Raw genomic sequence first — 202,079 nt, forward strand, 5'->3', positions numbered from 1 at the left:
TTAGAGTTACCATCTACGGTTATTCCAAAATGTTCTAAATCAGTTTTGTTGAATGAAATTTCAGAACGAACTTTAAAGTGTTCATTGAAATAATTTTCACGCCTAGAGTTGTATGAAAAGTTTAGAAAATGAACAAGACCAATACCGAAACCAGTGTTCCCAACATTAGTTGAGTAGTCATCTCTTTGTCCATAATCTGATTTAAATGAAATAGGGCCAGCAATAATACCGATTTCATGTGCTAATCTAGATTGTGCTATTGAGTTGTAAGAGAAAATAAACAAAATTAATGATGATATTATTGTGTTTCTTAACATCTGGTTTAATTTTCTTATACTAACAAAGATATAAATATCTCTATGAAATTATGAAATTTTGAAAAAATATAATTAGTAAGGAGTGTGTCTTTTTTGCTTTAATACTATAACGTTTTCGTGTAAGTCATTGCGTTAAAAAGATGTATTTTAAAAAATAGGTGTTAATAATACAATTCTACTTATAATTTGTGAAATTTTAAGCCCAATTTCTTTATTAGATGTATATTTGTGGAAAATAACAAAAGAGAACTTTTATGTGAATTTTTTGTTGTTTGGTTGAGTAAATAATTAAGATTAATTTATTTGATAATTTTTTATAAAATGAAACAAAAAATAAATGAATTTATGGCTCTTGTAGAGTCAAAAAATCCAAACGAACCTGAATTCATTCAAGCAGTTAGAGAATTTGCTGAGACAGTAATTCCATTCATTGCTGAACAAAAAAAATACGATGGGAAGAATTTACTTCTTAGAATTGCAGAGCCAGAACGTTCTATTATTTTTAGAGTGCCATGGGTTGACGATAAAGGAGAAATTATAGTTAATAGAGGATTTAGAATTCAGATGAATTCAGCAATCGGACCATATAAAGGTGGAATTAGATTTCACCATACAGTAAATTTATCAGTTTTAAAGTTTTTAGCTTTTGAACAAGTTTTCAAAAACAGTTTGACAACACTTCCTATGGGAGGCGGAAAAGGTGGTGCTGATTTTGATCCTGAAGGAAAATCTGACGGTGAGATTATGCGTTTTTGTCAATCTTTTATGACTGAATTATGTCGTCATATCGGACCAGATCTAGACGTTCCTGCAGGAGATATCGGTGTAGGAGCTAGAGAAATTGGATACTTATTTGGTCAATACAAAAGAATCAAAAATGAGTTTACAGGAGTTTTAACTGGTAAAGGAATTGCTTACGGTGGTTCATTAATTAGACCAGAAGCTACTGGATACGGAGTTGTATATTTTACAGATCAAATGTTACGTACTATCGGGCATGAGATCAAAGGAAAAAGAGTTGCAATTTCAGGTTTCGGAAACGTTGCTTGGGGGGTGGCTTTGAAAATAAATGAATTAGGAGGAAAGTTGGTCACAATTTCTGGACCTGATGGATACATTTATGATGAAGAAGGAATTTCTGGAGAGAAAATCGAACATATGGTTGAAATGAGAGCTAGTGGAAATAACAGAGCAGAAATGTATGTTAAGAAATATCCAAATGCTCAATTCCATAAAGGAAAAAGCCCTTGGGAAGTAAAAGTTGATATTGCTATTCCTTGTGCTACTCAAAATGAATTAAACGAAGAAGATGCTAAGAATTTAATTGCAAATGGAGTTTTATGTGTTACAGAAGCCGCGAATATGCCATGCACACTTGAAGCAATAAAACAATTTGTAAGTAAGAAAGTTCTTTTTGCACCTGGAAAAGCAGCTAATGCTGGTGGAGTTGCTGCATCTGGATTAGAGATGACGCAAAACTCAATTCGTTTGAACTGGACTAGTGAAGAAGTAGATCTTAGACTAAAAGATATAATGGTAGGAATTCATAACCAATGTAAGAAATACGGTGTTGGTGAAGATGGTTACGTAAATTATGTAAAAGGTGCTAATATCGCTGGATTTGTAAAAGTAGCAGACGCTATGCTTGCTCAAGGAGTAGTGTAGTTTTTTAAATAAATAAAAATGCCTCCATTCGAGTTTCGAATAGGAGGCATTTTTTATTTATACCATATTGAAATCCAAATACTATCGTTTGTGTTATATTTGTGATACCAACTATAGGTGTAAATAATGGAAAAAAAGTTTCTTTACGTTTTGGTTTTGTTGCTAATGCAATCAGGTTTTGCACAAAATAAACTCTTATGGCAAGGGTATTTTTCTTATAATCATATTAAAGATATCTCAGATTCACCTGTAGCAATTTATGCAGCTACAGATAACGCATTGTTCTCTAAAAATACTGCGACAAATATTATTAAGACTATAAATACTGTAGATGGTCTTTCGGGACAAACAATTTCATCTTTATATCATAGTGAGTTATTTCGTAAAACACTTATTGGATATGAAAATGGATTGATGACAGTTGTCAATGAAGCTGATGGGAGTATCTTAAAAGTGGTTGATATCATTAATAAACAACTTCCTGCTAATCTTAAAAAAATCAATCATTTTGTTGAACATGATGGGATGGTTTATGTTTCGTGTGATTTTGGAATTGTTCAGTTTAATTTAAAAACATTGCAATTTGGAGACACTTATTTTATTGGAGATAATGGAGTGCAGATTAATGTGAGACAAGCTACAATCTATAATGGATTTATTTACGCTGCTACTAATAGTGGTATTAGGAAAGGCAGTGTTACAAATGCTAATTTAGTTGATTACAGCCAATGGGCTGTTGTTACAGGAGGTAATTGGTCAAGTATTGAAGCAAACGATACAAAACTTATTGCAATTAATACTTTGGGACGAGTTAATAGTTATGATTCAGTTTCGGGTACTTTTATTGGTTTTATATCGCTTCCATTACCAGTGAGAGATATGAGAGTTAAAAATCATAATTTGTTTATAACCACTGCAAATACAGTTTACGTATACAATAATCAAATGGTTTTATTGCGTCAAATAAATAATAGTGATGTTGCAAAAACAACGTTAAGTTTTACTTGTGCAACTGCTGTAGGAGATGATATATACATTGGTACAGATGAAAATGGACTTTTTGTTTCTGCACTTTCTGGAGCATCGTTTTTTGAAAACACCATGCCAATGGGGCCATCACGAAATGATATCTTTGCTATTAATGTTACGCCAACTGTTCTTTGGGCAGTTTATGGAAATTATAATTCGTCTTATAATCCATATCCTTTAGATAGTTATGGAATTAGTAAATTCAATACTACTGGATGGCTGAATATTCCATACGAAAAAGTGCTTCAGGCTAAATCAATGACAAGGGTTATTGTTAATCCTAATAATGAGAATCAAGTGTATGCAAGTTCATTTTTTTCGGGATTATTAAAAATAGAAAATGATATCCCCTCAGTTTTATACAATCAATCGAATAGTGGATTGGAGACCCTTACATTTCTTGGACCTGGTTATATAGATGTTAGAATAAATGGAACTGCGTTTGATAAATTAGGGAATTTATGGGTAACCAATAGTTTGATTAAAAACGGATTGAAGGTTTTAAGAACCAATGGACAATGGCAAACTTTTCCTATCAGTACTGCACTTATTAAAGCAGAAGATACAAGCTTTGGGAGTATGGCTATTGATAAAAACAGTACAAAATGGATTGGAACAAATAAAGATGGTGTAATTGGTTTTAACGAAAGTACAAATACAGTTAAGAAAATTACACAAGGTTTAGATACAGGTAATTTGCCAGCCCCAGATGCAAGAGTAGTTGCAGTAGATGCTAAAGATCAGCTTTGGATCGGTACAACAAGGGGGCTTCGTGTTTTGAGTAATGTAAATAACTTTCGTACAGAAAATCAATTAAAAGCCAATCCGATAATTATTATGGATGATGGTTTGGCTCAGGAATTACTTTATGAGCAATTTATTACTGCAATTGTTGTTGATGGGGCTAATAATAAATGGATAGGCACCGCTGATTCTGGAGTATTTTTAGTTTCGCCAAATGGACAAGAGACAAAGTATCATTTTACTATAAATAATTCGCCTTTGCCAAGCAATCAAATTAATGACATTGGGATAAATAGTACTACAGGAGAGGTGTATATTGCAACAAATAAAGGAATGATTTCTTATAAAGGAATTGCAACCCAAGCCAATGAAAATTTGAATAATGTGTATGTATATCCAAATCCTGTACGTCCAGAGTTTTTTGGAACAGTAAAAATTGCTGGATTACTAGATAAAGCCAATATTAAAATTACTGATATCGAAGGTAATTTAGTATATGAAACAACCTCCGAAGGGGGAACAATCGAGTGGGATACAACTGCTTTTGGAAAATACAAAGTAGCTTCTGGAGTATATATAATTATTGTTTCGGCAGAAGATGGTGGTGAAACTAAAGTAAAAAAAATAATGATTATAAGATAATCATTAGCATTCAGCGCCAGTATTCACTCTCAGAAATTTAAAAACTCTGAACAACTCTAAAAATCTAATTATCAAATTTTGCAAGTAAAAACTAAAGCAATTGTTATCTCGGCAATAAAATTTCAGGAAAAAAGCTTGATTGCTAAGTGTTTTACGCTTTCTCATGGATTGAAAACTTATTTTGTTAGAGATGCTTTTTCTACTCGAAAATCTAGCCAAAAAATCGCCTATTTTCAGCCACTAACAATTCTTGAGATTGAGGCTGTACATAAAAATAAAGGCACATTAGAAAATTTTAAAGAAATAAAAATAGGAACACCTTTTCAAACCATACATACTGATATTGTCAAAAGTACGATCGTAATGTTTGTGTCGGAGATTTTACACTATTCTATTCAAGAAGAGGAAAAAAATGAATCCCTTTTTATTTTTTTAGAAACAGCATTGTTTTGGCTTGATCAGCATGATGAAATAACCAATTTTCATTTGATTCTGATGTTGGAAACTACTAAATATTTAGGCTTTTATCCCGATGTTTCGGATGTTGATTTGCCGTTTTTTGAAATGAATGAAGGTGTGTTTACTCTTTTTCATGGGCTGAGTGCGTTGACAAACCATGAAACAACACTGTTTAAGAAGCTTATAGAGCTAAAGTTTGATAACGATCAAAAAGTATTTCATGTCATTGAAAGACAATTGCTTTTAAAGATTTTGATAGATTATTATAGTTTTCATTTAGATGGTTTTAAGAGGCCTAAATCACTAGAAGTTTTGAAAGAAATATTCTCTTAAAAACCCATTTCTATTTTTATATATTGCGCTGTAATTTTTATAAAATATTGAGGTTTTTAATCTTCTATAATGATAAAAATTTTTCTGAAGATTGAAGTCTTGTGATTTTTAATTTTCGGAAAAATATTTTAGTTTAAATCAATAATTATTTTTGATAAAAGTGGAATTATAAATGTATTAACAAATTTAATTAGTGAATTGATGGCTAAAAAAATCAAAATTCCTTACTTTCGCACTTCGATTTAAGAAAAGGACAAAATGAGCACAAAATTTACTGAATACAAAGGACTTGACTTACCAACTGTAGCGTCTGAAGTACTTGATTTTTGGAAGAAAGAAAATATATTTGAAAAGAGTGTAACAACTCGCGAAGGTGCTGTGCCTTTCGTATTTTTCGAAGGCCCGCCTTCGGCAAACGGATTGCCAGGAATTCACCACGTAATGGCACGTGCTATTAAAGATATTTTTTGCAGATATAAAACTCAAAAAGGATTTCAGGTAAAACGTAAGGCTGGATGGGATACTCATGGATTACCTGTAGAATTAGGTACTGAGAAAGAATTAGGTATTACTAAAGAAGATATTGGGAAAACAATTTCTATTGAAGAATATAACGAGGCGTGTAAAAAAACCGTAATGCGTTATACAGATGTATGGAATGACTTGACCGAAAAAATGGGATATTGGGTAGATATGGAAGATCCATATGTAACTTATAAACCAAAATATATGGAGTCTGTTTGGTGGCTTTTGAAACAAATCTATGATAAAGGATTGTTATACAAAGGATACACAATTCAGCCTTATTCTCCAAAAGCAGGAACAGGATTGTCTTCTCACGAAGTAAATCAGCCAGGAGCTTATAGAGATGTTACAGATACTACAATTGTAGCACAGTTTAAGACATTGCCAGAAACATTGCCTTCGTTTTTACAAGGTTTTGGAGATATCCACATCTTAGCATGGACGACAACACCTTGGACATTACCATCAAATACAGCTTTAACAGTTGGGCCAAAAATCGATTATGTTTTAGTAAAAACTTTCAATCAATATACTTTTGAGCCAATCAATGTTGTTTTGGCTAAGAACTTAGTTGGAAAACAATTTGGAAAAGGATTTTTTGTTAGTGAAGAGGATGCAGATTTTGACAATGTAAAAGAAGGAGACAAAAAACTTCCATATAAAATTTTAGCGGAAGCGAAAGGAATTGATTTAGTTGAAATCCGTTACGAACAATTATTACCTTACGTATTGCCATATCAAAATGCTGAAAATGCATTTAGAGTAATTTCAGGGGATTTTGTAACTACCGAAGACGGAACAGGAATTGTACATACCGCTCCAACTTTTGGTGCTGATGATGCTAAGGTAGCAAAAGAAGCTAAACCTGAAGTACCGCCAATGTTGGTTCTTGACGAAACTGGAACTGCAGTTCCTTTGGTAGATTTACAAGGAAAGTTTACTTCGCATTTAGGAGAACTTGCTGGTAAATATGTGAAAAACGAATATTATGATGCGGGTCAGGCGCCAGAGCGTTCTGTAGATGTTGAGATCGCTATTCGATTAAAAGAAGAGAATAAAGCCTTTAAGGTAGAAAAATATGTACACAGTTATCCACACAGTTGGAGAACTGATGAGCCGTTATTATATTATCCACTAGACTCTTGGTTCATTAAAGTAACCGATGTAAAAGATAGAATGTTCGACCTGAATGAAACTATCAATTGGAAGCCTAAGTCTACTGGTGAAGGACGTTTTGGAAATTGGCTTAAAAATGCCAACGACTGGAATTTATCTCGTTCTAGATATTGGGGTATTCCGTTGCCGATTTGGAGAACAGAAGATAAAAAAGAAGAAATTCTTATTGGTTCTGTCGAAGAATTGTATAATGCGATTGAGAAATCTATCGAAGCAGGTTTTCAAACAGAAAATCCTTTTAAAGATTTTGAAATCGGTAATATGTCTGAATCTAATTATGATTTAATCGATTTGCATAAAAATGTAGTCGATCAAATAACTTTAGTTTCGGCTTCAGGCCAGCCAATGAAACGTGAAAGCGATTTAATAGATGTTTGGTTTGATTCTGGAGCAATGCCTTATGCACAATGGCATTATCCTTTTGAGAATAAAGATAAAATTGACGAGAATAAAGATTTTCCTGCTGATTTTATTGCAGAAGGTGTCGATCAGACTCGTGGATGGTTTTATACGCTTCATGCAATCGGAACTTTGGTTTTTGATAAAGTAGCTTATAAAAATGTGGTTTCAAATGGTTTGGTTTTAGATAAAAATGGAATAAAAATGTCTAAGAGTAAAGGAAATACTATTGACCCGTTTAAAACCATTGCAGAATACGGTCCAGATGCCACGCGATGGTATATGATTATGAATGCAAATCCTTGGGATAACTTGAAATTTGACCTTGAGGGAATTGCTGAGGTTCGTCGTAAATTCTTCGGAACATTATACAATACCTATTCATTCTTTTCGTTGTATGCAAACATTGATGGATTTAAATATGCTGAGGCAGAAATCCCGTTAAACGAAAGACCAGAAATTGATCAATGGATTATTTCTGAGTTGAATTCGCTTATCAAAGAAGTTGATACTTTTTATGCCGATTATGAGCCAACAAAAGCAGCTCGTGCAATATCAGACTTTGTACAGGAGAATTTAAGTAACTGGTATGTTCGTTTGTGTCGCCGTCGTTTCTGGAAAGGGGAGTATGCGCATGATAAAATAGCGGCATATCAAACACTTTATACTTGTTTGTTGGCCATAAGTAAATTAAGTGCTCCAATAGCTCCGTTCTTTATGGACAAGCTTTACAGAGATTTAACAACTTCGGCACAGTCAGAAAATTACGATAGTGTACATTTGGCGGAGTTCCCAAAATACGTTGAAAACTTTGTTAATAAAACGTTAGAGAGCAAAATGCAGAAAGCACAAACGATCTCATCACTTGTATTGTCACTTCGTAAGAAGGAGATGATTAAGGTACGCCAGCCATTGCAAAAGGTAATGATTCCAGTACTTGACGATAATCAACGTAGTGAAATTGAGGCAGTTTCTGAGCTTGTTAAGGCTGAGGTTAACGTGAAAGAAATCGTTCTTTTAGATGATGCTTCAGGGGTTTTGGTAAAACAAATTAAGCCTAATTTTAAGGCATTGGGGCCACGTTTCGGAAAGGATATGGGGTTGATTTCCAAAGAGATACAGTCTTTTACTGCGCAACAAATCAGTCAGTTAGACAAGGAGGGTTCATTGGATATTGTTATTGCAGGAAAAAGTGTAACTTTATCATTAGAAGATGTCGAAATAACGTCGCAAGATATCGAAGGATGGTTGGTTGCAAATTCAAACGGAATAACAGTTGCGCTTGATATTACAATCACGGAAGAATTGAAAAATGAGGGTATCGCAAGGGAATTGGTTAATAGAATTCAAAATATTCGTAAAGATTCTGGATTTGAAGTAACTGATAAAATAAAGGTACAAATAAAAAGAAGTGGTATATTAGAAAATGCTATTCTTAAAAATGAAGACTATATTAAGTCTGAGACATTAACTGATAGCTTGATTTTCTTAGACGAATTAGAAAGCGGTATAGAAATTGAGTTTGATGATATTAAAACAATGATATTAATTTCAAAATAAATATAAGATGGTAGATGAAATTACAAGATACTCTGACGCTGATCTAGCGGAATTTAAAGAGATCATTTTGGGTAAAATACAAAAAGCGCAAGCTGATTTAGACTTGATTAAAAGTGCTTATATGAATGATTTAAATAATGGTACAGATGATACGTCTCCAACATTTAAAGCATTCGAAGAAGGAAGCGAAACGATGTCCAAAGAAGCAAACTCACAGTTAGCTATCAGACAAGAAAAGTTTATTCGAGATTTAAAGAATGCGCTATTCCGTGTAGAGAATAAAACATACGGTGTGTGTAAAGTAACAGGAAAATTAATTGGTAAAGAAAGATTAAAAATTGTTCCTCATGCTACTATGAGTATTGAAGCTAAAAATTTGCAACGATAATTTTTTAAATATAATTAAAAACGCTCCTACTTTAAGGAGCGTTTTTTTTTTTTTTGTAATAATAGGGAGAAGTTAAGACTTGAAAGTTAATTTTGGCTTATCCGTAAATAGCTTAATTTAAATATTAATGGGCTTAAGCGAGATTTTTCTCTAGCTCTAATTTGTGTTTTCTTAAAACAGCTCTTGTCATTCCTAAATTTGCTTTGGTAGAATCTGCAGCAAGGTAGATCATGAATTTTTTGTTTGGAGAAATATCGATAATGTGAATCTGATTAGAAAGTGTAATCAAAATATCTTCAATGTCCTGGTTTAGATTTAAAGCTTTTACGGCACTCAATTTTGCTTTTACAACTTCGAGATTATAAGCAGCAGCCAATTCAGGGTCAAAACCTGGGTCAATTGTTAAGTTTCCAAAACTTAATCCTGATTCAATTTCAGTTACAGCTACAGCTATAAATCCGTTTACGTTGGTTTTCATTTCATTTAAAAACACATTTAAGAAGTCATTGCTCATAATTTTTGGGGTTTATTGGTTATTAATTATTTTAAAAGGCTGATGCTGCTAAGTTTAGTAGCCAATTCATCAATATTTCGTAAAAACAATCCAAGGTTGCTCCCGTCATTAGAGAAAACAATAACACTGTGAGAATTGTTTATTTTATTCATTACTACGACGCCACCATCGGTAGTTTTAAGGTATAATTGTTTTAAAGACCCCTTAGCTAAGTCGGTTAGGAATTTGTCGCTCATAGATAAGATAGCATCGCTCATTGCAGCAACACTATCGCTATAATCTAAGTGCAGGGAGGTTATTAATTTCCCTTTTGCACCTGATATTAGGGCTGATGATGATTTCGTCTGAATTAAAAACTCATTTAGGATAATTGTGATTTCATTCATAGTGAGGATGTTTGGGGAGTTGTTAAAAAATAATTGATTAAGCTAATTTAATTAAAAAAATATAACTTTTTCATGTATTATCTCGTTAATTTATTTAACAAATAATTTTTTTTTGCGTATTATTGTAAGTAAATGTGAAAATCAAGTAATTTTTAATTTAATATGAAACGTTATGGCTAAAGTATTGAAATTTAGAGATGTGAAGTCCGATGTTGATAATAGAATGAAGGATTTTGAAAAGATTAGGATTAAGCTAAATGTGGCTCGTGCAAAAAGTACTCAGAGTGAAAGTGTTAAATCCGGTGAGGTTAAAAAGGAAACCAAAGGATTGTTCGATTCAATCTCTAGCTTTTTTTATGAAGGGTCAAAACCAGTTAGATATAACGGAAGGAAATAAAGAACATTTTGTTACGAAATAATTAACGCTCCCTAGGGAGCGTTTTTTTTGATTTAATTGTTACTTTTGCGCCAATAAAAAATTATAAAATGTCACTACGAAAAGCGTATTTACTTATTTTCATTATTTTACTTATTGATCAGGTTTCTAAAATTTACATTAAAACAAACTTTGTTTTGAGTGAAGAGGTAGAAGTCTTTAAATGGTTTAAGATTCTTTTTATTGAAAATGAAGGAATGGCTTGGGGAACAAAAATTCCAGGTGAATACGGAAAATTGATTTTGACTGTGTTTAGGATTTTTGCGGTTTTCGGTATAGCATATTGGCTGTACGATTCTATAAAAAAACAAAGTTCAACGTATTTAATTGTTGCTATTTCTTTGATTATGGCTGGAGCAGCAGGGAATATTATAGATTCAGTTTTTTATGGAGTGATTTTCGATGATAGTTATAATAACTTAGCTACATTGTTTGCTCCTGAACATTACGGAACATTGTTTCATGGTAAAGTGGTTGATATGTTATATTTTCCTATTTGGGAGGGGAATTTACCAACTTGGTTGCCAATATGGGGTGGAGAACCATTTAAATTTTTTAATGCAATTTTTAATTTTGCCGATATGGCGATTTCTACAGGAGTTGGGATTTTAATTGTCTTTAATAAAAAAGCATTTAACAAGCACTAACTAATTTTACTTTATAGATTTTTAGTTTTTTACAACCGAATAGTTCTCGGGATGTTTTATTTTTACAGTACGGAAAAACTAAAAAAATGCAAAGACCCTCTTTTTCTATATATGACGCATCTGCGGGTTCTGGTAAAACATATACTTTAGTTAAGGAATATCTTAAAATTATTCTTTCAGCTCCCAAAAATGATGCATATCGTAATATTCTAGCGATTACATTTACTAATAAGGCGGTGCATGAAATGAAAAGCCGTATTGTGGGCAGTTTGTCGGAATTTGCGAAAGACGAACCATCTGGAAAAGCGACTGATTTGATGCAAGATCTAGCGCGCGAAACGGGTCTTTCTATCATTGAATTAAAAACAAAATCACAAAATATCATTAAGCATATTATTCATAATTATGCAGCTTTTGATATATCTACAATCGATAAATTTACACATAAGGTTATCCGTGCTTTTGCGCATGATTTAAATTTACCGATGACTTTTGAGGTAACTCTGGATACCGAAAATTTACTTATAGAGGCAGTCGATGCCATTATCGCTCAAGCAGGTCAGGATGAAACGTTGACCAAGTTATTGATCGATTTTACGATGGAAAAAACCGATGATGATAAAAGTTGGGATGTGTCTCGTGAAATTCTTGAAACAGGAAGGTTAATCTTAAATGAGAATAATCGAAATGAAATTACACATTTTCATGATAAATCAATTGAGGAGTTTGTTGAAATAAAAAAGAAACTAACGGTTTTATGTAAAGACCTAGAAGAAGAGAATGTTGCTTTTGCTACAAATGCGCTTTTGTTAATTGAAAAAAATGGAATTGATTTAAAATCTTTTTCGAGAGGAACATTCCCAAATCATCTAGAAAGTATTCGAGATGGTAAATTTAATCCCAAGAATAAAACATTTCATGAGTTTGATGATATCGCAATAAATAAAACGGCCAAAGACAGAGCTTTAATAGAGAATATCATTCCCGAATTACTTCAGATTCTGGATAAGATTTATAAGAACTTTGAGAAAAGAGATTTTTACAAAGCATTTCTTAAAAATATCACGCCACTTTCATTGTTGAATACGGTGAGTAACGAGTTGGAGAAGATTCAAAAAGAACAAAATGTTTTGTCTATTTCTGAGTTTAATGCAATTATTCATCGCGAAATTCAGAATCAGCCAGCGCCTTTTATTTATGAACGTTTGGGAGAAAGGTATCGTCATTTTTTTATTGATGAATTTCAGGATACATCCGAAATGCAATGGCAGAATTTAATTCCGCTAATCGATAATGCGCTTTCTGGTCAGGATGATTTTGGAGTAAAAGGTACTCTAATGATTGTTGGAGATCCAAAACAATCAATTTATCGTTGGAGGGGGGGGAAAGCGGAGCAGTTTATTGAGCTGAGTAAGGATTTAAACCCATTTAATAATCCGGATAAAAAAATAACACATTTAGATACCAATTATCGTAGCTATAGTGAGGTTATCGAATTTAATAATGGCTTTTTTAAATTAATCTCTTCGGAGTTTGAAAATGCCGATTATAAAGATCTGTATGAAAATCATAGTCATCAAAAAACTAATGCTAAGAAAGGGGGATATGTAAATATTTCGTTTCTCCCAATTGTAGATAAAAGTGATCAAATTGAGGATGATGCAGTATTGGAGAAGACCGATTTATATGTTTTGGCGACTTTAAATACAATTCAAAAAGTATTGCGTGAAGGGTTTGAATATAAAGATATTGTTATTCTGACTCGAAAAAGAGGTCAGGGTATTGCCGTTGCGAATTATTTAACGGAGCAAAAAATTCCTTTATTGTCTTCGGAGACATTGATGATTCAGAACGCAACAGAAGTTCGATTGGTAATTCATTTGTTGAAATACTTGAATAATAATGCTGATTTAGAAGCAAAAGCTAATTTTTTGCACTTTTTGGCTAAGAATACAGATGTTAAAATGCCGATCCATGATTTTATAGCAGAAGGAATGGCAGAAAGAAATGAAATTGCTTTTGAAAAATGGTTAGAAAGATTTGACGTTTCACTTTCATTTGAAAGTATTCGAAAGAAATCACTTTATGAGGCAGTTGAGACTATTGTTTCAAAATTTGTACGTCCAGAGTATAATAATGCTTATGTACAATATTTCCTTGATATAGTTTTGGAACGAGATATTCGGAATCAAGCAGGTATTTCAGATTTTTTAAGTTTTTGGGATAAGAATGCAGAGAAATTCAGTATTCCTTCTCCGGAAGGGAATAATGCAGTTCGTATCATGACTATTCATAAATCGAAAGGATTAGAGTTCCCGGTTGTTATTATGCCTTTTGCTGAAGAAGATTATAGTCGGAAACCAAAAGATAAGCTGTGGTTGAATGCAGAGGAAGAAGATTTTGGATTGCCAAAGGTGTTAATAGATAATAGTAGTGCTGTGGCAGGATTTGGAGAAGATGCTGCTGTTGTTTTTAATTTAAAGAAGCAAGAAGAATTGCTTGATAACGTAAATGTTTTGTATGTTGCATTGACTCGGGCAGAAGAGCAGTTGTATGTGATTTCTCAGGAAATAAAACCTAGAAAAGATGGTGATTTCCCTGGTAATATGGCATCTTTTTTTATAAAATATTTAATTGATTTAGGAGTTTATGATGAAAACAAATTGGAATATGAGTTTGGTAATTCGGCTAAATTGTCTTCAGGAGAGAAATACTCTTCGTCTGCCAAAACAATTCCATTAGTTTCTGAAGTTTTAAATCCTAAGAGTATTAAAATTGCCCAACGCGAAGCATTAATGTGGGGAACACATCAGCAAGAAGCTATATCATATGGGAATATAATTCATGAGATATTAGCTTTTGTAAAATATCAGTCAGATATAGATTTAGCAATTGTAAAAGCATTAGAAGATGGATTAATCACTTTTGAACAAAAAGATATTGTTTCGAAAACGATTCAAGAAATTGTAAATCATTCAGAAATCAGTGTTTGTTTTGAAAGGGGTAATAGAGTTTTAAATGAAGAAACTATTATTCAAAAAGAAGGAAAGATATTAAAGCCTGATAGAGTTGTTATTACTCCTAAAGGAGAAGCTTATCTCTTAGATTATAAAACAGGTTCGGCTAACCCAAAATATAAACAACAAGTAGAAGAATATCAGTTTGCTATTGAAAATATGGGGTTTAAAGTGTTAAAAAAGGCATTGGTGTATATAGGAACCGATATCGATGTAGTAAATTTGTGAAAAAATTAGTCAAGTGTTAAGAATTAAAACTGACTAACTTGTTAAAATTTAACATATTAAATAAGTAGAGATGTACGGAAAAATTAAGGAGCATTTGCAGAATGAATTGCAAACGATTGAAGAAAACGGAATTTTTAAAAAAGAAAGAATAATAACTTCTGCTCAGGATGCTGAAATAACTATTTCTACAGGAGAGAAAGTTTTGAATTTTTGCGCTAATAATTATTTAGGATTGTCTTCACATCCCGAAGTTGTTCAGGCTGCAAAAGATGCGATGGATACGCATGGTTTCGGAATGTCATCTGTACGTTTTATATGTGGAACGCAAGATATTCATAAAACATTAGAGAAAAAGATTGCTGATTTTTATGGAACAGAGGATACGATACTATATGCTGCAGCCTTTGATGCAAATGGAGGTGTTTTTGAGCCTTTGTTGGGGGAAAATGATGCGATTATTTCGGATAGTTTAAATCATGCTTCGATAATAGATGGAGTTCGTTTGTGTAAAGCGGCTCGTTATCGTTATGAGAATAGTAATATGGAAGATTTAGAACAGCAGCTAATAAAAGCGAATGATGCTGGAGCTCGTTTTAAATTAATTGTTACTGATGGAGTATTCTCTATGGATGGACTTGTAGCTCCATTGGATAAAATATGCGACTTAGCAGATAAATATGATGCAATGGTTATGGTTGATGAATGCCATGCAGCTGGATTTATTGGAGCAACAGGAAAAGGAACTCTTGAGGCAAAAGGAGTAATGGGTAGAGTTGATATCATTACCGGAACTCTTGGAAAAGCTTTAGGAGGTGCTATGGGGGGGTATACTACAGCTAAAAAAGAAATTATAGAATTATTACGTCAGAGATCACGACCGTATTTGTTTTCAAATTCATTAGCGCCAGCAATTGTAGGAGCTTCTATTAAAGTATTTGAGCTTCTAGAAAAAGACACAGTATTAAGAGATAGATTAGAATGGAATACTAATTACTTTAAAGAAGGCTTAAAGAAAGCTGGATTTGATATAATAGATGGGGATTCGGCTATCGTTCCCGTTATGCTATATGACGCAAAATTATCGCAAAATATGGCAAATGAACTTTTAAAGGAGGGTATTTATGTAATAGGATTCTTCTTTCCTGTAGTTCCTAAGGAAAAAGCAAGGATAAGAGTACAATTGTCTGCGGCGCATACAAAGGACCATCTAGACAGAGCTTTAGAGGCATTTGTTAAGGTTGGTAAACTGTTAAAAGTTGTATAATTCCCACTTTTGGCATTTCTTATTGCTTTTTTTTAACATTTCATTTTGTAGTTAAAAATTTACGCATTACTTTTGTCTATAATTAACTAAATTGTAATTAAATAAATTAAGTATGAAACATCTTAACAAACTTTTAGTTGCTGTGATGATGGCGATGGGGTTAAGTTCTCACGCACAAGACAGTAACAATCCATGGGCTATCTCTTTTGGAGTTAATGCCGTAGACACTAAAACGAGTGCTGGTGGAGGACATAACTGGGCTGATCAACATTTTTCTCAGGCTTTCGCAGCAAAAGACAACTGGAACATTCTTCCTTCTGTATCTTACATCGGTGTATCTAGATACATTGGTGATAATTTTTCTGTAGGATTACAAGGTTCTGTGAATAAAATTGATAGATATGTAAGGTTTTCTCCAACTGCTCCTGGTCACGATTCTCGTGGTTATGTAGTTTCTAATCCTGGAGACTTAATGTATTATGGTATTGATGCTACACTTAGATATAGCTTCATGTCTTTAATTAAATCTAAAGTAATCGATCCTTCGTTAAGCGTTGGTGGAGGTTATACTTTCTTCGGAGATAGCAGTTTTGGTACTGTTAACCCAGGAGCTGGTTTGACTTTTTGGTTCTCTGAATCAATCGGTTTATCTTTAGCTACTACTTACAAAAAATCTTTTGGAGATAGAGAAGATGCTGCTGGTATTCCAGACGCTCCATCTCATTTTCAACATTCAGCAGGTCTTACTTTCAAATTTGGAGGTAAAGATACTGACGGAGATGGTATCTACGATAAAGATGATGCTTGTCCAGATGTTGCTGGTTTAAAACAATTCAACGGATGTCCAGATACTGACGGTGATGGTATCGTTGACGCAAGTGATGCTTGTCCAACTGAATTTGGTTTAGCTGCTTTAAATGGTTGTCCAGATAGAGATGGTGATGGTGTTGCTGATAAAGATGATGCTTGTCCAGATACATTTGGTTTAGCTGCTTTAAAAGGTTGTCCAGATACTGACGGTGATGGTGTTGCTGATAAAGATGACAAATGTCCTACTGTTGCAGGTCCTAAAGAAAACGGTGGATGTCCTTGGCCAGACGCTGATAAAGATGGTGTACTTGATAAAGATGATGATTGTCCTACTGTAGCTGGTCCAGCTAGTAACAGAGGTTGTCCAGAAGTAACTACTGCTGTATTAGATGATCTTAAAGTTCAAGCTAGAGCGGTATTCTTTGACACTGGAAAAGCTACTTTCAAAAAAGGAGATGCTACTACTCAAGCTAGATTAGATGCTATCAAAGAAATCCTTAAAGCTTATCCAAATGCTAAATTTAGCATCGAAGGACATACTGATAGTACAGGTTCTGCTAAAATCAACAACAAATTATCTCAAGAAAGAGCTGATGCTGTAATGAATGCATTAATCGAAAGAGGTGTAAGCCCAGATAATTTAGTTGCTAAAGGATTTGGTTCATCTCAACCAGTTGCAAGTAACAAAACTGCAAAAGGTAGAGCTGAAAACAGAAGAACTGAAATCAGACACATAGGTTCTAAATACGAAGGTAAATTGTAATTTACTTTTCTAAATAATTTTAAAAAGCCATTCTTAATTGAATGGCTTTTTTTATTTTTATACAATGACAGAAATTTACTTTTTAGATAAGATTGCAAAGGTTATAATTGAAGATTATTTAGGCAAATTGGCTGAAACTACAATTGTTCTACCAAATAAAAGGGCCAAAATTTTTCTTGTCGAAGCTTTAAAAAAACAAATACAGAATACGGTTATCAGTCCTAAGATAATTAGTATTGAAGAATTTATTCAGGATATAGCCTCCGTACGGTCAATTGATTCAATAGAATTATTGTTCGAGTTTTATGAGGTGTACATGTCAATTACGGAGAAAAAAAACCAACAGTCTTTTGAGTTGTTCGCTAATTGGGGAAAAACATTATTGCAGGATTTTAATGAAATCGATAGATATTTATTAGATCCATCACACGTACTTTCTTATCTTAAGGATATTGAGGATATTAAAAAATGGGGAATAGAGGTTGAAAATAAAACTCAATTATTAGAGAATTATATAGATTTTTGGAAGTTGCTACCTAGTTATTACGAATCTTTATATACTCATTTGCTTAATAAACAAATTGGATATCAAGGATTGATTTATAGAGAAGCGGTGAATAATATAGATCATTTTACGAATTCAGTTCAGAATCAGCATTTTGTTTTTGCGGGATTTAATGCTTTAAATGCTGCGGAAGAAAAAATTATTCAGCATTTAATAGCTTCTGAGCAGGCTAAAATATATTGGGATATTGATAAAACTTTTTTAAATGATCCCTACCATGATACAGGATTATTTGTTAGACGTTTTAAACAAGATTGGAAATATTATAAAGCAAACCCCTTTGAATGGATATTAGATGATTTCTCTCAATCTAAAAACATACAAGTTATTGGTACGCCAAAATCAATTGGACAAGCAAAAATAACAGGAAGTATAATTGAAGAAATTATTACTAATAATCCAGGTTCATCATTAGATAAAGTAGCTGTAGTATTAGGTGATGAAAATTTACTAGTACCACTTTTATATGCTTTACCATCTTCTGTGGGAGCTTTAAATATTACAATGGGGTATTCAAGTAAGAATAATCCAACTCAAATTTTGATTGCAAAACTGTTTAAAATGCATACTAATGCATTGTCTAGAAACAGTGTTTCTTATGTTTTTTATTATAAAGATGTTTTAGATATCTTAACACATCCTTTGATTGAGCCATATGCCAACGTAAAAGGATTGGTGAAAAAGATAAATCAAAACAATTATACTTTTATAACTCACTCTAAAATTATTGAGCTTAATGAGAATCATTCAGATTTGTTTTTGTTGCTTTTTCAAAAGTGGGATTCCGGTTCAGTAGCAGTTTTAAACAATATTTCAAAACTCTTACTCCAGATAAAGGAGAATCTAAGTAATGATAGTGAAGAAGATAAAATTGCGAAGACGTTCGTTTTTGCTATTTTTAAGGTAATTAATAAGTTGATTAATTACTATTCTCAGCACCAGCATATTGATAAAATAGAAACGCTCTATGCTATTTATAAACAAGTTATAGAAGTGGCCGAAGTTTCGTTTGAAGGAGAGCCTTTAAACGGTTTACAGATCATGGGAGTTTTAGAGAGTCGTGTTCTGGACTTTGATACCGTAATTGTAACTTCTATGAACGAAGGTAAATTTCCAGCAGGAAAATCTATGAACTCGTTTATTCCTTATGATGTTAAACGTGAATTGGGTTTGCCAACATTTAAAGAGAAAGATGCCATTTATACGTTTCACTTTTATCATTTATTACAGCGTGCTAAGAATATTTACTTGCTCTATAATACAGAAAGTGAAGGACTGGATGCGGGTGAGAGAAGCCGCTTTATAACGCAGCTTGAGGTTGAAAAAAAGCCAAAACACAATTTGACTCATGAAATTTATAATGCAGTTTTGCCAGAAACAGCATATGAGCCAATGGTCATTCCTAAATCTGAGGCTGTAATGATACGGTTGAAAGAAATTGCAAGTGTAGGATTTTCACCATCAGCATTAACGAGTTATATTCGAAATCCGATTCAGTTTTATTTTCAGAAAATATTGCGAATTCGTGAGGTCGAAGAAGTTGAAGAGAATATTGCTTTAAATACTTTAGGGACTATTATTCATGAAACATTGAAAGCGCTTTATGATCCTTTTATTGGTAAATTTATCTCTGAGAGCGATATTTTAAATTGTTTTAAATTACTAGATAATGAAGTCTTGAAACAGTTTAAGTTAGTTTATAAAGAAGGGGAGATTAAAAAAGGGCGTAATCTTTTGGCTTTTGAAGTAGCGAAACGGAATGTTTCAAATTTTTTAAAAGTAGAACTAGAGTGTATCAAAGATGGTGATGCAATTAAAATTCTTGCAATAGAAGAAACTTTTGAAAGAACATTGACACATCCAGGTTTACCTTTCCCGGTTTTAATAAAAGGAAACGTAGATAGAATTGAACAGCGTAATGGTATTATCCGGATTATTGATTATAAAACAGGTAAGGTAGATAAGGCTAATGTTATTCTTAAAAATTGGGATGGACTTATAGCCGATATAAAAAATGATAAAATTATTCAGGTTTTGGCATATGCCTTTATGTATGAAAACAATGCAAATGGATTGCCTATTGAAGCTGGAATTATCTCCTTTAAGAACTTAAAATCTGGCTTTTTACCTTTTGGATTTAAAGAAGAAAAGGACGTTAATATGATTATTAATAATGAGATAATGCATAATTATTTTGAACAAATTGTGTTGTTGCTCAATGAGATATTGGATATTACAATTCCTTTTGAAGAAAAAATATAATGAGTAAAACAATCAAGAAGTTAGGGAATGCTTTTGAATTTTTTAAAAGTACAATAGCCATTAATTTGGCAGCAAGTATTTTGCCTTTACTTTTTGGAGGGTTACTTGTTTTTAATTATTCGGTTGTGAGTTTTGGTTTTGCAATAAGCTTGGCAGTAAAAGAAAATAATTCTAGAAACGAATATTTATTTTATTTTAATAATGGTCTTTCTAAAGGTTGGCTTTGGTTTTATTCTTGGTGTTTTAATCTATTGTTTCTAATAGTGGGTATCTTTATTTTTAATCTAATAAGTAGATTATTTTGAAAAGAAATGTTTTAGAAATCGATAGTGTTCAAAAGTCTTATGGTGAAAGAATAATTCTTTCGGATGTTTATTTGCAATGCGAAACAAATGATATAGTTGGACTTTTGGGAAGAAACGGTTCGGGTAAATCTACTTTTCTTAAAATTATTTTCGGAATTACATCCGCAAATTTTAAGTTTGTTAGGATTAATGGTGTTATCAAAACAAAGACTAAAGAATTAATGAATGAAATAAGTTATTTGAGTCAGGATAATTTTATTCCAAACATTTTTTCTGTTAAAAAAGCGATTCGGCTCTCAATTGCAAAAGAAAGAATTAATTCATTTTGTAATGACGAAATGATACAGGCAATAACCGACAAAAAGATTGCTCATTTATCAGGAGGTGAATTACGTTATCTCGAAATAAAACTTGTATTAGAGAATTCATCAAAGTTTGTTTTACTCGATGAGCCTTATAATGGATTATCTCCTTTGATGATTGAAAAAGTTAATCAATTAATTGTTATGAATTCCTGTAAAAAAGGAATCATAATATCCGACCATAATTACAGAAATGTAATTAGTATTTCAACAAGATTGATTTTAATTAAAAATGGGAAACTAAATCATTTAAAAGATAAAAACGAACTCATTGAAAAAGGATATTTAAGTTCTGAAATGATTTAAATCTCTTTAAAAAAATCTAACAAAACCGCAGTCAATTTTGTTTCGTTCTCGATAGAACTCATGTGTCCATCAGAGAAAGTTACAAGTGATACATTTGTATTTTCTATTTGCTGAATACTTTCTTCGTAGTTTAAAACAGGGTCTTTTTCTCCTAAAAAGCAATAACATTGGGAAGAGATTTGTATGTGAAATAATTCCCTTGTCTTTTCTAATCTTCATGCCTTTTTATGAAGCAATTATTCCCTGAAGCTGAGTTTTTAAGTCTTTCCTTGTTATTTTTGCTAAATAAATTACCTATAGCCAAACCTATAAATGTGGAATAGTTTTGTTTAACGGCTTTAATGGTACTGTTTCGATTCAGTTTTATTTCCAAAAAAATATTGCGAATCCGCGAGGTCGAAGAAGTTGAAGAGAATATTGCTTTAAATACATTAGGAACAATCATCCATGAAACCTTGAAGGCGCTTTATGTACCTTTTGTAGGCAAATTTATTTTTGAAAATGATATTTAAATTACTAGATAATGAAGTCTTGAAACAGTTTAAGTTAGTTTATAAAGAAGGTGAGGTTAAAAAAGGGCGTAATCTTTTGGCTTTTGAAGTAGCTAAACGTAATGTTACAAATTTCTTGAAAGTTGAACTTGATAATATTAAAGAAGGTGATGCAATTAAAATTCTTGCAATAGAAGAAATTTTCTAGAGAACATTGACGCATCCAGGTTTATCTTTTCCGGTTTTAATAAAAGGAAACATAGATAGAATTGAACAGCGTAATGGCATTATCCGGATTATTGATTATAAAACAGGTAAAGTAGATAAGGCTAATGTTATTCTTAAAAATTGGGATGGGCTTGTGGCTGATATAAAAAATGATAAAATTATTCAGGTTTTAGCATATGCCTTTATGTATGAAAATAATGCAAATGGACTGCCTATTGAAGCTGGGATTATCTCCTTTAAGAACTTAAAATCTGGTTTTTTACCTTTTGGATTTAAAGAAGAGAAAGATGTCAATTCTATTATTAATAGTGAGATAATGAGGGATTATCTGGAGCAAATAGCTTTGCTTTTGAATGAAATTCTGAATATTGAAATAGCTTTTGAAGAAAAGATAGTGTAGAAATACTAAAAGATTTATCAAAAGGGGCGGTTTTGATAAAAGCTTTCGTTGTAAATTATTTTAGCTAAATATTTTTTTGAAAAAACCTTTTTTAGCCTGTTCTTGTTTATGATCTCCCAAAGTGATCTCGCCGTTTATAAAACGAAATCTTCGGAATTTCATTAGCTTGACGTTTAAGTCAAAGCGTAATTCATCAGTTGTTTTCATAGAACTTAATTTTTGGCAAATTTATATAAAAAACTTATATAATGATTTGGTAATGAGTTTTATCTGGAATCGTGAATTATTATTTCATTTTTTGTATTGGTATGTCATTTTTGTGAGATTATTAGTTGTTTTTATTGGTATTTGTTGGTTTAAATAATTTATTATTGCCAAAAGATTGAAGTATAAACAATGGGTTATCAGGGTGGTATGATTAACTTTTATTTAACAAGTGTTTAGTTCACGACTCTTTTAAATTAAAATAACTTTGGCGCTTCAAAAAACAAAGATATATGCAAGGAAGTATTGATTTAAACACGTTGGTGACTGAAACGGGAGCCGAATCTGGATTGATTTTTAGTATAGACGGCATTTTAATTGAATCGGTTAATCTGGAGTACGATGGTAACGTTGCGGCAATGATTGGTATGATTTTGAAAATGTGCTTGGAAATGTCGGAAGATATTAATATCGGAGGACTTAAACAGGTCATGATTAAAAATGACGGAGGGATTGTGGTTGCAAACAAAGATCAAGATGATAATTGTATTGCTTTGCTTTCAAAAGATACTAGTAAAATGGGGCTTTTGCTTCGTAGGATGGAGACTATACATAATAACTAATTTTAATATAAATACCATGTCAGATTTTTTACAAAACTTTCAAAATGATTTGAAAGAAAACATTTCAGGTTTTATCGCTGTATCTGTAACAGAAGTTGAAACTGGAATGTCTTATTCTTCACTTTCTTTAGACCCAAATTTTGATCCTGAATTAGCTTCGGCTTATAACTTAGAAGTCGTTAAAGCTAAAATGAATGCTATTAAAGCTTTAGGCTTGAACCAGAAAATCAATGACATATTAATTACTCTAACGAATCAGTTGCATATAATAGATGTTTCTGATGACGAAAAATATTTTATTTATTTAGCAGTAGATTCAACTAAAGCTAATTTAGGTATGACAAGAGCAGTTTTGGCTAAATTTAAAAAAGATATATCTTCTAAATTATAGATTCTATTTTTACTTATAAAAAAGGCTATTTCATTTTTTTTGAAATAGCCTTTTGTTATTTTAAATCTTATTAAAAAAATCTAATAAAACAGCAGTCAATTTTGTTTCGTTCTCGATAGAGCTCATATGCCCATCAGGGAAAGTTACAAGTGATACATTTGTATTTTCTATTTGTTGAATACTTTCTTCGTAGTTCAAAACAGGGTCTTTTTCTCCTAAGATCAATAACATTGGGAAAAGATTTGTATGCAAAATAATCTCCTTATCTTTTCTGATCTTCATACCTTCTAATGAAGCAATAATTCCTTGAAGTGGTGTTTTTAAGGCTTCTTCTTTTACGAGTTCGATGTTTGTAGCAAGCCTTTCTCGGTTGTTTTCGCTAAATAAATTACCTATAGCTAAACTTATAAAAGCTGTATAGTTTAGTTTAACGGCTTTGATTGCTCTGGTTCGGTTTAGTTTTCGTTCGGCATTATCAGGTTTAGATGTAGAATTTAATAAAACCAAACCTTGTACTTTTTCGGTGTATAATTCGGCGAAAGCCAAAGCGACATAACCGCCCATAGAGTGCCCTATTAAAACAGCCCTCTCGATCTCAAGATGAGATAGGACTTCGTTTACCACATCGGAATTGTCTTCCATTGTATGAACGTAACCTCGTGGTTCTGTTTTTCCATGACCCAATAAATCAATAGTGACAACGCGGTAATTTTTAGAGAATGTATCAACATAATGATTCCACATGGTTTTGTTTTCTAAGAAACCATGAAGCAAAACGATAGTTGTACCTTTTCCTGTGTCTGAATAAGAGATATTGGTGTTTTTGAAGAGGATATTTTTCAATGAGATTAATTTATGTTGCAAAAATAGTAGTTTGTTATGTATGTAAAAGCAAAACGGCTAACATTTCTGAAAGCCGTTTGTTTTTATGAATAAAATGAACTGAATTAAACGTTCATTAAGCTTTCTATCTCATCAGCTTCAATAGGAATATTGCGCATTAAATTAAATGGCTCTCCAGTTTCCTGAATCACAACATTATCTTCTATTCGAATACCGAAACCTTCAGCAGGGATGTAAATTCCAGGTTCAACTGTAAAAACCATATTGGCTTTCATTGGTTCGTGAAGCAATCCGTAATCATGCGTATCTAGCCCCATGTGGTGAGAAGTCCCGTGCATGAAGTATTTTTTATAGGCTGGCCAGTCTGGGTTTTCGTTTTGCACATCGGCTTTGTCAATTAGTTTTAAATCTAATAATTCCGAAGTCATTATTTTTCCAACTTCTAAATGATATTGTTTCCAAAGCGTTCCAGGTGTAAGCATTTTTGTAGCTTCATTCTTCACACGCAAAACAGCATTGTAAACTGCTTTTTGGCGAGCGGTATAGGTACCCGATACAGGAATTGTACGAGACATATCGCTAGAATAATTAGCATATTCGGCAGCAACATCCAGTAAGATTAAATCTCCAGCTTTACATTGTTGGTTGTTTTCGATATAGTGCAGTACGTTTGCGTTATTTCCTGAAGCAATAATAGGAGTATAAGCAAAACCTTTAGAGCGATTGCGAATAAATTCGTGAATAAGCTCCGCTTCGATTTCGTATTCAGTTACATTTGGTTTTACAAAAGATAATAATCTTCGGAAACCTTTTTCGGTGATATTACACGCTTGCTGAATCAAATCGATTTCTTCGCTTTCTTTTACCGAACGAATGCGTTGTAATATTGGGTTACTTTTGGCAACCTGATGTGCTGGATATCTTTCTTTCCACCATTTTACAAAACGAGCTTCACGAGTTTCAGTTTCAACAGTTGCACGATAATGCTCATTAGTATTAATGTACATTGTATCGGCATAAGTCATCATTTCGTTTAAGACTTTTTCAAAATCTTGTAACCAATAAACGGTTTTGATTCCAGAAACTTCAAAGGCACGTTGTTTGGTTAGTTTTTCCCCTTCCCAAACAGCAATATGGTCATTGGTTTCTTTTAAAAACAAAATTTCACGTTGGTTTTCATATGGTGCATCTGGGAAAAGTAATAAGATGCTTTCTTCCTGATCTACTCCGCTTAGGTAAAAAATATCTCTATGTTGAGCAAATGGTAATGTGCTATCGGCGCTAACTGGATAAATATCATTTGAATTAAAAACCGCTACACTATTAGGCTTCATTTGAGCCATGAATTTTTCGCGATTTTTTATAAAAAGAGAGTTGTTTATTTGATGATATTTCATGTTAATTTGGTTTTATACTTTGAATACTCAAAAATACTAATTTTAGAAACACTAAAAAGGATTGGTTTATTAAAATTTTCTTATTTGTTTTTGGGTTTTTTCTTTTGCTTTTTCTCTCGCAGATTTAGGAGATTTGGCTGATTTTTTCTTTTCTAAATCTTAGCAACTCAGAACCTTAGAATCTTTTTAGAATGGCGTGTCCCTCCGGGTCGGGCTTTCGGCTATATCTTTTACTCCGCTATCGCTTCATAAAAGGATGACGCCTCAAATGAAATTCACTGAACTCCAATTAAAATAAAATAATGTGAAGTAATCCCTCACGCGAACTCAGTATTGTGGAAAATTGTGTTAATAAACCAGGTATTGTAATTTGTTAAAAAATCTTACACTGCTAAACTCTTTAATAATCATTTATTTGTACATTGCATATATAACTAATTGTATTATGAAAGAACAAATTATTAGGCAATATTTAGAAAAACTAAAGACGGCTGATTCAATTATTGAAATTGATTCTGTCTTAAATGAAATTATTCCTTTATTAGCTTCATCTGGAGTTTCACTTCCTGAATTGATGGTTTATTTTAAAGTTCATCAAAATGATTATGAAACAAAATCTCAAGATCATCAAAATTCAATCTCTAACTCTAATAAAACGCAATTAATACTTCAAAGATTAATGGCTAAGCTTGGAAAATAATGTGTCCTTCTATAACTGATTGGATAAGCGCATTTTCGAGTGTTCTTTCTGTAATAATTTCTTTAGGTGTTCTCTTAGTTGCATGGTATCAAATAAAACAAGTTAAAATTCAATTGCAAAGTTTGGCAGAAAGCCAAAAGAATAGTACTCTTATGACTGTTCTAGAATTGGAGAGTGAACTAAATAAAAGAAAAGAATATTTTGATCAATGTAATTTTGAGTTAAGGGCTTATGATATTCAAATAAATTCTTCTGAAGTTGAATTGAATGAAGATGTTTTGGGGTTATTTGCTGACAAAATCAAAATTGCTCGTGAAAATTATTTAAATGCTCTTGATCGATTTTCGTACTGTATAATTCACAAATATATTTTGGATAGAGATTGGAGAACGGAATATCGAGATGTGATATTTGAGGCAGTAGATAATTACAGTGAATGTTTTGGGGTTTCCTCGCGATTTAGAAATACAAAACAATTATATGAAAAATGGAAAAGTGAATAACAAGAAGATATTCACTTTCAATAAAAGTGACATATGCCCGATAGCGCGGATTTGTAATCCGTGCCCGTAACAATAATCAAATCCATAAAAAAACCGAAGCAATCAAACTTCGGTTTTTCTATAAATATATTTTCGTAAAAATTATTTCTCACTTAGTAATTTTTCTAAAAAAGCAACTTTCTCTTTTTCAGCCTGAACCAATCGTTCATAAAGTTTTTCATTTTTATCAAAAGCTTCAAGAAGTTTATCTAACGGATTAAAAGTACATCCATAACTAATTGCAGAACCATTGTTGTTTTCTATATCAAAAGTATTTTCAATAATATTAAAAACAGCTTCTTCAGAAAAGTTTTTTATCACTTCGGCAGGAATGCCTAAAGCTTCGGCAATTGCTTTTAGCTTTTCGTCATCAACACTTTCGCTTCCTTCAATATTAGAAATAGATTGTTGGCTTATGCCAATTGCAATAGCAAGTGCTTCTTGTTTCATTCCTTTAAGCTCTCTGATTCGGCTAATGTTTCTTCCGATATGTCTAGGTTTTGTTTCTGTGCTCATAGTTCAAAGATATTTAAAATTCTTTTACATTTCAGTTATATTTTTGATCTTCGTTTGGAGAAAAAAGCCACTAAGGTTTTATAATTTTAGGTTTCTCAATGACTACTACTTTTTTGGTGACTCTAAATTCATTGGTAATTATTCTATCCATAGGCTCTTTGTTTTTACCTTTGGCTCCGTGTGATATATTTACTTCATCTACAATTATGCCGTCAATATAATTAATGCCTAAGCTATCAAATCGAATAGAATACAAAGGAATGCTTTTGTAATGTTCAGCTGTAAAGGTATCGGTTGTTATTTTTTTTAAATGTTCATCCGTATAATTTATATTTTTAGTTTTCACAAAATAATAATCAATATATCTATATTTTTTTTCATTACTTAAACTAGTATCTATACTGTCTAAATCATTTTTATAATTTATTTTTCCATTATAAAGTTCATTAAGAAATACAGTATCAGGGAAAACTATATTAATTTCATGATTAATAATTTTATTATTCCCTGCTGTCTTTTTTTCTTTATTACAAGAAATTAGTATTAAAGATATTACGATTAAAAAAAATGCTGTCTTTTTCATTGTTTATAATAATCTAGTTTCTTTTGAAGTTCACGGTTATTCGCATCTCTTTCTTGTGTAGCTTTTTTATAAGCTCTACTATTCATCTGTTCAATATTGCCTTTTTGAGAAGGTTCTACAGCTGTATCTTTTACTTTCTTTTCATGAACTTGAGAATGGTTTCCTCCAAATACATCTGTAGCACTGTAATTATATAATGACATTATAATCATTTCTGGATCAGTAGAATTTGTATTTTTAGGAGCTGATGATTGCTTGTTTGGAGCGCCATATTTTAATCGAAGTTCAAATTCTAAAAGCCAGGGAATCATCATTGATGGATTTGGAAATAATTTCCCTAATAAGTAACCTAAATCAAAAGCGGTATTTAAATCATGTCCCGGGGAAGGAATTGATCCCGAACCTCTATCATTTCTTAAATTTCCACTTCCTGCAACGGCATCTCCACCAAAACCAAAAACTCTTATACCATCGCTTTTAACTATTCTTCCAATTAAATTTGTAACTACAATTTCACTTAACTGAGTAGCTTTAGTCCAGCTACCATCTCTATTTCCTCGATAAATTGTATTGTCATTGCTATCAAAATATAACTCTCCTTCAGTTGCACTTCTTTTGGGACCAATAGAAAAGAAATTATCACGAGAAGAAAAAATAGAATCATAACGACTTTTAGTTTTTCTAGCTTCCAGCATCTTTCCTAAAAAATCTTTTCTTTCCTGTATATCATCTTTCATAAATTCGTTTTTATCAAATGGATTTCTTTTTGATTGTCTAAACATACTAAAAAGTGTTAGTTTGTATTAATTTAAGGATTTGTAGCTGTCATAAAGTATTCGAGCATGAGAAAATAATATTTACGATAAATATATTACAATTTTACTAATAAATACAATTGTAAGGTTTTTATATGTGAATAAAAATAAATATTATAAAATTTGTAATCTATTATTTATGCGAAACTGTAAGTGTAAAAAAACCGAAGCTTAATAAAAACTTCGGTTTTCTATAAATATATCTTCCGTAAAATTATTTTTTCGCTCAATAACTTCTTTAAAAGAGCAACTTTTTCTTTTTCAGTAAGAACTATTCGTATAGTTTTAATACTTTATCAAACGGATTAAAAGTATAATTTTTCTGATGATTATTGATTTTTATAGTAGAATTGCGTAATCTTGACATGAAAAAATCCGAAGCGATTTGGCTTAATAAATCATAAAATGCATAATTCAGTTTTTAAATTAGTTACCATTAAAGAAGTTAAAGAAATCTATCCTTTTTTGGTTGAGCGAGAAGGGTTTGATTATTTTGAGGAATGGGATAATGAGGATTTCTTTCTTGTAGCAAATCAAGATGTCAATTTTGAAGGTAACTTTTTTTTAGACCTTTATGAGGATAAAGAAAAGAAATGGTTGTGCAAATTATTAAATCTACCGTTAAAAGGGATTGATACGTTAAGAATTGAAGGTGTTTTAATAAATGGAAATTTCTCTACAAACGGAACTATAATAAATGCAGAAGGAGATTATGGACCCTATGTTTTTATTGTAGGTAATGTTAATTGCCAAAGCATGTTATTAGGCGGTTCTTATGTTGAAATAAAAGGCAATGTTAGGGCTCAGGAAGTTGTGATGACTTCCTATAATCACGGTAATTTTAAATGTGATGGTGTAATTGAAGCTCCTGTATTTATAGTCGAAGATCATTATACAACATTTGCGGAGCGTAAAAATAGCCTGTTTTATTATAATGACAGAGCGGATGATTTTGATACTGAAAACGAATGTGAATACGATGAAGTTTCTGGGGAGGACATTATCTCGATAGAATTGCGAAAACATCTTGATAATTCTTTAATAGAAACTTTTGAAGAATTAAAACGGGAATTAGAATTTGGAGAATTGATTTTAAAACAAAATAATCCTCCTGCAAAAACGTATGAATATTGGCGCGGTCGTGTTTTATCAAATTATAGAGATCTTAAATTGGTTCCGAAAGAATTTAAAACCGAGGAGCTTTGTAATCTGGCGTTAAATATTACCTATCACGCTTTGCCATTTATTGATAAGAGTTTGATAACTTTTGAATTCTGCGATAAATTAATTGGCAAAGATGGTTTTGCAATTCAAGTTATTCCGGATGAATTTATGACTAAAGAACTTTGTTTTAATGCCTCTGAAAATGGAACAATGTTAAGATTAATTCCAGAAGAATATTATTCTGAAGAATTGATTCTGTTAGTTTTTAAGAATGCAAAACATCAACCAGATATTAATGATGTTCCTTCGGAGTTTATTACTGAAAGTTTACTCAAAGAATATGTGAAAATTGGAAAAGGATTATGGCTTGATAAGGCTTGTAAAGAAAATGTAATAGATAAATTATCTATCTTGAAACAAGTAATCGATTCAGGGATAGAGTATTTAGATACTGTTTTCGGGAATCATTTTAGTAAAGAAATCGTTGATTATGCTTTTTCCGTTTATGGCATTGGAAATAAAGAGGAGTGGAGTAAATATGTTCAAAAACACAAGGTTAAATTTGAGCGTTTAGAGTTGAATGAATATTTGTAAAATTATTATATAGTTAAATCAGAATACCAGAAAGTAAGATCTGGTTTTTGATTATAAAGGAATACGTGGATTCAAAGATAAAATGCATGAGATGCTTTTTTTATTAATTTATTAAAGTATAAAAAATAATATGACATACTCAAAAGGAATAGTAGTTCAGTCTCGAAGGAGTGTGAATATTGGGGTTTCTGACGATGAGATTCCTAATTCAAGTTATTTGTCAGATTTTGATTTAAGTTCAGTAAATGAAATTGTATTTGATTTAAAGGAATTAGTAAAAAGTGATGGAGGAGGATTTATTTGGGGGCAAGAATATATTATGATTGATTCAACACCTGAAATTTCATTTTGTGAAAATGATTTAGATAAGGAAGCTTTGCCAGACATTCCAACTATTTCATTATTAAATTTAATGATTGAAATCCAGAAAATGAAAACAGAATATCAAAATCCTGATAACCTTAAAAAAATAATTGGAGAAGTTTTTACCATTGTAAAGTCAGATCCAGACAATCATAGAAGATGGCCAGAATCGGATAAGAGTTTTGCGGTCACGATAGATGGTATTTACATAACACTGGCGCTAATGCCTGAAGATTTTTATTTGACAGTAGAGGATTATGTAAATCAGCTACAGACTAACTTTTACTAGCTTTTTTTGGAACAAGTAATGAATTTGCCGGTAGTAAAATTATGGAATCAAAAAATAAAATTAGAGAAACGAGATTTCCAAATATTCGATAAAAACATTTCGAACTCAAATAATTTAATAAATTGCAGTAAATAATATTTCAAATAAAAATAGATTGAAAAAGCATTTAAAATATCTGATTTATCTCTTTCTGGCTTTTGTCGTGATTGCAGGTGATGGTGCTTTGGAATTTCAATCAAAATCAGCCGATTATTATCAGTCTTTATTAATTAATGTAGGCAGAGAATTAAATTTTAAAGACTCTGGTTTATACGTTTTCAATCAAGTAAAATCTCTAGGGAAAACTTACTTTTTAATTCCTTTAAGATATGTTGAGTTTTCAGTCGTTTTTAGCCTTCAAGTCGCGATTGTTTTAGCGGAACATCAGTTTCTGTGTCAGAATATAAGTTCATTTATAACTCAGTCTATTTTTATAAATGAAATAATAACTTCCAATATCCCTTATTAAAAGTTTATACAACGCTTAGTGAATTTTTCTAGGCATTTATGCTATTCTAGGCATAATGATGATAAAAAAAAGTCTAATCATTTATCATTTACAAAATGTATAAACGTAATAATAAAATACGCTTAGAGCAATCTAGGCAACTAATACTTTGGATAAAAAGAAAAATAATATTAATCATTACTGCATTCGTGCTCGGAATGGCAAACGGAATGAATGTACACGATGAAGCTCTTAAAGGGAATCAAAATTACACAGAACAACATAAAAAAGATTGATTTGTTGGTTAACCGCAAAGGGTGCAAGGTTTGTTTGTGTAATGCCTGATAAGCGCAAAGTTCGCAAAGCTTAGCGAACTTAGCGTAAAACTTTGTGCTCTTTGCGGTTAGATTTAAAAAAGTAATATAAAAAAACCGAAGCTTAAAAGACTTCGGTTTTTGAATAATTTAATCAACCCATTTATAATATCTTGCCCCAATTAAATTAGGGATTTCTTTTTCGATTCTATCTAAAACCCATTCGTTTTTAGGAGTTCGGATGCTTTGTTTTTGTTCTTTTTTGTGAAGCTTTTCATAAGTTTCAAAATCAATTTCGGTGCTTTTTTCTAAAGTCTCAAAAAGTTTGGTTTCAGTAAGAGCCGATTGCCATTCGGGCTGAATTGTTCCTTCGAAAACTTTTGATTTAGAACCGCTTCCGTAAGCAAGAAACCCAAATTTGGTTCCTGATATTTCTGTTTTGGTATCGTAAAAATGAGCCAAAGTCGATAATAGTCCCATAAAAATAGAACCTGTGTAAAGGTTACCTATTAATGACGAAGCTAATTCTGCAGGTTGCAATTTCTCAGTTACAAATGTTTTGTATGCATCTGATTTTCCAACTTCTTTGATTTTGTTTTGATAATCAGCGGGTTCAATATTCTCTGCAATAATTTTTTCTGTACTGTCTAAAGCATATATTTCTGATAACATTCTTCTTCCTTGAAAAGAGTAGGGAAGGTGCATGATAATGCTACTCCAAGTATTGTATAAAGTTTCTGTAGCGTTCTTTAGTTTCTTGAATGAAAAGTACGCGTTGCGAGTGCGATCCATATAACACTGATTAGAGTATTGTCCGTCAAAAACGGGTTGATCTTTATGAATCTCAATCTCAGTTTCTAAATTATCAAACCAAGATTCGTTGTTTTTGTTTTGTGTAATTGTTTCTTTTGAAAGACTTCTGTATGGTTTGAAAAAGTCAAAAACACCTTTTGTACTTGTTGCCCAATTTTCATCGAAAGCAATAATTCTAGGGTTTGAAGTTACTAACATTGCTAGTGCTCCAGCCCCTTGAGTATATTCTCCAGTTGAATTTAAATCGTATTTAGCAAAATCGGTCGTAACGACAATTGCTTTTTTTGTTGGGTTTAGTTTAATAAAGTCAATGCAGTTTTGTAAAGCATCAACACCTCCGATACAAGCAAAAGTAAAATCGACAACATCACATTCAGATAAAGTGTCTTCACCAAATTTTTGTTCCATTAATGCAATCAAAAAAGAACTTATAGGTTTCGAACTATCAATTGCGCTTTCGGTTCCAACGTAAATTCGACTTATTTCATTTAAGTTTATTTGGTTTTCAGTAATTAGTTTTGTTAGTGCATTTGCGCCAAAAACGACTGTATCTTGATAAGTGTCTGGGAGGGTCATTTTGATTAAACCCAAGCCTTTTTCTAATTTTTCGGGTTCGATATTTCTGGCTGTAGCCAAAATTTTTATGGGCAAATGTATGTTGGCTACATCAAAAGAAATAGCATCAATTCCTGTTTTCATTCTGGTTTTTTTGAGGCGATAAAGGTAAAATTAAGCTTTCAGACTTTGGTTATTTTAAATAGATAAAATTCGGGTTTAGGACACTTTTGAGGAAAATAAATTAAAAAGCTGAAAAAAATAGCAATTTGGTAATTACATAAAAAGCAAGAATTATCTATACTGTAATTCTTTTCAAACTTATTTTGTTGTTTTTAAATTAATTGCAAAGAAGTCTGCGAAAACTCTTTAAAATCATTATAAATAACAACGAAATGGTTGTAGTTCATTAGTATTTAAGTTATTTTTGTATAATTTTTTAAAACAAACTACTTAAACTCTTATGGCACAATCTGCACTATTGAATGCTTCCATCTTAAAGAAAGTGGCTATGGCTCTTTCGGGAATATTCTTAATCACGTTTTTAGCGCTGCATGTTTCCTTAAATTTTATTTCTATTATAAGTATAGATGTCTTTAACGAGGCTTCTCACTTTATGGGATACAATCCGCTGATTCAATATGTAATGCAACCTGTTTTGGCAATCGGTGTAATTTTCCATTTTGTAATGGGATTTGTATTGACACTTCAAAACAGCGCGGCAAGACCAATTGCATATGCAAAATACAACGGAGCTGCTAATGCTTCATGGACTTCTAGAAATATGATTATTTCTGGAGCTGTTATTTTAGCATTTTTAGTATTGCATTTTTACGATTTTTGGTTTCCTGAAGTTACCTATAAATATATAGTAGGTACAGCACCAGATGCTACAAGGTATTATGGAGAATTAGTTCATAAATTTCATGATCCAATTCGTACAGGATTGTATTGTATTTCTTTTGTGTTGTTAGGTTTCCACCTTTGGCACGGATTCAGTTCTTCACTTCAGTCAATGGGGATGAACAATAAGTACTCTAGATCTTTAAGTAGATTCGGTTATGGATTTGCGGTAGTAGTTCCTGCCCTTTTCGTAATAATCGCATTATTTCATCATTTCAATAATTAATATAAATTATAATGGCATTAGATTCAAAAATTCCACACGGCCCAATTTCGGACAAATGGACAGATTATAAAGATCATATTAATTTAGTAAACCCTGCTAACAAACGTAACTTAGATGTTATTGTTGTTGGAACTGGTTTAGCTGGAGGTTCTGCTGCTGCGACTCTTGCTGAATTAGGGTATAACGTAAAAGCTTTTTGTTTTCAAGATTCACCACGTCGTGCGCACTCAATTGCAGCACAAGGGGGAATTAATGCAGCAAAAAACTATCAAGGAGATGGAGATTCAGTTTTCCGTTTGTTTTATGATACAGTAAAAGGGGGTGACTACCGTGCGCGTGAAGCAAACGTTCATCGTCTTGCCGAAGTTTCGGCTAATATTATCGACCAATGTGTGGCTCAAGGAGTTCCATTGGCTCGTGAATACGGTGGTTTATTAGATAACCGTTCTTTTGGAGGAACTTTGGTTTCTAGAACTTTTTATGCAAAAGGACAAACCGGACAACAATTATTATTAGGAGCATATTCTGCAATGAACCGTCAAATCGGTCGTGGAAAAATCAAAATGTACAACCGTCACGAAATGCTAGATTTAGTTATTGTAGACGGAAAAGCAAGAGGTATTATTGCTCGTAACTTAATTACAGGAGAAATCGAAAGACACTCAGCTCACGCTGTTGTTATTGGTTCAGGTGGTTACGGAAACGTATTTTTCTTATCGACAAATGCGATGGGAAGTAATGCTACTGCAGCTTGGAAAATTCACAAAAAAGGAGCGTTTTTTGCAAATCCTTGTTACACACAAATTCACCCAACATGTATTCCAGTTTCTGGAGATCACCAGTCAAAATTGACTTTGATGTCTGAATCTTTACGTAATGATGGTCGTATTTGGGTGCCTGCAAAATTAGAAGATGCAAAAGCTATCCGTGAAGGAAAGAAAAAACCAACAGATTTATCTGAAGAGGAAAGAGATTATTACTTAGAAAGAAGATACCCTTCATTTGGAAATTTAGTTCCTCGTGACGTTGCATCTCGTGCTGCTAAAGAGCGTTGTGATGCAGGTTTTGGAGTAAATAAAACAGGTGAGGCTGTTTACCTTGATTTTGCTGCAGCAATACAGCGTTATGGTAAAGAACAAGCTTATGTTAAAGGTTTAGATGCTAATGATAAGAACCTGGTTATTAAATTAGGAACTGAAGTAGTTGAAAATAAATACGGAAACTTATTCCAAATGTATTTAAAAATCGTTGACGAAAACCCATACATAACACCAATGATGATTTATCCTGCGGTTCACTATACAATGGGTGGAACTTGGGTTGATTATAATTTAATGACTACAATTCCTGGATGTTTCTCTATTGGAGAGTCTAACTTCTCTGATCACGGAGCAAACAGATTAGGAGCTTCTGCTTTAATGCAAGGTTTAGCAGATGGATATTTTGTATTACCATACACTATCGGAGATTATTTGTCACCAGATATCAAGATGGGACCTATTTCTACAGATTTACCAGAATTCGTAGAAGCTGAGAAAGCTGTAAAAGACCAAATCGAGAAATTCCTTAACAATAACGGTACACATTCTGTTGACCATTTCCATAAGAAATTAGGGAAAATTATGTGGGATAAAGTTGGTATGGCTCGTAACGCTAAAGGATTAAATGAAGCTATTGTAGAAATTGCTGCTTTACGTGAAGAATTTTACAGAGATGTAAAAGTACCAGGAAAAGCGAATGAGTTTAATCAAGAATTAGAGAAAGCGACACGTGTTGCCGATTTCTTGGAGCTAGGTGAATTGTTTGCGAAAGATGCTTTACACAGAAATGAATCTTGTGGAGGTCACTTCCGTGAAGAATACCAATCAGCAGATGGAGAAGCACAACGTGATGATGAAAACTTTGCTTATGTAGCAGCTTGGGAGTACAAAGGAAAACCTAGCGATGCAGTATTGCATAAAGAAGAATTAGTTTTCGATAATATTAAATTGGTAACTCGTAGTTATAAATAGCAATTAGTTAAAAGACAAAAGTCTCAAAGTCAAATGACTGAATGTTAATTGACTTTCGACTTTCGACTTTATGACTTTCAAACTAAAAAAGTATGAAACTTACATTAAAAATATGGCGTCAGAAAAACGCTGAAGATAAAGGTGGAATCGTAGATTACCCAATCGACGGTATTGAACCAGATATGTCTTTCCTTGAAATGCTAGATGTTCTTAACGAGCAATTAATCAATAAAGGAGAAGAGCCAGTTGCATTTGATCATGATTGTCGCGAAGGAATTTGCGGAATGTGTTCATTATTTATTAACGGAGAGGCGCATGGACCAGATAGAGGTGTAACAACTTGTCAATTGCACATGCGTATGTTTAAAGATGGAGATACGATTTTTATCGAGCCATTTAGAGCAAAGGCTTTTCCAGTAATTAAAGATTTAGTTGTTGATAGAACTTCTTTTGATAGAATTCAACACGCTGGAGGATTTATCTCTGTAAATACATCAGGAAATACGATTGATGCAAATACAATTCCGATTAACAAACATGATGCAGATATGGCTTTTGATGCTGCTACCTGTATTGGTTGTGGAGCTTGTGTTGCAACTTGTAAAAACTCATCAGCAATGTTATTCGTTTCTGCTAAAGTGTCTCAATATGCTTTATTGCCACAAGGTCGTATCGAAGCTACGGATCGTGTTTTGAACATGGTTCACCAAATGGATGCTGAAGGTTTTGGTAACTGTACCAATACTGGAGCTTGCGAAGTAGAATGTCCTAAAGGAATTTCTCTTGAAAATATTGCACGTATGAACCGTGAGTATTTATCAGCAAGTTTAAAAGGATAATCTGAAATAAAATTCAATTTAGTTTTTATAAAAAACGCATTTGCCTTGGCAAATGCGTTTTTTTGTTATACTTATTATTCGTAATATAATTGAGAGGCACTTATTTCTTGTTTTTCTTTGCCTTCTTGACGGATGAAGCACTGTAAAGCAGAACTTCCAGCTGCATCGAAATAGCTGATGTTTATTTTGTGAAATCCTTTTTCGAGTTTTGCTGCTCCGAAAGCTTCATTGATCCAATGTCTTCCGTCGTTATCAACAATAAGTTGGTTATCGATAAATAATTTGGCACCATCATCTACAATAGTAGAAAATTCATATTGTGCTGTTTCTGGAATATAGATATAGCCGTCAAACTTTAAGCCCATATACAGATTCTCTTTTGATTTGTATTTTTTCATCTCGATTACGCCTTGATGTATTCCAGACTTAGTAAATTTTATGGTGTCTAGTTCTAGTGTTTGTTGCACGAGTTTATTTGTGTAAGAATATTTCAATCCATTTTTTGTTGGCTTAATAGTTAATGCAGGCTGGATTTCTGAATTTTTAACGGAAATTGTGGTGACAGAACTTCTTCTTCCGCTTGGACTTATTTGTACTACTTTTATATTTCTAAATTCTCCTTTTGGGATGTAAATAGTAACTGGTTTTTTGTAATTACTAGCAGTTTCATCAGGGTTGTAGCCATCAATGGTATAGAAAATTTGCCCATTTTTAATAGTCGGTTGCATCTCCAGTATATATTTGGAAGCTATAACAGCAGTATCTTGAATTCCAAATGGAGTAGGGACTTTGTATAGTCTTTTCTGAGATTCTAATTTTTCTATATGATGTGGAAATCTTTTTAGCATTAAATTAGAGTAATTTTTATTCTTTGTTTCTGTCCAGGCAATTTCTGCAAATGGAAATAATCTAGGGTAAAGCATATAGTTTAGCTTAGATGGACTTGTAACATATTCAGACCAAATATTAGCTTGAACACCATAAATGTATTTTTGTTGCTCGATAGTTAAGCTATCTACTGGTGTGGGATTGTAATTGTACACTTCGTGAACGGTAGTTAAACGTCCTACAGATAATGGCTCTTGTAATGAATATCCTTGATTATGGTCAAAATAAACATAATCCTCGGGTGTCATGATTACTTTGTGCTTTTCTCTTGCTGCTGCTATTCCGCCAGATTCTCCTCTCCATGACATAACTGTAGCATTAGGAGCGAGGCCACCTTCTAGGATTTCATCCCATCCAAAGATTTGTCTTCCATTTGCATTAAGGTATTTCTCCATACGTTTTATGAAGTAACTTTGAAGTTCATGTTCGTTTTTTAGACCTAGTTCTTTTATTCTCTTTTGACAATTTGGACATTTTTCCCATCTTGATTTTGGGCATTCATCTCCACCAATATGGATGTATTCGCTAGGAAAAAGTGTCATTACCTCCTTTAGAACATCTTCTAAGAAAACAAAAGTCTCTTCCTTACCTGCGCAAAAAACATCTTCAAATACGCCCCAAGACTCAATTACTTTTAAGTCTGATGAAGGGAAACAGGCTAAATTTGGATAAGCAGCAACAGCAGCAGATGCATGTCCTGGCATTTCAATTTCTGGAATTACGTTTACAAAATGATCTTCAGCAAATTTTACAACTTCTTTAATTTCTTCTTGTGTATAATATCCTCCGTATGGAATATTGTCAAAAAATCTTGGAAATCTTTCAAACTTATTTCCAACAAGTGTTTGTGCTCTTTTAGAACCAATTTCTGTGAGCTTTGGGTATTTTTTTATTTCAATTCTCCATCCTTGGTCATCAGTTAAGTGCCAATGAAAATTATTTAGTTTGTAATAGGACATTTGGGCAATGAAATCTTTTATGACTTCTGTAGAAAAAAAGTGTCGGCAAACATCTAGATGTAAACCTCTGTATTGATATCGGGGTTGGTCTATAATTTCAACGGTTGGTAGTTTTATCTGGGAATTAACGGTTGGATTATTTGGTAAGAGTTGAAGTAAACTTTGTACGGCATAAAATAAACCTTGTTCTTGACCTGTAACAAAAATCCCTTTTGGGGTAATATTTATTTTATAGGCTTCCTTGTTTGTTTTTATTGAAGCTGGTTCTGTTGTAAATTGAACTAGAATGGCAGCTTTATTTTTTGGTGCGTTTTTGTTTATAACAGATTCAAAAATTTGAGCTGTTTTAAGTTCTTTAGGTGTGTACTTGTTGTTTTTAAAAACAATTTTTATTTGACCTTTTATAGTAATGCTATCGCCCGTTTCCTTGTAGAAATTTGGTGCTGGAATGATGGTGGAATTATTTAATGACTCTTGGGCATTTCCTAAAGAATAGCATAGTATTAAAATGAATAAGAGGTTTTTTTTCATGTTTGGGTTTTGATTGGTTAAAAACAAATTTAAAGTTTATAATGGGATTAGTTGATTTTTGTGCAAAAAAATTGCATTGTGTGTTTTGGTATTTAATATATTGTAAATGATAATATTGTGTTGTTTTATTGTTCTATTTTTATTTTGGTTAGCAATATTATTGCATTATTTGCTTATTTTTGTTCTAATAAATAGAATCTTATGAATGATAATGAATTGGTCAATTATACCAAGGAAGAAAGAAAAGCTCATATTTTAAAAGAGATTAATTTGCATACCCGAGTGAGTTTTGACACACTTTCTAATCGGTTGTTTGTTTCAGAAGATACTATACGAAGAGATATAAATGAACTTGAGTCTGAGTCATTATTGATAAAAGTAAAAGGTGGGGCTATGACAAAAGCATACCATCATTCTTCGGCATCACAAACTTATGCGGGTGAATCTAAGCAAATTATCGGAAAAAAAGCAGTTGATTTACTTCATGACGGGATGGTTTTATTACTTGGTGGAGGAACGACTATTAGAGAGTTCATACGATTAATTCCTAATGATTTGAATCTTACTATTTTTACTGTCACTGTTTTGTCTGCTGTGGAACTTTTGGACAAACCAAATGTTAAAGCCATTATGATTGGAGGAAGTATTTCTCCTTATAGTCAAATGTGTGTTAGTGGAGATGTATATCATCAGTTGTCAAGTATTAAGGTTGATTTATTAATTTTAGGGACAAATGCGCTAGATGTTGAAGGTGGTTTTTCAGATTCAGATTGGGATACTGTTCAAGTTAAAAAGGCAATGATTCAATCTTCTCGAAAAACGGCTATACTTACTATATCAGAAAAATTAGATACTGTTTTAAAGATGAAAATCGCGAGTTTATCTGAGGTTGATTATGTTATAACTGAGATAAATCCGGATGATGAAAAATTAAAACTATATAAGCAGGCCGTTCCGAGTTTGATTTTAATTTAAGACTAATTTTTCAATAAGAAGTCGATCCAGTTTTGGTGGAATATTTTTTTTAAATCTTCCTCTGTATAACCATGACTTCTAAAAATGAAAACTAGTTTTTGTAAATCGGCTATAGTGTTTAAGTCATATGGTGTTTGCTCTGTGCCAAATGCCCCATCTAGATCTGACCCTATACCAATATGATTTGCATTTCCTGCTAGTTGACAAATGTGATCCATGTGTTTAAATACAGTTTCTAGATTGCATTGTGTGCTTAATGGAGTAGAAACACCTCTTTGCCAGTTAGGAACTAACATCCATGCATCTAACGCTCCTCCAATCACAGCTCCTCTAGAAATAAGCTCGTTGATTTGATCGTCGCTATATTGCCTGTTGTGATCTACCAAGCTTCGGCAATTATTATGGCTTGCCCAGATAGGACCATTAAAATTTTCTAATGCTTGCCAAAATGCATCATCACATAAATGAGTTGCATCAAGGATAATATTTAAGCGCTCCATTTCTTTAAGCAATTCGATTCCGTTTGCTCCCATTTTTCCAGTTGAATCTGTCCCGTTGGCATAGCGACCCGGGCCATAATGTGCAGGCCCAATAGCTCTTAATCCATAATTATATGCTTTTTCAACATATGAAATGTCGATAATAGAATCTGCTCCTTCTAGGCTTAGTATATATCCGATAGGTTTCTTATCATTTGGAGTTCCATCATTCCATAATTCAATTTGTTTTTGAAGAGATTTCTTATCAGTAATAGAGAATAATTCTCCTTCTTCTTCCATAGTTTTGTACCATGCAAGTTGTGCTTGAGTTTGCGCCCAAGCTTGTTGTGGAGAGTTCCATCCAGGGATTTTACTATCGGGTTTAACAAATCTTGCAATCTGAGTAGCTACAACAATACCAATGTTTCCTTTTCTTAAGTCAGGAAACGAAACGGTAGCTTTTTCTCTATCAGGTTTGTCATTCATTCCTTTTTCTAGATGGCGTAATGTGGCTACATCATTTCTTAAATCTCTGTTCCATTCCATAGCATTCATGCTTAGGTCAAGGTGTGCGTCAAATATGAACATAATGTTGTTATTTTAAATATTTATTTTTCTGTTGCGAGCAAGAACAGCCCACTGGTCGTGAATGTCTTGCTGAGAATTCACTATTTGAACAGTTTCGTAAAGAGCACAAGTCGGGCAAATGTGGTAAGGGATAGCATAGATGGTATCGCCTAAGTTGTAGGGTTTGTTTCCTTTGTTTTCTAATACTAAGTGTTCTTCTGAATGTGATATTGGAGTTAATTTGTCGTCGTTTAAAATGGTCAGGCGTTTGTCTAATGAATTCTCTGATGCGACAGATTTATATCCAATATCTATACATAAAGTGTTTTCTGTAGGTTTAGAAATCACTGTTCCAACTAAAACCGCCGCAGGTTTGAATTTTTGTTCTGATAAATTAGTTTGATAATTTATATCCCAGAATATAAATGTACCTGGGCTACATTCGATATTTTTTTGACTACTATAAAAAGGGAATGTATTAGATCCACCTGCAACTATCTTTAGTTTGTAACTTAGTTTTTGTTCTAATATAGAAAGCTTATCGATTATTTGGTTAAATGTATCCGATGCTTCTTTTGTTCTTTGCTCAACTGTGCCTTTTAAATGACCATCATAAATGTGCAATCCAAGAAGTTCTATATTTGATAGTTTATTTATTTCATAGATTAAATGATCCCAATTGCTTTTATAATTTACACCAGTTCTGTCCATTCCGGCATTTATATCTAGGTAAATTTTTAATGTTATATTGTTCTTTTTACCTAATTCTGATAATTCTTTTGCAGTCTCAAGGTTATCAACAATAGTAGAGAAAATAAGATTAGGATATTTCAGTAACAAAGTGATCCAGCGTTGTTGTTTTAATCCTGTGGGTTGATAGGCTAATAATATGTCTAAAACATTGTGAATTGCGCATAATTCTGCTTCAGCAATAGTTGCACATTTAACCTTGTTTATTTGGTATGTTTTGTACAGATCGAGTACTTCTCCTAATTTATGTGTTTTTATATGTGGCCTCAATTTTTGAATATCTCCTTTTACAGATTCAATTAAATACTCAATATTGTATCGAACACGGTCGGTATAAAGTGCTAAAAAAGGAGTGTCGATACGTGTTTTTTGATTTATTTCCCACCAATTATTTCCCATGTTTTTATTTTCTAGATTTTTCGACTACTGTGATTAAGTTTTTAAAAGCTTCATAGGATTTGTTATAATCCAACTGAGATAAAGTTTCTTTCGAAAACAAATGAGAGCCAATACCTACACAAACAACACCTGTTTTAAACCAAGACTTTAAATTGTTCTCTTCTAAAGTTACGCCACCACTTGGCATTAGTTTTAAATTTGGAAAAGGGGCTTTTATCGCTTTTATATAATCTGGACCTCCTACCATATCTGCAGGAAAAAGTTTTACTATTTCGGCTCCTAATTTGTTGGCCTGAATAATCTCATTTAAAGTTGATGCTCCTGGAATCCAGTATAGATTATTTTTGAAGCAATAATTACCAATTTCAGGATCTGTATGTGGACATACTATACATTCGGCTCCTAGTTTATGGTATGTTTCGGCATCGTTTAAAGTTAAAATGGATCCTACGGCTAACTTAATATTTAAATTATTTGTATTTCTGAAGTTTACCATTTGAGCAAAAATTTCTTTTGCATCTGGTGAACGTGCTGCAAATTCGATGATTTTAATCCCTGAATCTGAAGCGGATTTTAGTATTATTTCAGCAGTTTTAATCCCAATTTGTGTAACTAAAGGGAGTACTCCTTGCGTTTTTAAAATATCGTACATTTTGTAACTTTGTTTTATCTATTAATTCTATTGCTTGTGCCATTCTTGATGAAATGATTTATTTCTTCTGGTGTAGTTATGGCAAAATCCCCTGTTATACTCTGTTTTATAACGCCACAAGCTGTTGCCCAATCAATACATTCCTGTCCCGACAGGTTATTTTTAAGGCTATAGAGTAATCCTGCTGTGAAGGCATCTCCTGATCCGATTTGATCAGTTACTAAATGTATTAAATATGGTTTTGATTCATAAAATGTGTCTTTATGTATCAATATACCTGAATATAAATGAGTCTGACCTTCTGATTTTCTGAAACTCATGGCAAGTGTATTCAGATATGGCATTTTCTCTTTTAGTAGCTCATAAGTTTTTATAAACCGGTCTGAATCTGAATCATTTTTGTTTGTTTTAATACCGAAATATATTTCGGTTGAATCTAAATCGGCAATAGTTACGCTACTGTAATAAAGTAATTCAGGCATAATCTCCGAAGGGTTTTTCCCATATTGCCATAGTTTAGTACGATAGTTAAAGTCGGAAGAAATTGTTATGCCTTTGCTATGAGCAGCTAATATTGCTTTTTTGCATACTAAATTAGCTTCGTTAGATACACCAGGGCTAATACCTGACCAATGAAAATGGGTAGTGTCTTCTAGTACTTTGTCCCAATTAATCTCATTTTCTTGGATTGTTGCAAAAGCCGAATTGCTACGGTCATAGATCACTTGGGATTGTCTGATTTGGTTGCCAGATTCAATGAAATATAAACCAATTCTGTCTCCTCCATAAATGCAATTTGTAGTGTCTACTTTGTATTTATGTAGTTCGTTTAATGCGAGTTGAGATAAGTCGTTGTTGGGTAAACGAGTAACGTAATTGGTTTTTATGCCTAATTGTGAAAGTAATACACAAACATTTGCTTCGGCTCCACCTATATGGATTTGCATTTCTTTGGCTTGTGTAAATCGATTGCCATGAGCTACGCCCATCCGCAATAATAACTCGCCAAATGTTGTAATTTTTGTTTGTGAAGATTCCGTTTTCATTTCAAATGGATTTAGTATAATTCAAAAATAGCTTCAACCTCTACAGGGATATTATCGGGTAACGAACCCATTCCAACGGCGCTTCTTACTCCAATTCCGTTTTCTTGTCCCCATACTTCTGCAAATAATTCACTGCAACCATTGATTACATAAGGATGTCTTAAGAAATCGGAGCTACAATTAACCATTCCGAGTACTTTGATGACTCTTTTTACTGCATTTAGGCTATCAAAATTTGTGACAATGGTAGATAACATTGTTAATCCTACTTGTCTCGCCGCAAGCTTTCCTTCTTCAATGTCCATGTCTTCTCCGATGCGACCTATAATTAATGATTTGTCATCTCTTACAGGACCATGCCCAGATAGGTATAAATATTTGCCATCTATTAAAAATGGTTTGTATATCCCAAGTGGCATTGGAGCTGGGGGTAATGTTAAGTTAAGCGTTTCAAATTTTTCTTGTGGTAATAAATTCATTGTAGTTAGTGTATAAAAGTGTTTAATATAAAAATAAAAATAATTCCAAGGATAGAAACAAACGATTCCATTACTGTCCATGATTTAATGGTATCTTTCATACTGGTGCCAAAGTATTCTTTGAACATCCAGAATCCAGGGTCGTTTACATGTGAGCACATAAGGCTACCTGCGCCTATTGAGAGAACTAACAAATTTGGATCTAGTCCTTGTAATTTTAGTAATGGTAATAATACGCCAGCTGTCATTAGTCCAGCGGCTGTAGCTGAGCCAACACAAATTCGGATTATGGCCGCAATTAGCCAAGCAAGTAAATAAGGGTGGATGTCTATTTTTATTAAAGAGTCAACAATGGTTTGGCTTACACCACTTACCATCATTATTTCTTTTAAACTTCCTGCTCCACCAATTATAAGTATTATTAAGGCAACGTCTTTGATGGCTACTGCATATTCGTCCATGATTGTTCTCATGTTTTTACCAGTGCGAACACCTAATGTATAGGTGCAAATTATTAACGAAATTAGCATAATAATACTTGGTTCGCCTATAGTTTGACATAGTAAATTAACTTGTTCATTTTTCCAGATTAATGGAAGTATTGAGGTAATTGTTAGTCCAAAAACTGGAAATAGTGAAGATGTTATGCTAGTAAAAAAACTAGGTTTTGTGTCTAAATTTATAGGTTCTTCGGTTGGGACTATGGTGTTCTTATCATCAGACTTAATGTTTTTAAGTGTGTTTGAGAATAGTAAGCCCGCAATAAGAATGGTCGGAATTGAAACGATGATTCCATAAATTAAAACAAGGCCTATGTCTGCATTTAAAATATTGCTCAACGCCATTGGCGAAGGATGAGGAGGCAGAAAGCCATGTGCTACCGAAAGAGATGCAAGCATTGGGATGGCTATGTAAACTTTGGGTAATTTAAATTGATTGGCTACAGAAAATATTAAAGGAACCAGAAGTATAAAGCCTACGCTATAGAATAAGGGAATTCCAACGATAAACCCTGTTATCATTAAGCCTAGACGAACATATTTTTTCCCTGTCCATTGCATTACGGTTTTTGCAATTACAGATGCTGCGCCAGAGGAAACGGTAAGTTTACCAATACAGGTACCAAAAATAATTATCAAGGAAATTGATCCAAGCATGTCGCCCAGTCCTTTTTGAACGGTTCCTGTTAATGATGTTATTGGCAGTCCTAATGCAAGGCCTGCTAATAAAGATGTTATGATAAAGGCAATAAAGGGATTGATTTTAAACCACGTTATTTGTAATACTAAAAAAATAATGCAAGCCGAAAGAATTAATATACTCATTTAGTTTATCTGTTTTACTATTTATTCCACCATATTTTTGTTAAAAAAGAATCGTTTCTTTGGCGTTTTATGGCTTCAGCTAAATTAGTGGAATTAACTGAATATTCGCCAGTTAGGTATTTTATGCGTCTTGGAATTGTGCCATTTGTAACTTTTCCTGGAAAATTAACAGGAGTTAATACCGGATAGCCTATTCTTCTCCAATTTGATTAATACTTTGTTCGATAAAATGCTTTTTAATTGCAACATCATACATATTTACTTAATATGCCATTCCTTCAATAAATGTTAAGTAAAATAACTTTTTATCATAATTTAACTTATTTACATTGATTTAATGTTTTTTGTTGGTTTTTGATTAGCAATCAAATATATATAATTAATTTCTACATATAGCAATATTTTTGCATAATTAATGCAAAAATATTGCAGTATTTTTTATTCCCAAAAGGCGGATGTTCGTTGAGCTGGGTGGTTTTGAGGGATACATGTGATTGGGCTAAAATCAAAATTCTTTTAAGTTAGAATTAGAGAAAATACATGGAGTTGAATATTTTCTGTATTGAAAAAAGTAGGTGGTTTTGGTTAAATTGATGTTTTTAGGATAGGTTTTATATGATTATGGGTAATTTAAATTGGTTGTTAGCAAAATGACTGTGTTGTTTTTGCGGGTTATTATTTCAAGAAAGTATTTTAAAATTATAGTGCCATCCACAATTCAAAATGAATTGTGAACGGCACTATTTCCTTGTGGTATTGGAGGTGTGTTATTTTTTAAAAGATTTTGTTTTTAGTCAACATCCCACCAAACCTTAGCTAACCAGCTGTTGTTGTTATATTTTGCACTTGCAGCCAGGAAGTTTTCTTTATTACTAGTAGATTCTTCTATTGGATAAGGCATTCTTTTAGGTATTACTCCTCCAGTTTCAGAGTTAACGTTTGTTATTGGAATTAACGTTGGGAAATTGGTTCTTCTGTAATTACTATACGCTTCCATTCCGTTTAAAAACAGAGTAAGCCACTGTTGTGTTGCAATTTCTTCTAGCTCTTTTCCAGGAGTAAGATTCTTTGTAGCTACAAAAGCTGTAACTGCATTGTCGTCGATAATGCTTGCGTCTTTAAAGATAGACCATTGTCTAATTCCTGCTTCGATTCCTTTTTTGTACAAATCAGCTGTGTTTCCAGAATGTAATCCTCTAAAAGAAGCTTCTGCTAAAAGTAACATTGTTTCTGAATAGGTGAGGTGTAAATAAGGAGCGTTGTTTGCGTATAGGTAAGGTTGAAGATTAGAAAGAATGGCTCCTCCTCCTCCAGGATGATCCCATCTGTAATTGTTTGGATTTATACCTTCGTAAACACCATTGGAGTTGGGTAGAAACCATATTTTTTTTCTAGGATCGTTACCTAATGTGTTTAGTAGGATTGTTGTAGGATGGTCTACAAGATCTCCGGTTCCTTTTATTGCATGAGACATTCCGTTTCCATTTGTTAATGCACCAGCAGTTTCTGATGGGGAAGAATCGTGTTTCATAAAGCAGTTGTCTTCGTTGCTGGTAAAAATCCCATTGGTAACCGCTTTTTGGATTTGCTCTTTTGCCAATGTGCTATTTACTTTTGATATTCTCATTGCACAACGCAATCTAATTGAGTTAATCAATTTTTGCCATTTAACTGCATCACCTGCGTAAAAAAGATCTCCTTTTATTGCGTCTGTCCCTGATTGCATTTGAGATTGAGCTTCGTCTAAAAGTTTAAAGAAATCAGTATAGATGTCTTCTTGATTATCATATTTTGGGTAATAAATTTTACCATAATAGCCTAATCCTGCTTGAGAGTATGGAACATCTCCATACGTATCTGTCAAACGTTGAAAAACCATTACTTTTAATGTTTTCGCAACAGCATTTATTTTAGTGTATTCAGCTTTCCCATCTGTTCTTTCAAGTACATCTATTAGATTACGTACAATTCCGCCTCCATAATTAGAATTCCAAAGTGCGCCTTGATATTCGCTACTTGAGATGTAGAACGAACCGTAATTAGCTACACTCCAAGAGCCACCAAGATGTTGTATAAATCCTTCACCATAGATGAGGTTAGCTCTCCATTGTTCAAACCAACCACCCGATAGTGCAGCTTCTACTCCAGTAAGTTGTATAGAAGGATCTATGCTTACAAAGGCTTCAGGATTGGTGTTTTTGTCTCTAAAAAGTTCGTCATCGGCACAATTAATTGAGGTAAGTAGTAAAACTGCACCTAATATGTATATTGGCAATTGTGTTATATGTTTTTTCATTTTGATGAAATTAGGTTGTTAGAAAGATAATTGTAAGTTGAATCCATATGATCTTCTGTAAGGTAAAGAACCGTATTCAAAACCTTGTCCGTTACCACTTGTATAGGTAGATTCAGGATCTATATTTGGAACTTTTGAGTAGATAGTCCATAGGTTTCTTGCAATAACAGAAAATTTAAATTTATCGAATCCTGTTCCTTTTAACCATTTTTTTGGAAAATCATAACCTAAAGTAACTTCTCTTAATTTTACATAAGAAGCATCATAAATAAAAGGCTCAGCAGTAGCGTTGTCGCCATATAAACTTCTCCAATAGGTTTGTGGGTTTACTGGAGTTGTGTTGTTTTCGTATCCAGTTACATTACCATTACTGTCTTTGATTTCCTTAACACCATCTACAATAAGTCCAGCTGTTGGAATTAATTGTGCTATATCTGCTGGTGTTTTTCCTGCAGCAATTTGCTCACCATACCAAGCATTGTATTCATCTCTTCCTTCTAATGTTAGGTTGGATAATCCAGTATTGGCTGCATTTGCATTGGTCATTGAATACATTTTTCCTCCAAACTTCATGTCTATGTTGGTTCTTAGACTGATTCCTTTATATGAAAATTCATTGGTAACTCCACCAATCCAGTCTGGAGCTACTCTTCCTAGGTTTTCATATGTCTGTGTTAATAAAGGATTTCCATTTGCTCCGATGATAACTTTTCCATCAGGTGATCTTTGAAATTTTCTACCATAAATTTCTGTAGAACTTTCTCCTACTTTAGCTATAATTTGAGCTCCTGCCCATCTTGCGTTAGATACTATTTGAGTATCTGTATCGCTTGTTAATTCTAATAGTGTATTTTTGTTTTTTGCAAAGTTTAAGGTTATATCCCAATTAAAACCGTTTGGATTTCTGAATATTCCTGCTTTTAGCAAGGCTTCGATACCTTTATTCTCAACTGTTCCTGCATTTGCATTAGCACCTACGAAACCAGATGTTTGTGAAGTATTTAAAACAATTAGTTGGTCTTTTGTTTTGGTGTAATAATAGGATAAGTCTAGTTCTAAACGATTTTTGAAGAATCCTAAATCAGCTCCAACTTCATAGCTGGTTGTGAATTCGGGTTTTAGAGTGTTGTTTGGAATGATGTTATTTGCAACCGATCCAATTGGATTTCCTAATAAAGGTTTTGCTTGCATGTTGTAAGTAAGTGCTGTTGCATAAGGTGTTTCTAGTGCTTTTGCAGTTCCTGCCCATGAAGCTCTAATTTTTCCAAAATTTAGCACGCCACTATTCATGTCTAAACCTTCAGTAAAGATGAAACTTGTTGATACAGAAGGGTAGAAAAACGAATAGTTATTGTTGTAATCAGAGCTAGAAGCAGAAGCAAGTGTTGAGTTCCAGTCATTACGGCCTGTAAAATCTAAAAATAAATAATTTTTATAATTTGCTCTTAAATAAGAATATAAAGATCTTACTAATATTTCGTCATTGGTTTTTGGATTTAAAACACTTGATAAGAAATTAGATTGTTTGTTTTGTCCATTAATAATCATATCAGTAAGTGTACTCCCAGTAAAGATTCTTTGAGAGTTTCTTTGATTAGCACCAACTCCTAGAGAGATATTAAAATCGCCTATTGATTTTTGGGCATTTAATAACGCTTCGGTGTTATATTCTTGAAATGTAATAGTGTTGTTGATTAAAGAACCATTTTGTCTCCCTGGCCATGTTGTTCCTGCGTTTACAAAATCTGAAGATGTAAATGTGAATCGGTCAATTCCAGCTCTTCCTGTTGCGCTTAACCAATCCGTAATGGCATATGTTGCACTGAAATTGGCTATTATTCTATTTTTTTCAGTTTCGTTTTTGTTTTCATTTAATACAAAATAAGGATTTAATCGGTATGCGTCCGAGTTCCAAGGGTAATAATTTCCATTTTCGTCTTCATAGTTTTTTAACCATGCTTGATCAATATTAGGAGCTAGTGCGGCTACAGATAAACCAAGGTTGCTAGCGTCATCTCCTAAAGAAGGTCTGTTATTAGTGTCTTCTATAATGTAGCTGAATTTAGCATCTATTGTAAGTTTCTTTATCTGAGAATTTACACCCAATGTAAATGTGTTTCTTTTTAAATCACTTTTTGGTATAACATCAGTAGCGTTTAGATTAGAATAGCTTGCGCGGAAAGTTGTGTTTTCACCACCACCAGAAAGACTAAAGCTGTTATTAACGGTAACACCAGTTCTAAAAAAATCTTTTATGTTGTTTTCTACGTGCTGATACGGTTTGTATGAACCATCAAAAATTCTTACCATAACATCTGGAGATCCAAATTTTGGTCCCCAAGCACTTGTGGTAGCATTTTGGCTATTCTTTATGTCATTGGTAAGGGGTAGTCTTCCATTTGATCCAGTACCATATTGAGTTTGGTAGTCTTCATATTTAGTACTAATCTGGTCAAAAGTTGTTGTGCTGTTCCATTCCGTTTTTAAAGAGTTTCTTTTTCCTTTTTTTGTTGTAATAACAATTACTCCATTGGCACCACGTTCTCCGTAAAGTGCACTGGCAGCTCCTCCTTTTAGGACAGAAATGTTTTCGATGTCATCAATGTTTATGCTTGATAATCCATCTCCGTTGTCTACTCCTTCGGCATATCTTCCGGATTTAGAATCTGTAATTCCTGCTAATCCTGTGTTTCCTAGAGTAACTCCGTCTACAATGTATAGTGGTTGATTGTCACCACTAATAGATCTGTTACCTCTTATAACAACACGTGAGCTACCGCCTATACCAGCTGTAGTTTGTGAGATGTTTACACCAGCAACTTTTCCGTATAATGATTGAGCGAGACTTAATGTTGGGTTATCGGCTAATTCTTTTCCCTTTACATCTTGAAAAGAATAACCAAGTTCTTTTTTCTCTCTTTTTATTCCTAAGGCAGTAACTACAACTCCAGAAAGGACAGTTGCAGCAGCTTCTTTTAGTTGTATGTCAATAGTGTTGGAGTCACCTATAAGTATATTTTGAGTTTCTAGTCCGAGGAAAGAGATTGTTAGTGTTTTTCCTTTTTGCGCTTCAATAGAAAATTTTCCATCAAAGTCGGTGGTTACGCCTCTTTTTTCATCTTTTACCGCTATTGATGCGCCTGGTAGTGTAATACCGTTAGAGTCGGTGACAGTTCCTTTTATTGTCTTTACTTGTGCTAGAGTAATTTGCACAGTAAACAAAAACATAATTATTAAAATTGTTTGTTTCATTGTATGGTTTTTTTGTTAGTGTATTATAAATTATTGGTTGTTATATTCTATAATTCTACCTAATAGTATCAATGAGTTTTTGTTTGATTCTTTTTAGGGGGTCATGCTATTTGTTTTATAATAGCTTTGGTAAAAAAGAGATTGTGGTAATGAGTTTGGTTAAGCGGTTATTAGATTTTTTTGCAAGTTTTTTTGCAGAGTTCAACAAAGGAGGTGGTTTTAAAATTTTTGAGGCAGGGTAGTTTTTCTCTCATGATTTAAAGATTTTTTGGTTTTTATTAATTGCCAAATATATAATTAATTCTCATTCATTGAAATTTTTTTGCAAAAATATTGCAATATTTTTGCAATATTTTTTCTGATAATGTTTTTTTATTCCCAAAAGAGCGGTGTTTGTTGGGTTGGGTGTTTTTTTAAAATGGCAATGTTTAAATTTGGATTTGATAAAAAATAATAATTTTAAAAAGAGTATTTTTACAAATATGAAAATAGCACTAATTCAATCTGTCCTTCATTGGGAAAGCCCTGAGAGAAATCGAAATCATTTTGAACAAATAATCAATGGAATAAAAGAAGCCGTTGATTTGATAGTAATGCCAGAAATGTTTTCTACGGGATTTACTATGAATCCGTCACAGGTAGCTGAAACGATGCAAGGAAAAACTGTTTTGTGGATGAGGTCATTAGCCAAAGCTAAAAAAACAGCAATTACTGGAAGTTTGGTAATTGAAGAGAATGGCAATTTTTATAACAGATTGTTATTTGTTTTTCCTTCGGGTGAATTGCAACATTATGATAAGCGTCATTTGTTTACCTTGGCAGGTGAGGATAAAGTATATACAAAAGGGACACGGAAATTAATCGTAGATTATCTGGGTTGGAAAATTTGTCCACTTATTTGTTATGACCTTAGGTTTCCTGTTTTTTCTAGAAATGCAGAGTCCTACGATTTAGTTTTATATGTAGCCAATTGGCCTAAAATACGCACTAATGCATGGGATACATTGCTGAAAGCACGCGCTATCGAAAACGTATGTTATTCGATAGGAGTAAATAGAGTAGGACTTGATAATCATCAATTTGAACACAATGGACATTCGCAAGCCATCGATTTTCTAGGAGAATATTTAATTAAGCCTCAGGAAGCAGAAGGTGTTTTTATTGTTGAATTAGACAAGGAAAAAATGAATGAGACAAGAAAAAAACTAGCCTTTTTAAATGATAAAGATAGTTTTACAATCGAAGGATTGTAATTTATTTCTTTTTATCTGTTTTCTTTTTTTCAGGTTCAGGGGTGTAGGGAATGCTCAAGTCGAAAACTTGTTCAACATCCCAATTGGCTCGAACATCGACCTCTTTTGAGAAATAAATTACTTCTTCGGCATACTTCTTTTCTAAGAAACTCCCGGGGTCGTATTGTTTGTTTTTATTGTCATCATAAATTGCACGAAGTGTAAATAATGTAGGTTCCAAAAGATTGAATTCTATTTTTGTAGTACCTTCAGTGTATTCGCTGGCAAGGACTTTTTCTCCCTTTTTATCGGTTAGCTCTATGATTACAGGAAAACGTTTTACGTTTCTTAAATCAAGAGTTAGATTTCCGTAATCGGCAGTAGTTCTAGTGCTTAAATTGTATTTTAGAGTGTCGTTTGTTTTTTCATAAAAATCATTTAACGCTCCAGGCAAAAGAGTGAATGAGTACTTTTCTGATGGTTCTTTTTTAAAGTCGAAGAATAATTTTTGGTTAAAATCATCATATTCTATTTTGTAAGGAACAGCGATAGAATCTTTATTTATTAATTTTATTTTAGATTCATCAAAACGTACTAAAGGAGTTGCGCTTTCTAATGTAAATCGATCTCTAAAATGTATGGTTCCGTTTTGTATTGCGCTTATATTTAAGGTGTCTTTCTTTTGATCTCTTACTTTAAAAGTGTAGTTTTTATTATAAGACCCTCTGTTTATTTCCATCGATAATGAATCCGCTTTTAGTGGTTTGTACCATATTTGTAAGGAATCTTTTTTAGGAAATTGAGTAACGATAGAAGGAATAATTTCGCCATTGTTTTTCAATGTGATTTTTGGTCTCAAATTTTTGAAATCTTGTTTTCCGTCATATCCCACAATTAATCTGTTTCCAGAAACTTGAGCAGGTTTGTGCGTTTTTAAAGGGAGTATTTCTTTAAATAATTCCAATTCGTAAATAGTGTCATTAGGAATGGTAATAGGGTGCTTTATGAAGCCTATTTTGTCGTCTTTAGGATTGAATTTATTATTGTTTCCTTTGTCTTTTAAAGCAACCAAAAGGTATTTCCCTGCTTTTAAATTCTCTAATCTAAATGTTTTTAAACTGTCTAATGTATTGGTGATATAGCGTGGGTTTTCTTTGTAAACAACAGAATCCTTAAAGGTGTCGTTTATTTCGTATAGCATCACAGATACAAATGAATCTGCTTCTTTATTATAAGCATCTTTTATTTTTCCGCCTAGAGCCAAAGAATCTATATAAGTTCCTGTAGAGAAGATGTATTTAAATTGGTTGTATGGATTTCCTTCGTTATTGTCGGTAATACTTTGTCCAAAATTAAAACTATAAGTGGTGTTCGGCTGTAAAGTGTCAATTATCTTTATGTTGATAAATTTGCTTGCCGAAGTTGGAGTTATGATAGGCTCGTTTTTCATTGGTGGCGAAATTATCAATTGCTTATTTGCGTTTTTTAATTTCACATATTCATCAAAAGTTAGTTTTATAGTGTTTCCTTTAAATTCTGTACTGAAATTTTTAGGAAAACTAGATTCTAAAACGGGAGCAAGGGTATCTTTTAATCCGCCAGTTATACTTCCGCGTTTAGCGCAACTTACAAGAAATAAGGTTAATAAAAAGAAAATATATTTTGAGTTGCTTTTCAACATAATGGGTTTGAATTTTGAATCCACAAAATAACAATTATATTTGCTTTAATTGAAACTTTTTATCGAATTATTAGGACTTGTTATTTTATTCAAAAATATAAAGAGTTGGACCATTTTTTTATTTGTTTATAGAAAAACACAACCAAATTTTACTGATAAAATAAAATGTATTCTTACATTTGACAGAGATATAATTTAGAATATTTTGAAACTTCGCATTATTTTTTGTGTTTTGTCTTTGCTGTTAATTTCATGTAATAAGCAAGAAAAGCCAGTAGCTGCTTTTTATTATTGGAAGACAATCTTTAAGCTGTCTGTACAAGAAAAAGAAGCTTTGCAGCAAAACGAAATCAGTAAGATTTATATTCGATATTTTGATATTGATTTACATCCAAAAACACAAGAGCCATTTCCTTTGAGCCCAATTCATTTCGAAAATAAAACAGAAAACTTAAAGGTTGTTCCTGTAATATACATCAAAAACAAAGTGATGTTAAAAAAAGGAATAGATGTTGAAGATCTAGCGAAAAAGACATTCGATTTTATAGAATTAGTAAATAATAAAAATGGGATTTCTTGTCAGGAAATCCAAATCGATTGCGATTGGACTTTGGCGAGTAAATCGAATTATCTAAAATTCATTGAATCTTTTAAGAAGATATCACATAAAAAACTCTCGGCTACGATACGATTGCATCAGGTTAAGTATTTTGAAAAAACCAAAATTCCCAATGTTGATTCAGGAGTATTGATGTATTACAATATGGGAACTATAGCGCCTGATTCGCTAAATTCAATTTATGATAGAAGAATAGCGAAACGATACATAAAGAGCTTAAAAAAATATCCATTACCACTAGATTTTGCGTTACCTATTTATTCATGGGCTATCCATATCCGAGACAATAAAGTAATAGGGTTGAAAAGTAAAATAGATATAAGAGAGCTGAAAAAAGATACTAATTTTGTGCAAAAGCAAAAGAATTATTTTGTTGTAAAGCATTCAAATTATAAAAAAGGATCTTTCTATAAACAAAATGACATTTTAAAAGTAGAGGCAATATCTAAGGATGATTTGCTTGAAATGGCTTCCGACTTAGAGGAGAATACAGCTCAATATCCTAAAGAGATTATTTTTTACGACTTAGACGAATTCAATTTAATAAATTATGAAAAAAATATTTTTAAACAAGTTCTTTCTTGTTTCTAGTGGTGTTTTATTATTTGCTTATGGTGTAATTTATGCTTGTGGTGGTGGCGATGATTGGGGAATGGGTTATAGTTCAAATTTTACACCAGAAACCTTTGTAGAGAAATCGTATAGACCTTTGTTTCTATCTGGGGAAGTTTTTTATGGGATTGGTTTTGATACCGAGCATAATTCTAGATTTAATAATGATATTAAATCAGATTGGAGTACTTATCTAAAAACTAAAGTTGATACTGCAACGGTAAACTATTTTTTGATAGGTGATGAAACAAATAGATATTCTTATGATAATGAGAAGGCTTCAAAATACAAGGATGAAATTACGCAACTTCATGTTTTTTTTAAGACCAAAAAAAATAATCAAGCCTCTTTAAAATGGGGTAAGAAAATGAATTTGAAAGATGATAAAATAAAGGCTTTTGTTGAATTTTTATATTTGGCACAAAAAATAGAAACAGTTTCAGTTGGAGAGAACTATTGGAGCTACGAACCTGTGGCGACTAAAACTTTTGATGATTTTAAATTGATTCAATCTATCGAAAATGTATATAATACTATATCAGATCCATTTTTGAAAAACAGGTATTGGTTCCTTACTATGAAAGCTTATTTTTATAGTAGTAATCAACAAAAAGCAATTACTTTTTTTAATAAAACAGAAGCTTCAGTACCTAAAAATGTGCTGTATTATCGTGCGCTATCTTATGTGGCAGGAATAAATCATCAGCAAGGAAAATATTCGACATCTAACTATTTATATGCACAAGTATTTGATAAATGCCCAGAAATGAGAGTCGTTACGGCTTATAGTTTTCGTCCGGAAAATGATGCTGATTGGAATAAATCCTTAGCTATGGCTAAAAATAATAAAGAAAAAGCTGCGCTTTGGGCAATTCATGGGTATTATAAAGATGAGGTGCAGGCTATTAATAAGATTTATGATTTAGAACCTAAAAGTGAGCATTTAAATTATTTACTAACGAGATTGGTTAATCAGCAGGAGCAAGGGATTAATAATTCATTTGAAATAAGTGCGAATGATGATCAGCCATCAAAAAAACAAACAGTAGCAGAAAATAAAGAAACAAATAAAAGTAAAATTGATGTAAAAGCATTCGATCTGGTTTCAAAAATTGCTACAGCAGGAAATACAGAGAAACCTTATTTGTGGGATATTGCTTTGGGTTATTTACAGACATTAAAAAGTGATTTTGCTAAAGCAGATGCGAATTTTGCTAAAGCTGAAAAAACAATGCCTAAAACTGAATTAGCAAACAATCAACTTAGATTGCTTCGATTTGTTAATAACATGAGTAAAATAGACAAATTGAATTCTAAGAACGAAAAAACTATTCTTAAAGATTTAAATTGGTTGTATAAAGAGCTTCCGAAGCAACATGTAGGCGATTTTCGTTATGATAATGCTTCTAGCTGGAGCAAAATGTATTTAGCGACGCTTTATAAAGAACAGAAAAATTATGTAATGGCGGAGGTATTTACCAGTAATTCTGTTTATGGCTATTGGGGAGAGGGGAATTCTTTTTATGATGTTGAAAAGAATTTATTAGGAATGAAAGAGTTTTTATCAAAGCAAGATAAAACAGAAATAGAAAAAATAGGTGCTGGTATTTATAATTTGAATTTAAATAATATTAATAATTTTCAGGCTGTAAAGGCGACCTATCAGAATAAAATACCCGAGGCAATAGCTTTTATGAAGCAAACTGATACATTGCAAAATGCAGTATTTTACGGAAATCCATTTAATGGAAGTATTAAAGATTGTCATGATTGTGATCATGCTATGCCTCAGAAAAAGAAGTATTCTCAAATAGAATTCTTAACTACAATAAATGCAATGCAGGACAAATTGGCTAAAAATGAAGATGTATATACAAACAGTTTGTTGTTAGGAAATGCATTTTATAATATTACTCATTTTGGGAATGGAAGAAGTTTTTATGAAATCTCAATTGTCGGTTATGGTTCTAGTCCATATTCATTTAGAGATTCTATGAAAAAAATGATAACAAATTGTTCATTGCCTAAAATGTATTATCAGAAAGCGCTGGAAGCAGCTACTACAAAAGAGCAAAAAGCAAAATGTGTTTATATGTTGGCAAAATGCGAGCGAAATGAATATTATAATAAAAAGTATAATTCGGTGACAAATTGGTGGACTGCAGATCAGGATCAGATAAATTTCTTGGCATGGAATAGTTTTAAAATATTGAAAAAAGATTATTCGGATACAAAATATTACCAGGATGTAATTGCTGAATGCGGTTATTTTAATACGTATATAAATCAGTAAGTTTAAAAACCAAATTAAGATGATGAACAAAATAGAGCACATAGGAATTGCAGTTAAAGATATAGAGGTTTCGAATCTTTTATTTGAAAAGCTTTTGGGAGTTTCTGCTTATAAGTCTGAAGCGGTGGAAAGCGAAGGGGTTATTACTTCGTTTTTTCAAACAGGACCTAATAAAATAGAACTTCTTGCGGCAACCAACCCAGATAGCCCTATCGCTAAGTTTCTTGAAAAAAAGGGAGAAGGGATTCATCATATTGCATTTGATGTTTTAGATATCGTTGCAGAGGTGGAACGCTTAAAGCATGAAGGTTTTGTGGTTTTGAATGAAGTTCCGAAGAAGGGAGCCGACAATAAACTCGTTGTTTTCTTGCATCCTAAAAGTACAAATGGTGTTTTAATAGAGTTATGTCAAGAAATTAAATAATTCTGAGCATTTATGGGTGGAATTAGATGCTTAAAAATCAGTTAGTTTCGAATTTGCGAAAAATAATAATGAAATTAACGTAAAAATCATGTCTAAATATTTGCTACAAATGGAAAATAGTGGTAATATTGCAAACTCAAAACCGGTCCTATAGCTCAGCTGGTTAGAGCACCTGACTCATAATCAGGTGGTCCCTGGTTCGAGCCCAGGTGGGACCACAGATTAAGCTAAAAAGCCTTTACAGCAATGTAGAGGCTTTTTTTGTGGGGTAAACTCAAATTAATCAAGATATTGAGAAATAGATGGTTTTAAAATAATCTAGGATTAGGTTCAGAAGTTGGTGATTGGTCAAAAAGATTAGATGATCTGAATAAGAAGAAATCCACTTTTCGTAGATCAATACGAAGACCTGTGAACCTGTAAAAATTATTGGTGTTGAAACGTAAAACCAGAATATCTATTTTATTTATTTAATTCTTTATCACAAATTATTGTCATAAATTGCAGCATTAATTTTAGAGTGGAAAAATGGAGGTAATTGAAAGAATAAGTATTGATGAATTTGATGAAAAAAAATATCTATCAAAACTTGTTGGACCATTCGATAAGGCTGTATTAACCCATTACTTGCATAATTACGGAGACAACGATGTTTCAAAGCATTATGAGAAAGATGCTATGAACGTTTTAAATAATTTTGTTCAATACAAACAAGACGAAGAGCAAGTTAAGGTGGTTGCTGAAGATGTTTTGGAACAATTACTTTTTGAAGTAAAAAATGCATCATTTCCGACTCCAAAAAAAAGTACATTTAAATTTATTGATCTTTTTGCAGGAATTGGGGGGTTTAGACTTGCTATGCAAAATGTAGGAGGTAAATGTGTTTTTACAAGTGAGTGGGAGTTAGGTGCTCAAAAAACATATAGAAAAAATTTCGGCGAAGCTCCGTTTGGAGATATTACAAATGAGCAAGTAAAAAATTACATTCCACAGGAATTTGATGTTTTGTGTGCGGGTTTTCCTTGTCAAGCGTTTTCTATTGCAGGAAATCAAAAAGGTTTTGCTGATACAAGAGGGACGTTGTTTTTTGATATCGAACAAATTGTTCTTAAACACAGGCCGAAAGTTGTTTTTTTGGAGAATGTGAAAAATTTAGTTTCTCATGATAAAGGGAATACATTTAAAACTATTATCGATATTCTAGAAAAAAAATTGGGCTACAAAGTTTATACAAAAATTTTGAATTCAATGACACACGCCAATGTGCCACAAAACCGTGAGAGAATCTTTATAGTTGCATTTGATCCGAATCAAGTAAAGCATTTTTCGGATTTTAAGTTTCCGTCGGAGATTAAATTAACAAAAACGATCCATGATATTTTAGAAAAAGGAAAGCAAGCAGAAAATTTGTATTACAGCAAGGATCATGCTTATTTTCCAGAGCTTGAAAAAGCAATGACTTCAAGAGATACGGTTTATCAATGGCGTAGAGTTTATGCGAGAGAAAACAAAAGTAATGTTTGTCCAACATTAACCGCAAATATGGGTACAGGAGGGCATAATGTTCCTCTTATTAGAGATGAATTTGGAATCAGAAAACTAACGCCAAAGGAGTGTTTTTTATTTCAGGGTTATCCAGAAAATTATGTTTTGCCAAGTTTAGCAAATAGTAAGCTTTATATGCAGGCTGGAAATTCTGTAACGACAACTTTGATAGAACGAATTAGTGATGAAATCATAAATGTTTTGATTCATTCGCAGAAATAAAAATTGAATAAAAAAACAGAAGACTGTGATTTAATGTGCTTCTGTGTTAATAATAATATTTATAAAGTAATAGCGCTTTCTTTGTTTTAAGAAAGCGCTATTGTTTTGTTTGGATTTTAGAGAATGGGCGAGTTGTTTTTGGAGGTTTTTTTAAGCTAGATCTTCTTTGCTTTTTTCCATGAATTTTTCGTATTCGTCTAAAGGGGTAAAATCAATGAAGTATTCATCGCTACTTGATTTTGTAATTTTTACACTGTCATATCCAATTTCCTTGAGCTTGTCGTAGGTTAGAATTTCCCCTTCGGCTAAGGCAAAAATTTCTCTTAAAATCCAGTTAGACATGGCATTGTTTGGGTTTGTCATTAACGCTTTACTATCTTGTTGGCAAACTTTTGCAGAAAAAACATTTCCGTTTGGAATTTTTAAATTAAAAACAGAATCTTTATTTGGGAAAAAATCAGGAGCGTTGTTTCTGGTCTCTGCTGGTATGGATATATATACTTCTCCAAAATCTCTGGTTCTTCCTCCTGCATTCCATTGATTCAGCTGACTTTTTAGCGGAACAATAGGCTCTTTTGAGAGTTTTTTTGCATTGGGAGAATATAGAGGTAGTATTACATAGTCTTTAAATGGTATAAGTTCATCCTGTGTAAGTTGACCAATAGAGCTGCTTATTTCATTTTTGTTGATGAATTTAGTGTTCATTTGTGAGTCAGGCTTCACTAGATCTAGTAATACACTAATGGGGTCTTTAAGTATTTCAATGTCAATTTTAATGTGCTCTTTAGGGACGACAAAGCGCTTCATTAAAACACTTTTAGATATGTTGAAATTGTATTCGTTTAATGAATCTTTAAATTTTAAAGAAGTTTTGTTCTCTGCAATTATTTCTATTGATGCTTTGTCTATTAGGTCATAAGGGGTCTCGAAAATTTTTAATTCAAGTTTGTCTCTGCCTATTATGTGATAAATCCTGTTAGTTGTTTTGTAGGATCTGTCGGCAAATTTGATTCTTTCATTTCTACAGTCGGCTAGCTTGTTTGCTAAGTCCATTCCTTTTAAAAGTCTTAATTCGGTGCTAAGTGAATTAAATTCGGCAACTTTTTCTATTTTAGAATTCCCAGATAAGATGAATGTTTTAATACCGATTCCACATCCATTTATAATTGCATCATAGGCAACATCAGCTCTGGCTAAATTCTCGGCAGTAAAGGCTTCGCAAAATGCATTTTCGGCTACCCGGTATTGAATAAATGGCTTTTCGGAGGAGCTAAATAAATTAGAAAATGCACCAATAGCTTTTAATGAGTTGGTATATTTTTTAATATTTTGTTCAGATTGTGTTTTTAAAAATAACATTTATTTAGTTTTGAAAGTAAAGTTTCTCTTTGAGGTTTTTCTGAGTATGAGATTGGTCAAAAAAATTAAAGAAAAGGGTTTGTTATTCCTTTAAAGAGGAATGTAGGACTTCTATTGCTCGTAAATTCCCTGTTTGAATATAGTAATTTTCAGCATCCATCTTTGTTTTTTTATTTAAAATAGAATTTTGAGGAAGGATATATTGGTTGTTGATTATGTGCTGAATGGTTTTTATACTACAACATCCAGGTATATCATATAGCCACTGAAAGGATTGTATTTCTTTTAGGTATAATTCTTTAACAATTGGTAGAGCATTTAGCATCGATTTTATATTGGGTTTTATTCTTACTAACACAAAGTAATCATGAGTAGATGTTGCTTCTTTGTTATTGATATTTGGTAAGTATCTTCCTTGGTTGTCCCAATCTTTTGTTTCTAGAAGTAAAAGATTCGAAAAAAATGCAGCTGATTTTATGCAAATAGATTTTTCATTCGATTTTAAATCTGTGTCATCCCAAATTTCCTTACCGCTAATGCTAAAATCGGGTTCTTCAACAGGGATGCCAGCATTTTTTAAATTTTCGTAAACTATAATTTCAGCTATTTTTCCTTGAAAAGTATTCTGGAATATCTCTGTTTTGTTTCGGTTTAATATCCCTCCAGATCTGTGTTCTCGATGATATCCTAAGCCGAAAGCCATTTCATAAGCAAATTCAAAAGCTTTTGTTACTGAAGATATTGATATATTACTGCCTTCAAATTCCTTTTTTGAAGAAGTATGGTAATTATTATTATCTTTAATAAGTTTCATTATCTTTTATGTTAGGTATAGGTAGCTGTATGATTTATCTAGAGATTCGTCTTTGCTAGAGTTAGGAACCGCCAAATAGATTTTGATTCAGTAGAAAATATATTCTTGTGTTATTGATTGCTTAGAATTCATAACAATATACATCTTTTTGCATAGAGGTGAAAATAAACACCTATTTTTTGATTGTAAATTATCTATAAAGGCTGATGGGTATAAAGTTATTTACAGCTGATTTATAGTGGTTTGAAGTTTTTTTGATGGTTTTTTTTGTAAGCTTTTTTTTATTATAGGTGTTGTTGCTTTATTTAAAAAAGGTTACATTTGTTATAGATAAATTTTCCGTTTTATAGTCCCCAGTATTAAATAGTTAAAATTTATTATGAAGATCAACCTACAAAAGTTTTTAGTAATTGTACTGGTTTTGCTAGGTCCGGTTTATGGTCTTGCGAATACGCCCCCTCCGGCTCCACGAAGGCCTCCGCCTCCGCCGCCTGGTGATCGCGTGCCAATTGATGAAAATCTCATGGTATTGCTTATCATGGCATTATTATTTGGAATTTATATAATATATAAACATAGGTTAAAACAAAAAACTCCAGCATAAACTGGAGTTTTCTTGTTTTAACACTGTTTCGTATTTAGTTATTTTGGTATAATCTTGATACGTATTTACCAATTACATCAAACTCTAAATTTATCTTGGTTTCAACTTTGAAATCTTTAAAATTGGTATTTTCAAATGTGTATGGGATTATTGATACACTAAACTGATTTTTTTTAGAATTAACAACTGTCAAGCTAACTCCGTTTGCAGTAATTGATCCTTTTTCGATGGTAATATTGTTTAGTTTTTCGTCATATTCGAAAGTATAGTTCCAGCTACCGTTGGCTTCTTCTATGGCAATACAGTTTCCTGTTTGGTCTACGTGACCTTGCACAATATGGCCATCAAGGCGGTCGCCTAACTTCATACCTCTTTCAAGGTTGATGATGTCGCCAATTTTCCAATCGCCGATATTTGTTTTTTGTATGGTTTCAGCTATAGCTGTAACGGTGTAAAGGGAGTCTTGTATATTTACAACTGTTAAGCAAATGCCGTTGTGAGAGATACTTTGATCAATTTTAAGTTCATTTGTAATAGAAGAATCTACAGTTATGTGTAGATTATCTCTGTCTTTTCTTATTTCGACTACATTGCCAAGGGTTTCTATGATTCCTGTAAACATTTCTTATTTTATTTTACTAAATTTGCACATCAAAATTAGTAATAAATAACCTGTGGTCATGATAAAAAATGCAGAAAATATAATCGTCGGAATTTCAATAGGAGATTTAAACGGTATTGGAAGCGAAGTTGTTCTTAAAACATTCGAAGATTCTCGAATGCTAGAACTATGTACCCCAGTTATTTTTGCAAATGTAAAAATACTGTCGTTTATAAAAAAGAATTTCACATCAACGGTAATGTTGCATGGAATTGATAAGTTAGATCAGATTTTACCAGGAAAAATTAATGTTTTTAATCTTTGGAGAGAAGGGATTGATATTAATCTGGGGACTAATGATGATAAAGTAGGGGAATATGCAATAAAATCTTTTGTAGCTGCAACAAAGGCTTTAAAAGAAGGAATTGTAGATGTTTTGGTAACTGCGCCTATTAATAAGTATAATATCCAATCAGAAACATTTAAATTTCCGGGACATACTGATTATTTGGATCAAGAATTGGAAGGCAATGCTTTAATGATGATGGTTCAAGATAATTTAAGAGTAGGTTTACTAACAGATCATATTCCGTTAAGCGAAGTAGCGTCGCATCTTACTGAAGAATTGATCGAGAGAAAAATTCAAACGATTAAAGAATCATTAATTCGTGATTTTAGTATCAATAAACCTAAAATTGCAGTTTTAGGACTGAATCCACATTGTGGAGATGGTGGCGTAATTGGTAAAGAAGATGATGCGATTTTAAAACCAGCACTAAAGAAAATATTTGATAAAGGAACATTAGTTTTTGGGCCTTTTCCTGCAGATGGTTTTTTTGGAAGTAGTCAGTATGAAAAATATGATGCTATTGTAGCAACTTATCACGATCAAGGATTGATACCTTTTAAAACATTATCGTTTGGTAAAGGAGTTAATTATACTGCGGGTTTAAGCAAGGTAAGAACTTCGCCAGATCACGGTACAGCATATGATATTGCAGGAAAAGATATTGCAGATTACAATTCATTTAAAGAGGCTGTTTATTTAGCAATAGACATATTTCGCTCACGTAATCAATATGAGGAGATTAGTAAAAAACCTCTTAAAATAAAAGAAAAACAGTTATAAACAAAAAAAGGTGAATAAGATTATTAGTTTTACAATAATTTTATATCTTTGCACCCCGATTCAGAGTTCTGTGACTCAGAATATGAATTTGGAAAAATGATGTTGAAATGAGCAAGACAAAAGAATATTTAATTCCATTTGTAGGATTAAAGTTAGGTAAACACCATTTTGAGTATCAAATAAGTAATGTGTTCTTTGAAAGCTTTGATTATGAGGAATTTCAAAATTCGGATATCAAAGTAAATGTAGTTTTAGAGAAGAAAAGCAACATGTTAGAGTTGGGTTTCAAGCACAAAGGGACTGTAAATGTACCATGTGACTTAACAAGCGAAGATTTTGATTTGCCTTTAAAAGGTAATATGAAGTTGATAGTTCGTTTTGGAGAAGCTTTTAATAATGACAATGAAGAACTGCTTATTCTGCCTTATGGCGAATTTGAAATAGATATTGCACAATATATCTATGAAATGATTGCGCTTTCGGTACCTCTAAAAAGGATTCATCCAGGAATTAAAGATGGAAGTTTAAAAACTGAAGCTTTAGATAAGCTGAATGAGCTAACTATAAAAGAACAAAAAGAAGAGAGTACAAAAGAAGAAGATATTGACCCTCGTTGGGACAAATTAAAGAAACTATTAACGGATAAATAATATAGTAAAATGGCACATCCTAAGAGAAAAATCTCGAAAACAAGAAGAGATAAGAGAAGAACACATTATAAAGCTACTGTAGCTCAAATCGCTACATGTCCTATCACTGGAGAAGCACATTTATACCACAGAGCTTACTGGCATGAAGGGAAAATGTACTACAGAGGGCAAGTTGTTATAGATAAATCTGTAGCTGTTGCTTAATACATTTTTGTAAATGATATTAGAACTCTCACTATGTGAGAGTTTTTTTTGTTGGTTATAATTTTCGTTATTTAAGAAAATTAAGACAATACGTTTAGAATTTTTTTTGTAATTTTCAAGTCTTTTAAAAATTTTTCAAATACCAGTATTTGGAAGGAAATAATTGAATATAATGAATACAATCACAGCCGCAATAACCGCTGTTGGAGCTTATGTTCCAGACTTTGTACTTTCAAACAAAGTCTTAGAAACTATGGTAGATACCAATGATGAATGGATTACTACCCGCACCGGAATAAAAGAAAGAAGAATTCTTAAAGATACTGATAAAGGAACCTCATTCCTTGCTATAAAAGCAGCACAAGATTTAATAGCCAAAGCTAATATTGATCCTTTGGAGATTGATATGATAATAATGGCAACAGCTACAGCAGATATGCCAGTAGCTTCTACAGGAGTTTTCGTTGCAACAGAAATTGGTGCAACAAATGCTTTTGCATACGATTTACAAGCAGCTTGTTCTAGCTTCCTTTACGGAATGTCTACAGCAGCAGCGTATATTCAGTCAGGAAGATACAAAAAAGTATTACTAATAGGAGCAGATAAAATGTCTTCTATAGTAGATTATACAGACAGATCTACTTGTATTATTTTTGGAGATGGCGCAGGAGCAGTATTGTTTGAACCTAATTATGAAGGTTTAGGATTGCAAGATGAATATTTGAGAAGTGACGGAGTTGGTCGTGATTTCTTGAAAATACCAGCAGGAGGATCTTTGATTCCTACTACTTTAGAAACAGTTCAAGAAAACAGACACAATATTATACAAGACGGGAAAACTGTTTTTAAATATGCTGTTACCAATATGGCTGATGCAAGTGAATTAATTCTTAAGAGAAATAATTTAACAAATCAAGATGTAAATTGGTTGGTTCCGCATCAGGCAAACAAACGTATCATTGATGCTACTGCAAGCAGAATGGATTTAGAAGACTCAAAAGTATTAATGAATATTGAAAAATATGGTAATACAACATCGGCTACATTACCTTTGGTACTTAGCGATTTTGAGCATTTATTCAAAAAAGGAGATAACATTATTTTTGCCGCTTTTGGAGGTGGATTCACTTGGGGATCTATTTACTTAAAATGGGCTTACGATAAAAAATAAATTTAAACTAAAAACGAATATTATGGATTTAAAAGAAATTCAAAACCTAATCAAATTTGTAGCAAATTCGGGAGTTGCTGAAGTAAAGTTGGAGATGGATGATGTTAAAATCACCATTAGAACAACTTTAGAAGGTAATGTAACTGAAACCACGTATGTTCAACAATTGCCAGCTCAAGCAACATTGCCGCAAGCTGTAGTGCCTCAGCAAGCTGCTCCAGTAGTAACAACTACAGAAGCTCCAGCTGCAGCAGAAAATTCTAATTTGATTACTATAAAATCACCAATTATTGGAACTTTTTATAGAAAACCATCACCAGACAAACCAGCATTTGCTGAAGTAGGTTCAACAATTGCAAAAGGAGATGTTCTTTGTGTTATTGAAGCAATGAAATTATTTAATGAAATTGAATCTGAAGTTTCTGGTAAAATTGTTAAGATTTTAGTAGATGATATGTCTCCAGTTGAGTTTGATCAACCATTGTTTTTAGTAGATCCATCATAAAAAATTAGATTTAGATTTTAGCTTTTAGAAGTTTTCTATAAGCTAATAATCTTACGATCTAATTAATCTAATTATCTAATTTTTAAAAAGATGTTTAAAAAAATATTAATTGCGAATAGAGGGGAAATTGCACTTCGTGTGATTCGTACATGTAAGGAAATGGGGATTAAGACTGTTGCAGTTTACTCTACAGCAGATGCTGAAAGCCTACATGTGAAATTTGCAGATGAAGCGGTTTGTATAGGTCCTCCTCCGAGTAACTTATCGTATTTGAAAATGTCAAATATTATTGCTGCTGCTGAAATTACTAATGCAGATGCGATACATCCGGGATACGGATTTCTTTCAGAGAATTCAAAGTTTTCTAAAATATGTCAGGAACATGGAATCAAATTTATTGGTGCTGCTCCTGAAATGATTGATAGAATGGGTGATAAAGCTTCTGCTAAAGCTACTATGAAAGAAGCAGGAGTTCCTTGTGTACCAGGTTCAGATGGATTGTTAGAATCATTCGAACAAACACAGAAATTAGCCGAAGAATTTGGCTACCCAGTAATGCTTAAAGCTACTGCTGGTGGTGGAGGAAAAGGAATGAGAGCTGTTTGGAAAGCTGAAGATCTTCAGAAAGCTTGGGATAGTGCACGTCAGGAATCATTAGCTGCTTTTGGTAATGACGGAATGTATTTAGAGAAATTAATTGAAGAGCCTCGTCATATCGAAATTCAAATTGTTGGAGATTCATATGGTAAAGCATGTCATCTTTCAGAAAGAGATTGCTCTGTACAACGTCGTCACCAAAAATTAACTGAAGAAACTCCTTCGCCATTCATGACAGATGAATTGCGTACTAAAATGGGTGAAGCTGCTGTTAAGGCTGCTGAATTTATTAAGTATGAAGGAGCTGGAACAGTAGAGTTTCTTGTTGATAAACACAGAAATTTCTATTTCATGGAAATGAATACACGTATTCAAGTAGAGCACCCTATTACAGAGCAAGTTATTGATTATGACTTGATCCGTGAGCAAATTATGGTTGCTGCTGGAATTCCAATTTCTGGAAAAAATTATTTACCAGAATTACACGCTATAGAGTGTCGTATTAATGCTGAAGATCCATATAATGATTTTCGCCCTTCACCAGGAAAAATTACAACACTTCATATGCCAGGAGGTCACGGTGTACGTTTAGATACGCATGTGTATTCTGGTTATAGTATTCCGCCAAATTATGATTCGATGATTGCTAAATTAATTACTACTGCACAATCTCGTGAAGAAGCAATTAGCAAGATGAGAAGAGCTTTGGATGAATTTGTAATTGAAGGAGTTAAAACAACAATTCCTTTTCACAGACAATTAATGGATGATCCACGTTATATTGCAGGAGATTATACGACTGCTTTTATGGATACATTTAAAATGAAAGAATTGGAATAGATTATTACCATATAGTATTCAAAAGCCTCACAGGAATGTGAGGCTTTTTTTTGTTTATATGATTTTAGAAATCAATTTATGTGTATTTTTTACACACTTTTTATCCATTTTACACACTTTTTGATTATTAACGACTTTATGTGTTTTTATTTAAGTTGTTGATAATTAGCGTATTGAAGTGTTTTTTGTTTTTGCGGCATAATAATTTCTTTATCTGAAGTGTAAAAACAATACAAATAATTTAAAATCTATTATTATGAAAAAGTTAATCTTATCAGCCGCAATCGTATTAGGAAGTTTGTCTTCATTTGCAACAGCTTTACCAACTTCAGTTATAGATGTTAAAACTACATCAGTTCAAGAAGAATATACTGAAATTAAAATCGAAGAATTACCAGCAGCAATTCCAGCAGCATTGAAAAAAGCATATCCAGATGCAGTACTTAATAAAGCATATGTAAATGCAAATAAAGAGTATAAGTTAGATGTAACTGTAGGAGATAAAGTGGGAAGTCTTTTTGCAGATGCAACAGGAAACTGGATTAAAAAATAATTCAATTTAGAAAATCAAAATAAATTAAAAAACATATAAAAATATATCATTATGAAAAAGTTAATCTTATCAGCAGCAATCGTATTAGGAAGTTTATCTTCATTCGCAACAACTTTACCAACTTCAGTTGTAGATGTTAAAACTACATCAGTTCAGGAAGAATACACTGAAATTAAAATTGAAGAATTACCAGCAGCAATTCCGGCAGCATTGAAAAAAGCATATCCAGATGCAGTACTTAATAAAGCATATGTAAATGCAAATAAAGAGTATAAGTTAGATGTAACTGTAGGGGATAAAGTCGGAAATCTTTTTGCAGATGCAACAGGAAATTGGATTAAAAAATAATCGAAATTCGATTTAGAAGTTTATAATCATTAAATTTAGTATCATGAAAAAGATAATCTTATCAGCAGCAATTATATTAGGAGGCTTCTCGGCTAATGCGACGACTGTAGCAATTGCAGCATCAACTGTAAAAATAGTTAGTATTCAGGATGAGTACGTAGAGATTAGTGCAGATGCACTTCCTGCGGAAGTAAAATCTACTCTTGAGAAATCTTTTCCAGATGCAAAACTCGAAAAGGCTTATAAAAACGAAAAAAATGTATACAAATTAGAAATCGTTCATGGCGATAAAAAATATACTATTTTCTCTGACGCATTAGGGAATCTGATCAAAAAATAATTGATCACAAACCAAATAAGTTAAATTTAAACATACATATCATTATGAAAAAAGTAATCTTATCCGCAGCAATTGTTTTAGGGAGTTTGTCAATTTATGCAGCAACTAGAACAATTACAGAGCCAGTTAATGAAGTTGTAATTGTGCAAGTGCAAGACAGCTACAATGAAGTTAGTGCAGATGCAGTGCCAGTAGCTGTAAAAACAGCTTTACAGAAGGCTTATCCGGATGTGAAACTTGATAAAGCATATGTAAATGAAAAGAAAGAATATAAATTAGAAATTTCAGTTGGTGACCAAAAGGCTACTGTGTATGCAGATGTCAATGGCAATTGGATAAAAATATAATTTAGGTAGATTAGTTTAGGTTTTTTTGGAAAGAGATTGCATCTGCAATCTCTTTTTTTTTGCATAATTTTATGAGAATACAATTATTTTAGTCTTATTTTAGCATGAAAAGTTCAGACACTAATGCCAAAGATTTTATTAATAGAAGATGATATTTCGTTTTGTAAGTTATTAGATAGATTTCTAACAAAAAAAGCATACACTGTCGTGACTGCTTTTTCTGCAACCGAAGCACGGAATATAATTAAGAATGAATCTTTTGATCTTATTATCACCGATTTGAGACTTCCAGATTCAGACGGGATTGGATTAATGGCTGAATTTAAAAAGATCTACCCTGAAATTCCTGTGATCTTAATGACAGGTTACTCTGATGTAAATACAGCTGTTAAAGCTATAAAAAATGGTGCAGCAGATTATATTTCGAAACCATTTAACCCAGAGGAAGTTTTGTTAGTAATCTCTAATGCATTACAAAATTCTGATATAGTTCCTGAAAAAGAACAGAAAGTAAAAAGTCCAAAAAAGTCAAACGAATTTGAGTTTGTAAAAGGAATTTCTAAAGCTTCGAAGAAGTTAGCAGAGCATATTAAATTGGTTAGCCCAACTAATATGTCGGTTTTGATAATTGGAGAAAGCGGTACTGGAAAAGAAATAATTGCTAAAAGTATTCACGAACAAAGTCCTAGAAAAGGAAATAATTTTATTGCGGTAGATTGTGGTGCAATACCTAAAGAATTAGCAGCGAGTGAATTTTTTGGACATTTAAAAGGTTCTTTTACAGGAGCTATCACCGATAAAATAGGTTACTTTGAAGCAGCTAATGGAGGAACTATTTTTTTAGATGAAATTGGAAATCTTTCTTATGAAAATCAGATTCAACTTTTAAGAGCATTACAGGAGCGCAAGATAAAACCAGTTGGTAGTAATAAAGAAATTGATGTAGATATTCGTATTGTAACTGCAACCAATGAAGATTTGCGTGAAGCGGTACAAAAAGGAGATTTTCGTGAAGACTTATACCATAGAATCAATGAGTTTTCTATTCATTCGCCTTCATTGATTGAAAGAGAAGAGGATTTAATGATTTTTGCAGATTACTTTCTTGAAAAAGCTAATGAGCAATTAAATAAAAATGTTATTGGTTTCTCGGATGAAGTAGTTGCTGTTTTTCAAAAATACAGATGGCCAGGAAACTTAAGAGAACTTCAAAATTGTGTTAAGAGAGCAACCTTATTATCACAAGGAGATTTTATAGAAAGTAGTGTTTTGCCATTAGAGTTTTTTCAGATTCAAAAGCAGGTACCAAATGATTTTTCATTGTCTGAAAATGAAAAAGAAGCTATTATTCATGCACTTTCAAAAGCTAAAAACAATAAATCAGAAGCTGCAAAAATGCTTAAGATCACTCGAAAAACCTTATATAATAAGTTAAAACAATATAATATAGATTAACTTATTTCTTTTTTAAGGGTTTGAAGTAATGAATTGATTTTAGTTTTTAATTCATTGAAAATTATTTCTAAATCTGTATCTGAATATTTATTTTGTTCTAAATCACTTAAAATTTCACTGATTTCAATTGCATTGATTTGCTTGAACATTGGCGATATTCGATGAGCAATAGCATTAATTTCGATCGTATCTCTATTATTGATGCTTTTTTCTAAAACGACTAAGTTTTCTTGTGTTGTTGTTATAAATGTTTTAAGTACTTCTTGTAGGGCCTCTTTGTCATTTGCTAAAAATGATTTTAAAGAATCTAGAGAGATTTTTTTCTCTGAATCAAAGTTACTGGTCTCGCTATCTTCAGACTCAATTTTATACGAACTATCAAATAACGAAAATATCGTTTTTAGTAATGTTTTAGGTAAATATGGTTTTTTTACAACAGTTGTAAATCCAGCATCTAAATAAACTTTCAAATATAGATCCTCTCTCCCTGTTAAGGCAATTATTGGTTGGTTTTGATATTGAGAGTTCGTAGTTTCTTTTAATTTTTCTATAAATTGAAATCCATCAATTTCTGGCATTTGTATATCGGTTATGATAAAGTCAAAAGGAGTATTCTGAATTGTTTTTAAAGCGTCGTTTGCATTATTAAAAGCCAAAACTGTATAGTTGTTTTGCTTTAAAACTTCAGAAGTTAAACCTAGTAAATTAGTATCGTCGTCTATTACGATTGCAGTTTTAGGAGAGATTAAAGGAATATTATGTTCTTTTGTAGTTAACTCTTCTAATTCAGGTTTTGGGTTGGTATCGAAAACTAGTGGAAGCTGAATTTCAAAGGTACTTCCTTTTCCAAAAACACTTTTTAGATGTAAATCACCACCCAAAAGAGTCGCTATTTTTTTTGATATGGCGAGACCTAAGCCAGTTCCTCCATATTTTTTTTCAATATTTTCATTGGCTTGAGCAAATTCTTCGAATATTAGGTTTTGATTTTTTTTCTCAATTCCGATACCAGAATCTTCAATTTTAATAATAACAAAATCTCCTTTGTCATTAATTGTAGCGTTGATTTTTATAAAACCTTTTTCGGTAAATTTATAAGCATTTCCAATTATATTGCTTAAGATTTGTTTGAGACGAAATGAATCTCCAATTATTCTTTGGTTTAGTTTTTCGTCAGCCTGAATGATAAGTTCTATGTCTTTCTGAATATATACAGATTGGATACTTTTGGCAACTTCTGTTATGATTTCAGGAAGTAAGAAGGGTTTTTTTTCGATTGTGATTTTCCCCGCTTCAATTTGAGAAAAATCAAGTAAATCCTGAACCAATTGCGAAATGTACTGAGATGAATTTCTGATATTCTTAATGAAATACGATTGCTTTGTGTTCACGTCAGAATTGTCTAATAGTTCAGTATAGCCTACAATTGTGCTCAATGGGGTTTTTAAGTCATGACTTACTGTAGAAATAAGCTGTTCGCGACTTTTTAAGAGATTCCTGGTTTTAAAATTGGCAATTTCTAATTGCTTCTTATAAAGTTGTGTCTTAGAGAAATCACTCGCAATAAGAATTGAAAAAAAGATGGTAAGGAGTAACCCAACAATTGCCGCGCCAGTTATAATTTCGTTTATCTTTTTTAGTGATTTTTCTTTGTCAGTATTATATTTAATCGAGTTTATTATAATTTCCCGTTCAATCATGCGAAGTACTTTTCGGAGCTGTTCAGAAATCAGAATTTCATTTTTAAGTAATTTGTTCTCCTGATAATTAAGTGATTCTTTTTTCTTTTCTGTTTCTCTTTTTACAGAACTTAATAATTTTTTGGATGTAGATAAAATAGAGTCGGATGCTTTCTTACTTAATGTGTTTGTACTGTCATCTGGAATATTCTGATTGAGATAATCAACATATTTCTGGAGAACATTACGCTGATAAGTTCCAAGCTTCTCAGGGTTTTTTGCAAAATCTTCAAGTTGTAATTTGCGTAATGAAAATTCGAGTTTTGTTAATTCATCAATAGCATTGTTTACCGTAACTTCGTCGTTAGCTTTGCTTTTAATAGATTTTAATTGTCGAATATTTCTAGTTTTTTCAGCCAATAGATAATTGACACTATCCAATAAAACAATTTGAGATTGAGTAGTCACTATTTTTTTTAAAGAATCTATTCGAATTCGTAAAGAATCAGATTCTTTTATATAGTGCACGAAATCGGTTTCAGAATTGGATTGAATGGTTTTTCGAGCCAGACTTTCAGTTTTGTATACGTTTGAAAATAGCTGACTTACTTTTAAAATTTTAGTTTTTTCAAAAGCAATTTTACTTTCTATATTTGAATAAATAACATTCTCAGAATATAAAACCCATCCTACACTAATTACAAGAGAAGCTAATGCAATGTAACTTATAAAAACTTTAAGCGGAATGTAACTGTTTTTACTCTCCATAGATTATAATTGTAGGGATTTTGTTTTTTATATTATCGCAATTTATTTAAAATTTTCTGATTAAGGCTTATAAATCACGATCAATATGTTATATGATTTTAATTAGAAAACACAAAAAAAGCCACAGATACCTATTTAATGTCTGTGGCTTTTATATAAAATTATTTTAAACTAATTGATTGATTAGTCTCTAATTCAAGAGCAATTTGATTAAAGTGTTTCGTCTAACCATTTAAAGAATTCACCTTGCCAAACTTGTGCGTTTTGTGGTTTTAAAACCCAGTGATTTTCTTCAGGGAAATACAATAATCTACTTTTTATTCCGCGTAATTGAGCAGCCTGAAATGCTTCTTGAGATTGACCAATTGGCACACGGAAGTCTTTTCCACCTTGAATAATTAAGATTGGTTTATTCCATTTATCAACATAGTTTATTGGGTTAAAAGTAGTGTATGCTTTTTGAGCAACAGCATTATTTTTATCCCAGTAAGGACCACCAAAATCCCAGTTGTTAAAGAAAACTTCTTCGGTAGTTCCAAACATACTTTGTGTGTTGAAAACTCCATCATGAGCAATAAAAGTCTTAAAACGGTTGTTGTGAATTCCTGCTAAGAAGAAAGCCGAATACCCACCATAGCTTGCGCCTACACAACCTAAACGAGTTTTGTCAACATAGTTTTCTTTTGCAACATCATCAATAGCTGATAAGTAATCATCCATAACTTGTCCGCCCCAATCCTTACTAATTTGTTCGTTCCATTTTACACCGTGACCTGGCATTCCGCGGCGGTTAGGGGCTACAACGACATAACCTTTAGCAGCCATTAATGAGAAATTCCAACGGAAAGAATACGATTGTGTTAAAGCAGATTGTGGTCCACCTTGGCAGTATAAAAGAGTTGGGTATTTTTTTGAAGCATCAAAATTTGGAGGTAAGATTACCCAAACCAACATTTTTTTACCATCTGTTGTAGTAACATAACGTCTTTCAGTTTTGCTTAACGTAAGTTTTTCGTATGCCTCAGTATTTACATTAGATAATTGCTTCCAAGTATTCTTTTTTAAATTAAAAGAGAAAATTTCATTGGCATGATTCATATCTGATCTAGTAACAATAATGTGGTCATCTGCAAAACCAACTAAATCATTTACATCGTAATTACCATTTGTAAGTTGAAGTACCTTAATTGCGATTTTAGTTAATCCTGGGAAATTTACTTCAAAAAGTTGTTTTGTGCCATCAATAGGAGCTACAAAAAATACTTTTTTACCGTCTTTACTCCACATAAAACTATTCACTGTTCCATCCCAGTTAGCAGTTAGGTTGATTTTTAAACCTTTAAAATCAACAATAATATCATTTTTATCAGCTTCATAACCATCACGTTTCATTTGCAACCAGGTTAAATTTCCTGTTGGTGAAAATTTTGGAGCCATGTCGTAACCTAAATTCTCTTCAGTTCTATTTATTGTTTTACCAGTTTCAAGATTATACTCGTAAATATCAGTATTAGTAGAAATTGCATATTGCGTTCCCACTTTTTTCTTGCTTACATATAAAATGCTTTTCCCATCAGGAGACCAAATATAATCTTCATCTCCACCAAAAGGTTTTTGAGGACTATCAAAGTTTTCTCCTTTTAGAATGTCAATTCCAGTAGCGCCATCTTTGTTCTCTTTGTAAAAGACATGATTAAATTTACCTTCATTCCAAGTGTCCCAATGGCGATAGTCTAAACCATCGTAAATTTGCGCATCTGATTTTTCTAGAGTTGGATAAAAATCTTTCCCTAATACTTTGTCAATTTTTACTTCTTCATTGTACACTAAAAATTTTCCGTCTGGGGAGATGTTTTTATCAGTTAAAACTGTTTTTATATCCGAAACTTCGGTTGCATTTCCACCATTTACAGGTAGTGTATAATATTTTGATTTCGAATTATTTTCGGCAATAGACGGTGTTGTAACCTTGTAAACAACGTTTTTTCCATCTTTTGAAAGTCCAAGTGGAGTAACTCGACCTAACTTCCATAATAATTCGGGTGACATTACATTTTGTGCCATGGTGCTTAAACTCATCATTACTAAGGTTGTAAATAGTGCTTTTTTCATAGATTTAAACTTAATTTTTAAGGTTCTAAAAGTACAAAATTTATTCCAGCAACCTGATGATAGTGTAGTAGGTATTCTCTTAAAATAAAAGATAAAGAATAATTGAAGATTTGAATAATTAGTTCAATCATAATAAGTGATATGAGTTTGTTTTGGACAATTTTGTTATATGATTTTATGTTTTCTAAATGTTTGGATAAAAGGCTTAAACAGTAAAAGACTTCCTATTGTAAATACTCAAAAAATCACTATTTTTATAAAAAATATCAATATGGAATTAAGTTATTGGGAGCTTAAAAATTGGTTTACAAATGTAGATTTTACTATTGTTGGTAGTGGAATTGTAGGCTTGCATGCAGGATTACGCTTGCGCGAAAAATTTCCCAAAGCTAAAATTCTGATTCTCGAAAAAGGAATGTTACCTCAGGGAGCAAGTACAAAAAATGCTGGTTTTGCTTGTTTCGGAAGCCTATCTGAAATAGTTGATGATTTAAAATCGCATACAGAAGAAGATGTAATCAAGCTTATTGAAAAACGTTGGAAAGGATTGCAGTTATTACGTAAACGATTGGGAGATCATGCAATCGATTTTAAACCTTATGGAGGGTATGAGTTATTTTTGAAAGAAGATGAAAAAGGATACAATGAATGTTCCAGCAAATTACCTTTTGTGAATGAAATCCTTAAACCTTTTTTTAAGACAGATGTTTTTGCTAAAGAAGTAGACTGTTTTGAGTTTAAAGGGATTCATGAGTATTTGGTTTTTAATCCTTTTGAAGGACAATTAGATACGGGTAATATGATGCAAGCATTGTTAAAAGAGGCAATTGAAGCTAATATTTTGATTTTGAATAAGCAAACTGTTACGTCCTATTTTGACAAAGGGAATAATGTCGAGGTTGCATTAGGCGATTTTACTTTTACTACAAATAAAATTCTATTCGCAACAAATGGGTTTGCTAGTAAGCTTACAGATGGAGGAGTAAAGCCTGCAAGAGCACAGGTTCTTATTACAGAACCTATTCATGATTTAGAAATTAAAGGGGCATTTCACTTAGATAGAGGGTATTATTATTTTAGAAATGTGGGTGATAGAATTTTATTAGGAGGTGGTCGAAATCTTGATTTCGAAACCGAAACTACAACCGAATTTGGGCATACAGAAATAATACAAAATAAATTGGAAGATTTGTTGAAAAATGTAATTTTACCAAATCAAAAAATTGATATCGCTCACAGATGGAGTGGGATAATGGGAGTAGGAAATAGTAAAAACCCAATTGTGACCCAATTCTCTGAAAACGTATATTGTGGCGTTCGATTAGGAGGAATGGGAGTAGCAATAGGTAGTTTAATAGGAACAGAATTAGCAGATTTAATATAATGGCGACTAAAAAAGCAGCACCAAAAAAAACAACAACAAGTAAAGCAAAACCAACTTCTAAAAAAAGCAACAGGTCATTTGGTAGTAAAATAGTTCGTTTTTTTTGTAAACTCCTTTTATGGTTCTTTGGGATTTCAATATTTTTTGTGGTGCTTTTTAAATATGTCCCTGTCCCTTTTACACCTTTAATGGTAATTCGTGGTATTGAAAATAAAATAGACGGAAAAGAGAATTATTTTAGTCACGATTGGGAGCCAATTGAGAATATATCCATGAATTTACAAAAAGCAGTTATTGCGAGTGAAGATGGAACTTTCTTGAAACACAATGGTTTTGACTTTAAGGCATTGCAAAAAGCATATAAAAGTAACGAGCGTGGCAGAAGAATAAGAGGGGGAAGTACGATATCACAACAAACAGCCAAAAACGTCTTTTTATGGCAAGGGAAAAGCTATTTCCGTAAAGGACTAGAAGCTTATTTTACAGTCTTGATCGAATTAGTTTGGGGGAAAGAACGTATTATGGAAGTGTATCTTAATAGTATCGAAATGGGAGATGGAGTATATGGAGCCGAGGCTGCAGCGCAACATTGGTACCGCAAGAGCGCAAAGAGTCTTACACCTATACAAGCTGCGGGAATTGCAGCTATCTTACCAAATCCCCGTAAATTTAAAGCAACCGGATCTTCAAGCTACATAAATAAAAGAAAAAATAAGATTGTTAAAGTAATGCGTAGCGTTGGTAAAATTAATTATGATGGTACCAAAAAAGGGACTTAGTATTCTGTTTATTTTAGCAACCACTTTTGTTTTTGCCCAAAGTAGAACCAGTGAGATTGGATTGATTACTGATAATGATTTATATACATCGTCTAAAAATGACATGTATTATACAAATGGTTTAGAGCTTTTCTATCGTTTTTTATCAAAGAATGAGAATGAAAAGATAAACAAGAAAATTACAGAATTTCGTCTTGGACAATATATTTATAATCCAAGATTTATTAATAAATCGGCTGTTGATAAAAATGATCGTCCTTTTACAGGATATTTTTTTGTAGAAGCAGGCCGAAGTTTTTTTTATCAAAGCGAATCGGTTTTAAAGACAGATTTTCAGTTAGGTTTTATGGGACCAAATGCTTTAGGGAAAGAAACTCAGGAAAGTTTCCACCATTTAATAGGGTATAAAAATGTATATGGTTGGGAAAATGAGCTTAGTAATGCTTTTGCCGTGCAGGCGCATGTTATGTATTCAAAGAAATTATTCCCAACGAAACACAATGATTTTATTGATCTTCATTTTCAGTCTGAAGCAAATCTTGGGACTATTTTTACAGGGGTTTCTACAGGATTATTAACTCGAATTGGTTTTAAGAGATTACTCCCAATTTATGATTCTAATTTGCACGATGCTTCAGTAAGTTTTGTACCGAAATTTAATATTAGAGAGTTTTACTTTTACGCAATGCCAAGCGTTAATTACCAGTTTTATGACGCTACAATTCAGGGTAGTATGTTTAACAATTCAAGTCCAATAACTTTTGACTTACAACCGCTTCGTTTTAATGCTGAGTTTGGTTTAAAATATCGCCACAATAATTTTAATATGTCTTATTCTTTTATTTACCGTGGCAAAGAATTAAAGGGAGATCCGTATAATACTAATACGGGGTATTTCTTTGGCTCTATTCGATTTGGGTATTTGTTGAAATAGTTTTTTTTAAGTTACTAAGGTTCTGAGGTTTTTATAACTCGCAAACTCGCAAATTTTTTTATTCAATATAGCTTTGGCTAGAGCGAGTGTCCCTTGCTCTGCGAAGTCTCCCGAATTCGTAGCGACAACGATAGGAAAATATAGCTTTGGTAGAAAGTAAAAGAAAAATAAATTAGAGTGAGTACGAAGTCAGGAGACTTCGCACAGCAGGTGTATTAGGAAGCCCTTAAGAAACCGCCTTAAAATCGATTTTCAGTCAAAATAACTTTAAAATGAAAAAAGCAGCATTCAAAAATATTGAAATGCTGCTTTTTAATTTGAATTATAATTTTAAAGCATTTCTAATCTGTCTGTCTGGTTTTTACGAAATAAAAAATAGTACCAATAATCAGAATTGGTAAAACAAAATAATAATAACTTACAAAATGATAAGCGCCATTATAGCTAGCTAAATAAAAATAATCAGCAAGGTAAAAATAGGCAGATAATAAAACACAGAGTACCACAAAAATTAAATAGTATTTAGTAACTGAGTTCATTTTCAGGTATGAAATTGGTTTAAGGAACATCAATAAATATTTTGAAGAATGTTTCTCCTGAGATTCCTCTATGCGTTTTTCTAATTTTTGTATTAAAATTTTCCTCAAATAAAAAACTGTCCCAATAATAAAAGCTGCAACCACGAAAAAGAAATAACTTATTAGGTAGTAAGTATCATACAAATTAATGGTATAGAAATATTGGTAAAAGTAAAAATAGATAAACAACAAAATGCAGAGTGTAACAAAAATTAAATAATTTCTATTTAGTGTTTTCATATATTTTCATTATTAAAAAAAGCATTATACATTTTGAAATGTCCTAAATATATTCCTTGAAAACTAATATTATCTATGACAGAATGGATTAGTTCTTGTGGGAATTTTTGATATAGGAGTTTCTTTTCTACAATCGATTCTACATCTAAGATTAAATCTTTCAATTTTCTAGTGTCCGTATTTGCCAGTTCAAGTTCATTTATTTTTAATTGTGAAAAAAAAGGACTAGGTGAATGCTTCATCGAAACAATTACATAATAAGGACTTAGGATACTTAAGTATAATGTAATGGAGAACAATTTACCATCTTCAAAAACATTTAAAAAAAACTTAACACATCTGTCCTGATTATCTAGTCTTGAGAAATCTTCAAAATCTTTTAAAACTAAATCTTCTTCAAATTCAGCTTTAATACTACTTCTTAATTTCTTGTTTCCATCAGAATTAAAAAAATCTATAGTTGTCGACAATCTTTTATACTCTTCAGTTTGAAGGTATTTTTCATTTTCATCCCAAGGACATATATTCTTAGGATAAAATAAATAAGCCAAATTTACTAAAACTTCGTTTATCATATAAATAATTTAATCACAATTTCCTGAGCTTAGTGGATTCGTTTTATATTGTGTGGCTGTGAGATTCGAATATGAGTTAAAATTTACTATGCCTCCATTGGTATAGTCCCTATATTCCTTAATTAATTTTTCTTGAAAATATAATCTAACTGTTAATTCTGAAACTTCTGTCTTACCAAATTTAGCAATTGTTTCATCCATAGCTAGCTGAAGAATTCTTGCAGAAACTGTTGCCGCAACGCCTGAACTTACATCTCCATTACCTTTGTTGAAATTTATTGGCATACCAAAACTTATAGGCTGGGGGTAATTGATAATTTGTGTTATCTGAACATGGTTAGGTGGAGTTAATAAAACAACTTTAAAACTAATATTTTTAATCAATGCTTCTTGCCAATTAGCACCTTTTTTTGCTGTAAAATTAAAACTTTCACAACTAGGAGGAGGAGAATCTGCAGGATTTGTTGTTGACCCACCACTACTACCTCCGCCGCCACGAGGAGGATTTGTATATTCAGACGGATTAATCACACCACCATATGAGGGACCACGCGGGATAAAGGTCATAGGAGGAAACGATGGTGGTGATGATGGAGATTTAATTATAACTTCTCTAAGCGGTGTGCCAGGAAAACCACCACTACCACCAGTTGGTTCTTCTTCATCGGGACAATAATAACAAGGGTCGGCTATCATTTTTCCTTGTTCATTATTTATGGAAGGGAGTATTGATATATCATCTAACTAGTTTATATAAACGACTAGCTATATAAAAGATTAAAGAAAACAATAAAACAAATGTTGCTATTGGTGTATAAGTAAATGCGTAATAGGTATCTTTAATATTGATATCCAAACAATATTCAGTTGGATAGATGTAGCCATAAATCAATAATCCTATTCCTAAAATTAAAAGTGCGTAAATAAAGTATTTCATAATCTTGTATAGTATTCATCCAAAAAGAATGCATTAAAAAAAGTAAACTCGCCAAACGGAATAAATCCTTTGCTAATTTGTGGGAGCTTGTAAGTTAGTAATTCTGATGGAAATTTTGTAATTCTAAGCTTTTTTTCAACTAATTTAATGATTTTATTAATTTCTGTGGCGTACAGAATTTCTAACTCTTCATTTTTATAAGGTCTTCCAATCCATTTTACTTGTTCTAAATCAACTAATGTATCAAGAACATAATATGTGAAATATGGACACAAGATACTAATGTTTAAACAAATAGAATGAAGATGGCTTCCGTTCATTTTAGTTAGTTGAAAATTAAAGGCTCTATCACCAGAGTTAAACAGAGTTGCATCATGAAAATGCATCGTTAAATTTATGGCTTTAAATTCTTCTATTAATTCATTTAGATATCCTTCATTACGATGCATATTTTCAAATAAAGTTAATGTTTTACATAAATTTTTATGCTCACAACTTTCGTTGTATTTTTCTACTTCATTAAGTTCTGAAATATTATCAGGGTAATTTGAATTTGAAATGTTTTTTAAAATTTCTATCAGCATATGTGTTTAATTACAGTTACCTGGTAAAAACCAGTTGCTTTTATATTCTGTTGGAGTAACGGTTTTGCCTGGGTTAATTTGAAGTCTGCTTCCTGGAGTCATTAATTCAAAAGTGTTTTTTAAAGCTTTCTTAAAGAATTCAGTAACCATTAATTCAGTTGCTGGAACAGCTTTATAATAATCTCTTGTTTGTTTCATTGCCATATCTATAGCTTTTGCAGTAACACTAGCTGCTGTTCCTGGGGTAATATCTGTATTTCCTACTATTGTATTTGTTGGCATTTGAAAAGATACAGATTGCGGTAATATAATTGTTTCGGTACTAGTCCTTAAGGGAGTCAAAGACTGAACTATTACAATGTCAAATTTAATATTTTTTACAGCAGCTTCTTGCCAAGGCAATCCCGCCATTTTTATAAAATTGATACTAGCACAATCAGGATAAACCTCTTCATTATTGCTTTTCGATCCACCACTACTACCTCCGCCGCCACGAGGAGGATTTGTATATTCAGACGGATTAATCACACCACCATATGAGGGACCACGCGGGATAAAGGTCATAGGAGGAAACGATGGTGGTGATGATGGAGATTTAATTATAACTTCTCTAAGCGGTGTGCCAGGAAAACCACTACTACCACCAGTTGGTTCTTCTTCATCGGGACAATAATAACAAGGGTCGGCTATCATTTTTCCTTGTTCATTATTTATGGAAGGGAGTATTGATATTTTCCCTTCTAGAACAACTTTATTGTTTTCAAATTGAGCCGCTTTTATAAAACCATTTTTCAAATCCCAAGAGCTAATGTAACCATTGAAATCACCCCCATCTATCGTTTGACTACTTGCTAGAACATCTTTATCGGGATATATCTCGAATAATAATGCTTTGAAATTACCTTCATCTAATTTATAAAGATATAATTTCTGTGACCAAATTTCCTCTTTATCTTCTTTTAATTCAATAACAGGGACAATAATAGTTTCTGTTCCATCTTCTGATTTCGTAATGTTTGCCTCGCTCCAGTTGTATTCTAAATTCTGAAATAATTCATAATTAATACCATTAGATTCATATTTATCAAACCATGTTTTAGCTGATAGAATACTTTTCGCCTGAGGTGTTTGTTCGTCAGTTACTAACTTTTCGGTTTCACAACTCCATACTATGAGAAGAAAACAGCATAGTAATACTTGTGCAATTCTTTTTAATTTGTTTTTCATTTTTTACTGGTTTAGTTATTTAATTGTCATTTGTAAAAGCAATAAAAAAAACCGTAATCGTATATTTCAAATCGGATTACGGTTTAGCATTTGTTTTCTCTTATTAAACAATTTTAATGACGTGCTTTATTTCCACTTACTAATTCAGAAATATTTAAAATGTGTTATATTTTATTCGAAAAACAAATGATTTTCTTTTGTGAAATTTTCATTATATCCTATTTTCTCAGGTTGGTTCGTTACCATTTAGTATAACCATATGTTGCTATTATTCCTTTATAAATAAATCTATTGTTGTGGTATTTAGTATAATAAAATTGATTTTTAAACTAAATGTTACGAGTAAATATAAGTGTATTTTTCTTATATAAAAAAATAAAATAATATTAATTTGTAAGTTTATGATTATTTTTAAGGTGTTTTTGTAATGCGTTAGAAGTTTTAAGCTGTGGCTTCTTGGGTTTACGGGGCATTTTAAAATAAATAGCAATGAGGAGAAAACAGCATAATTTAGCATTTACGAAAAGCAAAAATTATAAATTATTTTGTGTTTAATGAGCTATGAGATTAAATTTAGAAAGAATAATAGCTTTATTATAAAAAAAATAACCCTTGCAAAAATTAATTTGCAAGGGTTATTGTTCTATTATGTGGAGAATATCGGATTCGAACCGATCACCTCTTGCCTGCCAGGCAAGCACTCTAGCCAAATGAGCTAATCCCCCAATACGATAGCAAATAAAGTCATTTAATTGGCAAAAAGCAAATTTCAAAACGCATCACCTTAAAATAGTTGTCAAAATCGTAACTTTACAATCAAATCTATTTTTTATGAGCTCAGAAAATCAATACGGTTCACTTCATACCATAATTCAAAATAATATAGCAACAGTTGAGTTTTATCATCCAGCAAGTAATTCTTTTCCTAGAACTTTGCTTAATAAATTAACTGCTGAAATCGACAACTTGAGTAAAAATGATGCTGTTACAGTTGTTATTTTAAGAAGCGAGGGAAATGGTGCTTTTTGCGCAGGAGCTTCTTTTGATGAACTTCTGGCAGTTGAGAATGAGGAGCAAGGAGCTGAGTTTTTCTCAGGGTTTGCTCATCTTATCAATGCTATGAGAAATTGTTCTAAAATAATTGTCGGACGTATTCATGGTAAATCTGTTGGAGGAGGAGTTGGTATTGCCGCGGCTTGCGATTATGCATTTGCTACACAAGAAAGCGCAATAAAACTATCAGAACTGGCAATCGGAATTGGACCATTTGTTATTGAGCCTGCTGTTTCTAAAAAGATTGGAAAAACGGCTATGACTGAGATGACACTTGCAGCCCATGAATGGAAATCGGCTACTTGGGCAAACCATAAAGGACTTTTTGCAAAAGTATTAGATAACGAAGTGGAGTTGGACGAAGAGTTGTCTCATTTTGCATTAAGACTGGCAAGTTATAATCCTGAAGCGCTAAGCGAAATGAAAAAAATTATTTGGCAAGGCACTGAGCATTGGGGTTCATTACTTTTGGAACGTGCACAGATTTCGGGAAAATTAGTTTTGTCTGATTTTACAAAGTCAGCTTTATTACAATTTAAAAAATAATTAATATGAATGTTTTTTTATCCCTTCAGCAAGTAGATGTTGCAGAGAAAATGAAGACTGCTCCTGATAGTAGTTATCAAATAGGAGTCGTGATAGGTTCGTTTATTCCATTCGTTATTTTGGTTGGAGTAGCGTACTGGATGTATAACCGAGCTAAAAAAAGAGACCAAAACGGTTTTTAATTTAGTAAATTTGCAACCTAAAATACAACTCGATGAGTAATATCAGAATTACAAAACAATTTAGTTTCGAAACAGGACACGCACTTTATGGTTATGATGGGAAATGTAAAAATGTTCACGGACATAGTTATAAGCTCTCAGTAACAGTTATTGGTTCACCAATTACGGATCGTAATAACGTAAAGTATGGGATGGTAATTGATTTTTCGGATCTAAAAAAGATTATAAAAGAAGAAATTGTAGATCAGTTTGATCACGCTACAGTTTTTAATGAAACAACACCACATATTGAATTGGCAAACGAACTAAAAAATCGTGGACACCATGTGATTTTAGTTGATTATCAGCCAACAAGTGAGAATATGGTTGTCGATTTTTCTGAAAGAATTATCAAAAGATTACCAACAAATATTTCTCTTTTCTCTTTAAAACTTCAAGAAACAGAATCGTCATTTGCAGAATGGTATGCAAGCGATAATTTGTAATCGTAATATATTTTCATGCAATTACCCAATAATAAAAAAGTTTATTTTGCTTCTGATCAACATTTTGGAGCACCTACACCCGAATTAAGTTTTCCTAGAGAACAAAAATTTGTTGCGTGGCTTGATGAGGTAAAAAAAGATGCTGAGGCAATTTTTTTATTAGGTGATCTATTTGATTTTTGGTTTGAATATAAAACAGTAGTTCCAAAAGGGTTTATTCGTGTTTTGGGGAAATTAGCAGAAATTCGTGATAGCGGAATTCCTGTATATTTCTTTGTAGGGAATCATGATTTATGGATGAATGATTATTTTGAAACAGAACTTAATATTCCTGTTTATCATGATAATAAAGAATTTACTTTTGGAGGAAAAACATTTCTGATAGGTCATGGAGACGGAAAAGGCCCCGGAGATAAAGGGTATAAAAGAATGAAAAAAGTCTTTACCAATCCATTCTCAAAATGGATTTTTAGATGGCTTCATCCTGATGTTGGAGTGAAATTAGCACAATATTTATCAGTAAAAAACAAATTAATTTCTGGAGCCGAAGATGTAAAGTTTTTGGGAGAAGAAAATGAATGGTTGGTATTATATGCGAAGCGTAAATTAGAAACTAAACATTATAATTACTTTGTTTTTGGCCACCGCCACTTACCTATGATTCTTTCTGTAGGTCAAGATTCTAATTATGTAAATCTTGGTGACTGGATTGGATATTTTACCTACGGTGTTTTTGATGGTGAAACTTTCGAACTGAAAGAATTTGGAAAATAATCTGTTAGAGAAAAACAGCCAGGTTCACAATTTTATTTAACGATACAGCAAAAATGGTAGCCATATAAGTTATGAACTCCCTTGTTTTAATTATTTTAAAATAAGGGAGTTATATTAGTTTAAACCAACTCCATAGACATATTCTTCTAGCTCAATTTTGAATAATGAGCCTTTTACTAAATCTTCAATTGCTTTTAGTTCGTCCATAGAAACAGCCAAGTCTATTTGAGAGCAAGGAGTCTTTAGTAAAAATTTATGGCATTTATTTTTTAAGGCACACTCATCACAACAGGCATTTGTCATTAAGCTGTCTTCGATTAAATCATCAAAATCTTTTAATTCGGATACAGAAAAGTAAAATCCAGTTTCTTTAAATATCAATTGTATTTTATCAAATAGAGTTTCATTATGGCTCTTCCAATAAAAAGAAATTCCGAAGTCGTTATGATATATTTGTTCTATTTCTCTCATGATCATCAATTATAAAACAAATATAATTATTATTTATATTTGTTCTAAATAAAAAAATCATAAAAAAGCTTAAATTTTGTTAATGGAATAGCTAATCTATATGAACTTATGTTGCTTGTGTCTTTTAACTGAATTGAAAGTAATAGGTTTTAAACCCGTTTTTAATAGCTATAAAGTTTGGTTTCCAACAATGTTCTTTATTACTACATATTTTGATGGTCTTCCATATCTTTTTGTAAATCCAGATTTCTGAAAGTTGGAGATTTTATGCCAAAGCCTAAAACGGTTAAGAGTGTCATACTTCCACCAAAAACAACCGAAGTGACTGTTCCCATAAGTCTTGCTGTTAAACCGCTTTCAAAAGCTCCTAGCTCATTAGAAGAGCCTACAAACATTGAGTTTACTGCAGCAACACGGCCACGCATATGATCTGGAGTTTTAAGTTGCAGAATGGTTTGACGTATAACGACTGAAATTCCATCGGCAACACCACTTAAAAATAAAGCAGCAACTGATAGCCAGAAAATAGTAGATATACCAAACGTAATTATGCATAATCCAAAAACAAAAATTGCTGCTAAAAGTTTCATTCCTGCTTTTTTATACAAAGGAACATAGGCAGAAATTAGCATAGTAATAAAGGCGCCTACTGCAGGAGCAGCCCGCAATATACCGAAACCTTCGGGACCAACTTTTAAAATGTCTTGAGCAAATATTGGTAATAAAGCAACAGCTCCACCAAAAAGAACAGCCACCATATCAAGAGATAATACGCCTAATATCGTTTTGTTATTAAATACAAACCTGATTCCTTCTTTTAGACTTTCTATAACTGGCTCGCCAATTTTTGGATTTAAAATAGGTTTTTTGCTAATTTGTGATAGTGCGATTAACGCAAAAAGAGAACAAGCAAAAACAGAACACATAGACCAATGAACACCAATATAGTTAATTGAAAATCCTGCAATAGCTGGACCCAAAACAGAACCTACTTGCCAAACTGAACTGCTCCAGGTAGCAGCATTAGGATATAATTTTTTAGGTACAATTAAAGATAAGAGAGAAAAAATAGTTGGGCCTAAAAATGCTCTTACTAATCCGCCTAAGAAAACCAAAAAATAAATAGAATATAAAATGGCGTCTTTAGAAAAACTGCTTACCATTTTTGGCCATGTTAGTAAAAATAAGCCAAAACTAATAACCGAAAAACCTAAAATACATTTAACTAGTAGCCCTTTTTTTTCATTTTGATCTACAATATGACCAGCAAATAGAGCCATTGAAACAGCTGGAATTACTTCCATTAAACCAATGATTCCTAACGAAAGTGGATTTTTGGTTAAGCTATATACTTCCCATTCGATAACGATAAATTGCATAGACCAGGCAAAAACCATGGCAAAACGCAATACTAAAAAAACATTAAACTCTCTATAGCGCAACGCAGCGTACGGGTCATTTTTTTTGATTTTATCTGTCATCTTACTGAATGTCTTTTAACATTAATTGTGTAGATATAGTACCGTTCCATTCATTTTCTGAGATGCAATAAGTGGCTTGAAATGGTTTTTGATGAGTTGTAAGATCTAGTTTTTTTCCTAAACCGAATCCTATTGCCGAAATTCCTTCGGAGTTGTTTTGTTTTACAAAGAGCTTAAGATGGTCTTCATCTGCCCCCATCGCTTTTGCATAACCTGTATCTTTTATGTTTTTTGTCATAAAAACAGGGGTCATATTAAGAGGGCCAAAAGGTTCAAATTGTTTTAAAATCCGAATTAACTTTGGAGTAATATCTGTAAAATTAATCTCGGCATCAATTTCTATTTCCGGAGTTAACATTTCGGGTAGAATTGTTTTTTCTACCTGTTTTTCAAAGGCTTCTTTAAATGTTGGATAATTTTCTTCTTTCAAAGTCATTCCAGCCGCGTACATATGTCCTCCAAATTGTTCCAAATGTTCAGCACAGGCATCTAGAGCGTTGTATACATCAAATCCTTTTACAGAACGAGCAGAAGCAGCATATTTATCACCACTTTTTGTAAAAACAAGTGTTGGTCGGTAATAGGTTTCTATTAATCGTGAGGCTACAATACCTATAACACCTTTGTGCCAATCCTCCTGAAAAACTACAGTTGAAAATCGGTTCTGTTCTTGATTTTTTTCTATTTGTTGAAAGGCTTCTTTAGTAATTTGTTTGTCAAGATCTTTACGATCTGCATTGTATTTTTCTATTTCTGATGCAAATTGTTGGGCTTGTTCAAAATTGAATTCAGTCAACAATTCTACAGCATGGTTGCCATGTTTAATACGGCCAGCAGCATTAATACGAGGAGCTATGATAAAAACGACATCGGTAATGTCGAGTGATTTTTTCTTTACTTGGTGAACTAACGCTTTTATTCCAGGTCTTGGATTGCTATTAATAACCTGTAAGCCATAATAAGCCAAAACTCTATTTTCGCCTGTCATAGGAACAATATCTGCTGCAATAGCAGTTGCAACTAGATCTAAGTAAGGAAATAAATCATCAATAGTTTCATTGCGGTTTGTCCCTAAAGCCTGAATTAATTTAAAACCTACACCGCAACCACATAACTCATCATAAGGATAAAAACAATCTTCTCTTTTTGGGTCTAAAACAGCAACTGCATCAGGAAGGGTATCTCCTGGGCGGTGGTGATCACAAATAATGAAATCGATATTTCGTTCTTTTGCGTAAGCGACATGGTCAATAGATTTTATACCACAATCTAGCGCAATAATCAGTGAAAATCCATTGTCATCGGCAAAATCAATTCCCATAAATGAAACTCCATAGCCTTCTGCATAGCGGTCCGGAATATAGGTTGCTACATTTGGATAATATGATTTTAAATAAGAAGAAACCAAGGAAACAGCAGTTGTACCATCGACATCATAATCTCCAAAAACGAGGATGTTTTCCTGATTAGCGATTGCTTCCTCTATTCGGGAAACTGCCTTGTCCATATCTTTCATCAGATAGGGATCGTGGAGATGTTCTAATGATGGGCGAAAGAAATTTTTAGCATCATCGAAAGTTTCAATGCCACGTTGAATTAAAAGTGTCGCAACAAAATTTTCTACATTTAGTGCTTGTGCTAAATGGTTGATTTTATCTTCCGATGGTTTTTCTTTTAATGTCCAGCGCATTTAGATTTCAGATTTTAGTCCCGATCCCGAAACTTCGGGACGGGATTGATTTTAGTATTTTAATGCCACAGATTAAAATGATTAGAATGATTTTTTAATCTGTAAAATCTGTGGCAAAGAACATTTACTTTTAATTTTGTCAAATTTCAAAACTTTGTCAAAGATTCTGAATGATTGAACGGAGTCGAGATTCTTTGTTTAATGAGAGTGTTTTCGACTGCGCTCAACCTGATAAAAGGGAATGTGTAATTTTATTTCAATTCCAAAGCAGTTCCTTCAAACTTAATTCCGTCCCAACCTAAGTTGATGAAATTTCTAATGTTTTGGTGACTGGTTCCGTTTGGATCTCCTAAAACTTCTTCGAAGTAATAAGCGCCAAAACAAGCTAAAGTTTCTTCTTGAGAAAGGTTTTGCAATTTCGCGAAAGCAAATAATTTACAAGAACCTGAGTTTTCGCCAGCAGCATTGTGTTGAGTTCCATTTTGGAAAGCAGTTGGAGTAAATGTGTAATTCTCTTCGATTACTGCAATAGTTTCAGGAAAAGTTATTTCGGTTGGAGTTTGTTTTAGTTTTTCTAAAAAGGCTTGTATGCTCATATTATGTTTTATTAATATCTTTAAAATGATCTTAATTGTCAGTTCGAGCGGAGTCGAGAACCAATTGTTGCATCTCGACTCCGCTCGATGTGACAAAATGGTGTTTGAACTAACATCGTGTTAATCTTCTTCGTCTTCTTCTTTGTCATCCTTAGAAAATTTACTTTTCTTAGGTTCTTTTATTATTGTTTTTCCAGCAACAACTACAACAATTTCTCCGCGTGGTGCTGTTTTTTCAAAATGGTTTAATACTTCTTTTGCGGTTCCACGTACATTTTCTTCATGTAGTTTTGATAATTCCCTGCACACGCAAACCTGTCTGTCTTCGCCAAAATATGTGATAAATTCAGCCAGTGTTTTTACTAATTTATGTGGAGAAACATATAGAATCATCGTTCGGGTTTCCTCAGCAAGAACTAAATAGCGGGTTTGTCTTCCTTTTTTATCAGGCAGGAAACCTTCAAAAACAAACTTGTCATTTGGTAATCCGCTATTTACAAGTGCTGGAACAAAAGCTGTTGCACCTGGTAAACATTCTACCTCAATTTTATTTTCAACACAAGCACGAGTAAGTAAAAAACCAGGATCTGATATGGCTGGAGTTCCTGCATCCGAAATCAAGGCAATGGTTTCTCCTGCTTTTAATCTTGCGATTAAATTCTCGGTAGTCTTATGCTCGTTATGCATATGATGACTGTGCATGTGCGTACCTATCTCAAAATGTTTTAAGAGTTTACCACTTGTACGAGTATCTTCGGCTAAAATTAAATCTACTTCTTTAAGAATACGAATGGCTCGAAAAGTCATGTCTTCTAGGTTGCCAATAGGCGTAGGAACGATATATAATTTAGACATATTTTTTTTAAATATTTAAACACAGATTGCACGAATTAACACGAATGATTAGAATGTTAAAAATTTCACGAAAATAAATTAGTTTAAATCTGTGGAATTCGTGTTTTCGTGTTTATGAGAATTTTTTCTCGATAATAGCAACGAAACGTTCTGCATATTCGTCTTTTCCTTCCCAGTTGTTGTAATCTGGTTTTACCATGTTTTCAAGAAATTCATTGGCTTCACCAAAACTATCAAATGTGATTAGTTGGTTTAAAACACGATTGTAGTCTTCAGGACTGTTTCCAAAAAGATGTTTTGTAAATGCAATACGATCGTTAAGGTCAATATGAAAGCCCTTAGAAAGTTTTTCGTTTAAAGAAACAGGTTTAGATTCTTCTAAAACGGCAGTGGTTGCTGCTTCTTTCTTTTTTTCTTTAAATTCTGTTGGAGCTGGCGGTGTTGAAGCAGGAGATGCAGCTTCAAAACTATCTACTTTTACAAATTGTGCATTGCTATAATCGATACCCATTATGTCTTCGAACGAAATATGAACTACATCTGATTTTTCTGGAGTTTCTTCTTTTACTTCTGGAGTGAAATCAAATGAAGGAGTAAAATTTGCAATTGGAGTTGCTACTTCCTCAATTTTTTCTTCTTTAATAGATTCTTCTATGGTTATTGGTTCAGGAGTTTCTGCAACTACTTCTTCAATAATTTCTTCCGTTTTACTTTCGATTACTTCTTTTAAAAATGGCTCAGGGATCTCTTCTGTAGATTCTGGGATTTCTGCAATAACCTCTTCTTCGATAATTTCTTCTGTCTTGCTTTCGATTACTTCATCTACAATTGGTTCAGGAATTTCTTCGATAACAGCTTCTTCTTCGTTTACAATGATTTTTTCTTTTGCAATTGGTTCTTCAATTACAATAGTTTTTACTTCTTCCTTTTCAAATGCAGTTTCAATTGTAGCATTTATTTGACCACGACCAATAGTTGGTTTAGTCTCTTCAAAATTTTCATCAATAAACTTTAAAACGGCTAATTTTTCATATAATTTCTGCGTTTCAAGATATAATTGATTGATATCGGACTTGTTTTTAAGTTTTAAAATTCGATGTGCAATGCTGATTAAATCGGCTTCCAATTTTTTTTTCATAACGTTTGAAAATTATAATGTGTTAGGCATATTTATTAATGTGTATTCTTTTGAGTGAAATCAAAAAATGAAAGAAACATTGTGCAATATTCTTTTTATTTATTTAAATAAGTGCTCTTGAATCTTCGATTTGATAAAAATTTTCTACTTTTGAAAAACGTAAAAAGTATTGAATTTTTATGTTGATTTATTACTTGTACAAAGTAATGAAAACTATTCATTTTTAAAGGTAGAAAAATACAAAATGTTTCTCGAAAATACAGTAAATCACAAAGAACAGTTTGGTTGGATTGAAGTTATTTGTGGGTCAATGTTTTCGGGTAAAACCGAAGAGCTAATCCGCAGATTAAAACGTGCTCAATTTGCCAAACAAAAAGTCGAAATTTTTAAACCCGCTATTGATACCCGCTATCATGACGAAATGGTTGTGTCGCATGATGCAAACGAAATTCGTTCAACACCAGTCCCTGCAGCCGCTAATATTGCTATTCTTGCACAAGGCTGTGATGTTATCGGGATTGATGAAGCTCAGTTTTTTGACGACGAAATTATTACAGTATGTAATGATCTTGCTAATCAAGGAATTCGTGTAATTGTTGCAGGATTAGATATGGATTTTAAAGGCAATCCGTTTGGTCCAATGCCAGGACTTATGGCAACAGCCGAATATGTGACCAAAGTACACGCAGTTTGTACAAGAACAGGAAATCTTGCTAATTATAGTTTTCGTAAGACAGATAATGATAAATTGGTTATGCTTGGTGAAACTGAAGAGTATGAGCCATTAAGCCGTGCGGCATATTACAATGCAATGAAAAAAAATCAGGAAAAATAGGTTGTTGTTTTTCTGGTATTCTGAATAATATTTTAAACTAAAAGAAGCAATGCAAGAAAAAGAGAGTAAAAGAAAACAGAATATTTGGTTAATAATTACAATTGGTGTTGCACTTGTTTTGGTGGGCTTCTTTCAATTTTATTTTTATGAAAGTGCTGATGAGGTAAAAACGGAAGTGAAAGAATTGGTAGGGAAGTATAATAAAAATTGTCCTTTAACAATTCAAGAAGGAATTCGTTTAGATAGTGTGAGTCTGCATGAAGATAAAGTTGTTCAATATAATCTAACATTACTAAATGTAGAAAAAGAAACTGCAGATGTTGCTGTTATACATGAAGAAATTGAAAAGAGCTTGTTGAGTACAGCCAAAGCAAATTCAGGGCTTGAAGTTTTTAGGGAAAATGATTTTACATTGGTTTATAGCTATAATGACAAAAAGAAAGCATTTTTGTTTAAGGTTACAGTTCTTCCAAGTCAGTATAAATAAATAATTCTTATATAAAATAAAACCCGACAGGTTCTTGAACTTGTCGGGTTTTTATATTTTAAAATATAAAGAATTACATTTTCTTACGCATTCTTGCTACAGGAATATCAAGTTGTTCACGGTATTTTGCAATAGTTCTTCGGGCGATAGGGTATCCTTTTTCCTTTAGAATTTCAGCAAGTTGATCATCTGGAAGCGGTTTCCTTTTATCTTCTTCTTCAATTGTATTTTGTAAAATTTTCTTGATTTCCAAAGTCGAAACATCTTCACCCTGATCGTTTTTCATCGCTTCTGAGAAGAATTCTTTTATCAGTTTCGTTCCATAAGGAGTTTCTACATATTTGCTATTTGCAACACGTGAAATAGTCGAAATATCTAATCCAACCATATCGGCAATATCCTTAAGAATCATTGGTTTTAGTTTGGTTTCATCACCATCTAGGAAATATTCTTCCTGATAATGCATGATCGCATTCATGGTTACATATAATGTTTCCTGACGTTGGCGAATAGCATCTATAAACCATTTAGCTGAATCCAGTTTCTGTTTTATAAATTGTACTGCATCTTTTTGCGCTGTCGATTTATCTCGAGAATCTTTATAGGTCTGCATCATTTCCTGATAATCTTTGGAAACGTGTAGTGATGGGGCGTTTCTTCCGTTTAAGGTTAATTCAAGTTCGCCATCAACAATGCGGATTGCAAAATCGGGAACTACATTTTCAGTAACTTTATTATTTCCTGTAAATGCGCCTCCTGGCTTTGGGTTCAATCGTTCTATTTCATGAACTGCTTTTTTAAGCTGTTCATTCGAAACATTGTATTTTTGTAACAGTTTGTCGTAATGCTTTTTGGTGAAAGCATCAAATTGATTCTCGATAATATCGATTGCCAATTCTACATATTCTGTTGGAGTTCTGTGTTTTAATTGTAGTAATAAGCATTCCTGTAAATCACGTGCGCCAACTCCTGAAGGTTCTAGTTCGTGTATTACATGTAGCATTTTTTCAACCGTTGCTTCATCGGTATAAATACCTTGCGTAAAAGCCATATCATCTACAATATCAGGAATACTTCTTCGTATGTATCCCATATCATCGATGCTTCCTACTAAGAACTCAGCTATTTCACGCTCTTCATCGCTTAATATAAAAGTATTTAACTGATTGATTAAATCTTGATGAAAACTAACTGGTGATGCGAATGGAGTTTCACGCTCTTGATCATCATCACTATAGTTATTGGCTTGAGTTTTATAATCTGGAGTATCGTCGTCGCTTAAATATTCATCAATGTTAATATCGTCTGCTTCGATTCTGTCAGACTCTGCGTCATCATAATCATCGTATTCTTCATTCGCAAATTCATCTGCTTCGTACTCTTCTTCTTTTCCGGCTTCTAAAGCTGGGTTTTCGTTCATTTCTTCTAATAAACGCTGTTCAAATGCTTGCGTAGGCAATTGAATTAACTTCATCAGCTGAATTTGCTGAGGAGATAATTTTTGAGATAATTTTAAATTTAAAAATTGCTTTAGCATTTATTTTTGTTTGAAAGTTCAAAGTTTCAAGTTTCAAGTTGTACAAACCTGAAACCTGAAACTTGAAACATTTTTTTAAACTTTATTTTTTTTTAAAATTCTGCATTTCCAGGAGTTCTTGGGAAAGGAATTACGTCACGTATGTTTGTCATTCCTGTTACAAACAATACCAAACGCTCAAAGCCTAAACCAAAACCTGAGTGAGTTGCCGATCCAAATCTTCTAGTATCTAAGTACCATGATAATTCTTCTTCGTCAATTTCTAGAGCTTTCATTTTTTCAATTAAAACATCATAACGTTCTTCTCTTTCAGAACCACCTACGATTTCTCCAATTCCAGGGAAAAGGATATCCATTGCACGAACTGTTTCTCTTCCTGGTTCAGTGTTGTCATTCAAACGCATGTAAAATGCTTTAATGTTTGCTGGGTAATCAAATAAGATTACAGGACATTTAAAGTGTTTTTCAACTAAGTAACGTTCGTGTTCTGATTGTAAATCAGCTCCCCATTCGTTAATGATATATTGGAATTTTTTCTTTTTATTTGGAGTTGACTCTCTTAAAATATCAATTGCTTCAGTGTAAGAAACACGTTTGAAATTGTTTTCTAATACGAAGTTTAATTTTTCTAATAAGGCCATTTCGCTTCTTTCTGCCTGAGGTTTTGATTTCTCTTCGTCTAGTAATCTAGTCTCTAAAAATTTCAAATCATCCGGACATTTGTCTAACGCATATTTAATTACGTACTGAATAAAATCTTCAGCCAAATCCATATTGTCATCCAAATCATTAAAAGCAACTTCAGGCTCAATCATCCAAAACTCAGCCAAATGGCGAGAAGTATTTGAATTTTCTGCTCTAAAAGTAGGTCCAAAAGTATAAATTTGACCTAAAGCCATTGCATAAGTTTCACCTTCTAATTGTCCAGAAACGGTTAAGTTTGTTTCTTTTTCGAAGAAATCTTCTTTGTAATTGATCTTTCCATCTTCTGTTCTCGGAGGGTTGTCAAAAGGTAAAGCGGTAACTTTAAACATTTCTCCAGCGCCTTCAGCATCTGAACCAGTGATGATTGGTGTGTTTACATATACAAATCCTTTTTCTTGAAAATAGCTATGTACTGCATATGATAATACGGAACGAACACGCATTATTGCTCCAAACATGTTTGTACGTACACGCAAATGCGCATTTTCACGTAAAAAGTCTAAGCTTGGTTTGTTTTTTGGCTGTATCGGGAATTTTTCAGCATCTGAATCTCCTAATATTTCTAGTTTTGTAACTTGGATTTCAACATTCTGACCAGCACCTTTACTTTCTATCAAAGTTCCAGTTACCGAAATAGCGGCACCGGTAGTGACTCTCTTTAAAGTTTCATCTGGTGTATTTTCAAAATCAACAACACATTGTATATTATTAATGGTAGAGCCGTCATTAAGAGCAATGAACTGATTATTTCTAAAAGTTCTTACCCATCCTTTTGCATTAACTTCCTGAAGCGTCGTAGTACTGTTTAATAAGTCTTTAACTTTTGTGTGTCTCATTTTAATTTTAGAATTGATATTAAAAATTGTCTTTCAATCGAATTGCAAATATAATCGAAATGTTTGTAAATGCCATAAGGAGTCAATCGTAATTAGTAAATGTATCAATTTGGTATTTGGCCCATTTGAAAATGAGATAATCTGTCAATTAGAAAATTAGAAAATGCATGAATCATGCAAGGTTTTTTATTTATCTTATACGATACTATATTGTTTTCTGACAGGTTTTAGGATTTGTTAGATGTTTAATTGAATGATATAGTAAAAATAAAACCCCGATAGATTTTTAATTTATCGGGGTTAATTGTCTTATTGATACATTGTCTAATTAACTGGCACCCAACCATGCTAGTAAAAAAACTAATAATAGAAGAATGCCTACAATTATGAAGATAACTATTGCAACTTTTTTTAAAAATACGTTGATAGGACTTTTTGGTCTTACGCCTGCTACTGCTCCAGTATTACCATTAATGTAAAAGATATTTTTCTGACCTTTATATTCATAGGTAGCTACATAAAGAGGCAACAAAATATGTTTGAATTTTATGTTGTTGTATTGGCTTTGTATAGACTTAACCTTTGTATTGCTGCCTGAGCCTACTTGAGAATTGATTTGCTTGCTAATTGTCTCGTCGATTGCCTTTTTGCCCACATAAAACCCTTGTTTTAAACCGAGTTTGTGTTTTTCAACAATGTAGTCACTTAGGTACTGGTCGTTGGTATTAACGAGATTCTTTGTGATCCAAGGACCTACTTTTGCTAATAAATTAGTGTCAACAGTTCCAGATGCAGGAACAACGATGTCGTCAAAAAATAGAGAAAGATTACCTGACATAGATTGAAGATAAGTATTGTTGCCATTTACTTGTTTTCTTTCTACGTTATAATTAGAATTGGTTTGTACGTCAAATGTCCAATGAGGAACATAAACTCCAGATAAATCTATAGAAGAAGATTGGATTTGTTTGGTAAACCAAGTGTCTTTTGCCCAATTATAACCCAATAGGGCTGCCTTTTGCTTATCTATTTTAAAAGGTAATAAATATTGAGGCTTAATGGTGCGGTCTTCTTTTGTGCTAGCATCTATTAATGGAGTGTTACAATATGGACAATCAGAAGATTTTGAATTTATATTTATTGTTGAAGCTGCGCCACAACTTTTGCATTGTAGTGTTTCTTCAACAACTGAATTTTCTGACTCTAATTTTTCAAGATAGGTTACGAAATCATTTTCCTCGATAATAGTTTGTTCTTGTGGAATAATGTTTTTGGTATTGCAATATTCGCATATTAAAGTTGTTGTACCAGGTTTATATTTTAATCCAGCTCCACAATTTGAACAGTCGAAAGCTTTTAGTGTTTCGTTTTTAATTTCGGCGTTTTCCATTTTATAAAATTAGATGTTAGGTAGAGGAGGAGGAGTTTGAGAAAATAAATTTTGTAGCTCAGAAACACTCGATGCTTTTTGCCATCCCGTCATTCCTTGATTCCATACTAAAGTATCTGCTAGCAGTTGTCCTTTTTCGATTAAAGGCAAAAGTTGACTTTCGTTAAAGGGTCCAGCTTGTGCATTATTAATAGCAACAAAATATGTTGTTCCTGTTGTTGGTAATGGTGGAGGTGTTTGAGGAGGTATCTGATGGCTTGAAAAAGAGGAAAAAGATGTTGTTTGAAATGGTTCTTCAAAAGATTGCATCATTTGCCTTGCCATGTTCATGCCAGTTCCAAAACTAAAAGCGGTTCCTGCTATTCCAGATGGATTTTCGGCAGCTTTCTCGATAGATTGAGCTGTTTTATACTGCGTAAACTTTTTCATGTCAATCTTGTTAAGACGACTTAATTCGAAAATTTCTTTTTTAACATCCTCTGGCATAGAGGTGTTTTCTAGTAAGAATTTGCTAAGCTCAATTCCGTAGGTAGCAAAATCATCTTTCATGATAGCAAAGATGGTAGCCGAAAGTTCGTTGGTATTACCTACGTATGATTCTATAGGTAGCTTAGCTTCGCCGATAGCATCGGTAAAACGAGATACTATAATACTTTTTAATTGTTCGTTAATCTCTTCGGTAGTAAAATGTCCGTCGGTACCAACAATTTCTTTTATAAATTTTTGAGCATCGACAATTTTAAAAGTATAAGTTCCAAAAGCTCTAATTTCAAGCATTCCAAAACGGTCATCATTTAAAATTAAAGGATTTTTAGTTCCCCATTTTTGATCGATAAAATTTCGTGTATTTATAAAATAAACTTCAGCTTTAAAAGGACTATTGAAATCGTATTTCCAACCCTTTAAAGTAGATAAAATAGGTAAGTTTTGGGTGTTTAAGGTGTAAGTTCCAGCATTGAAAATATCAGCAATCTTACCTTCATTCATAAAGATGGCTTGCTGTCCTTCTCTAACGATAAGCTTACTATTGTTTTTTATTTCATTCTGATATCTTTCGAATCTGTAAACAAGAGTGTTGTTGCTGTTGTCTATAAATTCAATTATATCTAGAAACTCATTTCTTAATTTTTCAAATATTCCCATTTTAATTTAGTTAAAATTATAATCAAATGTATGAATAATTTGCATTTTGTTTTAAGAAAAAATATTTATTTCAATCTTTTAGGTAGTCTTATTCGTTAGGTTTTATTTCTTTTAAAATGAGTTAAATTAGTAAATGAGATAAATGAGATAATTAGAAAATGTACAAATCCTACAAGGTTAAAAGAAACCTTGCAGGATAAAAAAATAAACCCCGATAGAAATTTAAATCTATCAGGGTTGTTAATTATCTCATTTTCTAATTGGAACATTTTCTCATTAATTTCTTCTTCCTCCCATATATATTGAGACATAATATAATAAAGTAGCAATTGATCCAATCGCAGCTACTACATAAGTTCTGGCAGCCCATTTTAGAGCATCTTTTGCACCAGCTTGTTCTTGTTGTGTCAGCATTCGTTTACTTTCTAACCAAGCAAGAGCACGATTACTCGCATCATATTCTACAGGCAAAGTCACAATCGAAAATATAGTTGTTGCAGCAAAAATGATAATCCCAATTAATAATAATTGTGGAAAAGTTTTAAGCATTAAAATACCTGCAAGCAAAATCCATTGCATATAACTTGAAGCAACGCTTACAATTGGCACTAATTTAGAACGCATTGTTAACCATTCATAACCTACTGCATGTTGTACAGCATGTCCGCATTCGTGTGCAGCAACAGCCGCCGCCGCCGCATTGCGTTGGTTGTAAACAGCTTCACTTAGGTTTACTGTTTTATCTACTGGATTATAGTGATCTGTTAACTGACCCGGTGTCGAAATAACTCTCACATCACGGATACCATTATCCGCAAGCATTTTTTCGGCAATCTCAGCACCCGTCATTCCGTTTTGTAATTGCAATTTGGAGTATAGTTCGAATTTGCTTTTCAGTCTTGAACTAACTAACCAGCTAAATAGCATAATTGCTCCAGCAAGAATTAAATAACTCATTCCCATATCTTTTGTTTTTTAGTTTATTGTTTAAAGTTATGAGATAAATAGCAATTTCTGAACCAAATTAAAAAAATGTCATTTTGTCATTTTAAATTTTGTTTAGTTTAAAAGGTTGTTCTTAAGGAGATGTGTCATTAATTCAGCAACATTTTTCATTTTATATTTTTGCAGAATATTTCGTCTATGTGTTTGAACAGTTAAGAAACTTAAGAATAATTCATCGGCAATTTCCTGAGTTGATTTGCCTTTGGAGAGTAACATAACAATATCTTTTTCTCTACGGCTGAGACTAGGAATGTATTCTAAATCTTCGGATAGTGGCTGACTAATAATTGTTTTTACATCATCACTAAATACGATTTCGCCATCGATAGCTTTATAAATGCAACGTTTAAACTCTTCGAAAGAAGCACTTTTTAGAATATATCCATTTCCTCCGTTTCTGATAAACTGCATTACCAGACTTCTTTCAGATTGACTACTCATACCAATGATTATAATTTGTGGATATTTTTGTTTAATCTTTTTACATAAATCAATGCCGGTCATAACAGGCAGGAAAATATCCATTAAAATTAAATCTACTTTATTATTCATGATGTAATCTAATAGTGTAACTCCAGATTGCATTTTTTCGATAATTTCGACAGTATCTAAATCAGACAACAATCCAGAAATCCCAGAAATTACAATTGGATGATCATCTACAATCACCATTTTATATTTTTTACTCATCTTCTTGATTTTCATTTATAACATTCAATTCAATATAAGTAGAAGTTCCTTGATTTATTTTACTTTCAATTTCCAGTTTTCCATTTAAAAATTCTACCCGATTCTTAATGTTTTTTAACCCCATACCGGTTTTGTTTTTCGTGTCTAAAATAGCAAAACCAATACCATTGTCCTCTACAGTTATAAAGAAAACATCTTGGTTTTGAGAACAAGAAACCAAGACTCGGGATGCATTTGCATATTTTGATGCATTATTTAGTAGTTCTTGAATAATCCTGTAAATCATGATTTCGTAGTTTTTAGGCAGTTTTGATTTTTTTATTAGATATTGAAATTCAATTTTAGTAGTGGTATTTGAATTTGCAGCACATAAATCTTTCAAAGCATGTTCTAAGCTTAATTCTAATAAGCTTTCAGGCATTAAATTCTGTGATATGTTGCGAAGTTCTTTAATAGAATTATCTAGCAAAGTATCTACTCCGTTTATAATTTCGCCTTTTTCTTTTTTAGCAAGATTCAGATGAATTTTTAATCCAGAGAGCATACTTCCTAGCCCATCGTGTAAATCTCTGGCAATTCTTTTTCGTTCAATCTCTTCTCCTTGAATCAAAGCTTTAGAAACCGAAAGTTTATGACGATTTTCAAAAGCTATCAAATCCTGTTTTAAATTAATTTCTTTTTGGGCACTTAATTTCTTTTGGTTTTTGTTAAAAATCCACAGAAATAATACACTAAGGAACAAGAGAAAGGAAAGTACTCCAAATAGAATTGTGTTTAAACGTGTATTATTTACCATTAAAATAGCCTTCTCATTTTGAGACAGCAGTATATTGATTTTTCTCTCGCTTTCTGCCTTTTTATATTTTGCTTCAAGTGCTACAATTTCATTTTGGAAATTTGTATTATTTATGCTATCATTTATAGTATTGTATTTGTTAGAATAGAAATAAGCTTTATCATATTCGCTTATAGCGTTATATACTTTAGCTAATTCATTATAATAATTCTTTTTATCTAGAATAAAGGGGGTATTTTTTATAAGATAATCTAAATTATTTTTAGCTTTCAAATAGTTTTTTAATTTAAAAAGAACTTGATATTCTGCAAATTTTAATCGGTTTAGAGCGATGAGATTTTGATGCTTTTCAGCAGATTTCATTCCCTTTTTGTAACTTTCTAAAGCATTAGAATTTTTATTTTGTTTTGCATAATATAATCCTTCAGAATAAAAGTAGAAATCGTTTAAATTAGATTCTGGAAAATGTTTTAAGGTAGAAAAAGCTTTGTCTAATACTTTTTTGGCATCATAAAAATGTTTGAGCTCAACGAGATTTTCAGCATTTATGATGTAGGTCTCCATTTTTGACTCTGCAAGTGTTGGTGTTTTCTTTAATGCCCTTTCGATATAATTTTGAGCTTCACTTAAATATTCATTTGCTTTTTCACGTTCACCAGTATTCATAAAAATAATAGCAACTGCTTTATATAAACTGCTTATAAGTTCGTAATCACGACTTTTTTTTGCAATAGGAATGGCTTCATTTACCATCAGTTTCATGTAGCCTTTTTCATTGTTTTTTCGTTGCTGAAGGATTCCGTAATTGTGTAGAATGCTAGCGCGAAATCTGTAAGCCTCAGTGTTATTATATTTTTTAAGCTTTTTGTTAGCCTCAAGAAGTGTTTTTTCAAATCCATCTGTATCACCTTTATCCATAAAGCTAAAGGAGTTATAATAGATTGATAAGTCATTTAGGTATGGAAATTTAGTTTTGAGTCTATTTGCTTGAGCGAGATATTTTTTAGATTTTTCAACATCCTGAACAATCAAATATAGTTTTGATAATCTAAAACTATAAAGGCTTTTTAAGCTATCTGACTTTATATTTTTAGTGACTTTGGCAATGCTGTCAATATAACCTGAATGATCCTCTAAGGAGAGGATTACTTGTGAGTAAGTGGTAGTTGAGAAAAATATAAGGATTAAATAAAAGCCGATTTTGGACATAAAATGTATTTTATCAAATTTATTAAAATTAAATTTTTATCAAAATATTTTTTGTTTTTTTACCTGATATCAGGTAATCTAAAATGCATTTTGTCAGGTATTGACCTCTTTTCAATAAGCATGTAATTTTGTTCGAAACCAATATTAATTATTAAAAAGAATTTAATTATGAAATCAATTATGAAAACTCTAGCGATTGTATTGACTCTTGCTTTTACAGCAGTATCTTGCAGCAGCGACAGCGATAACGAATCAGAACCAGTCAATAAATCAAGAGATGTAAAATATGAAATAACAGGAAATTTTACAGGAGAACTTGATGTGACTTATATGGAGAAAAGTGGTGCGCCACTTATTGAGGATATCGCAGGATTACCTTGGGTAAAAGAATTTACTGCAAATGCAGACAGCGATGGAGCTTTAGTACACACAAGTGGACTCGGAGGTGTTGCTGGGCAAACTGTTACTGCTAAAATTTATGTTGGAGGAAAAGTTGTTTCTGAATTAACAGGAACTGCAAATAGCGACGGAATTATTGTAGTACATACAAAAACGTATATTTTTCCAAGATAACCTAAGAATATTTTGTAAATGAAAAAGGAAGGTCTGTAATTTTACAGACCTCTTTTTTTGCCCAATTGATGTTTGTTTTTATAGAGTATTACAAGTTTGTATTTAGTTGATTATTTATTTCTTCAAATTTAGAAATCAGGCTATTTATTTTGGTTTCTTGTTTTTTGATTTCTTTAGGTCTTAAATAAAACCATACAAATCCTATCCAGGCTAACATTATTACATAGGTGAAAATCCCCCAAAACGGCGGCATTTTTAATGCATATTCGTACATATACAAGCACAACCCTGCACCAAGTAAGATAAAATACAAACTTAAAATGGTCGATTGTAAAAACTGTTGTTTCGTTTTAATCGAAATTAATTTATGTAGGTATTCATTATTACTCTGGTTGCTGTCTATAGTTTTATAAAATGAAGCCAGTTTATTGTAAACAAATAAATACATTGCCATTGCCAGAACAGTTAAAATGATTCCGATTTTGGTCGAAATATATTCAGGCTGATAATGATACCAAATAAAAATTATAAATACACTCGTAGCAATAAGTAAGATGTTTGTTAGAATCATTTTCGTTAAACTTCCTCTTTTAAATTGTTTTAGTTTAGAAAGTAGCTCGTCTATATTGGGCTGACTTACGGTTTGTTTTTTCCATAAATCTTTAAAGTCTATATTATTGTCCATTTTCTTTAAATTTTAGAGTTAGTTTTTCTTTAATTCTATGAATTTTCACTCTTATATTTGCTTCCGAAAGCCCTACGATTTTGGCTATTTCGGCTTGTTTTACATCTTCTAGTTCGAGCGAGATAATAATACGGTCGGTTTCGGGTAGCTCGGCAATGCATTTGTATAAAAACTGAATTTGTGGTTCCAGCGAATATTCTTTTTCTTCAGTAATATGTACAGGAAGCTCAGATTTAGGAAAGCGTTTTCCTTTTTCTATTTGTCTCAAACAATTATTAGAAGCAATCTTAAAAATCCATGTCCCAATACTAGCTTCATTTCTAAAGGTGTGAAGCTTTTGCCAGACAATAATAAAAGTTTCCTGAGCTATATCTTGCGCAATGTCATAATCATTTACGTAACCCATGCACAACCTAAATATCTTTTGCCAATAGGATTTGTATAATTCTTCAAACTCCATTATTTCGATTTTATAAAGTTGGATAGTTGAGCTAAATACCAGTCTTTATCATCATACATAATAAAATGTAACCCTTTGTTAGCATATTGTAGATTGGCTGTTTTTAAGTTTTTATATTGCGCTTCAATAGTAGGTTTCATGTTTGTAAAATAAGCTTCAAGTAATATAAGAGAAGGGCACTTTATGGTTGCGATTTTATCTCTTAAATCAATGTTGGAGAAATCACAAAACATTTCGGCAAATGTTTTTCTATCGGACTTAACGCTCCAACTAAGTAATAAATCTTGTTTAGTAACATCTTCTAAAAGTCTTGGGAGATATTTTTTTTGATTTTCAGAAAATTGTTCGTCAGACATTGTTGTCATTTGGTTTACAATTGGAGTACAATCATTATTCTCCTTTGTTTTAAAAGAGGGTTCCATGAGAGCTGATAGACTAGGAAGAGCATCAACAACTACAATTTTTCCGATTAATTCAGGATAGTCGGCAGCGAGAGCTAATGCGAGTCCACCACCCATGCTATGACCTACTATAATTGGTTTTTCGATTTTGTTTATTTTTATGTAATTAGCGATTGCTGTTTCCCAATTTAAAAAAGAAGCATTTGGTTGAGGTTTTACTCCTGCAAAACCAGCCATTGTAAAAACATAACAGGTAAAATCTTTTTCGAAGTTAGATTTTGTTTCATTCCATACGTCTCCAGAACTTGCAAAACCAGGTAAGAAGATTATAGATTGTTTTCCTTTTCCAGTTTTGGTAATTTCAAACGGAGCCGATTTTGTTTGTCCGAATACATTTAAACACAATGCTGAAAATAAAAGGATAATAGCCAAGAAGATATACTTTTTCATTTTAATAGTTTTAAGTTGTTAAATGATAGAATTCGATTTTTAGATACAAGAGCTATTAAAATGTTACAAATGTTAAAAATATTTTTGATTAATTGTTGTTTAGTTTTTGTATATCAGTTAGTTGAGCCTGTAGGGACGGGTAAGTAGAGGTACGCCGCAGTGTGTCTTCGCATGCATGATCGTTTCCTAAAAAATGTACAGGTAAGACGGATTGCGGTGCGTCTCTACAATAATACGTGGGTAAAAATTGATGATTTTCTTGTAGAATTTATTGTGGAGATCCTTTGACTTCGCTCAGGAGGACAAACTAGGTGCAAAAAAAATCCAAACCCCAACAAAAGTTGGAATTTGGATTTTAGATATTAAAAAGAAAAATTCTTATCCTACAAGGTTGATGATTTTTCCAGGAACAATAATTACTTTGTTAGGTGTTTTACCATCCAATTGTTTTAATGTTCTTTCGTCTTTCATAATGATTTCTTCAATTTGTTCCTTGGTTAAATCCAAAGGCAATTCGATAGTGAAACGCATTTTTCCGTTAAACGAAACTGGGTATTCTTTGCTGCTTTCTACTAAATACTTAGGTTCAAAAGTAGGGAACGCAACAGTTGCAATAGATGTTGTATGACCTAATAATGACCATAATTCTTCCGCAATATGCGGTGCATAAGGCGAAATTACAATTGCCAAAGGCTCAAGTATAGCACGAGAATGACAGTTTTGTGTAGACAATTCGTTTACACAAATCATAAACTGAGAAACAGAAGTGTTAAAAGAGAAACTCTCCACATCTTCTACCACTTTTTTAATGGTTTTATGTAACGATTTTAAGTTGTCTTTTGTTGGTTCGTCATTAGTAATAATTAAACCATTATCATCAAAATACAAACGACATAGTTTTTTCAAGAAACCAAATACTCCCGAAATTCCAGCAGTATTCCAAGGTTTAGCTTGCTCTAACGGCCCTAAGAACATTTCGTATAAACGTAATGTATCAGCACCATATTCATTACAAATATCATCTGGTGTAACTACATTGTAATATGATTTCGACATTTTTTCGACTTCACGCCCTACAATATATTTACCATTTTCATCAAAAATAAATTCGGCAGTATTAAAATCTTCTCTCCAAGCTTTGAATTTTTCAATATCCAATTCATCAGAAGAGTTCACGAAATGAACGTCAACACGAATTGGTTGTACGTTTTGGCCTTCAATTTTGTTTTTAGATACAAAAGTGTTCGTTCCTTCAAGTCTATAAACATAAGCAGTGGTTCCCAAAATCATTCCCTGATTGATCAGTTTTTTGAATGGTTCTTCCGTTGGAGCAAAACCTTTGTCTTTTAGGAATTTGTTCCAAAAACGAGAATACAATAAATGTCCGGTTGCGTGCTCGCTTCCTCCAATATACAAATCGACACTTTCCCAGTATGCTATAGCTTCTTTGCTTGCAAATTCGTTTTCGTTATGCGCATCCATATAACGCATCCAGTACCAAGAACTTCCTGCCCAACCTGGCATAGTGTTTAGTTCAAGAGGGAAAATCGATACATTATCGACTAAATCAGTATTTACAACTGTATTCGTTTTAGTATCCCAAGCCCAAACAGCTGCATTTCCTAAAGGAGGCAATCCATCTTCGGTCGGTAAATATTTTTCTACTTCAGGCAAAATAATTGGTAAATGTTGCGCTGCAATCATTTGTGGCAACCCATTTACATAATATACTGGGAAAGGCTCTCCCCAATAACGCTGACGTGAGAATACTGCATCACGCAAACGATAATTGGTTTTTCCTGTTCCTTGATTTATTTTTTCTAATTCAGCAATTGCTAATTGAGTTGCTTCTTTATAACTTAATCCGTTTAAGAAATCAGAATTTGCAATTTCTACATTGTCTTTCGAGCCATAAGCTGTTTCAGAAATGTCAACATTTGCAAAAATATTTTTGATTTCTGGCATTCCGTTTTGACCTTTAAAGAAATTTGCAAAAGCATAATCTCTTTCGTCTCCACAAGGAACCGCCATTACTGCACCTGTTCCATATCCTGCCAAAACATAATCGCCAATCCAAACCGGAATTGGTTCTTTTGTAAAAGGGTGTTCAGCATAAGCACCAGTAAATACACCAGAAATGGTTTTTACATCGGCCATACGCTCACGTTCAGAACGTTTCGCTGTTTTTTCGATATAGGCTTCAATAGCTGCTTTTTGTTCTGGAGTTGTAATCTCAGCAACCAAAGGATGTTCAGGAGCCAATGTCATAAACGTAACCCCAAAAATAGTATCAGGACGAGTCGTAAATACTTCGATATTGTTAGTTTCAGGTTTCAGGTTTAAAGGTGCTTCAGTTTGCGAACTGTTGCTTAAAACTGGGAACTTAACTAATGCTCCAACTGATTTTCCAATCCAGTTACGTTGACTTTCTTTGATGCTTTCGCTCCAGTCGATATCGTTAAGGCCTTGTAACAAACGTTCAGCATAAGCAGAAATGCGCATGCTCCATTGTGTCATCTTTTTACGGATTACAGGATAGCCACCACGCTCAGAAACACCGTTTACGATTTCGTCATTTGCCAAAACAGTTCCTAAACCAGGACACCAGTTTACTTCGGTTTCTGCTAAATAAGTTAATCTGTATTGTAATAAGATTTTTTGTTGCTCATCAGACGAAAATGCTGTCCATTCGCTTGACGAAAATCCTACAATATTATCATCGCAAACTGCATTTACAGTTGCATTTCCTTCTTTTTCGAAAATAGAAATCAAAGTCGAAATGTCTTCGGCTTTATCTGAATCTTTATTGTACCAAGAATTAAACAATTGAATAAAAATCCATTGTGTATGCTTGTAATAATCAGGATTTGAAGTACGAACTTCTCTATCCCAATCAAATGAGAATCCTATTTTATCTAATTGTTTTCTGTATCCAGCAATTTGCTTTCCTTCTTTATCTACACCACCATCAATGTTTACACGAGTAGTGTCTTCAGGACGTTGACCAGTTTGTATAGCATATTGTTCAGCAGGCAATCCGAAGCTATCATAGCCCATTGGATGCAAAACATTAAACCCTTGATGTCTTTTAAAACGAGAATACACATCAGAAGCAATATAACCTAGCGGATGACCAACGTGTAATCCTGCTCCAGATGGATAAGGAAACATATCGAGTACATAATGTTTTGGTTTTTCGGAGTTGTTTTCGGCTGCAAAAGTTTTATTGTCTGCCCAATATTTTTGCCATTTGGCGTCTATTTCAATCGGATTGTATTTCATTCCCTACTTTAATTTTGTTTTTAATGGAGTCGTGCTTTCGCTTACTCAAGTCATTTTTATGGTTCAAAGGTTTAAAGTGACGGAGATTCAAAGGTTCAGTCACAATAATAATAAGTTCGCAAATTTACATTTATTGTACGAAAGTTAAAACTTTGGCCGTTATTAACTTCAAATAATGAAATTCTTTATTATTTTTACCACATAATTTAAGCAAACTATGAGTTCTAACTTTGATAAATTTCAAAAACGTAGGTTAATTTCCTCTTATTTTTCGGTTGTATTAAGTGTATTTCTGGTTTTATTCCTTTTGGGAGTACTAGGGTTATTCATTATTAATTCTAAAAAACTAGCGGATGACTTTAAAGAAAAAATCGCTATGACGGTTTTCTTTAAGAACGAAGCTAATGATAGTATTATAAAAGCATTCAACGCCGAGTTAAAAAGAGCTCCTTTTGCTAGATCATTTGTTTATGTTACTAAAGAAGAGGCAGCTAAACAGCATACTGATATTATTGGTGAAGATTTCCTAACGTTTTTAGGAGAGAATCCGTTGTTAAATTCGTATGATATTCACTTAAAGGCTGATTATGTAGTTAAAGATAGTATCGCTAAAATAGAAAGTCGCTTACGTAAAAATACTATGATTTCTGATATTGTTTATGATAAGCAATTGGTAAATCTGGTTAATGATAATATCAAAAAAGTGAGTATGTGGATTTTGATTGTTAGTGGATTTTTAACTGTAATCGCAGTATTACTTATTAATAGTTCATTGCGCTTATCAATACATTCTAATCGATTTATCATTAAAACAATGCAAATGGTAGGTGCTACAAAATCATTTATTCGTAAGCCATTTGTAATGCGAAGTATTAAACTAGGATTAATAGGTGCAGGTTTAGCTATTGTTGCTTTGGTTGGATTATTAATTTATGTAGATACCAATTTCCCAGGACTTGGAATAATGGAAGATAAAGCACTTATCGGATTAGTTTTATTGACGGTTTTAGGAATCGGAGTATTGATAACTTGGTTAAGTACACACTTTGCAACACAACGTTTCTTAAATTTAAGAACTGACGATTTATATTAATAAAATGAGCTTACCTGAGACTTTGTCAAGGGACAAAAAAATAAAAATGGAAAACAAACAAGAGCAAAATAAAAAGGAATTTCTTTTTGATAAAGTGAATTATAAAATTTTATTGATTGGAATTGGTGTAATTGCATTAGGATTTATTCTGATGGCAGGTGGTGGAAGTAATGATCCAAATGTTTTTAATGAAGCAATCTTTAATTTTAGACGTATTCGTTTAGCTCCAACTACAGTTTTGATAGGTTTTGGAATTACAATTTATGCAATTCTTAAAAATCCTAAAAAAGCATAAATGGATACTTTACAAGCTATTGTTTTAGCCATTATTGAAGGAATTACAGAGTTTTTACCTGTTTCTTCAACTGGTCATATGATTATTGCCTCTTCTTTTTTTGGAATTGCCCATGATGATTTTACAAAACTTTTTACAATTGTAATTCAGTTAGGAGCTATTCTTTCGGTAGTCGTTTTGTATTTCAAACGTTTTTTTCAAACGCTTGATTTTTACTTTAAATTATTAGTGGCATTTATACCAGCAGTTATTTTAGGATTATTATTAAGTGATGTTATAGATGGTTTATTAGAAAACCCAGTTACAGTTGCAGTTTCACTTTTAATAGGTGGAGTTATTTTGCTAAAAGTAGATGAATGGTTTAATAATCCAAATACAGTCGAAACTTCACAAGAAATAACCTATTCACAAGCTTTAAAAATTGGATTGTTCCAGTGTTTGGCAATGATTCCAGGAGTTTCAAGAAGTGGGGCGAGTATAGTAGGAGGGATGTCGCAAAAATTGTCAAGAACAACAGCGGCTGAGTTTTCATTCTTTTTGGCAGTTCCTACCATGTTTGGGGCAACCGCTAAAAAATGTTATGATTATTATAAAGCAGGATTTGAATTATCACATGATCAAGTTAATTTATTGATTATTGGTAATATAGTAGCTTTTGTAGTAGCACTTTTGGCTATTAAAACCTTTATAGGATTTTTGACTAAAAACGGATTTAAAGTATTTGGATACTACCGTATTATTGCAGGGATTGTGTTGTTATTAATACATTTCTTTATTCATCCGCTTACAATTATATAATGATTACTCCCGAAGATTTTTTAAATGGACAAGTTTTACTGATAGATAAACCTTTAAACTGGAGTTCTTTTCAGGCAGTGAATAAATTAAAATATGCATTAATAAATAAGGTTGGACTTCCTAAGAAATTCAAAATTGGCCATGCAGGCACATTAGATCCTTTGGCGACTGGATTGTTGCTTATTTGTACTGGGAAGTTTACCAAAAGAATTTCTGAGTTACAAGGTCAAGCCAAAGAGTATACTGGTACTTTCTTTATTGGAGCTACAACACCTTCTTATGACTTAGAAACCGAAATCGATCAAACTTTTCCAACAGCACATATCGATGAGGTGCTTATTCATGAAACAGTAAAACAGTTTTTGGGCGAAATAGATCAGAAGCCACCAATATATTCTGCTATAAAAAAAGATGGCGTTCGTTTGTATGAGCACGCACGTGCTGGTGAGACTATCGAAATTGCAAGCCGAAAAACTACTATTCATGAGTTTGAAATTACAAGAATCGCACTTCCAGAAATTGATTTTAGAGTAGTTTGTAGCAAAGGAACTTATATTCGTTCGCTTGCCTTTGATTTTGGAAAAGCTATGAATTCAGGTTCACATTTAACAGCTTTACGCCGTACCAAAATTGGGGATTACGATGTGAAAAATGCGACTGATGTTACTTTGTTTGAAGAAAGTTTATAAAGATTTTTTGTATTGAGCAGTAGCTAATAGATTGTAGTTTTATAATATCATTTTTGGAGACTCTCAGTTTAGTATTATTTTTTGTAATTTAGACTACTGTTTAGAAAAACAAAAAGATGAAAAATCTACTTCAGGTATTTTTTTTGATAGTAACAATGTCATGTTATTGTCAAATAAAAAATCAAAATTTTGTATCAACTGATATTGATAATTTTTGGAATGCATACGAGAAAATTATTTCTACAAAAGATAGCGTTCAACAATATAATTTCTTAAAAGATTTTTATATTGATAAAGGAACTCTGGGTTTGAAAAGTCTAATAGAAGTTCGGAATTATACCGCAGAAGACTTTATTAATTCGATAAATAAATATCCTAAATTCTGGAATTCACTAAAGCCAAATACTTTAAGTTGCAATGAACTTTATCCAGAAATTGAAGCTGATATAAACAAACTCAAACAGGTTTACCCTGATTTAAAGCCTTCAACTATTTACTTTTCTATTGGGGCATTTAGGACCAATGGAACCATACAAGGCGATCGGATTTTAATTGGTAGCGAACTGAGTTTGGCAGATGAAACTACTATTATTGACGAATTACCGCTGTGGCGCCAATCTTTTTATAAAGAATATAATCCAAGAAAAAATATTGCATTATTATGTACGCATGAGTATATACATACCCAACAAAAAGAATTAGTAGAGAACTTACTTTCGATGTGCTTGTATGAGGGTGTTGCAGAATTTATTTCCTGTAAAGTTACAGGTAAGCAATCTAATAGTCCAGCAATAGAATTCGGAAAAAATAATCAACAGAAAGTGATAGATTTATTTATTTCGGATTTATATCTTGCTAAAAATAACTATAATTGGTTGTGGGGTGAGAATAAAAATGTTTTAAAAATAAGGGACTTGGGGTATTACGTTGGTTATGAAATTTGCGAGCGCTACTACAATTTGTCCAAAGATAAAGTAAAGGCAGTTAAGACCCTCATTGAGCTTGATTATAACAACGAAAAAGAAGTAGAACGGATTGTAGATGCAACAAAATTACTTCCAGAAAGTTTAGAGAAGTTAAAGCATGATTATGAAAAACGACAGCCAAAGGTTGTATCTATCAAGCCTTTCAAAAATGGGAGTAAAAAAGTAAAACCAGGATTGACAGAAATCACAATTACATTTTCAGAGCCATTAAACGGATATGATGCTGGATTAGACTTTGGGCCTCTAGGGAAAGATTTTTGTCCTAAAATAAACTCAGAAAGAGTTTGGGCATCTGATTTAAAATCGTGGAGTTTTAAAGCAGATTTAAAACCAGACCAAGAATATCAGATATTAATAACGAATAGTTTTAAAAAACAAGACGGAACAAGATTAAAACCATATTTGATAAATTTTAAAACTAATAAATAGTTTCTGTACAAAGTAAAAAAAAAGCACATTACTAATAGTAATGTGCTAATACCTCATTCTAGAGTATTGTTGTTTCATACTGTGTCTTTGGAGTTAATAATGAGATGTGTTTTTTCCTCCAAATAAAAATGTCGAAAAAAAATCGTAAAACCTTTCGAATAACTTTTTCATAATAGGGTATTTTTAAATTGTTAGACATTAAATAAACACCAATAAAATAAGGAAGTAATAGAAGTGGGATTCTTGTTACAAGATACGATTTTTTAATTAAAAATAAATTTTTTTTAAGCCCTAATCATTTGTCTTCAGTTGGTTAGCTATTTTTTACTTCATGAGGGCTTTATTATAAAGGTTGCGGTCAATTGAGTTTAACGATTTTCCATGATTTCCAAGATCTCTTCTTGAGTCGAAATTCCTTTGTCGTGTAAGTACCACAATTGTAAATTTGTTTTAATGGTTTCATCAATAACTCCAAATTCTTTTTTGTAATTATTGACCAATTCAATTGCACCTTTTGGGCGTGGTCCCCAATCGGCAATAACTTCAAGTTTCTCTTTGTCAATAATAATTAATTTCGGAATTGCTTTTCCTCCATTTGTCAAAAATAAATTCATTAGATCCGGATTTTCATCACGAAGTACAATTTTTAGTTCGATTTTGTCATTGGATGCGGTTGCCATTTTATAAATAATTGGCAATAATTGTGCAGCATCACCACACCAACCTTCAGAAATAACGAGCCAAATATAATTCTTGCGAAGGTTTTGTAGCTTAGAAATTGTTGTTTCGTTAATTTTTATTGTTTTTTCTAACCGATTCATTCTAGTTTCATTCAAGCTAGTATAATGAGTTAGATCCTCAGATTGTTCGGATCCTGTTGATTTCCCTTCAGCTAATAAAGCAGTAACTGTTTTTCTGTATTCGGTATATGAATAGCTGTTGGACAGGGCATTGGTGATACTTTTTTGCATAAATTTATTTTTTTATGTGGAATACAAATTTACAGATTTAAAAGAAATAGATACTGATTTTTGTCATATTGCATCCTAAATGCATTATTTAAATTGAGCTTTTTAGATAAAAGTTAGAAGATAAATTAATTTTTTTAAAACACTATTTTTAAAAATGAGAATATGTCTATATTTGCACAAACCAACGCAACATAGAAATGAAATACAAAAGAATTCTTCTTAAATTAAGTGGAGAAGCCTTAATGGGAGATTTACAATACGGAATTGACCCAAAGAGATTGGACGAATATGCAGAAGAAATTAAGCAGATTCATGCAAAGGGAGTAGAAATTGCCATTGTAATTGGAGGAGGAAATATTTTTAGAGGAGTTTCTGGGGTAAGTTCAGGAATGGATAGAGTACAGGGTGATTATATGGGAATGCTTGCTACCGTAATTAACGGAATGGCATTACAAGGAGCTTTGGAAAATAAAGGAATGTTAACACGTTTGCAAACGGCTCTAAAAATCGAATCAATTGCAGAACCTTATATTAAAAGACGAGCTGTGCGTCACCTTGAGAAAAACAGAATTGTAATTTTTGGTGCAGGTACAGGAAATCCTTACTTTACAACAGATACTGCAGCAGTTTTAAGAGGTATCGAAATTAATGCAGATGTTATCTTAAAAGGAACTCGTGTTGATGGTGTTTATGATTCTGATCCAGAGAAAAATGCAGCTGCTGTAAAATTTGATTTTATCTCTTTTGAAGATGTACTTAAAAAAGGATTAAATGTAATGGATACTACCGCTTTTACATTAAGTCAGGAAAATAAATTACCAATTGTAGTTTTTGATATGAATAAAATCGGAAATTTATTGAAAATTTGCGAAGGTGAAAATATCGGAACTGTAGTAAATATCTAGAGTACTTAGATTTTTCTAAATTTTGACAATCTTTTAGAGGAATCATTAAAAAAATAAAATTATATTAGTTAGTAAATTAAACGAATCATTTGTAGGGATCTAAAAAATTGAATCGTCTAAAAATCTAAAAATCTAAAAAAAATGACTGAAGAAATCGAATTTATCTTAGATAGCACTAAAGAATCAATGGCAAATTCTATTGCGCATTTAGAAAAAGAATTTCTAAATATTCGTGCAGGAAAAGCATCTCCGGCTATGCTAGGGAGTGTTTTTGTAGATTATTATGGTTCAGCAACACCGCTGTCGCAAGTAGCAAAAATTAGTGTACCTGATGCAAGAACAATTACTTTGCAACCTTTTGAAAAAAATATGTTGCAAGCAATTGAAAAAGCAATTATGGTAGCTAATATTGGATTTAATCCAATGAATAACGGAGATGTGATCATTATCAGCGTTCCGCCATTAACAGAAGAGCGTCGTAGAGATTTGGCAAAACAAGCAAAATCAGAAGCAGAAGATGCTAAAATTGGTGTGAGAAACGTTCGTAAAGACGCTAACACAGATATTAAAAAATTAGAAAAAGAAGGAACTTCAGAAGATGTTTGCAAAAGCGCAGAAGAAGAAGTACAAAATCTAACGAATAGTTATATTAAAAAAATTGATGAATTATTGGCTAATAAAGAAGCTGAAATCATGAAGGTTTAATCTTTTTGTAACAATTAAAAATCCGTCTTGTTAATTTTATGCGAGACGGATTTTTTTATGCTTACTTTTGTGATATCACAAGCCTAATTTGTAATATTGTTTTTTGTATGAAGTTATTGTGTTTCTTAACATTATTTTTCACGCTTTCTATACAAGCGCAATTCCAGATAAACGGAATTGTAACGGAAAAAGTTACAAATAAACCACTCCCTTTTGCTACAATAGTTACCGATGACGGGGTGAATTCTATCACCGATGTCGATGGTAAATTCACACTTCAATCTACCGCTAGTATTGAGTATTTTACGGTTTCTTATATCGGATATACTTCGGCTATAATATATACTTCTGCTAATAAAAATTTTTATAAAGTTGGATTAGTAGAATCTACCGCAGCTTTAAAAGAAGTTATCATCTCAAACGAAAATCCTGCTTTGGCAATTATTAGGAAAACAATTGAGAGCAAGAACAAAAATAACCCGCAAAAAAAGCTAACCAGTTTTGAGTATAAAACGTATAATAAATTAATTGTAACTGCTAATCCAGATTCTATTAGTTCAAGACTGGATTCTATTTTTGTACAAGAAGCGATAGGTCGAAGATTTATTAAAGTTGATTCGGCTAACTTCAAATTCAAAGAGATCTCTAATAAACAGCATTTGTTTCAAACAGAAAAAGTTTCACAATATCAATTTGGAAATAATAAACTAAAAGAAACCATTTTAGGAACAAAAATGGCGGGCTTCAAGCAACCTATCTATGAAGTTATTGCTTTTAATTTGCAATCTATTTCTATATACGATTCGAATTATGAACTTTTCGAAACGAAGTATAATAGTCCAATTGCCAAAGATGCTTTAAAAGATTACAATTATAAATTGCTCGATACCGTTTTGATAAAAGGTAGAGAAACCTATATGGTTTATTTTAAAAACCGAATGAGGAAACCTGAATTGGGACTAGAAGGAGTTCTTTATATCGATCAGGATAGTTATGCTATCGCAAAAGCAGTAATGCGTATTAAAGGCGTACTTGATATTAGTGGAATACATGAGTTTGATTATATCCCTGAGCAGAAAATATGGTTTCCAAAGGGGTCTACTTTTAAAATAGTAAAAGGAAAGAATGATGATGATATTAAGATTCTTGGTGGTACAATTCAGTTTGATGGAGATGCAGAGCAAGAAGAAGATATACATAGAAAAAAAGAAGCTTCAGATTATACTTATCTAGTATCTGAGAGTAATAATTTTGATGTGCATTATAATACACCCATAGAAATAAAAAATCCATCTTTATATATCGAAATTAAAGATGATGCTATTAAAAAACCAGAAAGTTTTTGGAATAAGTATCGAAAAGATAGTTTAGATATACGTTCTCAAAAAACATATATGTTGCTGGATAGTATTTCTTTGAAAAAAAGAATTGAAAGTAAAATTAGGTTTGGAAGAAAAATTATTAATGGTTACCTGCCAATAAGTGTAGTCGATTTAGATTTAAGAAAACTATTTAGCTATAATAATTACGAAGGATTTAGATTTGGCTTAGGTGGTGTTACTAATGAGCTTTTCTCAAAAAAATATAAGATTGGGGGCTATGCTGGATATGGCACAAAAGATGGGGCTTTTAAGTATAACTTAGATTTATCGACTCGAGTAGAACGATTCTCGAATACATGGGTGGGAGGATCTTATACCAATGATGTGAGGGAGATTGGTAGTACTGTTTTTGCGGTTGATAAAAGAGTTTTTAAATTGTATGACCCTCGACCTATAAATATTAGTACATTCTACAAATATGTTAGTTGGACTGGTTATTTGGCTACGCGAATCGTCCCGAAAACGGAAAGTATTTTTGAAATTTCACGTTCCTTAATAGAGCCCAAATTTGATTATGCTTACAATTTAAATGGAAGGTTGTATACCAATTATGTTATGACTACGGCAATGCTTTCATTGGCATGGAATCCTTTCAGTGATTATATGCAAACACCTAACGGGCGAATTGAGATTGAAAAAAGATTTCCAAAGTTTACGATTCAATACACACAATCATTGCCTAACATTGCAGAAAATGATTTTAATTTCTCTAAAATAGATTTTAAAACAGAATATGAAAAAAAATATCTAAACGGACAAAAAACAAGTTTGCTTTTGCAAGGAGGGTATGCAATGGGAGATGTACCAATCACACATTTGTATAATACTTCACCAAATAACATTACCAAAGAAACAATGATTCAGAGGGTAACATTTGCAGGCAGAAATAGTTTTGAAACAATGTTTTTTAATGAATTCTTTTCAAGTAAATATGCAATTTTCCAGGTTAAACATGGTTTTAACCGATTTAAAATAATCAAAAAAGTAAGACCGTCTTTAGTAATGGTTTCGCGCATGGCATGGGGAAATATGGAAAATCCAGAACAACATGTCGGGATTGATTATAAGACATTGAACAAAGGATTCTTTGAGTCTGGTATAGAAATAAATCAGATTTTTAGTGGTTTAGGATTAAGCGGATTCTATCGTTATGGACCAAACCAATTACCAAGATTTGAAGATAATATAGCTGTTAAATTGAGTTTTGTACTTGATTTAGGTATTTAAAAAAAATCCCATCTGAAGCAGATGGGATTTTTTAAATTATTATGGTTTAAGAATTAAGACCGATGGCGTATTATTAAGCCAAGTACTTTGAGATTCGATTAGTTTTTTCCAGCTGTCTAAGCTAATAATCATTAAATCCTGATGCTCTATAAACTCTTTTTTAATAGTTCTATCGTGCATTAGCATGATATGGTTAGGAGCAATTTGTTCAATAGATCGGATAGATTCCTGCATTTCACGATTGTTCTTTAATTCGCCACTAGCATCCAAAATGGTAATTTGAGAACCATTGTTATTAATTAATTTCTTGGCATATTCAATAAGGAAAGAATCTTCTTTGCTAAAAATAGGTATGAAAACCTGATTTATTTCTTCTAGCTCCTTATCAATAAAAATCCCAACAGGCATTTTGCTTTTTGTAATAACATGTCTTGTTCTCTCGTCAAAAGGAGAATTTTCGAACAGACCTTCCTTTCCTGTAAATTTATCGATTAAACGGTCTGGATTTACTATTCTAGTGGTGAATCCTAGTATTTTACCTAATAAGGTTCCTTCAAAAATAGATTGTCCTAAACTAACTAATAATAAATCATATTCACCTTGATTTGCTGTTTCGGTTATGTCAGCATCAATATCATTAGATAATTTAAAAAGACTAACCATATTTTGATTCAAACTTTCCGATTCAGAAATAACTGGTAAAAGCATTTCTCTTTCATAATCTTTTACTTCAAAAGGATGTAACTCAGAACTTAATGATAAATGCATTGCAGTTACAATGGTATTGTCAGGTTGTTTTTTAGTCAAGCTATTTGCAATTCGTAATAATGTTTTTCCTTTGTCAGGAGTGTCAAATGAAAATAGGATTTTGTATTTGCTTTTGTTGCCTATTTCTTCTGGGATAACAGTTTTTTTGTCTTTAAAAATGAAATTGATAAAATCTAAAGCGGGTCCGGTCATAAAGGTCGTAACCAATGCCATAATTACCATCATAGTAAAAATTTCAGTTGATAAAACACCTAAATCGTATCCTATATTTAAAACAACCAATTCCATTAAACCACGAGTATTCATTAAAGCACCGATGGCTAAGCTGTCTTTCCAACTTTGTCCTACAAATTTGGCTGCAAAGGCACTTCCAAAGAATTTTCCAACGACAGCTACTGCAATAATTACTCCAGTAACTTTCCATAAATAAGGGTCGTTTAATAAACCTATTTGAGTACGTAATCCTGTAAAAACGAAGAATAAAGGAAGTAAAAGTATAACAGATACGTCTTCTACTTTTTCGATAAAAATATTACGGAATTTATGGTTTTCGGGCATAATTGCTCCTGCTAAAAAAGCACCAAATAAGGCATGAATTCCGATTAACTCAGAAGCATAAGCAGAAAATAGAAGTGTTAAGAAGAAAATAGCAACTACAGGTTTGTTTAAACTCTCACGGGTTGAATTTAAGTCTCCTACACGTTTTAAAAACGGACGAACTATTTTAAGCATTACAATTACATAAATAATTGCTAATCCAATTACGTATAATGAACTAGTAAAAGAACCAGCTTTTACAATAGCAATTACTACGGCTAGAATACACCAAGCAGTAATATCATCTGCTGCAGCACAAGTTATAGCAATGGTTCCGAGCTTGGTTTTTTGTAAACCTCGTTCTTGAACAATTCTAGCTAAAACTGGAAATGCTGTAATACTCATAGCAATTCCCATAAATAGTCCAAAAGAAGCAAATTCAACTCCAATAGGTGCAAAAGTATGATAAATGAAATAGGCTAAAGTTAACCCCAAAGCAAATGGAATTACGATACTTGCATGGCTAATTACAACAGATTCATGTGCTTTGTTTTTTAGTACTTTTAAGTCTAGTTCCATACCAATTACGAACATAAAAAGTATTAAACCTATTTGACTTAAAAATTGCAGATTTCCTAAAGATTCTTGTGGAAATAAAGTAGCTGAAAATTCAGGGAAGTACATTCCGATAAGAGATGGCCCTAAAACAATACCAGCAACCATTTCTCCAATTACAGAGGGTTGACCAATTTTTCTAAAAACCCATCCAAAGAAACGTGCTACCAAAATAATTGTAATAATTTGGGCAAGTAAAATAGCAAGTGGATGTTGTAAGTTTTCAATCATTGCCGAAAGAAAATCATTCCAATGGCTACTCTCTATTTTCTTTTGAACAATTTCTCTTCCTATTTCTAAAGCTTTTCCTTTTGAGATTACCAAATAAATTAAAGCAGAAAATCCACCAATAATTATGAGATAAAATAATGAATTTTTAATGTTCTTCATATCACGTCATTTTGATTTATTGTGTAAAGATGCGGAGTGACTTTTGAGGAAAAAAGGAAAATCAAAGCTAATTCTTATTAGATGTAATAAGATGGGGAAATTTTGTAATAAGTTATATTTTTACTTTAAGTAAAAAGTCAGATCGGTAGGTTTCGCTCAAAGAAAGTGTAATATTTGTTCCGTTTTTTCTTTGATGGTGCAGTACTATTTCGTTGTGATTGAAAAATTTAATAGCACTCATTGCAATGATTTCCTTTTTATTTACTCGACAAAAATAGGCCTCGGGTAATTGTTTTAGGAGTGAACCAAAGTTTATGTTTTTTAAAGTAAGTAAGCTTCCATCTGCTAGAAGTACTGTTTTGTCACGACTGTCAGTTGTGGCAGTTTCTATGTATTGAATTTGATTAAAATACAACAAGGTTTTTCCTTTGTCTGTATTTAACTGCATGAAGGTTTTGACTGCTTCGGGTTTGTTAAACTGCTCAAGCGCTTTAGAAACAGCCTTTTGTAGACGTTCTAATTTTACAGGCTTTGTAATATAATCTACGGCATCAATATTAAATGCTTCGGCTGCATATTCTTTGTAAGCAGTACAAAAAACAACTAATTTGTTTTCAAGTAAACGGGCTAAATTTAGTCCGTCAATCCCGGGCATTTCGATATCAGATATTAATAAATCGAAATCTAGATTTGGAATTTCAGACAATAATTTTTCGGGATTATTAAAAGCTTTTACAATCTCTAATTCGGGAATTTGCTCACACAGCATTTTTAGATAAGTTAATCCGGGTAACTCATCATCCAGTAATAAGCATTTGAGTTTTGTATTCAAGTAGATTAATTTTTAAATGAGCAATGTAAGTATCGTTCTCTACAAATTTATCAAGTTTGAATTGATTTTTATAGATAATTTTTAATCGTTGTTCTAATGTGGCATTTCCTATACCGCTTCGTTCTTTCTTTAATACCTTTTTATCCGAAACTTTATTAGATACTGTTAGAGAGAAATGATTGTCTTTTAATTCAAATATTATTGAAATAAAGGCATCTGCATTTTGTATATCTGCATGTTTAAAAGCATTTTCGATTAAATCGATAGAGATTAAAGGAGCGAGCAATGGCTGGTCGTATAGTTTTTCGTCTTCGCCAATAATAGTCTTTACTTTTAATTCAAAAAGTGGACTAATTTTAATTTTGTTGATTTCGATTAAATTCAATGCAAATTCAATTTCTTCTTTTGGAGTGACCAACTTTTTCTTGCTCTCGTAAAGGATGTAATCTAGCACATTGGCCAATTTGTCTAAAGCAAAATAAGTTTGATACGCATGTGATTGAATTGAATTAAGGATATTCTTAAAAAGATGAGGATTAAGTTTAGATTCTAATGTTTCCAATTGCAAATCATTTACCTTCATCTCTAGCAGATAAAAATTCTTTTCGGCTATTTCTTTGGCTTTTCTAGATTGAACCAATTGATAGACTATATAACCAATCAGGGCTACTAGCAAAATAATTATTGCTAGTAGAAGATTAGTTATAGTGGTGCTTGTTTGCATGTTATTAATGGCTTGAAACAAATTTTAACCCAATAATTGAAGCTATTAAAGTCGTTAAGAAAAATATTCTCCAAAATGTTGCAGGTTCTTTAAAGATAAGAATTCCAACCAAAACAGTTCCTACGGCTCCAATTCCTGTCCAAACGGCATAGGCTGTTCCTATAGGTAAAACCTGAGTTGCTTTGTATAATAAAAGCATGCTTATTGTAAGGCATACAAAAAATCCAATCATCCAGTAAGTTGCTACCATTCCAGATGATTCTTTGGCTTTGCCAAGACAAGAGGCAAAACCTACTTCAAATAGCCCAGCTATTACAAGTAAAATCCAATTCATTTTTTAGGGTTTAATAATTAATACAGAAGGCACATTGCTCAACCAGGTACTTCTGGAGTCGACTAATGCTTTCCAACTTTCAAGACTAATAATCATTAGGTCTTGTTTGTCTAAAAATTCTTTTTTGATGATACGATCGTTCATCATCGATATGTTTTTAGGAAATTTTTGCTCCAAGGTAGTAATCGCACTCTTAATTACAAAATTTGTTTCTATGTTTCCGTTTACATCCAGAATACTGATGATTGAATTGTTGTTGTATATTAATTTTTGTGCGTAATCTATCAGGAATGTATCTTCGACATTAAATATTGGAATAAATATATGATTTACACTTTGTAATTCTTTGTCGATTAAAATCCCCAAAGGCATTTTGGTTTTCGAAACAATCAATCGTGTTCTTTCATCAAAAGGAGAGTTTTGAAACAACCCTTCTTTCCCTGTAAATTTATCTATCAGACGATCAGGGTTAATGATTCGGGTCGTAAAGCCAATTACTTTCCCTAATAATGTTCCTTCAAAAATAGATTGTCCTAAACCAACTAGTAGTAAATCGTAGTCGCCTTGATTGGCAATGTCGGCAATATCGGTTTCGATATCTATAGTAGCTTTAAAAATAGTAGTGATTTCCTGTTTAAGAATTTTAGATTCTTCGACAATCGGAATAAAGCTGTTTTTTTCTTTGTCTTCAATATTAAAAGCGTGCATTTCATCACTTAAGGATAAGTGCATTGCTGTAACTTGAGAGGTATCTTGTTGTTTTTTGACAAGACTATTTGCTAATCGCAAAAGAGATTTTCCTTTTTCGTTGTTCCCAAAAGAAATCAAAATTCGGTATTTACTGCTAATTGATGGTGTTTCGAGAACAGGAACTTCTTTGCCTTTAAATATATAATCGATTAAATCTAATGCAGGGCCGGTCATAAAAGTGGTTACCAACGCCATTATTACCATCATTGTAAAAACTTCGGGAGTTAAAACTTTAAGTTCTAGCCCTATGTTTAGAACAACTAATTCCATTAATCCCCTTGTGTTCATTAAAGCTCCTATGGTTAAGCTGTCTTTCCAACTTTGTCCCACAAATTTAGCAGCAAAAGCACTTCCGAAAAATTTACCAACAACTGCAACCAAAATAATCATTCCGGTTATGGTCCATAAATAAGGATCGTTTATAAGTCCGATTTCGGTTTTTAGACCAGTAAACACAAAGAAAAGAGGCAGTAATAAAATCACAGATACATCTTCGACTTTCTCAATAAACATCGTTCGGAATTTAGGAACATCTGGCATGATTGCACCAGTCATAAAAGCGCCAAAAAGAGCATGAATACCGATAACTTCGGTTGCATATGAAGAAGCAATAAGAGTAAGTACAAAAATTGCCACTACAGGCTTGTCGATGCTGGATTTAGCTCCGTATAGATCACCAATTCTTTTTAAGAATGGTTTTACGATGTATAACATTGCCAGAACATAAATGACAGCCAGAAAGATGATGTATATCGAACTTACAAATGAGCCTGCTTTTACGATAGCAATAACTACAGCAAGCAAGCACCAAGCGGTAATATCATCTGCGGCTGCACAAGTAATAACAATGGTACCTAACTTAGTTTTATGAATGCCTCGCTCTTGAACAATACGTGCCAAAACAGGAAATGCAGTAATACTCATGGCAATACCCATGAATAAACTAAAGGATAGAAATTTTACACCTTCGGGAGCAAATCGATTATAAACAAAATAAGATAATCCGATACCTAGTGCAAAAGGAATTACGATACTGGCATGGCTTATTACAACAGCTTCATTGGCTTTGTTTTTTAGGGCTTTTAAATCAAGTTCCATTCCGATTACAAACATGAAAAGAATCAAACCAATCTGACTTAAAAATTTCAAATTGCCTAATGACTCCACAGGAAATAAGGCCATAGAGAATTCTGGAAAGTACAAGCCTAATAAGGAAGGGCCTAAGACAATACCAGCAATAATTTCACCTATTACAGATGGTTGCCCGATACGTTTAAAAACCCATCCAAAAAACCGTGCAACAAAAATTATTGTTATTATTTGGGCTAATAAGATGGCAAGTGGATCTTGAAAATTCGATCGCATCGAGGCGATAAAATCATACCACGAACCTTTTCCTGATCCTAAAACTTCTATTGTTTTATTTGCTTCTAAGTATTTTCCTTTAGTGATAATCCAGTATATTAAAGCCGTAAAACCTCCAGTTACTCCTATATAAAACAATGCGTTTTTGTAGTTTTTCATCCTGTATTTTAAATAATGTAATTATTTTCTCAAAAATAATACAAATATCAGAAAAGGGAGCTAAGAAATCGTATCAATTTCAATTAACTTATTGTAAAAAATTAACGGTAATTTATACATCTAACAACATAAAAGGTTAACCAAAATTTATCCTTTCCTGTGTTTTTTAGTACATTTGCAACCATTTTTAAAATTTTTATGAAAAAGAAATCGAATGTAGGTTTTTGGGAATTAATTGCTAGAATTATACTCAAAAACAGGATTGTAATTTTAGGGATTATTATTGCAATTACACTTTTCCTTGGTTACCAATGGAAAAATCTTGCTATGACTTATACTGAGGCTAACTTGCTTCCAAAAGAGCATATCGCAAATAAAGACTATCAGAAATTTTTAGATAAGTTTGGAGAAGAAGGCAATCTTATCGTTATAGGTTTTAAAGATCCAACTTTTTTTACACCAAAAAATTATGCTGCCTGGAATGAATTAATGACAGGTTTGAAAAAGGCTAAAGAGGTCGATTTGGTAGTTTCTTTAAGTGATTTGAAAAAATTAGAAAAAGATACTGTAAACGAAAAATTTGTCTTAGCTCCGTTTATTGATCAAAAGAAAGCGCTTGATCCAGCATATTTACAAACGGTACAATACGATTTGTTTCATAATTTGCCGTTTTATGAAGGGTTGTTGTTTAATAAAGAAAGCGGAAGTATCCGATCTGCGGTTTATATGAACAAAAAGCTTGTAAATACAGCTGAGAGAAAAACGTTTATTCTTGAAAATTTAGTTCCTAAGATTGATAAGTTCGAGAAAACAACCGGAATAGATTTACGTGTTTCTGGAATGCCATACATCAGGACTATTAATGCAGATAATATGAAAGGTGAAATAGGCCTTTTTATCGGTGCGGCTTTACTTACCGTCTCGTTGATTTTCTTTTTCTTTTTCCGTTCATTTAGGGCGACTTTTATTTCAATATGTATCTTAATTGTTGGTGTAGTTTGGTCTTTTGGAACACTTGGTTTGTTTCATTATAAAATTACTGTTTTAACAGCAATAATTCCGCCATTGATAATCGTTATTGGGATTACAAATTGTATTTTCTTGATTAATAAATACCAACAGGAAATAAAATTGCATAACAACCAAGCAAAAGCTTTGCAACGTATTATTTCTAAAATTGGAGTTTCGACTCTGATGACAAACCTTACTACTGCAGTTGGATTTGCAACCTTTATGATTACTGGGAATGATTTGCTTTTTGAGTTTGGTTTAGTGACATCGATTAATGTTATTTCTGTTTATTTTTTAACGCTTTTAATCGTGCCAATTGTGTACAGTTTTATGTCGATTCCTAAGGAAAAACACTTGCATCATTTGACTAAAACCTATATTTCGGTACTATTGGATTGGGTAGAGAGTGTAGTAAAAAACAAACGAAAAGTTATATATATCATCTACGGATTGCTTTTGTTGTTTAGTATTATTGGGGTATCGCAAATGAAAGTGTCTGGAAGTTTGATTGGAGAAATGCCAAAAAGTGCTTCTTTCTTTAAAGATATTTTGTTTTACGAAAAGGAATTTAATGGAGTGATGCCATTAGAAATTATGATTGACACCAAACGTAAAAAAGGGGTCATGAAATTATCGACAATGCGTAAAATGGACGAGTTACAGGCTACAATCGAAGGGATGCCAGAATTGTCTAAACCAGTCTCTATAGTAAATTTGGTTAAATACTCGAAACAGGCTTTTTATAACGGGAAACCTGAGTATTATCAATTACCAACTTCACAGGAACAGACATTTATTTTGGCTTATGCTAAAAATGCGGTAAAAAACAATAAGGATAATTTAATGAAAAGTTATGTGGATTCGACAGGTCAGTACGCTCGAATTACAACTTTTATGAAAGATATTGGTACTGATGAAATGGCTAAAGTCGAGAAGAAACTTCATTCTAAAATTAATGAAATTTTCCCAAAAGATCGCTATGAAGTTACGGTAACAGGTAAAGCATTAGTTTTTCAGAAAGGAACTTCTTATTTAGTAGATAATTTAATTGAATCATTAATTTTTGCCATTTTTGTTATTGCAGTACTTATGTTGTATTTGTTCAGATCGTTCAAAATGGTTTTTGCTTCGGTTATAACAAACATATTACCACTTTGTATTACATCTGGATTAATGGGGTATTTTGGGATTCCGCTTAAGCCATCAACGATATTAGTGTTTAGTATTGCATTTGGTATATCTGTAGATAATGCAATTCAGTTTATGGCAAAATACCGACATGATTTGTTACAGAATAATGGAAAGGTAAAAAAATCAGTTTTCAGTGCATTAAGAGAAACTGGAATTAGTACTTTTTATACTTCTGTTGTATTGATCTTAGGGTTTGCAACGTTTACACTTTCAAGCTTTAGCGGAACAATCGCATTGGGAGGATTAATTTCCTGTACGCTGGCATTTGCGATGTTTGCAAACATACTAGTCTTACCAGCTTTGGTATTAACGTTTGAAAAGAAAAAAACTAAAAAAGAAGATGTTATAGAAGGAGAGATTTAATCTTACCTTGAATAAGTAGAAAAAAAAACTAACACGAATTTCACGAATTTGCACAAAATCAACGGTTGAGTTGAATTAGTTTACGAAATTAATTTCATAAACTAATTAGTGGGAATTGGTGAAATTTGTGTTTAAAATTATTATTCTTTTTTATGAGATATATTCAGGAAGTTATAGCTGAATTTGTCGGTCTATTTGCTGGTCTAAAGAAATGAAGGTTTCTGTTCTAGAAACGCCTTCAATTGCCTGAATTTTGGTATTTAATAACTGCATAAGGTGTTCGTTGTCACGACAGATTATTTTAATTAATATCGACCAGTTTCCAGTTGTGTAATGACATTCCAGAACTTCGGGTATTTTTTTTAATTCTTTTACAGCTTCTAGATTTCGGGCAGCTTTGTCTAAATAAACGCCTACAAACGCCATAGTGTTATATCCTAATACTTTATTGTTAACGATAAATTTTGAGCCAGATATTACGCCAGATTGCTCTAGTTTGCGTAATCGCTGATGAATGGCCGCGCCAGAAATCCCAATTTTATTAGCAATCTGCAATATAGGTTTTCGAGCATCTTCCATAAGATATCTTAGGATTTCTTTGTCGATGCCGTCTATTTCAATAACTAGAGAATTGATTTTCATATATTTCGATTTAAAACTGATTTCAACGAAACAGTTTAAATTATAAATCAAATCTAATAATAAAACTTTAAAAAAGAAGTCCATTTAGAATCTTTGTGAAAGTTTAAAACTGTTACAAAGATATGGTAGGGTAAAAATGATTTTTTTGAGTGAGAATAACTTAAAAGGAAAAGGGTTCTTATTTAAGATAATTTAAAAAGTTTATATAAAAAAAGCTACGAATTTCGTAGCTTTTAATTTATTTAGGTAAAAGGATTATTTTCCTTTATTTGCTTCAGCAATATATTTTTCTAACGCCATAGTCATTGATGGAGTTTCTGGAGTTGGAGCAAGAATATCTATTCTTAAACCATAATCTAAAGCTTCCTTTTGAGTAGTGCTTCCGAAAACAGCAATCCTAGTTTCATTTTGTTTGAAGTCAGGAAAGTTTTTAAATAATGATTTTATTCCAGTTGGACTGAAAAAAGCCAAGACATCATAATAAACATCAGCTAAATCAGTCAAGTCACTCATTACAGTTCTGTAAAAAATTGCTTGAGTCCAATCTACTTTTAAATTATTTAAAGTAATAGGAGCGTCTGCGTTTAATTGATCAGAAGCTGGTAATAAGAATTTTTCGTCTTTGTACTTTTTGATTAATGGAGATAAATCTGCAAAATCTTTTGCGCCAACGTAAATTTTACGCTTTCTGTACACAACATATTTTTGTAAGTAAAAAGCAACGGCTTCCGATTGACAAAAATATTTTAATCCTTCAGGAACTTTGTAACGCATTTCTTCTGCTACTCTAAAAAAATGATCAACAGCATTTCTGCTAGTTAATATGATTGCAGTGTAATGATTAAGGTCGATTTTTTGAACTCGAATCTCTTTCGCGTTTACTCCTTCCACGTGAATGAAAGGTCTGAAATCAATTTTTATTTTGTGTTTCTGTTGGAGCTCAAAATAAGGGGAGTTTTCCACTTTAGGTTCAGGCTGTGACACCAAAATTGTTTTCACTTTCATAAGTTGTAATATTTTCTAAGCACCCTCTTTGGTAAGCCAATAATATATAAAATAATAAGGTGCTATTTCAAGAGTGCAAAGATATAAAATAAAATAAAATAACTTACTCAATATTACATTTTGATAGTTTTTAATTGAAATAAAATATGAGAATAGGCTAATACATAGCGATATAGCTAGTATTATTAACAGTACATTTTTCGAAATACCATCGTAATAGAACAAAATTGCATTGATAGGGAGTATTAAAATACCAATATAAGCTCTGTAACTTACTTTTTGTAGGTTAAAGTGCTCGGTAAATTCTTCGATATTGAACGAAGTAGCAACTATTTTTTCGATTAAATATTTCGATAAAATAAAGAAAGCTAATAAGGTTACGATTTGAATGTATAATAACCAATCGGTTTTGGATGCATATCCAAAACTACTAAGTGTAAGCTGTATGAAAAATGCAAAAGAAATGATTTGTATGAAGAATAAGATGGTTGTAAAACCACTTTTTATATGACTACTGTCTCGATATATCTTGGCGTATTTATCAGAAAAAATTAATTTGGTAAAATCGCCAAAACGGGTTTCGTAAATAGACTTTGTTATAGCAATAACGGCAAAGCATAACACAAACAAAAGTGTTGCCCAGTCTTTATTTTCAGTAATTCTTGGATGAAGGTGTTCAATCATAGCAATGCAAAATTAGTAATTTTTTGTCTCATTACTTTTATTATAACTTTATTATGAATGAAATGCTATAAAAAGTTTACTTTTGCGTTGAAATTACTCGGAAAAATGAATGATTGTATTGTTATAATTCCCACTTACAACGAAATTGAAAACATTGAAAGCATTATTAGGGCTGTGCTTTCGCAACATAAACCTTTTCACCTTCTTATTGTCGATGATAACTCGCCAGATCACACTGCAGATAAAGTTGTTATGCTTCAAGAAGAATTTGAAGGCAGATTGTTTATAGAAAACAGAGCTAAGAAAGCTGGATTAGGAACTGCTTATGTTCATGGATTTAAATGGGCTCTGGATCGAAAATATAATTATATATTCGAAATGGATGCCGATTTTTCACATAATCCTAATGACCTCGAAAAACTTTTTGATGCTTGTCATTTTGGAGGTGCTGATCTTGCTATTGGTTCTAGATATGTAAAAGGTGTAAATGTTGTAAACTGGCCATTAAGCCGTGTATTGATGTCTTATTTTGCATCTGTTTATGTAAAATTCATAACGGGAATGAAAATTCATGATGCTACAGCTGGGTTTGTTTGTTATAAAAGAGAGGTTTTAGAAGCTATTAATCTTAACAAAATAAAATTTGTTGGATATGCTTTTCAAATCGAAATGAAATATAGAACATATTGTAAAAAATTTGAAATTACCGAAGTTCCAATTATTTTTACAGATAGAACTAAGGGGGTTTCTAAAATGAGTAACGCTATTATCAAAGAGGCAATTTTTGGAGTTATTTCACTTCGACTGAAAAAATTAGTCAATTCTTTATAAAACAATTAGAATGAATAGGATATTAATAAAAAACGCTAAAATCGTAAACGAAGGGTCAATTTTTGAAGGCGATTTGTTAATCGAAAATGATTTAATTGTAGAAATTTCAGACAGTATAAGTCTGAAATCTTCTAATTGTATTGTTATTGATGCCGAAGGAAGTTACTTAATGCCTGGTGCAATTGATGATCAAGTACATTTTAGAGAACCTGGATTAACACATAAAGGAGATATCGAATCAGAATCGAAAGCAGCTGTTGCTGGAGGAATCACTTCGTTTATTGAGCAACCTAATACGGTGCCTAATGCGGTAACTCAGGAGATACTGGAAGAAAAATACCAAATAGCTTCAAAAAAATCATATGCGAATTATTCGTTTATGATGGGAGCAACCAACGATAATTTAGACGAAGTTCTAAAAACAAATCCAAAGAATGTAGCAGGAATCAAGATATTTTTGGGTTCATCAACCGGAAATATGTTGGTTGATAATGAAGCAACACTCGAAAAGATATTCTCAAGTACACCAATGCTTATAGCTGTACATTGTGAGGACGAAACTACAATACAAAATAATCTAGCAAAATATATAGAAGAGTATGGTGAGGATGTTCCTGTAACAGCGCATCATTTAATTCGTAGTGCCGAAGCATGTTATATTTCTTCGTCAAAAGCTGTTGCATTGGCTAAGAAAACAGGAGCACGTTTGCATATCTTTCATCTTTCGACTGCAAAAGAAATGGAATTGTTTACCAACAAAATCCCTTTGGAAGAAAAGAAAATTACTGCCGAAGTTTGTGTTCATCACTTGTGGTTTACAGATGAAGATTATAAAACTAAAGGGAATTTTATAAAATGGAATCCTGCTGTAAAAACTGCCGATGACAGAAAAGCACTTTGGGAAGCTTTGCTTGATGGACGAATAGATGTTATTGCAACAGATCATGCACCACATACAAAAGAAGAAAAGAAACAATCATATCTAAAAGCTCCTTCTGGAGGGCCTTTGGTTCAGCATGCTGTTGTGGCTATGTTTGAAGCTCATCATCAAGGGAAAATCAGTATTGAGAAAATAGTTGAAAAAATGTGTCACAATCCTGCTAAGATTTTCAAAATTGAAAAAAGAGGATTTATCAGAGAGGGGTATTATGCCGATTTGGTGATTGTAAACGCAGGGCTGCCTTGGAGTGTAAATACAGATAATATTTTGGCTAAATGTAAATGGTCACCATTTGAAGGATATACTTTTAAGTCAAGAATTACACACACTTTTGTAAACGGACAATTGGTTTATAATTCGTTTAAGGTGAAAAATGTTCATGCTGGGAAAAGATTATTATTTGATAGATAGAATATGAAAAAAATAATCATAATTATTTCGGTATTATTCTTTGCTGTTGGATGCAAAAAAGAGTTGGTTAAAAAGCCAGAGCGACTTGTTGAGAGAGATAAGATGATAGATATTATGTATGATTTATCATTGCTAGAAGCTATAAAATATCAAAACCCAATGTCGTTAGATTCTTGTGATACCAATCCGACTAGGTTTATATTGAAAAAATATAAAGTAGATAGTTTGCAATTTGTTAAGAGCAATATGTATTACGCTGCTGATTATAATGGTTATAAGGATATGTTTGATGAAGTGGGGTCGCGTTTAGAAAAAAACGAAAAGAAAATGGACTCCTTAATTAAGCTAGAAAATAAGAAAAAGCAATTGCTTAAGAAAAAGAGTAAGATAATAAAAAAAGACTCTATTAAAGCTAAAGAAGGACTGGTGAAAGCAGTAAAAGCAGATTCGCTTAAAAAGAAAGCTACACTTAAGTAATTAAGTGTTTTTTTTTTATAAAGTTGCAACTTCTTTAATGTATTCATGAATATTTTTAAAGTCAGTTTTTAAAGCTGTTTTTATTTTCTCATTCGAATAAATATCTTTTGTATAAGACGATTTTGCGGTTGCTTTGGTAATCTGTCTTTTCTTCAGGAAAAAAGTAGATAAAAACCAGTCAATTCGCCATATAATTTTCATAAGTAAAGGACTTGCATGATTTGCAGGTCTTTTTACTTTTAATGCATCTGCTATTGTATTTAATACATCTCTAAAAACAATATTATCAGAAATTAGAGTAAAACGTTCGTTTTTTATCTCGCTCTTCATTAATGTAACAGCAATTCTCACAACGTCATCTACAGTAACAAATCCGGTACTGCCTAGACTGTAAAAGGAAAGCCCGTTAGCTACTTTTGTGTAAAGTTCAGCACTTCCTTTTTCATCGCTTTTAGATTTTGGAATAGGTCCTAGGATAACTCCAGGATTTATAATGACAATATCCAGGCCTTCTTGCCAACCACGCCAAACTTCCATTTCGGCACCATATTTAGAAATAGCATAATCGCTATGTGGTTTTTCGGGATTCCATTCGACTTCTTCAGTAATGACAGACTCATGAGGAGCAAGGTCACCAAGAGCAGCAATTGAACTTACAAAACACAATTTTTTTACTTGTTTTGCAATACAGAAATTCACAATGTTTGCGGTGCCTTCGATATTGGTTTTTCTAACTAAATCTTCGTCTTTAGGATCAAATGAGATTATAGCAGCGCAGTGATAAACATATTTTATATCAATAAAAGCAGTTTCTAATGAAGGAACGTCAAGTATGTCAGCTTCTATCCATTGAATTGATTCGAATAAATGGGATTTTTTATATAAATCAAAAACGGACTTTGTTCTTTCTATTTTCTTCTTGTTTCGGTAAATTGCCCGAACGTTATCTCCATTTTCAATTAAATGAAGTAATAAATGTGCACCAACTAAACCTGTTCCTCCTGTTACTAAAACCATTTTGTAAAGATAATTAGATTGTTGGATTCCTCACATTTTTAGTTTTCTTATTTTTTTGACCATTCTTAATTTAAATTCATTTTTGAGATTGCAACAGACAATCGTTATATTTGTAAAAATTATTTTAAAAGAAATGAAAAATTTTATTGAAGAAGTGACTTGGAGAGGAATGCTTCACGACGTTATGCCAGGTACAGAAGAACATTTGATGGAACAAATGAGAGTGGCATATGTGGGAATTGATCCAACTGCGGATTCATTGCATATAGGGCATTTAGTTGGGGTAATGTTATTGAAACATTTTCAGTTATCAGGACACAAGCCATTGGCGTTAGTTGGTGGTGCAACAGGAATGATTGGAGATCCATCAGGAAAATCGAATGAAAGAAACTTACTTGATGAAGCAACATTGCGTCATAATCAAGAAGCAATAAAAGGACAATTGTCTCGATTTTTGGATTTTACTTCAAATTCAGCTAATGCTGCCGAATTGGTAAATAATTACGATTGGATGAAAGAATTCTCATTCCTTGATTTTATTCGTGATGTAGGTAAGCATATTACGGTTAACTATATGATGGCTAAAGATTCTGTGAAGAAAAGGCTAACATCAGAGGCTGCCGAAGGAATGTCATTTACTGAGTTTACTTATCAGCTAGTACAAGGATATGATTTTTTGCATTTGTATAAAAACAAGCAATGTACCTTGCAAATGGGAGGAAGTGACCAATGGGGGAATATTACCACGGGAACTGAATTGGTAAGAAGAATGGAAAGCGGAAAAGCATATGCTCTAACTTGCCCATTAATCACAAAAGCTGACGGAACAAAATTCGGAAAATCAGAAGGCGGAAATATCTGGTTGGATGCTGCAAGAACATCTCCATATAAGTTTTACCAATATTGGTTAAATACTTCAGATGTTGATGCTGAAAAATATATTAAAATTTTCACTTTCTTATCAAAAGAAGAAATTGAATCTTTGACAATCGAACATAGAGAAACACCTCATTTGCGTATTTTACAAAAAAGATTGGCTGAAGAAATTACTGTAATGGTACATTCTGCTGCTGATTTAGAAAATGCAATTAAGGCTTCAAACATATTATTTGGAAATTCTACATCTGATGATTTAAAACAATTAGACGAAGCGACTTTCTTAGATGTTTTTGATGGTGTGCCTCAGGCAGAAATTACAAAAGCAGATCTTGAAAACGGATTAGAGATTATAATAGTTCTGAATGAAAAAACAGGATTCTTTAAATCAAATGGGGAAGCAAGACGTGCTCTTACAGCTAATTCTATTTCTGTAAACAGAGAAAAAATAACTGAAGAGTTTGTTCTTTCTAACAAAGATTTAATAAATAACCAATTTGTATTGTTACAAAGCGGGAAGAAAAATTATTTTGTAGTAAGAGTGGTGTAATTGGTAAATCGTTTAACCGATTAAACATCAAAGTACCATCAGATTACAACCTCTAATATCAGAGTTATCAAAACGTCCCAATACCTCGAAAGAGTTGTTGGGATATTTTTTGCCTAAATCTTGCGTAGCGATAAAAGAACAAGAATTAATATTGGCTAGATCGATTACGTTTATACCTCCAGTTTTTCCTTCTTTTACGTAGGTTAAAGCATCTTCTGTATCTCGAACAAGGATTTGTATCCATGAAGGACATTCGAATATTCCTTCGCCTAGTGAATAGGCTTGTGATAATAATTCGGTCATACCATATTCTGAATGTATTGCTGAAACGCCAAAACCATCGCATAATTCTTTATGCAATTCTTCGCGAATCATTTCTTTGCGTTTGCCTTTCATTCCACCAGTCTCCATAATGATAGTGTTTTGTAGTTTAAACGAATTCTTTTCGATTAAATCTAACAAAGCATATGTTACCCCAATTAAGATGGTGTTTTGTCCAGATTGGTCTAATTCGATTAGTTTTTGGGTAAGTTCTTCGTGGTTGTGTAGATAAAATCCACTTTCTGGGTGATTTGATAGTTTAATTAAATCTTCAACCATGTAAATTAATGAAGAACCTTCGCGCTCTAGATAGGACGGAAGTAAAGCTAGCACAGCATAATCTTCGATATTGCCATAAAATTGAGAAAAGCCTTTGCGGTAACTTTCTTCATATAAAGAAACGTCAGTTACAATATGTTTGCTAGTAATCATTCCTGTTGTACCGCTGCTGGTAAAAGTAACCTGTGCAGGATCAGAATTTGAAACCACAGCATGGCTCTTAAAAAACTGAATTGGTAAAAAGGGAATTTGAGTAAGTGATTTTACTTTTTGAGGATCTGTTTTTAAGTGATCGCAAAACGTTCGATATACTACGTTGTTTTCGTATTGAAAGCGGAATACTTTCAATGCTATTTTTTCAAATTGCTTTTGACTAGAAATCGTAAATATATCAGTTGTTGTAATCAAGATCTTTTTTTTGCAAAGGTAATTTATTTAAAAGAAAAAAGCTCCAATATTACTTTGGAGCTTTTTTATGTTTTTATTCTGAAAACTTACCTGACAATTAGCTTTCTAGTTGCAGTTGCATTTTCTTCATTTATTTTTATGATATACACACCAGGTGAAAGATTAGAAATATTAAGCTCTCTTGAACTTAATTGTGTTTGTAATACTTTTTTTCCTAGTATGTCAAAAATAGTTATTTCTTTTTCTAAATCATTTTTAGATGATATATATACTTTACCATTACTCACAGGGTTTGGATACAAACTCAAGCCCTCTATAACGGTGCCGTCTGTTTTTGGCTGTTGTTTACTGTCTTGTGCTGAAACACCTGCAGTAATAAAGAAAAAAGCCAATAAGAGTGTAATATAAAAGTAGTTTTTCGCCATCGCTTAATTTTAGTCTAGTAAATATACTAAAAAAAGTTTTCAAAAACTACGCCAAAAAAAAACATCCTAAAATTTTAGGATGTTTTTAACAATTAGTCGTATTTTATTGATTAGAAACCTACTGACCATCCAGTAGCCCATGTTGGTTGTGCGATACCACTTCCAGCTCCATTAGCAGCAGAAGATTCAGTAGCAACAGCGGTAACATCAGCAGCAGTTCCATTTGTTTTCTTTCCTTTAGTTTCTACAGCGATATCAGAGATGTAGTTTACACTAGATACTTTTAAAGCTGTTCCAACAAAAGCAATAGTTTCATCGTTTTCAACATCAATACCAGTTTTCCATCCGCTTAAAACTACATTTGAAATAAGACCTTTAGTCCCTCTTCTTAATTTTATAGCTTGATTTTCTGTGTAAATAGTTGCATCAGCAGTACTTCCAGGTCCCACAAGAGTGATGTTTGTAATAGTAGGGTTAGCAATTGGAGTGTTTGCAAATCCTAATTCGAAGTTATCAGCTTCAATACCTCTATTCCCTTTTCCAAAATTTAATTTTCCGTACCAGTTTGTATTTTTTCCATTCCATCCTTCAGTCCAGTCAAATTGATCATCTTCGTTACCGATAGCGATTAAATTTGTAGTGTTTACAGAACCTCCGAAGAATTCAAATCCATCATCAGCACCGTGAAAAGCTTGTACATTTTCAACAACTGTTCCAGAACCAACTCCGAAGAAAGATAGTCCGTTGAATTCTTTTTCAGTGTTATAAGCCGCTCCTGCATATTCGATTCTTAAGAATTTGATTGAACCAGAGTTATCATTAGATATAGTTCCACCATAAGTTAAATCTGCAACTTCTGATTGAGCTGTACTTGCTCCACCAGTAACACGGTTAATTGGTGCTCTACCACAGATAACCAATCCACCCCAGTCTCCAGCGCCTTTAGTTGTTAAACCGCTTGTCATGACAACTGGTTTTGCAGCTGTACCATTTACATTAATTTTTCCTCCTTGCGCAATTGCAATATAAGCTTTTGTTCCGCCAGTACCTTGAATAACTGTTCCTGCAGGAATTGTTAATGTAGCCCCGTCATTTACTTGTAATTTTCCAGTTAATTTGTAAACTGTACTAGCGTCAAGTACTACTTCACCGTCACTAATAGTTCCTTTAAAGTCGTTAGCATTTACAACAAATGTAGAAGTTGGTTTTTTGCTGTCGTTATTGTTATCGCTTGAACAGCTTGTAAGTAAGCTAGTTGATAAAGCAATAATCCCAAATAGTTTTACAATTGATTTTTTCATGGTTGTTTTGATAATTTTTGTGTTTAATATCTTGATGCAAAGATGGATTAGAAATCTTTTACGAATGTTAAGTAACTGTGATTGTTAGTTTAATAAAAACCTATTTTAAGATTAAATTAATGTTACTTAGCTGTTAACTAAAGTTTTGGTTTATAGGTTGTATAGAGTAACTAGTTATTTGGTTATCTCTAAAACAAAAAGGATCAACAATTTAATGCTGATCCTTTTTTAGTTCTGTGTTTGATGTAGCCTTAAAAGCTGTAATTAAGTTTAAAACTTATTCCTAATCCTTTTTTGTATGATAAAACGTTAACATCCCCAGAGACGTTTTCTTGAACTCTACTGATTGTAGGATCTAAGATGTTTTTTACAACAAAGTCTAATCCTAAGTTTTTATTCAGTTTGGTTTTTGCAATAAAATCTAATGAACCAAATGCTTTGTCTACTAAATTTCCTCTTCCATTTGTTCCAATAGCATTTATTCTATCTGAAAAATAAGAGTATGCAATAGTGGTGTTTAAGCTTTTTTCTTTATTGCTCCATTCAGTTAGATAAGAAAGATCAGCATTTAAAAGTAAATCAGAAGCTCCGGTAAATTGACTCTTTTTGTTTGTGAAATCAACTTGGTAATCAGTTTCTCTCTCAACTTTTTCAGAATTTAATTCCTGATTACTGTATAAGTAAGAAGCATTAATACCTGCAGTAAGTTTTTTTGAATTAGCATCATTAAAACTAAAAATCTGTTTGCGATATTCAACTTCCCCTCCAGCAACATATCCATAGTCACCTGTGTTAATGTAAGATATATCATTTGAAGAAGATGCAATTGTAACTTCATTCATTGGATTAAGGATGTATTTACCAAAAGCAGTAAAGGAAATTAATTCATCACTTTTAGGGAACATTTCCCATTTAAGATCTAAGTTGTAATCATCTGATTCGTATAAATATGGGTTACCTATTTTTACTTGTAAAACTTCTTCATAAACAAATAATGCTCTTTCTTTAAATTGTGGTAAAGTATATGTTTTACTAAATCCTAAACGTAAATTTTGTTTTTCGTTTAACTCATATTTCATTGTTAAACTTGGTAAGAAAGCCAATTTATCTAATCTATCACTTCCAATATCACCTAATTGTGTGTTCCAGTCAACATCTTGAATTAATGATTCTAATCGAAGGCCCAAAACAGCTGTTAATTTAGGATTGAATTTATATTCTGTGTTAGCATAACCGCCAAGGATAGTTTGCTTACCATTATAAGTTTGAGGATCTAGAGCATCACTAATTTGAGAGTTTCCTCTAAATGTCGAAACGTTGAAGTATCCATTATTGAAGTTGTCATTGTTGTAAAACAAATCTAGATTGTTTGGATCAACAATAAAGTTTCTGAAACCATCATTTGATTGAAAGTTGAATTGAGTAGCTTCAAATTTTCTGTTTTTGATTCTTCCATTCGCACCTAAAGTGATTTTTCCTTTAAATTCATCATCACTATTTTTATTGAATTTATAATCAATAGAAGCATTTGCTGCTAATTCATCTTCTCTTAGTTTTTGAAAGTATCTATTATTTTCAGGTCTTGAAATAGTAGATAATACATAGCCATTTGGTTCGTTTCTAAAAGTATTTTGAATTCTGTCCGGCATAGATCCGTCAACAATATTGTATGAAACACCCCAGTTTAATTTTGATCGGTCTGTTAGTTTATGATCTCCTAATAATTGATTTACCCAAAGACTATTTTTTTCATAATTAAAACGACGGATCAATCCATTTCCATTATTGGCGATATCTACTATGTAACCGTAATATTCTTCTTTAGACTGAGTTGAACTATTAATATAAAGTGTGTTAAAATTAACTTTGTTATTTGTGTTAATTTTATATCCAATATTTAACAAACCAGTAGAATTAGTTTGGTAGCTCATGTCTTTGTATGTATGGAAGTCTTTATATGCAACTCCTGCACCGTTTACACTTCCTCTTGCTGTACCATTTTTGACTGCATTGTATTCGTTACTGAAATTTGCAGTTGCAAAAAAGCTTAATTTACCTTGCTCACCTACGTTAAAAGTTTTTCCTCCTGATATTCCAATAGATCCAGCGAAAGGCGCTTTTTTATCTGTTTGTAAAGTATTGAAGTTGTATTGAGTAAGAGGGTTATTTGGAATTTTCGGGTTTGAGAATCCAAAACTATTAATGCCTTTTTGTAATCTAAAATCGTCTTCTGCTAATGCGTTTGTATTAACATTAGATCCTATTTCGATTTTAAAGAAACCATTTCCTTTGTAATCTTTAGATGCTATGTCTACGTTTCCTCCAGCAAAATCTCCATATAATTTACTGCTATAAACTTTATCAACAGATACATATTCAACAATATCAGTAGAGAAAATATCTAAGCTAATGTTTTTCTTTTCAGGATCATTTGATGGAATTGGTAATCCGTTCATAGTTGTAGAATTGTAACGATCGCCTAAACCTCTAACAAAAATATTACCTGTTCCCTCTTGTTTTGTAATACCAGTAGTTTTAGTAACTGCAGTTGCTACATCGCTAACTCCTTTTCGTGAAAGTTCTTGAGCTCCAATAGATTGTTTGATCTCTACGGCATTTTTTTGTTCTAATAGTAATGCTGATTCTTTTTGTCTGCTTACAGACGATGCTTTTACTACTACATCTTTAAGAGTGTAACTCCCTGAAGATAATGTTTGATTACTAGTTGTCGTTTCATTTGCTTTAACAATTACGATTGCTTCTACAGTTTCGTACCCCAAGAAACTATAAATTACTGTGTAGCTGCCAGGAGCTATGTTTATCGAATATTTACCATCGATATCAGTATTAGCACTGTTGTTAGTTCCTTTAATAAGAACGTTTGCAAATGGAAGTGCTTCATTATTAGTTTGTTTGTCTGTTAAAACCCCAGAAATTGTACCTTTGGTCTGAGCCATAGAAACAGCACAAATAAATAATGTAATAAATAGAAATTTTAAGTTGAATTTCATTTTCGTTTGTTGTTTGTTTATTTTTTTGCAAATAAAGGACGGTTGTGTAAAGTTCATGTTAGCTACTTGTTATTCTTTTGTCTCCAATATATTATGAAATTGTTATGAAATTAAATTACGGTTAACACTACTTTTTAACAGTCGATTTATTATTATCTTTACACTCGCAACTAGATTCATTGAATGTTATATAGTATAAGTATCAATGAGATAACCCAATTTTTGCCATTTTATGAAAAAAACACAAACTAAGATTTTACTAGTAGATGATGAACCGGATATTTTAGAAATTGTTGGATATAATCTTTCTCAGGAAGGCTATCAGATAATTACTGCCTCTAACGGAAAAGATGCAATTGCAAAAGCACAAAAAGAATTGCCAGATCTTATAATAATGGACGTTATGATGGCCGAAATGGATGGTATGGAAGCTTGTGAGCATATTCGAAAAATCCCTGAATTAAATAATGTTATCATTACATTCTTAACAGCAAGAAGTGAAGACTATTCTCAAGTTGCTGGTTTTGATGCTGGAGCAGATGATTATATCACTAAGCCTATTAAGCCAAAATTATTGGTAAGTAAAGTAAAAGCATTGTTGAGACGCCTAAAAGAGCAAGAGGTTAGTAGTGATACATTAAATGTAGGTGGTATCGAAATTAATCGTGAAGAATATAAAATCGTAAAAGATAATATTGAAATTGCTTTGCCTAGAAAAGAATTTGAATTGTTCTATTTATTGGCTTCAAAACCTGGAAAAGTATTCAAGCGTGATGAAATTCTTGATAAAGTTTGGGGCAATGAAGTAGTTGTAGGAGGAAGAACGATTGATGTGCATATTCGAAAATTGAGAGAAAAAATCGGCGAAGATTTATTTAAAACCATCAAAGGAGTAGGATACAAATTCGAGGTTTAAATTAAAGATTACCAAACAAAAGCATAATGCAAAGAAATCAGAATTATCTTTGTAGAAAGCTATCCATGAATTAAATGAAAATAAGTTTTAAAAAAACCTATAAGTTTGCTGTAAAGTCAGCATTATATATAAGTCTCTTTGCTACAGGATTCGTAATAATTTTGATTTTATTATTCTTCAAAAATAAAACAATAAATTTATTACCGTTTAGTATTGTTTTTCTCATATCTGTATATGCGTTCTCATTTGTCGTATTACAATATCGTGTAGAGCGTTTTATTTACCGAAGAGTAAAAAAAATCTACGATGAGGTTTCATTACTAGAATCTAGTACACTCATCAACCAGCCGATTACAACCGACATGGAAACGCTTTCGCGTGAAGTCAAAAAATTCGCTACCGATAAAAAGCTTGAAATCGAAATGCTGGAAATTCGTGAAGAATACCGTCGTGAGTTTTTGGGTAACGTTTCGCATGAGCTTAAAACTCCATTGTTTACTGTTCAGGGTTATGTTTCAACATTACTAGATGGAGCGATGGAAGACAAGACTATTCGAAAAAAATATCTTAAACGAGCTGAAAAAGGAGTAGAGCGATTAATTTATATCGTCGAAGACTTAGATATGATTACTAAATTAGAATCAGGGGATTTAAATTTGGTAATTACTAATTTTGATATCATAGAGCTTATTCAAAATGTTTTTGATTTATTGGAAATGAAAGCCGATAAAAAGAAGATAAAATTAACTTACGAGAAGAAATATCTGCAACCTATTTTCGTTAAAGGGGATAAAGATAGAATTCAGCAAATACTAGAGAATCTGATTGTAAATTCTATTAAATACGGCAGACAAGGCGGAACAACAGAAGTTGGAGTAGTAAATCTTACAAAGAAAAAAGTACTTATTCGTATTAGTGATAATGGAGAAGGAGTGGAGAAACAAAATATACCAAGACTTTTTGAGCGATTCTATAGAGTAGATAAAAGTGGGGCTCGCTCAGAAGGAGGCTCGGGATTAGGACTAGCTATAGTTAAACATATTATCGAAGCTCATAAAGAGAAAGTATATGTAGAGAGTGAGTTTGGTATAGGCTCAGAGTTTTCATTCACATTAGAAAAAGCATATAAGAGTGCTAATACTGAAGTTAAATAAATGTAATCTTAATGCCTTGATTAGGTATAAAATACCCTCCTTTTAACACCAATTTAAAATTGTCGGTCAGTTCTTAATATTAAATTCTTATTATGATAACATCTTGGTAACGTTATGTTAACTTTGATGGGTGATTTTTGCATTCTGAACGCGGAGTTAAAAAAATAAGATGAGAAAATTTTTAGTTGTAGCTTTATCTTTGGTGGCCAGTGGGATCCATGCACAAGAGATAAACAAAGAAGAAATAAAGAAAGAGGTAGTTCGTATTTTAGATTCTATAAATAAGGCAAAAGAAAGTGCAACACTAGCAGAACCAAAATTGGAACCTGCTCCTAAAGCAGAAGAAAAGGAGCACTGGTACGAAAAAATTTCTTTGAGAGGTTATGCACAAATAAGATATAACGGATTGTTGTCTACCAATGATAAAGTTTCATGCGAGCAGTGTGATAGATCTTGGGGAACAACATCTACAGAGCCAAATGCGAAATCTAATAATGGATTTTTTATCAGACGTGCTCGATTAGTATTTTCTGGACAAGTACATCCCAATGTATTTTTTTACTTTCAACCAGATTTTGCAAGTTCGCCAAGTACAGGAATTAACAATTTCGTTCAAGTTAGAGACATATACTTTGATGTTTCATTTGATCCTAAAAGAGAATACCGTGTTCGTGTAGGGCAAAGTAAAATTCCTTATGGATTCGAAAATATGCAATCTAGTTCTGTTCGACTTGCCTTGGATAGAAATGATGCAATGAATAGCGCTATATTAAATGAACGTGATTTAGGAGTGTTTTTTTATTGGGCACCAAGCAAAATAAGAGAGCGTTTCGAAATGTTAGTTAAAGATGGTTACAAAGGTTCAGGTGATTATGGTGTTTTTGCTTTTGGAGTTTACAACGGACAAATTGCAAACAAACTAGATAGTAACAGAGATTTGAATGTTGTTGCAAGAGTTACTTATCCTTTTGTAATTGGAAACCAAATTATTGAACCAGGACTTCAAGCTTATACAGGTAAATGGGCATTTACCAATGAGATTTCATCAGGAGTACCAGTAAATGCCGATAAACAATATGTTAAGGATCAAAGAGTAGGGGCGACATTTGTTCTCTACCCTAAACCTTTTGGAATTCAAACGGAATATAACATAGGTAAAGGGCCTCGTTATAACAAAGAAACTAATAGTGTTGATTTAACAAATATAAATGGGGGGTATGTTTTATTAAATTATAAATGGGATTTAGGAAAACAACTATTATATCCTTTTGCAAAATTTCAATATTATGATGGAGGGAAAAAATATGAGAAAGATGCCCGAAGTTATGTAGTTAGGGATTATGAAATTGGAATAGAATGGCAACCATTAAAAGCACTAGAGCTTACCGCAGAATACGTTATTGCAGATAGAACTTTTGAAGATAGCGTGTTACCAAATAACCGACAACAGGGAAATCTATTGAGAATACAAGCTCAATTTAATTTCTAAAAAAATATAAAGATGGAGTTTATTGTTTTTCGAAAACGGAAAATAATGAACTCCATTTTGCTTTCTTTTTGTATTGAGGTAGTCCTTTATATTTATTGATTTTTGCGATATCTTCAATTTTAAAATCATCTTGTAATGCGTAAGGAACAAGACCTTCTTCTTGTAATTTCTCTGCCAGATATAATTGTTCATATTGACCAGGAGTAGGTATAAAAAAAGCTTTCTTTTCTAATTTAACCAAATCCATTACGGTTGTGTAACCAGAACGACATAAGATTTGTTCACTTTCGTTAAAAGTTTGCTCTAGTTGTCGTGTATTCATGAAGTTGTAATAGGTAACATTCTCAATGACTTCCTTTTTTTGGTCTTTTTCGACAACACCTTTTATAAAAACTACTTTTCCTTTGTAACGGAGTACTTCTTTCTTTAATTTTTCTTCAAGATAGCCTCGTTGAGGTTCTGGTCCCGATAAGATAACCATTAAATCATATACTTTTGGCGTTTCTTTCTTGCGCATTCTACTTAAAGGACCAATGTATTTTAATTTAAGTTTTTTGGATTTTAAATGACCTAATTCACCAGTTAGATTGGGTTTCTTTTTTATATCAGGAACCCAGCATTCAGTATATTTTTTTATAAAGTATTGATGACATTTACTGGTAAGCCAAGTAGTATTTCCTGTTAGCACATTTAATTGATGTGTGATAAAAACTGAAGGTATTTTGTTAGAGTAAACTCCTAAACGATTGTCAGAGATAATACCATCAATGCCATATTTTTTTATCCAGGACTTCACCATCTTTTTCTCATCCAGAACAGCTTCAATCATTTTAGGACTATTTTTGATTAATTTCCATTTAAAGTTTTTGCCATTTTTTGCATATTCTATTTGGTAGGAAGGCAGCTCTAATGTTTGGATATAAGGAAATTCTTTTCGTAATAATTCTAAAGCAATGCCATCAGAAGCGATTATCGGAATATAATTGTTTTCCTGTAGTGCTTTAATTATAGGAATACATCTTGTGGCGTGACCTAAACCCCAATTTAATGGAGCAATAAGAATGGTTTTATTGGTTGAATCTAAATTCATATAGAATTGGGTTATGTTAAGTTAACCCTGCGAAAGTTACAAATAGTAAGTGTTTTCCTTATTTATAAATGATTACTAAAATATTAAGTTATTATTTTAGTAAATTAAAAAAGGCTAGACATGATAAGAAGTCTAACCTTTTTTTAGTTTATCAAGAACAAGTTATTTAGTCTTGAATGTAAGTTTTATTTCCGTTAGAATTAATGTAGTATTTACCGCCTCTTGGGCCAGTATATACTTTTTTACCATTATATTCACCAGTAATTTTATCTGCTACTTTAGGAGCCTTTTCGTTAGTTTCTTTAACCTTTTTTGTAGTAGTTTTTGATGTTGTCTTAGTATCAGCTTTAGCTTTTTCTACCTTTTCAGTAGCTGTTTTTGTGTCAGCTTTAGCTTTAGTTACTTTTTTAGTAGCATCATCAGTTGCACTTTTAGCATCTGTTTTTGCTTTGGCAGCTTTTTTTGTAGCAGCTTCCTCTGCTTTAGTGGTCTTAGCTTTGGCATCTGTTTTTGTTTTTGCAACTTTGTCGTCTACACTTTTGGTAGCTGTTGCTTTTTCTTTAGTAGCTTTTTTCTCTGCTGCAGTTTTAGAGTCAGCAGCCTTTTTTTTCTCTTTAGCAGCTTCTGTTTTAGCTTTGGCTTTAGTTGTTTTTACAGCAGTTTCTTGAGCGTAAAAATTACTAGAGAAAACTAACATAAAACAAAGGAATAATAGTTTTTTCATGTTTTAAGGTGTTAAAATTCATAATAAAATTAATCAATTAATTGTAATGTTTTTTAAAATGCATCAAAAATAAGCTCTTAGTTGAATGTTTCCTGTATGAATAGTAGCTCCAATTTCGGCTTTTCGCCCTTGATAGTTTAGATTGACATCTAAAAATTGTGTAATATTTTTTTGTAATAACAATCTCCATACTAAATTCTGGCCTGTCTGTAAGCCTTCCAGCATTTGAAAGCCTACAGATGAAAATTCATTGCCTGTGAATTTATTCTGGTAAAAAGAAAACTCTCCATTTAACGTTATTTTTTTCTCTCCAGCATAAGAGAATGAGGTCCCCAAACGGGTTTGTTTTAAGGTTTCTTCATCGCCAATTTGATTGTCTTTGTTCTGAATTTCATAAAAGAAATCTAAGCTTGTACTCTTAGAAAATAAGTAGCTGATTTTCGGAGCTAATTGATAGCCAGTAAGCTTATAGTTTTTTTCGGGAAAACTTTCAGAAATAAGGTCGGTTTGGATGGTTTTGGTGAAAAAGCTTAACAACCAACTCTTATCATATAAATGAGAATATTGCAATTGATGTGAACTGTTTGTGGCTTGTTGCGAACCTATTGTAAGTAAGTTTCTGCTTTTGTTTTGTAAATAGGTATAAGTTGTTGAATGGTTTTGTTTGCCTCGATTATAAAACAAACTGTTTCTAAAACTAGAATTTAAGCCCAATACATTTTCATCAGAGGAATTAAAAGGGTTAAGTTCAAAACGATCACCGTTACTTTTTACTTTGCGATCTAATATAAATGAAGTTTGATTATAAAAATAAGAGATTACTTTTTTTATACCAGTTTCGTTTATCCATTGGTTCGGATTTAAGGTTACTGATTGGGAGAATTTATTCTGATTTGTTTTTATATAAACCCGATTAGGTAAAAAGATTCGAATGTACTTTGCCTGATCAATAAATGCAGCAATTTCAAACTCTTGTAGTTCCTGAATTCCATTGTTATTGTAATCGTTCCAAGTATATACTCCTTGCCCCGCGGGCACTTCGATGTATGTATAATCTTGTTGAGGCATCGTTCCTGAGCTGGTTTCGTATGCTGTAGTAGTTTGGATAAACTGATTGAAAAAACGATCGTTATATAGAATTCTTGAGTTTAAAGAAGGCTCTCTCTTTTTAGTAGCGTCTTCAAAATTTAATACCCTATAACTGGCATATAGTGACAAATCACTTTTGGTAGTTTGTATCAATTTTGATTTCAAGTAGTATGTTTGAGAATTGTTTACATGTTGTAATAATCCGTTTTGTAAACTATCATTGCTTCGTCGTAAAAAACCTAATTCTACAAAAACCTTAGTACTATCGCCTCGGCCTATAAATAAACCATATTCATTAAATCGTTGGCTTAAAGCCGAAAATTGATTGGTATCTTTGTTTTTTTCCTGATTATCTTCGAGTTGTAATGTACCACCAATCCAGTTTTTATTAAAATGGTAACGAGCTTGGGTTTGGTTTCTTAAAAACTTAGAGGTCGATATATTGCTGTTGCTATTGAGTAAGCTACCTTGATTCTGAATGGACCAATTTTTCAATCTAAAGAGTCCACTAATAGATTGACGACTTCCGGAATAGTTTTCGGTAAATTCTAAATTTTCAAATTGATAGGTAACTAATCCTATATCTGATGATTTTTTATGAGGAAAAAGATCGAAGTTTAATCCAGAAATCAGCAAACTCTGGTTGCCAAATCGTGTTGCGGGAAGATTCCAATCCCGATCAAACTCTATATTATAAAGGCGTTCAACCGATTTAAAGTTTTCCTGAATAAATTGATAGTTTATAAATGCATCCAGATTCCAGCTTTTGGTAAACAAACGTTGCTTTGCGTTTATTTTGGTAGCGATTCCTTTATTGTCGCTATCTTGTGCATTCGAAAATAAGTTTGCATCATTGTTACTAACCCCAATTTCGAAATCAAAATTTGTTTTTTCAGTTGGATTGTATTTGCCTAAAAAGGTAGCTACTTGTATTTTTATAGGAGCAACAAGTTTAATAACTGGAGCATAATTACCTTGCGGGATCCCATTTACTGGTGGCACATATTCATAAATACGATCTATAGTATTTACATTCTTAAGGATATAATTAGCAGATTGTGGACCAATTAAGTTAAACTTTACATTGTATAATTCATCTTTCGGATCGTTAGAGAATTCGTAAACTTCCTCTCCATTTGCTATTATTTTTTTATAAAGTATTTTATTGTCAGAATAGGTATCTGCATATGCTGAGGGAGCAATCATAGCATTTGTATCATCTCCTGCGTTACTTAATATTGCAACCTGTTCCTTTGTCAAATTTTGTTGTAACGGTTGATTTTTTAAATCATTTTCTGAATATAGATATCCTCCAAAGCTCCACTTTTTATTTTCATGAGTAACGCCAGCGTACGTTACAAATCGGGTATAATTTTGATTTGAATATTGGTATTCAATACTTATTCGCATTTCAGAAGTAATGGTAAAAAGTGAAGTAAAAGTAATTTCACCAGCATTATAATCGATAGTATAATCTTTATTTTCTCCGCGTTTTAATAAAATACCATTTACATATACTCTTTCAGAACCCGAAATCACTAATATATATAATTCCCCATTTTGGCCTGTTAATTTATAAGGGCCTTGGTTGCCTTCTTGCCCAGTGAGAGTGCTTTTAGCGTATTGACCTCTAACTAATGCCGCTGAAGCAAAAACATTTGTTTTACTGTCAGCATCACCAAAATTAAAATTTACAGCAAGTCCTTGAACTTTTTTATCAAAATTAAGAAATTGTGTTTTTTTATTCTCAAGAAAAATATCTCCAGCTCGTAATGCCCAATTGTTACTAAAGAGTTCTATGAAAATATTATCAAATTGATCTAGTTTTTGAGAATAGCCCCCATCTTGTAGCGGAATATTATTGTCTTGTAATGAAGCACGAATACTTACATTGTCTGATATTTTTCCTGTAATCTGAAGGTCTAAATTAGAGTTTAATACTGTGTTTTGATTATTGCCAATAGTTATTCCACGAGTGATACTTCCCGAAGTAGTTAATCCATCAAAAGGCGTAACCGTTTTTGTATTTTTAGGTTGGATTTGGTATAATGATTCGGAGGTTGCTCCATTACTTACAATTCTATTAGAGTCATAAATTTTATACTCTTTGGTTAATATGTCAGGAAAATTTAAATACTCAACTATTAGAGAATCAGTGGTTGAAGTTAATTTTTCAGTTAAAAGTAATGTTCCTTTTTGAAAGTTTATTTTGTATAAAGTGCTATCAATAAGTGTTTTGTTGCTATTGAAAAGTTTAAAAAAACTAGAGTTAATACTGTAATTTTCTAAATGAATTGTATCTCGAGAAAAACCAATCTTTTTGATTTTATAGTGCGAGTTTATATCCTGGGCATGAAGTCCAGAACAAAAGATAATTACAATCCAAAATAGTATTTTTTTAATCATAAATACTTTAACTCCAAAACCTCAAAAGTAGTATTTATAATTGTGAAATTTAAGTAAGGTTTTTATCAATGAATTAAAGAATGTTATAAAGATGTGTTTTTTAGATTTTTGATCACAACTAAAGAATGGATATTATTATTATTTTCGAATAATTGAGGATCTGTAAGTTTGTTTTTTGGGGTAGTTTAGTGGTTATTATTAGATCTGTGTGATACAAATCTAGAAATAGTTTTAAAATAATTTTATGGCGGAATTGGTTTTTTCTATTCTAAATACGTGTAATAGTAAAATATTTCTTATAGTTTTGTAAATTAAAAGTGAGATCATGAATGTATTTGTAGGTAATAAGCTTAAGAAATTGCGTAAAAGTGAGGATTTGTCGCAAGAACAAGTGGCGAATTCTTTACGGGTGTCGCAATCTACTTATGCACGTATAGAAAGGGGAGAGAGTAGTTCATGGGCTAGCCATATTAATACAATATGTGAGGTTTTCAAGATAAGTCCAGAAGATTTAATTAAGGAAGAGGATAAAGAAGAAAACAACAATTTAAATGGAACTTTCATCATTAACCAATTGTCAGATAAAGTGATAGAACAATACGAAGCGCGAATAAAAGAGTTGAAAAAAGTAATAAAAGATTTAAAAAGAAAAAGAGACCTATAATAATATACAAGGTTTCACTATATGTGAAACCTTGAAAAGGGCATAAAAAGAAATCAAGTTATCTAGAAATAAAATATTTGTTCATCTCTTAATTTAAGATGATTTTATTTTGAAGGTGGGAATTTAAAACAAGATAATATCCCAACATGTATAAAAAGGGCCGATATAAATCCATACAATAAAGCAATGTACATTTTTGTGTCTTCGCGATGTTCATATATAGTGGCCCAACTAAATTCTTTATCACTAAAAAAGCGTGACCAAAAAAACATTGCAGTTGTTATAAAAATAAAACAAACTGAGATATCCCTATTTTGCGTATTTTTTGAAAAATATTCATTTATTATAGTGTAAAAGTTAATGATGTGTCTTCAGGTGTTTCTAATAAAGAATTAATAAATTTAATTTTTTCTACATCTAATTCTAAACGTTTCTCTGGAAATACTTGTAGCTTTAGATTTGATGAACTATCTGCAACAGCCTAAAGGAGAGTTTCTCCAACCGCACCAGTTATAGTTCCAGTTCCTTACATTAATTCAGGGATTTTTTTCTGCCAAATAATAATATAATTGCAAAGATTACAAGTAAAATTTCTGTGGTTCCTAGTTTTTCCATATGATTAATTTAAAAAGCCTCAAACATGATTAATTGTGTTTGAGGTTATGGATGATTCAATAGATAGAACTATTTTTTTCTGTCTTTGTAAATTTTATATCTATAACATATCGCTATAGTTATAATTAGTAGCATCGTTGTTATAGATCCTTTACTCATGATTTTCTAATTTAATAAAACGCGTAGCGGTTGTTAGACCTCCAACAAGAGGATTAAGACCTGTAGCAATTCCTGCTACTAAGCCTGTTAAAGCACAACCTGAAAGTCTAGCGCTTCCACCTTCTAGTTTCTCCATTTCATTTAATTCAAATTTTTTCATAATATGATAATTTAATGGTTAGTAATAATATATTGTATAAACAAATATATGTCTGAATCTTAGATAAATCTTATGCGTTAATTGACTATTTCAAACCTATTTTAAATTAAATATAGTTTATTTCTTATGTTTGTTATTGCAAAAAGTTAAATAATGAATGTAATTATAGGAAATAAGCTTAAAAAGTTACGTAAAAGTAAGGAGATGTCGCAAGAGCAAGTAGCAGATTATTTGCACTTATCCCAATCGGCTTATGCTAGGATTGAGAGAGGAGAGAGTAGTTCTTGGGCAAGTTATGCTAATAAAATATGTGAGCTTTTCAAGATAATCCCTGAAGAATTGGTGACAAATGATATACGACAAGATGAAGAAACTACTAATGATTTAAATGAAACGCTTATTATAAATCAATTGTCGGATAAAGTCGTAGAACAATATGAAGCGCGAATTAAAGAGTTGAAAAAAACAATTAAAGATTTAAAAAGAAAACGGAAACCATAAAATAAAGGCTTCACTTAAAAAAGAGAAGCCTTTATTATTTATTTGTGGAATTAGGTAATTAACTTTTTTAAAGAAAATTAATCGATGTCTTTTGTTACTACTTGCATGGTTTCACGACTCACCTGTTTTAGTAAAACTACTTTGTTTTCTTCAACAGTTTCAGCAGCTTTATCATCAAAATGACGAATAGTATATAGGGTAACATTCTCACTGAAATCAACTTTGAATTTTTTCGAAAGGATAGCATTCAAATCATTGAAATTTTCAAATTTATCTTCTACACAAACAGAAAAACTAATCGCTGAGTTTTGAATTAAATTCACTTTTATTTTAAACTCATGGAATAAGGCAAAAATTTCACTGATATTTTCTTCCATAATAAAAGAAAAATCTATTGATGAAAGAGAAATTAGAAGTTGGTTTCTCTTTACAATGAAACAAGGTAAATAAGGTTCTAAATCAACTCCCTTAGAAACGCTTGTTCCTTTTAATAATGGGTTGATAAAAGATTTTACATATAGTGGAATTTCTTTTTTCTGTAAAGGCTGTAATGTTTTTGGATGAATAACCGTTGCTCCGTAAAATGCCAATTCGATAGCCTCACGATATGAAATTTGATTAAGTAAACTTGCATTTTCAAAATAACGAGGGTCAGCATTCATCACTCCAGGAACGTCTTTCCAGATGGTAACACTTTCGGCATTTAAGCAATAAGCAAAAATTGCGGCAGTGTAGTCAGAACCTTCACGACCCAAAGTTGTAGTGAAGTTGTTTTCATCGGCACCTAAGAAACCTTGAGTTATGTTCAGTATATTTCGCTTTACATTTTTACCAATATTTTTTTGGGTTAATTCCCAATCTACTTCAGCATCTCTGTAAGTTGCGTTAGTTTTTATGAAGTTACGTACGTCAATCCATTGGGTCTGAACGCCCATGAAATTCATGAAATGACTTAAAATAGTAGTCGAAATTAACTCCCCAAAACTTACAATTTGATCATAGACAAAGTTATAATTAGGAGATTTATTATGGGCAAGAAAATATTCTAATTCTGAAAAGAACGCATTTACAGCAGTAAAAACTTCATGCTTTTCATTTTCGAATAAATCCAGCAATATTTGGTTGTGGTATTTTTTTACTTCTTGAACAGATGCATTTAACTCGCTTGATTTCTCAAAATAATTCTTTATTACAACTTCTAGAGCGTTTGTGGTTTTTCCCATAGCTGAAACCACAAGCAATACATCTTCGTAACCTACTTTTTGCAAAACGTCATATACGTTTTTAATTCCTTCAGCATCTTTCACTGAGGCACCACCAAATTTGAATACTCTCATTATTTATTATTATATATTGTGTCTTAAATTTTTATTTTTTCTCTAAAAAAGTATCGATTCCAGCTTCATCCATTTGAACAACACGCCATTCTTCGAAGACTTTGGCTCCAGAGTTTTCATAGAATTTAACTGCAGGAGTATTCCAATCTAGTACATTCCATTCGACTCTTCTTACTTTGTCTTTTTTTGCCTGCTCCATTATTTTGGAATATAATGCCATTCCTAAACCAGATCCACGCATTTTGTCTTTAACAATTAAATCTTCTAAATGTATTGTTTTGCCTTTCCAGGTTGAAAATCGGTAATAGTATAAGGCAATTCCAACTATTTCGGCATCGACCTCGGCTACAAATACATGAAAAAGAGGATTTTCTCCAAAACCATCACGAACTAAATCGCTCTCTGTAACCAAAACTGCATCTGGTTCATTTTCGAATATGGCTAGTTCCTGAATTAAGCCTAAAACAGCTTTCATGTCATCAGGGTTTCCTTTTCTAATATTCATAAATTCTTATTATTAATGTATTTATATCTAAAATAATGGTTTTTTCGAACTTGATTGTTGCTTTTGATTAACAAATATACAATACGGACAAACTAACTAAATAATTTTTAAATCAATTTCACAAAAAAGGCGATATTTGTGACTTCAAAAAAAAATCTACAACGATATAGTATAATGGAAGAACGCAATAAAACACTAGGAGAGTTTATTATTGAGAACCAAAAAGCATTTCAGTATTCGTCGGGAGAGCTTTCCCGAATTATCAACTCTATACGATTGGCAGCCAAAGTCGTTAATTATAAAGTAAACAAAGCTGGTTTAGTTGACATCGTTGGCGCAGCTGGAGAGCAAAACATACAAGGAGAAGATCAGCAAAAATTGGATGTGTATGCAAATGAAGTTTTTATTCAAACTTTAATCAATCGTGAGATTGTTTGCGGAATTGCTTCAGAAGAGAATGATGATTTTATTACTGTTCAGGGGAGTGATAACAGTCATAATAATAAATATGTGGTTTTGATGGATCCGCTTGATGGATCTTCTAATATTGATGTAAATGTTTCTGTGGGAACTATTTTTTCAGTTTACAGAAGAATTACACCAATAGGGACACCAGTTACACTTGAAGATTTTTTGCAACCAGGAGTTAATCAAGTTGCAGCAGGGTATGTAATTTACGGAACTTCAACAATGTTGGTTTACACAACTGGACATGGAGTAAATGGATTTACGTTAAATCCTGCAATTGGAACATTCTATTTGTCACATCCAAATATGAAATATTCAAAAGATGGAAAAATTTACTCTGTTAATGAAGGGAACTACGTTCATTTTCCACAAGGAGTAAAAGATTATATTAAGTATTGTCAACATGAAGAAGACGACAGACCTTATACTTCGAGATATATCGGAAGTTTAGTTTCTGATTTTCATCGAAACATGATTAAAGGAGGAATTTATTTGTACCCAACAAGTAGCAAAGCGCCAAAAGGAAAGCTTCGTTTATTGTACGAATGTAATCCGATGGCATTTATAGCTGAGCAAGCAGGAGGGAAAGCATCTGATGGTTTTAATAGAATTATGGAGGTTAATCCGACTGAACTACACCAACGTGTTCCATTCTTTTGTGGAAGCTACAATATGGTCGAAAAAGCAGAAGAGTTTATGCTTAAAGCGGCTAAGTAATAAAAACAAAACCCGACTAGTTAATAGTCGGGTTTTGTTTTTTAATACCAGTCTCAGTTTTTAGTACCAGTTTTGGTACGGAACACCGTTACTGAATACTTTTATTTATTCATATTCTGCATTTCGAAAGTAAAAGTATCTAAATCTACTTTTTTATCTACTAATGAAAGTGCTTTTGCAATGATATAGTTTACGTTTCCAGGAGTAAATCCTAGTGCTAATCCAAATCTTCTTAGCATAATTTCTTGACTGTCCCCCATTTGGTGATCTACGTGTACCATACGAGCCAAATCGTATAAACGCTCTAAACGTTGAGAATACAAATAAGGTGCGTTTATTGGGTGTTTCATTGGGTCAGCAAGAATCTCTTTGTACTCTTCGTCTGAAATTTCTAATCGAGAAGCTAACTTGTCTAAAAAGGCTTTTTCTTCTTGGTTTGTTTTTCCATCAGCAAGGGCTACGCGAACAATAGCCGAAAAGTGACCTTTATTTCTTAGTTTAAATTCGCTATCAAATAAATCTGAAAATGACATAATTAATTGGTTTTTTGTATCACAAAGATAAATCTATTTTTAAATTATTAATTTTAATTTTTTTATAATTTTTACAATTCGAAAAACTACAATTTTAACTTATTTTTATTTAATCATTTTGGAGTAGCAATCTACCATTTTCAAAATTAATCGTAAGTTTACAGACCCTTTATCAATTAAAATTAAAATACTCATGTCAGATTTTTGGATTTATTTTCAAATAGGATTAAAACACGTTCTAGATATTCATGCATACGATCACGTAATGTTTTTAATGGCTTTAACTATTCCTTATTCGTTTAAGGATTGGAAAAGAATTTTATTGCTTGTAACCGTTTTTACTGTTGGTCACACATTAGCATTATTACTTTCAGTTTATGGAGTTATTACTATCAAAGTAAATATTATCGAATTTTTAATTCCGATAACGATTTTAATAACAGCCTTCTTTAATTTTTTTACAGCAGGGAAATCATCTAAAACAGAAAGTATTAATTTAGTATTTTTTATAACACTTTTCTTTGGAATAATTCATGGATTAGGATTCTCTAATTATTTTAAAACAATATTAGGAGGAAGTCCAACATCAAAATTGTTGCCTTTGGGAGAATTTGCATTGGGGATTGAGGCAGCTCAAATTATTGTAGTTTTTGTAGTTTTAATAATCTCATATATTGTTCAAACAATTTTTCGTTTTTCAAAACGTGATTGGACTTTAGCTATGTCGGCTTTTATAATAGGAGTTGTAATTCCGATGGTTATTGAGAGCGAAATATGGAATAGATAAAAATGGAAAAAGAAAAATTAAATAGATACGACAAAGCATATTTGCGAATAGCAAAAGAATGGAGTCTGTTGTCATATTGCAAACGCAAGCAAGTTGGTGCAATTATCGTAAAAGACCGAATGATTATCTCAGATGGTTACAATGGTACACCATCTGGATTTGGGAATTGTTGCGAGGACGAAGAGGGGTTAACGCGCTGGGATGTTTTGCATGCTGAAGCTAATGCTATTTTAAAAGTAGCGCGATCAACTCAATCTTGCGAAGGAGCAACGTTGTACATAACGCTTTCGCCTTGTAAAGAATGTAGTAAGTTGATTCATCAATCGGGAATAAAAAGAGTAGTCTACCAAAACGGATATCGTGATGATGCCGGAATCGAGTTTTTAATAAAAGCAGGTGTAGAAGTAGAGCATATTCCTGTATTAGAAGAGTAGAAGGTTGCTGTAATTTAAGAAGGCAGGATTACTTATGAAGAATACATTAGTTTGTTCTCATAAAACAAATATTAGCTACATATGAAATTCAATACTAAATATTTACCAATAGTTATTGGAGCAGCTTTGGCTCTAGGAACTGTACTTGGAAGCTTATTAAGTACCCCGGCACAGGATCAATTTTTGGCTAAAAACAACTCAAAGAATAAGCTGAATAAATTAATTGATTTCATTAATAATGAGTATGTTGATAGTGTAAATACAGATTCTATTGTTAATCTTACAGTCGATAATATTCTGTCAAAATTAGATCCTCATTCCGTTTATATTCCACCAAGTGAATTAGCAGAAGTTGCTGAGAGTATGAAAGGTGATTTTGTTGGAATTGGTGTGAATTTTTATATGTACAGAGATTCTGTGGCAATAATAAAACCAATAGAAAATGGACCTTCAGCAAAAGCAGGAATTCTGGCTGGAGATAGGATTTTATATGTTGGAAAAACTAAATTATTCGGGCGAAAACTTCCGTCAGATAGTTTATTTGCTAAATTAAAAGGAAAAAAAGGAACAGAGATAGAACTTACTGTTTATCGAAAATCAGAACAAAAGAAATTAAAAGTTAAAATAAAAAGAGATATTATTCCTATAAAGAGTGTTGATGTGTCTATTTTATTGGATAAAAACACGGGTTATATAAAGATAAACCGTTTTGCTGAAACAACTTACGCAGAATTTAAATCAGGCTTAACCAAGCTAAAGCAAAAGGGGATTCAGTCGTTAATTATCGATCTTCGTGACAACGGAGGAGGTTATATGGAAGAAGCCGTTGCAATTGCTGATGAATTCTTGAAAGACAAGCAGCTTATCGTTTTTACTAAAAATAAGAATGGAGATACAGAAAAAACATATGCTACAGGAAAGGGTAGTTTTGAAAATGGTAAAGTATCAGTATTGATTAATGAAAACAGTGCTTCGGCCAGTGAAATTTTAGCAGGGGCAATTCAGGATAACGACAGAGGAAATATAATAGGCCGTCGCTCGTTTGGAAAAGGATTGGTACAACGCGAAATGGATTTTAATGATGGATCGGCAGTTCGATTAACAGTTGCAAGATATTACACCCCAACTGGACGTTCTATACAAAAACCATATGACCATGGAAATGAAGATTATTTTAAAGAATCCGATTCTCGTTTTAGTAATGGAGAATTATATAGTAAGGACAGTATTAAGGTTGTCGATTCGTTAAAATATAAAACGCCAAAAGGTAAAATTGTTTATGGTGGTGGCGGTATTGTGCCAGATGTTTTTGTGCCTATCGAAATAGAACATGGCACTGAAGGTGCTGCTTATTTATTGCAAACTGGAATTGTTGGACATTTTGTTTTTGAACAATTGGATAAAAATAGAAAAGCATTTTCGGGATTGAATTACCAAGAATTCGTTGTGAAAATGAAGTCAACAGATGAATATTTTAATTCTTTCCAGAAGTATCTTCTTAAAAATGGATTGAATTTAAAATTAGAAAAAAACAAAGCGATAATTAATCGTTATATTACGGCCGAATTTGCCAGACAATTGTATGGTGAGATTTATTACTACGATGTCATTCTTAAAAATGATGCAATGATTAAGGCTGTTTTGAATCAGAAAAAATAATTCTAATTTTTTTAAAATGGAAATAAATACTATTGTAAATGCTGAAATCGAGCTATTAACTGCTGTCAAAAATGCAGATGTTTTGGCTCTGGAAAAATTTCTTCACGATGATTTGTTGTTTAATTTACCAGATGGACAAACAATCACTAAGGAGATCGATTTAGATTCATATCGTTCAGGTAAAATGGAAATCGAAGTACTAGAAGCATCAGATCAAATTATTAGTGTAATTGGTGATACTGCTGTTGTAGGAGTCACTGTTTTATTAAGAGGGAAATATGATGATAAGCCCTTAGATGGAATTTTTAGATACGGTAGAGTTTGGAAACAATTTGATGAGAATGTAAGAGTTATTGCTGGTAGTTGTATGCAATTGAAGTAGAATTAGTAATAGTTCAATGGTAAAATATAAAAGATGAGAAATGCCAAAAAAATAAGTTTCCTGTTGGTCTTAATGGCTTTTGTAATTTCTTGTGCTACTATGAAAGACAAGGATACTATTTCAGGGAAAGTTGAATCTATTGAGCTTGGTAAAGATGGATATACTGCTAAGATTAAGTCAGATAAAAATGAAATTTATTATGCTATAATAAGTATTGTAAATCTTGGCGGTCCAGAAAACTACAAGAAATTAAAAGAAGGAGATGAGGTTTTCTTAAAAGGAGATATTTGGAAAACCGATACGGAGAAACATATAAAAGTAAAAGAAATTGTTTCTGTAAAATAAGTTAGCACTAAAACATTAAAAATTTTGAATCATTAAGAGATTAAGTTTATAAAGCGCCTAAAGTTTAATCTTTCTTAATCTCTTAATGGTTAAAATAAAAAAAAACGGATGTTTTAAAAGATTATCGCGTACTATCGTGCGCATGAGTCTGTACACCGTTATTCCATAGCGTTAAGATGTCGGTAGCAACGGCAGCACCACTTCCTGCGGCAATAGATAGTTGGCTTCTCCAGCCAGCCAGAGTACCAATAACATAGACTCCTTCAGTAACTTTGTGATCAATGTTTTTTAACTGAATTCGTTGTTTTTCGGGAAGTGCTTTTTTGTGGGGTTCAATATATTGAGTTAAACCTTCGATAGCAAAAGTATTTGCAGAACCAATTCCAACAACTATTATTTTAGTTTTGTATGTGCTTTTGTTGGTGGTAATTAAAAACTCAGGATATTCACCTTCGATTTTTATTACTTTTTCATTTGGTATTTGTGTAATATGTGGGTATTCCTGATTTAGATGCTCAGTACTTTCAGATAATAATTCAGAACCTAATTTTCCAGGTGGAATACCGTAAGCGTTGTTGAAAAGAGCATCTTGGAGAGAAGAGCTTTTTTGATGCGTAAAAACCCCAATTTTTTTATCAATGGCAAAAGGTTTGTTTTGTGCAGATCCTAAAACAAGTGCACAGGACATACTTGATACGCCACCGCCAATAATTAAAACGTCAAACATATTACTGTTGATCGTTCATTTTTTCTTCTATTTTTTTAGAAATTCTAAAAATCAAAAGAATTAGTACGGCACAAAATGAAGCAGCGATTCCAATAAAAGCTACCATGCTGTCTCCTTGTAGGGGATTTTGAAAATCCAGCAAAGTAATATTGAAAATAATCAAGGCTAATGCTAAAAGCACTAATATGGAAGTAAAAATTTTCATAGTATAACTATTTATTTCTAAATGATTAAAAGAAGTATTTAAAAGTCGAAAATATTGTTTTGGAGTTTCCGCAAACGAGAATTTCTATTTTTAAGTATTTCTAGAGGGTAAATTTATGAAAATTAATTTTAGACAAACAAACCTTTAACATTAGCTGCGAATAATTTAACAGCAATAGCTAAAAGTACGACTCCAAATGTCTTACGAACCACGCCAAGTCCGTTTTTTCCTAGCATTTTTTCGATTTTTGAAGATGATTTTAAAACAATATATACAAGAGTTATATTAAGTATAATTGCGATTACAATATTTATAGTGTGAAATTGTGAACGTAATGATAGTAGCGTGGTCATCGTTCCGGCTCCTGCGATTAAAGGAAAGGCTAGCGGAACAATAGATGCGGAACTAGCTTCTTCATCACGATATATATGGATTCCTAATATCATTTCTAAAGCAAGAAAAAACAAGACAAAAGATCCTGCTACAGCAAAAGAATGTACATCGATACCGATTATTTTTAAGAATCCTTCTCCAATAAAAAGGAAGATGATCATTATTAAACCAGCAACTATTGATGCTTTTTCGGATTCTATATGTCCAACTTTTGACCTTAGGTTAACAATAATAGGAATAGAACCAACAATATCAATTACAGCAAAGAGTACCATTCCGACAGTAATTATTTCTTTTAAGTCTATTTCTAGCATTTGTTTTTATTTAAGAGTTAAACATGGGCAAAGGTAAAAAATAAATGGATTTTTTTAACAAATTAGCTTTAATCTGTTATTTTTTGTTATAAAAATGCGTTTTCATAGCTCCTGTGTGATCTTTGTAACAAGATACGGTTTTGTTTCGTTAATTAGGTAGTAAGAATTGAAACGCTTTTTTTTGGTTCATTTTATCTTACCGGCATCGAGATAGATTGATTACCTTTGCATTTTATAATTCAGTACACTATATATCATGTTTCAATTAGGAAAAACTATCATTTCTGAGGATATTCTTGAAAAAGAATTTGTTTGTAATTTATCTGCTTGCAAAGGTGCTTGCTGTGTCGATGGCGATGCTGGGGCTCCGTTAAGCGAAGAAGAGACGAAGATTTTGGAGGAAATTTATCCAAAAGTAAAGCCGTTTTTACGTAAAGAAGGAATTGCTGCTATCGAAGCACAAGGAGCTTGGATTAAAGGTACTGATGGTGATCTTGAAACACCATTGATTGATAATAAAGATTGTGCATATGTGATTTTCGATGGAAAAACTGCGCTTTGTGGTATCGAACAAGCATATAATCAAGGAATCGTAAGCTGGAAAAAGCCAGTTTCATGTCATTTGTATCCAATTAGAGTAAAAGATTTTACCGAGTTTGCAGCAGTAAATTATGATAAATGGGATATTTGCGACGCAGCCTGTTCTTTAGGTAAAGAGCTTGAGGTTCCTGTTTATAAATTTGTTAAAGAAGCTTTAATTCGCAAGTTTGGTGAAGATTGGTATGCGGAGCTTGAAAAAGTTGCACATGACCTAAAGCGCTCTTAAGATTTAACTTATTTTTCATAATTAAATAAGCCTAGGATTACAATAAAAAGAATTGCAAATTATTTTAAAAATAGATTTTAAAATTTTATAAATAAGTCTTGCATTTTATTTTAAAAATCCTATATTTTACGGTTGTTAATGTGAATTTGGTAAGATTTAACTATTTCATTTTCAATAAGTTAATAATTGTATGAAAATTATTCTGTTTTTAGCGCTTTGTTAAAAACTAGAGCCGATTGTGAATAAGTTTGGCTTTTATTTTAGCCAACAAATGACAATCTTTGTAGTCTACAGAAATGGATGAAAATTCATTGATTTTTTTTAAAATAAAACACAACAACAATGTCACAAGTCGAACCAATTTTACAAGAAAATAAGAACCGTTTCGTAATTTTTCCAATCAAACACCATGACATTTGGGATTGGTATAAGAAGATGGAAGCGAGTTTTTGGACTGCTGAGGAAATTGATTTACATCAAGACTTGAATGATTGGAATAACAAGTTGTCAGATGATGAAAGATATTTCGTTAAGCACATATTAGCATTCTTTGCTGCATCAGACGGAATCGTAAATGAAAACCTTGCTGAGAACTTTGTAAACGAAGTACAATATGCAGAGGCTAAATTTTTCTATGGTTTTCAAATCATGATGGAAAATATTCATAGCGAAACGTATTCACTTCTTATTGATACTTATGTAAAAGATGAAGCTGAAAAAGATCAGTTGTTTAATGCGCTAGATGTTTTTCCTGCAATTGCAAAGAAAGCAAATTGGGCACTAAAATGGATCGAGTCTGATTCGTTTGCGGAGCGTTTAATTGCTTTTGCAGCGGTAGAAGGGATCTTCTTCTCAGGTGCTTTCTGTTCTATTTTCTGGTTGAAAAAACGCGGTTTAATGCCAGGTTTGACATTCTCAAACGAATTAATTTCTCGTGATGAAGGAGTTCATTGTGATTTTGCAGTGCATTTACACAATCACCACTTAATAAACAAAGTTCCAAAAGATAGAATCAAAGAAATTATTGTTGATGCTTTAGATATCGAGAGAGAATTTGTAACAGAATCTCTTCCTGTAAGTTTAATTGGTATGAATGCAGTTTTAATGACGCAATATTTAGAATTTGTTGCGGATAGATTACTTGTTGAGCTAGGTTGCGACCGAGTTTATGGTTCATCAAACCCGTTTGACTTTATGGACATGATCTCACTTCAAGGAAAAACTAATTTCTTTGAAAAAAGAGTTTCAGAATATCAAAAAGCAGGAGTGATGAATAGCAGCTCAGCTGGAGATAGCGATTCGCAAAAAATTAGCTTTGATGCAGATTTTTAGACGACTGTAGATTTTAGTGAACCACGCACTAAGATAAAAAAATTAAGAAACGAGGGTTTCTATAACTAAACAATTTAAAGGTTGGATCTCTTTTCCCAAATCGAAGATTCAAATGGTATTACTGACTAATTTTTGATCTATATTTTTAGATTAAGAACAGGCAAACTATTGGGAAGCTACTAACTCCTAAATTAATTATAAAACACACAATGTTTAAGTGCGGGAATTCATTATTTCTGTGTCTTTCATTTTTTCAATAACAATAAAAAAGTAAGCTTATGTACGTAATAAAGAGAGATGGTCGTAAGGAGCCAGTAATGTTTGATAAGATTACAGACAGAATCAAAAAATTGTGTTACGGGTTAAATGAACTTGTAGATCCTGTTAAGGTAGCCATGCGCGTTATTGAGGGATTGTATGATGGAGTTTCGACTTCAGAGCTGGATAATCTTGCTGCCGAAACTGCGGCTTCTATGACTATTGCGCATCCAGATTATGCTCAATTAGCTGCTCGTATCGCTGTTTCTAATTTACATTCTAATACGACAAAATCTTTCTCAGAGACGATGACGGATATGTATAATTATGTTAATCCAAGAACAGGAAAAGAGGCTCCTTTGTTAGCAGATGATGTTTACGAAGTAATTAAGAAAAACTCACAGGTTCTAGATTCAACAATTATTTATAACCGTGATTTTAATTACGATTATTTTGGATTTAAAACTTTAGAACGTTCTTATTTATTAAAAATAAATGGGAAAATTGTAGAGAGACCACAACATATGTTGATGCGTGTTTCTATAGGGATCCATAAAGATGATATTGAGTCTGCGATTGAAACGTATGAATTAATGTCTAAAAAATTCTTTACTCATGCTACGCCAACGTTATTTAATTCAGGAACGCCAAAACCACAAATGTCATCTTGTTTCTTATTAACAATGAAAGATGATAGTATTGATGGAATCTACGATACGTTAAAACAAACAGCTAAGATTTCACAATCTGCAGGAGGTATTGGTTTAGCAATACATAATGTAAGAGCAACTGGATCTTATATCAGTGGAACTAATGGAACTTCTAATGGTATTGTTCCAATGTTACGTGTGTATGATATGACAGCTCGTTATGTTGATCAAGGTGGCGGAAAACGTAAAGGAAGTTTTGCTATGTACATTGAGCCTTGGCATGCTGATATTTTTGATTTCTTAGATTTGAGAAAAAACCACGGTAAGGAAGAAATGAGAACACGTGATTTATTTCTTGGAATGTGGATTCCAGATTTATTCATGAAGAGAGTTCAAGAAGATACGACTTGGACATTAATGTGTCCTAATGAATGTCCAGGATTATCAGATGTACACAGCGAAGAATTTGATGCTTTGTATTTAAGTTATGAAGCAGCTGGAAAAGGAAGAAAAACAATCAAAGCAAGAGAAATTTGGGAAAAAATTCTTGAATCTCAAGTAGAAACTGGACTTCCGTATATGTTGTATAAAGATGCAGCAAATCGTAAATCAAACCAAAAGAATTTAGGAACAATCCGTTCATCGAATTTATGTACGGAAATTATTGAGTACACATCTCCGGATGAAGTTGCAGTTTGTAACCTAGCTTCGATTTCATTACCAATGTTTGTTGAGAATGGAAAATTTGATCATCAAAAATTATATGATGTTACTAAACGTGTAACATTCAACTTAAATAAGGTAATTGACAGAAACTATTATCCAGTAAAAGAAGCAGAGAATTCTAACGTTCGTCATAGACCGATTGGTTTAGGAGTTCAAGGACTTGCGGATGCTTTTATTATGTTAAGAATGCCATTTACAAGCGATGATGCAAAACAATTGAATCAAGAAATTTTTGAAACATTATATTTTGCTGCCGTAACTGCATCTATGGAATTGGCTAAAGTTGAAGGTGCATATTCTACATTTAAAGGGTCTCCAATGTCAAAAGGAGAATTCCAATACAATATGTGGGGAATGAAAGACGAAGAATTGTCAGGACGTTGGGACTGGGCTTCATTGCGTAAGGAAGTTGTTGAGCACGGTGTTCGTAACTCTTTATTAGTTGCGCCAATGCCTACTGCATCTACTTCTCAGATTTTAGGGAATAACGAAGCTTTTGAGCCATATACATCAAATATCTATACAAGAAGAACGCTTTCTGGAGAATTCATTGTAGTAAATAAACATTTACTTCATGATTTAGTAGAAAGAGGTTTGTGGAACGAAACATTGAAGCAAGAGATTATGCGTCATAATGGATCAGTTCAAAATATTGATGGAATTCCAGTTGATCTTAAAGAATTGTATAAAACAGTTTGGGAAATGTCTATGAAAGATATTTTAGATATGTCGCGTCAAAGAGGTTATTTTATTGACCAGTCGCAATCATTAAACTTGTTTATGCAAGATGCAAACTATTCTAAACTTACATCGATGCATTTCTATGCATGGCAATCAGGTTTAAAAACAGGAATGTATTACTTGAGAACAAAATCGGCTGTAGATGCAATTAAATTTACATTAAACAACGATAAAAAAGAAGAAATTGCACCAGTTGCTAAAGCACCGGTTGCAGTTTTAGCTCCAGAAGTTGAGCCAATAAACGTAGAGGATTATAAAGCAATGCTATTAAAAGCTCAAGCAGCAGGTCCGGATGATTGTGAAATGTGTGGATCGTAATAATTTTTAGAAGAAAAAAAATAGAATAAAGAGGAAAGATTTATTCTTGGTTAATAGAAAGCAGTTATCGTAAGGTAGCTGCTTTTGTTTTTTACTGCATCTGTCATTTTTGTAATATTAAAGATTGTGTGAAGTGTTGTTTGAAAGTTTTTTCATCGGAAATTGTTTTGAAGTGAAAATTAATGAAATAATTGGGCTTGATGAATGGAAGAAAATAATTGTTTAAATTTGTAAAAAAGAATAGTAATGAGTTATCCGGTTTTACAAATTGCACATAAAATTATTGCACATACAGACGCTAGTCAGGGAGAGATTATTTCTAATTTAAAACTGCAAAAAATACTGTATTATATGCAGGGTTTTTTTATAGCTGTATATGATAAGAAATTATTTGAAGAAGAATTTGAAGCTTGGCAATATGGTCCTGTTGTGAGGGATATGTTTGACCATTTTAAAGATTTTGGTTCAGGAGCCATCACTCTAAATGAAGATGTGCAAATTATTGAATTGACTGAGGAAGAAAATGAATTGTTTAAGGAAGTAATGACCGAATTTGGGCAATTTTCTGCCATAAAGTTGATGGAAATGACACATGCAGAATTGCCATGGAAGAAAATTTTTCATGAAAACCCCCAAGGAGAAATCTCTTATGACTTGCTGAGAGAGTATTTTAAAACTCAAATCATCGAGTAGATGGGAAAAATTAAAAAGAGAGATATTAGGGAAAGTAAAATAACAGTTCCTACTCAAAATAATACTGAATTAAACTATCCAATTTTTTGCTTCAAGTATTTGCAGACAGAGCCTAATAAGGATTTTAAGTTTTATGCTGATTTTATTGAGAGATTAAAAAAGTTGTCTAATCTAACTTGGAATCAGATAAATGTAGCGCAAAAGCATGGCTTTGGAACCGAAAAAATACCTGTTAGACAAATAAAGCCAGACTTGCCTAAATTTGTTTCACCAGATGTAACAGATTTAACGGTTTTTAGAGCAAATGGAGATAATAGACCTTTTTTAGGATTAAGAAATCAGAATGTTTTTCATATAATATTCTTGGAAGAGAAGTTTGGAGACATCTACAATCACTAATTAGCAATTACTTAAATCGCATTTTAAGACCGATTTATTTAAATATCTTACAAAATCGAGCTTATTTGTTAAGAAATCCTTTTTTGTTTCATAAAAAGCATTATTTTTTTTGGTGCGGTAAAAATAATTTATACATTCGCAGAGAATTTATTGAAAAACACAAACAAAATGTCAAGCAACCGTTTTTATTTTAGCAACTCTTTTTATTTCTTCTTTAGTAGAAGTGAGGATTGTGCTATGGTTATTTGAGAAAATTTAAAAGACAAATAAAACTAATATACAATCCTGATGCAAATCAGGATTTTTTTTTGAGTATATGACAACAAAAATTGCAATACAAGGTATTAAAGGTTCATTTCACCATCAAGTAGTGAATGAGTATTTCGTTGAAAACGTGGATATTGACGAGTGTTTGTCATTCGAGGAATTAATTGATAGCTTACTTTCTGGAAAATCAGATCAGGCTGTAATGGCTATCGAAAATTCAATTGCGGGACCAATTATTCCGAATTATGCTTTGATAGATAAGAATAATTTACACATAATTGGAGAGCATTATTTAAATATTTCTCAGAATTTAATGGGGTTAAAAGGTCAAAAAATAGAGGATATTACAGAGGTTCATTCACATCCGATGGCATTATTACAATGTATGGATTTCTTGAAAAAATATCCAAATGTTAAATTGGTAGAGGATAAAGATACTGCTGAAACTGCAAGAAGAATTCAGGAAAAACAATTAACTGGAATCGCAGCAATTGCAAGTAAAACGGCTTCAATTATGTATGATTTAGAAATTTTGGCACCAGAAATTCAGACAATCAAAAACAACATGACTCGTTTTGTAATCATTAAGAAAGAAAATTCTTTTTTACCAAAAAATGAGATCAACAGAGCATCGATTAAATTCGAATTAAATCATAAACGTGGCAGTTTAGCAGCGGTTTTGAATGTAATGAGCGATTGCAAACTGAATTTAACAAAAATTCAATCGTTGCCAAAAATAGAGACACCTTGGAAATATTCATTTTTCGTAGATGTAACTTTTGAAGATTACGAAGATTATGCAAAGGCAAAATCACTAATTCAAATTATGGCTGAGTACTTTAAAGTTTTAGGTGAGTATAAAAACACAAAACCTTTAAGCGGGTCATAAGCTCAGAAAATCGAAAGTTAGAAAGTCAAAAGAAAAGTATAAAGCTTTCGGCTCAAAGCCCAAAGCTAATAAAATATAAAATTGAACCATGATTACAACAGCAAAAAGATTAGATGTCGTAGAAGAATACTACTTTTCTTCAAAGCTTAGAGAAGTAAGACAACTACAATCAGAAGGCAAGCCAATTATCAATATGGGAATTGGAAGTCCAGATTTAAATCCTTCTAAAGCAGTTATCGAAGCAATAGTTTCGGCAATGCAAGATGAGAATGCACATCAATATCAAAGTTATCAGGGATTGCCAGAATTGAGAAAAGGAATGGCCGATTTTTATCAGAATAATTACAATGTTGCTTTAAACCCAACTAATGAAATTTTACCATTGATGGGATCTAAAGAAGGGATCATGCATATTTCATTGGCTTTCCTGAATGAAGGAGATCATGTTTTAATTCCGAATCCAGGATATCCAACATATACTTCGGTAACCAATTTGGTTGGAGCAGTTCCAGTTTATTATGACTTAAAAGAGAACACTAATTGGGAGCCAGATTTTGAAGCTTTAGAAAAATTAGATCTTTCGAAAGTAAAGATTATGTGGTTGGGCTACCCTCATATGCCTACTGGGGCAAGAGGAAGTTTAGAGTTATTTGAAAAATTGATTGCTTTTGCTAAAAAACATAACATTTTATTGATTAATGATAATCCGTATAGTTTTGTTTTAAATGATAAACCAATGAGTTTATTACAAGTTGAAGGAGCAAAGGATGTAGCATTAGAACTGAATTCACTGAGTAAGACCTTTAATATGGCAGGATGGAGAGTTGGGATGGTTTTAGGAAATCCTGAAATTATAGATGCTGTCTTGAAAGTAAAAAGTAATATGGACAGCGGTATGTTTTACGGAATCCAGAAAGGAGCAATTGCAGCGTTAAATTGTGATGAATCATGGTTTGAAGATCAAAATAAGATTTACAGACGCCGTCGTGAATTAACAGAAAAGTTAGCAGAAAAGTTAGACTGCAAAGTTTATAAAGAAGGAGTTGGACTTTTTGTTTGGGCAAAACTTCCAGAAGGAATTGAATCATCAGAAAAGTTCATTGACCAAATATTATATGAGAAACATATTTTCATAACGCCAGGAACAATTTTTGGTAGCAATGGTGAAGGATATATCAGATTCTCGTTGTGTGTGAAAGAAGAAAAAGTACAAGAGGCAATAGATAGATTTTAGATTGTCAGGTTGAGCGAAGTCGAAACCCTTTTGGTTTTCATAAGCCTTCGACTCCGCTCGAGATGACAGAATTTTAAATCTAGAACGAAAAGATCTTGAAAAAATGAAAAATTTAGCCCTGATGGGAGCGGTATCCTTTTTATAGCTTCTTTAGCTAGAAAAAGATAGAGCCGGACAGCAGGCCCCGATAGCTATCGGGAAGCTTCAAATAAAAAATAAAAAATGAATATACACGTAATAGGAATAGGGTTAATAGGAGGTTCAATGGTTTTAGATATCAAAGAATTATATCCAAATGCTACTATTTACGGAATTGATAATAACGAAGCGCATCTGCAAGAAGCAATTGCGTTAGGAGTTATCGATAAAGCGTCGACTTTCGATGATTTGGGAACTGCTGATTTTGTGATTGTTTCAGTTCCTGTAGATGTTGCGCTTACCGTTTTGCCTAAAGTTCTGGATGTAATTGGAGAGAATACAATTGTTTTTGAAGTAGGTTCTACTAAAAAACCAATTTGTGAGGCAGTTGCGAATCATCCGAGAAGAAGAAACTTTATTGCTACTCATCCGATTGCAGGAACAGAGTTCTCCGGACCTTCCGCAGCAATAAAAGGGCTTTTTAAAGGTAAAACGAATATTATTTGCGAGGTGGAGAAAACCACTTTTAAATTACAGGAAAAGGCTTTACAGCTTTTTACAGCAATAGGAATGCGCATACGATATATGGATCCAACATCGCATGATAAACATATTGCTTATGTGTCGCATTTGTCTCATATAAGTTCATTTATGCTAGGAAAGACAGTTATTAATAAGGAGAAAGACGAACAGGATATTTTTGATATGGCGGGAAGTGGATTTGAAAGTACCGTTCGTTTGGCAAAAAGTTCACCAGCAATGTGGACGCCAATTTTTAAACAAAATAAAAAACAGGTAATCGAAACCCTGGAAGAATATATACTAAATCTTACCCAGTTTAAAGACTTACTGGTTGCAGATGATTATAATGCCATTTATGAGGAAATGGAAAGTGTGAATAAAATAAAAGAAATATTAAACGGAATTACTACTAAAAAATAAACTAAAGAAAAGATGGAAAATAAGAAAGAAATGAGAAATTGGTTAGAAGCATTCAAATTAGATCATCCACTAGTAATAGCAGGACCTTGTAGTGCTGAAACTGAAGAGCAAGTGTTAAAAATTGCACATGAATTAAAAGATTCTGATGTGAGTATATTCAGAGCTGGAATCTGGAAACCAAGAACACGTCCAGGAGGATTTGAGGGTGTAGGAGAAATTGGATTGAAATGGTTACAAAAAGCTAAAGCTGAAACTGGTTTATTAATGGGAACTGAAGTTGCAACTGCAGCACATTGTAAATTGGCTTTAGAGCATGATATTGATGTTTTATGGGTTGGAGCTCGTACAACAGCAAATCCATTTGCAGTTCAGGAAATTGCAGATACGTTAAAAGGAACAGATAAAATCGTTTTGATTAAAAACCCTGTCAACCCAGATTTATCTTTGTGGTTAGGTGGTGTAGAGCGTTTACATATGGCTGGAATCGAAAAACTAGGTGTAATACATAGAGGGTTTTCGACTTACGAAAAAACAAAATACAGAAACATTCCAGAATGGCAGATTGCTATCGAATTACAAAATAAATTCCCTGATTTACCTTTAATTATTGATCCATCTCATATTACAGGAGATCGTAAAATGATTCTTGAAGTGACGCAAGAAGCTTTAGATTTAAATTATGATGGTATGATTATCGAAACTCATACTGATCCGGATAATGCTTGGAGTGATGCTGCACAACAAGTTACACCAGATGCTTTGAAACAAATTTTCAAAGATTTGAGAGTAAGAAAAACGGATGATAAAACAGATGAATATAGCCAAAAAATGTCGAAATTAAGAGCTAATATCGATGTCTTAGATGCTAATTTATTAGATTTATTAGGAAAACGTATGAAAGTTGCTGACGAAATTGGTCAGGTGAAAAAAGATGCAAACGTTGCTATTCTTCAAAACAACCGTTGGAATGAAATTTTAGGAAAAATGATTCTTGAAGGGGAGAAAAAAGGATTGTCAGAAGAATTTGTACTTAAAATGTTCAAAGCAATTCACCAAGAAAGTATTAGTCACCAAGAGAGAATTCTTAACGCATAATCTGTTTTAAACCATATAAGAGATATAAGTTCATATAAGGATTTGTAAGCATTAAACTTAAATGTTTTTATATTAATTGAATGGTAAATAATTCTCGAAAATAGAATCTCCATCGCTTTTAAGAAAGTGGTGGGGATTTTTTAATTTATACTTGAGGTTAAAAACTTTGAACTTTAAACTTTAAACGAAAAACAATCATTTATCTTTGCAAAGATTTTGGTTTTGAATCTAAAAACTAAAATCAGAATATCTAAAATTAAAAAATGACAGGAACCGTTTACAAATCTACAGGGAGTTGGTACACCGTAAAATCCGAAAGTGGCGATTTTATAGAGTGTAGAATGAAAGGAAAGTTTAGGATGAAAGGTATTAAGAGTACCAATCCTATAGCTGTAGGCGACGTTGTGGATTATGAACTCGAAGAAAGTTCAGATACTGTAACAGGAACGATTCATAATATTCACGAAAGAAAGAATTATATTGTTCGTAAATCCGTGAATTTATCTCATCAGATGCATATTATTGCATCTAATATTGATTGTGTATTTTTATTAGTAACAATTAATAATCCACCAACAACATTTAATTTTATCGACCGTTTCTTGGTTACAGCTGAGGCATATGGTATCGAAACTATTTTGATTTTTAATAAAATTGATACGTTTGATGAAGCCACGCTTGATGAACAATTGTATATGCAATATGTATACGAGCAAATAGGATACAAATGTTTGCGTATTTCATCAACAGAAGGAAAAGGTGTTGAAGAGTTAAAAGGAATGATGATTGGTAAGGTAACAATGTTCTCTGGGCATTCAGGGGTTGGTAAGTCAACTCTTGTAAATGCTATGGAACCTAGTTTGCATCTTAAAACAAAAACGATTTCGACAGCGAGTAAACAAGGACAGCATACAACAACATTTGCAGAAATGTTTGACTTGTCTTTTGGTGCACGTATCATTGATACACCAGGTATTAAAGGTTTTGGTATTGTTGATATGGAAAAAGAAGAAGTGAGTGGTTATTTTCCTGAATTTTTTAAATTAAAAGATCAGTGTAAATTTAATAATTGCTTACATAAAGATGAACCTCATTGTGCTATAAAAGCTGCTTTGGAAAGAGATGAAATTGCTTGGTCACGTTATAATAGTTATCTTAAAATTTTAGAAGGCGAAGACGAACATTATCGTACAGATATTCATAATGAAGATCGCGCTGCCAGTGATGAAACAAGAAAGTAAAAATGGATTAATGTCCGATGTCTTAAAGTTAATTTTATCTGGACTTTAAGTTTATCATAATTATTTCTACGAAATGAATTCACAATTTATAATTTATAATTCACCAGTATTTTGAGAGTTGTTCTTCAAAGAGTTTCTTCAGCTTCGGTAGTGGTTGATGATAATAAAGTAGCCGATATCCAAAAAGGGTTACTTGTTTTTGTAGGTATTGAAGATGCCGATACACAAGAAGATATTGATTGGTTGGCTGGAAAAATAATCAAAATAAGAATCTTTAACGACGAAAATGATGTCATGAACTGTTCTGTTCAGGATATCAATGGCGAAATTATAGTTGTTAGCCAGTTTACACTTCATGCTGGAACAAAAAAAGGGAATCGTCCTTCATACATAAAAGCTTCTAAACCCGACATTGCAATTCCACTTTATGAAAATTTTGTGGCTACTTTAAAGAAGGAATTTGGAAGTAAAATTCAGACAGGAATTTTTGGTGCAGATATGAAAATCAGTCTGTTAAATGACGGCCCTGTGACAATAATTATAGATAGTAAAAACAGGGAGTAAAAAGAGTAAGTATTTGTTAAATATCTCTAAAAATGATATATATTTGGCGAAATTACTTATTAAATGAAATTGATTTTCCGTTTTTTATTTCTTGTTTTATTTTCATTTTCTTCTATTGCTCAAAAGATTGAATATAACGCTATTGGTATTTCTGATAGTCTTAAGGAAAATGCAAATGCTGTTATCCGTTTAAATCAGATAGACATCGTGATTGCTTCTCAAAGAAGTATGAAAACGATACAAAAAAGAGTTATAACTGTTTTTAACGGAAAAGGTTTAAATGCTATTGATGCCATTGAGTATTATGATAAATCTACTACGGTTAAAAATATCGAAGCTACTGTGTATGATGCGCAAGGCAAAGAATTAAAGAAGATAAAACGTAGGGATTTTAGTGATGAAAGTGTAATAAGTGGAGGAACTATTTTCTCTGATAGTCGTTATATTTATTTAGATTACACACCAATTCAATATCCTTTTACTTTAGTATACGAAAGTGAAGTTGAAACTTCGGCAACTGCTTTTCTCCCTAAATGGTATCCTATTGACAATTATAATACAAGTGTAGAAAGAAGCATCTTGAATGTGACCTATCCTAATAATTTGGGATTCAAAAAAAAAGAATTTCAATTGTCAGGATTTGATATAAAAAAGACTACAGATACAAATACTCAGATATCTTACGTAGCTACTAATATATTAGCTCAAAAAAATGAAGATTATAGTCCTTCATTTAATGAAATCTATCCTTATGTCATGATGGGGCTTGAAAGCTTTCATCTCGAAGGAGTAGATGGAAATGCAACCACATGGCAAGCCTTTGGGAAATGGTATGCGGATAAAATTTTATTAGGCACAACAATTTTGCCAGATGCAACCAAAACTAAAATAAAGGAATTGGTAGGTGATGAAAAAGATCCAGTGAAAAAAGCAAAAATTGTTTATGACTATGTACAAAAAAAATCAAGATATGTAAATATTGCCATTGGTATTGGTGGATGGAAACCAATGTTGGCTAATGATGTGGATCGTTTAGGTTATGGAGATTGCAAAGCATTAACAAACTATACAAAGGCGCTTTTAGAGGTGGTTGATGTTCCTTCTTATAATACAATTTTATATGGAGATAGTTCTAAAACTGATATAGATTCAGACTTTGTTTCTATGCAAGGAAATCATATGATGTTATCAATTCCTAATGGAGACAAGTATATTTGGCTTGAATGCACAAGTCAAGTTGATCCTTTTGGGTATCAAGGTACTTTTACAGATGATAGGAATGTCTTAATAATTAAGCCAGAAGGAGGGGAAATTGTTAGAACTAAGATTTATGAAGATAAAGGTAATACTCAAATAGCTAAAGGAGTTTATACTATTGATGAGAAAGGTGATTTTTCAGGTTCTATAGCAATTGCTTCAGAAGGAGCTAGATACGGCTCTAAAGCAAGAGTTGAGACTTTGCTACCCAACGAAAAAGAGGCGTATTATAAAGAATATTGGAGTAATATTGATAATCTGAAATTAGTAAAAATAAACTTAAGTAATGATAAGGAAAATATTCGTTTTACTGAAGGTATTCAGGTAAGCGCAATAAATTATGGAAGGATTACTAATGACAAAATGATATTTCCGATAAATCCCTTTAATAGATATAATGGAAGTGTCAATCGTATTAGAAATAGGAAAACACCATTTCAGTTGCAGCGGGGTTATTTGTTTGCTAATGAAATTGAGATTAACCTTCCTGCTGGTTTTGCTATTGAATTTTTACCTTCAACTTTTGAATTAAAAGGTAAATTCGGAGAATATAAAACAGAAATCATTAAAACGGACAACAATAAACTAATATATAAAAGGAAGATGCTTCTCAATAACGGGAAATATTCTAATAAAGAATACGATGAATATCGCCTTTTTATAGAGCAGATTAACAAAAATGATAATGCCAAAATTATACTAACCAAGAATTAACCTATGAAAATTAACCAATTAACTATCGTCTTTTTCGTTGTATTTTCTTTTTCGAAAATCACAGCACAAGAATTTAAATTAGGAAAAGTATCCGTCGCAGAATTAGAAGAAAAAGCACATGCTAAAGACACTTCGGCTGTTGCAGCAATCTTATATAGAAAGGGAGTTTCTCGTGTTGAATATAGCATGAATGAGGGGTTCGTAATGATGACTAATGTTGAATGTCGAATTAAAATTTATAAAAAAGAAGGGTACAATTGGGCAAATCAAAATGTATCCTATTATGTAGGAGATAAAATGTCGAGAGAAAGTGTTACTTTTTCGGATGCCGTAACTTATAATTTGGTTGCTGGTAAAATAGAAAAAGTAAAATTAAAAAGTGATGGTGTATTTGATGAGAATGTAGATAAATATCGTAATCAGAAAAAAATAACAATGCCTAATGTAAAAGAAGGATCTGTTATTGAGTATAAATACACTATAAAATCTCCAAGTATAGGATCAATGAGAGATTGGTATTTTCAAACCTCTATACCTGTAAATTATTCAGAATTCACAACACGTATTCCAGAGTATTATGTTTTTAATGCTAAGCAAAAAGGATATATTTTTCCAGTAGTTACAGTTGATAAAGAAACGGCTTCTATTGTGTTTGTAAATAAAGAAAGGTCCGAGCCAGGGGGATTTGGATATGCAATGAAAACTACTTTTTCAAATGAAAAAGTAGATTATGTGGAAACTAAAACTACTTATATTGCTAAGAATTTACCAGCGATGAAAGAAGAAGGTTATGTTAATAATATATACAACTATACTTCGGCTATAGAGCATGAATTGTCTGTGAAGAAATTTCCAAATGTACCTATCGAATTATTTTCAGCAGATTGGAATTCAGTTGTCAAAACAATATATAATTATGATAGTTTTGGGCCAGAATTAAATAAAACAGGATATTTTGAAGATGATTTAAAAGTGTTACTAACAAATGTAAATACTCAAGATGAGAAAATTAAGGCTATACTTAACTTTGTAAAATCGAGAGTTAACTGGAACGGATATTCTGATTACGGATGCGATAATGGAGTTAAAAAAGCATATAAGGAGAAAACAGGTAATATAGCAGATATAAATCTTATGTTGACAGCTATGTTGCGTTTTTCAGGATTAAAAGCAAACCCAGTTTTAGTGAGTACTCGCTCTAACGGAATTGCAATGTTTCCTAATCGAACGGCTTTTAATTATGTAATTGCAGCTGTAGAAACGGATAAAGGTGTTATTTTGTTAGATGGGTCAAGTAAATTTTCTACTCCTAACGTTTTGCCTTTTAGAGCTTTAAATTGGATGGGAAGATTAATACGTAAAGACGGAACTTCTGAGGAAGTTGATTTAATGCCTAATAAACAGTCATTTGATAATATCGCGATTAATTATAGTGTGACTCCAGAGGGAGGTGTCGTAGGTAAGACAAGAAGACAGTACACGGATTATAATGCAATGATATTTAGAAATAATGTTGATAATGTTAAAGAGGATTCTTACTTAGAAAAGTTAGAAAATGAGAATGACAAAATTGAAATAAGTGAATATAATAGATTAAACGAAAAAGAATTTGAGTTGCCTACTGTCGAAAATTTTTCATTTACAGGTTCTAATTTATGTGAAGTTATAGGTGGGAAAATTTATATAAGTCCAATGTTATTTTATACTCAAAAGGAAAACCCATTTAAGCAAGAAAAGAGAGAATATCCTGTAGATTATGGTTTTCCTTCATCTGATAAATATAATATAACAATTCAAATTCCTGATGGTTATATGGTAGAGTCACTTCCTGAGCCAGTTGCAATAGCTATGGAAGATAATCTAGGGGCGTTTAAATTTATGGCTGCTGTCAGTCAGAATACTTTACAATTGGTGGTTACACATCAGATAAATGCAGCCATTATACCAGCAGAATATTATTCGATGTTGCAAGGATATTACAAAGGAATGGTTGATAAAGTGAACGAAAAAATAGTTTTAAAAAGAATATAAAAAATGGATTTAAAAAACGCGCAACTAGATGTTGACACTTGGATAAAGGAACACGGAGTTAGATATTTTAATGAGCTAACCAATATGGCGCAGCTTACTGAGGAAGTAGGGGAAGTAGCTAGGATTATTGCACGTCGATATGGTGAGCAATCTGAAAAAGAAAGCGATAAGAACAAAGATCTTGGTGAAGAATTAGCCGATGTAGTTTTTGTAGTTTTATGTTTAGCAAATCAAACAGGAATTGATTTGCAGGCTGCTTTTGATAAAAAAATGGATTTAAAGTCTATTCGAGATAAAGACCGTCATAAAAACAACGATAAATTAAAATAATGTGATAAGTTAAGGTAAAGCTTTGGAGTATCCTTTTTTTAAAATAAATTTGCCAAAACGCATAAAAACAATCACCCTACAATGAATTTACTATTAAAAACATCTCAAGCTAATTTACAAGGACAAATTGCAGTAACAGGCTCCAAAAGCGAAACAAATCGATTGTTGTTGTTGCAGGCTTTGTTTCCCAATATTAGTTTAGCAAATACATCAAATTCTGATGATAGCGAAGTAATGCAAAAAGCATTAGTTGGTAATGAGGAAATAGTAGATATTCATCATGCAGGAACAGCAATGCGTTTTTTAACGGCATATTTTGCAGTTAATGAAGGTAGAGAAGTTGTAATGACAGGCTCAAGCAGAATGCAGGAACGCCCGATTAAGATTCTTGTTGAAGCTTTGGCTCAGTTAGGCGTAGAGATTTCATACTTAAAAGACGAAGGATATCCTCCAATTCGAATTAAAGGAAAGAGAATAACAGCCTCAAAAGTTACTTTAGCTGCCAACGTAAGTAGTCAGTATATATCAGCATTATTGCTTGTAGCACCTAAATTAGAAAATGGTTTAGAATTGACTTTAGAAGGAGAGATTACTTCTATACCTTATATTAAAATGACTTTGGCTTTGCTTAATGATTTAGAAATCCAGACTAGTTTTGAAGGAAATGTAATTAAAGTATATCCAAAAGCAGAGGTGGTTACAAAAGAAATGGTTGTTGAGTCAGATTGGAGTTCAGCTTCATACTTTTTTAGTTTGGTTGCTCTTGCTGATACAGCCTCGATCACCCTTAGTAGTTACAAAGAAGATAGCTTGCAAGGAGATTCTGCATTGACATCGATTTACGAGAAAATGGGAGTTCAAACTACATTTCAGGATAATAAAATGACTTTGGTAAAACAGACTGATTTTAAATTTGAAACTGTAAATTTCGAGCTAAACAATACTCCAGACATTGCGCAAACTATTGTAGTTACTTGTTTAGGTTTAGGGATAGGTTGTCATTTAACGGGTTTACATACTTTAAAAATTAAAGAAACAGACAGACTTGAAGCGTTAAGAATAGAACTAACTAAATTGGGAGCTGCTATTTCGGTTACCAATGATAGTTTAACACTTATTGCTACAAATGAGATTAATCCAAATGTAAAAATTGCTACTTATAATGACCATCGTATGGCGATGGCATTTGCTCCACTAGCATTAAAAGTGCCAATAATTATAGAAGAAGCAGGGGTAGTTTCTAAATCGTATCCAGATTTTTGGAAAGATTTAACAAATTTAGGATTTGAGACAGCAGAAATAGTTGCGTAATAATCAATGTTTACGGCTAAAAACAGGAATAAACTTTGAAGTTTGTAATTTTTAAACTAAATAAAAGCCAAAAGACTTGACAACGCCTATCTCACAGTCGTATATTTGCACTCTAAATAAATAGACTACATGAAATTATCTCATTTTCAATTTAATTTACCAAAAGAACTTTTAGCTGAATTTCCAGCTGAAAACAGAGATGAATCTCGTTTGATGGTAATTGATCGTAAAAAACAAACTATAGAGCACAAAATGTTCAAAGATGTAATCAATTACTTTGATGATGGTGATGTTCTTATTTTAAATAATACTAAAGTTTTTCCTGCTCGTCTGTACGGGAACAAAGAAAAAACTGGAGCAAGAATTGAAGTTTTCTTATTAAGAGAACTTAATTCAGAGCAACGCCTTTGGGATGTTTTGGTTGATCCAGCTCGTAAAATCCGTATCGGAAATAAATTATACTTTGGTGATGACGATTCGTTGGTTGCTGAGGTAATCGATAATACTACTTCTCGTGGTAGAACATTACGTTTCCTTTATGATGGTTCTTACGAAGAATTCAGAAATAAATTAACAGAACTTGGAGAAACTCCAATTCCTAAATATATCAGTAGAGACGTAACTCCAGAAGATGCTGAAAGATATCAAACGATATACGCTAAAGAAGAAGGAGCTGTTGCAGCACCGACTGCTGGACTGCATTTCTCAAAACACCTTTTGAAAAAACTAGAAATTAAAGGAATAAAATTTGCAGAAGTAACACTTCACGTAGGTTTAGGAACTTTTAATCCTGTTGAGGTTGAAGATTTATCAAAACACAAAATGGATTCAGAAGAGTTAATTATTACTCCAGAAGCTTGTGAAATTGTTAATAATGCAAAAGCAAAGAAAAAACGTATTTGCGCTGTAGGAACAACTTCAATGCGTGCTATTGAAAGTTCTGTTTCATCACAAAATACATTAAATCCTTTTGAAGGGTGGACAAATAAATTTATTTTCCCTCCTCATGATTTTAGTATTGCAAATTGTATGATTACAAATTTCCATACACCAAAATCAACATTATTAATGATGATTTCTGCATTTTGTGGACATGATTTAATGAAAAGAGCATATGATGAAGCTATAAAAGAAGGATATAAATTCTACTCTTATGGTGATGCAATGCTTATTATCTAAGAAATATACAATAAGGTTAATTCATAAGTCTCGCTAGTAATAGCGAGATTTTTTTTTTGACTAATCTTTAACACAGGCTTATAACTTTCTTTTTTTGTGTTAGGTCTTTTTTTTCTACATTTACCAAACAAAATTCAAACAATGACTTTCGAAAACACCCGCGAATTTGCTCAAAAGCTTGATTCACAAGATATATTAAATAAATATCAGGATGAATTTATTTTTCCTGAAGTGAATAATAAAAAGGTTATTTATTTTACTGGAAATTCTTTAGGATTGCAACCTAAACGTACAAAATCTTACGTTGATGAAGTAATGACTGATTGGGCAAATCTAGCCGTTGAAGGCCATTTTTATGCTGAAAAACCTTGGTGGGATTATCAGGAACGTTTTGCTAAGCCACTTAGTAAAATTGTAGGAGCTTTGCCAAGTGAAGTTACTGTGATGAATACATTAACAGTTAACCTTCACTTATTGATGGTTTCTTTTTATAGACCAACAGCAACAAGATATAAGATTATTTGCGAAGAAAAAGCATTTCCATCAGATCAATATATGTTTCAAAGTCAGGTACATTTTCATGGCTATAAAACAGAAGATACTATTGTAGAAATTAAGCGTCGTGAAGGAGAGCACAATATCCGATTAGAAGATATTTTGGCAAAAATTGAAGAAGTAGGAGATGAATTGGCTTTGGTATTAATTGGAGGAGTGAATTATTACACAGGGCAAGTTTTTGATATGAAAACGATTACTGCAGCTGGGCAAAAAGTAGGAGCCAAAGTAGGTTGGGATTTAGCACATGCAGCAGGAAATATAAAATTAGAATTGCACGATTGGAATGTTGATTTCGCCGCTTGGTGTAGTTACAAATATATGAACTCAGGGCCAGGAAATGCATCTGGTTGCTTTGTGCACGAAAAACATCACAACAATCCAGATTTGCCACGTTTTGCAGGTTGGTGGGGACATAATAAAGAGCGACGTTTTAAAATGGAACCCAATTTTGATCCAGTTCATGGAGCAGATGGTTGGCAGATAAGTAATTTACCAGTATTATCTTTAGCACCTTACCTAGCATCAGTAGAAATGTTTGATGAAGTAGGAATGGATGCTCTAATTGCAAAAAGAGACACCATAACAGCTTATTTAGAGTTTATTCTACATGAAATAGACAAAGAAGTAAAAGGTAACTTTGAAGTTATTACTCCTGCTAACCCTAAGGAAAGAGCATCACAACTATCTGTGTTTTTGCATGGAGAAGGACGCAGTTTATTTGATTATTTAATGAAAAATGGTGTTATTACTGATTGGCGTGAACCTAACGTTATTCGTTTAGCTCCAGTTCCGTTGTATTGTTCTTTTGAAGATATGTATGAATTTGGACAAGTTTTAAAAAGAGGAATTTTAGAATAATCTAAATTTAAATAAATAAAATATTTTAAAGTCAGTTAATTCAAATGTTATGAGTTGGCTGACTTTTTTGCATCGTTTAATTTTATAACGATCTCTTGAAATTATGTAATCACATACAAAAAGTTTAGGCTTTACTTTGCTATGTTAGTAAGAACCTAAAAATTACAATCATGAAAACATTATATTTAATACTATTCTCTTTTGCGATTATCTCGTGTCAGAATCAAGGGAAGATAGATATTCAGAAAGCTAAACAAGCGAGTATTGACTCTATGAAAGTTGAAATTAATAAGCAAAAAGTTATTGATTCAATGAAAACAGAGATGGCAAAAGTTCAGGAAGAAAAGGAGAAAGCTCAGGTAGAAGCAGTACCACAAAAGGTAGTAGTGGTTAATCAACAAGCACCAGCTGTTGCTGCCACGCCAAAGAAAAAAGGATGGAGTTCGACTGCAAAAGGAGCTGTAATTGGAGCTGGAGTAGGAGCTGTTACTGGAGCAATTATCAGTAAGAAAAAAGGGGAAGGCGCAATAATAGGAGGATTAGCAGGTGCAGGAGTTGGAGCAGGAACTGGAGCAATTATAGATGGGAAAAAGAAAAAAGAATAGAAGAGACTACTATTCTTCGAATAAATGTTAGTTATATTCAAATAGAAAAACCACCTCAAATTAATTTTAGAGGTGGTTTTTTGCACAATAAAGAAAAAAATTAATTGTTATGTTGGAATGGCTATAGCAATTAGCTTGGTTCTGTAATCATCAAATTGATCTTGAATTCTTGTCTTCTCATTTTTGAAGTAAGGAGAAGATGAAAGAAGATTTTCATAATAGGCAATTCCACTTAAGAGATTGTCTTTAAAAGCTTGTAATTTTTTAGTTTGTGCGGCTGTTATTTCTGCCGTAATATTTTCAATATCTTTCTTAAAATAATCCAAGTACATTTTTAATTCCTTTACGAATAGATTTGGACGATTATCGACACGTATAACCGACTTATTTCCATAAATGTGTTGTACCATGTCAGATAAAGATACTTCTTGGTCAAAATAGGCCATATTTGGACCAGGACAGATAACAACACCTTGAGCTTGCCCTTTGATCTTGATATCATTCTCAATATAAGAAGCATTCGCTAGTCCTACACATAAACATGATTTCTCAGTAATAGCAGCTTTAGATTTTTCATAAGATGCTGGAGAAAGAGTGTCTTTTATAGTTTCTAATTCAGCTAATTTTAAATCCTGAAATTTTTTAGAAGCAGAGCAAGTTCCTTTTGGGTCATATTCTTTGCTTAAAGCCAAAAATTTCTTTGGACAAGAGCTACCTGCTTTATTATCGTGAATACGCTTTTGTTTAAGAACTTCATTGGATGTTCCTCTCAGGGTGTTAAAAGGTACGCCTAAAGGAGAAATATGACTTAAATATAAATCCTCCTCTTGGGCTTTCATTAATAAGTTGCGAGTAGGCTGATCAACAGATGTAGCTTCAGGAACTAGTAAAAAAGGAGTTCCCCAACCCACAGAATCTACATTATAATTATCTAGTAAAAATTCATGTTCTTCGGCAGTTCCTACACCTCCTTGTACGGTAATTTTAAGGGGTAAAGGATTTTCGGGAACTAGAAATTGTTTTTGCTGTAACGCTTTTACCATCAAATCATGAGCAGATTGAATCAATTGGTCTTTTTTCTGTTTGAATTCTTCTAAGATAGGACCTAATAATAAACCTTCGGTAGCAAATGCATGCCCACCACAATTTAATCCAGACTCAATACGATATTCAGAAACCCATAGCCCTTTTTTAGCCAAAAAATTACCTTGAATCATAGCAGATCTAAAGTCGCTTACTTTAAGAATAATTTTCTTTTTAAGCTCGTTATTACTATCAGGGAAAAAATCTGGAAAGTTCTCGAAGTAGCTATATAATCTAGGATTCATGCCTGCAGAAAGAACTAAAGAAGATTCTAAATTACTGTTAGCAAAACCGCGAAGTGCTGCATGAGCATCATTAAATTCAATAGGTAATTGTTCGTCTTTGATAAAGTTATCTTTATCCAGTTTAGTCATGATGTTTACATCGATAGCACCTGTAGAAAGATGTGATTCAATATAGTTTTGGATGTTTTCTTTAAAAGAAATACCATCTTCCATTAAGTTTAGAATCCCTTTTTTTATCTCAGAACTATTAGGTAGCATCGAGATATAATTTTCTAGAGCTTGTTTGCTTTCAGATAATTCGGTTTTGAAACTTTCAAATTTTTGTTTTACGATTTTGTCTACTAAGTTTAAGTAGGTTGTAATGCGTTTGGCTCTGTAATCGTGAATTTTTTGACTTATTTCCTGATAAGAAGAATTGAACTTTTCAGAATAAAAAGCGGTCATCTTTTCAATTAACTCATCATCTGCAATCGAAATTACGGATGAAATACCATATTTAGCTACTCGAATCGGGCTGTCAATAGTATAAGCGAGTCCCATTACAGGAATATGAAAAGAGTGTATAGGGGGTTTTGTCATTTGCTATTATTATAAAATTTAATAAATGACAAATGTTGTAAAATCATTTTATTTAAAAACTGATATATATCATGTTTATAGCGGATTAAGTTTGTTTTTCTTCAGAATGATTAAATTAAAATCTTCTTAAAAGATGTAGCTATACTTCTCCATAAAAAATTATAAAAGGATTTTTCTTGGATTCGTTCCAGTTCTATTTCAGCTTTTTTAGCTTCATTATCAGAGTCTTTTTTAAGAATTAAATTGGCTAAAGAACTTTTTAATTTTGCTTCTTTTTCGGGGTTTTTCTTTTTGTATAAAGTAACTTTTAAGTCCTTGTATTTTAAACTGGCATTTCCTGTGGCTTTTTTATCGTTTCCGGTAATATCAAAATGATAATCATCAAAAGTACCTTTAAACGAAGTATTAGTATATGGTTTTGTAAACGCATACATTGACTGAACATCAAATTTTGCAATGCTTCCTTTTATACGAAAACCATCGTTTTTATCCAGAACGTTTAATGTCCAATGTACATTTAAAGGAGAGTTTTTCATAAAAAGACAATTGATTTTGATATCTAAATCGGCTACCTTTTTTAATCCAAAACCACTCTGCAGATTTGTAGCGTTTAAGTTAAAACGACTGAAAGTTAATATTGCAGAACCTTTCTGGAAATTGATTTCTTCTTCGTATACTAATTTTGAATTTTGGATAGAAAGAGTATCAATTTTTAAAGGGAACGGAATTTTTCTAAGCAAAGTGTTGTAGAGTGGTTTTTTGCTTACATCATCTTCAGGCATTTTATTCCGATAGATATTTGCATCTAAATCGTCAAAAACAATAGAATTTGCATTAAAGAAGAACACATCATTTTTAAAGCCCCAATTCATCGAATTGATATTAATGTCCGTTGCTGTTACGGTGAAAAGATCTTTTTCTTTAGTTATTTTCTGTACAAATTGATGACGAGAATATAAAGGGATATAACTGAAGTTTTTTGCTTTTAATGAATGATTATTAGTTGCTATTTTCAAAGCATTAATAGTGTAAAACGAGTTGGGTTTGTAATATGTGCTATCACAATTTAGAGCATATTTTTGATACGAAAAGGGGATTTTCTGTTTAAGTGTTTCTTCATTAATAAGAATTCCTTCTAACACAAGGGCAATATTTCGTGTGTATAAAATGGGTTTGTTTGTTTTGGTAGACATAATATCTAAACTCGCTTTATTGAGATAAATATTAGAAACAACAATGATTTTTTGAAAAGGCTCGATTATTTGTGTGCGGATGCTATTGCTATTGTCGATTGCTTTTTCATCTTTTTTGTATAATATTACCCGAGCACGATCAATCGTGATACTTTTGGCGCGTAAAACATCATTAAATACAAGATTCCAAATACTAAAATCGTTTATAGCAACTGTCTCGATTTTAGAATAAATTCCAATTTTGGTAGCATTATCTTTAGGCGCATTTTTAGGATTGACAACAATGTTAGATGCATAGATGTCTGCCGACCAAAGGTCAATTTTTATATCTTCGTAAGTAATCTGATACGGTGTTTTATTATTGTCCTGAATGATTTTAGGAAGTTGTTTTTTTACCCAAAAATTTAATCCTGAGTTTATTAAAAACAAGAGGGCTATAAGCGAAAGGATTCCTATAATTATTTTTTTATTTAAAGCCATCTAGTGCATATTTTATTTTAAATATATAAATTTAAAGACTTAAAAGGAATAACTTTTAGATACAATTGTGATTTTGATAATAATACATTTCGTTAAAATATTTATTTATACAATTTAGAAACATGAAAAAAATCAAAAAAATACTGTTTATTTTGTTCTTACTGCTTGTTATTTTAGGAATAGGTTTGTGTACTTATATTTTTCATTTAAAACCAAAGTATGAGGGAGAAGTAAAACTGAAAAACATTCAAAAAGAGACTACGGTATATTTTGATGATTTTGGAGTACCACATATTTATGCTAATTCTCAAAAAGAGGCTATGACGGTTTTAGGGTATGTGCATGCTCAGGATCGGTTGTGGCAAATGGAGCTAATGCGTCGCATAGCATCAGGACGATTGTCAGAAATTTTTGGTTCGGTAATGCTAAAAAATGATAAGTTCTTTTCTGGTTTGGGAATAGAAGAAGCATCAGAGAAAGCAATCGCACAATTAGATAAAAATAGTCAGAGTTATCAATTGACAATGGCTTATCTGGATGGAATTAACCAATATATGGATGAAGGAGTAACGCCAATAGAGTTTCAATTAGTTGGCGTGAAAAAACAAAAATTTACTATAAAAGATGTGTACAATATTTTCGGATATATGTCATTTAGTTTTGCAATTGCTCAAAAGACAGATCCCTTAATGACTGATATTCGTAATAAATATGGAAATGAATATTTAAAAGATTTTGGTTTAAATGGCGAATTGAATACTACACAAATAAGAAATGCAAAAGAAACCCAAGAAGAGTATGCTGTAATTTCAAAATCGGTTGCTTCACTTCTTGAAAAATCTCCAATTCCACCATTTATAGGAAGTAATAGTTGGGTAATAGCTCCACAGAGAACAAAAAATGGTAAAGTTATTTTTGCTAATGATCCCCATATTGGGTTTTCACAGCCAGGAACATGGTACGAGGCTCATATAGCAACCCCAGATTTTGAATTGTATGGCTGTTATTTGGCAGGAACACCATATCCTTTATTAGGGCATAATAGAGATTATGCTTATGGATTAACAATGTTTGAAAACGATGACATTGATTTTTATCAAGAAGAAAATAAGCAGGGAGATTCTAATGAGTATAAGACACCAAAGGGTTATGAAAAATATGGGACCAGAAAGAAAATTATAAAAGTAAAAGATTCATCAGATGTTGTTGTAGATGTCAAGATAAGCCGACATGGGCCTATTATGAATGGATTAATAGAAGATTTAAAGAGTAGCACTAAGCCAATAGCAATGTCTTGGGTTTACACACAACAGCCAATAAAAATTCTAGATGCTGTTTATGGTATTTCGCATGCTAAAAATAAAAATGATTTTAAGAAGGCAGTCAGCCTTATTGCTGCGCCTGGATTAAATGTGATGTATGGAGATGCAAAAGGTAATGTAGGCTGGTGGGCAACAGGAACGTTATACAAACATAATAAAGGAGTAAATCCTAATTTTATTCTAGATGGAGCAAGTGGTAAAGAGGATATTGCTGAATATTTAGACTTTTCTAAAAATCCATCAGCAGAGAATCCAAAATGGGGTTATGTATATTCGGCAAATAACCAACCAGAAGCCATCGATGGATTTTTATATCCAGGATATTATTTACCCGAAGATCGTGCTAAAAGAATTACACAATTGCTCGATGCAAAATCGGATTGGGATAAAGAAGCGGTTAGTAAAATGATTTTTGATAATACCACAATAGTTGCTCCAACGGTAGTCGAGAATTTAATTTTGAATGTTAAAAATGAATCGCTTACAGCAAATGAAAAACAGGTGCTTTCTATTCTTAAAGATTGGAAAGGAACTAATAATGTACAAGATGTAGCGCCTACGATTTATAATAAATGGGTGTATGTGTATTTGAAAAATACTTTTGAGGATGAATTGGGAGAAGAAAATTTTAAAAATTTATTGGAGACCCATCTTGTAAAACAAATTATAGCAAAACAAATACAAAATGAAAATTCAGTTTGGTGGGATAATATATTGACTAAAAATGTAAAAGAAACGAAGAAAGACATTCTAGTAAAATCATTTCATGAAGCAATAACAAGACTTGAAAAACAATTAGGGACTAATGTTCAAGATTGGAAATGGGAAAAGGTACATACAGTAGAGTATCACCATCCATTAGGACAAGTGGCCGCTTTGCGAGGGATTTTTAATGCAGGGCCTTTTGCGGTTTCGGGATCGTCAGAGGTAATTAATAATCAGTTTTTTGATTTTACAGACAAAGGGATTTATGATATAAAGGGCGGTCCATCGACAAGAAGAGTTGTTGATTTTTCGGATATAGAGAATAGTTGGAGTATTTTGCCAACAGGACAATCTGGAAATCCGTTTAGTAAACATTATACAGATCAAGCAGTACTTTATAATGCAGGAAAGTTTCGAAAAATGAAATTAAATAAAGAAGAAATTATAAAAACATCTACCAAATTAATTTTTAAACCTAAATAATAAAAAAGGAAGAGTTTACATTCGGGGTTATTTTATTATGTAATTGATTGCATGGAGGGTTAAAAAAAACTTTTTTTTGGAGATAAAAAAAATACTACATGAGTTACTATTTATAAGAGTCTAGTAGATGTCATTTGCAAAGAAAATGTCGAACGGATCTTTTCGGAAGAGGCATGACTAAACATTTATTTGATTTATAGCCTATTCTATAGATTATATACTTATTTTTACGATTCGTATAATTACATTTTTTTTTTAATGCAAACTCCACTTAAAATTGCTGTTGTAGGTTCTGGATTAGTTGGCTCATTGTTGGCAATTTACCTTAAAAAGGAAGGACATGAAGTTCATGTTTATGATCGAAGTCCAGATATTCGTAAAATTAATTTTTCAGGACGATCGATAAATTTAGCGATGTCCAATCGAGGATGGAAAGCGTTAGATGGCGTTGGTGTTGGAGATGCAGTTCGTGAAATTGCAATTCCGATGGATAAACGAGCCATACATTTAGTCGATAAGCTTAATTTTCAGAATTACGGACAAGAAGGCGAAAGTATTTATTCGATTTCTAGAGGAACCTTAAATCGTAAGATGATTGATTTAGCAGAAAATGTAGGAGCTGAATTTTTCTTTGAACAAAAAATATGGGATGTAACTTTAAACGATGCTACATTACATATTGGAGAAACGGAAAGAGGGGAGTGGGAAGAAAAAAAATATGATATGGTTTTTGGGGCTGATGGTGCTTTCTCGAGAATTCGTCATCGTATGCAACGCCAAAGCATGTTTAATTATTCGCAAGAGTTTTTGAATATGGGATATAAAGAATTAAATATTCCTGCAAATCCAGATGCAACACATAAACTAGATAAAAACTCTTTTCATATTTGGCCACGTGGAGAATATATGCTTATTGCATTGCCTAACTTAGATGGTAGCTTTACGTGTACTTTGTTTATGCCTTTTGAAGGAGAAAATTCTTTTGCATCGTTAACAGATAGAAAACAAGTAGAAGACTTTTTTGAGAAAAACTTTCCAGATTCTATAGAGGTAATACCAAAATTAGCCGAAGATTTCTTTAATAATCCAACAAGTACATTGGTGACTATGAAATGTTTTCCTTGGACTTACAATGATAAAATTGCTTTAATAGGTGATGCATGTCATGCTATTGTACCTTTTTATGGACAGGGAATGAATGCTGGTTTTGAAGATATAACAGTTCTATATGAAATGATGCTTAAATATGGAGACGATTGGAAGACAGTTTTCTCTGAATATGAAATTTCACGTAAGCCAAATGCAGATGCAATAGCAGAGCTTTCCTATCGAAATTTTATGGAAATGAGCACTAAAACTGCCGATGAAAAATTCTTGTTGCAAAAGAAGATAGAAAAAGCTTTTTCGGATAAGCACCCAGATAAATGGATTCCACTTTATAGCCGTGTTACTTTTAGTGAACGTCCTTATGCTGAAGCATTGGCAATTGGAGATTTCCAAAATACAATTATGGAAGAAGTTTTAAGAACCGATAATATCGAAAATATCTGGAACACACCCGAAATCGAAAATAAGATTCTGGAGTTGTTGCAAAAATAACTACAATATCAAAAAACAATATCAAGTCAAAAATCAATAGTATTTGCAATTTAAAATTGTAATTGATTTTTGACTTGATATTGTAATTGTTTCTTACTTCTTAAACATTTTTGATAAAACACCAAATACACCTCTTATAAAGGTAGCACTTGTTACTACTTTTAGTACTGATTTACCAACGACACTTGCAGTACTTGGCTCACTACTTGCCTTCTTTGAAGTTTTTTCTTCTTCTTGTGAGCTTGCTGCTTGTTCAGCATCACTAATTTTTTTGGTTAGTATTTCGTAAGCACTTTCGCGGTCGATTACTTCACTATATTTTTTAACTAATTTAGATTTCTGATTGATTTCCTGGATTTCACTTTCAGTCAGTACGTCCATTCTGCTCATAGGAGCTCTCATCATAGTTGCTACCAATGGTGTTGGAACCCCTTTTTCGTTTAATGCAGTAACAAGAGCTTCTCCTATACCTAAACTAGTAAGTAGTTCATCTGTTTTATAATATTTAGAGGTAGGGTAGTTGTCGGCTGTTTTTTTGATGGCCTGTCTGTCGTTAGCAGTAAAAGCTCTCAAGGCATGCTGAATTTTTAATCCCAATTGAGCCAAAACACCACTTGGAACATCCATTGGGTTTTGAGTTACAAAATAAACCCCAACACCTTTAGATCGGATAAGTTTTACAATAGTCTCAATTTGTTCCAGTAATACTTTGCTGGCTTCGTTAAAGATTAAATGAGCTTCATCTATAAAAATGACTAATTCAGGCTGGTCAACATCTCCCTTTTCTGGCATTTGTTGGTATATCTCAGCAAGTAAGCTTAACATAAAAGTCGAGAATAACTTGGGTTTATCCTGAATATCCGTTAAACGAATGATATTTACATATCCCTTTCCATTTTCATCAATGCGCATCAAGTCGTCAATTTCGAATGATAACTCACCAAAAAAGATATCCGCTCCTTGTTGTTCAAGTTCGATTATCTTTCTTAAGATTGTTCCAGTTGTAGCAGTAGATATCTTACCGTAGCTGGCTGCGATTTCATCTTTACCTTCCTCAGTAATATAGTTAATGACCTTTTTAATGTCTTTTAAGTCTAATAAAGGCATTTTGTTATCATCACAATATTTAAAAATAACCGAAATAACACCCGATTGCGTATCGTTTAATCCTAGGATTCTAGAAAATAAAACAGGCCCAAACTCCGAAATAGTAGCGCGTAATCTAACCCCACTTTGTTCAGAAAGACTCATTAATTCTACAGGAAATTGAGATGTTTTATATGGGATATCAATTTTAGCATGGCGTTCAGTAATAAAAGGTTTTTCTTCCCCTTCTTTTGCAATACCACTAAAATCTCCCTTAATATCCATCATCAAAACGGGGATTCCAGCAAGTGAAAGTTGTTCGGATAGTACCTGGATTGTCTTTGTTTTTCCAGTTCCTGTAGCACCAGCGATTAATCCGTGACGATTTAAAGTCTTTAAAGGTATTTTAACGTGTACATTTAGAGGTTCACCATCATAGATTGCTCCGCCAAGAATAATACTTTCTCCCTTGGTTTGGTAACCATCATTTATATTTTGAATAAATTCGTCTTTTTGGCTCATATTTGTGTAACATTAATTCAGTTGCAAGATATTGTTTTTTTCTTAAATCGTTTAATTTAGAGATGTTAGCGTAAAAAAAATCTGTTTTTGTTAAAAATAAAAATAAAAAATATTTTCTTAACATATAATGAAGATTTTGGCAGATTGTGTTTCTTTTTACTAAAACGTTGTAAATTTTATCATAAATAATTATTTTTTAACTTCGATTTTATCTAAAATACAATTAAGGGGGTTCGATATTTTTTATGTTTAGGTTAAATTAATTGGAATAAAACTGAAAAAAGTTTTTTTATTTAAACTAAAAATATAAATTTGCTCCACTACAAGTTTATTATAACTAAAAAATAAAAATTATTTAAAACTATTAAAATTAAAAAAAATGGCAAACGTTAAAGTTAAAAAAGAAAGTACTTCAAATGGCGGAGGAATGGTGTCTGGATTGATTATTGCAGCATGTATTTTTGTGGGTTGGTGTATTTGGAATTTCCTAATGGGATCTCCTTCGAATTTTGAAGGTGGTACTGTTGAAGGGCATCCATTAAATATATTAGGTATGGTTTACCATGGAGGTATTATCGTTCCAATTTTGTTAGGTATGTTATTAATGGTTCTTGTGTTTTCTATCGAAAGATATACAGTTATCACTAAAGCCGCTGGAAAAGTAAACTTGGATAAATTTATGAAAAGTGTTCAAGGAAGTATTAAAGAAGGAAACATTGATGCAGCTATCGCTTCATGTGACAAACAACAAGGTTCAGTTGCAAATGCAATTAAATCAGCTTTAATTAAATACCAAGAAGTTAAAAAAGAAGGATTCAATAGTGAAGAAGCTTCAGAAACTATTCACAAAGAAATCGAAGAGGTAACTTCATTAGAAATGCCAATGTTAGAGAAAAACATGACAATTATCTCAGCTTTAGTATCTTTAGGTACATTAGGAGGATTGTTAGGAACAGTATCTGGTATGATTAAAGCATTTAGCGCGTTAGCTTCTACAGGTACTCCTGATCAAGCTGCACTTGCAAATGGTATTTCTGAAGCACTTGTAAATACTGCAACTGGTATTAGTACTTCTATCTTTGCAATTATTGCTTACAACTTCTTTACATCTAAAATTGACGATTTAACTTACTCTATCGATGAGGCAGGTACTACTATCGTTAATACTTACAGACATTTCAGAGGAAGTTTAAGACAATAAATAATTTTTTAGCATGATTATTGCTAAATTTAAAAATAAAAGATAATGGCAAAAATAAAAATGAAAAAAAAGTCAATGTCTACGGACATGACTGCCATGTGTGATGTTGCGTTTCTTTTGTTGACATTCTTTATTTTGACTGCTACTGCAAAAGTGCCTGAGGCACTTCCTGTAGACACGCCTTCATCTACTGTGCAAACTAAATTACCTGAAACGGATTTAGCGACTATTACAATAGGAAAAGGAAAAGTATTTTTTGATTTAAAAGGAAGAGAAGTTCGTAAAAGAACTTTGGAGCTTATGTCAGAAAAATATGGTGTTGCTTTTACTGATGATGATAAAACTGAATTCTCTTTGATGGAAGGATTCGGAGTTCCGATTACAAATCTGAAAGAAATCATAGAAATGAAAGCGGCTGATAGAAGTAAAGCTGGTCAACCTGGTATTCCTAAAGATTCTTTAGATAATCAGTTAAAAGAATGGATTTACAATGCGCGTATTGCAAATATTGAAGTTGCTGATAAAGAATTGCAATTCGCTATAAAAGGTGATGCAAAGGAAGAATATCCTGCAATTCGTAAAGTAATGGATATTTTGCAAGATCAAAAAATCAATACCTTTAACTTAGTTACTGGTTTGAGAGGAAAAGACTTTTAATTAAAAAACATACACTAAAATGGCTGAATTAAATACCGGCGACGGTGGAGGCGGAAAAGGTGGTAAAGTAAGAAGTAAAAAACAAAACGCAAAAGTAGATTTAACTGCGATGGTGGATTTGGCTTTCTTATTGATTACATTCTTTATGCTTACCACAACGTTGTCAAAGCCTCAATCGATGAGCTTGGGGTTGCCAGATAAAAGCGATGATAAGACTAAAAAAGACGATATAAAAGTTGATGAAAATCGTACTATGACTCTGATGTTAGGTGCTGATAATAAGTTAACTTATTATATGGGATTGCTTGAAACTCCTATCGCTGGACCTAAAGAAATTGCTTACGGTAAAGACGGGATTCGTAAAGAATTGTTAAGCAGAAAAAAATCTGTATTAGAATATTCTGCTGGAATTGGGAAACCAAAAAACGGTATTATTGTGATCATTAAACCGACTAAAAAATCTACCTACAAAAATTTGGTTGATATCTTGGATGAAATGGCTATTACTGGTGTAGAAACCTATGCAATTGTTAATGAGTTTTCACCAGAGGAAGCAAAATTGGTAGATAAAAAATAAGAGCAATCTTATCTTTTAACACCCTAATAATCAATAAAAATGAAATTAGATATTATAAAAAACCAGTGGCTTGATATCGTATTCGAAGGGCGTAATAAGATATATGGTGCATATGAGCTAAGAAAATCTAATCAGAAAACTACGGTAAGAGCGCTTATCATAGGGTCTATTATTTTTTCACTTCTTATTGCTGCTCCAGTTATCGCGAACCTTTTGCCAGATTCTAAAACAGAAGATGGTCCTAAGGATATTAAGATTACCACTGTAAAATTACCTCCTAAGAAAGAGGAAATTAAACCTAATCTTCCGCCTCCACCACCGCCACCTCCAAAAGTGGATCAAGTGAAGTTTGTGAAGCCGGTTGTAGCAAAAGCTAATGAAGTAACTGAAGAGCCACCAAAATTAGTGGAGCTTAAAGAGAAAAAAATTGGTGCTGAAACTATTAAAGGAGATCCAGATGCAGTATTAACTGTAGAACCAGTAGGTACAGGAACTGCAGCAGTAGTTGAAGAAGATAACCAAGTGTATAACACTGCAGGTATCGAAGTTAAACCAGAATTCCCTGGAGGAATTGAAAAATTCTACAAATTTGTAGCTAATAATTATAGAACTCCAGAAGAAGAAGGTTTAAAAGGTAAAGTTTACGTTACTTTCGTAGTTGAAAAAGACGGATCATTAACAGACATTAAAGTTTTAAGAGATATAGGTTACGGAACGGGACCAGAGGCTATTAGAGTTTTAAAGAAGTGTCCGAAATGGAACCCTGGAGAACAAAATGGTAAAAAAGTTAGAGTATTATACTCTCTTCCTATTACTATCCAAACTGCAGAGTAATGTTGAAACAACTGCTTGATAATATTAAGAAGAAATCGCTAAAAGAGCGATTTCTTCTTGTTTTAGGAATGTTCTTCTTCCTGATGTATTTCGTGATAGGTTTAGCCATCATTTTTTGGAAAACTTTGCCAATTGCAATGGAATATAAGTATAGAGTTGCTTTTGGTGTATTATTAATTGTATATTCGTTTATTAGATTTGTTAGATTTTTTAATTCAAATACAGACTAGACATGTTTAAGAATAGTAAAGTTTTGTTATTAGTAGTATTGGGTTTCTTGTTTGTTACTTGTAATCAGAAAGAGAAGGGTAAAAATGAAAAAGAAACTATACTTAAAGGCAGTATGGATATTGCTGTAGATGAAACATTGGTTCCCATTGTTGAAGATCAGGTAGCTGTTTTTGAAGGAACTTATGATGCAAAAATTACTATCAAGCCTAAATCTGAAGCTGAAATTATTAATGATTTATTGAATCAAAAAACTTCTGTTGCTTTTACTGCACGTGATTTAACTAAAGAAGAGAGAGACGTTTTTAATAAAAAGAAAATAGTACCTAAAGTAACGCCAGTTGCTATAGATGCAATTGCATTTATTTCAAACAAAGACAATAATGATACTTTAATTGCGTTGAAAAGTGTAATTAATTTTATGCAAGGAAAACCTGAAGCAAATATTAAAGGATTAGTCTTTGATAACCCAAATTCGAGTACATTACGATATTTAAAAACTTTAGCAGAAATTAAAGATGTTCCTAAAGAAGGTATTTTTTCATTTAAAACGAATGAAGAAGTAATTAAATTCGTATCCGAAAATAACGGAATGATTGGAGTTGTTGGAGTAAATTGGTTATCACAACCTTCTCCTGAATTAAAAAAATATGTGGCTAAAGTAAATGTGTTGAGTGTAAAAGGTCTTAAAAGTGATAAATTTATAGCCCCAACTCAAAACAACATTGCAGAAGAGACTTATCCTTTGGCACGTGATTTGTATATTATAAATTGTCAAGGTTACTCTGGATTAGGTATAGGGTTTGCTTCTTTTGTTGGAGGAGATATTGGACAAAGAATAGTCTTAAAATCAGGATTATTGCCAATACGAGTTCCAGGAAGAAAGCTCAATATTAGAAATGAAATTATTAAAGAAAAAGAATAAATTAATTATAATAGAGATGAATAAATTTAAAATTTTTAGTGTTGCATTAATGGCGACAGCTGCCGGAGCTTATGCGCAAGATATAAGTCAAGCTAAAAAAGCTATCGATGCTGAGCAATTTGAAAAAGCAAAAACAGTTCTACAATCAATTATTAAAGCAAAACCAGCAGATGGTGAGGCTCCATTTATATTGGGTAATGTTTACTTAAGTCAACAAGTTGCTGACTCAGCTAAGATATATTATCTAAATAGTGTGGCTGCTTCTAGTCGTGCTAATCTTGGTTATATTGGTTTAGGTCAATTAGATTTAGATAACAAAAATACAACGGCCGCTCAAGCAAATTTTGCTTCTGCTATAAAGCCAATGAAAAGAAAAGATGTAGAAGAGTTTGTCTACATTGGTAGAGCATACATGAATTCTGTTAACCCAGATTACAAAAGTGCCATTACTACTTTAAACCGTGCATTAGCTATAGATCCACAAAATGCTCAAGTACTTTTAGCACTTGGTGACGCATATTATGGAGATAATAACCAAAATGAAGCTTATAAATCATACCGTAATGCATTTCAAGCTGATCCAACTTTGTTGAGAGCAAAAATGCAGCTTGGGGTATTGTTAAAAGGTGCAAAATCTTATGATGAAGCTATTAAAGCATTCAACGAAGTTATTGCTTTAGATGCTAATTATGGTCCTGTTTATAGAGAATTAGCTGAAACATATTACAAATGGGCAAGAAATAAGCCTTCTACAAGAGAAGTTAATTATAAAAAAGCGATTACTAATTACGAGAAATATCTAACTCTTACAGATTACTCTATTCATTCTAGAATGCGTCATGCAGATTTCTTAATTTTAGTTGAAGACTATAAAGCTTTAGAGAAAGAAGCGAATGAAATGATTAAGTTAGATAAAGTAAATCCTAGAATTTTTAGATATTTAGGGTATGCTGCTTATGAAAATGGTAACGTAGATGTAGCTATTAAGTCATTAGAAGATTATGTAAAAAATCCTTCAAACAAAATTATTGCTAAAGATTATTTGTATTTAGGTTTTGCAAAAATTAAAAAAGGAACAAGTGCTGATGGTGCTTCAATTGATCCAGCTGCATTCGAAGCAGGTTTAGTTGAAATTAGAAAAGCTGTAGCGATGGAACCTTTGGCAGTTCAAGATTTAGGTGATCTTGGAAAAGCATTGTTTGGTAAAAAACTATATAAAGAAGCTGCCGCGCTTTTTGAATTTGGTACTAAAGTTCCGGAGTCTGCAACTTACTTAGATGATAATGTTTATTACGGATTATCTATATTCTATGATAATAATAAAGCTAATGTTAAGCCAGATCCTATTGCTTTACAAAAAGCAGATGCTGCATTTGTAAATGTACTTACTGCTTCACCAACTTATCAAGAAGCTTACTTGTATAGAGCAAGAACAAATAGATTACTTGAGAATGACGAAGTGATGACTAAGAACTATGAAGATTATATTGCGAAAACTACTGAAAAAGGAGATGAAGAACTTGCTAAACCAGCAGTTAAGACTAAATTCATAGAAGCTTACAATAATATTGCAGCTAGTTATGCAAATACAGATAAAGCAAAAGCAATTGAATATTTCAATAAAACTTTAGCATTAGATCCTACAAATGCATATGCAACACAGTCTTTGAATACTTTAAAATAATTTAAAGATTAATACTATTTTTGAAACCGATAACTCTATGAGTTGTCGGTTTTTTTATTGTTCCATTTTTTATTGACTATCTTTGCACTTTAAAATTTAGTAATGTTATCAAAAGAAATACAATTAGAAGTAAATAAAGGTGCAATGTTACCCTTGATGGAAGAGTTTTATACGATTCAAGGAGAAGGATTTCATACAGGAACAGCAGCTTATTTTATCCGTATTGGTGGGTGTGATGTTGGTTGCCATTGGTGTGATGTTAAAGAAAGTTGGAATGCAGAATTGCATCCACCAACAAGTGTTGACTTAATTGTGAGTAATGCTAGTAAATCAGCTGATACAGTTGTTGTTACAGGTGGTGAGCCGTTAACATGGGACATGACTATACTGACGAAGGAATTGAAAAATAAAAATTTGAAAGTCCACATTGAAACCTCAGGGGCTTACCCGTTAACAGGAACGTGGGATTGGATCTGCCTTTCACCAAAAAAGAACAAATTACCTACACAAACAGTTTATGATAATGCCCATGAGCTAAAGGTGATCATTTATAATAAGCATGATTTTATTTTTGCCGAAGAACAAGCTGAATTGGTAAATGGGAATGCAATATTATTTCTTCAGCCAGAATGGAGTAAGAAAGAAGAGATGACACCACTTATTGTTGAGTATGTAATGAACAATCCAAAATGGAGAGTATCACTTCAGACACATAAATATTTGAATATTCCTTAACAAAAGTGATGTTTATAAAATAAAACAAAAGCCTTTTCATGTACGAAAAGGCTTTTGTTTTTTTGTGGTGCTATGTGAAAAGACAATAGGGGTAAAAATTATACATATTGAGTAAAATAGTTTCAGTTTGTATTTAGTTCGTGATGCCTTTTTTGGATTACCATCCTTTTTGTTTCTTTAAACCAGTAATATGAGCCAGATGGTGATTTCCATGCCATGCATAAGTTCCGATTATCTGTTTAAGAGAGACTATTGAATTGTTTTCGGGATGAATAAAAGTTTTCTCCAAATCAGCTTTAGATAAGTTTTTCATGATGTAGCCTAAACGAAAATGTAAACCTTCTAGTAAAGACAAAGTAGGTTGTATTGGCATTGTTAGATTGTCAGGTAACTCAGCCCATAGATCTTCGTGATATGCTTTTATTATTGGATTGTCTTCAGTTAAAGCCCATTTTATTCTTATAAAACAATTCATATGACTTTCTGCGCAATGATGAATGAGTTGTCTTACAGTCCAGCCTTCTGGTCGGTATGGGGTGTTAAGTTGTTCGTCGGATAAATTAATGACTTCCTTTTTTAATCTTTCCGGAAAAGTGGAAATCTCTTCGATTTTGATTGAAATATAATCAGGAGAATACGTGTCAGGTGTTATAAATTTTCCAATTGGGTATTTTAGTTTCTCTAAATCTAAATTTTCCATTTTTTTTATGTTTTATTTTTAAACAGTAAGTCTAGCTAAATAATCATAATGCTCTCCTTCTAAAACCAGTTCGCACTTAAACCCGTTTGCTATAGCGGCATTTTGAAGTGTGTTGTAATCTAAGTATAGCCATTCAAAAGCAGATTCTTTTTCTCCTTTATAAGAGATGTTAAAAATAACTTCTCCATAATATTCAGTATCTGATGGAATCCATTTTCCGCCATCTTCATCTTCATCAAACATATATATTATGTCAGAACTATCAAGTAAGATTTGTCCTCCAGGATTCAAGAGAGATTTTAGCTTCGATAAAAATTTATTACAATTTTGTAGTTTTCCAAAAATCCCCACGCCATTCATTAGTGATATAATTGTGTCGTATTTTTCTACTTCAAGAGTCAGTACATCTTGTACTCTCGCATTTTTTATACCACGAAGTTTGCAAGTTTCGATGGCTTTTTCAGAAATGTCTATCGAAGTTACATCAAGTTTCTTTTCGTTCTGTAAGTATAAACTGTGGCTTCCCGAACCGCAACCTACATCAAGTATTTTTCCTTTGGCAAGTTCCAATGCTTTTTGTTCCAGTTTAGGCATTTCATTATAGGAGCGAAATAAATAAGCAACACTCATTTCGTCTGCTTCAGAAATTGTAGTTTCGGTAATTAAATCCTCTGGCGAATTGTTGGTCTGGAAATCCAGTATTGCTTTCCCAAAAAGGTCTTTCATCGTATTTTAGTTCAAAGTTTAAGGTTTCGAGTTTAAAGTTGTTTAATTTTGCAGTTCAACTTTAAATCTTAAACTTGAAAGAAATTTTAAACAACTTAAATAAGTTGGCCAAAGATAAGCATATCGAAAACAAAAAGTATTTCGATAAGCTTAAAAAGAAACAACCTAAGAATTTAGATTATGTAATGCAGGAATTGCATGATGCTGAATTTAGGAAAACAGATTGCTTAAAATGTGCTAACTGTTGCAAAACAACAGGGCCGTTATTTACGGATGCGGATATCGAGCGTATCTCGAAACATTTACGACAAAAGCCACAACAGTTTATTGAACAATACCTTCGTATAGATGAAGACAAGGATTATGTTTTGCAAAGTGTCCCATGTACTTTCTTAGATAATGAAAACTATTGTATGATTTATGATGTGCGACCTAAAGCATGTCGTGAATTCCCGCACACAGATCGCAAAAAGTTCCAGCAAATTTCTGATTTAACTCTTAAAAATGTTGCAATGTGCCCAGCAGCATTTAATATTGTAGAAGCAATGAAAAAACGCCTGCCTCTATAAAGGAAGACTTCTGCCTTAAATATTTCGTAATTGTTTTTACGAGTAATTTAAGTTTACTTATTAAACCGTATTTTTGAACTTATAAAAAAAGACACCCAATTAAATTGAATCTAGAATATTTTATAGCCAAAAGACTCATTACTGCCAAAGATCATAAAAGTAGTATCTCTGCACCAATTATAAAAATTGCAATCTCAGCCATTGCTATTGGAATAATAATGATGTTGGTTTCGGTAGCAACTGGAATTGGATTGCAAAAAAAAATTCGAGAAAAAGTATCAGCTTTTAATGGGCAGGTAATTATTTCCAATTACGACAACAATCAGTCGGAGGTGACAATCAGTCCAATTTCCATAAAACAAGATTTTTATCCTAAGTTTACTTCAATTCCAGAAGTAAGCCATATTCAGGCAATAGCAAGCAAAGCAGGGATAATAAGAACGGAAGCAGCTTTTGAGGGGATTATATTTAAAGGAGTTGGTGCCGATTATGATTGGAATAATATAAAGGAGTATCTAGTTGAAGGAAAGCTTCCAGATTTTACTAAAGCTATTAATGAAGAAGTTTTGTTATCTCGCTTTCTTGCCGACAGACTAAATTTAAAAGTAGGAGATGCGTTCAATACATTCTTTATAAAAGAAGATCAGAATAAATTGCCAAATGTGCGTAGGTTGAAAATTGCAGGAATATTCAATTCAGGATTTCAAGATTTCGATGCTACCTATATAATAGGTGATATTCGCCATATACAGCGTATTAATAAATGGACTCCAGATCAGGTAGGGGCATTTGAGGTTTTCTTGAAAGACTTTGGAAGTATAAAAACAACAGGGGATAAAATTTACCAGCAAACATCATCAACACTTGATACAAAAACCATCATTGAGAAATATAGTTATATTTTTGATTGGTTAGAGCTCTTCGATTTTAATATACTAGTTATCTTAGGTATCATGATTATTGTTGCGACAATAAATATGGTAGTTGCATTGTTGGTTTTAATATTAGAACGTACACAAATGATAGGGATTTTAAAGGCATTAGGTGCTAACAACTGGGTCATTCGTAAAATATTCCTTTATAATGCGTTTTACCTTATATTAAGAGGACTGTTTTGGGGGAACCTTATTGGGATTTCACTTTTGTTAATTCAACAACATTTTGGAATAATCCAACTTAATCCAGAAAACTATTATGTCAATCAAGCACCGGTTTATCTTAACTGGGGATATGTATTATTACTAAACCTGCTAACCATAACAGTTTGTTTTCTGGTGTTATTGATTCCTTCCTATATAATAACGAAGATTTCTCCGGTAAAAGCAATACGATTTGATTAGTCTTTATTAGTTCTCATTTCGATTTCTAGGATTCTGATTGATTTTTCAGAAGCTTTTACCTGCTATTTGCTTCAATCTTTCCCTTTTTAAAGAGAAAAGGGAAAGGATTTACGCTTCTATCAGGGCTAGATGTGCAAAAACAAACTACCTGCAAAAACGGAAACCCGCTAAAAAGGGGTATTGCAATGAAATGGCTATCGGAAATACTTACAAAACACAAAAAAGAACAAGTCGTAAAGTCAAAGTTATCAATGTGTTAAGAAATAAACGTAAAATAAACCCAAAAATGCA

General features: G+C 32.3%; 181 protein-coding genes, 2 tRNA genes and 1 pseudogene (1 of these 184 only partly in view). 107 read left to right on the forward strand and 77 right to left on the reverse strand.

The genetic code is table 11. The features are described from left to right. Positions 1 to 317, reverse strand: partial view of a glutamate dehydrogenase gene (locus LPB87_RS11625; protein ID WP_230728006.1) — the beginning only. 478 nt of this gene lie to the left of the window's left edge; 317 of the gene's 795 nt are visible here — the first part of the coding sequence; the start codon lies at positions 315 to 317; its stop codon lies beyond the left edge, outside the window. Between the two features lie 321 nt (positions 318 to 638). Between LPB87_RS11625 and gdhA the strand changes: the two genes are divergently transcribed. From gdhA to LPB87_RS11650, 5 genes are all read left to right on the forward strand, one after another. Further along, entirely contained in the window at positions 639 to 1,982 is a 1,344-nt protein-coding gene (gene gdhA, locus LPB87_RS11630; protein WP_129540557.1) for an NADP-specific glutamate dehydrogenase, read from the forward strand. Between the two features lie 126 nt (positions 1,983 to 2,108). Then, on the forward strand, positions 2,109 to 4,397 hold the full coding sequence (locus tag LPB87_RS11635) for a T9SS type A sorting domain-containing protein (protein ID WP_230728007.1): 2,289 nt from the start codon (positions 2,109 to 2,111) through the stop codon (positions 4,395 to 4,397). A 78-nt stretch (positions 4,398 to 4,475) separates the two neighbouring features. After that, on the forward strand, positions 4,476 to 5,189 hold the full coding sequence (recO, locus tag LPB87_RS11640) for a DNA repair protein RecO (protein WP_230728008.1): 714 nt from the start codon (positions 4,476 to 4,478) through the stop codon (positions 5,187 to 5,189). A gap of 258 nt (positions 5,190 to 5,447) precedes the next feature. Further along, on the forward strand, positions 5,448 to 8,849 hold the full coding sequence (gene ileS / locus LPB87_RS11645; protein ID WP_230728010.1) for an isoleucine--tRNA ligase: 3,402 nt from the start codon (positions 5,448 to 5,450) through the stop codon (positions 8,847 to 8,849). 7 nt (positions 8,850 to 8,856) lie between these two features. Beyond that, on the forward strand, positions 8,857 to 9,237 hold the full coding sequence (locus LPB87_RS11650; protein WP_082001802.1) for a TraR/DksA C4-type zinc finger protein: 381 nt from the start codon (positions 8,857 to 8,859) through the stop codon (positions 9,235 to 9,237). Between the two features lie 133 nt (positions 9,238 to 9,370). Here LPB87_RS11650 and LPB87_RS11655 read toward each other — a convergent pair whose 3' ends face one another. Both LPB87_RS11655 and LPB87_RS11660 read right to left on the reverse strand, forming a co-directional pair. Beyond that, a complete protein-coding gene (locus LPB87_RS11655) occupies positions 9,371 to 9,751 on the reverse strand; it encodes a hypothetical protein (protein WP_129540561.1) in 381 nt (126 codons plus the stop codon). Positions 9,752 to 9,777: 26 nt separating this feature from the next. Continuing rightward, a complete protein-coding gene (locus LPB87_RS11660) occupies positions 9,778 to 10,137 on the reverse strand; it encodes a roadblock/LC7 domain-containing protein (RefSeq protein WP_230728011.1) in 360 nt (119 codons plus the stop codon). A gap of 172 nt (positions 10,138 to 10,309) precedes the next feature. Here LPB87_RS11660 and LPB87_RS11665 point away from each other — a divergent pair, with 172 nt between their 5' ends. From LPB87_RS11665 to LPB87_RS11715, 11 genes and pseudogenes are all read left to right on the forward strand, one after another. Further along, the gene (locus LPB87_RS11665; RefSeq protein ID WP_129540563.1) at positions 10,310 to 10,534 is read left to right on the forward strand and encodes a hypothetical protein; all 225 of its coding nucleotides are present in this window, start codon (positions 10,310 to 10,312) and stop codon (positions 10,532 to 10,534) included. An 89-nt stretch (positions 10,535 to 10,623) separates the two neighbouring features. After that, a complete protein-coding gene (locus tag LPB87_RS11670) occupies positions 10,624 to 11,220 on the forward strand; it encodes a lipoprotein signal peptidase (protein ID WP_129540564.1) in 597 nt (198 codons plus the stop codon). Positions 11,221 to 11,306: 86 nt separating this feature from the next. Then, positions 11,307 to 14,465, forward strand: a complete 3,159-nt coding sequence (locus LPB87_RS11675) for a UvrD-helicase domain-containing protein (RefSeq protein WP_230728012.1) — start codon at positions 11,307 to 11,309, stop codon at positions 14,463 to 14,465. A gap of 70 nt (positions 14,466 to 14,535) precedes the next feature. Beyond that, positions 14,536 to 15,729 (forward strand): glycine C-acetyltransferase, encoded by a 1,194-nt coding sequence (kbl, locus tag LPB87_RS11680; RefSeq protein WP_230728013.1) that lies wholly within the window; start codon positions 14,536 to 14,538, stop codon positions 15,727 to 15,729. Between the two features lie 112 nt (positions 15,730 to 15,841). Beyond that, entirely contained in the window at positions 15,842 to 17,302 is a 1,461-nt protein-coding gene (locus tag LPB87_RS11685; protein WP_230728014.1) for an OmpA family protein, read from the forward strand. Between the two features lie 64 nt (positions 17,303 to 17,366). Further along, on the forward strand, positions 17,367 to 20,129 hold the full coding sequence (locus tag LPB87_RS11690; protein ID WP_230728015.1) for a PD-(D/E)XK nuclease family protein: 2,763 nt from the start codon (positions 17,367 to 17,369) through the stop codon (positions 20,127 to 20,129). Beyond that, the gene (locus tag LPB87_RS11695) at positions 20,129 to 20,434 is read left to right on the forward strand and encodes a hypothetical protein (protein WP_129540569.1); all 306 of its coding nucleotides are present in this window, start codon (positions 20,129 to 20,131) and stop codon (positions 20,432 to 20,434) included. Before LPB87_RS11690 ends, LPB87_RS11695 begins: the two co-directional genes overlap by 1 nt. Further along, on the forward strand, positions 20,431 to 21,102 hold the full coding sequence (locus LPB87_RS11700) for an ATP-binding cassette domain-containing protein (protein WP_230728016.1): 672 nt from the start codon (positions 20,431 to 20,433) through the stop codon (positions 21,100 to 21,102). The genes LPB87_RS11695 and LPB87_RS11700 overlap by 4 nt, the downstream gene beginning before the upstream one ends. 371 nt (positions 21,103 to 21,473) lie before the next feature. Further along, positions 21,474 to 22,221 (forward strand): annotated as a pseudogene (locus LPB87_RS11705) (PD-(D/E)XK nuclease family protein); the annotation flags it as partial. A 497-nt stretch (positions 22,222 to 22,718) separates the two neighbouring features. Continuing rightward, complete coding sequence (locus LPB87_RS11710) at positions 22,719 to 23,048, forward strand: roadblock/LC7 domain-containing protein (protein ID WP_129540572.1); 330 nt, start codon at positions 22,719 to 22,721, stop codon at positions 23,046 to 23,048. Between the two features lie 16 nt (positions 23,049 to 23,064). Further along, entirely contained in the window at positions 23,065 to 23,439 is a 375-nt protein-coding gene (locus LPB87_RS11715; protein ID WP_129540573.1) for a hypothetical protein, read from the forward strand. 60 nt (positions 23,440 to 23,499) lie between these two features. On the opposite strand, the gene LPB87_RS11720 is transcribed toward LPB87_RS11715, so the two are convergent. Next, on the reverse strand, positions 23,500 to 24,282 hold the full coding sequence (locus tag LPB87_RS11720) for an alpha/beta hydrolase (protein ID WP_230728017.1): 783 nt from the start codon (positions 24,280 to 24,282) through the stop codon (positions 23,500 to 23,502). Positions 24,283 to 24,386: 104 nt separating this feature from the next. Next, complete coding sequence (locus LPB87_RS11725; RefSeq protein ID WP_230728018.1) at positions 24,387 to 25,679, reverse strand: aminopeptidase P family protein; 1,293 nt, start codon at positions 25,677 to 25,679, stop codon at positions 24,387 to 24,389. Between the two features lie 445 nt (positions 25,680 to 26,124). On the opposite strand from LPB87_RS11725, the gene LPB87_RS11730 reads away from it, so the two are divergent. Continuing rightward, complete coding sequence (locus tag LPB87_RS11730; RefSeq protein ID WP_230728019.1) at positions 26,125 to 26,379, forward strand: hypothetical protein; 255 nt, start codon at positions 26,125 to 26,127, stop codon at positions 26,377 to 26,379. Beyond that, positions 26,379 to 26,882, forward strand: a complete 504-nt coding sequence (locus LPB87_RS11735) for a hypothetical protein (protein WP_230728020.1) — start codon at positions 26,379 to 26,381, stop codon at positions 26,880 to 26,882. The genes LPB87_RS11730 and LPB87_RS11735 overlap by 1 nt, the downstream gene beginning before the upstream one ends. 141 nt (positions 26,883 to 27,023) lie before the next feature. On the opposite strand, the gene LPB87_RS11740 is transcribed toward LPB87_RS11735, so the two are convergent. From LPB87_RS11740 to LPB87_RS11750, 3 genes are all read right to left on the reverse strand, one after another. Beyond that, complete coding sequence (locus tag LPB87_RS11740) at positions 27,024 to 27,437, reverse strand: helix-turn-helix transcriptional regulator (protein ID WP_230728021.1); 414 nt, start codon at positions 27,435 to 27,437, stop codon at positions 27,024 to 27,026. Positions 27,438 to 27,507: 70 nt separating this feature from the next. Further along, positions 27,508 to 28,020, reverse strand: a complete 513-nt coding sequence (locus tag LPB87_RS11745; RefSeq protein ID WP_129540577.1) for a hypothetical protein — start codon at positions 28,018 to 28,020, stop codon at positions 27,508 to 27,510. Then, entirely contained in the window at positions 28,017 to 28,802 is a 786-nt protein-coding gene (locus LPB87_RS11750; RefSeq protein WP_230728022.1) for a hypothetical protein, read from the reverse strand. Before LPB87_RS11750 ends, LPB87_RS11745 begins: the two co-directional genes overlap by 4 nt. Positions 28,803 to 29,240: 438 nt before the next feature. Between LPB87_RS11750 and LPB87_RS11755 the strand changes: the two genes are divergently transcribed. The 4 genes from LPB87_RS11755 to LPB87_RS11770 all read left to right on the forward strand — a co-directional run bounded on the left by LPB87_RS11755 (position 29,241) and on the right by LPB87_RS11770 (position 32,028). After that, the gene (locus LPB87_RS11755) at positions 29,241 to 30,593 is read left to right on the forward strand and encodes a polymer-forming cytoskeletal protein (protein WP_230728023.1); all 1,353 of its coding nucleotides are present in this window, start codon (positions 29,241 to 29,243) and stop codon (positions 30,591 to 30,593) included. A gap of 130 nt (positions 30,594 to 30,723) precedes the next feature. Further along, a complete protein-coding gene (locus LPB87_RS11760) occupies positions 30,724 to 31,245 on the forward strand; it encodes a hypothetical protein (RefSeq protein ID WP_230728024.1) in 522 nt (173 codons plus the stop codon). Positions 31,246 to 31,399: 154 nt separating this feature from the next. Continuing rightward, positions 31,400 to 31,753 carry a hypothetical protein gene (locus LPB87_RS11765; protein ID WP_230728025.1) on the forward strand — a complete coding sequence of 118 codons (354 nt, stop codon included), beginning with the start codon at positions 31,400 to 31,402 and terminating at the stop codon, positions 31,751 to 31,753. Positions 31,754 to 31,848: 95 nt separating this feature from the next. Then, complete coding sequence (locus LPB87_RS11770) at positions 31,849 to 32,028, forward strand: hypothetical protein (RefSeq protein WP_230728026.1); 180 nt, start codon at positions 31,849 to 31,851, stop codon at positions 32,026 to 32,028. Positions 32,029 to 32,196: 168 nt separating this feature from the next. Here LPB87_RS11770 and LPB87_RS11775 read toward each other — a convergent pair whose 3' ends face one another. After that, entirely contained in the window at positions 32,197 to 33,558 is a 1,362-nt protein-coding gene (locus LPB87_RS11775) for a hydroxymethylglutaryl-CoA synthase (protein WP_230728027.1), read from the reverse strand. A 319-nt stretch (positions 33,559 to 33,877) separates the two neighbouring features. Here LPB87_RS11775 and LPB87_RS11780 point away from each other — a divergent pair, with 319 nt between their 5' ends. From LPB87_RS11780 to LPB87_RS11790, 3 genes are all read left to right on the forward strand, one after another. Further along, positions 33,878 to 34,543, forward strand: a complete 666-nt coding sequence (locus LPB87_RS11780; protein WP_129540583.1) for a succinate dehydrogenase cytochrome b subunit — start codon at positions 33,878 to 33,880, stop codon at positions 34,541 to 34,543. 11 nt (positions 34,544 to 34,554) lie between these two features. Beyond that, the gene (locus tag LPB87_RS11785) at positions 34,555 to 36,555 is read left to right on the forward strand and encodes a fumarate reductase/succinate dehydrogenase flavoprotein subunit (RefSeq protein WP_129540584.1); all 2,001 of its coding nucleotides are present in this window, start codon (positions 34,555 to 34,557) and stop codon (positions 36,553 to 36,555) included. Between the two features lie 92 nt (positions 36,556 to 36,647). Further along, on the forward strand, positions 36,648 to 37,394 hold the full coding sequence (locus LPB87_RS11790; RefSeq protein WP_129540585.1) for a succinate dehydrogenase/fumarate reductase iron-sulfur subunit: 747 nt from the start codon (positions 36,648 to 36,650) through the stop codon (positions 37,392 to 37,394). 74 nt (positions 37,395 to 37,468) lie between these two features. Here LPB87_RS11790 and LPB87_RS11795 read toward each other — a convergent pair whose 3' ends face one another. Then, on the reverse strand, positions 37,469 to 39,772 hold the full coding sequence (locus tag LPB87_RS11795) for a family 20 glycosylhydrolase (RefSeq protein WP_230728028.1): 2,304 nt from the start codon (positions 39,770 to 39,772) through the stop codon (positions 37,469 to 37,471). 201 nt (positions 39,773 to 39,973) lie between these two features. Here LPB87_RS11795 and LPB87_RS11800 point away from each other — a divergent pair, with 201 nt between their 5' ends. Then, the gene (locus tag LPB87_RS11800) at positions 39,974 to 40,747 is read left to right on the forward strand and encodes a DeoR/GlpR family DNA-binding transcription regulator (RefSeq protein WP_230728029.1); all 774 of its coding nucleotides are present in this window, start codon (positions 39,974 to 39,976) and stop codon (positions 40,745 to 40,747) included. A 2-nt stretch (positions 40,748 to 40,749) separates the two neighbouring features. Here the strand turns inward: LPB87_RS11800 and LPB87_RS11805 are convergent, their stop codons facing one another. The 9 genes from LPB87_RS11805 to LPB87_RS11845 form a co-directional block, all read right to left on the reverse strand. Further along, positions 40,750 to 41,814 (reverse strand): membrane dipeptidase, encoded by a 1,065-nt coding sequence (locus LPB87_RS11805; RefSeq protein ID WP_230728030.1) that lies wholly within the window; start codon positions 41,812 to 41,814, stop codon positions 40,750 to 40,752. Positions 41,815 to 41,826: 12 nt separating this feature from the next. Further along, entirely contained in the window at positions 41,827 to 42,942 is a 1,116-nt protein-coding gene (locus tag LPB87_RS11810) for a D-TA family PLP-dependent enzyme (protein WP_230728031.1), read from the reverse strand. Positions 42,943 to 42,946: 4 nt separating this feature from the next. Beyond that, positions 42,947 to 43,594 carry an aldolase gene (locus LPB87_RS11815; RefSeq protein ID WP_129540590.1) on the reverse strand — a complete coding sequence of 216 codons (648 nt, stop codon included), beginning with the start codon at positions 43,592 to 43,594 and terminating at the stop codon, positions 42,947 to 42,949. Positions 43,595 to 43,608: 14 nt separating this feature from the next. After that, a complete protein-coding gene (locus LPB87_RS11820; RefSeq protein ID WP_230728032.1) occupies positions 43,609 to 44,640 on the reverse strand; it encodes a sugar kinase in 1,032 nt (343 codons plus the stop codon). 11 nt (positions 44,641 to 44,651) lie between these two features. Then, a complete protein-coding gene (locus LPB87_RS11825) occupies positions 44,652 to 45,119 on the reverse strand; it encodes a RidA family protein (RefSeq protein WP_129540592.1) in 468 nt (155 codons plus the stop codon). 5 nt (positions 45,120 to 45,124) lie between these two features. After that, a complete protein-coding gene (locus tag LPB87_RS11830) occupies positions 45,125 to 46,444 on the reverse strand; it encodes a gluconate:H+ symporter (protein WP_230728033.1) in 1,320 nt (439 codons plus the stop codon). A 17-nt stretch (positions 46,445 to 46,461) separates the two neighbouring features. Further along, positions 46,462 to 46,638 carry a SusD/RagB family nutrient-binding outer membrane lipoprotein gene (locus LPB87_RS11835; RefSeq protein WP_230728107.1) on the reverse strand — a complete coding sequence of 59 codons (177 nt, stop codon included), beginning with the start codon at positions 46,636 to 46,638 and terminating at the stop codon, positions 46,462 to 46,464. A 596-nt stretch (positions 46,639 to 47,234) separates the two neighbouring features. After that, positions 47,235 to 48,740, reverse strand: coding sequence for a SusD/RagB family nutrient-binding outer membrane lipoprotein (locus LPB87_RS11840; protein ID WP_230728034.1), 1,506 nt, complete (start codon positions 48,738 to 48,740; stop codon positions 47,235 to 47,237). An 18-nt stretch (positions 48,741 to 48,758) separates the two neighbouring features. Beyond that, positions 48,759 to 51,992, reverse strand: a complete 3,234-nt coding sequence (locus LPB87_RS11845) for a SusC/RagA family TonB-linked outer membrane protein (protein ID WP_230728035.1) — start codon at positions 51,990 to 51,992, stop codon at positions 48,759 to 48,761. A gap of 482 nt (positions 51,993 to 52,474) precedes the next feature. Between LPB87_RS11845 and LPB87_RS11850 the strand changes: the two genes are divergently transcribed. Then, positions 52,475 to 53,245, forward strand: a complete 771-nt coding sequence (locus LPB87_RS11850) for a nitrilase family protein (protein ID WP_230728036.1) — start codon at positions 52,475 to 52,477, stop codon at positions 53,243 to 53,245. Between the two features lies 1 nt (position 53,246). Here the strand turns inward: LPB87_RS11850 and LPB87_RS11855 are convergent, their stop codons facing one another. Continuing rightward, complete coding sequence (locus LPB87_RS11855; RefSeq protein ID WP_129540597.1) at positions 53,247 to 54,905, reverse strand: Ig-like domain-containing protein; 1,659 nt, start codon at positions 54,903 to 54,905, stop codon at positions 53,247 to 53,249. A 205-nt stretch (positions 54,906 to 55,110) separates the two neighbouring features. Here LPB87_RS11855 and LPB87_RS11860 point away from each other — a divergent pair, with 205 nt between their 5' ends. The 5 genes from LPB87_RS11860 (at position 55,111) to dcm (ending at position 60,620) form a co-directional block, all read left to right on the forward strand. Next, positions 55,111 to 56,115, forward strand: a complete 1,005-nt coding sequence (locus LPB87_RS11860; protein ID WP_230728037.1) for a hypothetical protein — start codon at positions 55,111 to 55,113, stop codon at positions 56,113 to 56,115. Further along, positions 56,075 to 58,429 (forward strand): hypothetical protein, encoded by a 2,355-nt coding sequence (locus LPB87_RS11865; RefSeq protein ID WP_230728038.1) that lies wholly within the window; start codon positions 56,075 to 56,077, stop codon positions 58,427 to 58,429. Before LPB87_RS11860 ends, LPB87_RS11865 begins: the two co-directional genes overlap by 41 nt. Before the next feature lie 22 nt (positions 58,430 to 58,451). Next, positions 58,452 to 58,853 carry a methylmalonyl-CoA epimerase gene (gene mce / locus LPB87_RS11870; protein ID WP_129541138.1) on the forward strand — a complete coding sequence of 134 codons (402 nt, stop codon included), beginning with the start codon at positions 58,452 to 58,454 and terminating at the stop codon, positions 58,851 to 58,853. A 144-nt stretch (positions 58,854 to 58,997) separates the two neighbouring features. Then, a tRNA-Ile gene (locus LPB87_RS11875) sits at positions 58,998 to 59,071 on the forward strand. Positions 59,072 to 59,381: 310 nt separating this feature from the next. Then, positions 59,382 to 60,620 (forward strand): DNA (cytosine-5-)-methyltransferase, encoded by a 1,239-nt coding sequence (dcm, locus tag LPB87_RS11880; protein ID WP_230728039.1) that lies wholly within the window; start codon positions 59,382 to 59,384, stop codon positions 60,618 to 60,620. 150 nt (positions 60,621 to 60,770) lie between these two features. On the opposite strand, the gene LPB87_RS11885 is transcribed toward dcm, so the two are convergent. The 3 genes from LPB87_RS11885 to LPB87_RS11895 form a co-directional block, all read right to left on the reverse strand. Then, positions 60,771 to 61,979, reverse strand: a complete 1,209-nt coding sequence (locus tag LPB87_RS11885) for a restriction endonuclease (RefSeq protein ID WP_230728040.1) — start codon at positions 61,977 to 61,979, stop codon at positions 60,771 to 60,773. 82 nt (positions 61,980 to 62,061) lie between these two features. After that, positions 62,062 to 62,793 (reverse strand): hypothetical protein, encoded by a 732-nt coding sequence (locus LPB87_RS11890; RefSeq protein WP_230728041.1) that lies wholly within the window; start codon positions 62,791 to 62,793, stop codon positions 62,062 to 62,064. Between the two features lie 638 nt (positions 62,794 to 63,431). Beyond that, the gene (locus LPB87_RS11895; RefSeq protein WP_230728042.1) at positions 63,432 to 64,019 is read right to left on the reverse strand and encodes a riboflavin synthase; all 588 of its coding nucleotides are present in this window, start codon (positions 64,017 to 64,019) and stop codon (positions 63,432 to 63,434) included. Positions 64,020 to 64,077: 58 nt separating this feature from the next. Between LPB87_RS11895 and pdxA the strand changes: the two genes are divergently transcribed. The 11 genes from pdxA (at position 64,078) to LPB87_RS11950 (ending at position 72,137) form a co-directional block, all read left to right on the forward strand. Then, positions 64,078 to 65,127: a 4-hydroxythreonine-4-phosphate dehydrogenase PdxA gene (pdxA, locus tag LPB87_RS11900; protein ID WP_129540602.1), complete on the forward strand. Its 1,050-nt coding sequence runs from the start codon at positions 64,078 to 64,080 to the stop codon at positions 65,125 to 65,127. Positions 65,128 to 65,234: 107 nt separating this feature from the next. Continuing rightward, positions 65,235 to 65,777, forward strand: a complete 543-nt coding sequence (locus LPB87_RS11905) for a DUF177 domain-containing protein (RefSeq protein ID WP_230728043.1) — start codon at positions 65,235 to 65,237, stop codon at positions 65,775 to 65,777. A 9-nt stretch (positions 65,778 to 65,786) separates the two neighbouring features. Further along, positions 65,787 to 65,981, forward strand: coding sequence for a 50S ribosomal protein L32 (rpmF, locus tag LPB87_RS11910; protein WP_007137315.1), 195 nt, complete (start codon positions 65,787 to 65,789; stop codon positions 65,979 to 65,981). A 172-nt stretch (positions 65,982 to 66,153) separates the two neighbouring features. Continuing rightward, positions 66,154 to 67,152: a beta-ketoacyl-ACP synthase III gene (locus tag LPB87_RS11915; protein ID WP_129540604.1), complete on the forward strand. Its 999-nt coding sequence runs from the start codon at positions 66,154 to 66,156 to the stop codon at positions 67,150 to 67,152. A 22-nt stretch (positions 67,153 to 67,174) separates the two neighbouring features. Beyond that, complete coding sequence (gene accB / locus LPB87_RS11920) at positions 67,175 to 67,657, forward strand: acetyl-CoA carboxylase biotin carboxyl carrier protein (protein WP_129540605.1); 483 nt, start codon at positions 67,175 to 67,177, stop codon at positions 67,655 to 67,657. A 90-nt stretch (positions 67,658 to 67,747) separates the two neighbouring features. Beyond that, entirely contained in the window at positions 67,748 to 69,094 is a 1,347-nt protein-coding gene (accC, locus tag LPB87_RS11925; protein WP_129540606.1) for an acetyl-CoA carboxylase biotin carboxylase subunit, read from the forward strand. Between the two features lie 256 nt (positions 69,095 to 69,350). Beyond that, positions 69,351 to 69,647, forward strand: a complete 297-nt coding sequence (locus LPB87_RS11930) for a hypothetical protein (RefSeq protein ID WP_129540607.1) — start codon at positions 69,351 to 69,353, stop codon at positions 69,645 to 69,647. Positions 69,648 to 69,698: 51 nt separating this feature from the next. Beyond that, a complete protein-coding gene (locus tag LPB87_RS11935) occupies positions 69,699 to 69,995 on the forward strand; it encodes a hypothetical protein (protein WP_230728044.1) in 297 nt (98 codons plus the stop codon). Positions 69,996 to 70,038: 43 nt separating this feature from the next. Continuing rightward, entirely contained in the window at positions 70,039 to 70,335 is a 297-nt protein-coding gene (locus LPB87_RS11940) for a hypothetical protein (protein WP_230728045.1), read from the forward strand. Positions 70,336 to 70,379: 44 nt separating this feature from the next. Continuing rightward, the gene (locus LPB87_RS11945; protein ID WP_230728046.1) at positions 70,380 to 70,682 is read left to right on the forward strand and encodes a hypothetical protein; all 303 of its coding nucleotides are present in this window, start codon (positions 70,380 to 70,382) and stop codon (positions 70,680 to 70,682) included. A 123-nt stretch (positions 70,683 to 70,805) separates the two neighbouring features. After that, a complete protein-coding gene (locus LPB87_RS11950) occupies positions 70,806 to 72,137 on the forward strand; it encodes a sigma-54 dependent transcriptional regulator (protein ID WP_230728047.1) in 1,332 nt (443 codons plus the stop codon). Here LPB87_RS11950 and LPB87_RS11955 read toward each other — a convergent pair. Then, positions 72,134 to 74,584, reverse strand: coding sequence for a hybrid sensor histidine kinase/response regulator (locus LPB87_RS11955; protein WP_230728048.1), 2,451 nt, complete (start codon positions 74,582 to 74,584; stop codon positions 72,134 to 72,136). The two genes, LPB87_RS11950 and LPB87_RS11955, sit on opposite strands and share 4 nt — an antisense overlap. A gap of 210 nt (positions 74,585 to 74,794) precedes the next feature. Continuing rightward, positions 74,795 to 76,696, reverse strand: coding sequence for a S9 family peptidase (locus tag LPB87_RS11960; protein ID WP_230728049.1), 1,902 nt, complete (start codon positions 76,694 to 76,696; stop codon positions 74,795 to 74,797). Positions 76,697 to 76,967: 271 nt separating this feature from the next. Here LPB87_RS11960 and LPB87_RS11965 point away from each other — a divergent pair, with 271 nt between their 5' ends. From LPB87_RS11965 to LPB87_RS11975, 3 genes are read left to right on the forward strand one after another with little or no spacing between them, the layout of a single operon-like run. Next, positions 76,968 to 78,080: an FAD-dependent oxidoreductase gene (locus tag LPB87_RS11965; RefSeq protein WP_230728050.1), complete on the forward strand. Its 1,113-nt coding sequence runs from the start codon at positions 76,968 to 76,970 to the stop codon at positions 78,078 to 78,080. Then, the gene (gene mtgA / locus LPB87_RS11970; protein ID WP_230728051.1) at positions 78,080 to 78,859 is read left to right on the forward strand and encodes a monofunctional biosynthetic peptidoglycan transglycosylase; all 780 of its coding nucleotides are present in this window, start codon (positions 78,080 to 78,082) and stop codon (positions 78,857 to 78,859) included. Before LPB87_RS11965 ends, mtgA begins: the two co-directional genes overlap by 1 nt. Further along, positions 78,834 to 79,793, forward strand: coding sequence for a lipid A deacylase LpxR family protein (locus LPB87_RS11975; RefSeq protein ID WP_347349641.1), 960 nt, complete (start codon positions 78,834 to 78,836; stop codon positions 79,791 to 79,793). Before mtgA ends, LPB87_RS11975 begins: the two co-directional genes overlap by 26 nt. An 814-nt stretch (positions 79,794 to 80,607) precedes the next feature. Here LPB87_RS11975 and LPB87_RS11980 read toward each other — a convergent pair. The 6 genes from LPB87_RS11980 to LPB87_RS12005 form a co-directional block, all read right to left on the reverse strand. Next, on the reverse strand, positions 80,608 to 81,186 hold the full coding sequence (locus LPB87_RS11980) for a hypothetical protein (RefSeq protein WP_230728052.1): 579 nt from the start codon (positions 81,184 to 81,186) through the stop codon (positions 80,608 to 80,610). Positions 81,187 to 81,195: 9 nt separating this feature from the next. Then, positions 81,196 to 81,882, reverse strand: coding sequence for a hypothetical protein (locus LPB87_RS11985; RefSeq protein ID WP_230728053.1), 687 nt, complete (start codon positions 81,880 to 81,882; stop codon positions 81,196 to 81,198). Positions 81,883 to 81,922: 40 nt separating this feature from the next. Beyond that, positions 81,923 to 82,123 (reverse strand): hypothetical protein, encoded by a 201-nt coding sequence (locus LPB87_RS11990; protein WP_129540624.1) that lies wholly within the window; start codon positions 82,121 to 82,123, stop codon positions 81,923 to 81,925. Then, positions 82,120 to 82,707, reverse strand: a complete 588-nt coding sequence (locus LPB87_RS11995; protein ID WP_230728054.1) for a hypothetical protein — start codon at positions 82,705 to 82,707, stop codon at positions 82,120 to 82,122. The genes LPB87_RS11990 and LPB87_RS11995 overlap by 4 nt, the downstream gene beginning before the upstream one ends. Before the next feature lie 6 nt (positions 82,708 to 82,713). Further along, the gene (locus LPB87_RS12000; protein ID WP_129540626.1) at positions 82,714 to 83,934 is read right to left on the reverse strand and encodes a hypothetical protein; all 1,221 of its coding nucleotides are present in this window, start codon (positions 83,932 to 83,934) and stop codon (positions 82,714 to 82,716) included. Positions 83,935 to 84,585: 651 nt separating this feature from the next. Further along, positions 84,586 to 84,659: transfer RNA gene (locus LPB87_RS12005), tRNA-Ala, on the reverse strand. A gap of 106 nt (positions 84,660 to 84,765) precedes the next feature. Between LPB87_RS12005 and LPB87_RS12010 the strand changes: the two genes are divergently transcribed. From LPB87_RS12010 to LPB87_RS12025, 4 genes are read left to right on the forward strand one after another with little or no spacing between them, the layout of a single operon-like run. Continuing rightward, positions 84,766 to 85,533 (forward strand): enoyl-CoA hydratase/isomerase family protein, encoded by a 768-nt coding sequence (locus tag LPB87_RS12010; RefSeq protein WP_129540627.1) that lies wholly within the window; start codon positions 84,766 to 84,768, stop codon positions 85,531 to 85,533. A 5-nt stretch (positions 85,534 to 85,538) separates the two neighbouring features. After that, positions 85,539 to 85,715, forward strand: coding sequence for a hypothetical protein (locus LPB87_RS12015; RefSeq protein WP_164998741.1), 177 nt, complete (start codon positions 85,539 to 85,541; stop codon positions 85,713 to 85,715). Positions 85,716 to 85,747: 32 nt separating this feature from the next. Then, positions 85,748 to 86,200 carry a 6-carboxytetrahydropterin synthase gene (locus LPB87_RS12020; protein ID WP_129540628.1) on the forward strand — a complete coding sequence of 151 codons (453 nt, stop codon included), beginning with the start codon at positions 85,748 to 85,750 and terminating at the stop codon, positions 86,198 to 86,200. A gap of 15 nt (positions 86,201 to 86,215) precedes the next feature. After that, complete coding sequence (locus LPB87_RS12025; RefSeq protein ID WP_230728055.1) at positions 86,216 to 86,974, forward strand: UDP-2,3-diacylglucosamine diphosphatase; 759 nt, start codon at positions 86,216 to 86,218, stop codon at positions 86,972 to 86,974. A 114-nt stretch (positions 86,975 to 87,088) separates the two neighbouring features. Here LPB87_RS12025 and LPB87_RS12030 read toward each other — a convergent pair whose 3' ends face one another. The 6 genes from LPB87_RS12030 to LPB87_RS12055 all read right to left on the reverse strand — a co-directional run bounded on the left by LPB87_RS12030 (position 87,089) and on the right by LPB87_RS12055 (position 93,205). Further along, entirely contained in the window at positions 87,089 to 87,445 is a 357-nt protein-coding gene (locus LPB87_RS12030) for a hypothetical protein (protein ID WP_230728056.1), read from the reverse strand. A gap of 203 nt (positions 87,446 to 87,648) precedes the next feature. Further along, positions 87,649 to 88,926, reverse strand: coding sequence for an MFS transporter (locus LPB87_RS12035; protein WP_230728057.1), 1,278 nt, complete (start codon positions 88,924 to 88,926; stop codon positions 87,649 to 87,651). Position 88,927: 1 nt separating this feature from the next. Further along, positions 88,928 to 90,616 carry a single-stranded-DNA-specific exonuclease RecJ gene (gene recJ / locus LPB87_RS12040; protein WP_230728058.1) on the reverse strand — a complete coding sequence of 563 codons (1,689 nt, stop codon included), beginning with the start codon at positions 90,614 to 90,616 and terminating at the stop codon, positions 88,928 to 88,930. A gap of 251 nt (positions 90,617 to 90,867) precedes the next feature. After that, positions 90,868 to 91,212, reverse strand: a complete 345-nt coding sequence (locus LPB87_RS12045) for a HopJ type III effector protein (protein WP_230728059.1) — start codon at positions 91,210 to 91,212, stop codon at positions 90,868 to 90,870. A 120-nt stretch (positions 91,213 to 91,332) separates the two neighbouring features. Next, positions 91,333 to 92,067, reverse strand: coding sequence for a 16S rRNA (cytidine(1402)-2'-O)-methyltransferase (rsmI, locus tag LPB87_RS12050; RefSeq protein ID WP_129540635.1), 735 nt, complete (start codon positions 92,065 to 92,067; stop codon positions 91,333 to 91,335). 112 nt (positions 92,068 to 92,179) lie between these two features. Beyond that, positions 92,180 to 93,205 carry a hypothetical protein gene (locus tag LPB87_RS12055; RefSeq protein ID WP_230728060.1) on the reverse strand — a complete coding sequence of 342 codons (1,026 nt, stop codon included), beginning with the start codon at positions 93,203 to 93,205 and terminating at the stop codon, positions 92,180 to 92,182. 244 nt (positions 93,206 to 93,449) lie between these two features. Here LPB87_RS12055 and LPB87_RS12060 point away from each other — a divergent pair, with 244 nt between their 5' ends. Both LPB87_RS12060 and LPB87_RS12065 read left to right on the forward strand, forming a co-directional pair. After that, entirely contained in the window at positions 93,450 to 94,040 is a 591-nt protein-coding gene (locus LPB87_RS12060; protein WP_039115440.1) for a thymidine kinase, read from the forward strand. A gap of 49 nt (positions 94,041 to 94,089) precedes the next feature. Then, positions 94,090 to 94,527, forward strand: a complete 438-nt coding sequence (locus LPB87_RS12065) for a hypothetical protein (protein WP_230728061.1) — start codon at positions 94,090 to 94,092, stop codon at positions 94,525 to 94,527. 73 nt (positions 94,528 to 94,600) lie between these two features. Here the strand turns inward: LPB87_RS12065 and rpoN are convergent, their stop codons facing one another. The 7 genes from rpoN to LPB87_RS12100 form a co-directional block, all read right to left on the reverse strand. Beyond that, complete coding sequence (rpoN, locus tag LPB87_RS12070; protein WP_129540638.1) at positions 94,601 to 96,064, reverse strand: RNA polymerase factor sigma-54; 1,464 nt, start codon at positions 96,062 to 96,064, stop codon at positions 94,601 to 94,603. A gap of 92 nt (positions 96,065 to 96,156) precedes the next feature. Continuing rightward, positions 96,157 to 97,605, reverse strand: a complete 1,449-nt coding sequence (asnS, locus tag LPB87_RS12075; protein ID WP_129540639.1) for an asparagine--tRNA ligase — start codon at positions 97,603 to 97,605, stop codon at positions 96,157 to 96,159. A gap of 328 nt (positions 97,606 to 97,933) precedes the next feature. Next, positions 97,934 to 98,995, reverse strand: a complete 1,062-nt coding sequence (locus tag LPB87_RS12080) for a hypothetical protein (protein ID WP_230728062.1) — start codon at positions 98,993 to 98,995, stop codon at positions 97,934 to 97,936. A 9-nt stretch (positions 98,996 to 99,004) separates the two neighbouring features. Continuing rightward, positions 99,005 to 100,138 (reverse strand): SPFH domain-containing protein, encoded by a 1,134-nt coding sequence (locus LPB87_RS12085; protein ID WP_129540642.1) that lies wholly within the window; start codon positions 100,136 to 100,138, stop codon positions 99,005 to 99,007. A 276-nt stretch (positions 100,139 to 100,414) separates the two neighbouring features. Then, positions 100,415 to 101,101 (reverse strand): zinc metallopeptidase, encoded by a 687-nt coding sequence (locus tag LPB87_RS12090; RefSeq protein ID WP_207209608.1) that lies wholly within the window; start codon positions 101,099 to 101,101, stop codon positions 100,415 to 100,417. A 96-nt stretch (positions 101,102 to 101,197) separates the two neighbouring features. Beyond that, positions 101,198 to 101,833 (reverse strand): response regulator transcription factor, encoded by a 636-nt coding sequence (locus tag LPB87_RS12095; protein ID WP_230728063.1) that lies wholly within the window; start codon positions 101,831 to 101,833, stop codon positions 101,198 to 101,200. Beyond that, positions 101,826 to 103,838, reverse strand: a complete 2,013-nt coding sequence (locus tag LPB87_RS12100) for a sensor histidine kinase (RefSeq protein ID WP_230728064.1) — start codon at positions 103,836 to 103,838, stop codon at positions 101,826 to 101,828. Before LPB87_RS12100 ends, LPB87_RS12095 begins: the two co-directional genes overlap by 8 nt. A 168-nt stretch (positions 103,839 to 104,006) precedes the next feature. On the opposite strand from LPB87_RS12100, the gene LPB87_RS12105 reads away from it, so the two are divergent. Continuing rightward, positions 104,007 to 104,411 (forward strand): MmpS family transport accessory protein, encoded by a 405-nt coding sequence (locus tag LPB87_RS12105; RefSeq protein WP_129540646.1) that lies wholly within the window; start codon positions 104,007 to 104,009, stop codon positions 104,409 to 104,411. A gap of 88 nt (positions 104,412 to 104,499) precedes the next feature. On the opposite strand, the gene LPB87_RS12110 is transcribed toward LPB87_RS12105, so the two are convergent. The 4 genes from LPB87_RS12110 to leuS form a co-directional block, all read right to left on the reverse strand. Beyond that, complete coding sequence (locus tag LPB87_RS12110; protein WP_230728065.1) at positions 104,500 to 105,096, reverse strand: hypothetical protein; 597 nt, start codon at positions 105,094 to 105,096, stop codon at positions 104,500 to 104,502. Then, entirely contained in the window at positions 105,086 to 105,556 is a 471-nt protein-coding gene (locus LPB87_RS12115; RefSeq protein ID WP_230728066.1) for an RNA polymerase sigma factor, read from the reverse strand. Before LPB87_RS12115 ends, LPB87_RS12110 begins: the two co-directional genes overlap by 11 nt. Further along, positions 105,556 to 106,407, reverse strand: a complete 852-nt coding sequence (locus LPB87_RS12120; protein ID WP_230728067.1) for an alpha/beta hydrolase — start codon at positions 106,405 to 106,407, stop codon at positions 105,556 to 105,558. Before LPB87_RS12120 ends, LPB87_RS12115 begins: the two co-directional genes overlap by 1 nt. Before the next feature lie 378 nt (positions 106,408 to 106,785). Continuing rightward, positions 106,786 to 109,689, reverse strand: a complete 2,904-nt coding sequence (gene leuS, locus LPB87_RS12125; protein ID WP_230728068.1) for a leucine--tRNA ligase — start codon at positions 109,687 to 109,689, stop codon at positions 106,786 to 106,788. Between the two features lie 217 nt (positions 109,690 to 109,906). Here leuS and LPB87_RS12130 point away from each other — a divergent pair, with 217 nt between their 5' ends. The 5 genes from LPB87_RS12130 (at position 109,907) to LPB87_RS12150 (ending at position 113,979) form a co-directional block, all read left to right on the forward strand. Beyond that, positions 109,907 to 110,782, forward strand: coding sequence for a permease-like cell division protein FtsX (locus tag LPB87_RS12130; RefSeq protein ID WP_129540651.1), 876 nt, complete (start codon positions 109,907 to 109,909; stop codon positions 110,780 to 110,782). 46 nt (positions 110,783 to 110,828) lie between these two features. Further along, positions 110,829 to 111,077: a DUF3098 domain-containing protein gene (locus LPB87_RS12135; RefSeq protein ID WP_129540652.1), complete on the forward strand. Its 249-nt coding sequence runs from the start codon at positions 110,829 to 110,831 to the stop codon at positions 111,075 to 111,077. Next, a complete protein-coding gene (locus tag LPB87_RS12140; RefSeq protein WP_129540653.1) occupies positions 111,078 to 111,875 on the forward strand; it encodes an undecaprenyl-diphosphate phosphatase in 798 nt (265 codons plus the stop codon). A gap of 2 nt (positions 111,876 to 111,877) precedes the next feature. Next, positions 111,878 to 112,564 (forward strand): tRNA pseudouridine(55) synthase TruB, encoded by a 687-nt coding sequence (gene truB / locus LPB87_RS12145; protein WP_230728109.1) that lies wholly within the window; start codon positions 111,878 to 111,880, stop codon positions 112,562 to 112,564. Positions 112,565 to 112,680: 116 nt separating this feature from the next. Continuing rightward, positions 112,681 to 113,979: a DUF2268 domain-containing putative Zn-dependent protease gene (locus LPB87_RS12150; protein WP_230728069.1), complete on the forward strand. Its 1,299-nt coding sequence runs from the start codon at positions 112,681 to 112,683 to the stop codon at positions 113,977 to 113,979. 368 nt (positions 113,980 to 114,347) lie between these two features. On the opposite strand, the gene LPB87_RS12155 is transcribed toward LPB87_RS12150, so the two are convergent. Continuing rightward, entirely contained in the window at positions 114,348 to 114,950 is a 603-nt protein-coding gene (locus tag LPB87_RS12155) for a thioredoxin family protein (RefSeq protein WP_230728070.1), read from the reverse strand. 197 nt (positions 114,951 to 115,147) lie between these two features. Here LPB87_RS12155 and pyrH point away from each other — a divergent pair, with 197 nt between their 5' ends. The 3 genes from pyrH to LPB87_RS12170 all read left to right on the forward strand — a co-directional run bounded on the left by pyrH (position 115,148) and on the right by LPB87_RS12170 (position 119,169). Next, a complete protein-coding gene (gene pyrH, locus LPB87_RS12160) occupies positions 115,148 to 115,855 on the forward strand; it encodes a UMP kinase (protein WP_129540656.1) in 708 nt (235 codons plus the stop codon). Positions 115,856 to 115,996: 141 nt separating this feature from the next. After that, positions 115,997 to 116,560, forward strand: coding sequence for a ribosome recycling factor (gene frr, locus LPB87_RS12165; protein WP_129540657.1), 564 nt, complete (start codon positions 115,997 to 115,999; stop codon positions 116,558 to 116,560). Between the two features lie 107 nt (positions 116,561 to 116,667). Further along, positions 116,668 to 119,169: a DUF5686 family protein gene (locus tag LPB87_RS12170; protein WP_230728071.1), complete on the forward strand. Its 2,502-nt coding sequence runs from the start codon at positions 116,668 to 116,670 to the stop codon at positions 119,167 to 119,169. Positions 119,170 to 119,208: 39 nt separating this feature from the next. On the opposite strand, the gene LPB87_RS12175 is transcribed toward LPB87_RS12170, so the two are convergent. From LPB87_RS12175 to LPB87_RS12195, 5 genes are all read right to left on the reverse strand, one after another. Then, a complete protein-coding gene (locus LPB87_RS12175; RefSeq protein WP_129540659.1) occupies positions 119,209 to 121,479 on the reverse strand; it encodes a cation:proton antiporter in 2,271 nt (756 codons plus the stop codon). Between the two features lie 112 nt (positions 121,480 to 121,591). Continuing rightward, a complete protein-coding gene (locus tag LPB87_RS12180) occupies positions 121,592 to 122,311 on the reverse strand; it encodes a response regulator (protein WP_230728072.1) in 720 nt (239 codons plus the stop codon). Then, entirely contained in the window at positions 122,277 to 123,035 is a 759-nt protein-coding gene (locus tag LPB87_RS12185) for a histidine kinase (RefSeq protein ID WP_207209609.1), read from the reverse strand. Before LPB87_RS12185 ends, LPB87_RS12180 begins: the two co-directional genes overlap by 35 nt. A gap of 4 nt (positions 123,036 to 123,039) precedes the next feature. Beyond that, a complete protein-coding gene (locus tag LPB87_RS12190; RefSeq protein WP_129540661.1) occupies positions 123,040 to 123,369 on the reverse strand; it encodes a multidrug efflux SMR transporter in 330 nt (109 codons plus the stop codon). 3 nt (positions 123,370 to 123,372) lie between these two features. After that, positions 123,373 to 125,643, reverse strand: a complete 2,271-nt coding sequence (locus LPB87_RS12195) for a cation:proton antiporter (protein WP_230728073.1) — start codon at positions 125,641 to 125,643, stop codon at positions 123,373 to 123,375. A 198-nt stretch (positions 125,644 to 125,841) separates the two neighbouring features. Here LPB87_RS12195 and LPB87_RS12200 point away from each other — a divergent pair, with 198 nt between their 5' ends. Further along, positions 125,842 to 128,208 (forward strand): MMPL family transporter, encoded by a 2,367-nt coding sequence (locus tag LPB87_RS12200; RefSeq protein WP_230728074.1) that lies wholly within the window; start codon positions 125,842 to 125,844, stop codon positions 128,206 to 128,208. Between the two features lie 171 nt (positions 128,209 to 128,379). On the opposite strand, the gene LPB87_RS12205 is transcribed toward LPB87_RS12200, so the two are convergent. The 3 genes from LPB87_RS12205 to LPB87_RS12215 form a co-directional block, all read right to left on the reverse strand. Continuing rightward, on the reverse strand, positions 128,380 to 128,850 hold the full coding sequence (locus tag LPB87_RS12205; RefSeq protein ID WP_129540664.1) for an Lrp/AsnC ligand binding domain-containing protein: 471 nt from the start codon (positions 128,848 to 128,850) through the stop codon (positions 128,380 to 128,382). 255 nt (positions 128,851 to 129,105) lie between these two features. Continuing rightward, positions 129,106 to 129,855, reverse strand: coding sequence for a uroporphyrinogen-III synthase (locus tag LPB87_RS12210; protein WP_129540665.1), 750 nt, complete (start codon positions 129,853 to 129,855; stop codon positions 129,106 to 129,108). A gap of 15 nt (positions 129,856 to 129,870) precedes the next feature. Further along, the gene (locus LPB87_RS12215) at positions 129,871 to 130,539 is read right to left on the reverse strand and encodes a DUF4271 domain-containing protein (RefSeq protein ID WP_129540666.1); all 669 of its coding nucleotides are present in this window, start codon (positions 130,537 to 130,539) and stop codon (positions 129,871 to 129,873) included. A 105-nt stretch (positions 130,540 to 130,644) separates the two neighbouring features. Here LPB87_RS12215 and LPB87_RS12220 point away from each other — a divergent pair, with 105 nt between their 5' ends. Genes LPB87_RS12220 through LPB87_RS12230 form a run of 3 tightly spaced genes read left to right on the forward strand, consistent with a single transcriptional unit; the run spans position 130,645 to position 133,198 of the window. Further along, on the forward strand, positions 130,645 to 131,370 hold the full coding sequence (locus tag LPB87_RS12220) for a polyprenol monophosphomannose synthase (protein WP_129541143.1): 726 nt from the start codon (positions 130,645 to 130,647) through the stop codon (positions 131,368 to 131,370). A gap of 10 nt (positions 131,371 to 131,380) precedes the next feature. Next, entirely contained in the window at positions 131,381 to 132,721 is a 1,341-nt protein-coding gene (locus tag LPB87_RS12225) for a dihydroorotase (RefSeq protein ID WP_129540667.1), read from the forward strand. A gap of 3 nt (positions 132,722 to 132,724) precedes the next feature. Further along, positions 132,725 to 133,198 (forward strand): DUF4296 domain-containing protein, encoded by a 474-nt coding sequence (locus LPB87_RS12230; protein ID WP_230728075.1) that lies wholly within the window; start codon positions 132,725 to 132,727, stop codon positions 133,196 to 133,198. Between the two features lie 15 nt (positions 133,199 to 133,213). On the opposite strand, the gene LPB87_RS12235 is transcribed toward LPB87_RS12230, so the two are convergent. Then, positions 133,214 to 134,215 carry an NAD-dependent epimerase/dehydratase family protein gene (locus tag LPB87_RS12235; RefSeq protein ID WP_230728076.1) on the reverse strand — a complete coding sequence of 334 codons (1,002 nt, stop codon included), beginning with the start codon at positions 134,213 to 134,215 and terminating at the stop codon, positions 133,214 to 133,216. Positions 134,216 to 134,348: 133 nt separating this feature from the next. On the opposite strand from LPB87_RS12235, the gene tyrS reads away from it, so the two are divergent. Then, positions 134,349 to 135,641, forward strand: a complete 1,293-nt coding sequence (tyrS, locus tag LPB87_RS12240) for a tyrosine--tRNA ligase (RefSeq protein ID WP_129540670.1) — start codon at positions 134,349 to 134,351, stop codon at positions 135,639 to 135,641. A 27-nt stretch (positions 135,642 to 135,668) separates the two neighbouring features. Here the strand turns inward: tyrS and LPB87_RS12245 are convergent, their stop codons facing one another. The 4 genes from LPB87_RS12245 to LPB87_RS12260 form a co-directional block, all read right to left on the reverse strand. After that, positions 135,669 to 136,649, reverse strand: coding sequence for an acyl transferase (locus tag LPB87_RS12245; protein WP_129540672.1), 981 nt, complete (start codon positions 136,647 to 136,649; stop codon positions 135,669 to 135,671). A gap of 86 nt (positions 136,650 to 136,735) precedes the next feature. Continuing rightward, positions 136,736 to 137,074: a T9SS type A sorting domain-containing protein gene (locus LPB87_RS12250; RefSeq protein WP_230728077.1), complete on the reverse strand. Its 339-nt coding sequence runs from the start codon at positions 137,072 to 137,074 to the stop codon at positions 136,736 to 136,738. Between the two features lie 110 nt (positions 137,075 to 137,184). Then, complete coding sequence (locus LPB87_RS12255) at positions 137,185 to 138,375, reverse strand: hypothetical protein (protein ID WP_129540674.1); 1,191 nt, start codon at positions 138,373 to 138,375, stop codon at positions 137,185 to 137,187. 251 nt (positions 138,376 to 138,626) lie between these two features. Then, positions 138,627 to 141,386, reverse strand: coding sequence for a TonB-dependent receptor (locus LPB87_RS12260; protein ID WP_129540675.1), 2,760 nt, complete (start codon positions 141,384 to 141,386; stop codon positions 138,627 to 138,629). A 232-nt stretch (positions 141,387 to 141,618) separates the two neighbouring features. On the opposite strand from LPB87_RS12260, the gene LPB87_RS12265 reads away from it, so the two are divergent. The 3 genes from LPB87_RS12265 (at position 141,619) to LPB87_RS12275 (ending at position 144,945) form a co-directional block, all read left to right on the forward strand. Further along, complete coding sequence (locus LPB87_RS12265) at positions 141,619 to 142,302, forward strand: response regulator transcription factor (protein WP_035617332.1); 684 nt, start codon at positions 141,619 to 141,621, stop codon at positions 142,300 to 142,302. 74 nt (positions 142,303 to 142,376) lie between these two features. After that, a complete protein-coding gene (locus tag LPB87_RS12270) occupies positions 142,377 to 143,456 on the forward strand; it encodes an ATP-binding protein (RefSeq protein ID WP_129540676.1) in 1,080 nt (359 codons plus the stop codon). Positions 143,457 to 143,625: 169 nt separating this feature from the next. After that, a complete protein-coding gene (locus LPB87_RS12275) occupies positions 143,626 to 144,945 on the forward strand; it encodes a porin (protein ID WP_129540677.1) in 1,320 nt (439 codons plus the stop codon). Positions 144,946 to 144,964: 19 nt separating this feature from the next. Here LPB87_RS12275 and LPB87_RS12280 read toward each other — a convergent pair whose 3' ends face one another. From LPB87_RS12280 to LPB87_RS12290, 3 genes are all read right to left on the reverse strand, one after another. Beyond that, positions 144,965 to 146,035, reverse strand: a complete 1,071-nt coding sequence (locus LPB87_RS12280) for a glycosyltransferase (RefSeq protein ID WP_230728078.1) — start codon at positions 146,033 to 146,035, stop codon at positions 144,965 to 144,967. 166 nt (positions 146,036 to 146,201) lie between these two features. Next, a complete protein-coding gene (locus LPB87_RS12285; protein ID WP_230728079.1) occupies positions 146,202 to 146,759 on the reverse strand; it encodes a hypothetical protein in 558 nt (185 codons plus the stop codon). A gap of 63 nt (positions 146,760 to 146,822) precedes the next feature. Next, entirely contained in the window at positions 146,823 to 150,254 is a 3,432-nt protein-coding gene (locus tag LPB87_RS12290) for a hypothetical protein (protein ID WP_230728080.1), read from the reverse strand. Between the two features lie 325 nt (positions 150,255 to 150,579). Here LPB87_RS12290 and LPB87_RS12295 point away from each other — a divergent pair, with 325 nt between their 5' ends. Further along, a complete protein-coding gene (locus LPB87_RS12295; protein WP_230728081.1) occupies positions 150,580 to 150,918 on the forward strand; it encodes a helix-turn-helix transcriptional regulator in 339 nt (112 codons plus the stop codon). 766 nt (positions 150,919 to 151,684) lie between these two features. Here LPB87_RS12295 and LPB87_RS12300 read toward each other — a convergent pair. Next, a complete protein-coding gene (locus LPB87_RS12300; protein WP_230728082.1) occupies positions 151,685 to 151,852 on the reverse strand; it encodes a hypothetical protein in 168 nt (55 codons plus the stop codon). A 153-nt stretch (positions 151,853 to 152,005) separates the two neighbouring features. On the opposite strand from LPB87_RS12300, the gene LPB87_RS12305 reads away from it, so the two are divergent. After that, positions 152,006 to 152,353, forward strand: a complete 348-nt coding sequence (locus LPB87_RS12305) for a helix-turn-helix transcriptional regulator (RefSeq protein ID WP_230728083.1) — start codon at positions 152,006 to 152,008, stop codon at positions 152,351 to 152,353. 77 nt (positions 152,354 to 152,430) lie between these two features. On the opposite strand, the gene LPB87_RS12310 is transcribed toward LPB87_RS12305, so the two are convergent. Together LPB87_RS12310 and LPB87_RS12315 are read right to left on the reverse strand one after the other, a co-directional pair. Further along, complete coding sequence (locus tag LPB87_RS12310) at positions 152,431 to 153,690, reverse strand: aspartate kinase (protein WP_129540691.1); 1,260 nt, start codon at positions 153,688 to 153,690, stop codon at positions 152,431 to 152,433. Between the two features lie 31 nt (positions 153,691 to 153,721). Beyond that, entirely contained in the window at positions 153,722 to 154,195 is a 474-nt protein-coding gene (locus tag LPB87_RS12315) for a GNAT family N-acetyltransferase (RefSeq protein WP_230728084.1), read from the reverse strand. A gap of 174 nt (positions 154,196 to 154,369) precedes the next feature. Here LPB87_RS12315 and fbp point away from each other — a divergent pair, with 174 nt between their 5' ends. Then, the gene (gene fbp / locus LPB87_RS12320; protein ID WP_129540693.1) at positions 154,370 to 155,380 is read left to right on the forward strand and encodes a class 1 fructose-bisphosphatase; all 1,011 of its coding nucleotides are present in this window, start codon (positions 154,370 to 154,372) and stop codon (positions 155,378 to 155,380) included. 101 nt (positions 155,381 to 155,481) lie between these two features. Here the strand turns inward: fbp and LPB87_RS12325 are convergent, their stop codons facing one another. Continuing rightward, positions 155,482 to 155,913, reverse strand: a complete 432-nt coding sequence (locus LPB87_RS12325) for a TerB family tellurite resistance protein (RefSeq protein WP_129540694.1) — start codon at positions 155,911 to 155,913, stop codon at positions 155,482 to 155,484. A 193-nt stretch (positions 155,914 to 156,106) separates the two neighbouring features. On the opposite strand from LPB87_RS12325, the gene LPB87_RS12330 reads away from it, so the two are divergent. From LPB87_RS12330 to LPB87_RS12350, 5 genes are all read left to right on the forward strand, one after another. Continuing rightward, positions 156,107 to 156,700 (forward strand): HupE/UreJ family protein, encoded by a 594-nt coding sequence (locus tag LPB87_RS12330; RefSeq protein ID WP_230728085.1) that lies wholly within the window; start codon positions 156,107 to 156,109, stop codon positions 156,698 to 156,700. Between the two features lie 2 nt (positions 156,701 to 156,702). Further along, entirely contained in the window at positions 156,703 to 157,134 is a 432-nt protein-coding gene (locus LPB87_RS12335) for a dCMP deaminase family protein (RefSeq protein WP_129540695.1), read from the forward strand. An 81-nt stretch (positions 157,135 to 157,215) separates the two neighbouring features. After that, positions 157,216 to 158,793 carry a S41 family peptidase gene (locus LPB87_RS12340; protein WP_230728086.1) on the forward strand — a complete coding sequence of 526 codons (1,578 nt, stop codon included), beginning with the start codon at positions 157,216 to 157,218 and terminating at the stop codon, positions 158,791 to 158,793. A 16-nt stretch (positions 158,794 to 158,809) separates the two neighbouring features. Further along, entirely contained in the window at positions 158,810 to 159,175 is a 366-nt protein-coding gene (locus LPB87_RS12345; protein ID WP_230728087.1) for a nuclear transport factor 2 family protein, read from the forward strand. Between the two features lie 33 nt (positions 159,176 to 159,208). Continuing rightward, entirely contained in the window at positions 159,209 to 159,520 is a 312-nt protein-coding gene (locus LPB87_RS12350) for a hypothetical protein (RefSeq protein ID WP_230728088.1), read from the forward strand. Between the two features lie 121 nt (positions 159,521 to 159,641). On the opposite strand, the gene LPB87_RS12355 is transcribed toward LPB87_RS12350, so the two are convergent. The 3 genes from LPB87_RS12355 to LPB87_RS12365 all read right to left on the reverse strand — a co-directional run bounded on the left by LPB87_RS12355 (position 159,642) and on the right by LPB87_RS12365 (position 161,159). Continuing rightward, positions 159,642 to 160,247, reverse strand: a complete 606-nt coding sequence (locus tag LPB87_RS12355; protein WP_129540699.1) for an FAD-dependent oxidoreductase — start codon at positions 160,245 to 160,247, stop codon at positions 159,642 to 159,644. 1 nt (position 160,248) lies between these two features. After that, positions 160,249 to 160,452 (reverse strand): hypothetical protein, encoded by a 204-nt coding sequence (locus tag LPB87_RS12360; RefSeq protein WP_129540700.1) that lies wholly within the window; start codon positions 160,450 to 160,452, stop codon positions 160,249 to 160,251. Between the two features lie 128 nt (positions 160,453 to 160,580). Then, positions 160,581 to 161,159, reverse strand: a complete 579-nt coding sequence (locus tag LPB87_RS12365) for a MarC family protein (protein ID WP_129540701.1) — start codon at positions 161,157 to 161,159, stop codon at positions 160,581 to 160,583. A gap of 256 nt (positions 161,160 to 161,415) precedes the next feature. On the opposite strand from LPB87_RS12365, the gene LPB87_RS12370 reads away from it, so the two are divergent. The 18 genes from LPB87_RS12370 to LPB87_RS12455 all read left to right on the forward strand — a co-directional run bounded on the left by LPB87_RS12370 (position 161,416) and on the right by LPB87_RS12455 (position 182,315). Continuing rightward, entirely contained in the window at positions 161,416 to 161,985 is a 570-nt protein-coding gene (locus LPB87_RS12370) for a DUF3109 family protein (RefSeq protein WP_129540702.1), read from the forward strand. Between the two features lie 342 nt (positions 161,986 to 162,327). Further along, positions 162,328 to 163,317 (forward strand): ribonucleotide-diphosphate reductase subunit beta, encoded by a 990-nt coding sequence (locus tag LPB87_RS12375; RefSeq protein WP_129540703.1) that lies wholly within the window; start codon positions 162,328 to 162,330, stop codon positions 163,315 to 163,317. A gap of 278 nt (positions 163,318 to 163,595) precedes the next feature. After that, a complete protein-coding gene (locus LPB87_RS12380) occupies positions 163,596 to 166,010 on the forward strand; it encodes a ribonucleoside-diphosphate reductase subunit alpha (protein ID WP_129540704.1) in 2,415 nt (804 codons plus the stop codon). Positions 166,011 to 166,256: 246 nt separating this feature from the next. After that, entirely contained in the window at positions 166,257 to 166,703 is a 447-nt protein-coding gene (locus LPB87_RS12385; RefSeq protein ID WP_129540705.1) for a type II toxin-antitoxin system antitoxin SocA domain-containing protein, read from the forward strand. Continuing rightward, on the forward strand, positions 166,704 to 167,102 hold the full coding sequence (locus LPB87_RS12390; RefSeq protein ID WP_230728089.1) for a hypothetical protein: 399 nt from the start codon (positions 166,704 to 166,706) through the stop codon (positions 167,100 to 167,102). A gap of 316 nt (positions 167,103 to 167,418) precedes the next feature. Beyond that, entirely contained in the window at positions 167,419 to 168,258 is an 840-nt protein-coding gene (locus LPB87_RS12395; protein WP_230728090.1) for a prephenate dehydratase, read from the forward strand. Between the two features lie 88 nt (positions 168,259 to 168,346). Further along, entirely contained in the window at positions 168,347 to 169,492 is a 1,146-nt protein-coding gene (locus LPB87_RS12400) for an aminotransferase class I/II-fold pyridoxal phosphate-dependent enzyme (RefSeq protein WP_129540707.1), read from the forward strand. A 222-nt stretch (positions 169,493 to 169,714) separates the two neighbouring features. Then, entirely contained in the window at positions 169,715 to 170,572 is an 858-nt protein-coding gene (locus tag LPB87_RS12405; protein ID WP_129540708.1) for a prephenate dehydrogenase, read from the forward strand. A gap of 12 nt (positions 170,573 to 170,584) precedes the next feature. Continuing rightward, entirely contained in the window at positions 170,585 to 171,667 is a 1,083-nt protein-coding gene (locus tag LPB87_RS12410) for a bifunctional 3-deoxy-7-phosphoheptulonate synthase/chorismate mutase type II (RefSeq protein ID WP_129540709.1), read from the forward strand. 263 nt (positions 171,668 to 171,930) lie between these two features. Next, complete coding sequence (rsgA, locus tag LPB87_RS12415; RefSeq protein WP_129540710.1) at positions 171,931 to 172,908, forward strand: ribosome small subunit-dependent GTPase A; 978 nt, start codon at positions 171,931 to 171,933, stop codon at positions 172,906 to 172,908. Between the two features lie 111 nt (positions 172,909 to 173,019). Next, entirely contained in the window at positions 173,020 to 173,472 is a 453-nt protein-coding gene (gene dtd / locus LPB87_RS12420) for a D-aminoacyl-tRNA deacylase (RefSeq protein WP_230728091.1), read from the forward strand. A 63-nt stretch (positions 173,473 to 173,535) separates the two neighbouring features. After that, positions 173,536 to 175,443 carry a DUF3857 domain-containing protein gene (locus LPB87_RS12425; RefSeq protein WP_230728092.1) on the forward strand — a complete coding sequence of 636 codons (1,908 nt, stop codon included), beginning with the start codon at positions 173,536 to 173,538 and terminating at the stop codon, positions 175,441 to 175,443. A 3-nt stretch (positions 175,444 to 175,446) separates the two neighbouring features. Next, complete coding sequence (locus LPB87_RS12430) at positions 175,447 to 177,474, forward strand: DUF3857 domain-containing protein (protein WP_230728093.1); 2,028 nt, start codon at positions 175,447 to 175,449, stop codon at positions 177,472 to 177,474. 3 nt (positions 177,475 to 177,477) lie between these two features. Then, positions 177,478 to 177,804, forward strand: a complete 327-nt coding sequence (locus LPB87_RS12435; protein WP_041518431.1) for a nucleotide pyrophosphohydrolase — start codon at positions 177,478 to 177,480, stop codon at positions 177,802 to 177,804. 81 nt (positions 177,805 to 177,885) lie between these two features. Beyond that, positions 177,886 to 179,115 carry a 3-phosphoshikimate 1-carboxyvinyltransferase gene (locus LPB87_RS12440; RefSeq protein ID WP_129540713.1) on the forward strand — a complete coding sequence of 410 codons (1,230 nt, stop codon included), beginning with the start codon at positions 177,886 to 177,888 and terminating at the stop codon, positions 179,113 to 179,115. A 129-nt stretch (positions 179,116 to 179,244) separates the two neighbouring features. Beyond that, a complete protein-coding gene (gene queA, locus LPB87_RS12445) occupies positions 179,245 to 180,294 on the forward strand; it encodes a tRNA preQ1(34) S-adenosylmethionine ribosyltransferase-isomerase QueA (RefSeq protein ID WP_129540714.1) in 1,050 nt (349 codons plus the stop codon). A gap of 141 nt (positions 180,295 to 180,435) precedes the next feature. After that, positions 180,436 to 181,710 carry a kynureninase gene (gene kynU, locus LPB87_RS12450; RefSeq protein ID WP_230728094.1) on the forward strand — a complete coding sequence of 425 codons (1,275 nt, stop codon included), beginning with the start codon at positions 180,436 to 180,438 and terminating at the stop codon, positions 181,708 to 181,710. A gap of 170 nt (positions 181,711 to 181,880) precedes the next feature. After that, positions 181,881 to 182,315 (forward strand): glycine zipper family protein, encoded by a 435-nt coding sequence (locus LPB87_RS12455; RefSeq protein ID WP_230728095.1) that lies wholly within the window; start codon positions 181,881 to 181,883, stop codon positions 182,313 to 182,315. A gap of 107 nt (positions 182,316 to 182,422) precedes the next feature. Here LPB87_RS12455 and LPB87_RS12460 read toward each other — a convergent pair whose 3' ends face one another. Beyond that, the gene (locus LPB87_RS12460) at positions 182,423 to 184,222 is read right to left on the reverse strand and encodes a hypothetical protein (protein WP_230728096.1); all 1,800 of its coding nucleotides are present in this window, start codon (positions 184,220 to 184,222) and stop codon (positions 182,423 to 182,425) included. 110 nt (positions 184,223 to 184,332) lie between these two features. Then, positions 184,333 to 185,895, reverse strand: a complete 1,563-nt coding sequence (locus tag LPB87_RS12465; RefSeq protein WP_230728097.1) for a hypothetical protein — start codon at positions 185,893 to 185,895, stop codon at positions 184,333 to 184,335. A 122-nt stretch (positions 185,896 to 186,017) separates the two neighbouring features. Here LPB87_RS12465 and LPB87_RS12470 point away from each other — a divergent pair, with 122 nt between their 5' ends. Further along, positions 186,018 to 188,405, forward strand: a complete 2,388-nt coding sequence (locus LPB87_RS12470) for a penicillin acylase family protein (protein WP_230728098.1) — start codon at positions 186,018 to 186,020, stop codon at positions 188,403 to 188,405. A 258-nt stretch (positions 188,406 to 188,663) separates the two neighbouring features. Next, on the forward strand, positions 188,664 to 190,004 hold the full coding sequence (locus LPB87_RS12475) for an NAD(P)/FAD-dependent oxidoreductase (RefSeq protein ID WP_230728099.1): 1,341 nt from the start codon (positions 188,664 to 188,666) through the stop codon (positions 190,002 to 190,004). 93 nt (positions 190,005 to 190,097) lie between these two features. On the opposite strand, the gene LPB87_RS12480 is transcribed toward LPB87_RS12475, so the two are convergent. Next, positions 190,098 to 191,612, reverse strand: coding sequence for a helicase HerA-like domain-containing protein (locus tag LPB87_RS12480; protein WP_230728100.1), 1,515 nt, complete (start codon positions 191,610 to 191,612; stop codon positions 190,098 to 190,100). A 379-nt stretch (positions 191,613 to 191,991) separates the two neighbouring features. Between LPB87_RS12480 and LPB87_RS12485 the strand changes: the two genes are divergently transcribed. The 8 genes from LPB87_RS12485 (at position 191,992) to LPB87_RS12520 (ending at position 198,453) form a co-directional block, all read left to right on the forward strand. Next, entirely contained in the window at positions 191,992 to 192,813 is an 822-nt protein-coding gene (locus LPB87_RS12485) for a MotA/TolQ/ExbB proton channel family protein (protein ID WP_129540722.1), read from the forward strand. Positions 192,814 to 192,858: 45 nt separating this feature from the next. Next, positions 192,859 to 193,470, forward strand: a complete 612-nt coding sequence (locus tag LPB87_RS12490; protein WP_230728101.1) for a biopolymer transporter ExbD — start codon at positions 192,859 to 192,861, stop codon at positions 193,468 to 193,470. A gap of 19 nt (positions 193,471 to 193,489) precedes the next feature. Further along, a complete protein-coding gene (locus LPB87_RS12495; RefSeq protein WP_230728102.1) occupies positions 193,490 to 194,047 on the forward strand; it encodes a biopolymer transporter ExbD in 558 nt (185 codons plus the stop codon). Positions 194,048 to 194,086: 39 nt separating this feature from the next. Next, positions 194,087 to 194,881: an energy transducer TonB gene (locus LPB87_RS12500; RefSeq protein WP_129540725.1), complete on the forward strand. Its 795-nt coding sequence runs from the start codon at positions 194,087 to 194,089 to the stop codon at positions 194,879 to 194,881. Beyond that, a complete protein-coding gene (locus LPB87_RS12505) occupies positions 194,881 to 195,111 on the forward strand; it encodes a hypothetical protein (RefSeq protein ID WP_129540726.1) in 231 nt (76 codons plus the stop codon). Before LPB87_RS12500 ends, LPB87_RS12505 begins: the two co-directional genes overlap by 1 nt. Positions 195,112 to 195,113: 2 nt before the next feature. Further along, a complete protein-coding gene (locus LPB87_RS12510) occupies positions 195,114 to 196,034 on the forward strand; it encodes a substrate-binding domain-containing protein (RefSeq protein ID WP_230728103.1) in 921 nt (306 codons plus the stop codon). 16 nt (positions 196,035 to 196,050) lie between these two features. Next, positions 196,051 to 197,718 (forward strand): tetratricopeptide repeat protein, encoded by a 1,668-nt coding sequence (locus tag LPB87_RS12515; RefSeq protein ID WP_230728104.1) that lies wholly within the window; start codon positions 196,051 to 196,053, stop codon positions 197,716 to 197,718. A gap of 102 nt (positions 197,719 to 197,820) precedes the next feature. Continuing rightward, complete coding sequence (locus LPB87_RS12520) at positions 197,821 to 198,453, forward strand: 7-carboxy-7-deazaguanine synthase QueE (protein WP_129540729.1); 633 nt, start codon at positions 197,821 to 197,823, stop codon at positions 198,451 to 198,453. A gap of 157 nt (positions 198,454 to 198,610) precedes the next feature. Here the strand turns inward: LPB87_RS12520 and LPB87_RS12525 are convergent, their stop codons facing one another. Both LPB87_RS12525 and LPB87_RS12530 read right to left on the reverse strand, forming a co-directional pair. After that, positions 198,611 to 199,153, reverse strand: a complete 543-nt coding sequence (locus LPB87_RS12525; RefSeq protein ID WP_230728105.1) for a YfiT family bacillithiol transferase — start codon at positions 199,151 to 199,153, stop codon at positions 198,611 to 198,613. An 18-nt stretch (positions 199,154 to 199,171) separates the two neighbouring features. Further along, positions 199,172 to 199,879 (reverse strand): class I SAM-dependent methyltransferase, encoded by a 708-nt coding sequence (locus LPB87_RS12530; RefSeq protein WP_230728106.1) that lies wholly within the window; start codon positions 199,877 to 199,879, stop codon positions 199,172 to 199,174. 74 nt (positions 199,880 to 199,953) lie between these two features. Here LPB87_RS12530 and LPB87_RS12535 point away from each other — a divergent pair, with 74 nt between their 5' ends. Both LPB87_RS12535 and LPB87_RS12540 read left to right on the forward strand, forming a co-directional pair. Continuing rightward, positions 199,954 to 200,448, forward strand: coding sequence for a YkgJ family cysteine cluster protein (locus tag LPB87_RS12535; protein WP_129540731.1), 495 nt, complete (start codon positions 199,954 to 199,956; stop codon positions 200,446 to 200,448). Positions 200,449 to 200,552: 104 nt separating this feature from the next. Continuing rightward, a complete protein-coding gene (locus LPB87_RS12540; RefSeq protein ID WP_129540732.1) occupies positions 200,553 to 201,788 on the forward strand; it encodes an FtsX-like permease family protein in 1,236 nt (411 codons plus the stop codon). Positions 201,789 to 202,079 lie beyond the last annotated feature (291 nt).

Origin of the sequence: Flavobacterium sp. EDS (genome assembly GCF_020991525.1) — a bacterium.
GTDB lineage: Bacteria > Bacteroidota > Bacteroidia > Flavobacteriales > Flavobacteriaceae > Flavobacterium.

Coding starts and splice junctions, on each gene's coding strand:
- gdhA (WP_129540557.1), top strand. CDS start 639: ATGAAACAAAAAATAAATGAATTTATGGCTCTTGTAGAGTCAAAAAAT.
- LPB87_RS11635 (WP_230728007.1), top strand. CDS start 2,109: ATGGAAAAAAAGTTTCTTTACGTTTTGGTTTTGTTGCTAATGCAATCA.
- ileS (WP_230728010.1), top strand. CDS start 5,448: ATGAGCACAAAATTTACTGAATACAAAGGACTTGACTTACCAACTGTA.
- LPB87_RS11650 (WP_082001802.1), top strand. CDS start 8,857: ATGGTAGATGAAATTACAAGATACTCTGACGCTGATCTAGCGGAATTT.
- LPB87_RS11655 (WP_129540561.1), bottom strand. CDS start 9,751: ATGAGCAATGACTTCTTAAATGTGTTTTTAAATGAAATGAAAACCAAC.
- LPB87_RS11660 (WP_230728011.1), bottom strand. CDS start 10,137: ATGAATGAAATCACAATTATCCTAAATGAGTTTTTAATTCAGACGAAA.
- LPB87_RS11665 (WP_129540563.1), top strand. CDS start 10,310: ATGGCTAAAGTATTGAAATTTAGAGATGTGAAGTCCGATGTTGATAAT.
- LPB87_RS11670 (WP_129540564.1), top strand. CDS start 10,624: ATGTCACTACGAAAAGCGTATTTACTTATTTTCATTATTTTACTTATT.
- LPB87_RS11675 (WP_230728012.1), top strand. CDS start 11,307: ATGCAAAGACCCTCTTTTTCTATATATGACGCATCTGCGGGTTCTGGT.
- kbl (WP_230728013.1), top strand. CDS start 14,536: ATGTACGGAAAAATTAAGGAGCATTTGCAGAATGAATTGCAAACGATT.
- LPB87_RS11685 (WP_230728014.1), top strand. CDS start 15,842: ATGAAACATCTTAACAAACTTTTAGTTGCTGTGATGATGGCGATGGGG.
- LPB87_RS11690 (WP_230728015.1), top strand. CDS start 17,367: ATGACAGAAATTTACTTTTTAGATAAGATTGCAAAGGTTATAATTGAA.
- LPB87_RS11695 (WP_129540569.1), top strand. CDS start 20,129: ATGAGTAAAACAATCAAGAAGTTAGGGAATGCTTTTGAATTTTTTAAA.
- LPB87_RS11710 (WP_129540572.1), top strand. CDS start 22,719: ATGCAAGGAAGTATTGATTTAAACACGTTGGTGACTGAAACGGGAGCC.
- LPB87_RS11715 (WP_129540573.1), top strand. CDS start 23,065: ATGTCAGATTTTTTACAAAACTTTCAAAATGATTTGAAAGAAAACATT.
- LPB87_RS11725 (WP_230728018.1), bottom strand. CDS start 25,679: ATGAAATATCATCAAATAAACAACTCTCTTTTTATAAAAAATCGCGAA.
- LPB87_RS11730 (WP_230728019.1), top strand. CDS start 26,125: ATGAAAGAACAAATTATTAGGCAATATTTAGAAAAACTAAAGACGGCT.
- LPB87_RS11735 (WP_230728020.1), top strand. CDS start 26,379: ATGTGTCCTTCTATAACTGATTGGATAAGCGCATTTTCGAGTGTTCTT.
- LPB87_RS11740 (WP_230728021.1), bottom strand. CDS start 27,437: ATGAGCACAGAAACAAAACCTAGACATATCGGAAGAAACATTAGCCGA.
- LPB87_RS11745 (WP_129540577.1), bottom strand. CDS start 28,020: ATGAAAAAGACAGCATTTTTTTTAATCGTAATATCTTTAATACTAATT.
- LPB87_RS11750 (WP_230728022.1), bottom strand. CDS start 28,802: ATGTTTAGACAATCAAAAAGAAATCCATTTGATAAAAACGAATTTATG.
- LPB87_RS11755 (WP_230728023.1), top strand. CDS start 29,241: ATGCATAATTCAGTTTTTAAATTAGTTACCATTAAAGAAGTTAAAGAA.
- LPB87_RS11760 (WP_230728024.1), top strand. CDS start 30,724: ATGACATACTCAAAAGGAATAGTAGTTCAGTCTCGAAGGAGTGTGAAT.
- LPB87_RS11770 (WP_230728026.1), top strand. CDS start 31,849: ATGTATAAACGTAATAATAAAATACGCTTAGAGCAATCTAGGCAACTA.
- LPB87_RS11775 (WP_230728027.1), bottom strand. CDS start 33,558: ATGAAAACAGGAATTGATGCTATTTCTTTTGATGTAGCCAACATACAT.
- LPB87_RS11780 (WP_129540583.1), top strand. CDS start 33,878: ATGGCACAATCTGCACTATTGAATGCTTCCATCTTAAAGAAAGTGGCT.
- LPB87_RS11785 (WP_129540584.1), top strand. CDS start 34,555: ATGGCATTAGATTCAAAAATTCCACACGGCCCAATTTCGGACAAATGG.
- LPB87_RS11790 (WP_129540585.1), top strand. CDS start 36,648: ATGAAACTTACATTAAAAATATGGCGTCAGAAAAACGCTGAAGATAAA.
- LPB87_RS11795 (WP_230728028.1), bottom strand. CDS start 39,772: ATGAAAAAAAACCTCTTATTCATTTTAATACTATGCTATTCTTTAGGA.
- LPB87_RS11800 (WP_230728029.1), top strand. CDS start 39,974: ATGAATGATAATGAATTGGTCAATTATACCAAGGAAGAAAGAAAAGCT.
- LPB87_RS11805 (WP_230728030.1), bottom strand. CDS start 41,814: ATGTTCATATTTGACGCACACCTTGACCTAAGCATGAATGCTATGGAA.
- LPB87_RS11810 (WP_230728031.1), bottom strand. CDS start 42,942: ATGGGAAATAATTGGTGGGAAATAAATCAAAAAACACGTATCGACACT.
- LPB87_RS11815 (WP_129540590.1), bottom strand. CDS start 43,594: ATGTACGATATTTTAAAAACGCAAGGAGTACTCCCTTTAGTTACACAA.
- LPB87_RS11820 (WP_230728032.1), bottom strand. CDS start 44,640: ATGAAAACGGAATCTTCACAAACAAAAATTACAACATTTGGCGAGTTA.
- LPB87_RS11825 (WP_129540592.1), bottom strand. CDS start 45,119: ATGAATTTATTACCACAAGAAAAATTTGAAACGCTTAACTTAACATTA.
- LPB87_RS11830 (WP_230728033.1), bottom strand. CDS start 46,444: ATGAGTATATTAATTCTTTCGGCTTGCATTATTTTTTTAGTATTACAA.
- LPB87_RS11840 (WP_230728034.1), bottom strand. CDS start 48,740: ATGAAAAAACATATAACACAATTGCCAATATACATATTAGGTGCAGTT.
- LPB87_RS11845 (WP_230728035.1), bottom strand. CDS start 51,992: ATGAAACAAACAATTTTAATAATTATGTTTTTGTTTACTGTGCAAATT.
- LPB87_RS11850 (WP_230728036.1), top strand. CDS start 52,475: ATGAAAATAGCACTAATTCAATCTGTCCTTCATTGGGAAAGCCCTGAG.
- LPB87_RS11855 (WP_129540597.1), bottom strand. CDS start 54,905: ATGTTGAAAAGCAACTCAAAATATATTTTCTTTTTATTAACCTTATTT.
- LPB87_RS11865 (WP_230728038.1), top strand. CDS start 56,075: ATGAAAAAAATATTTTTAAACAAGTTCTTTCTTGTTTCTAGTGGTGTT.
- mce (WP_129541138.1), top strand. CDS start 58,452: ATGAACAAAATAGAGCACATAGGAATTGCAGTTAAAGATATAGAGGTT.
- dcm (WP_230728039.1), top strand. CDS start 59,382: ATGGAGGTAATTGAAAGAATAAGTATTGATGAATTTGATGAAAAAAAA.
- LPB87_RS11885 (WP_230728040.1), bottom strand. CDS start 61,979: ATGTTATTTTTAAAAACACAATCTGAACAAAATATTAAAAAATATACC.
- LPB87_RS11890 (WP_230728041.1), bottom strand. CDS start 62,793: ATGAAACTTATTAAAGATAATAATAATTACCATACTTCTTCAAAAAAG.
- LPB87_RS11895 (WP_230728042.1), bottom strand. CDS start 64,019: ATGTTTACAGGAATCATAGAAACCCTTGGCAATGTAGTCGAAATAAGA.
- pdxA (WP_129540602.1), top strand. CDS start 64,078: ATGATAAAAAATGCAGAAAATATAATCGTCGGAATTTCAATAGGAGAT.
- LPB87_RS11905 (WP_230728043.1), top strand. CDS start 65,235: ATGAGCAAGACAAAAGAATATTTAATTCCATTTGTAGGATTAAAGTTA.
- rpmF (WP_007137315.1), top strand. CDS start 65,787: ATGGCACATCCTAAGAGAAAAATCTCGAAAACAAGAAGAGATAAGAGA.
- LPB87_RS11915 (WP_129540604.1), top strand. CDS start 66,154: ATGAATACAATCACAGCCGCAATAACCGCTGTTGGAGCTTATGTTCCA.
- accB (WP_129540605.1), top strand. CDS start 67,175: ATGGATTTAAAAGAAATTCAAAACCTAATCAAATTTGTAGCAAATTCG.
- accC (WP_129540606.1), top strand. CDS start 67,748: ATGTTTAAAAAAATATTAATTGCGAATAGAGGGGAAATTGCACTTCGT.
- LPB87_RS11930 (WP_129540607.1), top strand. CDS start 69,351: ATGAAAAAGTTAATCTTATCAGCCGCAATCGTATTAGGAAGTTTGTCT.
- LPB87_RS11935 (WP_230728044.1), top strand. CDS start 69,699: ATGAAAAAGTTAATCTTATCAGCAGCAATCGTATTAGGAAGTTTATCT.
- LPB87_RS11940 (WP_230728045.1), top strand. CDS start 70,039: ATGAAAAAGATAATCTTATCAGCAGCAATTATATTAGGAGGCTTCTCG.
- LPB87_RS11945 (WP_230728046.1), top strand. CDS start 70,380: ATGAAAAAAGTAATCTTATCCGCAGCAATTGTTTTAGGGAGTTTGTCA.
- LPB87_RS11950 (WP_230728047.1), top strand. CDS start 70,806: ATGCCAAAGATTTTATTAATAGAAGATGATATTTCGTTTTGTAAGTTA.
- LPB87_RS11955 (WP_230728048.1), bottom strand. CDS start 74,584: ATGGAGAGTAAAAACAGTTACATTCCGCTTAAAGTTTTTATAAGTTAC.
- LPB87_RS11960 (WP_230728049.1), bottom strand. CDS start 76,696: ATGAAAAAAGCACTATTTACAACCTTAGTAATGATGAGTTTAAGCACC.
- LPB87_RS11965 (WP_230728050.1), top strand. CDS start 76,968: ATGGAATTAAGTTATTGGGAGCTTAAAAATTGGTTTACAAATGTAGAT.
- mtgA (WP_230728051.1), top strand. CDS start 78,080: ATGGCGACTAAAAAAGCAGCACCAAAAAAAACAACAACAAGTAAAGCA.
- LPB87_RS11975 (WP_347349641.1), top strand. CDS start 78,834: ATGATGGTACCAAAAAAGGGACTTAGTATTCTGTTTATTTTAGCAACC.
- LPB87_RS11980 (WP_230728052.1), bottom strand. CDS start 81,186: ATGATAAACGAAGTTTTAGTAAATTTGGCTTATTTATTTTATCCTAAG.
- LPB87_RS11985 (WP_230728053.1), bottom strand. CDS start 81,882: ATGATAGCCGACCCTTGTTATTATTGTCCCGATGAAGAAGAACCAACT.
- LPB87_RS11990 (WP_129540624.1), bottom strand. CDS start 82,123: ATGAAATACTTTATTTACGCACTTTTAATTTTAGGAATAGGATTATTG.
- LPB87_RS11995 (WP_230728054.1), bottom strand. CDS start 82,707: ATGCTGATAGAAATTTTAAAAAACATTTCAAATTCAAATTACCCTGAT.
- LPB87_RS12000 (WP_129540626.1), bottom strand. CDS start 83,934: ATGAAAAACAAATTAAAAAGAATTGCACAAGTATTACTATGCTGTTTT.
- LPB87_RS12010 (WP_129540627.1), top strand. CDS start 84,766: ATGAGCTCAGAAAATCAATACGGTTCACTTCATACCATAATTCAAAAT.
- LPB87_RS12015 (WP_164998741.1), top strand. CDS start 85,539: ATGAATGTTTTTTTATCCCTTCAGCAAGTAGATGTTGCAGAGAAAATG.
- LPB87_RS12020 (WP_129540628.1), top strand. CDS start 85,748: ATGAGTAATATCAGAATTACAAAACAATTTAGTTTCGAAACAGGACAC.
- LPB87_RS12025 (WP_230728055.1), top strand. CDS start 86,216: ATGCAATTACCCAATAATAAAAAAGTTTATTTTGCTTCTGATCAACAT.
- LPB87_RS12030 (WP_230728056.1), bottom strand. CDS start 87,445: ATGAGAGAAATAGAACAAATATATCATAACGACTTCGGAATTTCTTTT.
- LPB87_RS12035 (WP_230728057.1), bottom strand. CDS start 88,926: ATGACAGATAAAATCAAAAAAAATGACCCGTACGCTGCGTTGCGCTAT.
- recJ (WP_230728058.1), bottom strand. CDS start 90,616: ATGCGCTGGACATTAAAAGAAAAACCATCGGAAGATAAAATCAACCAT.
- LPB87_RS12045 (WP_230728059.1), bottom strand. CDS start 91,212: ATGAGCATACAAGCCTTTTTAGAAAAACTAAAACAAACTCCAACCGAA.
- rsmI (WP_129540635.1), bottom strand. CDS start 92,067: ATGTCTAAATTATATATCGTTCCTACGCCTATTGGCAACCTAGAAGAC.
- LPB87_RS12055 (WP_230728060.1), bottom strand. CDS start 93,205: ATGAAAAAAAAATTGGAAGCCGATTTAATCAGCATTGCACATCGAATT.
- LPB87_RS12060 (WP_039115440.1), top strand. CDS start 93,450: ATGTTTCTCGAAAATACAGTAAATCACAAAGAACAGTTTGGTTGGATT.
- LPB87_RS12065 (WP_230728061.1), top strand. CDS start 94,090: ATGCAAGAAAAAGAGAGTAAAAGAAAACAGAATATTTGGTTAATAATT.
- rpoN (WP_129540638.1), bottom strand. CDS start 96,064: ATGCTAAAGCAATTTTTAAATTTAAAATTATCTCAAAAATTATCTCCT.
- asnS (WP_129540639.1), bottom strand. CDS start 97,605: ATGAGACACACAAAAGTTAAAGACTTATTAAACAGTACTACGACGCTT.
- LPB87_RS12080 (WP_230728062.1), bottom strand. CDS start 98,995: ATGGAAAACGCCGAAATTAAAAACGAAACACTAAAAGCTTTCGACTGT.
- LPB87_RS12085 (WP_129540642.1), bottom strand. CDS start 100,138: ATGGGAATATTTGAAAAATTAAGAAATGAGTTTCTAGATATAATTGAA.
- LPB87_RS12090 (WP_207209608.1), bottom strand. CDS start 101,101: ATGGGAATGAGTTATTTAATTCTTGCTGGAGCAATTATGCTATTTAGC.
- LPB87_RS12095 (WP_230728063.1), bottom strand. CDS start 101,833: ATGAGTAAAAAATATAAAATGGTGATTGTAGATGATCATCCAATTGTA.
- LPB87_RS12100 (WP_230728064.1), bottom strand. CDS start 103,838: ATGTCCAAAATCGGCTTTTATTTAATCCTTATATTTTTCTCAACTACC.
- LPB87_RS12105 (WP_129540646.1), top strand. CDS start 104,007: ATGAAATCAATTATGAAAACTCTAGCGATTGTATTGACTCTTGCTTTT.
- LPB87_RS12110 (WP_230728065.1), bottom strand. CDS start 105,096: ATGGACAATAATATAGACTTTAAAGATTTATGGAAAAAACAAACCGTA.
- LPB87_RS12115 (WP_230728066.1), bottom strand. CDS start 105,556: ATGGAGTTTGAAGAATTATACAAATCCTATTGGCAAAAGATATTTAGG.
- LPB87_RS12120 (WP_230728067.1), bottom strand. CDS start 106,407: ATGAAAAAGTATATCTTCTTGGCTATTATCCTTTTATTTTCAGCATTG.
- leuS (WP_230728068.1), bottom strand. CDS start 109,689: ATGAAATACAATCCGATTGAAATAGACGCCAAATGGCAAAAATATTGG.
- LPB87_RS12130 (WP_129540651.1), top strand. CDS start 109,907: ATGAGTTCTAACTTTGATAAATTTCAAAAACGTAGGTTAATTTCCTCT.
- LPB87_RS12135 (WP_129540652.1), top strand. CDS start 110,829: ATGGAAAACAAACAAGAGCAAAATAAAAAGGAATTTCTTTTTGATAAA.
- LPB87_RS12140 (WP_129540653.1), top strand. CDS start 111,078: ATGGATACTTTACAAGCTATTGTTTTAGCCATTATTGAAGGAATTACA.
- LPB87_RS12150 (WP_230728069.1), top strand. CDS start 112,681: ATGAAAAATCTACTTCAGGTATTTTTTTTGATAGTAACAATGTCATGT.
- LPB87_RS12155 (WP_230728070.1), bottom strand. CDS start 114,950: ATGCAAAAAAGTATCACCAATGCCCTGTCCAACAGCTATTCATATACC.
- pyrH (WP_129540656.1), top strand. CDS start 115,148: ATGAAATACAAAAGAATTCTTCTTAAATTAAGTGGAGAAGCCTTAATG.
- frr (WP_129540657.1), top strand. CDS start 115,997: ATGACTGAAGAAATCGAATTTATCTTAGATAGCACTAAAGAATCAATG.
- LPB87_RS12170 (WP_230728071.1), top strand. CDS start 116,668: ATGAAGTTATTGTGTTTCTTAACATTATTTTTCACGCTTTCTATACAA.
- LPB87_RS12175 (WP_129540659.1), bottom strand. CDS start 121,479: ATGAAGAACATTAAAAATTCATTATTTTATCTCATAATTATTGGTGGA.
- LPB87_RS12185 (WP_207209609.1), bottom strand. CDS start 123,035: ATGCAAACAAGCACCACTATAACTAATCTTCTACTAGCAATAATTATT.
- LPB87_RS12190 (WP_129540661.1), bottom strand. CDS start 123,369: ATGAATTGGATTTTACTTGTAATAGCTGGGCTATTTGAAGTAGGTTTT.
- LPB87_RS12195 (WP_230728073.1), bottom strand. CDS start 125,643: ATGAAAAACTACAAAAACGCATTGTTTTATATAGGAGTAACTGGAGGT.
- LPB87_RS12200 (WP_230728074.1), top strand. CDS start 125,842: ATGAAAAAGAAATCGAATGTAGGTTTTTGGGAATTAATTGCTAGAATT.
- LPB87_RS12205 (WP_129540664.1), bottom strand. CDS start 128,850: ATGAAAATCAATTCTCTAGTTATTGAAATAGACGGCATCGACAAAGAA.
- LPB87_RS12210 (WP_129540665.1), bottom strand. CDS start 129,855: ATGAAAGTGAAAACAATTTTGGTGTCACAGCCTGAACCTAAAGTGGAA.
- LPB87_RS12215 (WP_129540666.1), bottom strand. CDS start 130,539: ATGATTGAACACCTTCATCCAAGAATTACTGAAAATAAAGACTGGGCA.
- LPB87_RS12220 (WP_129541143.1), top strand. CDS start 130,645: ATGAATGATTGTATTGTTATAATTCCCACTTACAACGAAATTGAAAAC.
- LPB87_RS12225 (WP_129540667.1), top strand. CDS start 131,381: ATGAATAGGATATTAATAAAAAACGCTAAAATCGTAAACGAAGGGTCA.
- LPB87_RS12230 (WP_230728075.1), top strand. CDS start 132,725: ATGAAAAAAATAATCATAATTATTTCGGTATTATTCTTTGCTGTTGGA.
- LPB87_RS12235 (WP_230728076.1), bottom strand. CDS start 134,215: ATGGTTTTAGTAACAGGAGGAACAGGTTTAGTTGGTGCACATTTATTA.
- tyrS (WP_129540670.1), top strand. CDS start 134,349: ATGAAAAATTTTATTGAAGAAGTGACTTGGAGAGGAATGCTTCACGAC.
- LPB87_RS12250 (WP_230728077.1), bottom strand. CDS start 137,074: ATGGCGAAAAACTACTTTTATATTACACTCTTATTGGCTTTTTTCTTT.
- LPB87_RS12255 (WP_129540674.1), bottom strand. CDS start 138,375: ATGAAAAAATCAATTGTAAAACTATTTGGGATTATTGCTTTATCAACT.
- LPB87_RS12260 (WP_129540675.1), bottom strand. CDS start 141,386: ATGAAATTCAACTTAAAATTTCTATTTATTACATTATTTATTTGTGCT.
- LPB87_RS12265 (WP_035617332.1), top strand. CDS start 141,619: ATGAAAAAAACACAAACTAAGATTTTACTAGTAGATGATGAACCGGAT.
- LPB87_RS12270 (WP_129540676.1), top strand. CDS start 142,377: ATGAAAATAAGTTTTAAAAAAACCTATAAGTTTGCTGTAAAGTCAGCA.
- LPB87_RS12275 (WP_129540677.1), top strand. CDS start 143,626: ATGAGAAAATTTTTAGTTGTAGCTTTATCTTTGGTGGCCAGTGGGATC.
- LPB87_RS12280 (WP_230728078.1), bottom strand. CDS start 146,035: ATGAATTTAGATTCAACCAATAAAACCATTCTTATTGCTCCATTAAAT.
- LPB87_RS12285 (WP_230728079.1), bottom strand. CDS start 146,759: ATGAAAAAACTATTATTCCTTTGTTTTATGTTAGTTTTCTCTAGTAAT.
- LPB87_RS12290 (WP_230728080.1), bottom strand. CDS start 150,254: ATGATTAAAAAAATACTATTTTGGATTGTAATTATCTTTTGTTCTGGA.
- LPB87_RS12295 (WP_230728081.1), top strand. CDS start 150,580: ATGAATGTATTTGTAGGTAATAAGCTTAAGAAATTGCGTAAAAGTGAG.
- LPB87_RS12300 (WP_230728082.1), bottom strand. CDS start 151,852: ATGAAAAAATTTGAATTAAATGAAATGGAGAAACTAGAAGGTGGAAGC.
- LPB87_RS12305 (WP_230728083.1), top strand. CDS start 152,006: ATGAATGTAATTATAGGAAATAAGCTTAAAAAGTTACGTAAAAGTAAG.
- LPB87_RS12310 (WP_129540691.1), bottom strand. CDS start 153,690: ATGAGAGTATTCAAATTTGGTGGTGCCTCAGTGAAAGATGCTGAAGGA.
- LPB87_RS12315 (WP_230728084.1), bottom strand. CDS start 154,195: ATGAATATTAGAAAAGGAAACCCTGATGACATGAAAGCTGTTTTAGGC.
- fbp (WP_129540693.1), top strand. CDS start 154,370: ATGGAAGAACGCAATAAAACACTAGGAGAGTTTATTATTGAGAACCAA.
- LPB87_RS12325 (WP_129540694.1), bottom strand. CDS start 155,913: ATGTCATTTTCAGATTTATTTGATAGCGAATTTAAACTAAGAAATAAA.
- LPB87_RS12330 (WP_230728085.1), top strand. CDS start 156,107: ATGTCAGATTTTTGGATTTATTTTCAAATAGGATTAAAACACGTTCTA.
- LPB87_RS12335 (WP_129540695.1), top strand. CDS start 156,703: ATGGAAAAAGAAAAATTAAATAGATACGACAAAGCATATTTGCGAATA.
- LPB87_RS12340 (WP_230728086.1), top strand. CDS start 157,216: ATGAAATTCAATACTAAATATTTACCAATAGTTATTGGAGCAGCTTTG.
- LPB87_RS12345 (WP_230728087.1), top strand. CDS start 158,810: ATGGAAATAAATACTATTGTAAATGCTGAAATCGAGCTATTAACTGCT.
- LPB87_RS12350 (WP_230728088.1), top strand. CDS start 159,209: ATGAGAAATGCCAAAAAAATAAGTTTCCTGTTGGTCTTAATGGCTTTT.
- LPB87_RS12355 (WP_129540699.1), bottom strand. CDS start 160,247: ATGTTTGACGTTTTAATTATTGGCGGTGGCGTATCAAGTATGTCCTGT.
- LPB87_RS12360 (WP_129540700.1), bottom strand. CDS start 160,452: ATGAAAATTTTTACTTCCATATTAGTGCTTTTAGCATTAGCCTTGATT.
- LPB87_RS12365 (WP_129540701.1), bottom strand. CDS start 161,159: ATGCTAGAAATAGACTTAAAAGAAATAATTACTGTCGGAATGGTACTC.
- LPB87_RS12370 (WP_129540702.1), top strand. CDS start 161,416: ATGTTTCAATTAGGAAAAACTATCATTTCTGAGGATATTCTTGAAAAA.
- LPB87_RS12375 (WP_129540703.1), top strand. CDS start 162,328: ATGTCACAAGTCGAACCAATTTTACAAGAAAATAAGAACCGTTTCGTA.
- LPB87_RS12380 (WP_129540704.1), top strand. CDS start 163,596: ATGTACGTAATAAAGAGAGATGGTCGTAAGGAGCCAGTAATGTTTGAT.
- LPB87_RS12385 (WP_129540705.1), top strand. CDS start 166,257: ATGAGTTATCCGGTTTTACAAATTGCACATAAAATTATTGCACATACA.
- LPB87_RS12390 (WP_230728089.1), top strand. CDS start 166,704: ATGGGAAAAATTAAAAAGAGAGATATTAGGGAAAGTAAAATAACAGTT.
- LPB87_RS12395 (WP_230728090.1), top strand. CDS start 167,419: ATGACAACAAAAATTGCAATACAAGGTATTAAAGGTTCATTTCACCAT.
- LPB87_RS12400 (WP_129540707.1), top strand. CDS start 168,347: ATGATTACAACAGCAAAAAGATTAGATGTCGTAGAAGAATACTACTTT.
- LPB87_RS12405 (WP_129540708.1), top strand. CDS start 169,715: ATGAATATACACGTAATAGGAATAGGGTTAATAGGAGGTTCAATGGTT.
- LPB87_RS12410 (WP_129540709.1), top strand. CDS start 170,585: ATGGAAAATAAGAAAGAAATGAGAAATTGGTTAGAAGCATTCAAATTA.
- rsgA (WP_129540710.1), top strand. CDS start 171,931: ATGACAGGAACCGTTTACAAATCTACAGGGAGTTGGTACACCGTAAAA.
- LPB87_RS12425 (WP_230728092.1), top strand. CDS start 173,536: ATGAAATTGATTTTCCGTTTTTTATTTCTTGTTTTATTTTCATTTTCT.
- LPB87_RS12430 (WP_230728093.1), top strand. CDS start 175,447: ATGAAAATTAACCAATTAACTATCGTCTTTTTCGTTGTATTTTCTTTT.
- LPB87_RS12435 (WP_041518431.1), top strand. CDS start 177,478: ATGGATTTAAAAAACGCGCAACTAGATGTTGACACTTGGATAAAGGAA.
- LPB87_RS12440 (WP_129540713.1), top strand. CDS start 177,886: ATGAATTTACTATTAAAAACATCTCAAGCTAATTTACAAGGACAAATT.
- queA (WP_129540714.1), top strand. CDS start 179,245: ATGAAATTATCTCATTTTCAATTTAATTTACCAAAAGAACTTTTAGCT.
- kynU (WP_230728094.1), top strand. CDS start 180,436: ATGACTTTCGAAAACACCCGCGAATTTGCTCAAAAGCTTGATTCACAA.
- LPB87_RS12455 (WP_230728095.1), top strand. CDS start 181,881: ATGAAAACATTATATTTAATACTATTCTCTTTTGCGATTATCTCGTGT.
- LPB87_RS12460 (WP_230728096.1), bottom strand. CDS start 184,222: ATGACAAAACCCCCTATACACTCTTTTCATATTCCTGTAATGGGACTC.
- LPB87_RS12465 (WP_230728097.1), bottom strand. CDS start 185,895: ATGGCTTTAAATAAAAAAATAATTATAGGAATCCTTTCGCTTATAGCC.
- LPB87_RS12470 (WP_230728098.1), top strand. CDS start 186,018: ATGAAAAAAATCAAAAAAATACTGTTTATTTTGTTCTTACTGCTTGTT.
- LPB87_RS12475 (WP_230728099.1), top strand. CDS start 188,664: ATGCAAACTCCACTTAAAATTGCTGTTGTAGGTTCTGGATTAGTTGGC.
- LPB87_RS12480 (WP_230728100.1), bottom strand. CDS start 191,612: ATGAGCCAAAAAGACGAATTTATTCAAAATATAAATGATGGTTACCAA.
- LPB87_RS12485 (WP_129540722.1), top strand. CDS start 191,992: ATGGCAAACGTTAAAGTTAAAAAAGAAAGTACTTCAAATGGCGGAGGA.
- LPB87_RS12490 (WP_230728101.1), top strand. CDS start 192,859: ATGGCAAAAATAAAAATGAAAAAAAAGTCAATGTCTACGGACATGACT.
- LPB87_RS12495 (WP_230728102.1), top strand. CDS start 193,490: ATGGCTGAATTAAATACCGGCGACGGTGGAGGCGGAAAAGGTGGTAAA.
- LPB87_RS12500 (WP_129540725.1), top strand. CDS start 194,087: ATGAAATTAGATATTATAAAAAACCAGTGGCTTGATATCGTATTCGAA.
- LPB87_RS12505 (WP_129540726.1), top strand. CDS start 194,881: ATGTTGAAACAACTGCTTGATAATATTAAGAAGAAATCGCTAAAAGAG.
- LPB87_RS12510 (WP_230728103.1), top strand. CDS start 195,114: ATGTTTAAGAATAGTAAAGTTTTGTTATTAGTAGTATTGGGTTTCTTG.
- LPB87_RS12515 (WP_230728104.1), top strand. CDS start 196,051: ATGAATAAATTTAAAATTTTTAGTGTTGCATTAATGGCGACAGCTGCC.
- LPB87_RS12520 (WP_129540729.1), top strand. CDS start 197,821: ATGTTATCAAAAGAAATACAATTAGAAGTAAATAAAGGTGCAATGTTA.
- LPB87_RS12525 (WP_230728105.1), bottom strand. CDS start 199,153: ATGGAAAATTTAGATTTAGAGAAACTAAAATACCCAATTGGAAAATTT.
- LPB87_RS12530 (WP_230728106.1), bottom strand. CDS start 199,879: ATGAAAGACCTTTTTGGGAAAGCAATACTGGATTTCCAGACCAACAAT.